Here is a 215177-nt window from a genome sequence, read left to right on the forward strand (position 1 = left end):
AAAAAAATATGAAATTTATCTACTAAATTAACTCATTATTATCAAACAAAAAGAGACTGCCTTTTTGAGACAGCCTCTTATTTGTTTAATCATATACATATATTTAAATCACATCTCTTCAAACCCTACTTTTTATCTAGTTCAGAATAATATTTTGAAAAAGATAGTAAATCAGCCTCGCCAAAGCGCTTACCTATAATTTGCATACCCAAAGGCAAACCATCTTTATTAGTACCCGATGGTAAAGAAATTGCAGGTAGTCCAGCTAATGAGGCTCCTACAGTAAAAATATCAGCTAAATACATTACCACAGGGTCTGTAGGTTGCTCACCCATATTAAAAGCTGGAGTTGGCGTTGTTGGGGTTAATATAAAATCGTAATCCTCTAAAATATGCTCGGTTTTTTCTTTGATAAGCCTACGTATTTTTTGTGCTCTTGAATAATAAGCATCATAGTAACCAGCGCTTAACACAAAAGTACCTAGCATGATTCTTCTTTTTACTTCGTCTCCAAAACCTTCAGATCTGGAGAATTTATAAGTACTGATTAAATCTTTTGATGAATCACTTCTGTAACCGAAATGTACACCATCATACCTGGCCAAATTAGATGAAGCTTCTGCTGTTGTTAGAATATAATAAGTAGCTACAACGTAATCTAAATATTCAAAAGAAACAGGTTCAACGGTGTGGCCTTGACTACGTAACAGTTGAATTTGGGCTTCTATATTTTGCTTAATCTCTGGGTCTAAACCTTCAGAGTGTAAGGTTTCTTCTATATAAGCAATTTTCCTTTTTGATGAATTGTTTAAAAGAGTTGAGTACGCTGGTACAGGTTCTTTAGAAGAAGTACTGTCGTAAAAATCTTTTCCGGCAATTACTTCCAACAACAAAGCAGCATCCTCAACAGAGCGAGTGATAGGACCTACTTGATCAAAAGATGAAGCATAAGCTACAATACCATATCTTGATACTCTGGCATAAGTGGGTTTTAAACCTACTACACCGCAAAATGCTGCCGGCTGCCTAATAGAGCCTCCAGTATCTGAACCTAATGAAGCTAAGCATAAATTGGCTTGCACTGCTACGGCAGAGCCACCAGATGAACCTCCTGATACTTTTGTTGTATCGGCAAAATTTTTCACTGGGCCAAAATAAGAGGTTTCATTAGAAGCTCCCATAGCAAATTCATCACAATTTAAGCGACCAATGATAATAGCGTCTTCGGCTAAAACACGTTCTACAACAGTTGAGGAATAAATTGCAACATATCCATCTAAGATTTTAGATGATGCAGCCAAACGATGTCCTTTGTAAGAGATATTATCTTTTAAACCGATAACCATACCAGCAAGCTTACCTGCTGTACCATTATCTATTTTGTTTTGTATCTCTTTTGCTTGTGCTAGCGCTTCTTCTCCAAAAACCTCTAAATAAGCATTTAGATCAGCAAGTTGCTGGATACGGTCTAAATAAAAGGTAACCAAATCTTCTAGCCTTAGTACGCCCGAGCGTATATCAGCCTGTATATCTTCTAATTTAGAGTAGTTGTAAGTAGTTTCTGCTAGCATCATTTAAAAACAAAACCCTGGATCTTTTGAGTGTAAGTATGTTTCAAAAGATTCAAGGTTACAAGAATCATAAATAATTTGGATATTAAGAAAATTATTGTGGCTTTTCTTCCTTTTTCTCAACACCGTTTTGTCCGTCTTTAAATTCTTTAACACCTTTTCCTAAGCCTCTCATTAATTCTGGAATTTTTTTACCTCCAAATAATAGTAACAAGGCTACTATTATGAGTATAATTTCTGGTGCACCTAGACCCATTTTGTTTATATTTTAGTTGTGATTAATTACGGTTTAATTGTTTCTCGTGTTTCTGTTGAAGTAACTTCCTCATCTGGTTGTTGGTTAACAGAAGACTTTTGAGCAGCAGCTTCATCTCTTCTTAACTCTTCTTCAGCAGTTAATGTATTAATATTTCTATGAATTTCTCTTTTAACATCATCAGAAGCATCTTTAAATTCTCTGATTCCTTTTCCTAAACCTCTGGCAAGTTCTGGCAATTTTTTACCTCCAAATAAGAGTAATGCCACAAAAACTATCAATATAATTTCTGGAGTACCTAAATTTAAGAATAATAAAACCCCGTAATACATGTTTTATGTTTAATAGTTTAACGCAAATATAAAAAAAATATTCTTTAACGCTTTTCTTAATGATTGTTAATTAGCCAACCAAAGTGACGGGTTTTGAGCCTGCATACCTTTCCAAAGTTCAAAATGTATTTCTGAAACGCCTTCATCATCTGCACCAACAGTACCTATACTTTGTTTGGTACTTACTTTCTCGCCCGCACTCACACTAATGGTTTTTAAATTTTGATAAACGGTAAAGAATTCTCCATGTCTTATCATGACCACACCTTTACCTGCAATTTCTAATACTCTGGCCACTGTACCACTAAATACAGCTCTTACAGAAGCATTTGCTCCGGTTCTGATATTCCAACCATTGTTTTCTGATGTTACGTTTCCTACAACATTTTTCTTTCCATAACCATCCGTTATCACCCCGTTTGTTACTGGCCATGGCAAACGACCTCGGTTGCTTACAAAATCTGCTGATAGCTTTGCTGCCTCTGGCGTTGCTGATAAAATAGATCCGCTGCTTGATTTTGCAACTGGCGCCTCTTTACCTTCTGCCTTAGCTTTTGCTGCGGCTGCTCTTGCTTCATCTTCAGCTTTCTTTTTAGCAATTGCAATCTCTCTTTGGATAGCTTCTCTTATTGCTCTATCTAATTTAGCCGCATCTCTTTGCTTTTGAGCTAAATTTTGTTTCAATTTTTTCTCCTGAGATGTTAATGTTTTAACAACTTTGGCTTGGTTTGCCTGCTCGTTACCTAACTTATTTTTTTCTTTTTGTTGGTCTGATAAAAGATGATCTTTTTCCTGCTTATTTTTATTAAGAACAGCTATCTTACCTTTCAAGGTATTCTGTGTCTCTTCTATATAATTAGCTTGTTTGATACGATACTCGCTAAACTGTTGCAAGTATTTCATCCTTTTATAGGCTTGATTAAAATCTTTGGCAGCAAAAATATACATCAGCTTGCTATATGCACCCTGGTTTTTTTGTGCAAACCTTATCATAGCAGCATAATCTACTTTAAGTTGTTGCAACTGAGATTGAAGTGATTTAACTGTATTAATGTTTTCATTAATTTGCCCATCTAGTAATCTTACTTCAGAGTTTATGGTTCTAATTTTTTCCTCACGTAACCTGATTTGAGCTCTTAAAGCATTTAATTGTTGTAAAGTCACTTTCTTACTTGAAGCTGTCTTTTTAAGCGTATTGTTAATCATCTCAATATCTTTATTGAGTTGTGCTTTTCTACGCTCTAACTCTGCTCTGGTTTGGGCAAATAATTGGTTACTGCCAATGGCCAGCAAAAAGAATATGATAATGGCTTTAAAGTACTTCATTTTCGCAAAGGTATCTAAAAAATTATTCTATCAAGGTGTATCTTTTAGGAATATTAAACGGATAATCCTGTTGTACCTGAAGTTGTATACTTTGATAGTTGAGATTTAAACTTACTTTTTGATTTTCTAGAGTAGAACTTAATCTAATTTGATAAGGAAAATCTTTTCCGGCTAATGGTTTATAATCCTGATAAGAAGCTTCTAATTTTTGATTTGTCTGGGTATCTTTAAGTTCTAGCTGTAACAACTGTAAAACTTCATTAAACTGCTGCTTAAAACTTAGATCTTTATCATTACCTGTTAGGTAAAAAAACTTATTTTCCACTGTAATTTTTGAACTGCCTGTCGCCAATGAAAAAGGCAAAGCATTACCTGTTAACAAAGCCTCTAATTCCTGATAAGAAATAGCAGAATTTATGTACTGATGAATAAATTCAAAAGGTTTAAGTGTATACTCGCTATTGATGCGATTAATCAATTTAACGCTGTCTGGTGTTACATATAAACGAGCTACTTCTACTCCTGCAAAGGCTGTTATCGATAACCAAATGATTTGTCCCTTTTTTATTCTCATATTGAGGCTTAAATCTTGGCTTTTACCTGCTATATCAACATTAGCTTTTGCTTTAACAGCTAATGTTTCAAAGGAAAATTCTTTCCTTTTGATATCAGATAAATTAAATTTCGCCTTTTTTTCTATCGCAACTATATTTGTATTTGAAACTATTTTTTTTGTGCGGCAAGCCGTTGTCAAAAGTAAAGCTATCAGTACTAAGATGATGTTATTCAAAATATTTGCCTTCATTAATCTTTTTTTGTAGTAATGTACTTTTCTCGCCTAATTGAGCAGCTTTTTTCCAATTTTCTAAAGCCCCAGCCTTATCTCCTAAATGGAAAATAATATCTCCGTAATGCTCTATAATAGTGGCACTTTGACTATTACTTACTCTTAAAGCCCTTTCTATCCACTCTTTAGCGTCTTTATACTTTTTTTGTCTAAACAATATCCATGCATAAGTATCTAAAAAAGAAGAATTATCTTTTTCTAACTGGTTAGAACGAAATGACATTCGCTCGGCCTTTTCCAAATTCTCATCTCTTAACGATAAATAATAAGCATAATTGTTAAGTGCGTATACATTATCTGGCTCTAAAGCCAATGCCTGTTCATACGCCGCAACAGATTCTTTAAATTTTTTTAAACTTTGGTAAGCATCTCCTAAACTACTGTAAACCTGTACTTTTAAAGCATTATTAAGTTCGTAATTAAGTGCATTATTTAAATAATTTACAGCCTTTTCACTTTGTTTTAACTGATTGTAAGCTAAAGCCGTGTAAACATATAAAACGGCCTGATTTGGGAATAAACTTAATGCTTCTTCTCCGTCTTTAACTACACCCGCCATATCGTTTAAACCAAGTTTTATCCTTATCAATTGGTCCCAAACCACATAAATTTGTTTATTTAACAGAACTGCATTTTCATAAGCCATTTTAGCTTTCTCAAGTTCGTTTTTTTGAAATAAGACATCGCCATAAATTGCAAAAGCCTTAGCTTCATCATTATGTACTTCTGTTAATGTTTTGGATAAAGTTTCTGCATACCTAACTGCTCTTAACTCTGGAAAAGCAGAAAAATAGCTGATGATAATTTTTATTTTTTGGTCTATATCTAACTCCTGATGAGTAAAAGCTACTCTCAACTCGTTAAAAGCTTCTTCGCTTTTACCAATAGCATTATAAATATCAGCCAAAGCTAAATTGATATAAGCATTCTCGGGTGCTAAAACTTTCGCTTTTTGATATACTTCAAGTGCTTTATCTTTTTGCCTATTGTTAAAGTATAAGTCGCCCAAATAAATATAATTGACGACTTCTTCTGGGTTTTCATCAATCAACTTTTGCAGATGAGCTGTTGCCCCCTTTAAATCACCCTTACTTACAAAAATGTTTTGCTTACCTTTTATAATCTCAGGGTTTGAGCCGTACTGTTGTTCTAATGTATCATATATAGCTAGGGCTTCTTCGTTTTTCTTTAATATCATTAAAGTGTTAGCCTTATCTAGTTGATATTCTATCTTGTCAGGAGCTATTTTTACCAATTCTGTTAAGGTATAATTAAGTAAATTATAATCTTTCAATTCTTGATAAATATTGGAAGAAAGCAACCAATACCACTCGTTTTGTGTTTCTACGGTTATGGCTTTCTGAATAAAATTTTTGGCTTGTTCAAAATCTTTAGCCCTAAAATAAATTTGAGCCAATTCATAAGCAGAAAAATGATGTAAAGGATCTGTATCTAAGGCTCTTTTGAAAAAATCAGCAGCTAATGTATAATTATCCGAAACTTTTTCTTTAAGACCAGAATAATATAGATTTTCTACCAAACTACTATCTTGTTGAGACAGCTGCTTACCACTTATAACGATAAACTCTTGTGGTTTATTCTTATTTTTTTGAGCATAACTTATCAATCCTGTAAAGGTTAATACTAAAATTAAGATATGCTTCTTGTTCATCATTTATTTTACTCCTGTATGCCCATAACCACCGGCACCTCTTGCTGTTTCACTTAAGACATCAACTTCAAGCCACTCTGCCTGCTCATGTGCGGCTATCACCATTTGTGCTATTCTATCGCCATGGTTTATCACAAAATCTTCGGTAGAAAGGTTTATCAATAATATTTTAATTTCTCCTCTATAATCTGCATCAATAGTACCTGGGCTATTTACTATAGAGATACCAGATTTATATGCTAAACCGCTTCTTGGTCTTATCTGCGCTTCGTACCCCATGGGTAACTCTATAAATAAGCCTGTTGGAATAAGCTTTCTTTCTAGAGGTTTCAATAATTCTGGGCTTTCTAAATTTGCTCTTAGATCTAAACCTGCCGAGGCTGCAGTTTCATAATTGGGTAAAGGGTTGTTAGATTTATTGATGATATTAATCTTCATATTTTAAAAATGCGTTTAAGGGTATCCTTCTCGGTATAAATAATAACAGTAGTGAAAAGTAGCAATAAAATATTACCAACTATGATATTTCGCTTAAATAATACAAAAGATATAAATACAACGATCACCGCTAAACCTATATACATAGTATCCTTTTTTATTTTATAAGGTATTGGATAATGTTTTTGCCCCCATAAATATGATAAAACCATCATTAATAAGTATACAGTTAAAGATATACATGCGGATGCCATATATCCCCATAAAGGGATAAATATAAGATTAAGGACAATGGTACAAATTGCACCAATACCAGATATATATAAACCGTATTTTGTTTGGTCTGATAATTTATACCATACTGATAAATTCATATATATCCCTAAACTTAAATAACCTAATAACAAAATAGGTACAACATTTAAACCTACCCAATAAGCCTCGCCAATAAAATATTTAAGTAACTCTATATTTGCTACCAGACCAACAAAAATAACACTTAATGCTATGATAAAATAACTCATAATAGCTGCATAAGTTTCTTTAGCGTTACTATTTTTTGCATTGTTGAAGAAAAAAGGCTCGGCACCAAGCCTAAAGGCATTAATGAAGATGCTTAAAAAAATTGCCAACTTACTACAAGCACCATAAATACCAACCTGCTCTTGACTGCTAACTGCTGGTAACAACTGTCCTAAGAAGATTTTATCTAAATTTTCATTAATAATAAAAGATAGGTTGGCTATAAGAATGGGAAAACTATAGGTAAACATATCTAAAACCAGCTTTTTATCAGGGTTAAATTTTAGTTTTAGCAGCTCTGGCAGCAATAGTAAAAGTGTTAAACTACTGGCAATTAAGTTAGAAATAAATACATATCCTATCCATTCTGGATGGTAAATCTGCGATAATTCATCAGCAAATGGCAACTTCTGATTGATGATTATTGGAATGCCAAAAATGAAAAATAAATTCAGCGAGATAAAACTCAAAATATTAACAAATTTGATGATGGCATAACGTTTTGGCTTTCCCTCTGCCCTTACTCTAGCAAATGGGATAACTGCTAAAGCATCTAAAAATAAGATAAAAATAAAGTATTGGATATAGAGCTTATAATCTGCCAAAGAACTTTGCTTACCTGCTTGTAGCCAATGCGCTAAAGGTTCAAGAAACAAAAAAGTTGTACTAAGAAATAAGAGCCCTAAACATAAAACCACCAGAAAAGTATTGCTATAAACCTTTTCTTTATCACCATTATTTTTATTGATGAATCTGAAAAAGGTGGTTTCCATACCAAATGCCATTACTGCATTGCATATAGAAGCATAAGCATAAAGGGTGGTAAAAATACCATAAACAGCTGGTTTGTATACCAGTGTATAAACCGGGGTAAGAAAGAAATTTAGTATACGGGATGCTATGGTACTTAAACCATAAATTGCAGTTTGACCAGCAAATTTTCTTAATACAGACAAGCTTATCTTTTTAGAATCACAAAATTAACGAAGTTTTTTAATGCTGTTTCTTTTACTTCTATAGCCGTTACTTCTGCCTCGTCAGGCCCTGTTTTGCACCATTCTAAAAAATCTTGCTCAAAAACAGGGTCAAGTTCTGCTTCTATAAATACATCCCCGTTAGGTAAATTTTTCACAATTCCTTTAACCCCTAATTGGTCTGCTACGGCTTTTGTAGAATCTCTAAAAAACACACCTTGTACTTTTCCTTTCACTATAATTTGCAAAGCTTTCTTCATAGAAATTGATCAAAACACAATGCTAAATTGAGCTTTTACAAAGGATTATGCAAATTAAATAAGTTTTAGAACTGTTGATTTATCTGTAAGATGATTGTTTTTAATATGAGATATAAGATTTAGGCCAGGTTTTTTTCCGACCGCAATACTCCCAAGCTCTTGGTCTAAGTCTAAAAATTTTGCTCCATTAATGGTTGCCCACCTTAATAAGGTATCAAATGAAATATCTGATTTGTGTTGGTGGATAAGCTTCATCTCATCCAAGATACTAAGATGATGATTTGATGCCAAGCTATCAGTACCTAAGGTTATGAGATGGTCACTATTTTTAAAGAAATCAAAAGAAGGTAATTTATCGCCAATGTAAAGATTTGCATGAGGGCAAAAACACCAAAATATATTTTTTGTAAATCTCCTTAACATGTAAACATCTTTTAAGCTGGTGTACACATTATGCACCAATAAAATACGTTGCTGTTCTGGCAAGATAGGAACAATTGTTTGCATTGTATTTTTTGATAGCGGTGCGAAATAATCTATATTAATGTCTAAATCCTCATAAAACTTCACAAAATCTCCTGTTTTATAACGATAGAATTTGTTTTCTTCATCACTTTCTTGGTTGTGTAAACTAATAGGGTTAGTAGTATGTTTACAATAATTATAAAGCTTCTTTAATAATACTTTTGATAAGGTATAGGGCGCATGTGGTGTAATAGAAGTTGGAGTTTCGAAATTAACAGCGGTATCTATAGCTTTATTAATAGCCTCATCTGCTTTTGCAGGATCTAAAGCTAACATCTCAATAAAAGTATGATAATGTATTGGACTTTGAGCTTTAACTTTTGCAGTTACAGTAGTATTAGAAATATCTCCCACCGCAACTATACCATTTTTCCACATTTCCTTATCAGCCGTTTGTATAGCTTTGTGTACATCTTTATGGTCTTTGTCTCTCAAATTGATAACTTCTTTAAGAAAATTAATCAAGCCACTTTTAGGTTTTATTTTCCCCTTTAAATGAGATAATTCTAAATGGCAATGAGTATTGATAAAGCCTGGTACTATAGCTCCTTGTAAATGGGTAATATCTGGGTCATTATCATCAAATGATTCATTAACAGCAACAATTTTTCCATCGTCATCTGTTACAATTAAGCCATTTTTAAGTGGTTCTGACTCTAATGTGTAGATGTAATCGGCTGTAAACTTCCTCATTGTAAAATTTTGGATTTAACGTTAATTAATTAAACAAATATTAAACTCAATTTTATTATGCACAATCTTTATACCATAATATTATTTATTACCTCATTTTGAGAATATAAATTGTAATTTTGCAGGTATTCATGAATCATAACATCCATAAAACAGACATAAGAAGCCTCAGTCTTGATGAACTAAAAAATAGATTTTTAGCATTGGGAGAAAAAGCTTTTAGAGCTAATCAGGTATATGAATGGCTTTGGAAAAAATCTGCTTTTAGTTTTGATGAAATGAGTAATCTATCAAAACCTCTTCGCGAAAAACTTAACGAACTTTTCGTAATCAATGCTGTTCAGGTTAATACTTCTCAATTTAGTGCCGATAAAACTATCAAAAACACTTTTATTTTACACGATAAACATTTGATAGAGGGTGTTTTAATCCCTACAACAGAAAGGATGACTGCTTGTGTGTCTTCTCAAGTAGGTTGTAGTTTAACCTGTAAATTTTGCGCTACAGGTTATATGGAAAGAAAGCGAAATTTAAATGCTGATGAAATTTACGATCAGGTTGTTTTAATTGATAAACAAGCGAAAGAGCATTACGGTATTCCGCTGTCTAACATAGTTTATATGGGTATGGGAGAGCCTTTGTTAAATTACAGTAATGTTTTAAAATCTATAGACAGGATTACAGCAGAAGATGGCTTAAACATGTCTTATAAAAGAATAACAGTTTCTACTGCTGGTATTGCTAAGATGATTAAAAAACTAGGTGATGATGATGTTAAGTTTAATTTAGCATTGTCTTTACATGCTGCAAATGATAGTAAGAGGAATGAGATTATGCCTATAAATGAGCAAAACTCACTTGCTGCTTTAGCCGAAGCGCTTAAATATTATTTTGCAAAAACTAAAAACCCGGTTACTTATGAATACATCATCTTCAATAATTTTAATGATGAACTTGAGGATGCTAAAGAACTTGCCCGCTTTTGTAAGCATGTACCTTGTAAGGTAAATATCATAGAATATAACCCTATTGCTTTCGCTGATTTTATGAATGCAGCCGTTGATAAAACCGAAATATTTGCAAATTATTTAAAAAAGCAAGGTATCATTACCAATATTAGAAGAAGTAGAGGTAAAGATATTGATGCAGCTTGTGGTCAATTGGCTGTAAAAGAAGAAAATAAATAGTTATTTTAAGGCCATGAATTTGGCCAAACTCTACCTAAAAGATTTTTGGGCTTTATTTTTCCCAAAGCTTTGTCATGCCTGCGGCACTCCATTATTGCATCAAGAGTACTTAATTTGTACATCTTGTATTTACCAATTACCTTTTACAAACTATCATTTAGACCATGAAAATAAACTCGTAAAACAGTTTTGGGGAAAGGTAAATGTTAAATCTGCTTCTGCTTATTTATTTTTTAGTAAGGAAGGGAAAGTACAAAAACTTATGCACCAATTAAAGTACAATAATCATCCAGAGATTGGGATAGAACTTGGTAAAATGTATGGCAAAGTTTTAAAATCAACTCCAAAATACCAGAATCTTGATGCCATAATACCTGTACCTTTGCATCCCGATAAACAAAGAAAAAGAGGATACAACCAGAGTGAACAGTTTGCAATTGGTTTAAGTGAGTCTTTAGGCATACCTGTCATAAACAATATATTAAAGCGTATTAAATCATCAGATAGCCAAATTTTTATGAAAAGAGAATCACGATTTCTGAATATGAGAAGTGTCTTTGAAGCTCGTCATAAAGATAGCTTACCCCTATCGGTTTTATTGGTTGATGATACCATTACCACCGGAGCCACGCTAGAAGCTTGTGTTATAGCATTAGAAAATGCTGGCATTCAAGATATTCATATCGCAGGAATTGCATTTGCCAGCTAAATATAGATATTTGTAAGAAATGAGTTTGATGAAACAATTGTTATACATACTGATAAGTATAGTATTTTTTACCGTAGCTTGTAATAAAAATGATGTATTAGACACAAATCCAAATTTAAGATTAAACTTCTCAACCGATTCTATTTTATTTGATACCGTTTTTACTGAAAGAGGCACTGTTACACGTATTCTTAAAATCTTCAATTATAATACTAACAGCATCAATATTAATGAGTTAAAATTATCTGGAGGTAATACATCAAATTTTAGCATCAATATCAATGGTCTAAATGCCAATGAAGCTCAAAATATCAGGATAAAAGGGAATGATTCTGTTTATGTTTTTATTCGAGCTTTTATCAACCCAAACCTTCAAGAAACACCCTTTATTGTAGAGGATTCTCTTTTATGTACTTTCAACGGTAATAAAGTAAAGATTCCGTTGATAGCCTATGGCCAAAATGCGATCTACTTAAAAGATACCGACATTACCGAAAATACGACTTTCACGAAATCCAAACCTTATATCGTTTATAATCAACTCAAAATCAGCAAAAACGCTACTTTAAATATAGCTGCCGGGGCAAGGATATATTTTCATAAAGATGCTAAACTATTGGTGCATGGTACGCTTACTGCAAACGGGACTTTACAAGACAGCATAGCTTTTGCTAGTGATAGGTTAGAAAGGATTTATAAAGACGAGCCTGGGCAATGGAGCGGTATTCATATTTTACCATCTTCTAGTAATAATATCATTAACTATAGTTGTATAAAAAATGCCATTATTGGTGTTCAGGTTGATTCTTTGAGTAGAAATAGTACTCCTAAAATATTAATCAGCAATACGATTATTAAAAATCATCAAGTTGCAGGTATATTAGCATACCAAGGCGATATTACGGGGTATAATAATTTATTTTTTAATTGCGGTCAATACCTTTTAGCCGCCATTAATGGTGGTAGATATGAGTTCTACCAAAATACTTTTGCTGCTTATAACTTTAGTACTGCCCGTACAACCCCTGCTGTTTATCTGGCCGACCATAGTTATAATTCTTCTACTGCTTTTAACTTTAATGCGATATTTAAAAACAATATTATTTGGGGCGTATTAAGAGAAGAATTAGAAATTAGCAGACGTGGTAATAATCAAATATTTAATCAAAATTTTGAGGCTAATATCATCAGAAGTAGTGGGCTAGCTTCAAATACAACTATTAACAATAATAATTTCTTAAACTTAGATCCTACTTTTATAAACCCTAGAGAAGGAAATTATAAAACTACCACTAATAGTGCTGCCAGAAGTAAAGGAATAAATTTAAGCAATACAAGCTACAGTTTGGAGCTCACTAAAGATATAAAAAATATAACCCGAGTTTACCCTTCTACTTTGGGTTGTTATGAAGATTAAAAAAAATAAAAAAGCTTGTAACCTTCAATAATGCTTTACAGTAAAAGTATTTGAGAGCGTTAATTTAGATTAAGAAAAGGCGGAGATCTATAATAGACTTCGCTTTTTCCTTTTTTAGAGAGTGTATTACTTTACAAGTCTAAGTCTTTCAATTTTTTCTAGAAGCTCTTCAGTTTTAAAGGGCTTAGACTGATAATCATTCATACCATATGCATAAACTTCATCAATATCTGTAGGCATGATACAGGATGTTAACGCTACAATAGGTAAATCTTTAAAATATGAATCTTCTTGTGCTCTTATTTTCTTTGTAGCCTCTAAGCCGCTTAAAATAGGCATGTGTACGTCCATTAAAACAATATCATAAGCTTTGGTTAAAATCATATCGTAAGCTTCTTGTCCGTTTGATGCAAAATCCATGTCCAATTCAAATCTGGAAAGCATCTTTCTAATCAATAGCTTATTGATATCGTTATCATCTACAATTAATATTTTTTTTTGGTAGGTCATTTAACTATTTAGATGTTACTTAAACCATTAACTACTTTTTAAAATACGCCCTTTCTTTGATAAGAAAGAAAGGGCGCTATATCTTAACCTTTGTATAAAGGAAACTTTTCCATTAATTCATTAACCTGATCGGCAATATTTGCTAAAACAGTTTCATCTTCATGATTCTTAATCACTTCATCGATAAAACCAACAATAGTTTCCATTTGCTCTTCTTTTAAACCTCTGGTTGTAATAGCGGCAGTACCCACTCTAATACCTGATGTTACAAAGGGAGAACGCTTATCAAAAGGAACCATATTTTTATTTACAGTGATATCGGCCGCTCCTAAAGCTTCTTCTGCTACTTTACCTGTGATGTTTTTATTACTTAAATCGATAAGCATTAAATGGTTATCGGTACCGCCAGAAATAATTTTATAATCACGACTTACAAAAGCTTTAGCCATAGCTTGCGCATTTTTCTTTACTTGTAGTGCATAATCCATGTACTCATCACTTAAAGCTTCGCCAAAAGCAATGGCTTTTGCAGCAATAATATGCTCTAAAGGTCCACCTTGTGTGCCCGGAAAAACCGCTCCATCTAATAAAGAAGACATCATTCTGGTCTCACCTTTAGGAGTTTTAATTCCAAATGGATTTTCAAAATCTTTACCCATCATGATTAAACCACCTCTAGGACCTCTTAAAGTTTTATGGGTAGTAGTGGTAACAATATGGCAATGCGGAAGTGGATCTTTTAATAAACCTCTGGCTATTAAACCTGATGGGTGAGAAATATCTGCTAGTACTAAAGCACCAATTTTATCTGCTACAGCTCTGATAAATTCGTAATCCCAGTCTCTAGAATAAGCAGAAGCACCACAAATAATCAATTTTGGTTTTTCTCTTAAGGCTACTTCTTCTAGTTGCTTGTAATTGATAAGACCAGTTTCTTCTTCTACACCATAAAAAAATGGCTGATATATTTTACCGGAAAAATTTACCGGAGATCCATGAGTTAAATGTCCGCCATGAGCTAAATCAAAGCCTAAAATTTTATCACCCGGATTTAAAACTGCTAAAAAAACCGCAGCATTTGCTTGTGCACCAGAGTGGGGCTGAACATTTGCCCATGCTGCATTAAATAACTGCTTAGCTCTATCAATAGCAATATTTTCAATTTCATCAACAACTTCGCAGCCACCGTAATATCTTTTCCCTGGCAAACCTTCGGCATACTTGTTTGTTAAAACAGAACCTGCTGCCAGCATAACTTGCTCACTTACAAAGTTTTCAGAAGCAATTAATTCTAAACCTTGCTCTTGCCTTTGCTGCTCTTCGTTAATTAAATCAAAAATAATTTTGTCTTTTTTCATGAAATTATAAATATTATTAGCTAATATTAGGGCAAAATATTTGGAAAATGTAGCCATTTAACCCAAAAAAATAATCTGCTCTATTAAAAGCCTAAATTATATATTTTATACGATTTATTTGATAAAAACTGTACATGAATAAATTAAGCTTTGTAATTGTTGGAGTTGGTAATATTGGGGCTAAATATTCAAGAATTATACATGCTCTTGATGATGTAGATTTGGTTGCTGCTGTAGACCCTGATTTTGCCAGAAGAAAAAGGTTAAAATCATTGATTCCATTTTTCACCTCTCTTCAAGATTTTTTCGACGCAAAAATTCCTGCGGATGTTGTTTGTATTTGTACTCCCAATGGTTTACATGCAAACCAAACTATACAATGTTTAGAAGCAGGCTATCATGTGATTTGCGAAAAACCTGTAGCATTAACCGCAGAAGATGTTAGAAAAATGATGCAGGCAGAAGAAAAATCAGGCAAAAAAGTATTTGCAGTTATGCAAAATAGATATAGCCCGGTTTCTATATGGCTTAAAAAGCTGATTGACAATTATATGTTAGGCGACATTCTTTACCTGCAAATCAATTGCTTTTGGAATAGGTGCCAACAATATTATAACGACTCGCCATGGCGAGCAACAAAAAAGCTAGGAGGCGGCCCTTTATATACTCAATTTAGTCATTTTATTGATTTAATGATTTGGCTTTGTGGCGAGCCTAAAGACATTAAAAGCCAATCTTATAACCTAAGAACAAATATTGAGACCGAGTTTGATGATAGTGGCTCTATCAGTTTTGATTTACTTAAGGGCGGAAAAGGTAATTTTAATTATACTAACTCTGCGTGGAATGGCAATATAGAAAGTAGCATTACCATTATAGGTACCAAAGGAAATGTAAAAGTGGGCGGCCAATACATGGAAAAACTTGATTTTGTACAATTACAAGATCAATTTGACATTCCTGTTTTTGATAAAATTACGCATGCAAACCAATATAATTATTATCAAGGTTCGGCAGATAAACACGATGTTTTTATTAAAAGAGTAGTTTCATGTTTAAAAGAAGATAGAGAGCCTGAGATTAGATTAGTTGATGAGTTACATGTTATTCATTTTATAGAACAGGCTCTTCTTTGTTTACAATCCAAAAATTATTAAAGCCTAAGCCAACTTGGATCTGAATAAGTTGTTGTTGTAACATTTCTAAAACAGCAAGGAAATTGTAAACAAATTGCACCTTATCCTTTGATTGTTGAACGAGATTTTTAAAATCTAATCGGCTATTAATTCTAAGAAGTTCTCCTATAACAATTTTTTGTTCTTCTATGGTATAAGGATATTGTATAACGGTATGCTTTACTTCTTCAGACTTTATTTGATATGCCTTCATCAGTTTATGATAAACTTTTAAAAGCTTATACAAATCAAATGAGGCCAATTCTTCTTCTGTAGATTGAGTACCTTCCGTAAATCTTTTTAAATCCTCAGTAATATTACCTCTCTTCTCTTTAAAAAATCGTTCTTCTTCTAAAAGCTTAAACTCTTCTGTAACAGCTTTAAAACGCTTGTATTCTAATAGTTTCTGAATTAAATCCTGCTTTAAATCAATCTCATTGCCTTCTTCATCAAGTTCTATTCTTGGTAGTAACATTTTAGCTTTAATACGCATTAAAGTAGCTGCTACATAGATAAACTCACTAGCCAACTCCATATTTAAAGCATTCATTTGATGGATGTAGTTCAAGAAATCATCCGTAATTTTTGCTATAGGAATATTGTGTATGTCAAGCTCATCACGCTCAATAAAAAATAGCAAAAGATCAAACGGACCTTCAAACATGGGTAGTTTTATGGCAAAGCTTTCTTGTGGATTCATTTTATAGCCCAAATATAACTAACCACCAACAATTTGCAATAGCAGGATAGAGCTACTGTTTTTATTAAAAAATATCTCTTTATTAAAACAAATCAATCTTGTAAATTGTCATGATATTTAATAGAATTATTCTTTTAAATTTGTACATTAATTACTCCTAAACTTAAAAATGGAAGTACAGGCGGGCCACCTATTATCACAAATAAATATACCCTCTAATTTAAAGAAATTTAAAGAAGAAGATTTAACAGAGATTTGCAAAGAACTACGTCAATACATTATTGATATAGTTTCTGTTAATGGAGGTCATTTTGCCTCTAGTTTAGGAGTTGTGGAATTAACCGTTGCTTTGCATTATGTGATGAATACCCCTTATGATCAATTGGTATGGGATGTAGGTCATCAGGCTTATGGGCATAAAATATTGACTGGAAGAAGAGAAGTATTCCATACCAATAGAATATATAAAGGTATTAGTGGTTTCCCAAAAAGATCAGAAAGCGAGTACGATACTTTTGGTGTGGGCCATTCGTCTACTTCTATATCGGCAGCGCTAGGTATGGCGGTTGCTTCTCATTATAAAGGAGAAAAAGACCGTCAACATGTAGCTGTGATAGGTGATGGTTCTATGACAGCCGGTATGGCGTTTGAAGCTTTAAACCATGCAGGCATTGAAAATTCCAACGTCCTAGTTATTTTAAATGATAACTGCATGTCTATTGACCCTAATGTTGGTGCTTTAAAAGATTATCTGACAGATATTACCACGAGCAAAACTTATAACAAGTTTAGGGATGATGTTTCTGCTGTATTAAGCAAAATATCAGAAATTGGTCCTAATGCGCATGAAATTGTAAAAAAGATTGAAAAAAGTATTAAGGGTACTTTACTAAAGAAAAGTAATTTATTTGAAGCTTTAAATTTTAGATACTTTGGCCCTATTGATGGGCATGATGTAAATCATTTAGTTAAAGTTTTAAAAGATTTAAGAGATATACCAGGTCCAAAATTATTACACTGCGTAACCGTAAAAGGTAAAGGCTATGCTTTAGCAGAAAAAGATCAAACTAAATGGCACTCGCCAGGTTTATTTAACAAAATTACTGGAGAAATCAAAAAAACTGCTCCTTCTGTAAAACCGCAAGGACCAAAATATCAGGATGTTTTTGGACATACCATGGTAGAGTTAGCAGAAATGAATGATAAGGTAATGGGGATTACTCCTGCCATGCCATCTGGTTGCTCCTTAAATATCATGATGAAAGCCATGCCTCACAGAGCTTTTGATGTGGGTATTGCCGAGCAGCATGCGGTAACTTTTTCTGCTGGTTTAGCAACGCAAGGATTAATTCCTTTCTGTAATATTTACTCAAGTTTTATGCAAAGGGCTTATGACCAAGTGGTACATGATGTTGCTTTGCAAAAGCTTCCTGTTGTTTTTTGTTTAGACAGAGCTGGTATAGCTGGCGCTGATGGACCAACACATCATGGTGCTTATGATATTGCCTATTTTAGGTGTATCCCTAATATGATTGTTTCTGCTCCTATGAATGAGGAAGAGCTTAGAAACTTGATGTATACAGCCCAACTTAAAAATCATGGTGGACCATTTTCAATTCGCTACCCTCGTGGCAATGGTGTTATGCCAGAATGGAAAAGACCATTAAAAGAGGTTGAAGTTGGAAAAGGAAGAAAAATTACCGATGGTGAAGATGTTGCTATTTTAACTATTGGTCATATTGGTAATGAGGCCGTTAAAGCTTGTTTAGAATTAAATGCTGAGGGTTATTATCCCGCTCATTATGATATGCGTTTTGCCAAACCTATTGATGAAGAGTTATTACACGAAGTGTTCAAGAACTTTAAAAATGTAATTACCGTTGAAGATGGTTGTATACAAGGCGGAATGGGTAGTGCCGTTTTAGAGTTTATGGCAGACCATCAATACCAAGCTGTTGTAAAACGCCTAGGCATACCCGATGCTGTTATTGAACATGGCGAACAAGCAGAACTATGGAACGAGTGTGGTTATGATGCTTTTGCGATTTTAAAAACTGTAAAAGAGCTGGTAAAAGCAAAACCTACTGAGCGGTTGGTGGGGTAAAACCAAATTTATGAATATAGATTTTTTTATAAAACTTAATTGTAGACTCATAATTAGTTTCCCAAGTAAAAGCTTGTGCTCTTAGCAAACCTTGATTTATATAGCTATTTCTGAGTTCAATGTCCTCAAGCTGCTTGATACCCTTTATATATTCCATATGATTCTTTAAATCTTTTATAAGAATACAAGCTCCTTGAGTAATTTCCTTAATCGCATCAATATCGGATGCTACTACTGGACATCCTGCTTTCATCGCTTCAACTATAGGCATTCCAAATCCTTCAAATAAACTTGGATATAAAAGACAATGACTTTTGTTATAAAATTCATTTAGCTTTTGTTCTGATATATTGTAATGGTACTCATATCGGTTTGCTAATGCTAAATCAAGTTTCAACTTTTCAGTTGCCATTAAAATCTCCCCACCAACTATAATCAATCTATAATCTTGTAATTTACTTAACACTTCTAAACAAATTTCAAAGTTTTTATACAATCCTCTACTCCCTACATATAATATAACTTTTTCCTTACTTGATTCAATGGTATTATAATAACTACTTGAGCAACCATGATATATGACCTCAATATTATCTTTATTAAAACTTGGATAATGTTTAAGAATACTTTTCTTTGTTGCATAGGAGACACATATTAAACCATCTGCATTATTAATTGCAAACTTTTGTAAAATCAGTTTAAATATTCTTCTTTTACCAGATAAGACCCTTTCCTCCGCAGCTAAGTCATGAATAGTCACAATATTAGCAACACTTTTTCTTTGTAATGAGGTCCTAAGATAACTTGAATGAAAAATACTTCTTTTAGGCAATTTTATACATAAAGGAAGTATTCGTGATAAAAATATACTCCTAAATCTGTCAGCTATATATTTTGGATAAGTTATTAGCGAAGCTACCTTTTCTGATTTATTTTTAATGATTGTTACATCTACATTATTATATCGTGATACCTGCTTAATAAATGCTCGCCAATATACCGATATTCCACCCTGAACCTGAAGATTAAAAATCAAATCATCTAAAAATATTTTCATCAATTAACTTGTAATGAATGACACGTATTTACCTGCTATATACTCTCTGGAAAAAACTTGATTATCAATAAAATAGCTTTGTTTGTTCAGGAATTTATACCATAATAAATTTAAAATTTCTACATTTTCCTTGACAGAGTTACATACGAATCCAGCTTTATTATAACTAATGCTATTCTCTAAATCTCCCTTATCACTAACAGGTAATAAGATTGGCTTATTAAAAAACAAATAATCTGATTGTTTTGAAGTTATTATGAATCGTCTTTCCCCATATTTTAAATGCAAGAATAATGAAGATTTATTAAATAATTTAATCATTTCATCTCGCGATAATCTAACAGTTAAAAGTGCTATATCTAGCAAATTATAGTTTGCTAAATTTTCAATTAAGAATGCTTGACTTCCAGCTCCAGCGAATATTAATCGTATTTTCCTTCTATCCTTACCTTCTAAAAATAGCATTAGTGCTTCAAAAAAGGTACCATCTTTAAGTTGACACTTGTATAATGTACCAGCATACAGAATATCGAATGTATCAGATAATTCTAGATTTATATCTGAGGCACTAAAATTACATCCATTTTCGAAAACAACAGTCTTACTTTGTATAGACAAGGGTAATAGTTTCTTCAAACTATGGGAAACTGTAATTACCTTACTTGCTTTTAATAATATTTTGTACTCTCTACGTCTATTAAGTATACAATTTATCCTATAAATAATTTTATTCCCTGCAACAGGGGTATAACCAAATGTCCAAGGATCTCTGTAATCTAAGATAAGTTTAGATATTACCTTTTCAGAAAGGCTTTTAGCATAACTAAAAATACTAAAGGGACCACCAAATACAACAACAGTATTATCAAATCCTTCTAGAACTTTTAATAGTTTGGGATCAACCATCCCTGGAAAGAAAACATCATTTCTAAATACGACTTGATGAACCCAATTCAGAAATTTCCAAACGGGATACTCATAGGCATCTAAACACTTAAATGCTAATCTATTCAAAAAATTGAGTTGTGCATTTATATTAATAATATTATCAACAATATACTTTGGTAACTCATCGTTTGTTTTTTGATGGCCTAAACCTACTGACTTCTTAAATGGATATATAAACTCGATGATTTTAAAACGGACATTAATTCGGTGCAATTCCTTAATAATACTTATGAACCTTTCAGTTGATGTAGTATTATCCTTCAGATGAGGTAATATTAAGATAATTTGCTTAGGTAAAGAACTAGAAATCATCATAAAAATTCCTAAATGAACTTCTTAATCCAAAAGAAACTAGGTTAGTATTATGTTCTCCCATTGTGTTTGATTCAGATCTTATTAGCCCTCCTAGCTCTAATCGCAAATTATATTTCGGGTTTATTAAATAAGATACCTTTCCTGTTGCTACTAATAAAGAAGTTTTAAGTCCTTGAGTGGTTACATTATTATAATCTGAGTTTCTTGTACCATAAGGTTTGTAAATATCCTTACCAAAATTATCATTAGCTGTAGGATCTAATCCATATTGGGCTAGATTTACTTTACTAGAAAAATCAAACTTACCTAAGCTGTAATTTAAAATCCCTACAGCTTCTCGGAAATTAGCACCATACAAATGAGCTAAAGGTTGATTATAATGACCAAAATTTAAAAGAGAACTTCTTTGCGTATAAGTGAAAGGTCTGGCTGTATTAAATTCAAATAAATAATTTAACCTCTTAACTCGAAACATATCAAAGCCTCTAATACCAATTTGATATGCAAATTTGTTAGCCCAATAACCATTACCCGCAAAAACTTCTTTTGCAGTGAACTCATCAGCTAAAAACTGCCCATAAACGGTTAAATTCTTCAGTAATTCATATTTAAGATTTAAGCCTACTAAGGCATTATCGGGAGAACCATTTTGCCCTTCAACAGGACGTAAAAAGATTAGCGGATTAACATAACTAAAATCAAACCCTCTTTTACCTGTACTATCTGCATCTTGCCAAATAATCGCATCAAATATACCTACGCTTAACCTGTCTGTAACATTCCAATCTAAATAATGAAATACGCCCCATTTCTTCCTAAATCCATTATCATAAGAAAATTGCGGTGATCTTAAATCCTGAAATTGAGCCCATAAGGCCATGTATTTTACATTACCTAGATTTGCTGTTAACTTCAAAAAGGGGTAGTTAGCTGCTACATCAGATAATAACATGGAACGATAACCATCACCAATAAAGTTTTTATCTTGCCCTAAAGTAACATTCAAATACTTAATTGGGGTGTAAGAAAGAATAGCTGTAGCATAAGCCCAATCTTTTATAGATTTGCTAGGTCCGAATTTATCATTTACCTCTCCTGGAATAATTCCGTTTTCATTTACAAATTCTGTAATATAATTAGGGAATTGGGCTTGATTCTCAAATCCACTTGTATAAAAGAAAAACTTATCTCCTATAGTCCCCCCTAATTCATAGCCCCTAGTATTTAACCAAGTTCTTTGACCCCTTACTTCATCATAACCTAAGTTGAGATCAGGTAGAAAATCTGCAAAAACGGTAAACTCTTGATTTTTCACCTGTATATTATGCTCTTGGAATAACTTTCTATGAACCCAATTTCTTTTATTGGTATCAACATTCATATTGAAGAATGAATCTACACTGGCTTTAAGTATAGAATCATCCATAAAATATGGTTTAATTGAGCTGTGAAATCTCGATTTTTGATCATAGATTTTATCATCAAATTTTTGATAAAAATGATGAGAAAAAGGCTGATAACGATTTGGAGTTTGAGCTTTTGTATTATATGTAAGGAGACATCCTAATACAAATAAAACAATAAATTTTAAAGCTTTATACATGAATAGCGGACTTTTGATCAAGTTCCTCAAATATAGAATTATTGCTTTTAAACTCAGGAACAATCATTTTCATTTTTCTTACCACTTCTTTGTCTTGATAGTTGCAAGCTATTTCAATAAGTTCATGAATATCATTACTTACTTTTTCAAACTCACGTGGAATAACCTTTGCTATCATAATCTTCTCGTGATGCGTTGGAATAGTGTTTTCTAAATCATTTAAAAGTTCTTCATAAAGTTTTTCTCCAGGCCTTAAACCTGTAAATTCTATATGAATATCTTGATTTGGAACTAAACCGGATAGTTTTATCATCTTTTTTGCGAGTTCTACAATTTTTACAGATTTACCCATATCAAAAATATAAATCTCGCCTCCGTTTCCCATAGATCCTGCTTCTAGAACTAAACGACAGGCTTCTGGTATGGTCATGAAATAACGAGTAATATCAGGATGTGTTACGGTAACCGGACCTCCTTTTTGTATTTGTGCTCTAAACCTAGGAATTACCGATCCGTTTGAGCCTAGCACATTTCCAAACCTGGTAGTTATAAACTTTGTTTGAGATTTCTTATTATTTAAATAGCTGTGCCCGTTCTCAAAAACAGTTGCCCCATAATTTAAGGCTGTATAAAAAGACTGCACATATATTTCTGCTATACGTTTAGAGGCTCCCATAACGTTGGTTGGGTTTACAGCCTTATCAGTAGAAACCATTACAAACTTTATAACGTCATATTTTACGGCTAAATCAGCAAGATTTTTTGTTCCGCCAACATTGGTACAAATGGCTTCTGCTGGATTATCCTCCATCATAGGTACGTGTTTATAAGCTGCCGCATGGTATACGTAATGAGGCTTAAAAGTCTCAAATAAATTTTCCATGCGTTGCTTGTTTCTTACATCTCCTATATAAGCAATAAAATTATTGCACATATTATTATCTTGTAATTCTAATTGCAAATCATGCAAAGCTGTTTCGGCAATATCATTTAAAATAATAAGCTGGGGTTTAAATTTTGCTAATTGTCTTACAATCTCACTACCTATAGAACCTGCTGCCCCTGTTACTAATATTCTTTTACCTTGAAGTTGTGAGTTTAGGATATCTTCTTCAATAACAATAGGTGCTCTTTCTAACAAATCCTCAATCTTCACATTTTTTATTTGATTTACCTTAATTGTGCCTTTAACCCATTCTCTAGTAGGAGGTACATTTAATACTTTTACATTATGATCTAGACATAAGTCAACAATTTTATTCTTTTTATCGGATGTAATTCTATGGGTAGAAAGTATTAAATCATCAATCTTTTCTGCTTCAATAATACGCTCTAGTTCATCTGCATGATAGATTTTAACATTATCAACCACTTTACCTCTTTTTCTAGGGTCATCATCAACAAAAGCAATAACACTCATATTTACTGCTGGGTCTGTGTCTAAGGTTCTTTTAGTAGCAACACCTGTTTCGCCGGCGCCATAAATAATGACTCTTCTTTTATCCAATCGCATATTCTTGATATACAAGAAAAAGTATTTTACCAATACCCTATAAGTAATCAATAATACGAAGCTACATAACCCTGTAATAACTATAATTACATTTGATATAATGGCTGGTTTATCAAAAGATTGCAGAAAAAGGTTACAGATGATAAAAAATGAGTTACTGGTTGCAATACTAAATAAAATTCTGAACGAATCTTGAGCACTGGTATATCTAACTATACCAGCATAAGTTTTAACATTAAAAAATACGACACAATTAATTCCTAAAAATATTAGAATATTTCTACTTAACTCAGAAAGGTCAATTTGTGAAGCTTCAAAATTAAATTTTAATAGATAGGCTAAAATTAGGGCAAAACCACAGAAAAAAAGGTCAATACAAAATATCAACCAACGTGGTACAATATTTATTTTTTTAAACATATTTAATTTCTATTTAAAAAGTCAAATATACTATTTGTTTTTCTTTAGTGATAAAATAAATTTTCTCACTGATAATTTATAAAAAGGCGATTTCTACCTTCAAAACTCAATCTTAGTATGATGTACATCAATACAATTGCAAAAAATGTAAACAGCACCGTACTTAAGCTAGTATAAATAATTACTAAATTTAACATCATTTGTAAAATACCATATATGCCAGCAACTACTACATGATTTATTTTTTTCTCATTAGCTAAATATTGATAAAAATGAGAACGATGCGCTTCGAAAATATTTTCTTTTCTTATAAGTCGACAAAAAATAGTAGCAACAGCATCTAACCCGTAAATACCTAGAAGTAAAATCCATTGGAAATTACCTGTAGTCATGATCAATTGAACAATAAAGAAACAAATAAATAAAGCAATGCTTATACTTCCTACATCACCAGCAAAAGCCTTTGCTCTTTTTCTCAAATTAAAATAACCAAATACTATTAATGCAGCCAAAGTTGTTGTTAGAATTTTTGGATGGATAATAGTAACAATCTTTAACTCCTGTATCAAATAAAAACTAGCTATGAGTACTATAGAATATAAAACGGTTATACCATTTATACCATCCATAAAGTTATACGCATTAATAGTACCAATAACCATAATAAATGCTATGATGGCAAAAATAAGATAGGAAGGGTAACTGATATGAGCATAATTAATTGGCTGATTTAAATTAGCTTGATAAATAACCAGTAATACAGATAAAAAATGTACCCCTAATCTTACTTTATTGTTTAAGGTTATAACATCATCTAAAAAACTAATTAAAGCAATAGCAAATACTGCTAACGCTAAATACCAGTAAGAGGGCTGATATATAAAAACAGCAGTTATAATAGCTACAGGAAAAATAATTCCTCCGCCTCTTAGCGTGATATACTGATGAGAGCTTCGTTGATTTGGTTTATCTATAATATTATAATGATTTGCAATTTTAAAATAAAGCAACTCTATAAAAAACAGGGAGATGATGAATATGGAAAAAGTTAACATATTTGCAAAGATGCTAATATTAACATTTAGTAGCTTTAAATTTGTACATAAATCTAAATTTATATACTATTTTTCTTTTTTATTTTCTTCTTATCCATGTAAATATAAATTATTAATCCTATTACACTGATAATAGAGGCAATGATTAATCCTGGTTTTAGTTGATCTATAGATTGACCAAAAACAGCTACAAGAATTAGTAAAGGTGCGCTACCTAAAATGGTTGCTATTATAAAACGCTTATATGTCATTTCTACAAAACCACCTACAAAACTGATAGCATCATTCGATAAAAAAGGTGAAGCTCTAAACACAATTATTGTCCATAAGCCATAAGTCTTAAAAAAGGTTTCAATTTTCTGAAGTGCTTTTTCTCCTATTAGTTTTTCTACGCCAACATCACCTAAATAATCTCCAACGATATAACCGATAGATGCCGCACTAATGATTCCAGCTAGTGTAATTAAAGACCCTAACCAAGGTCCATAAGCTAAAACAGCTATAACCATAATAATTACACTTGGTATAACCATTAAAAACAGCTGTATAACCATAGCTAAAATTAAAACTATAGGGCCCCATAAACCAAAGGTTGATACCCAATTTCTTATACGAGCAGTATCATCACTGGTAAGTATCGTATATGCTTCTTTCATGAAATTTCTAACTTCTGGAATAAGGAAATAACACAAAAGAATTACAGCTATTACAACACCAGAAATTATAAGCGGAATAAAAGACGTTTTTTGTTCTTTTTCTTTCATCTTATTTAAAAGTTAAAAGCAATGGATGTTTTCTTTATCTTACTCTACTAAAATAAAGCCAGATTTATTTCATTTCAGGTTTTTAAATGCGATAATTGTATTTTAATTCTTAAACATGGAAAAAGTATATTTAAGTGATGCAGGACCAAAAGTTTCACCTGCTATCTATGGTTTCTACAGATGGAATAACGAGGCAGAAAATACTACTGCCAATATGGAAAGAATAGTAAACCTGTGTTTAGAGCTCGGAATTAACTCTTTTGACCATGCAGATGTTTATGGAAATTACCAATGCGAAGCATTATTTGGTGAAGTGATGCGTAAAAAATCTTTTAAAAGAGAAGATATAGTGTTATTTACCAAGTGTGGCATTAGATTACCTCATGCAAGCCAACCCAATATAAGAATTAAGCATTTTGATACTTCTGGTAAGCATATTATACAATCTGTTGATCAATCTCTAAAGAAATTAAATACCGATTATATTGATATTTTTCTTTTAGACCACTTAGACCCTATTAGCAATTTAGAAGAAACAGCTAGCACTTTATTAAAATTGAAGCTCTCTGGCAAGGTTAAAAATATTGGTATTACTAATTTTTCTGTATTTCAACACCAGCTATTAGCTTCTTATTTAAATACACCCATCGTTACCAACCATATAGAACTAAATTTATTAAATACTACAGCTTTAGACAGCGGACAAATAGATTACATTAAACAAAGGTACATGCGTCCTTTAGCATCAGCACCTTTGGCTGATGGCAGAATAGCAACCGGAACTGATATTCTAGCCGTAAATGTAAGAGAGAAACTGCAAGAAATTTCTAATAAGTACCATGTTGATATAGAATCTATGGCGGTAGCATGGTTAATAAAACTGGGTGCCTTGCCTTTAATAGGGACGCGAAATGAACAAAGAATAAGAAATATTGTAAATGCCTTTAGTATAGATTTAGATAACCAAGATTGGCATGAGCTGTATGCAGCATCAAAATAGTACATCATATAAGCTTCTTTAATTTAAATTAGAGAAGCTTATATTATAATTCTTATTTTAATAAAATCGAAAAAATTAAGATTTTAGAGAATATCCTAGCCCCAATAATTTCTCAACCGACTAATTTTTATTTTTAGGCATATTGGCATTGCCATTGTTTATTTTTGTAAAACGATAGCTTAAAGCTGCCATAAAATTACGGGTTCTTTGAAGCGAGAAACTTTGCTGAAAAAAGGTTTCACCTTGTGTGATAGAACTGAAATTTCGTTCGCTAAAAGGGTCTACCATAGTTACACGAGCACTCATTCTATTCTTTAAAAAGTTACGTTTAAAACCAAACTGACTTTCTAGATAGCCATTTACAATACCTTGTGCAGAAACGTTTCTAATGTAATTTAGATTAGCCTCCATTGCAGTAGCTTTATCAAAGCTATAGCTCATCCCCGCATTAGCTCTTACCCCTATGCCTGTACGGTTTAAACGCGAATTTGCAGCAGACTCATAACTTACCCTACTTACGGTAAAACCTGCATTCATGCTTTTGGTTTTATCTATTTGGTAATTTGCAAAAGTGTTAAAATTGATAGCACTACTATTACCTAAGTTTAAATAAGTAGTTTCTGTACCGTTTGTACCTGCTATAGGTGTTCTTATACGTTCAATAATTTTGCTGGAAACCGCATAACTAATACGTGGCGAAACCGACCACCCTTTACCAAAAAATGTAATGTTTGCCTCATACTGGTCTGTAAAAGATGGTCGTAAATTAATATTACCAAAACGAATATTTAAAGAGTCAGAATTATCAATCAATGGATTTAGCGCAAAGGCTCTAGGCCTGGTAATTCTTCTGCTATAATTTAAACTACCACGCATGGTTTTAGAAAAACTGCGGGTAACGGCTAAACTCGGAAAAAAACTCATATAAGGTTTAAAATCTGCATTAGGCATGTTTTCTTGGATAAAACTAATGTCAGTAAGCTCAGCTCTTGTTCCCGCTCTAATACTCCACTTTTTTATCCTAAATCTTGCTGTTACATAGCTAGCATAAACATTCTGCTTAAACAAAAAGGTATTTGTTAAGGCATCATTTACCACATAATCATCAACATCATAATCAAAGCGTTGAGCAAGCTGATTTTCGTCTGCATTGTTTAGGTTTATCTTAAAGCCTGTTTCTAAGCGTGTATTTAAAAATGTAAAGGTTTTATCATAATCAAAATTAAGCTCTAAATTAGAACCTATATTGCTATTACTATTTTGTTGTAGGGTTGGTTCTGGGTTTCTTAAAGTGCCATCTGGGTTGTAAGAAAATCTAGAGAAGTCTCTTAAATCTTCATAGTTATTTCTATTATAATTTATTCCCAAAGTATAATTTTGTTTATTTTTCCCTTTCAAGGTATAATCGGCATCCATCACAAAATCATAGCTATTATTGCCTGTGGCGTTATTTTGTCTCAATAAGTTTCTTCCAACTCTTTCTTCAGTAAGGGATAAATTATCAGAAAAATTTTCACTAAAGCCATTATTATAACTTCCTCTTATGGTTGCCTTTAATACTTGTACAGAGTCTGGTTGATAAGTTATGGCTACCCTACTATCTACACCATCAGTAGTGCGCTCTGCATTGTTAGTTTGGTCGTTAAAAAAAGTTGTATCAATAGCGCCTGTATTATCAAATACATTATTGGTTCTGTTAGAATTGGCATCTGAAAGCCTTAAAGCATGAGAGTAGCCAGCATTAGCGTTAAAGGAGAACTTTTTGCCCTTTGATGATAAAAAAGCACCTGTATTATAGTTACCCAGAGTTCCTACCCTAGAAGATAATGTTCCTGATAAACCTACTTTTCTTCCTTTTTTCATCACAATATTGATGATACCATCTCCATCTGCATCAAATTTAGAAGATGGGTCTGTTATAACCTCAATACTTTCTAGTGCATCAGAAGGAAGTATACTCAATAATTCGCCAATGCTATTAGCAGAATAATCTGAAGGTTTACCATCAATAAAAATTCTTGTATTTCGTCTGCCTGCGATGGTTGCTTTACCATCTATATCTACACTAACCATTGGTACATTTCTTAAGACATCGGCGGCAACACTTCCTTCGGCAGCAATAGTTTCAGATATATTATAAACCAATTTATCATCCTGCATTTCTACAACAGGTTTTTGGTAAGTTACAACCACTTCATTTAACAGTTTATCATCTGCATTAAGCAAAATATCTCCTAAATCAATCTCAAAACGTGTATCGTTAATAGCTATTTGGGTAATGGCTTTATTTTGATAGCCTACATAAGATATTTTTAAAGTATAGCTACCGGGTTTTAAATTATTGATGATAAAATTACCCTCTAAATCATTTTGTAATGATTTTGGAGTAGAAACACTGTCGGTTAAACTTAGAGCTACAAAAGGTATAGGTTGGTTGGTTTTAACATCTAAAACTCTTCCTTTAATAATACCTGTATAATTTACAGGCAAATTTTGTGATAACAGCTCTAAACTCAAGCAGTTAAAAGAGATGATAAGCAAAAAACGTAAATACTGAAGAAATTTCAATTTGGTTGTTAATAAGTGGTTGACTTTTTTAGACGCAAAAATCTACTGAAGGTTTAAAAGCCTTCTTCTCCCATGCCACCTCCAGTATTTTCTGGTCTTTTATTATTTCTTCTTTGGTTATTATTTTCCATTTTACCGAAGCGATAACTGAAGCTTAAGTTATACATTTGTCCCTGTCTTCTACGCTCAAATTCCTGTATAAACTGCCCATTATCTGTTAACATACCAAATCTTCTGCTGTTAAAAACATCTTGCATGTTAAGTCCAATGCTTCCTTTTTTGTTTAACACATCGTATCTAATACCAGCGTCCATGGCAATCATCTCCTTCATTCTACCTTGCGACATTACCCTAGGTGCCATATAAAATAAATTAGCTTGCGCTGATAAATTTTTACTGATAGTCATTTGTGATGTTAAATTACCATTCCAATTAAAGCCATCATTATCGTTAATGCCCAAGCTTGCATCCCCGGTAAAATAAGTTTGAAAAAAGTTTAGGTTACCTGTTACGTTAAATCCTTTAGCAATATCTGCTCTACTGATTAATTCTAAACCAAAAGATTGGTTTCTGGCTATATTAAACCATCTGGAGATAGTGCCTCCGTTTTGATCAGGATTTTGTTGTCTAATGCTCTGTACAACATCATTTACCTGCCTATAATAAACAGAGGACGTTAAGGTTACAGCTTTCCAAAATTTGGCATAACCAAACTCAAAAGAATGAATGTCCTCTGGTCTTAAATTAGGATTTCCAATTCTGATATTATACCGATCAGCAACATCAGGAAAAGGATTAATTTGCCACCCTCTTGGCCTGTTAACTCTTCTAGAGTAACTTAATTGTAATTGGTTATCTCCTTTAAATTTTTGTGTTAAGAAGATACTTGGATACAATCTGAAATAATCTAATCCGCCGGGTGCAGAGCGTGGCATTCCATTAATATCTGTTCTGGTAAAATTGGTGTTTAAATAGGCTTGTTCTGCTCTTAAACCAATTTGAGCCCCAAAGTTATCGGTAAATTGTTTTTGATAATTGGTATAAGCAGCATGTACAAACTCTTCCATTTCAAACAAACTGGTTAAATCATAATCTCTGTTGTAAGATTTAAAATTGGCCACCAGTGTGTCTGATACTTGATCTTCATCATTATATCTTAACGTGGTACGGTAACCCGCTTCTAGCTTACTGGTTTTAGAAAAAGGTTTGATATAATCTACCTGGATGTTAATATTTTTATTAAGCTCTGCAACTTGATTTATTCTATTTACACCTAATCTGTTTGATACTTCTCCTTGGTTATTAAAAAACTGTTGTACAATATTTTCAAATTCATCCTCATCTCTGTTTCCGAAAGAGAAATTGGTGCTAAGCTCTTCACCTGGGTTTTTAAACTTATGAAAAAAATCAAGATTTAAATCATAGCCATAACCATCTTCGGTATTAAGGTTTTCACCTGGTCCGCGGTCTTGTAAAGCTCCACTATTATCAAAGAAAAACTGGCTAAGTGTTTCTCTGGCATCTTCATTATCTACATTTAAATTACCAGAAATAGCTAAACTTGTATTAGGCGTAAAATATCTTTCCATACCTAATTTTAAGGTATTGGTTAAGTCTGACCTTAAAGTATTTTGATTAGCCGTGGTAAAAGCACTTGTATTGCTGGTGCCTAGAAAAGTGGTATTATTAGAGCCTAAGCCTATCCTATCTCCACTTCTTAACGAATAATTTCCAGAAAAATTCCACTTTTCATTTCTGAAATTTAAACCTGTATTAAAGTTATAATTATTTAACCTACCGGCCGATGTGTTGACGTTTCCATTAACACCCAAACGTTGGTTTCTTTTGAGCACAATATTAATGATTCCTGATTGTCCCTCAGGATCGTATTTAGATGATGGATTGGTAATCAACTCTACTTTATCTATCGCATTAGCAGGTAAAGATTGCAGGATTGCATTTACATCACCCCCACCAAAAGTAGATGGCTTACCATCAATAAGAATACGCACATTATTTGTGCCTCTTAAGCTTACATTACCATCTAAATCTACCTGTACGGATGGTACTGTAGCCAATAAATCTGTTGCTGTACCACCTTGTGTTGCCAAACTTTGGTCGGCATTAAATACTTTTCTATCTATACCTAACTGTATAACATCCTTTTTACCAGTTACCACAACTTCTTTTAACACGGCATCTGCATTTTTACTGAGCTTTAAAACTCCTAAATCAATCACTTTTTGTGTGGTGATGGTGATATTTCTATTTAGCGTATTGTAGCCTACAAAACTAATGTTGAGTTTAAAATTTCCTGTTTCGTTAATATCATTGAAAATGAAATACCCCTCTAAATTACTTTGAGTGGCTTTAAAAGGAGTATTATCTGCTTTTAAAAGTTTAACCGTTGCAAAATCTAATATATCGGATGTTTTAGCATCTGTAACCTTACCTTTAATTTGAACAGAAACAGCAGATTGAGCGAATAATTGCGCAGAAAAAGCAATAAAAACGAATAGTATAACGGAAGAATAAAAATAACAGCGCATGTTTAGTTTAAGTTTTCTGTTTAGAACTCGAAAGTTAAGCCAGTGTTTAATTAAACACGCAAAGGTAACCGTATTATTACATAAGTAGTTGAAAATTAATAAAGAAGCCAAGCAGTTTCTTGAGCTTCTTTATCAAGTATAAACTTTTATTTTAAGTATTTTTCAAAATCTACCCAATTGTAATAATGAAATACTTTACCGTTACTCATAGCTACAAAGATTCCTTTTGGAAATTTAGAGCCAAAGTTTAGAGAGCTAGCTTCAGAACCATCACTTTCTAAAGCAGCAACAGGTATTTCAGCTAATGGTAAATGATTGTTAGGGTTTCCGTTACTTCCTTCTCTGTTAAAAACTATAAAGGAATTGGCTTGTTGGTTAGAAACTAGAATATATCCTGATTTTTCGCCAGTTTTATAAATAGAAATTCCTTCGTGGTCTGCCCTAAATCCTTTAGTTCCAAATAATGCCAACTCTTGATTATTGTTTAAAGCAGGGTCTGCTATGTATTTACGTACACCTACACCTTCATCCGAGTAATAGATGTAACCCATTTCATTATCTACAGCTATAGCTTCTATTTCTTTTTTGCCACTGTACTTTCCAAATTTCCTCACAAGTTTTGCTTGAATGCTGCTTTCCTCTGAATATAATTCATATTGCCACAGGTAATTGTCTTTAGGTCCAGTTTTTCTGCCTACAATAACAAAAAATTTCCCATCTTCACGTGTATAAATAGCTAAACCCATTGGTCCTCTATCTGTCTCACCTTCAAAAACTGAAATCCCACCTTGATCTATAGGTTCCAAATCAGGTAATGAAAATATTCTTATTTTATTAGTTTCTCTTTCTGTAGTTACGGCAATAGCTATTTTACTATTATTATAATTAAAATTATAAGCAATATCTACATTATTGGGTCTTTTTAATGGGATAGATTTTTTTACAATTTTGCCGTCTAAATCGAAGGCATATAACGCTCCGTTAGTTTCTTTATCTGTACCAATAATTAAACTTTTACTATGATCATCTGGGTTAATCCAAATTGCAGGGTCATCAGTATCATTTTCAACTGCTTGAGTGATAACCACCGGTTTTATAGCATTCTTATTTATAGGGAGTTGAGTTTTACAAGAAAAAATAAAAGTGCTTAAAAGCAAAAAAAGTAGTTTTTTCATCTTATAATTTTTAAAGCACTGTTTAATTCTAATCATTAAACAGTGCTTTGTTTTAGCTTTTTATATTTTAAAAATCATATTTTAAACCAAACGTATAACGTGGTCTGTAATATTCTAATTGTGCTGTTCTTTCTTTTGAGCCTTGATAATATCTTAAAGCTTGATTAGTAAGATTATTTGCCTCACCAAACAGTCTTACCTTGTTTGTTAATTTATAGGAGGCGTTGGCATCTAGAAAGCTTTGTTTATCGTAAAATCTATCTTCAAAGCCTTCTCCACCTAGTTCGTCTAGATAAGCATCAGCAAAATTGTAAGACAGTCTGGCAACTAATTTTTTAGTTTCATAAGATAAAGAAGCGTTGAAAAGATTTGGTGCAGTACCAGGCAAAGGAACATCAGTTCTTAAATCTCCATCAGCATTAAATACACCTTTTGCTTTGGATTTGGCATGCGTATAGTTGGTGTAAATACCAAATCCCTTTAAAAATCCTGGTAAAAAATCTAATTGCCTTTGAAAAGCTATCTCAAAACCATAAACATTTACGGCTTCTCCATTTCTTCGCTGTGTAAAATTCCAGTTTGCACCTGTAGGAATAGGATTGTTATCTGATGGGAAATCTGCTGCAAATTTAGCTGTATTATATTGCCCATCACGGTAAGTATAAATAAAGTTATTGATATTCTTATAGAATACTCCACCAGATATAATTCCTACAGATTTGAAATAGTTTTCAATCATTAAATCAAAATTATTTGCAGTTGCGGCTTTAAGTGCAGCGTTACCTACGCTCAGCTCTTCATCACTAGGCAAACTATTAAAATAAGGTACAAGATCATAATAATTAGGTCTGGCAAGAGATGTCGTATAAGCTGCCCTAACGATAAGATTGTCTTTGATGTCATATTTTAAGGTTAAGCTTGGTAGAATGTTTAAGTAATCATTCTTTAAATTTCTTTCGCCTTGTAAATCTTCTTCGTCTTCTACAATATTACCTGTATAATTGATATTGGTGCTTTCTAACCTTAAACCAGCTATAAAGGATAATTTATCATTTATATCCTGATCATATCTGATATATGCCGCAGTAATAGATTCTTTAGCATTATAATTTAAGGCTAGAAATTCTGCAGGTTCCTCTTCTGCTTCAAAAAGATTAGCATCACCTAAATTAAGGATACCTAAGTAACGGGCATTAACAAAAGTACCAGGCGCAAATTGTGGTCCTTGAACAAAAGCATCGTTAAAAGTTACTGTTGGCAGTGTTGCCAAATTTCTAATACTGTTAATAGGTTCGTAAGCGGTAAATATATTAGCTCTTTCTTTTTCTTTTATCCTCAACCTGGCCCCAAATTTAAATCTTCCTTTTTGTCCGTCAATTAAAGAAAATGGTAATCTGAAATTGGCTCTGAAACCAAGTTCTGATTCTTCTGTAAAATCGTTATTTTCTGTAAGGTCTCTTAAACTATAGTTAGTATTTGAAATTCCTGGCGAATTTACTTCTGGTAGTTCTGCATCAGCTAAATTTAAATTTACATTTCTGGTTCCTGTCTGAAACTGGATGTATCTTTCATTAGGTCTTTTTTCACTAGCATCAGAATAACTTGCCGCCCAGTCAAAATCAAGCTTAGAACTTAGTAAATGCTCACCTCTTAAAGAGAAGTTTTTCACTTCTTGTCTTTCAAGTCTTTTGGATTTTACTTTCTCGCTATCAATACCGCCTTTGGTTTCTTTCCTGGCTCTTCCCTCAAAGCCTGTAATATTATCATTAGCATCATAAATAGGTTCTATACTCGTGTATCTTAAACGAAATCTGTTCTCAAAATCATCTCTCCAATTGTATATTCCACTAAAATTGATGCTGTTTTTTGCATTAAACTTATAGTCTGATGATAAGGATACGCTTCTTCTTACTCTTTGAACATCATATTTTCTTATATCATGTTCTTCAATAAAAACATTATCAAAATCATCTTTTACCCAAACGGCTTCAATATTATCAGAACCAAAATCATTATCATTATAAGAAGCACTTAATACTACGCCAAGCTTATCTTTAGCAAAACGATTTCCGTAAATAAAAGAACCAGTGTAAGTAGCTTTATCACGGATAGGGCTATAACCACTAGCAGCAGTTAACGATATACGTTGACCATTAGGGGCTGCTCTGGTGATCAAATTTACTGAACCACCAATTGCATCCGCATCCATATCTGATGTTAATGTTTTATTAACTTCTATAGTTTGGATCATATCAGAAGGAATCAAATCCATTTGTACTCTTCTGTTATCACCTTCGGCAGAAGGAATACGGTCTCCGTTAAGCATAACTGAATTTAATTCTGGTGCCATACCTCTAATGATAATATCACGGGCTTCGCCTTGATCATTTTGCATAGTAATGCCTGGTATACGTTTCATAGCATCACCAATATTGGCATCCGGAAAACGACCTATTTGATCCGAGGATACAATATTGGTTATGTTAGTATTACTTCTTTGTTGATTTAAGGCTTTTGCTTGCCCACGCAACCTATCTCCTAAAACAATCACTTCATTACCTATTAAGGCACCCTCCTCCATTTTTATATTTATGGATAGCATTTGGCCACTTACTGATATTGCAGTACTATAAGTTTTGTAACCTAGATAAGAAACTTCTAGCTGATAGTTTCCATCAGGGACATTCAGGAATTCGTACTTTCCAAATTGATTTGATATGGTGTATCTATTACCTGGAAATAATTTTAAAGTTGCTCCTGGCAGTGATAAATTTTGAGATTTATCTACTACGGTACCTGTAATGAGATGATTTTGTGCATAAACTGTTAATGAAATAACAGTCATAAAAAGGAATGGTAATAATTTCTTCATGTGGAAATATTTTATTTCCAGCGAAATTATAGCGCTTACATTAGTGCGATGTAAAGGTAAAATTAATTTAAGTTGACTATTCGGTAAACTCCATGTTAATCAACAGAAACAGTTAAGCCTTCTTGTTTTAATATTTTGCGGTAAACTTCCATTTCTGTTAAAGAGCCTTCCAAAATAGCGCACTTGCCTTCATTGTGTACAGTCCATGCTATTTTTTCAGCTTGGTTTTCAGAGTAATCCAGATATTTCATCAAACAATAGATGACGTGGTCAAAAGTATTTACGTCATCATTCCATAGTATTAATCTATGAACTGTTTTTAAAGAGCTTAAAATCTCGTCTAGTGTAAATGTTTCTTCTTGTGTTTGTGTACCTGCCATACAAATCATCCTGCAAAAATAATTATTCGTAGTTAAAAGCTTTCAAAAAAAATGATAAGAAATTGTTAGCCAAATATTTTTAGAGTTTTTCAATCTCTGTACGCTTATTTCCTTTCAAATTTTTAAAAAAACTTGGGGTTAAACCTGTTATTTTCTTAAACTGGCTACTTAAGTGGGCTACGCTGCTGTAGTTTAATTGGTAAGCTATTTCAGAGAGTGATAATTCATCGTACATCAATAACTCTTTAACTTTTTCTATCTTTTGGGTGATGAAGTATTTCTCTATCGTGATACCTTCTTTTTCAGAAAATAAATTGCTTAGGTAACTGTAATCGTGTTTTAATTGCCCACTTAAAAAATAGCTTAAGTTTATGTTTAAGTCTTCCTTTTGGTGATGTATCAATACGATAATTTGTGTTTTAATAGCGTCAATCAGTTTGCTTTTTTTATCATCAATAATTTCAAACCCTAAGTTTTCTAACTTTACTTTTAGGGCATTCATTTGTTCTTTTGTTGGTATTTCTTTCAAATATGCCTCGCCAAGTAATACTTGTTCTGGTTGCAAATTTAAATCTAGCAACACCTGCTCAACCACCATTTTACAGCGGCTGCAAACCATATTTTTGATATAGATGACCATAATTGATGCTCTTATTACAAAGATGCTATTTATAACGGCTAAAATGATAATTAAATAGGGCTATGTTAAAGGGATATATTATTTTTGGGTCATGAATATCCTAATCCTTGGTTCTGGCGGAAGAGAGAGCACTTTCGCTTGGAAAATTTCTCAAAGTCCTTTATGCGAAAAACTGTTTATTGCACCCGGAAACGCCGGTACACTGCAATATGGTAAAAATGTAAATATAAAAGTTACAGATTTTGAAGCTATTAAAGCTTTTGTACTTCAAAATGCAGTAAACTTAGTATTGGTTGGGCCAGAAGAACCTTTAGTAAAAGGTATTCATGATTATTTCTTGGCCGATGACGATTTGAGAAATATACCTGTTATAGGACCTAAAAAAGATGGTGCACAGCTAGAAGGCAGTAAAGATTTCTCTAAAAATTTTATGGAGAAGTATAAAATCCCAACCGCAGCGTCTCACACTTTTACGGTAGATACCCTAAAAGAAGGCTTAACTTATCTAAAGCATCATCCGCTACCGGTAGTTTTAAAAGCCGATGGTTTAGCAGCTGGTAAGGGTGTTTTAATTTGCAGTACTTTAGAAGAAGCACAAACAGAGCTAAAATTGATGCTTGAAGATGCTAAGTTTGGCGAAGCCAGTTCTAAAGTAGTCATCGAAGAATTTTTAACCGGTATAGAACTTTCTGTATTTGTTTTAAGCGATGGTAAAGATTATATCATTTTACCGGAAGCCAAAGATTACAAGAGAATAGGCGAGGGAGATACAGGTTTAAACACAGGCGGAATGGGCTCTGTGTCGCCAGTACCTTTTGCTGATGCAACTTTTATGAAAAAAGTAGAGGATCGGATTGTTATCCCTACTGTAAACGGTTTAAAAGCAGAAAATATTGATTACAAAGGCTTTATATTTATTGGTTTGATGAATGTAAATGGCGAGCCTTATGTTATAGAATATAATTGCCGTATGGGAGACCCAGAAACTGAGAGCGTATTTTTAAGGATAGATAGCGATGTGGTAGAAATGCTACAGGCTGTTGCAGAGGAAAGAATTGCCGGATACGAATTGAAAACTTCTCCTAAAACTGCTGCTACCGTTGTAGTGGTTGCTGGCGGCTATCCCGGAGAATATCTTAAAGGGAAAGTTATTACAGGAATAGAGAATGTTGAACAATCTATCGTTTTTCATGCAGGTACCGAAATAGAAAACGGTCTGGTAAAAACCAATGGAGGTAGAGTATTAACGGTTAGTACCTTACAGGATGATATTTTTACTGCGCTACAACAAGCTACTGCCGATGCAGGAAGAATTTACTTTGATGCTGCTAATTTTAGAAAAGATATAGGTTTTGATTTAATATAGAGGTAAAAAATCAACAATATTACCCATATTTACCCAATAATACATAGTATTGGGATTATTAAAAAAATCCACTGTTAATTTTACAGTGGATTTTTTTGTGTATAGGGTATTTTTCTTTCGAATTATCCACAATAGTTTAATCTGGCACAATATTCCCTTAAGTGGTGTAATATCTAGATTATATGATTAAAGGGTTTAAGATAATTACAACATTTTTACTAATGCTATGTATAACAGGTTGTACAAGCAAAAAGTACGAATGGGTAAAAATTAATCCTGATAAACTTCATTTAGCCAAAACGGCAAAACCCTATCAAGAAGATGTTAAGCAGATAAATATTTATGTTAATGCTAAGCAAAAAGCAGAAACCATTATTTATTATGGTGATACTGATACCTTTTTAAAAGATAATCAGACGAATAATCGTAATCCTATTTCTGTTAAAAACACCGTAAAAAAATTTAATAGAAATAGTAATAGGAGGTTAGCTGTAAAAGGTCAGGTCTCTGCTCCAATCAAAAGTCTTAATACTAAAACATCTAAAGTTCTAAAAGAAAAAAATACAGCACAAATAGATGAGGAATTAGCAATGTCTAAACTTAATAGTGCACTCATTATCCCTCAAAAAAAATCACAGAAATTATCAACAGAAACTATTAAGAATAAAGCAGTTAAACAAGAAACTTCAAATACGAGTAAACAAAATACAACCTCAGAGACCAAGGTTAATACCAACAAAAATCCTGATACTTTACTGCAAACACAAACATCTAAAACAACTGATGTTGAGGTGTCTGATATAAATTCAAATGAGGATAGCGTTAAAAAGTATCAAGATGATGGTATTAATCATCCTGATAAACAAGATGATAAACGTAATAATTACATGTGGGTTGGCTTGGTTTTAATTATCATTGGTTTAATATTAGGGCTTGTTTTTGGTGGCCTAGCCTACTTGATTTCTGTAGTAGGTTTGGTTTTCTTACTTATTGGCTATTTTTATAAAAGTTAAATAATGTTTGGAAAACTACTTTCCAAACATTCGTCTTACTTCTTCTCAAAAATTTCTTTGAGCTTATCTTCTAAAGCGGTGCCTCTTAAATTTTTAGCTATGATTTTCCCATTAGGATCTATCAAGAAATTTTTTGGAATAGCATCTATACCATAAGTTTTTGAGATCTCTGTAGTAGAATCTATCAATTGTGCCCACATCAAATTATCCGTTTTAATGGCTTTTTGCCAAGCATTCCTATCGGTATCTATAGATACACCTAAAATAGTAAAGCCTTTATCTTTATATTTTTCATAAGCACTTACCACAAAAGGATTCTCTTTGCGACAAGGGCCACACCATGATGCCCAAAAATCAAGCAAAACATATTGCCCTTTATAGGATGATAGTTTTAAAGGAATACCTTCTGGTGTCTTCTCTTCAAAATCTGTTGCTATAGCACCAATACCCGTAACTTTGGCAATATCTAGTTTTTGCTTTATGATGTTTGCTATAGCATAGTTTTTTAGTTTATTATCCAGACCATTAAACAATGCTTCTGCTTGGGTATAATCCATGTCATCAATACCTAAATCTTGATTAAAAGCAAATAAACTTATATAAGATTGTGGATTATTCTTAATAAAACTAATAACCTGTGCCTTTCTTTCGTCTAAAAGCCCCTCATAACGTTCCTGAAAATTTTCAATAACTTCTGCCTTGGCCTGCTTTTCTGGTGTTAAAGCTGCAAACTCTTTGTTAAGAGCTATCAATTTACTTTCTGATGTTTTTAAAGCTGTTTTATAAGCCATATCCTCTTTAAATATAGCTAAACCATTTAGCTGGGCTTGTGCAATAGAATCTTTAGCCACAAGGGTAGCATTTCCTGGCTCAATAAACAGGCGGTAAACATCTTTAGGCCCCTGCTCTTTTAAAGCGTTTCCTTGATGTTGCAATAGCAGAACGGCAACACTAGGTTCTTTCAAATCCAAACTAAAACTAAATTTTCCGTTATTGATAACTACCGAATCTATGACCTCTGCATTATTTTGGATATAAATAAAGTATAATTTTTTATTTTGGATAGCTGTTGTAAACTCGCCTTTAAGGCTAAACTGTGCAAAAACTAAAACCGGAACCTGCATAAGCAAGCTTAAGAGTATTTTTTTCATGTGCTTTTAATTTAATTTTTGATAAGTACGCCACCATAAATCTGGCATCTCACCACTAACAGCCAATTGATAATCTTCATATAAACAAGGTACATAATGAAACCTTTCGTTTTTTGAACCTGCTGATGGATAAGGAACCTGCATCCACCAACGATCAGTTTTTTTACTTTTTACAAAGATTAGCTCGTGTCCGTCTTCCTGTAAACTGGTTTTATATACGATATAATCTGATTTAGGGTTCATCGGGAAATCTTTCTTACGGTTATAAAAACCATCTAAAAAACACCAAACCATTTGTGCCATCAACATAGCTGATTGCCCATTTTGATCATAAGCCGGATTAAATTCATAAAAACCTATCGAGCTTAATTTGTCACTATAGCCAGCATATCTGCAAAGCTGGCAAGCTTCTTCTCCATAAAAACCATTTGGCGCAGCATTTCCATTAGCAACTGCATCAGAAGAACGTATACTGCTGATATCAAAACTAATCATGTTAGCGTTTCTGATAGCTGGCTCTGCTAGGTGTACAGCTCCGCTAATTTCTCCTAGCCGTTGTGCATCAAAAAACAGTTTATCCATTACTCTTAAACTATCCTGACTTACAAAATAGGTTTGATAGCCCAAATTACTAAAGTTGAATAAGTAGTTAGGCTGGTGTAAAAAAATCCTATTGAGGTAAGAAATAGCATCTGTAGCTATAGTCTCATCTTCATCGGCCTCATTCATATCAAAATGAGAATCTATCACCAATAAATCTACTTTTTGTTCTAAATCTTCATATCCCATATATTGGGCATAGGTTAAGTCTTGGCTTCCGCCGATGATGATGGGCAATATATTCAACTTTATAAGCTCGGTAGTAACGGTTTTTAAAGCAATGTAAGTATCTGATAGCTGATGACCGGGTAAGATATTTCCTAAATCGGCAATTTTTGATTTATATGAACCTTCATTTAGGCTGTATAGCTGCTCGCGAACGTAATCTGGCCCTAAAGCACAACCTTGGTTGTTAATAGCACCTCTGTCATCACAAACACCAATAATAGCAACATCAAAACTGTCTTCTTCTAAAATAGGGAAATCTGTTTCATAAGCAGTAATTTTCATGCCTAAATGGCTGGTATAATAACCCGTTTTAGGTTTAAGTTTTTCTATATTGATGGGAGAGAAAAAATCTGCTAAAGACATATTGTTGGTATAAATCAAATCAAATATCTAATTTTTCTGTTAATTGATATTAAAAATTACGATTAACTCATTTAATATCACCTTTAGGTATTATTAATCAGCTAAGAATATTTAATTTGCCTTTTTAAACTAGCGGCATGATTTTAATTACAGGAGCAACAGGATTTTTAGGCGCACAACTCACCAAACAACTTTTAGCCCATGAAAGTAAAGTGAGGTGTATCAAAAGAGCATCTTCTGTTATACCCGAAATTTTAAAACCCTTACACAACCAAATAGACTGGGTTGATGCCGATATTTTGGATATTGCCGATTTAACAGATGCCTTTGAGGGCATTACACATGTTTACCATTGCGCAGCTTACGTTTCTTTAAACAATTATAATGAAAAAGAAATGATGGCCATCAATGTTGATGGAACAGCCAATATCGTAAACGTATGTTTAAGCTTTGGCATAACAAAGTTGCTTCATGTAAGTTCTATTGCAGCATTGGGGCAGGTTAAACCCGGTGAAACCATTACAGAAAACCATTATTGGGATGCTTATGATAAAAATGGCGCTTATGCTATTTCTAAATACCGGGCAGAAATGGAAGTTTGGCGTGGTGTAGAGGAGGGATTAAAAGTAGTTATCGTTAACCCATCTCTTATAATAGGTGCCGGTATTGGTAAACAAGGCAGTGGTAAAATATTTGAAACGGTTAAAAAAGGGTTAAACTATTATACTTCAGGTGGTACAGGTTTGGTAGATGTGGAAGACGTTGCCGAGCTCATGATTAAGCTTATGAAACATGAAGTAGTAAACGAACGCTTTATCTTAAATGCTGAAAACTATAGCTTTAAACGATTATTTACAGAAACGGCCATAGCTTTAAACCTAAAAGCTCCTGAAAAAGAATTAAAAGAGTGGCAGGCAAAATTATTTTGGCGTTTAGGGCATTTACTGCGTATCCTTAAAATTAAAATCCCGGTAGTGTCTAAAGATTTGCTTAAAGCGGCGTTTCAAACGCAACAGTACAGTAATCAAAAAGTTTCGACCTTGTTTTCTTATCAGTTTACATCAGTAAAAAGTAGTATTACCAAAAGTGTAAATGGTATAAAATCATTTTAATTTCTTTAATTTTCCGTTTTTTTAAAATCATTTCTGCATTTTTGGGCTTAAAATTTTTTAAGCTTTGAATCAGTATTTTATTATAGATTTTGATAGCACTTTCACACAGGTGGAAGCCTTAGATGAACTGGCAAGAATATCTCTAAAAAACCACCCCGATAGAGAGGCCATTTACAAAAAAATAGAAGACCTTACCAATCTGGCTATGGAGGGTAAGCTTTCTTTCTCAGAAAGTTTAGAAGGCAGGGTTAAATTGTTAGAGGCTAATAAAGACGATTTAAAAAAGCTTATCAAACATTTAAAAACTAAAGTATCATCTTCTTTCTCTAGAAATAAGGTATTCTTTAAAAAGCATGCTAAAGAAGTGTTAATTGTTTCTGGTGGCTTTAAAGAATTTATCACGCCTGTTGTAACGCCTTACCATATCAAAAAAGAAAATATTTATGCCAATACTTTCATATTTGATGAGCAAGGTAAAATCATCGGTTATGATAAAGCCAACCCACTTTCAGAAGAAGGCGGGAAAGTGAAGCTTTTACAAAGGATGTCTCTAAAAGGTGATATCTATGGCATTGGCGATGGGCACTCTGATTTCCAACTCAAAGAATCGGGCTTAATTAAGAAATTCTTTGCTTACACCGAGAATATAGAACGTAAAGCGGTTGCCGAAAAGGCAGACCACGTAACGCCAAGTTTTGATGAATTTCTTTATGTAAGCGATTTACCAAGAGCTATTTCCTACCCTAAAAACAGAATTTTATGTTTGGTAGTAGGCAACGTACCTGAAGAAAGTATTCAACTCCTTAAAAAGGATGGTTTTTCTATCAGGCATAAAGAAACTTTTGAAGATAAGTATGTTAAAGATGTAGGTATGCTACTTTTGGCTGATGGTGAAAAAATAGATAAAGCTACACTTAAAAAAGCCGGAAAGCTTAAAACCATAGGTTATTTTGGCAATGCTAAAGGCAATATAGATTTTGATGTATGTACAGAAATGGGTATTGTAGTTTTTGATAGTGTAAAAAGTAACCTTACACATAAAACACTCATCGCTCGTCGTATGGCCGATTTTATCAATACCGGAACAACCTACATGAGTAGTAATTTCCCTAACCTACAACTGCCAAAAATTGCAGGTTCGCACAGGCTTATCCATATTCATGAAAACGTACCGGGTGTAATGGCTAAAATCACTAAAGTATTGGCTAAGCATCAAATTAATATTGTAGGGCAGTTTTTAATGACCAACCCTTTAATTGGCTATGTCATTACCGATACCGATACAGAATACGATAAAGTCTTACTTAAAGAAATGCGTAAGGTAGAAAATACCATTAAGTTTAGGGTCTTATATTAGGCCCTAAGCTGCTTTTTTAGTTTGATGTAGTTCATCACAAAGTAAATAAACAAGGTAACCATACTTAAAAGCATTAATATGTAGGCGAAAGCGCCAATTTGAACCCACAATTTAGCTCCTGAAATATGGTTGAATTTATAGAAGAAACCTATCAAGGAAAAAGTTAATCCTACTAAAAAGCCAGTTAAAGCAGTATATTTAAGAGTTTTCATAGCTAAAAATTTAGTCTAATTTAATAAACATTCTTTTTATGAGCAATAGCCAAACATTACCCGTTTTAAATGCCGAAGAAATAAGAGTTTTAGGCGCTTTGATGGAGAAGAGTAAAACTACTCCAGATTATTACCCTATGACTTTAAACGCTTTAACAGCGGCTTGTAATCAGAAAACATCACGTAAACCTGTTGTTGCTTATGATGAGGAAACGGTAGTGATGACTTTAGACTCATTAAAGAAAAAAGGCTTAATTTCTACCGCAACAGGTGGTGGTAGCAGAACGGTAAAGTATAAGCACAACTTTGCGATAGTTTTTCCGGTTGTACCACAAGAAGTTGCTTTAATTTGCTTGTTGTTTCTACGCGGTCCGCAAACACCTGGCGAGCTAAATACCAATTCTGGCAGATTATACGAGTTTGAATCTATAGAAGATGTGCAGCAAACTTTAGAAAAACTAGCTACAGAAGAACCTGCTTATGTAGTACAATTGCCTAAAAGAGCCGGACAAAAAGAAGCCAGATATGCCCATCTATTTGCTGATGTTGTACTAGATGAAGATGATGATTTACCTGAGGAACCTGCTCGCAAATCTGTAGGGGAATTAGAAGCTCGCCTAGCTAAAGTTGAAGATGAACTATCACAATTAAAAGCTGCTTTTGATAAGTTGATGAAAGAATTAATGGGTTAATTACCACAATCATCATTCTTAAAATAAAAGATTTGTTGAACAATTTGTTTCTACTAAGAAAGTAACCTTATTCTGAAAGAGTTAAATCTGGTGCGCCATTACCTGAATTCACCTTTTATCATTTCACAAAAAAAGCTGTTTAAACACCATTAAAACAGTTGTACAATATTATAGATACCCTATTGAAGTGTAAAGAAGACAACCTTTTTTTACAATTTGCTTATGATTATATCGCTTTTTTAAAAGGTTAATTTTTTAATATAGGATACATAAAAAGTGCTCATTCTCTTTATAAGTATACTGTCTTATACTATGGCACCAGCTTTGTAAATCTTGTATCAGAATTTATATCTACCTATGTAAATTTTCTATCTATGCAAAACTAAAGAATGTAAGAGTTCAGTTGGGTAGTCAAATTAAGCGCCTCAAAAGTTATTGGTTTTGAGGTGCTTTCAAAGACTAAAAACCATCATTATTTCATCCAATTTAATAAAGTCTTAAACCAATCCTCTTGAGTAGTTGTATTATTCAAGCCAAAACCATGTCCGCCAGCTTGATACAAATGTGCTTCACTTTTAACGTTAAACTTTTTTAAACTTAAACTATATTGAATGCTATTTTCTACCGGAACCGTTTTATCATCCATGGCATGAACAAGAAAAGCTGGTGGTGTAGTGGCATTTACCTGCAGTTCATTTGAATATAAATGGATGTTTTCTTCAGTAGGCTGTGCACCTAATAAGTTTGTTCTTGAGCCGTTATGCCTAAACTGGCCAAAAGAAACTACTGGGTAAATAAGAATAGAAAAATCAGGACGTAAATTGATATGATTAGAATTTTCAATAACCGCTTTTTGAAAATGAGTTGATGCTGTTGAAGCTAAATGTCCTCCGGCAGAAAAGCCCATGATACCTACTTTATCAGGATTTATACCATACTCCGCCGCGTTTTCCCTTACATACTTAATTGCTTGTTGTGCGTCTTGAAGTGGCCCGATACTCTTATCCTCCATAATCAAATCAGATGGAAGACGATACTTTAAAACAAAAGCTGTTATGCCGGCTTCTGCAAATCTTTTAGCAACATCATACCCTTCATGCTTAATAGCTAAAATAGCGTAGCCACCACCAGGGCATATAATTACTGCTTTACCTGTTTCTTTCCCCTTTTCTGGAGTAAAAACTTCTAATGTTGGTTTAGTTACTTTGCTAACTCTAGTTTTACCATCGGCCCCAACAACCGTTTGCTCAACATAGTCAGTCGCCACTTTGGCCCCAGGTATACCATTTGGATATAAATCTATCACCTTATTTTGGGCGTTAGCTAATTGCACAAAACTTATAGCCATCATAAAAATAATTTTTCTCATCATATTAGTGATTGCCTCCAAACTCCATTAAATAAGACTTTAAAAACTCGTCTAAATCTCCGTCTAACACAGCTTGTGCATTAGAGGTTTCATAATCTGTTCTTAAATCTTTAACCAATTTGTAAGGATGTAAAACATAATTTCTTATTTGTGAACCCCACTCTATCTTTTTCTTATTTCCTTCTATGGCGGCAGTGGTTTCTCTGCGTTTACGCATTTCTATCTCAAACAATTGAGATTTTAATAAGCGAATAGCATTTTCTTTATTTTGTAATTGCGAACGAGATTCTTGATTTTTAATGATAATACCAGAAGGCTTGTGATATAGCCTTACCGCTGTCTCTACTTTATTAACGTTTTGACCGCCTGCACCACCAGATCTAAAGGTTTCAAATTCAATTTCTGATGGGTTTATCTCAATTTCTATAGTATCATCAATTAAGGGATAAACATAAACAGAGGCAAAGGAAGTATGTCTTTTGGCATTAGCATCAAACGGAGAAATTCTGACTAAACGATGTACCCCGTTTTCTCCCTTTAGGTATCCATAAGCAAAATCTCCTTCAAATTGTAAAGTAACCGTTTTAATGCCAGCAACGTCACCTTCTTGCGAGTCTTGTTCTATTACTTTATAGCCATTTTTCTCCCCCCACATGATATACATCCGCATAAGCATGCTTGCCCAATCACAGCTTTCTGTACCGCCAGCACCAGCAGTTATTTGTAGTACGGCATGTAACTGGTCTTCCTCCGCAGAAAGCATGTTCTTAAACTCCAGATTTTCTAATTCTGCAGTGGCTTTTTGGTAAGCTTCTTTAACATCATCTTCAGTAGCTTCGCCAGCCTGAAAAAACTCTAGCATCACACCAGCGTCTTCAATAGCAGCAACGGCAGAATCGTAAGCATCTGTCCAGCTTTTTTTAATTTTAATGGCATGTAAAACTTTCTCAGCCTCTTTAGGATGATCCCAAAAAGTTGGTTCTAGAGAAAGGGCATTTTCACGATGTAATTCGGTTAATTTAGCATCAATGTCAAAGATGCCTCCTCAGAGACGTTACCCTGTCTCTTAAATCCTGTAATTGTTCTTTCGTCATATAATAAGTATCAGCAGTTATTTTTTAGAAATTAATTCTATATCAAATTCAAGTATGGTATTTGGCCCTATAACACCTCCCTCACTTCCACTTTCTCCATAAGCATATCTTGAAGGGACTATGATTTTTATTTTCCCGCCCACACCAATTTTAGGTAAAGTAATTTGCCATCCTTCAATCAATTCAGAAAGCTTTGAGCTTAAAGGATTGGCGCTGGTTCTTGAATCAAATACGGTACCTGATAAAAATCTTCCGGTATAAGCAATGGTAATCTCTGAATCTATAGTAGGGAAGTTACTATCTCCGGCGGCATTAATTTGATAATAAATTCCAGAAGCATCCTTAATAGCTGTAATATTTTTTTCTGTTAAATATCTATTGATGAGCCTATCTTCATATAGTTCTAAATTGCTGTCATCTGCAATTTCTATTCTGGTATCTAAGATAGCATTACCCGGTATGTTAGTGCCTTGTCCATCTTTACCATAAGCTAAATAAGATGGGGTAAGTATTCTGATAATACCACCCTTTCTAACTTTTCGTATGGTTTCTCTCCAAGAAATTGGTCTGATATATCCTACAAAATCTGATGGAGTTGGATTGTATATAGATGTTTCGTAACTAACTGCTTTATTAATAGATGTAGTTTTTTGTCCGATTCTAACCCTGTCAGGATATCTTAAAATCGGTAAATCAGTGTTTCCTGAATCAATAACCTGATAATAAAAACCTGTTGAATCTTTCTCAAAATCCAAGTTATTCTTAGCGATAAACTCTTGTATCAATTGGTCTTCTATCTCGTTTAAAGTTCTGGTTTCTTTTTCGCAAGAAACAGTTAATATGCTTATTGCTACAAGTAAAAACCCAAATAATTTCTTTATCATGTTATTGTTGTATCTGTGTTAATTCAATTTCAAAATCTAAAACTGCGTTGGGAGGAATAACTCCTGAACCTTGTGGACCATAAGCGTATAAAGATGGGATTAATAATCTGATTTTTCCGCCTTGTTGTATTAAAGGAACTCCTAATCTCCATCCTATAATAAAATTTCCTAATCTTTGATTTCTAAGTGTGTCACTATCAAAAACATTTCCATTTAATAATCTACCTTTATAAATAACAGTTATTCTAGGATTAACATTGGTTTTATAGTCGAAATTTCCGGAGCCGGGGTTAGTTATTTGATGATACATCCCAGACTCATGTCTTACTGCATTTATTTTTTGATCAGCAATAAAGCGCTTTATAGTTTCTTCGTCTTGTTTTAATTGTTTTTGTGCTAGCTCGTATGGGTCAACATTATTATTCTTTAAACAAGAACTAAATAATGCGACAACCATAAATAAAACTAACCAAACGTACTTCTTCATTCTTACTTAATTTACAAATTTATTTAACTTTTTATATAAACCTAAGCTTTAACATTATTTAACGTCAAATTTTGGAATATGTGTTTGGTTGATACGTAAAATATCAGCTCTACTGATACATGTATAGCAAATTGGTTACAATTATTATAAACTTGAATTTGATTTTTACCTAATCTCAACGGCATTAAATGTTCATAACTCTATGCGCCATAGAGCAAAAATGGCCAGAATAAATCCGGCCATAAATCATAAAATCTTTATTTACTACTGCGATAATAAATAATCTTTAAACTTTTGATAGCTATTATCCATCACAATTTGATGTTTTGCTTTATGATATAGCTCTTCAACTTGTGCTGGTACTTCATAAGGAATGTTTAATTCCTCAAAAACATCAGGGAATTTGCAAGGATGTGCGGTAGCCAAAATTACATAAGCATGCTTAGGTAACTGGTTTTTAGCTTTTGCTTCTTTTACTGCTAAATAACCTGTAGCTGTATGTGGGCACATGATGTAATTTTGATCTTGATAAACTTCCTTAATAGCCGTTTTTATAGCATCATCATCAAAAGCTACCGAGTCAAATGCAGCTTCTAGTTTAGCTTTATCGTTGTCAAACATATCTAGTATCCTCACAAAATTACTTGGATTACCAACATCCATAGCATTGGCTAAGGTTTGTACAGATGGTTTAGCAGTATAAACTCCAGTTTTTAAATACTGAGGAACAATATCATTACTATTAGTAGCTGCTATAAATTGTTTTACAGGAACACCCATTTTAGCAGCTAACATACCAGCCGCTATATTACCAAAGTTACCACTTGGGGTAACAAAAGTGATCTCGTCAAACTGTTGCTTTAAACGAGCATAAGTATTGGCATAGTAAAACATTTGAGGTATCAGCCTGCTGATATTGATAGAATTTGCCGATGTAAGGTTAAACTTAGCATTCAACTCTTCATCATGAAAAGCTTGCTTTACCATCGCTTGGCAATCATCAAAAGTACCGTCAATCTCTACGGCTTCTATATTATTACCATTGGTAGTTAACTGTAATTCTTGTATTAAACTTACTTTCCCTTTAGGGTAAAGGATGGTAACTTTTATACCCGGTACATTTAAGAAACCTAAGGCTACGGCACCTCCCGTATCGCCAGAGGTAGCTACCAAAATCCTGATTTCTTTTTTCTCTTGCTTTAAAAAATGCGCCATGATACGACTCATGAAACGCCCTCCAAAATCTTTAAAGGCTAAAGACGGACCATGGAATAACTCTAAAACAAAAACATCATCAGCTAAAGGATGTAAAGGAGCATCAAAATTTGCAGCATCATCTACAATAGCTTTTAAATCTTCGGCAGAAATATCATCTTTCAATAAAGCATAAGCTAAATCGAAAGCAATTTCTGGTAAAGATTTTTTATCCCATCCGGCAATGATATTTTCATCTAAAACTGGGATGGTGGTAGGCATATATAAACCATTATCCGCAGGAAGGCTGTTGAATACTGCCGTTTTAAAATCAACCGATAAATGATGGTTTTTGGTACTGTATAGTTTCATTTTTTTAGTTGGTTGGATGGTTAGTTGGTTAGTTGGTTAGTTGGTTGGATGGATGGTTAGTTGGTTGGTTGATTCCTAACAAACTAATACCTAACAAACTAATCAACTAAAACCTAACAAACTACTATAAAATAACTGGTCCGTTTTTATTAATTTCTGATAAATATATGTTGCTTGCTATACCTTTATCTAAAAGTACTTGTTGCAAGGTTAGTAACACCCTTTGTGCATCATCCGGCGAACGGAATAAAGAAAATACAGTTGGTCCTGATCCTGAAATACCAAAACCTAAAGCACCGTGATGCATGGCTATTTCCTTCATTTTATAAAACTCTGGTATTAACATAGAACGGATAGGTTCTACAATAACATCTTTCATACAACGTCCTAGCAAATCATAATCTCCCTGATATAAAGCACTTATCAAGCCAGCAATATTTCCCCATTGGGTAATTGCATCTTTTAACAAAACTTTAGAGCGTATAATCTGTCTGGCATCTCTGGTAGGTACATCAACATGCGGATATAATAAAGCGCAATATAAATTTGGTACAGGTAAAGCTATCACCTCTAAAGGCTCATAACTTTTAATAAGGGTAAAACCGCCAAATAAAGCAGGTGCAACATTATCAGCATGACCATGACCACAAGCTAAAGCCTCGCCTTCCATAGCAAAAGGCAATAATTCTTCTTTGCTTAAAGGTTTGTCTAATAATTCGTTAATAGCAAATATCCCTGCAACAGAGCTGGCAGCACTAGAACCTAAGCCACTTCCTAAAGGCATTTTTTTCTTTAGCTGTAGCTTAACGCCGATGTCTTCACGACCAAGTTGCTTTAAGATGCTTTTTACACCTGCAGCTACCGTGTTACGGTCGGCATCGAGAGGTAATTTACCACCATCGCCTTCTATAGAGCTTATGACAACGCCCGGTTTATCGCATAGTTCCATGATGAGCTCATCGCCCGGTTCATTAACAGCGAAGCCCAAAATATCAAAACCACAAACTACATTAGCAACAGTAGCTGGTGCAAATACTTTTATTGATTTACTGCTCATTACTGGTTAGCTCCTACTTTAACTAAATCAGCAAATACACCTGCAGCAGTAACCGCTGCACCAGCACCCGGTCCTTTTACTACCATTTGGGTTTCACAATATCTTTCTGTGGTAAAGGCTATGATATTATCACTTCCAGATAAAGCATAGAAAGGATGATCCATACCTACAGCTTGCAGGCTAATGCTTGCTTTACCATTTTCTAACTTACCAATGTAACGTAAAACTTTACCTTGTTTCTCGGCATCTTGTTTCAGTTGCTCAAAATAATCGTTAGAAGCTTTTAGCTCTTCGTAAAAAGCTTCTACCGTTGGCGCTTTAGCACAATTTTCTGGTAAAATAGCTCCTAACTCAACATCAGCAGCTTCCATTGGCAAACCACTATTTCTAGCCAAGATTAATATTTTACGCATAAAATCTATCCCACCTAAATCATCACGAGGGTCTGGCTCTGTATAACCTTTTTCTTGTGCTTGCTTAACTACATCGTGGAAAGTAACATCTCCTTTGAAGTTATTAAAAATGAAAGAGATAGTACCAGAAAGAATAGCTTCTATCTTAGTAATTTTATCGCCACTGATAATTAAATCATGTAATGTAGTGATGATTGGTAAACCAGCGCCTACGTTAGTTTCGTATAAGAAATCTACACCATACTTTTTAGCTGTACTTCTTAAATCTGCAAACTGCTGGTAATCGCTAGAATTGGCAATTTTATTACAAGTAACCACAGATATGTTCGACTTGAATATATCTTTATACATGGTACTTGGAATTGGGCTTGCAGTATTATCTACAAACACACAATTGGGCAGATTTAAGCTCTTCATCTCGGCCACAAACTTATTTAAATCTGCAGGCTCGGTTGATTTATCTAGGCTTTGTTGCCAACTTGCTAAATCTATACCGGCCGGGTCTATCAACATTTTTTTAGTATTGGTTAAACCGATGATTTTGATATTGATGAGATTATTTTCTACTAAATAAGCATGATGAGCATTTATCTGCGAAAGCAATTCTTTACTGATATTACCCACCCCAACAATAAACACGTTTAAGTTCTTTTGCAATTGCGCAAAAAATGCATCGTGTACAGTATTTAAAGCTTTTGTTAAATCAGAATTATAGATAATAACGGAGATATTGTATTCTGATGAACCTTGCGCTATAGCAACCACATTTACACCATTTCTACCTAAAGCATGGAAAAGTTTACCAGCAATACCTGGTGTTTTCTTCATGTTCTCGCCTACGATAGCTAAAACAGATAAATCATGCTCTATGGTGATAGGCTCTAATTTTCCGGCTTGTAGTTCTAACTCAAACTCTTGCTGAATTAAATTTTGTGCTTTCTTAGCATCCTCTGGGTTAACCGCAAAAGTAATAGAGTGTTCTGAAGATGATTGCGTAATTAGAACTACGTTTACCTGCTCTCTAGAAAGTAAAGAGAATAACCTGCCACTAAAACCAGCTTTACCAACCATTCCACTACCTTGCAAATTGATAATGCTGATATGGTCTACAGAAGAAATTCCTCTGATAACGGTTGATGATGGCTTGATATCATGTTTAATGAAAGTTCCAGGGAAACTAGCATCAAAAGTATTTTTAATAACAATAGGAATTTTCTTTAAGAAAGCCGGAATCATGGTAGGTGGGTAAATCACTTTTGCCCCAAAGAAAGAAAGCTCCATAGCCTCGGTATAAGAAAGCTCTTCTAAAGAAAATGCTTTTTTAACCCTTCTTGGGTCGGCAGTCATCATGCCATTAACATCTGTCCAGATTTCTATTTGCGATACATTTAAAGCTGCACCAATGATGGCAGAAGTATAATCGCTACCACCACGACCAAGAGTTGTTACCCTGTTTTGGTCATCGCTAGCTATAAAACCAGTAGCCACAATTAAACTATCTTTATGATGTTCAAAGTAGTTCTTGATCAAGAAATTACTTTGCTCAAAATCTACACGGGCATTACCAAAAGTGCTATCTGTTTTAATAATCTCGGTAGTATTTAAGTAATCAGCACCTTCATGTATGGTTTTTAAGATTCTAGAAATCATGAAAGCAGAGCATTGCTCGCCATAGCTTAAAATAGCATCACGAGTTTTAGGGCTTAGCTCTTGTAAGGCTGTAACACCTTGCATTAAATCTTCCAGCTCCTGAAAAAATAATTTTAATTTGGTTAAAACCTGATTTTGTTGTTGTACAGGAATCAACGCTTTTACCACTTCAAAGTGTCTTTTTTCTATATCAGCCAAAGCTTCAGAAAAATCAATTCCTTTTATAGCGTTCTCTGCCGTCGTGATTAATTGGTTGGTAACACCTCCCATAGCAGAAACAACGATAACCATTTGTTCTTGCTTATCAAGGTTAGTTTTAACCACATCTATTAACGCTTTTAAAGCATCTACAGACCCAACAGAAGTACCTCCGAATTTTAAAATTTTCATTTTCTTAAACAGCTAAAAATCTTTTACTGACAATGCAGCTTTGGATTTGACATTAAAATTTAAATAAAAAGCGCCTTCCGGTTTGTCGGAAGGCGCTTCGTATATTTTATATAAGCCTATAATTACCTTCCTCTATGCGCAGAGCGTCATGGTGTAAGTAATTGTAGTTGTATAGTTATTGTTCACGTTTTTAAATTATGTGCCAAATCTAAGCTTTCATTTTTTAAATACAAACATTTTTCACAGAAAATAGGAAATTCATTTAGCCTATAATTATCTTTACAACGGTATGCAGGGATTAGTTATTAAATCAACAGGAAGCTGGTACACTGTTTTAGGTGAAAATCAGCACAAATATGAATGCAGGATAAAAGGCAAACTCAGGATGAAAGGTCTGGTAAGCACCAATCCTGTTGCTGTTGGAGATTTTGTTGATTTTGAACTAGAACCTGAGCAAGAAACGGCCGTAATCAGTAAAGTTCATGACCGTAAGAATTATATCATCAGAAAATCTATCAACCTATCTAAACAAGTACAAATTATTGCTGCTAATTTAGATCAGGCTTGTTTGGTGGTAACTTTGGCTTCTCCAAGAACTTCTTTAGGTTTTATAGACCGTTTTTTGGTTACTGCTGAGGCTTATGGAATTCCTGCTATTTTGATCTTTAATAAGCTAGATTTATTTAGCGATGAAGGCCTAGAAATCCTTGCCAATTATATGGATTTGTATGAAGGTATAGGCTATAAATGTTATGCGGTATCTGCCATAGAAGGCACTCATGTGAATACCATTAAAGAATTGCTGAAAGATAAGACTAGCTTATTTTCGGGTCATTCTGGCGTTGGAAAATCAAGCTTAATCAATCAGATCATACCGGGTATTGCTTTAAGAACCGGCGAAATTTCTGATTGGAGCGATATGGGAAAACACACCACTACCTTTGCAGAAATGTTTGAATTGCCTTTCGGCGGAAAATTAATTGATACTCCAGGCATTAGAGAATTAGGCATTGCCGATATAGAACCAGAGGAGCTTGCTCATTTCTTTCCAGAGATGCGAAGCCGTATGCATGGTTGCAAATTTCATAATTGCGTACACATTAACGAACCCGGTTGCGCCATTTTAAAAGCCTTAGACGAAGGAGACATTGAACCCACTAGATATGATAGCTATTTGAGTATTTATCATAAAAACGATACGAGGGCGTAGAGCCTCATCCTAAATCCTTCTCCGAAGGAGAAGGACTTCCATGGATAATCAGCCGTTTAAAAAATCTAACAAACTAAAAACCTAACAAACTAACCAACTAATTACTAACCATCTAAAACATGAGCCGTTATCCAAAGAGTAAGTCAAGCATCATGCACCGTAAACGGAGAAATTACAGGTAAAATAAACACCGGATTTTTGGTTTTATTGGGTATTGAGGAGGCCGATACTTTAGAAGATTTAACTTGGCTGGCACAAAAAATTGTGAATATGCGCATTTTTTATGATGAAAGCGGTTTAATGAATAAATCTTTAGCCGATGTTGATGGACGTATTTTATTGATATCTCAATTTACACTCTTCGCACAAACAAAAAAGGGAAATCGTCCCTCATTTATCAAAGCTGCCAAACCTGCCCAGGCTATTCCGCTTTATGAAAAAATGATTGCAGAGCTAGCCCAATTAAGCAATACCAAAATAGAAACCGGCATTTTTGGTGCCGATATGAAAATAGAACTCTTAAATGATGGTCCCGTTACCATCATGATGGATACTAAGGATAAAGATAGGCATTAATTTTAGGTTTGGTTTTTGAATAAGGAAATTGAAGCTGCTTTTTGCGGCCATCTACCTTATTAAAAATCTTATGATTACAACTGAAGAAGAGAAAAAAGAAGCTCAAGAATTCTATAAAGAAGCCTTACAATTACTAAAAGAGTGCGGTGTAGATTTTATGCTAGGAGGTGCATTTTCCCTCTTTGCCCATACTGGTATTTACCGCGATACCAAAGATTTAGATATCTTTTGTAAACCATCAGACTATAGTAAAATACTACAATTTTTTGCCGATAAAGGTTATAAAACCCAATTAACAGACATCCGCTGGTTGGCCAAAGTTTTTAAAGGAGATTATTTCATCGATATTATTTTTGATACTGTAAATAACATTTGTACGGTTGATGATAGCTGGTTTGAACACGCTACCCCAGGTACTTTTGCTGGTGAAGAAGTGAAGTTTTTATCTCCCGAGGAACTTATTTGGTGTAAAATATATGTCCAAAATCGTGAACGTTTTGATGGGGCAGATATCAACCATGTTATTCTTAAAAAAGGTAAAGAATTAGACTGGGAAAGGTTACTTTCCCGATTAGACCAACATAACCACTGGCATTTATTATTGGCTCAAATTATTATTTTTCAGTTTGTTTACCCATCTGATTTTCATGAAATCATCCCTAAATGGTTGTTTGATGAATTGATAAAAAGAGCCAATAACCAATATCAATTACCCGCTACAGTAGTGAAAGTTTGTAGAGGCCCCGTTATAGACCAAACCCAATACAGTGTTGATATTAAAGATTGGGATTATAAAGTATCTACCATCATGACTACCTAAATTTCTCATACCATGACAGATACAGCAAAAATTACTAGAATAGCCGCCGTTGCCGATATCCATGTAAAAGAATCTGACAAAGGAAAATGGACTGCCTATTTTAAAGAAATATCAGAAAAAGCAGATATTTTGGTTATCTGTGGAGATTTAACCGATACTGGCGACGAGTCTGAAGCAGCCGTTTTAGCTGAAGAATTAAAAGCATGCAGCATTCCTGTAGTGATGGTTTTAGGCAATCATGATTACGAGAAAGGCAGAGAGAAAATGATTCGTCAGCTTTTGTTAAAAGACCATGTTCATGTTTTAGATGGAGAAGCTATCGTTATCCATAACATTGGCTTTGCAGGCATCAAAGGCTTTGGTGGTGGTTTTGATAAGCACATGTTATCCATGTTTGGCGAAAAAGGAATGAAAGATTTTGTACAGGAGGCTGTAAATGAAGCTTTACAACTAGAAAGGGCCTTAGCCAGACTAGAATCAGACCATCAAGATATTAAAAAAGTAGCTTTATTACATTACTCGCCCATTGTAGAAACAGTAAGAGGCGAAGCTGAAGCTATTTTTCCATTTTTAGGTTCATCCAGATTGGCAGAGCCCCTAAGCAGAAGAAATGTTGATGTTGCTTTTCATGGCCATGCCCACATTGGTACTTTAAAAGGCAAAACACAAGACGGTATAGAGGTTTTTAATGTTGCCAAACCTCTGCTTTTACGCGATGGTTATGATTGCCCCTATTTTTTATACGAAATAACAGCATAGCCCTTATTTATTGCTAAAGATTCCTGATTTTAGCATCATGGAAATTAAAGAAGCACAACAACTGGTAGACAATTGGATTAAAACTACTGGTGTAAGGTATTTTAATGAGCTCACCAATACGGCTATTTTAATGGAAGAAGTGGGTGAGGTTGCCCGTATTATGTCTCGTAAATATGGCGAGCAGTCTTTTAAAGAATCTGATAAAAAAGTTGATTTAGGCGATGAAATGGCCGATGTACTTTTTGTTTTGATTTGCCTAGCCAACCAAACTGGTATTGATTTAACTGCTGCACTAGAGAAAAATTTGGAGAAGAAAAGTATTAGAGATGCAGACAGACATCGTAACAACGAGAAATTAAAATAATGCAAGAACTCATTTACAAAACCATTGCTTTTGTAAAGCAAGAACTACAAAATGCCGAGGCCGGGCATGATTGGTTTCATATAGAACGTGTTTGGAAAACTGCTAAAAACATCGCAGCAGAGGAAAAAGTGGATTTACTAGTGGTAGAGTTTGCCGCTTTGCTACATGATATTGCCGACGCTAAATTTCATGATGGCGATGAAGAAATAGGACCAAGAAAAGCGGGCGAATTTTTAAAAACTTTAGCTGTTGATGATGAAACCATTATCCATGTACAGCAAATTATCAAAAACATGTCTTTTAAAGCTAGCTTAGGCGATGTTACTTTTACTTCAGCAGAAATGTTGGTAGTACAAGATGCCGATAGGCTAGATGCCATTGGTGCTATTGGCATAGCCAGAGCTTTTACCTATGGTGGCTATAAAAACAGAGAACTTTACAACCCAGATATTAAGCCAGAGCCTAACCAAAGCAAGGAGGCTTATAAAAAGTCTACCGCCCCAACCATCAACCATTTTTATGAAAAACTACTCTTATTGAAAGATAAGATGAACACCGCAACAGGCAAAAAATTGGCAGCTCAAAGACATGATTTTATGGTTCAATATTTGACTCAGTTCTATGCAGAATGGAACGGAGAAAAATAACCATGGAAAACACTTTTTTATATTTCGCTTACGGTAGTAATCTTAATAAAACATTAATGGAATTTAGGGTTAATGACCCTGTAACAGTTGTTGGGCCAGCCGTTTTATATGGTTATGGTTTATGCTTTCATCAGCTTAACGCCGATGGTAGTGCCAGAGCCAATTTGGTAGTTTCTGAAAGTGAAAATGTACATGGTGTTTTATATCAAGTACATAATCAACATTTTGAATTGTTGCAACAAACAGAACCTCAATACCAATTACAAGAATTTGAGCTTGAAAACGATAAAGGTTTACATCAGGCTTATGCTTTTATTTGTGTGGATGAAGCAGAGGAGCTATCACCAGAAGAAGAATATCTAAACACCCTATTAGAAGGCGCTAAACAACACCAATTGCCAGAAAATTATATTTCCTACATCAAACACAAAGCAAATTTTAAGGCAGAAGAATAGGATTTTAGAGCCATAACCAGCTAAAATACAGCAACATCATTAAACCACTAATAAGCGTCATACCCATTGCATTTTTAAAAGATGCTGCTTCAACTCGGTTTAAACACTGTTTAAACCACCATAAAAAATAGCCTAATATTGGGGAGCAGCATAGGGCAAAAATCCAAAAATTATAGAGTTCATTTTGCCTGTTCCAATAATCAAACATCAGGGTACAACCTAAAAAAAATACAAAGCCTGAAAATAAAAAAGAGCCTTTAACACCTAGTAAAAGACTTAAAGTTTTATCGCCACGCTTGCTATCTTCCTCGTGTTGATACACTTGTGTTAACGGATAAGAAGCCCCAATTAAGCAGGAGGCAATTAATCCGGCTTGGATGACATCGGCGTTAAGCCCCAAATCATATTGCCCTATGGCTTGGTAGCAACTGTAGTAAATAAAAAATCCTTGAAAAATAAAAACCACCAAAAAACTTAAAATAGGATATTTTTTGATGCGGATACGAGGATGACTATAAGCTTTAGAAAAAGAATTATAAATGGCAACCGCCAAAGCAAACTCAAAACTCACTAAAAAAGCCAGCAATAAACCTGTCCACTCTAAAACATAAGCCGTTACCAATAAAGATTTTTGCACTTTTGGAGGTTCTTTTATAAGCGCAATACTGCCTTCATCCTTATCAAAATAGCTATTGTAAGCGTTACTTGCCGGATACACAAATAAATGCCAAACTATAAAAACTACTATGGCATTGTAAATGTTAGGATTAGGTACTTCGCTATAAGCAAACAAATAAACAGGAAGCAATAACAAAGAAAAGGGAAGGCGTAAGTGTAATAAGGTAGACTTCATTTCTTTGTTATGTTTAGCATGAAGGTAAAAATATTTAATTTTTTTGAATGAGCAGTGTTATATCGGCAATTGGTACTAGTAATCCATCAAATCAGTTTGCGCAAAGTCGTATACTGGAATTTATGAAAGAAGCGCATCAGTTGGATAGCAATCAGGCTCGTAGATTAGAAAAATTATACCAAGTATCTGGAATAGATTACAGGCACTCGGTACTGCAAGATTTTGGTCGGCAAAAAGGAAATTATAGCTTTTTTGGTAATGATGCTGGCCTTAACCCCTTCCCTACAACAGCTAGCCGAGGTTTTGTTTACGAGCAAAATGCTTTACAAATTGCTTTAAAAGCTGTTGAAAATTGCTTAAAACAGCTCGACTTTAACCCTCAAAATATCAGTCACTTAATTACGGTAAGTTGTACAGGAATGTATGCCCCGGGTTTAGATATAGAATTGGTAGAAAAACTAGGCTTAAAGCCCGATACTGAGCGTACTTGTATAAATTTTATGGGTTGTTATGGTGCTTTTAATGCGCTTAAAGTGGCCGATTATATTTGCAGAGCGCAACCTACAGCTAAAGTTTTAATTGTAGATGTTGAGCTTTGCACCCTCCATTTCCAAAAAGAAAATACTTTAGATAACTGGTTGGCAAATTCTTTATTTGCCGATGGTGCAGCGGCTGTTTTGGTGCAACATGAAGCACAAACTGATGATAAACTTTTCCAAATCAATTCTTTTTACAGCGAGCTAATTAGCCAAGCAAGAAATGAAATGGCTTGGCGCATTGGCGATTTTGGCTACGAAATGCAGCTTACCAGCCAAGTAGCCAAACAAATTAAAGGAGGCATTAAAAACATTGCTGATAAACTTTTGAAAAAAGCCCAGTTAGCTTTTGATGATATTGGACAATATGCCATCCACCCTGGTGGCAGAAGAATTTTAGAAGTTTGTGATGATGCTTTTCAGCTCCATCCCTACCAAAATGAGCATGCTTATGAGGTATTACGCAATTTTGGCAACATGTCATCGGCAACGGTACTTTTTGTATTAGCAGCACTCGGTAAAAAGCTCAAAACCAAACAACAGGAAGAAAAGATATTGAGCTTTGCTTTTGGTCCTGGCTTAACTTTTGAAAGTATGGTACTTACATATGCCTAGTTTTAAACATAGAAGTACAGCGTTAGAAATCATGGATGATTTCTCGTTAGAGCAACAAGCTATAGATCCTGTTTTAAAAGAGTTGGAAGTGATTAACAAATTACTGGGCGGATTTCAGGTATTTTATCATGCCTTCAAGCAATTCTCTATTCAAAATAAAGATATTATTTGTGATTGGGGTTGTGGTGGTGGCGATAGCTTAAAAGTTCTGAAAAAGCATTTCAACAAGAAAAAAGTTTATCCATATTTTATTGGAATTGATGCTACACCTAGTGCCATTACCTTTGCAAAAACACAGCACCAAGCGCATGATATCCATTTTAGGCTGGCAGACGTACTTCAGGAACAATTTTTAGCCGAAGAGTTTGATTATGTTATCAGCAGCTTATTTACTCATCATTTTAATGATGATGAATGGAAGAAACTGGTAGGAAGAATGCTGTACGCTTCTAAAAAAGCTGTTATCATCAATGATTTACACCGCCATTGGTTGGCTTATTATTCTATTGGTTGGCTTACCCAAATCTTCTCCAAATCGCCCATGGTAAAACACGATAGTAAATTATCAGTCTTGAGAAGTTTTACCAGAAAAGAGCTGCAAACATTATTAGCGCAAATGGGTATTAAGAGGTATAGTATTAAATGGATGTGGGCCTTTCGCTGGCAAATCATCATTTATAAATGAGCAAAAAAACAAAAATATTTATTGCCGGAGGTGGTTTAGCAGGTCTTACCAACGCTATTTTATTAAGCAAAGCAGGCTTTGAAGTTTGCCTTGCCGAGCGTAAATTTTACCCTTTCCATAGGGTTTGTGGCGAGTATGTAAGCAATGAAGCTTTACCTTTTTTAAAAAGTTTGGGGTTAAACCCCGAGGATTTGCAAGCGAGTAAACTAGAAAAGTTAATTATTGCTGCGCCATCAGGAAAAACCATTCATGCCCCTTTAGATTTAGGTGGATTTGGCATCAGCCGATACACCTTAGATGAGCAGCTTTACCTCATCGCTAAACAGCAAGGTGTGGAGTTTCTTTTAGGCGAAAAAATAACGGATATCTATTTTCATGATGAACAGTTTAACATTTCGCTAGCCGGAAAAACTTATCAGGCAGATTTGGTGATTGGTGCTTTTGGAAAACGCTCTAACTTAGATAAGCAACTACAACGTTCCTCCTTTTTTAAGCGCAGCCCATATATGGGTGTTAAATATCATGTCAAATTAGATTTCCCTAAAGACACCATCCGCTTAGATAATTTTGAAGGTGGTTATTGTGGCCTAAATAGTATTGGGACAGATAGCTATTGCTTATGTTACCTATCAGAAAATAGGCATTTAAAAAAATACGGTTCAATAGCCACTGTGGAAGAACAAGTTTTAAGCAAAAACCCCTTTTTAAGAGAAGTTTTTCGCAATGCCGAGTTTATTTGGGATAAGCCAGAAACCATCAATGAAATTGCTTTTGAGCGCAAAACATTGATAGAAAACCATATCCTCATGTGTGGCGATACTGCCGGAATGATTGCCCCACTTTGTGGAAACGGTATGGCTATAGCCATACACTCGGCAAAAATTTTAAGCTCTTGTATAGTAAATATTTGTCTGGATGGCATCAATCCTTCAAAAAGAGCCCAACTAGAAAAAGCTTATATCCAAACATGGCAGCAAGAATTTGCACAAAGATTGTTTATAGGCAGAACTATACAAAAGCTATTTGGACATAATCAAGTTTCAGAAATAGCCATTGGTAGTCTCAACCATTTTCCTAAACTGTTATCTTTCTTGGTAAAGCAAACACATGGGAAAGTTTTTAAAGTAGAAAGTACATAGTATAAAGTAAAAAGAACTTGAAAGGCGGTTATTTAGGGAGACTGCCTTAAATATAAAACTCATCTCTCCGAAGAACGAAAGACGGCCTATGAAGATTTGGAAGTTGAGTCAAATAAATCTTTTGCATAAATTATCATAAAGCAGTATCGGGAAACAATCCGACGGGTGTTGTACAAACCTTCACTAAGCATAAACTTACACACCACTCAGGATTGTGGCTAAAGATTTATTTAGACGAAACGACAAATATTCATCAGCCTTGAAGTATTCATTTTTTGTTTATGGTTTTTCTTAGGCATTCATGAACTCGTTCCTCGTTTTTGGGGGACTTTTTTCAAGAAAAAAGTGCCTAGGGCTGGCCGCCTATGAGGCCGGAAAAGCCCTGTGCGCTAAGCCTACTAATTCAAAGATCTTTAATGATAATAATTATCCGCCTCAAGAGCCGGCGGGGCCCATTACTTTTTAGAGGAAAAAAGTAATCAAAATCCTTGATTAATCCCACAGGAGCCTTTGTCGCACATACCTTTACCCACACTCAAAAACAGGGAGCGCTTATTTTTGCTCGTTTATACTTATTGAAAGTTAGTGTAAACTCGAACGCAAAACCGCATGCGCTATAGGCTTGGTTGTGCTAACTTTTTTATTTCTGCTACTGTTTTTTCGTCTTTCCGGCTCTGGGGGATTGCTCATGCGTTTCGGGATAGTCTATTTTTTATGAATGGTTGTTCCTTTTTAGAAGTAGAAAGTACGGAGTAGAAAGTATAAAGAACCTAAAAAGCGGATATTTAGGAGCTGCCTTAAATATAAAACTCATTTTCCCGAAGAACGAAAGACGGCCTATGAAGATTTGGAAGTGTAGGCAAATAAATCTTTTGCATAAACTTTCATAAAGAACTATAGGAAAACAATCCGACGGGTGTTGTAGAAACCTTCATCAAGTAAAACCATTCACACCACTCAGGATTGTGGATAAGATTTATTTAGACGAAACGACAAATATTCATCAGCCTTGATTTTTTGTTCACTTTTTTATCAAGAAAAAAGTGAATAGGGTTGGCCGCCTATGAGGCCGGAGAGCCTTGTGCGAAAATGCCATTACAAGAAAAGAAAGAAGCCACTATCCGGCTAGGGTTGGAAAGTCTTGTGCGCTAAGCCTATTAGTTCAAATATCTTTAATGATAATAATTATCCGCCTCATGAGCCGGCAGGGCCCATTACTTTTTAGAGGAAAAAAGTAATCAAAATCCTTGATCAATCCCACAGGAGCCTTTGTCGCACATCCCTTACCACACTCAAAAGCAGGGAGCGCTTATTTTTGCTCGTTTATACTTATTGAAAGTTAGTGTAAACTCAAACGCAAAACCGCATGCGCTATAGGCTTGGTTGTGCAAGATTTTTTAATTTCTGCTGCTGTTTTTTCGTCTTTCCGGCTCTGGGGGATTGCTCATGCGTTTCGGGATAGTCTATTTTTTATGAATGGTTGTTCCTTTTTAGAAGTAGAAAGTATTGAGTAGAAAGTATAAAGACCCTAAAGAGCAGATATTTGAATAGTAAAAAGTACAGAGTTTAAAGACCCTAAAGAGCAGATATTTAGGGACTGCCTTTAATCATTAAATAACATTCTCCGAAGAACGAAAGACGGCCTATGAAGATTTAGCAGGAAAGACCCATAAATCTTTTACATCAACTTTCATAAAACACTATCAGAAAGCAAGCGGAAGAAGTGTTGTAAATGCTTTCAATAAAGTACAAACTTTACCACGACTCCCGTTTGCGGATAAAAGATTTATGGAGGATTTACAACAAATATTCATCAGCCTTGATTTTTTGTTCACTTTTTTTTCAAGAAAAAAGTGAATAGGGCTGGCCGCCTATGAGACCGGAAAGCCTTGTGCGCAACAGCCATAAACCTATCTCAAAAAAACTTCTCCATATAAATCTGAAAAAAATTAAGCTGAGGCATAGGGGTAAACTTAAACCAGCGTGTTACATCATTAAACAACTATAAAATATGATGTATTATAAGAACATAAGTTTAGCATTACTACTTGCCTTAACAAGTTACACGGCTGATGCACAGCACTTAAAGAGAGACAAAATTCATTTTGGCTTTATTTATCCCTTAAGTACCAATGGTATAGATGCTCCTGCGGATACCAATCACCTTTCTATACATGCTATTGCCGGAGTATCTGCCGCAGAAGATGGTGTAAGCATTGCAGGTATCAGTAATGTTGTTAAAGGTTATGCCAAAGGAGTTCAAGTAGCTGGTTTTTCTAACCATATCGGTGCTGAAAGCAAAGGCTTACTGATTGCTGGTTTTAGTAATACATATAAACATGCAGATGGTTTACAATTTGCAGGTTTTACTAATATCAGTGCAGGTAAAGTTAGGGGGGCTCAGTTTGCAGGTTTCCTAAATACCAGTAAAGGCAATACCGGAGCTCAATTTGCAGGCTTTGCTAATATAAGTCCGGAGGTTACAGGTTCTCAGTTTGCAGGTTTTGCCAATATTGTTAAGGATACCGTTACAGGGCCCCAAATAGCGGGTTTTATCAATATAGCAGATTCAGTAGGGTCGCAATTTGCTGGCTTTATAAATGTTGCCAGAAAGGTAAAAGGAGTACAAGCTGCTGGCTTTATAAATATTGCCGATAGTAGCGACTTTCCTATCGGGATTATCAATATCATTAAATCGGGAGAAAAGAGTTTGAGTTTCAGTATGGATGATCAACTCAATACCTTAGCCAGTTTTAGGTCTGGTGGAAGGATTTTGTATGGTATCATAGGTTTGGGTTACAACTTAGAAAATAAAGACGAAGTATATGCTTTCGAGCTTGGCTTTGGGGCTCACTTCTTCCGTACCCGATATTTCAGACTAAATGTAGAACTCAGTTCTCTGTGTTTAGAAAGCTTTAAAGCCGGAGAGTATTTCAAAAATTCCTTAAAAGCATTACCTGCTATCAAAATCAGCAAGCGTATAGAACTTTACGGAGGCGCCTCTATCAATTATGTAAATACCAATACGCCAGAAGGTAGAAATCTAACAAAGTCATATATCCACTCCTGGAATGCAGACTATAGCCGAAATTTTAATGGGCTTTATTTGGGCTATACCGGCGGAATCAATTTTATTTTTTAGAAACCAAATTCATATTCATCATGAACAATTTAAATTTTAACATTTTAATCTTATTGATATTAGCTTTTACAACCGTTTCTTGTCGTAAAGACCGTGTTGAGGCCAATAAAAACATCGTTACAGAAGAGCGTAACCTATCTGGTTTCCATAGCATAAGAAATAGTGGCGCTACAGAAGTTTTTATTACTTACGGTAATACGTTTAAAATTGAGCTGAGAGGATCATCTAATCTTATACCTTATTTTAAAACACGTCTTTTGGGTAATACGCTACATTTGGGTTATCAGCAGGTAAATGTGGAAGATGATGATCTTAAAGTTTATATAACTATGCCTGTTATAAATGGTATAGCATTAAGTGGTAGCGGAGATGCAGAACTTAAAGGAGCTTTCCCTGAAGCGGATGCTTTAACTATTGACATCAGCGGTTCAGCCGATTTAGAATCTTCGGAAGAACTACTTTACCATAACGTTAGAGTGAATATTTCTGGTTCTGGAGATGTAAAATTACCTTTTCTGCAATGCAACACTGCTGATGTAAACATTTCTGGATCCGGAAATACCCGGTTAAAAGTACAAGATCATCTAAAAGTAAGAATAAGTGGAAGCGGCAGGGTTTATTATACCGGAAGTCCACAAATAGATAGTAAGGTTAGTGGCTCTGGCGGAGCGGTAAAAGTACCCTAAAACATGATCAATACAGCTGCTTTACAGGAGGCTTTAAGTATACTTCATGCAGATGAAAAACCATTATATTTGAATGTGCAGGAAGAAGACCTAACTGTTATAGACGAAAAGACTTTTGAACAGCTTTTTAAAAGTCATTATCAGGCTCTTTATGCCTATGCTTACACTTTTTTAAAAGATGAGATGCAGGCAGAAGAAACAGTACAAGGCTTCTTCTTAAAAGCATGGGAAAAAAGAAATCAGCTGGGTGAATTGCTGTTAAAGAAATCTTATTTATACAAAAGTATTTATCATGATTGTTTAAACCAGTTAAGACATCAAAAGGTAAAAAATCAGTACAGCCAACAAATTATGTATTTGGAAGGAGAATCTACAGAGCGGTCTGCAGATACCAGAGCTCATACTAAAGAACTGGAACAACAAATTACTGAGGCTTTAATTGCTTTACCAGAGCAATGCCGTACCATATTTCAAATGAGCCGTTTTGAAGAATTAAAATATCGTGAAATTGCTGAAGCATTAGCTATTTCTGTAAAAACAGTAGAAAACCAAATGGGTAAAGCTTTAAAAATAATGCGTAGCAGACTAACAGAATTTTTGAGTTTAATGCTTTGGCTTATTAATCATTTTAACAATTAGGCTACTATGGATGAAGAATTATTGATAAAATATATAGTAGGCGAAACTGATGCCAAAGAGCAGGAACTGGTAAATAAATGGTTACAAGAAAGCAGCAATCATCAGAAAGAACTTGGCCGACTAAAGCGTATCTGGGAAGAAAGTAAAAAGATAAGTCTGCATGAATTACCAGATGCCGAAATGGCATGGGAAAAGTTTAAAATGAAACGCTCTCAACAAGAAAAAGTGCAGGTAAAACCCTTAAATACTTCACGTTTCTTGATGTATAAAGTTGCTGCTGCAGTAATTCTGGTAACCAGTATTGCCCTCATGTTATTTGTTTACCAACAAAAGCCTATCCAGCTTAATGCGGCACAAGAAATACATAAAGCTGTTTTACCAGATGGTTCTAAAGTTGTACTTAACCGAAATAGCAGTTTAAGTTATCAGGATTTTGATAACAGTGAAAGATTGGTAAACCTACACCATGGTGAAGCATTTTTTGATGTTAAACCTGATAAAACAAAACCATTTATCATAGATGCACAGGGTGTCAAAATTAAAGTATTGGGTACTTCTTTTAATGTAAAACAACGAGATACCATCACTGAGGTTATTGTAGAAAGCGGATTGGTAAGTGTAACCAGAGGTAAAGATATGGTTAAACTAAAGGCCGGAGAAAAGGTATTTATAAGTACCAACAGCCCTTACTTACTTAAACAAGAAAATACCGACCTTTTGTTTAGGTACTACAGTAAGCAAGTATTAATAGCAGATAACACACCCTTATGGCGTGTTGTAGAAGTATTGAATGAAAAATATCAGACAAAGATTGTGATACAAAATCCTCAATTAAAAAATGCTAAGCTTAATGCCACTTTTAAGGATGAGTCTTTAGATGAAATACTCGGGGTAATTGCTGCAACCTTTAATGCCCGTATTACCAAGGTTGATCAGCAGCAAATCATCATTAGCTTAAAAGAATGAAATACCTAATTACCTTATGCCTTCTGATTTGCTGGTTAAAAAATGTAAGTCTAGCACAGCATTTACATCAAAAACTTAGTCTTCATCTTAAAGAAAAAACTGTTGAGCAGGCCCTAGAAGAACTAAGTTTAAAAGGTAATTTCAGTTTCTCTTATGATGGTCAGCTGCTTCAAAAAGACAGCCTGATTAGTATAAAAGTATCTGATACTTATGTTTGGCAAATTCTTGATCAGCTTTTTGCTGCTCAAGTGAGTTATAAAGAAACAGGCAAACATATTATTTTAAGACCTGCTCAACATCGTTTTCATATTGTAGCAGAAGAAATCTCTGCAACTAAAAACCAATACAAAATAAGTGGTTATGTACTACACAACCTTACCGGTAAAGGCGTAGCAGGAGCAAGTGTGTATGAAAAAAAGTTGCTGCAATCTTCCCTTACTCATAAAGATGGTTATTTCAGGATGAGGTTTAGAGGTAATCATCCGGCAGTAGTTTTAACGGCCAGTAAAGAAAACTATAAAGATACGTCCATGATTTTTTTAGCTGATATTGCTGTCGCTCCAGAGGGTTATCTAGATAAAAACACAAAATCTTCCCTTACCATGTCATCTGTTATAGAGCGTACAGGAATAAACAGACTTTTATTATCATCCAAAAGAGGTATTCAGAGTTTAAACATTCCAGATTTTTTTGCTAACAGCCCTTTTCAGGCATCTTTAATTCCGGGTATAGGTTCTCAAGGTATGATGAGCTCTCAAGTAATCAATAAAGCTTCTTTAAACCTCATAGGGGGCTATTCTGCCGGCGTAGATGGTGCCGAGGTAGGTGGTGTTTTTAACATCACTAAAGGTAGCGTCGCCAAAGTACAGGTGGCCGGTGTTTTCAATGCAGTTGGAGGATCATTAAATGGCGTACAGGTAGCCGGAGTTACCAATTTTAATCTAGATGCTATTCATGGAGTGCAAGTGGCAGGTGTTTGCAATTACACTCCGTCTGCTGTTTCGGGTGTACAAATTGCTGGAGTTTCTAATTATACTCCGCAAAACTTAGCAGGTGTACAAATAGCAGGACTTAGTAATATCGTATTAAAACAGGTAGAGGGCACTCAAATTGCAGGACTCATAAATGTTAACGCAAAAAGCATACAAGGCACCCAGATTTCGGGTTTAGGCAATATCAGTTTCCAACAGGTTAATGGAACACAAATTGGCGGGCTATTTAACTACGCCAAACAGTTAAACGGTGTACAAATTGGACTTTTTAATTTGGCTGGTAGCTCTAACGGCTACAGCATAGGCTTATTTAATTTTTTTAAAGATGGTTACCATAAAGTAGAGCTTACCGCTGATGAAATACTTAATACGCAGCTTAGTTTTAAAACAGGTAATGCAAATTTATACACCTTCTTATTAGGTGCTACACATTTAGAAAAAGACCGTAAAGCTTTTGCAGCTGGTTTGGGTATGGGGCATGATTTTAGGTCTCTTAAAAAGCTACAATTTTCTTTAATGTTATCTTCAAAAGTATTTTTTACAGGTAATGATACCTATTTTCCTATTTTAAATAAAATAAGTTTACAGCCTTCTTTTCCTATCATAAAAAATTTAAGAGCTTTTGCAGGACCATCATTTAATTTTCTTTATGATGATGATAGCCAAAAAGTTGCACAAGGTTACAAAACAATTTCCCCGTCTTATGCCTCAAATTTAAATAGCCATATTAAAACTTGGGTAGGTTGGAATATTGGACTAACATTTTTTTAATTATAGTATCTAAAATTATTAGTTTTAAGCATCCTTATTTATAATCGCTTCATGATGCAAGCTGAAACGCTGAATCGTTTTAACAGAATAGTTTCCATATTTATCCATTTACAAGCTGGCAGAATTGTTAGAGCGCAAGAACTGGCACAACGCTTTCAAGTAAGTTTACGTACCATTTACCGCGATATTAAATCATTAGAAGCGGCAGGTGTACCCATTAGTGGCGAAGCCGGAATTGGCTACTATCTTATGGAAGGCTACCGGGTGCCACCCACCATGTTTACACCAGAGGAAGTTAACAGCTTTGTAGCTTCAGAAAAACTGATGCAAAAATTTAGCGATAAAAACTTAAGCGCACACTATGAATCCGCCATGTTTAAGCTAAAATCTGTATTAAGAGGCCAAACCAAAGATAGAGTTACCACGCTAGAAAATCAGGTTTGGATTAATACCGGTCATGATGTTTTTAACGACCAAGTGCCCGATGCTTTAAACATTTTACTGGATAGCATGGCAGAAAAAAAGCAGGTTACCATTCGTTATCAAAATTTACATGCCGAAGAAATTGTAGAACGTATTATTGAGCCTATTGGGGTTTTTAACGAAAATAACTTTTGGTATATGATGGCTTTTTGCTTGCTAAGGCAAGATTATAGGCAGTTTCGTACCGATAGGATATTTTATATCGCTAAAACTGAACATCGTTTTAGTAAGAAACATAGTCCAGAACTTTTAGACGAATACAGAAAAGCTATAGAAGGGCAAAAAGAGAAAACTAAAGTAGTTATCAAGATTGATAAGGATATTGCCCGTTATTTAAGTACAGGAAGGAAATACTATGGTTTCGTCTCAGAAAAGGTTATCAGAAATAGTATTGAAATGACTTTCATGACCAACGATACACATGAAAGCTTTGCCCGCTGGTTTATGATGTTTGCAGACAAGGCAGAAATTATAGAACCCGATAGCTTAAAAGAAAGAATAGCCGAAATTATAGCCGCAATAAATATAAAATTACGGTAGTAATAACATCTAATCTAACTCTCGACAATACAAACCCATATTTTCTAATCCTTGCGCAATATCTAAAGCTTCAAGCAAAGTAGTTTCAACCCGGAGGATGCGGTCGCAATCCTCCAGATCAAAATTTCAGTTTCCGTTTTCATCAATGAGGTTTTTCATGACCTCATTAACTTTTGGCACCAATTCTTTTTCAACTGATGTTTTAAAACCCAGTATTTTTTTCATAATTATCTTTCCCAAAAAAACGGAGGCTCAATTCCTAAAGAACGTAAATACACATAACCTTGCCCCCTATGATGAATTTCATTATCTATAAAGTAAAAAATAGTAGACCAAACAGAGCCTTCATATTGACCAAAGGCCAAAATATGCTCATGAAAGCGTTCTACCGGAATTTGCCCCCATAATTGGTTCAACTCCTCGGTAGCTTCATCCCAAAGTTTCAGGATATGAGCCTTTTGTTTTCCATGCTCTATATGTTCTTTAAGCTCTTCTGTTTTGCTACCTGTAATTTCTCTTAAACCAGGTACGGCAATAGCTAGCAGTTCTTGTACCATATCTGCAAAGGGCCTCATGCCGCCAATGCTATAATCAAAAAACTCTTGCTCAGGAAAAGCTTCTATTAATCTACGGGTTAAACCTCTGTGCCCTTGCCAATGTGCTAGTAATTCTTCTGAAGTAATTACTGCTGTGTTTGCTTTTGTAGTTTCCATAATGATTTATTTATATCCCAAAACTACTTTTGAAATTGACAAAGGCTTGTCAACAATGTTTAGCTATTTTGTAACCAATATCATTATCCTACAGTATGCAAATATGTATCTTGCATCATCATTTAAAAAAATAAGATATAGCTTACACTCATAAAAACATGCTTAATAATATGAAAATTGCCGTTTTTAGCACTTACCATTACGATGAAGAATTTTTAAATAGATACAATACCGGTCATGAGCTTACTTTTTTCACCCTAGCGCTTAATGCAGATACCGCCCCTTTGGCTAATGGTTTTGATGCCATTTGCATTTTTGTAAATGATAAAGTAGATAAAGCAGTATTAGAAATACTAAAAGCTGCAGGTATTAAATTAATTGTTTTAAGATGTGCTGGCTTTAATAATGTGGCTGTAGCCGATGCAATAGCCATGGGCATAACCGTAGTAAGGGTACCTGCATATTCACCAGAAGCAGTTGCAGAACATGCTATGGCATTGATTTTAACCTTGAATCGTAAAACACATAAAGCTTATAATCGCGTACGCGAAGGTAATTTTTCTTTAGAAAGATTGATGGGTTTTAACCTGCATAACCGTAAAGTAGCAGTTATTGGCACAGGAAATATTGGTAAAGCATTTTGTAAGATATTAAGTGGTTTTGGCTGTAAAATAAGTGCTTATGATTTGTACCCGCAAGATAAAGTTAAAGCCATGGGTGTACAATACGGCACTTTAGAAGAAACCTTATGCGATGCTGATATTGTTTCTTTACACTGTCCTTTAACGCCAGAAACGCAATACCTCATTAACCAAAAAACATTAAAATTATTTAAGCATGGTGCCATGCTCATTAACACCAGTAGAGGTGCTTTAGTACACACTAAAGATGCTATAAAAGCTTTGAAAAGCGGTCAGTTAGGGGCTTTAGGTTTAGATGTTTATGAGCAGGAAGGAGATTTATTTTTCCATGATTTATCAGAAGGAATTATACAAGATGAATTGATTACCCGTTTAATTTCTTTTCCTAATGTTTTAATCACCTCGCATCAAGGATTTTTTACGCAAGAAGCCATAGGGGAAATAGCAAGGGTTTCTTTTGCCAATATTGATGCTTTTTGCAATGGCGAAGAACTAAAAAACAAGGTAGACTAACGCACTGCCTTGTTTTCTTCCACCCTAAAAGCTACTATCTTCTCTATCAAAGCATAAGGAATAGGCTTATTTAAAGGAAATTGTACCGAGCCTTTTCCTTGTTTATAAGCAGCCAACTTATCTACAAATGCGGTATGGCCACTTGGTGTTGCATAAAAACCAATATGATTTTTAAAAGCAGCAAAATATACTAATGGTTTTTTATGAAGCTTATAAGCAGGCATACCATAGCTGATGCTTTCTACAACATCTGGTGCAAGTTTTTTGATAAGTTCTCGGATTTGTTTTAGCTGGTGTTGGATAACTTCAGGAAACTGAGCAATATATACATCAACAGATGCTAAACTTTCCATTTGATACAGTTTAAAATAAGGTTGGATTTTGAGTTGCCATTACCGGGATATGCAAACTGGTACCTACAGCTTTATTAAGCTTTTGTATGAAATAAGCAGACAATAAAGGCGAAGCCAACTCTACATTCTGGTGTACAAAAAAATATAATTTTTCTAAACCTGCGGCTTTCCATAGGGTGATGCGTTCTACCCATTCATCTAGTCTGCTATAATCAGATTCATGATTGGCGCCTACATAACGTATAAAGGCAACAGGTGTACTTAATTTCATGTGTATCATGTCTCTTCTGCCTGCTGTATCTACCAAAACATTGGTGATATGATGCTTTTTTAATAATTGGTAAAGTTCATCGGCAACAGCCTTATTGGTGAACCATTCTTCGTTTCTAACCTCAATAGCTAATGGGATAACTTTAGGGAAATCTTCTACAAAAGTTTTAAGTCGGTCAAAATCTTTAGGCTTAAAATTATCATGCAATTGCAGAAATACCATACCCAGTTTTTCTTCAAAATGGCTTATCGCATCGCAAAATAAGGTAACGGGTTCTTTAACATCTATCAACCTTCTATAATGACTTACCGTATTGGTTATTTTAGGGAAAAATTTAAAACCATCGGGTGTTTTATCTTTCCAGCTGCTTACTTGGGCACTACTGGGTAGATTATAAAAAGTGGCATTTAGCTCAATACAATTAAATTGAGTTGCATAATAAGTTAACTCATCTTTTGTTCCTTTAGGATAAAAACCTTTTAAATCTGCTTTATTCCATTTTGCACAGCCTACGTAAGCCTCAAAAGTATTTTTTGCCGGCTTACTCCATATTTCCTTAGTTTCAGGAGCATCTGCCGGAAGGCTAAAATTTATAAGAGATGGGTCTTCTACTTTTCCAAATTGCATAATATCATCAAAATTAAAACATAATACTTAGCCTTTTGGTAGGGTAAAGCTAAACTCAGAACCAACACCTTTTTGACTTTTAACACTTATCGTTCCTTTATTAGCCAATACATATTCTTTACATAAAATTAAGCCCAAACTATTTCCCTTTTCGTTACCAGTTCCTGCTAAACTGATATTTTCAAAGTTGAAAATACGACTTTGTTTTTCGGCCGACATGCCTATACCGGTATCTTTAACCGTAATTTTAATCATTTCTTTTTCCTCTTCAGCAAAAATTTTGATACTGCCACCAGCATTGGTAAACTTAATAGAGTTGCTAATTAAATTTCTGATGATAAAGTCTAGATGTGCTTTATCCACCACTACTTTAATATCTGTAGGCACCTCATTGCTAAAGGATAGCTTTTTATCTTCTAAAAGTACATTTAAAAAATCTTTATTGAGGTCTATTTCTTTGGAAATAGAAATGGTTTGAGGGTTAATTCTTAATCCTTTTATTTGGGTTTCTCCCCATTTCACCAAGTCATTTAGGGTATCTAAATATGCAGTACTATTTTGTGTTATTTTGTCTATCAACTCAGCCTTTTCCTGCTCATCCAAATAACCGGCTTTTACCATCCCCAATAAATTAATAATAGCGGCAAATGGTCCTCTTAAATCATGAGCCAAAACAGAGAAAAGTTTATCCTTTACACTATTAGATTCTTTTAATTCTTGATTGGCCTTAGATAACAACTGATTGAATTGTTTATTTCTGCGATTGTTAATCGCCATAAAAACCAATACAAACAAACCCAAAATTGCAACACCTAAAATGATAGTGCTGCGTAAGTTTTGCTGGGTATTGATGTATTGTAGCTCTTTAACCCTAGCTTCTGATTTGCTTAACTCATAATCAGCTTGCAAATCGCTTATTTTACTGTTGATATCTTGATATAAAAAACTATCGGCCAAGTTTTTCTCAGCTTCCTTTAACCTCAAAGCTTCTTTATAGTTACCAGCTTGGCGGTAAAGAATAACCATTTGGTTAAGAATTTCTACTTCTCTTTTGTAGATATTATTTTTTTTAGCAAGTTCTAAAGCTTGCTGATAATAAGCCAGGGAAATTTTACCATCAATATTTTTATAATTTTCTGCCAAACCTAGTAATACTTCCATTTCTCTCAAGAAATTTTGTATTTCTTTGGCTTTTTTAAGTGCATCTTTTTGTAGCAGAATAGCTTCTTGCTTTTTACCTGTAAGCGCATAAACACTTGCCAAATTATTAGTTAAGGTAATGTTTAAGCCTTGATATTTGATATTATTACTTAAAGCAATCCCTTTTTTAAGATAATGCTCGGCTAAGTCGTAACGTTTAATATCTCTGTAAATCACCCCAAAATTATTATAGATATTAAGTGTGATATTAGAAAATGGGATAGTATCGTTGATAAACTCGGCCTTTTTCAGGTATTTTAAAGCAACAGGATAGTTTTTCTGGCCTAAGTAACCTTCCGCTACTGTAAGGTTAGACTCCATAATACCAAAAGCATAATTATTTTTTTCGCTTATAGCTAATGATTTTAAAAAGTATTCTATGGCTTTATCATGGTTACCCTTTCTATTTTCTACCACCCCTAACCGTATAGTAACTGCCGAAATACCTTTTACATTACCCGTTTTTTGGTAAAGCATTAAGGCTTGTAAATATTGTTTTCTAGACTCGTTGTACTGTCCTTTATTATCGTATATCATCCCCAATTAGTTAAGCATCATCGCTTTACCATTATCATCATTTAACCTGTTGGCAAGCTCCAAACCACGGTTCACAAAATAAAGTGCGGTATCAGGTTTAAAGTATCGATATCTGCTTACTAAAGAATCATAAAGTTTAAGCTGTGGATTTAGCTTTACTGTTGGCTGAAAACCAAAACTTAAAACCGAGCACAGTATAAGTACTAAAAAAGTTAGGCTTTTGATATAATGCTTTTTTATGGTTTTAGATGCAATCATATTAAGTTATACTAATATAAAAATCTATCTGATAGATTTACATATTTTATAGCATTATTATATACGCTTATAACCTTAGTCTAGATGGGCATGGCAAAAATTATTTAAAATAATTTTATATCACTTTATGGAATTGGTATAATTATTACATCTTAGAGAAAAACAAATATGAATAATATGATAATCCAAATAAAAAAGAACATGAAAAAGTTAGTTTTAACCCTTGTAGCATTAGTTTTTGTAGTTCAAGCTTTTGCCCAAATAGATTTAAGAAAAAAGATTGAAGTAAATGGAAGTGCAGAAATGGAAATCACACCAGATGAAATTTATGTTGGTATTTCTTTAAAAGAGTATATGAAAGATGCTAAAAGAAAAGTAAGCATCAGTACTTTAGAAAAACAATTACAGGCCGTAGCTTTAAAAGCTGGTATACCTGCTCAAGATTTCATGATCAATAACTTAAGTAGTTATACCAATTATTGGGAAAAGAAAAAAGACCCTGCATTTTTAGCCAGTAAACAATACCGTTTAAAAGTAAAAGACCTTTCTAATTTAGATGCTATCATTGCTGCTGTTGATGCACAAGGAATTGCATATACCAATATAGAAAGCTACTCGCACTCTAATATTGAGGCTTACAAAAACGAACTTAAAGTTAAAGCCCTAAAAAATGCTAAAGATAAGGCTACTACATTGGTAGAAAGTATTGGCGAAAAACTAGGCGGGGTATTGTTAATACAAGACCACAATAGTGATTTTACGCCACAACCTATGATGTATAAAACAATGGCTGTGAGAGCAGAAATGGCAGATGCCGGAGCAATGCCAGATATTGATTTTAAGAAAATTAAACTGAATTACACGATTAATGCTGCTTTTGAAATAAAGTAATGGCTGATTCTTTTTAGATAAGGATACAACCTAAAACTTATCATTTCAAAATCAAAGAAGGCTGCCTCCTAAATTATTAGAGCATAGTATGTGGAGCGCTTACCTACGGTAAGCGCTCTATTTGATTTATACTGTTTTTAATAACCATCATTAATCTAGATGCTAAAAGCCTTCAAAATTAACAAGAAATTTTACCTACCCTGTTGGCATGTCTGCCGCCTTCAAATGCAGTAGCTAAGAAAGTATCAATAATTTGTTTAGCCAAATCAAGAGAAATAAAACGTTCGGGAATACATACAATATTTGCGTTATTGTGGGCTCTTGCAAGTTTTGCCAGCTCAACTTCCCAACAAATAGCAGCTCTTATTCCTTGGTGTTTGTTGGCTGTTATAGCTACACCATTAGCACTTCCACAAATTAAAATACCTAAATCATAAGCACCACTTTCTACTGCACTGGCTGTAGGATGTGCAAAATCAGGGTAATCTGCAGAATCTGAGGAGTAAGTTCCAAAATCTTTCACTTCTTTAATTTGAGGTAAGGATTTTAGATAGGGAATAATTTGTCCTTTATAATTAAAACCTGCGTGGTCTGCTCCTATGGCAATTTTCATATCCTATTAATTTGCGTAAAACTCTTGTTCTTCTTTTAATCTCTTTTTATTCACTCTGCCAGATACACCAATACTTATTTCATACAATAAAAATAGTGGGAAGCTTACTGTTAACATGGTTAATATATCTGGTGTAGGTGTTACAATGGCGGCTATTATCAAGATTAACACAATAGCATATCTTCTTTTTTCTCGCATAAATTGCGGTGTCATGATACCCAGTTTTGATAAAATATAAATCACGATAGGTAACTCAAATACAACACCTGTTCCAAGCGTTAATGTTGCTACTGATGATAAGTAAGAATCTATAGTAATGGTGTTTTCTATAATATCTGATACCGTATAATTGGTTAAAAAATTCACAGAAAGGGGTGCTATAATATAATAACCAAATAAAACGCCTATCAGAAATAACATGCTGGCATAAAAAACAAAACCACTGGCCGATTTACGCTCGTTTTCATGCAGTGCAGGTTTAACAAAACGCCAAACTTCCCATAATAAGTAAGGAAAACCTAAAGTTATACCCATAAGTAAAGATGAATTTAGCTGTAAGGTAAACTGTCCAGCCATTTCTGTATTGATAATTTTTCCTGGGATTTCGGTAATACAAAAATCAGGACCTAAGTTAAAACGTTCTCCAATTTTACACATCATTTGGTAAGTCCAAAAATCAGGGCGTTTTGGTCCCATGATGATGATATCAAAAAGAAAATCGTAATAAGCAAAGGAAAGAACAGTAAATACGACAATAGCCACAGCAGAACGTATTAAATGCCATCTTAAAACTTCAATATGATCAAAGAAAGACATTTCTGCCTCTATAGTTTTACCTTTTTGCTTGATAGCTTCAACTAAATCTTTTTTTCTCTCTTTTGCCATGTTAAAACAAAAATACCATTCTGTTTTATAAACAGAATGGTATTTGTATAAATAATATCATGAATATTTATTCTGCAAAATCAAAAGACTCCATAAACTTAGTGGTAAAGTTACCTGCTCTAAAATTAGGATCTTTTAATAATTTTAAGTGGAAAGGAATCGTTGTTTTGATACCTTCAATCACAAATTCGCTCAAAGCCCTTTCCATCGTATTTAAAGCTTCTTCACGTGTTTGTGCCACGCAAATAATCTTTGCAATCATAGAATCGTAATTTGGTGGAATGGTATAGCCCGCATAAACGTGGGTATCTATTCTTACACCATGTCCGCCTGGCGAGTGGAAGTGCGTGATTTTACCTGGTGAAGGTCTGAAGTTATTAAACGGATCTTCCGCATTGATACGGCATTCTATCGCATGCATGGTTGGCTCATAAGATTTTCCTGAGATAGGAATACCCGCAGCAACCTTTATTTGCTCTTTAATTAAGTCGAAATTAATAACTTCTTCTGTTACCGGATGCTCTACCTGGATACGTGTATTCATCTCCATAAAGTAGAAATTGCGGTGTTTATCAACCAAAAATTCTACTGTACCAGCACCTTCATATTTTACGGCTTGCGCCCCAGCGATAGCTGCTTTACCCATTTTCTCACGCAACTCTGGTGTCATGAAAGGAGATGGAGCTTCTTCAACTAATTTTTGATGACGTCTTTGTATAGAGCAATCTCTTTCAGAAAGGTGACAAACTTTTCCGTATTGGTCTCCAATAACTTGGATTTCAATATGACGAGGGTCTTCGATGAATTTTTCAAGGTATAAACCATCGTTACCAAAAGCAGCACCAGATTCCTGACGAGCAGAATCATAAGCTGGTTCAAACTCTTCATCATTCCAAACAACACGCATACCACGGCCACCACCGCCGGCAGTAGCTTTTAAGATAACCGGATACCCAATTTCATTAGCGGTAGCAATACCTGATTTTAAATCGGCAACCAAACCTTCTGAACCTGGTATGGTAGGTACACCAGCGTTTTTCATGGTTTCTTTTGCTGATGCTTTATCGCCCATGCTATTAATTTGCTCGGCTGTTGCACCAATAAATTTAATCCCATACTCCGCACAAATAGCAGAAAACTTCGCGTTTTCTGATAAAAATCCGTAACCGGGATGTATAGCATCTGCATTGGTAACTTCAGCAGCAGAAATAATATTTGGGATATTTAAATAAGAATCTTTACTTGGAGGCGGACCAATACAAACGGCTTCATCAGCAAACCTTACATGAAGGCTGTCTCTATCTGCTGTAGAATAAACAGCAACAGTTTTGATGCCCATTTCTTTACATGTACGTATGATACGTAATGCTATTTCTCCACGATTGGCAATTAGTATTTTTTTAAACATTATTATTATTCAATTTGTCGATAATCGATAGGTTAATTTCTTCCAAAGGCAAATTCTTTCTTGCCTATTTGGACAAATTGATTAAATAGGTTCTACTAAGAATAAAGGTTGATCATACTCTACAGGTTGTGCATTTTCAACCAAAACTTTAACGATACGACCAGAAACTTCAGATTCTATTTCATTAAATAGCTTCATCGCTTCTATAATGCAAACTACCTGACCTGCTGAAATCTCATCTCCAACGTTTACAAAGGATGGTTTTTCTGGATTTGATGAACGGTAGAAAGTACCAATCATTGGAGATTTTACAGTGATGTATTTTGAAGCATCATCAATGGCTATTGGGGCTGGAGCCGCCGCTACTGCCGCTACTGGAGCTGGAGCTGCCGCAGGAACCTGAGCTACCATTTGTTGTTGTGGTTGCGCAGCTACATAAGTAGGCTCTTGATTGGTTTTTATTGTAATTTTAAAGTCTTGCTCTTCTATTGATACTTCATTCACACCTGATTTTGATACGAACTTGATCAGATCTTGAATTTGTTTAATATCCATTCCCATTGATATAGGTTTTATTAGTGTTAAATTTATTTAAAAAAAAATCTAATATAGTAATCTCTTAGCTAAATTAAGCATTATATGCCCATTTCAAATATACCGAACCCCAGGTGAAACCGCCTCCAAAAGCTGCTAATATGATGTTATCGCCTTTTTTAAGTTTGCTTTCCCACTCCCACAAACATAAGGCTATGGTACCGTTTGTGGTGTTTCCGTACTTTTCTATATTAATCATAACTTTTTCCGGACCAACGCCCATACGGTTTGCTGTAGCATCTATAATTCTTTTGTTAGCTTGGTGTGGCACTAACCACGCAATATCATCAGAAGTTAAGTTATTTTTTTCCATAATTTCTGCTGCTACATTGGCCATATTGGTAACTGCAAATTTAAAAACAGTTTGTCCTTCTTGGTAAGCATAATGCTCTTTATTATCTATGGTTTCGTAGCTGGCAGGTTTTAAAGAACCTCCTGCTTTTAAGTTTAAGAAGTTTCTTCCAGCACCATCACTCTTTAGGATAGAATCTATAATTCCTAATCCCTCATCATTAGGTTCTAAAAGTGCGCATCCGCAGCCATCTCCAAAAATGATACAGGTTGTACGGTCTTCGTAATTAATGATAGAAGACATTTTATCGCCACCTACTACTAAAACTTTTTGGTGTTTACCAGACTCAATAAACTGAGCCCCGGTTGATAAACCAAATATAAAGCCAGAGCAAGCAGCTTGTAAGTCATATCCCCAAGCATTAACAGCTCCAATTTTGTCTGCTAAAATGTTTGCTGTTGCCGGAAAAGGCATATCTGGTGTTGAGGTGCAGAATATTATTAAATCAATTTCCGCTGCTGATATTCCTCTCTTTTTTAGAAGGCCTTCTACAGCAGGTACTGCCATATCAGAAGTTGCAAGACCTTCTCCTTTTTGTATTCTTCTCTCTTTAATACCTGTACGGGTGGTAATCCATTCGTCGTTGGTATCAACCATGGTTTCCAGTTCCTGGTTTGTTAAAATATAATCAGGTACGTAACCATTAACTGCTGTTATAGCAGCATGAATTTTACTCATATTTTGGTGTTATTAGATTTAGTTGAAAGCAATTTTAAATTTATCAATGATTTTAGTTTCTATCATATCTCTTGACAATAAAACCATATTTTTAATTGCTTCCGGGCTGGATATACCATGCCCGATAATTACCGGAGCATTAACGCCTAAAATAGGGCTACCTCCGTATTGTTCGTAGTTAAACCTGTCAAAAAACTCATCCTTCATCCCCTTTTTTAAGGTTAAAACGTAAAAAGATTCTGCAAGTTTTAAAACTACATTACCTGTAAAACCATCGCAAACAATAACATCGGCTTTGTCATTAAAGAGGTCTCTGCCTTCTATGTTTCCAACGAAATTAAGCAATTCGGTTTCTTTCATCAAAGTATAACTGGCTTGCGTTAACAGGTTTCCTTTTTCCTCTTCTTCTCCAATATTCATCAACCCAACTTTAGCATTCGCTATATCGTAAATATGCTCTGCATAAATACTACCTAGTATACCAAATTGTAATAAAATATCAGGTTTACAATCTGCATTAGCACCAACATCTAACAAAATACCGCAACCGCCTTTAACTTTAGGAACAATAGAGGCAATTGCAGGTCTGATAACTCCAGGAACAGTTTTAACACTAAACATAGCGCCAACTAACATGGCTCCGGTATTACCAGCAGAGGCAAAAGAATCTATCTCTCCATCTTTTAAAAGAGAGAAGCCTAAAGAAATGCTAGAGTTTGGTTTTTGTACAATGGCTTTGGTAGGATGTTCTCCCATACCAATAACCTCTGTTGTATGGATAATTTGAAAAAGGTCTGGATTGAAGTTATGATCCTTTAAAATAGGATCTATATGTGTTCTATCTCCGATAAGAACTAATTTTTGGCCATCTTTGAGTTGTTTATACGCCTCAATAGCACCCAATACTGTTGCTTTGGGCGCATAATCGCCACCCATTATATCTAAGCCAATTTTCATAAGAATAATCTGCTTTTAAATGGAAACAAAAAACTTTTATACAATTTTAAGGTTAAAAAGCCATTTTTCATTGTATAAAAGTTTTTCATACTTGAAAATACTTAAGCTATTGTAGTATTCTCGATAAGAAGTTTACCCTTGTAATAAAGATTACCGTCTACATTGTAGGCTCTGTGTGGCAAATGAACTGCACCAGTTTCTTTACAAGTCCATAATGATGGAGCTTCTGCTTTATAGTGCGTTCTTCTTTTATCTCTTCTAGATTTTGATATTTTACGCTTTGGATGTGCCATTTTTTCCTATTTTTAATTATTTTTTGATATTCTTTAAAGCTGCCCAACGGGGATCTATATCACCATTATCTTCACTGTCTTCTATTGATAACTCTTGTAACTTCGCAATCATATCTTTGTCACAAGCATCTGTATTTCCCGGATTATCACACATATTAATGTATGGTGCTGCCAGGGTAATCATCTCATAAATGAAAATTGAAGTATCTACCTCAACATCATTTTTTGTTAAAACAATAACTTCGTCTGTTTCGTCTAAATCATCTTCTTGAGAGAATTTAGCTATCAGCCTATCGCGTGTATCTAAGGCTTGAGGATACTCTGCCAAGCAACGGTCACAATCTAGGTAAATTACCCCCGTTATGTGAAAATCTAATACTAACATGGTTTCTTGTCTATCTAAAACAAGATCTACTTTTAGTAAGCCGTTTTTAACTAGCGAATATTCAAACTCATTGAAAAAGCTACCATCAACATCAAAATTGAACTGATGTAGACCCAGCTTTAACCCCGTAAACGGAACCGAATATTGTTTAAGTAATTTCAAAGTCCGACAATTAAGCCTGCAAATTTAGGAAAAATAATTAAGCTGTAAAGGTTTTTTTCAAAATGTATGATTCTGCCCTAAAGCTTTTTACAACGTCTTTGTATAAAATGCGGTTATTTTTAGTCTCTATCTCGGCTCATTTTAGAAAAAGCTAGCGTGTTCGCGGCCAATTCTGCCTGCTCTCTTCTGCTTTTTACAATATGAATAGCTGCAAATAAAGCTTCTCTGAAAGATGCTGGTACAGCTAAATTTTTACCGACAATATCATATCCGGTACCGTGGTCTGGCGATGTTCTTACAACGGGTAAACCGGCAGTAAAGTTAACGCCGCTATTAAAACTCATGGATTTGAAAGGAATCAGACCTTGATCGTGATACATGGCTAAAACGGCATCAAATTTTGCATAGGCTTGGTTGCCAAAAAAACCATCGGCCGGGAAAGGGCCAAAAGCAAATACACCTGCTTCTGCGGCAGCTTCAATAGCAGGGATAATAATTTCTTGTTCTTCTTTACCTAATAAACCGTTATCTCCGGCATGCGGGTTTAATCCCAACACGGCAATTTTTGGTTTCTCTACCCAAAAATCATTTTTTAGAGATTGGTTCATCAGCTTTAGCTTAGAAACAATATTTTCTACCGTAATGTTGCTGGCAATATCTTTAACAGGGATGTGCCCAGTAACTACACCTACTTTAAAATTTTCGCTTATCATGAACATCAAAGCATCTTGACCACCAGCTTTTTCTTGGATAAATTCTGTGTGACCGGGAAATTTAAATGCCTCACTTTGGATATTATATTTATTGATTGGAGCAGTTACCAATGCGTCAATTTTGCCAGCAACCAAATCATCTGTAGCCCTTTGTAAAGATAATAAAGCATATTTTCCGCCAGTTTCATTAGCTACACCCAATTCGATTTTCACATCTTCTTCCCAACAATTAATCATGTTAGGTTTGCCATGATGTGCCTGACTAGCATCATTAACTACCTGAAAAATAAATTCATGAATATCAGCTGCTTTTCTATGAAAAGAAGCAACTTTAGTATGCCCGTAAACAATAGGAGTACAATATTTATAAACCTCGGCTTCCATTAAGGTTTTAATGATAACCTCTAAACCTATACCATTAACATCGCCTATAGAAATACCAACTTTTAATTGCTCGCTCATAAAAAATGAATCTAAATTTTGTGCAAAATAAATATTTTGAGTTTAATCTTCGGGTATTCACGTTAATCTTTACGTAATTTGTAACGTTTTTTAATCATTATGAGTCAGGTAAAAGCCAAGAAACATTTAGGACAGCATTTTCTAACCGATAAAAATATCGCTGAAAAGATTGTCAATTCCCTTATCCATACCCACAAATACAAGAAAGTTTTAGAGGTAGGTCCCGGAATGGGCGTTTTATCTGATTTTTTATTAAAAAAAGAAGCATTTGAGACTTATTTAATAGATATCGATACCGATTCTTTTGAATATCTGCATAGGCAATACCCTAGTTTGGGAGATAAATTGATTAATGCAGATTTTCTCGCACTTCATTTCAAGGATATATTTTTAGAGCCTTTTGCCATCATTGGTAATTTTCCTTACAATATCAGTTCGCAGATCTTATTTAAGATTTTAGAAAATAGACAACAAGTACCAGAAGTGGTGGGGATGTTTCAAAAAGAAGTTGCAGAACGTTGTGTGGCCAAACCAGGCAGCAAAGAATATGGTATTTTGAGTGTGTTTTTGCAAGCTTATTATAAGTGCGAATATCTTTTTACGGTAAAAGCCGGTGTTTTTAATCCACCGCCTAAAGTGCTCTCGGCAGTTATTAGGTTAAGTAGAAACGAAGTTGCAGATTTAGATTGTGATGAAAAACTGTTTTGGCAAGTGGTAAAAGCCGGTTTTAACCAAAGAAGAAAAACATTAAGTAATGCACTATCAGGTATTATATCAAAAGATAAACAAGACAATACAGAAGTTTGGACATTAAGGGCTGAGCGTTTAAGTGTCGCTGATTTTGTAGGATTGACGAATTTGATTAGTAAAAGCTTACAGAGTTAAAAGCTATATTTAAGCGTCTGGATAAAATGGATTTTATGTTAAATTAAGCCTCTTTTATAGCGTTATTATAGTTAATCATCATAAAATATGGAACAAGATATAAGATGGGAGCAAAGGTTTGCTAATTATGTTAAAGCACTGCATAAACTCACTCAATCCATAGACTATATTAAAAACAATTTTACCAATAGGAAACGATTGGTTCATGATAAAGATTTTGTTTTAGATGAAATGTTAAGAGAAGGTTTGATTCAAAGGTTTGAATATACGCATGAATTAGCTTGGAATGTGATGAAAGATTATGCCATTTACCAAGGAAACTCTAGTATTGGAGGTAGTAGAGATGCTTCTAGAGAAGCTTTTCAGCTCCAATTAATTGCTGATGCTCATGTGTGGATGGATATGATAAGCAGTAGAAACAAGACATTACACACCTATAATGAAGAAACGGCAGAAGAAATTTTCTCTAAAATATTAGAGGAATACTACCCAGCTTTTATAGCTTTTAAAGACAAAATGGAAGAAAAAAGAAGCCAATTACATGGATAATTTGAAGCTTGATATGGGCTTAGAACCAAATGATATCCTAAAAATTAAAACTGTTTTCATGGAGTATCCGCAACTTGATAGCGTTTTAATTTACGGCTCAAGAGCAAAAGGTAACTATCGCCCAGCCTCTGATATAGATTTGACGCTTATTGGTAAAGATTTAACATCATCCTTGTTAAGTGAAATCGAGTTTAAACTTGATGATTTATTACTTCCTTATAAATTTGATATTTCTATTTATGATAAAATTACAGATATCCAATTTCTTGATCATATCCATAGAATAGGAAAAGAATTTTACAAAAAACAAAATTAGCATTGATTCTTATCTCTTTAGAGGAAGATTTAGCATAATAAGATGAAAAAAATATTAATTGTAGACGATTTGCATCCTGCTTTTAAAATAGCAGCGCAAGATTTAGGTTATGAAGTGGATGATTTACCACTGATTAAAAAAAGCGAAGTACTAGAAATTCTTCACCAATACGAAGGTTTAGCTATACGTACCAAATTTAGGGTTGATAAAGACGTGATAGATGCAGCACCAAACCTAAAATTTGTTGCCAGAGCCGGAGCCGGAATGGATAATATAGAAGAAGCTTACGCCGATGAAAAAAATATTCAATTGATCAATGCTCCGGAAGGAAATGCTGATGCTGTTGGTGAGCATGCGGTAGGGATGCTTTTATCATTAATGAATAATTTACGCAAAGCGGATATTGAAATTAGAAATGGTAAATGGGACCGCGAAGGTAACCGCGGTTACGAGTTAAAAGGTAAAACGGTTGGTATTATTGGCTATGGCCACATGGGGCAAAGTTTTGCTCGTAAGCTTAAAGGTTTTGATGTAAAAGTATTGGCTTATGATAAATATAAAACCCGTTTTACGGATGAATTTGCTACCGAGGCTAGCATGGAAGAGATTGTGAAATATGCAGATGTTTTAAGCTTACATATCCCATTAACCAAAGAAACCCGCCAGATGGTTGATGATGAATATCTGAGACATTTCCGCAGACCTATTTTCTTTATCAACCTAGCTAGAGGAGAAATTGTAAACACTCAGGCAGTTTTAAATGCCATTAAGGAAGGTAAAATTTTAGGTGCCGGATTAGATGTTTTAGAAACAGAGAAATTTCCCGCACTAGGAGAACAAGATTGGTACACTTCTTTAACCGAAAGTCCTAAGGTTTTATTAAGTCCGCATGTTGGTGGTTGGACATTTGATTCTTACCGAAAAATATCAGAAGTGTTAGCCAATAAATTAAAAAATTTGGAATTGTAAACTCAAAAATATTATCTTCGTAATTATTGATGCAAGACTATGTCGGTTAAGACCAGATATAGTCTTGTTTGTTTTTTAAGAGCTTGGTAACAGTCCGGGCTTTTTTTTCAATAACCAAAATTAAAAGAGATTATGACAGAGGTTGCATATTTTACCAAAGAAGGTTTAGAGAATTTAAAACAAGAGCTACAGTACTTAAAAACAGAAGGAAGAGCAAAAATTGCTGCTGCTATTGCCGAAGCAAGAGACAAAGGAGATTTATCTGAGAATGCAGAATATGATGCAGCAAAAGAAGCGCAAGGGCATCATGAAACTAAGATTGCTAAGTTGGAGAACACTTTGGCAAACGCTAGGTTAATTGATGAATCTAAAATAGATACCTCAAAAGTTTTGGCTTTATCTATTGTTAAAATCAAGAACTTGAAAAATAATGCTACCATGACGTATCAATTGGTTGCAGAAAATGAAGCTGATTTAAAGTCTGGTAAGATTTCTGTCAAATCGCCTATAGCACAAGGTTTATTAGGTAAATCTGTTGGCGATAAAACGGAGATTACGGTGCCAGCTGGTAAAATCGAGTTTGAGATTATGGAAATTAGTAGGTAATATCAAAACATAAAACATGTCTAGCATATTTAAAAAAATCATAGATAAAGAGATTCCGGCACATATTGTAGCAGAATCGGTAGATTTTCTGGCTTTTCTGGATATCAGTCCGCTAAAAGAAGGGCATGTTTTGGTAATACCTAAGCAAGAGGTAGATTATATTTTTGATGTGGAGGATTCTTTATATGTAGAGATGATGCTATTTGCAAAAATTGTGGCTAAAGGCTTAAAAAAAGCAATTCCTTGTAAAAAAATTGGTGTTGCCGTTATTGGTTTAGAGGTACCACATGCGCATATCCATCTTATCCCCATGAATAGCGTTGCTGATATGGATTTTAGTAAGCCCAAATTATCGCCTACACAAGAAGAACTTAGCAATACTGCTCTAAAAATACTAGAGGCTTTAAGGGAGGATTAAGGTTTCAAGAAGTTAATATAAAAAGCTATCTCATAATTTTTTTGAGGTAGCTTTTTTTGTTTATGATTAGGTTTTTATCAGTTGACAGTTGTGAGTTATCAGTTTCCAGTTCTGGTTGGAGAGTACCCTGTTTTTTAATTTTTCCCTGATTGATTAAGCTTTCCGCCTTTAGCTTTTTGCTTTCAGCTTAAAAGATTGATTGATTTTTGAATGATTGATTTCCCTGTTTTTAATTTTTAATTTTCCCTTTTTAATTTGAAATCAGTTTCCATTTCTGGGTGATGACTTTCCTAGTTTTTAATTTTCCCTTTTGAATTCAAAATTTTGAATCAACCACGGAGTACACTGAGGGCACAAAGCTGGGTGAAGACTTATAAAAGCCCTCTGTGAACATTGTGTTCTCTGTGGTTAACACCATTCAATTTTCTAGTATCAAGGATGAGTGAAATAAAAGAAGAAACATCAATTTCTATATGATGATACAAGCTTTGGGCTTTCTCCGATTTAGCTTTAGTACATCCAAACTTAGGGTGTGATATTTGATTTTTGGACGAGAGAATTTCATTCATTTTTTCAGATTTTAAGCTACTTATGATTTTTTGAAAGTATTCATGCTTTCACACAAAACATTAAAGTCTTCAACCAAAGCTTTGTCAAAGAGCTTACTGTTCCGATTTGAAAAACAAAAAATCCCCCATTTGGTAAGATTATGCAGCCTTAACTTATAGTCCCTGCTTATTGCCCTAATTAAAGATTTTACTAACTTAAATAAAATATTACAGCCTTAGCTTGAGTAACTTGCGGAGAATAATTTTTTAATCACCGCGTCTTTGCGGAGAATAACAGCTATATTTACCGTACGTAAAACATCTGGTAATGGCAAAATACATTTATCAATACGAAAACTGGACGAATTTTACATGGCGTGAAACAGACATCAATGCCGTTTTTGGTGAAGTACGCCACTTGCAAGGTAAAATTGTAGGGCAAATGAACACACTCGGTTTTGCGACCAAAGAAGAAGCAACACTTACAACTTTAACTCTTGATGTTATTAAATCATCAGAAATTGAAGGAGAAAAACTCGATTATGATCAAGTTCGTTCATCTATTGCGAGAAGATTGGGTATAAACATAGCAGGACTTATCCATACAAACAGAAACGTAGAAGGTGTTGTGGAAATGATGCTTGACGCAACTCAAAACTATCAGAAGCCGTTGACAAACAAAAGACTCTTCGGGTGGCATGCTGCACTTTTCCCAACTGGGCATAGTGGTATGAACAAAATTGAAGTAGGTCGTTATAGAACTGGTGAAATGCAAATTGTATCAGGAGCGATGGGAAAAGAAAAAATCCATTATGAAGCAGTTCCTGCGAATAAGGTAAAGGAGGAGATGGATAATTTCTTAAAATGGTTTAATAGCAACTCCTCTATTGACCCTGTTCTAAAAGCTGCAATTGCTCACTTTTGGTTTATCATCATACATCCATTTGACGATGGGAATGGAAGAATTGCAAGAGCGATTTCTGATTTAATGCTTGCCTGTGCCGACAAAACAACAGAAAGATATTACAGTCTGTCAAGCCAAATTTTAGTTGAGCGGAAACAGTATTACGAAATTCTACAAAAAGTTCAACATAGCAGTGGAGATATTACAGATTGGCTAAACTGGTTTTTGCATTGTCTTAAAAGTTCACTTTTAGCAACAGAAAAAACATTACAAAAAATATTACGCAAGACTGAGTTTTGGAAAATTCACGAAAATACGGGGTTTAATGAAAGACAAAGATTGGTGTTAAATAAACTGTTTGACGGATTTGATGGAAAATTGAAATCATCTAAATGGGCAAAGATTGCTAAATGCTCAGCTGATACAGCATTACGCGACATAAAAGATTTAATGGATAAGAGAATATTGCGACAAGAACAACAAGGCGGACGAAGTACAAACTACGAACTTGCAGACTTCTAAATTAACAACATTAACCTCTGATAACTCAATATTGTACTGTAGTGTATGAAAGTAATTTACCATCAAAAAAAAGAGACCACAATATTTAATTGCAGCCTCTTATATTGAAGTTAAAAGGAAGATGTTAGTTATTATTAGTGGTAATGTAAGCCATTAAATAATCATTATATTTTTCCAGCGCATCTAAAACCGCAGCTTTATATTTTTCTGGGTTTGCTTTAACATTAAAAGTAAACTCCCCTGTTGCTCTACCGTTACCAACTAAACCACCACTAAAAATGGCTGCCATATCACCAATAACATCACTTTTAAATTTTTTCATACTCTCTGGCATTCCCTTAGCGCTTTCAATTTTCTCGGCATATTGGGCTTGGGAAACCACTCCTTGTCCGTTTTTAATAATAGCATTACAAAAACCATAATTATCACCAGCAAATAAAGCATAAGAACCATCGCCACGCATTACAGCACCTTCTGTTACTGCTTCTACAGTAATAACAGGGTAAATAGTAGCTTTAGTTTTGGTGGTTACCGTATTGCTAGAACTACTTAAAAACCCATATTCGGTATCTTTAGAGATACTTTGGGCGATATAGGCAAAATCTATAGTTAGAAAAACCTGCCCTACTGGATATTTTAACTCATTAGCTAATCTAGTATGCGCTCCCATCATCACAGGAAACTCTATATATGGCCCCTTATTAGCCGTGTAAACATTGGCTATGCCCCAACTTTTCTTGTAGGTTTGACGCTCGTTATTTCCATTTTTTTCTAATAAAGTAGCGTAGTGCTTAGATTCTTTGTACTTATCAGAAATGTTAAAGCCTTTACTCTTTAGTTTTGCTGCTAATCTTTGATAATATTCATCTGCTATTTCTTGAAAAAGAGCATCGTCTACACCTTCCAAAAAAGCCCATGATATGGCAGATCCGGCGTCTCTTTTAACCGATTTCTCACTTGTAGCAACTTTAAAACGCAGGTTAACACTTGTTAAAGCCACTTCTGATGCCTTTTTAAACGGCGAGCGGTAAGTACCTTTAGGCGCAAACATTTTATCAACTTGTTTTTCGCTTATTTGCGCAAAAACGTTGTTTGTTAAGCATAAGCTAGCTGTTAAGCAATAGACTGCTAATTTGTTTAGAGATAAATTTTTCATGCTTTAATATTTTTATGACTTCAATAATGATGGTAAAATTGCTGTTGTTTTAGCTAGATTACCATACGAATAAATTCGTATTTTGCATCAATCAATAAACTTAATAGGATTTCATTAGCGTATGAAAACAACTGTTTTAGCTCTTTTCTTATCTATCTTATTTTCTTGTTCTGCTATTTTAGCACAAAGCAAAGCTCAATTAGAAATAAACCAATTTATTGATAAAACCAAAGCGGTAATGGGTCAGCCCGACTCTATGTTGCATTATGCAGATTTAGCTTATCAAAAAGCAAAAACAATTAACGATATCAGGGGCTTGGCTACTGCAGCTAAATTTAAAGGAGTGGCTAACTATTTTAAAAGTGACTTTAAAGCATCGTTAAAACATTATCAAGAAGCTTTAAAATTGTATAGCGCATTAAAAGATACCATAGAAATTGCAAAAGCTAATTTAAACATCGCTACTACTTATAGTGCATCAGGCGAGCATCAATATACCATTACCTATGCCTTAAAAGCATTAAGATTGTTTGAAAAAATTAAAGAAGAAAATGGACAAGGAAGGGTAAATAATCTTTTAGGTATGGTATATCATGAACAAGCTAATTATAAGCAGGCTATGATTTATTTTAAGGATTATTTACAAAATGCTTTAAATGTAAAAGATCTTACAGAAATTGCTTCTGCTTATAATAATATTGGATCTACCTTTACTGCTTTAAATAAAATAGATTCTGCTATTTATTATCTGCAATTAGCTAGACAAAAGAATATTGAAATTAACAACCTGCCTGCAAATGCTCCTGTTTTAATCAATCTGGGCGAATTATTTGTTAAAAAAAGGAATCACCAACAAGCAATTATCCATTTAAATGAAGCCTTAATCCTGATAGAAAAAATTGGGAACCAGGATTTAAAAATGAAAGCATTGTATAACTTAGGTTATGCCCATGCCGAAACAGGGAAGCTAGCACAAGCAGAACAAGAGTTTAAAGTTGCTTTGCAAATTGCCCAAAATTTAAATGACAAAGAAATTTTATACAATAGCTACGCCGAGCTTGCAAAATTACAACAACAAGCAGGTAAGTATCAGGAGGCTTATGAGCATATTCATAAAGCCTTTATGCTTAAAGATTCTGTTTTGTTCTTAAACAACCAAAAGAGTTTACAAGAGTTACAAACGCAATACGAAACCAGTAAAAAAGAGCAACAAATTACCAATCTAAACCAAAAAAACTTAATCCAAGAGTTAAAAATAAAACAGCGCAACCTATACCTGTTTATAGCTGCGGTGATATTGACTTTAGTAATTAGCGGCGCTTATTTTATTTATCAAAAAAGAAGAGCAAAAGAAAAACAACTGATACTAAAAGCCCGCTTAGAAAAGCAAATCTTGGAAGAACAGGCAAGGCAAAAAATGCAATCTGAAAAAGTAAGGATTTCTAGAGAATTGCATGACCATATTGGCTCTTACCTTACTTTTATCAATAATACGATGACCGGTATGGTAGAAACCGAAACTCAGGACTATGATAAAATTAATCAAGTAAAACAACTGACAACAGAAACTATAAAAGAACTCAGAAAAACAGTTTGGCTTATCAATAAAGAGGCTGTAAGTGTAGAAGAACTAGCCGTTAAACTTAGAGATTTCTTTAAAAGTATTTCTTTTTTAACTGTAACAGATGAAGGGCAAACAGCTAAAATTATTGATGCTACGAAAGCCACAGAAATTTTCAGAATTGTACAAGAAGCTGTAAACAATACGCTTAAACATGCAAAAGCCTCACTTGTTGATGTAAAACTTGAGGTTAATGATACGCAATTAGATATCATGATTTCGGATAATGGTAAAGGCTTTAAAGAAGCTGATATAATGGCTGGTTTTGGTTTAGCTAATATGAAAAATAGGGCTGCCGCTATTGGTGGAGTTTTACATATTACCTCAGACCCGCACACCGGAACAAGTATACACGCCACTGTTAAACTTTCATAAATACGGAGTTTTGCGTATCGGCTTAAAGCTTAAGCTTGTTTAGTTTTACAAAAAAATATTTTAAATATGATCCATATAGCCATTGCAGAAGATAATACATTTGCTTTACAATCTATTCTAGATAAGCTTGCTAAGTATGATCATTTAGCTGTTAAATTGGTAAGCCCCCATGGGCAGGATTTATTATCAAAAATAAAACTTCATCCTATCCATCTAGTATTAATGGATATAGAAATGCCGGTATTGGATGGTATAGAAACTACGCGGAAATTAGTTCAACTAAATCCTAAAATAAAAGTATTAGCATTAACCACCTTTGACGATGATGATAAAATTTTTGAGATGATTATGGCTGGTGCATCAGGTTATTTACTGAAAGAGGAGGGACATGAAAACATTTATAAAGCTATTACAGACACTATGGATGGTGGTGCGGCAATGTCGGCAAGTATTGCTTTAAAGGTTATGAATATCATGCGCAGGCAACCTCATGATGCTAAAACGGTTAAGGATTTTGATATTACGCCAAGAGAAAAAGAAATTTTAGAACAGCTAAAAAAAGGCCTTACGTACGAGCAAATTGCTGCCAATTTATTTATTAGCTACGGAACCGTTAGAAAACATATCGAAAATATTTACAAAAAGCTACAGGTTGATAATAAAGTAAGTGCGCTAAATATTGCTGTTGAAAATAAATTGGTATAAATTATTTATTTCACCCTTTTAGCATTATCCTTAACAAAACTTTCCCAACCACTATAAGTTTTGCTTTTGCCGCTGGTAGAAATTTTCTGAAAAGCATGGCAAACAGCAACAGCTAAACCATCAGTAGCATCTAAAAATTCTGGCGTTTCTTTAAAGGCCAATAGTTGTTGTAGCATAGCTGCAACCTGTTCTTTTCCTGCATTTCCATTTCCGGTGATAGATTGCTTTACTTTCTTTGGAGAGTATTCAAATATGGGAAGATTTTTTGCCAGTCCGGCAGCCATAGCAACACCTTGTGCCCTACCCAATTTTAACATCACCTGTATATTTTTACCATAAAATGGAGCTTCTAGGGCCATACAATCTGGCTGATATTGCTCTATTAAACTGCTGGTACGTTCAAAAATACGTTGTAGTTTTAGCGGATGATCATCTAAATGGTCTAGTTTAATAATACCTAAGTTGATTAAAGAAAGTTTATTTCCGGTTTCTTTTACCAAGCCATAGCCCATAACTGCGGTACCTGGGTCTATCCCCAAAATAATTCTTTCTTTTGATTTTTCTATCAGCATACTGGCAATATTAAGCTAAATTCTTAACATTGTACAAATATGGCGGTTTTAACAAAGCAGCAGAAAAAAAACATCAGTTACCTTATAAAAATTTCTATCCTACTATGTGCAGCTATTTTTATTTATAAGCGTTTAACAGATAATAGTAATTTAAGAAATTTTGAACAGTTAATGGCTGATTTACACCCTCAGGAAGTTACCCTAACTTTAGTGGGTATATTTCTTTTGATGTTTTTTAACTGGTTTTTAGAAAGCATCAAGTGGAAATTTTTAATCGCAAAAGTAGAAGTTATCAGTATAAGGAAAGCTATAGAATCTATTTTTTGCGGCTTAACATGGGCGGTTTTTACACCTAACAGAATTGGAGAATACGGCGGAAGAATTTTCTTCTTATCTCCCCGAAAAAGAATTCAAGGTGCTGTGTTAATGAGTGTTGGGCACATCTCGCAAATGGTAATTACCAATATTGCTGGTGCTATTGCATTACTATGGTTTCTCCATCAGTTTGTGATTAAAGACATTAACCTTCTATTTGCCATTGGTTTTGTAATAGCAGTATTTTGCTTTTTTCTTATACTTTTTTATTTTAATATACATTGGTTAAATAGCTTGCTGAGTAAACTTAAATTTTTAAATAGGTTTACTTCGTACTTTACAGTTTTAACCAATTTTAGCCAAACAGAACTAATTAAAGTTATGTTGCTAAGCTTAGGTAGGTTTGCGGTATTTACCTCGCAATATATACTTATCATACATGTATTAGTACCAGAAATTCCGTACTATCAAATAAGTTTATTGGTATTTATTTTGTTCTTTGTACAATCGGCTTTGCCATCTTTAGATTTGCTTGATATTGGGGTAAGAAGCATGACAGCAACATACTTCTTTAGTTTCATTACCCATCAAGAAATTGCTATTATGGCTGCGGCCTCATTAATATGGTTGGTTAATTTAATTATTCCAGCTATTTTGGGTTCATTCTTTGTTTTTAAACTTAACTTCTTTGATTAGTATTCTTAGCCTACTTTCTGTAATTTTTACCATTATTTATGTTATTGTTGTCTTATTTTTAAGCCGGGGCTGGCTAAGGTTACGCAATTTTACTTTTAAAGATATACAAGTACACACCAAAGTATCTATCCTGATAGCAGCCAGAAACGAAGAAGATAAAATAGCTTTAACCATTGATGATATATTAAAACAACAATATCCAAAAGAGTTTTTTGAATTGATAGTTGTGGATGACCACTCTACCGATCATACAGCACAAATAATTGCAAGTTATGCTTCGCAGGGTGTTAAACTCATTCAACTAAATGAAAGCGAGCCCTTAAATTCTTACAAAAAGAAAGCTATTGCAGAGGCTATTAAAACAGCCACAGGAGAGCTCATCATAACAACAGATGCTGATTGCCGCATGTCACCTTTATGGTTAGCTACCATTGTTAACTATTATAACCAGCATGGCTATAAGCTCATCAGCTCGCCAGTAGCTTATTTTGAAGAAAAAAGTGTTTTTGAACGTTTACAAACTTTAGAATTTTCTTTTCTGATTGGTTTGGGTGCTGCGGGTATTGGTAATCAAATGCCTTCTACCTGTAATGGTGCTAATTTAGCTTATCGTAAAGATGTTTTCGAAGAACTTGGAGGCTTTAAAGGAATAGATGATTTAGCCTCAGGTGATGATGAACTTTTTTTACATAAAGTAGCTTTTGCATACCCAGGAAGTATTGGATTTTGTAAATCTTATGATGCCATTGTGTTTACCCACGCTAAAGAAAACTTAAAATCATTTATTCAACAGCGTAAGAGGTGGGCCAGTAAAAGTGTTAAATACAAAGATAAGCGTATTGTAGCATTAGCAATTTCTGTATGGATATCTAATTTAAGTTTAATCTCACATCTTTTATTTGTTGCTTTTATACCCTCACTTTTTCCGGTTTTTATCATCCAATATCTACTAAAAATGGGCGTAGAACTTTGGTTCCTTTATCCAGTTTTAACATTTAACAAAAGGAGAAGCTTATTAATTTTCTTACCTTTTTTAACACTTTTACACCCCTTATACCTTATTTATATTGGAATAGCTGGTAACTCTGGAAAATATAATTGGAAGGGACGCATGGTTAGATAGTTTTTAAATTGAGTTTTTTGATATAAATAATTAATTTAGAAACATAGAATAAGATTTTGAAAAAAGAGCTAAATATTTCTAAAGACGAAGAACAAATAGATCTTATCGAGCTCTTGCTGAAAAGGCAAGCCGAGTTAAACGCACTCTTAGAAATTACTCAAGCCATCAATAGCAACGTACCAGGCTCTGTTTTGATAGAAATGCTGGAGCTTATCTTAAAAACAACATTAAAAGTTGGACGATTTAGGTTGCTTTTTAAAAATGAAGACGATTTTATTTGTGTATCACAATTTGGTGGTGATTTAGAATATGATGAAGACTATAATGCCATCAGTAAAGAACTGATAGAGCTTAAAAACCCAACAGAGCTATCAGACCACCCAGACCCTATATTTAATAAATATGAGTATTTTATACCTGTTTACCATAAAAACCAAGCTTTAGCTTATATATTGGTTGGTGATTTTTCTCCTGAAGAAAAACTGATAAGCAACAAAATAGATTATATCCAGACACTGATAAATGTTATTATTGTTGCTTTTGAGAATAAAAAATTATTTAAAGAACGTATCCAAAAAGAGCGTATCCAAAGAGATCTTGAACTTGCCAGTCAGGTTCAAAACATGCTTATTCCTCAGGTTTTACCAAAAAATAACGAGCTAGATGTTGAAGCTATCTATCGTCAACATCAAACCATAGGTGGAGATTTTTATGATTTTATAGAACTTAATGATACCGAGATTCTTTGGTGCGTAGCCGATGTTTCTGGAAAAGGAATATCCGCAGCGTTAATTATGGCCAATTTTCAGGCTAGCTTAAGAGCCCTAGTTTCTGTTGATATTTCTTTATCAGAACTTATTTCCAGACTAAACAAAGTAGTTTACCAAAATACTAAAGGCGATAGGTTTATTACCCTATTTTTAGGTAAGTACAATAAGCAAACCCGAGTATTAAATTTTGTAAATGCTGGCCACAATGCCTCTTTATTGATACAAAACAATAACGTTGAACCCCTATTAAAAGGCACCACCATGATTGGCGTATTTGATGAGCTACCTTTTATCAATGAAGGACATATCACTATACCATCTGAGGCGCTAATTTTTAATTATACAGATGGCATTTTAGAATTTGATGGTGAAGAAGAAAGAAGCTTATCTGAGATAGATTTAATGGATTTTTTAATAGCCAACAATCATCAAGACTTAAAAACAATACACCACTTACTTATTAAAAAGATTGAAAATATAAGAAGAAGTGTTACCGCAACAGATGATATTACCATCCTATCTTTAAGATTTCATTAGCTCGCACATCTGAGTTTTGTAAATAAGTTAATTTTGGCTAATGAAAATCAAACCAGATAAATTTGTTATAGCAGTATTCATCGTCATCGTTATTGCTTATTTTTTACCACAATGGGGTGTTAAAGAAAGTAAAATACCACTGGCAACTATTTCATCCATAGGGGTATCCCTAATTTTCTTTTTTTACGGTCTAAAATTAAGTGCTGATAAGCTAGTTGCAGGTTTAAAAAACTGGAAACTTCATATTCTTATTCAAGTATCTACTTTTTTACTATTCCCAATCATAGTTTTACCATTTTATCCCTTAGCGCTTGCTACTAAACAGGAAGTATTATGGCTATCTATGCTTTTTCTGGCTGCCTTACCTTCTACAGTTTCCTCATCTGTGGTTATGGTAGCCATGGCTAAAGGTAATTTACCAGCAGCCATATTTAACGCCAGTATTTCTGGAATTATAGGTATCGCCATAACGCCTTTATGGATGGGTATGTTTTTACAACAAACATCTGGAGATTTTAATTTAGGAGCAGTTTACCTACAACTGATGATAGAAATTATTTTACCTGTATTAGCGGGTATTCTTTTACAGCGCCATTGGGGTAAATATGCAATCCAATACAATAAACATCTTACACTCTTTGATAAAACAGTTATACTCATCATCATTTATAAAAGTTTTGCCCAGTCTTTTGCCGATGACTTATTTGCGGAAATATCTCTAAGAGATTTATTACAACTATCCGGTTTAACCGTTTTGCTATTTTACTGCATGTATTATTTGGTAGGATATTTAGCCAAATACCTGAAATTTAATATAGAAGACAGCATCACCGCACAATTTTGCGGAACAAAAAAATCATTGGTACACGGTACCGTTTTTTCTAAAATACTTTTTAGTGATATGCCCAATATTGGTGTTTTGCTACTTCCATTAATGATATTTCATGCTTTTCAGCTCGTTGTTATCAGTTATATAGCTGGTAAATTAGCTAAAAGGTAACCTGATATTTATAAGTGATAATTTTACGTTTTACACAGTACTTTTATATTCCAAACTCTTAAATAAAATCTTAATTTTACCGTTCATCAAATGTCAAATTGGCTTAAATTAGCCAATGGCTCAATTGTTGATTTTATTGAGTTTTCAAACAAAAAAACAGCATGTTAAATTTTATAAATAAGCTATTCGGTAGTAAATCAGAACGCGATGTTAAAAGTCTGAGACCTATCGTAGATAAGATAAACGAAGAATTTCAGAAACTAGCCCATATTTCTCATGATGAATTAAGAGCAAAAACTCAAGAGTTTAAACAAAGAATTCAGGAAAGTCTCTCAGAAATTAATGAGAAAATCACAGAAATTAAAAACAACGTTGAGCAAAATCCTGAGCTTCCTTTACACGAAAAAACGGCTTACTATGATGAAGTTGACCGTTTAGAGAAAGAGCGTAACAAAAAGCTTGAAACAGCTTTGATGGATATTTTACCAGAAGCTTTTGCAGTTGTAAAAGAAACAGCAAGACGCTTTTCAGAAAACGAAACTTTAGAAGTTACAGCTAGTGTTTTTGATAGAGAGCTGGCTGCAAAGAAGGCGAATGTTGTTATCCAAGGAGATAAAGCTATTCACCATAATAGCTGGATAGCAGCAGGTACAGAAGTAAAATGGAGCATGATTCATTACGATGTACAGCTGATAGGTGGTATCGTATTACATCAAGGTAAAATTGCCGAAATGGCTACTGGAGAGGGTAAAACTTTAGTTGGTACATTACCTATTTACCTAAATGCTTTATCAGGCATGGGTATACATGTAGTAACGGTAAATGATTATTTAGCTCGTCGTGACTCTGAGTGGAATGGTCCAATTTTCGAGTTCCACGGTTTATCTGTTGATTGCATAGATAAACACTATCCAAACTCGGCTGATAGAAGAAAAGCTTACCAAGCTGATGTAGTTTACGGCACCAATAATGAGTTTGGTTTTGATTACCTGCGTGACAATATGACACGTACACCAGAAGAATTGGTGCAAGGCAAATTACACTTTGCTATTGTGGATGAGGTGGACTCGGTTCTTATTGATGATGCCCGTACACCTTTAATCATTTCTGGTCCTATCCCACGTGGAGACCAACATGAGTTTTACGAGTTAAAACCACGTATAGAACGCTTGGTAAATACTCAAAGAAACTTTATCACCAATGTTTTAAACGAAGCAAAAAAGCAAATTAATGAAGGTAAAACTGGTGTAGAAGAAGGCGGTTTAGCATTGTTAAGAGCTTATAGGGGTTTACCTAAAAATAAAGCACTTATCAAATTCTTGAGCGAGCCTGGCATGCGTCAGGTATTAACCAAAGCAGAGAATTATTACATGCAAGATCAAAATAAAGAGATGCATAAAGCAGATGCTGAACTTTATTTTATCATTGATGAAAAAAATAATCAGGTAGAGCTTACAGAAAAAGGTATCGAGTTAATTACAGCATCGGGCGAAGACCCTCATTTCTTTGTCTTACCAGATGTAGGTACAGAAATAGCTGATATTGAAAAATCTACCCTCAGTAACGAAGAAAAAGCAAGTAAAAAAGACGAATTAATTAGAGATTATTCTATCAAATCAGAACGTATACACTCTGTAAATCAATTATTAAAAGCTTATACCTTATTTGAAAAAGATACAGAGTATATCATTGATGAAGGAAAAGTTAAAATCGTTGATGAGCAAACGGGTCGTATTATGGATGGCCGTCGTTACTCAGATGGTTTACACCAGGCTATAGAAGCAAAAGAAAATGTGAAGATTGAGGATGCAACGCAAACTTATGCTACCATTACCCTTCAAAATTACTTTAGAATGTACCATAAACTTGCCGGTATGACGGGTACTGCCGTTACAGAAGCAGGCGAGTTATGGCAAATTTATAAATTGGATGTGGTGGAGATTCCAACACACAGACCAACTTCTCGTACCGATATGCAAGATAAAGTATATCGTACCATGCGTGAGAAATACAATGCCGTTGCTGAAGAAATTGTAGAATTAACAAAAGCCGGTCGCCCGGTTCTGGTGGGTACTACTTCCGTAGAGATATCAGAATTATTAAGCCGTATGCTTAAGTTAAGAGGTATTAAGCACAATGTGTTAAATGCCAAACTACACCAAAAAGAAGCTGATATTGTTGCAGAAGCAGGTAAAGCAGGTACAGTAACCATTGCAACAAACATGGCTGGTCGTGGTACCGATATTAAATTAGGCCCAGGCGTTAAAGAAGCTGGTGGTTTAGCTATTGTGGGTACAGAAAGACATGAATCTAGAAGGGTTGATAGACAGTTGAGAGGTCGTTCTGGTCGTCAAGGAGACCCAGGTTCTTCGCAGTTCTTTGTGTCTTTAGAAGATAATTTAATGCGTTTATTTGGTTCAGAACGTATTGCCAATTTAATGGTGAAAATGGGTATAGAGGATGGCGAAGTTATCCAACATTCTATGATTACCAGTTCTATAGAAAGAGCTCAGAAAAAAGTTGAAGAAAACAACTTTGGTATCCGTAAAAGGTTGTTAGAGTATGATGATGTGATGAACTCGCAACGTACTGTAATTTATACCAAACGTAAGAATGCCTTATTTGGAGAGCGTTTAGATTTAGACATCGAAAACATGGTTGTTGATGTGATAGACGATATTGTTACCGAGTATAAAGAAGCCAACAATTACGAAGGCTTTAAGCTAGAGCTGATTAGAATTTTTGCTATTGATACTGCTATCACACATGAACAGTTTACTGGCTCTAATATCAACAAGCTTTCTGATATTATTTTTGAAGAAGCAACCGAAGCTTACAAGCGCAAATCAGATGCTATCGCACAGCAAGCCTACCCGGTTTTAAAAGAGGTTTTAGATACCAGAGGGCAATCTATCGAAAATATTATTGTGCCATTTACGGATGGCACACATGGTATACAGGTTGCAGCACCTTTAAGAAAATCTGTAGAAACACAAGGTAAAGAAGTGGTAAAAGCATTTGAGAAAAATGTTGTTTTAGCTTTAATTGATGATACTTGGAAAGAGCACCTTCGCGAAATGGACGACTTAAAACAGTCTGTACAAAATGCTGTTTATGAGCAAAAAGATCCATTAGTGGTTTACAAAATGGAGGCCTTCAATTTATTTAAAGGAATGCTTGCAGGTGTAAATAAAGAAGTGGTAAGTTTCTTGTTTAAAGGTATTATTCCAACTAATGATGGTCATGCAGCACCAGTTCAAGAAGCAAGACAACAGCCCCAAACAGATATGAGGCAGATGAAAGTTTCTAAGCCAGAGTTAGCAAGAGAAAGCAATGGCGTACCAATGGTAGATGATACCCGCGAACTGCAAAAGACACAACCTATTGTTCGACATGAAGACAAGATCGGTAGAAATGATCCTTGTCCATGCGGAAGCGGAAAAAAATATAAAAATTGCCACGGTTTATCAGCATCATGAAAATGATTAGATACATATTAATTTTAGGATTTTGCTTTACAGGAACTTTAGCATTTGCGCAGAAAGGTACAGTTAAAGAAGTTAAAGACCCTTTGATTGATAGTTTGATAGCCAGAAGAATAGCTTTAAACAAAGGAGTTACCAAAGATGGTACTTCTCTTGTTGTCTATGGCTACCGCGTACAAATTTTCTTTGGCCCAAACCGTAACGATGCTTATCAAGAGCAAGCCCGTTTTAAAAGTTTATATCCAGAGTACAACACCTATATTTCATACACTCAACCAAATTACCGGGTAAAAATTGGAGATTTTAGAACCAGAATGGAAGCACAAAAAATACTGACAGAGCTAAGACCCGTATTTCCTACCCTTTTTATTTTTAACGAACGTATAAATCCATCTAATTAAAAATGCTGATTGAGAAAATTAAGTTAGCCGCAAAGGAAATTCACGAAGGTGTGATAGCTAACAGAAGACATCTGCATGCTCATCCAGAACTTTCTTTTGAAGAGTATGAAACTTCTGCTTTTGTACAAGAGCAGCTAAAAGCCATGCAAATACCTTTTGAAAAAATGGCTAACACAGGTGTTGTAGGTATTATTAAAGGAGAAAAGCCATCAGATAAAGTTATCGCCTTAAGGGCAGATATGGATGCGCTTCCTATTGAAGAAGCTAATGATGTGCCTTATAAATCTACCAAACCAGGTGTAATGCATGCTTGTGGGCATGATGTACACACTTCTTCTTTATTAGGGACAGCAAAAATCCTGAACGATTTAAAGAACGAGTTTGGTGGAACTATCAAATTGATATTTCAACCCGCTGAGGAAAGATTACCAGGAGGAGCAAACCTCATGATTAAAGAAGGTGTTTTAGAAAATCCTAAGCCATCGGCTGTATTGGGGCAGCATGTAATGCCTTTGATAGAAGCTGGTAAAATTGGTATTCGCCCGGGTAAATACATGGCCTCTACAGACGAATTATATGTGACTGTAAAAGGTAAAGGTGGGCATGGCGCACAACCTCAGCAAAATATAGACCCTGTGGTGATTATGGCACACATGATTACAGCTTTGCAACAAATTGTTAGTAGAAATGCTGATCCTCGCTTACCATCTGTATTATCTTTTGGAAAAGTAATTGCCAATGGTGCAACCAATGTTATCCCTAATGAGGTTTATTTAGAGGGTACTTTTAGGACTTTAAATGAAGATTGGAGAGCAGAAGCTCATCAGAAAATGAAAAAAATGGCAGAGTCTATTGCCGAAGGTATGGGTGGAAGCTGCGATTTTAGAATAGAAAGAGGCTATCCATTTTTAATCAATGAAGAAGTTTTAACTGCTAATGTAAAGAGTTTTGCTATCGATTATATGGGGAAAGAGAATGTGATAGATTTAGATATCTGGATGGCGGCAGAAGATTTTGCTTATTTCTCTCAGGTAACCGATGCTTGCTTTTACAGGTTAGGAACCGGTAATAAAGAGCGTAACATCATATCATCTGTACATACACCAACCTTTGATATTGATGAAAAAGCGCTAGAGTTAAGCACAGGGTTAATGGCTTACTTAACCCTAAAACAGTTAGGAAATTAGTGAAAGAGATTGCTTCAAATTATCATCTTATATCAATATCTAAACCTTTTATTATCTTTAATTTGCTTAGGATGATGATAACAAGGACTTGTAGCTGATGTAGCATAGAAACAATCTCTTTATTTTCTAAGAACTTTCTTCTTTACTTCCATTTTTTCTTAGTAGGCTGAAAATAATCGTCCTTAAAAAATCACTCGTATAAAATTATTTATTTAACATTACATTATAAGTTGGGTCTTCTATAATATTAATATCTATAATGCTTTCTGCATTTTTAATCAATTTTCTACAATCTGAACTTAAATGCTTTAAATGAACTTTTTTCTTTTGCTTATAATAGCGTTCAGTTAATTTGTTTAATGCTTCAATTGCAGACATATCAACAACTCGACTTTCTTTAAAATCTATAATCACCTCCTCAGGATCGTTCAAAACATCAAATTTTTCAGTGAAAGTTGTAGTAGAACCAAAGAAAAGCGGACCATAAATTTCGTAATGCTTTACACCTTTGTCATCTACAAACTTTCTTGCTCTAATTCGTTTAGCATTATCCCAAGCGAAAACCAAAGCAGCAATAATAACACCAATTAAAACCGCTAGTGCCAAATTGTGCAAGAAAACCGTAACCAAAGTTACTAACACCATCACTAAAATATCTGATTTCGGAAATTTGGTAAATGTTCGTAGACTTGCCCATTCAAAAGTACCAATCGCCACCATTATCATCAATCCTGTAAGTGCAGCCATCGGAACTTTTTCGATTAAGCTACTTCCAAACATTACAAAAAACAACAACATAACCGACGCTATAACTCCCGCTAATCTCGCTCTTGCACCGTTAGAAACATTGATTAAACTTTGTCCAATCATAGCACAACCACCCATTCCTGAAAAGAACCCCGACAAAATATTGGCGACTCCTTGTGCTACGGCTTCTCTGTTACTATGTCCGTGACTTTCCGTAAGCTCATCAACAATGTTTAAGGTGAGTAAACTTTCAATCAAACCAACACCTGCAACAATGGCCGCATACGGAAAAATGATTTGAAGTGTTTCTAAGGTAAATGGAATATTTGGAATATGAAACGGGGGAAATCCACCTTTTATAGATGCAATATCTCCTACTGTTTTGGTATCCAATTTCAAAAAATAAACCAGACCGAAAACCACTAAAATTGCAGTAAGTGAAGCAGGAAAAGCTTTCGTTATTTTTGGTAGCCCCCAAATAATCAACATCGTTAACCCAACCAAAGCGAGAAGTAAATATAAAGTTGAACCCATTAACCAATTTCCTGAAACATCTTTAAATTGGTCTAACTGTGACATAAAAATAATAATGGCCAAACCATTGACAAAACCAAAAATCACAGGATGCGGCACCAATCTAATAAGCTTCCCTAATTTTAAAAAACCTGCTAACATCTGAATAATTCCTGCTAAAATAACAGTAGCAAGCACATATTCTAAACCGTGAGTTTTTGCTAAAACCACAATAACAACCGCAATTGCTCCAGTTGCTCCAGAAATCATTCCAGGACGACCACCTAAAATAGAAGTTACCAAGCCCATCATAAAAGCTGCATAAAGACCAATAAGTGGTGAAAGCCCTGCTATTAAAGCAAACGCTACGGCTTCGGGAATTAAAGCCAAAGCAACGGTAATACCTGATAAAATTTCTGTTTTGTAATCTACTTTTTGTTTGAAATCAAACAAATTGATAATTTTCTGCATAATGTATAAAATAAAAAGTTTGTAAAATATAAGATATTCCCGAATCTAAATTTCGGGTGTAAAATGAAAACAAGAAGAAAAATTGGAAAAGACTAGTTCAAGAGAACCATCAAGGTGGTGTAACTTTAGAAAATATCTGAGTTGCCTTATTCATTATGTCAAAAATATTTTTTTTTCCTGAGTTGACAAAATAAACTTTCAATTTCCCTTCTCGGATACAATTTGTTTACTAAAAATCTCTAACTTCAATACTTCATTAATTGATAAAATCATGAAAAGATTTAATCTCCTTATCATTTCTTTATTCTTAGCAAATGCGGTATTTGCTCAAGCAATTCCTCGTTTTAATCCAGATACAGTATTAACTGTAGTAATAGAGCAAGATGTGGTGGTTAAAACGGCTAAGGCTGGTTTAAGTGAAGATGATTTTATACAAGCTATTATTACTGATACCAGTTTTTATGAGGCTTTCAGAAATATGAAAAAGTATGCTTTTATCGCAGAAAACAGGGTTTACACGTATGATAAACAGGATAAGGTAGAAGGTAGCATTTATAGAAAAATTAAACATTCTAACGACCAAAAAGGGCATAATATGCAGTATCTTGAAAAAAAAGATACTGGTAAATTATTTAAGAGAAATGGTAAGTACGAGCTTTATACTGTAGAGATGTTCGATTACATTTTTATGAATGCTTACAATTCTGATTTTGTACCTAACAGTGCTGGTGGCCCGGGTGGTAAAGGCGGAAGTAACGAGTCTTATAAAGATAAATTGAAAACTTTAATTTTTACGCCTGGAAGACCTGTAAGAGGTGTGCCTTTAATATCTGGTAAAACAGAAATATTTACAGCCAATATGCGCCAGTATTATGATTATCGTTTTTCATCTGGAATGTATTTAGATTCTATCCCCGTTTACCGTTTTAAAGTAACCATGAAACCAGATTTATCTAACTGGACCAAAGATGGTATCATGATTAAAGAGCTAACCACCATTTTTGATAAGCGTAACTTCCAGATTTTGGGCAGATATATTGATATGAAACTTGATAATTTAGCTTTTGAGTTTGATGTGCAAATGAATATCGAGCTTGGTTATTTTAACGAAGAATTATTACCAACCAAAATCAGCTATCAAGGCAACTGGGATATACCTTTTAAAAAGCAAGAAAGAGCAAGTTTTTTGGTTTTACATAAGAATTATAAAGCAGAGTAGTTTGTGGCTTTCTATGTTAAACATAGGCAACTAAGAAGAAATAACTAAACTTTTTCTCCAAAAGCTAAATCTCCGGCATCACCCAAACCAGGTACGATATAAGCTTTACTCGTCATTTCTTCATCTATATCTCCTAACCAAAGTTTGGCTTTGGGTAAGTGAGCCTTAACATGTTCTACCCCAACCTGACTGGCAATAGCTGATACGATATGTAAATCTTTAATCTTATAATTTGCCATCAATTCTTTACAACAAAGCACCATACTTTGACCGGTAGCCAACATAGGGTCAGCAATAATTAAGGTTCTTCCATCTAAATCTGGTGTAGAGAAATACTCCATTTTAATAGTGAAACTACCATTTTTTTGAGTCTTCCTGTAAGCAGCAATAAAAGCAGAATCGGCTTTGTCAAAATAGTTTAATAAACCTTGGTGTAAAGGTAAACCGGCTCTTAAAATAGTTGCCAAAACAGGGTCAGTTTTATTTAAATTGATATTTGCCAAGCCTAAAGGTGTTTGTACTTCAAACTCCTCGTAAGTAAAAGTTTTACTAATTTCGTAAGCAAAAATCTCCCCTAAACGCTCCATATTTCTCCTGAAACGCATACTATCTGTTTGCACTTCTGCATTTCTAAGTTCTGCTAAAAAATGGTTAGCTATGGTATTCTGCTGGCTGAGTATGAACATGCTATAAATTTACAATTTTTACACCTTTCATTTATCATTTATTTATGCGATTGGCTTCTTCTAATAAATGCTGATAAACGGTTGTCCAGCCTTCCCAAACTCCAAAATTACTTAAAGACTCGTTATGCCAAAGACTTATAAATGTGCCGTTTACTTTTTTTACTTCACTTAATAATAGGTTTAAAATATCAATTGCTTCCTGGGGTTTTAATTTCAAGTAAGTCCTTAAAGTTTGGTCCATCACTATGGTTGGAAAAACTTTTAACCCAGTACTACAATCTGCTCTTAAGTTATACCAATAAAAGGGAGTGCAAGTGCCAGCCCTAAAACCTACATCATCGGCATAAGCCATAGAGTAATCTTCCTTTATACCTACCTCTAAAAGATTTTCAAAGGTTTCGGGTAAATTAAATTTTAAATAATGTTGCCTGCTTCTTTCAATGGGATGTTGTATAATTTCCTCTAAAGCTTGCTTCTCATTCACAACTTCATCTTCATGAAGATGACTGGCATAAGAAGGATGAATACCCATAGGATGATGCTGACTTAACTTTTGTAGCAGTGCTCTAAACTTTGGATGATTTCTTTTTGGTGCTACATCAAACTCGTGTTTATTACCCATTAAAATAAAATACTGGGTTTGTTGTTGATTGTATTTATCCCATTGGGCAACTTGCTGATAAACATCAAAAGGATCTGTAAATCTCCCTTTTAAAAAGGATTTAAATTGCTTTAAAACCCTTTTAACAAATTTTTCTGTTTTAAAATAATAAGGTCTATCTATATCTAAAGTAGGTATAAATTTGAATCGTCGCTTTCGGAAAGGTAAATCAGGAAAACGTTGAAGCAATACATTCAGGATATCATAAGCCCATATATCTACAACGGGTTTATGCAAAAATGAATTTGTTTTCGCGATGCTATACTTCGCTGAAAAACGCCTGTGCTGGTCTCTCCCTTTATTGGTATACTCCTCGTATCTGCTTAATAAATAAAAAGAAGCAGCAAAAACATCAAAGGGCATAGCCGATGATTGTATAGGGAAAAACACCTGATAATTATCATAATTTATGCTTTCTAAGTTTTGATATTTTATCCCTAACTCATCCAAAAGACCATAAGACTTAAAATGGATTTCATTAGCTAAAACCTCAGGACCATAACTTATTTTAGGTCCTGGATAATTAGAAAACGCAACCGCATCATCCAGAACTTGGTAGTTAATACCCAACACCTCGCTAAATAAGAAATCAAAAATATATTGTTTCCTGCTATTTAGATTTGGTGTATAAACGAGTAATTGCATAGTTAAAAATAGAGATAATATTGAGATTTCCGTTCATCAACATAAGCACCATATGAATATGGCTATTTAATCTCAATACTCCTTCTTTAAAACTATTTTAACCCAATTATACTAAGTATTCGCCGTTTTAGTTGGCCTCACTTCTACTTTACTAGGCAATACTCTGGGATGCATGTTTAATAAATCTACCACCATTTGCCCCATATCTGAGGGTTGTATTTTCCAGGCATCTTTTTCAGCATCGGGCTGATGCTCGTTAAAATGAGTAGAAACAGAGCCTGGCATAATGGTACTTACTTTAATGCCATGCTGCCTTAAATCTAGCATGATAGCTTGCGTAAAACCTACTAAACCAAACTTGCTGGCATTATAAGCTGCACCACCAGCAAAAAAGTTTGTCCCCGCTAAACTAGCGATGGTGAAAATATACCCTGTACTTTTCTTTAACTCGGGCAAAGCGGCTTTAATGCTGTAAAATACGCCTGTCAAATTGGTGTCTATAGTATCATTCCAATCAGATACAGATAAATCTTCAATACTGGCAAAATGCCCAACACCAGCATTGGCAATCAGAAAATCTAGTTTACCCCATTTGGCAATAATTTGATGAATAACTTTTTGTTGGGATGAAAAATCCTTAACATCTGCTTCTAAAGGCAGAACATCTTTCCCTAGTTTTTGAGCAGCAGCCTCGGCACTAGCTAAACTTCTGCTGGTAATGGCTACTTTTATGCCTTGTTTAAGTAGGGCTTCTGCAATACCAAAACCTATACCTTTACTCCCACCTGTTATCAAGGCAACTTTATCTTGTAATTTTTGCATGATTTATATTTTAATGAAAGTGTTAGTTTCTATAGCTTTTCGCATAATAAGCATACCAAATTGCATCATATCTTTTGAATGGGAGATATTTTACTGATATATGATATTTTAGCTAGTTATCAAAAACTACTCTGAGTAACCAAAACTTTTAAGGTAATTCTCGCGGTTACGCCAATCTGGTATTACTTTAACAAACATTTCTAAAAACACTTTCTTTTGTAAGAATTCTTCCATGTCTTGTCTGGCATAAGTACCTACCCTTTTTAACATAGAACCTGCAGGCCCAATAATGATATTTTTTTGGGAATCTCTTTCTACCACAATTTCTGCGCTGATACGGATGATCTCTTTAGACTCTTTAAAGGAAGTTACGATAACTTCTGTACTATAAGGAATCTCTTTTTTGTAAAGTTTAAATATTTTTTCGCGAATCATTTCGGATACGAAAAATCGCTCTGAGCGGGTAGTAAGTTCGTCTTTCTCATAATAAGGTGGGTGTACAGGTAGTTTTTCTACAATGTACTGCATCACCTTATCTACATTGTATTGGTGTAGGGCAGAAATACCTATTATAGCATCAGGGTTTAGTTTTTCTCTCCAATAAGAAATTTTTTCCTCTACTTGGTCTTGGTTAGATTCATCTATTTTGTTGATTAAAATCATGAGGTGAGCTTTAGACTTTTTAATCTTTTCTAAAACGTCTTGCTCGTCATGCTTCTCATTAATATCAGTAACAAATACTAGAATATCAGAATCTTCTAAAGTATCATCCACCGCATGCATCATGGTTTCTTGCAGTTTATAATTAGGTTTGATAATACCTGGAGTATCAGAAAAAACAATCTGATAGTCTTCTTCATTAACAATACCAATAATACGATGCCTGGTGGTTTGAGCTTTGGGCGTTATGATAGCCATTTTCTCTCCAACAAGTGCGTTCATTAAGGTAGATTTACCCGCATTTGGTTTCCCGATGATGCTTACAAAGCCTGCTTTATGCGACATTTAATTTTTTTTAAATTTTATTTGGAGTACAAAGAAACGAATTATATCTTTGCAGTCCAATTCGGAACAGGATTTAAATTCTAAACCGACCAAAAACACAGCGATTGTGTTACAAAAATGAAGTTTTAAAACCAAAATATAGTGCGGGGTGGAGCAGTTGGTAGCTCGTCGGGCTCATAACCCGAAGGTCATCAGTTCGAGTCTGGTCCCCGCTACCTCAGAAAGCTAAAGAATTATTAAGAAATAATTTAGGCAAGCTTTCAAAATGGCCCGTTCGTCTAGGGGTTAGGACGCCAGATTTTCATTCTGGAAACAGGGGTTCGATTCCCCTACGGGCTACGAAAATTAAATAATAAAAGCTATTAAAACCTGCAAACCAAATATTTGCAGGTTTTTTTGTTTACGTTAATTATGATTAAAGCCATAGCGAAAAAGCCCCATAAGAACAATAAAGGTGTCTTTTTCGAATAGATTGTTGAATAATATCTATGATTATGCGCTCCGCTATGATTATTCGCTCTGCTATGATTATGTCGCTCCTCTGGAGCTAAACAATATATCCTAATTGATTCTATGATTATTTCGCTCCGTAGGAGCTGAAATAACGTTTTAATATCTGATTGAATATTTCGTTTATTAATTTATGTTTTAGAAAAAAGAAAATATAGTATATTAACCTATAGATTTAAAAAATATTCTATATATCTCTTTAATAACCCTATAGAGGAGAAAACATCTCCATAAAAACAAACAAAAAAGCCCCAGAGGGGCGACATCTTAATAGAAAAAAATAACAATAATCCAAAAAGCCCCAGAGGGGCGACATCTTAATAGAAAAAAATAACAACAATCCAAAAAGCCCCAAAGGGGCGAAATTAAAAAACAAATCAAATGGCCAACACCTACACCCAAATATATTTACATATTGTGTTTTCTGTGAAAGGAAGACAAAATCTAGTTCTAAAAAACTGGCAAGACGAATTGCACAAATACATCTGCGGAATTGTAAACGCAAAGGAACAAAAAGTATATGCCATTGGCGGTATGCCTGATCATATACACATCCTACTCAGTATAAAACCTAACATCGCTATATCTGATTTAGTGCGAGATATTAAAGCAAATTCATCAAAATGGATTAACGAAAAAAGATTGATAACCGGTCTTTTTCAGTGGCAAGAGGGCTATGGTGCATTTTCTTATTCAAAATCTCAACTAGATACGATTATCGCATACATTAACAACCAAGAACAACATCATGAAAAGAAAAAATTCAGAGATGAATACTTGGAATTACTTCAAAAGTTTGATGTAGAATACGATGAGAAATATCTTTTTGAATGGATAGACTAATAATTGCCCTAAACATTAAATGATACGCAAAATCATTCATTTTAGTTTCCCTAAAATCGTACTTTCAAAAAATCTAGGTTAATTTATTTTGATTTTTACCTGTACTGTCTTTTACAAACTTCTTTATTAATACATCAAAAAGATTTAAAAAAATCTATGATAACTGTATTCGCTTCTTGAGGGTACTCATGCCCCCCAGGATAGCTATAAACAATACTAGGGTTACCACTTGTGGAGTGATAAAGCTTCGCAAATTGATTGATATTCTTACCCACAGTTTCACATTTGTTTTTCTTTAATAGCGCCTGATAAGTGATTTTTTGCCATGTAGGTTTTACCAAAGGATCTTTTTCTCCAATCAAATGAAAAAAAGGTTTTGGCTCTAATAAATGCAGTAATTTAAGTGCTGCTGCACCAGTTGGGGCAAATGCCTTAAAAATAGCCCCCCTTGTTGCCCATAGCAAGTAAGTAAAAGAGCCTCCGTTAGAGTGTCCTGTAGCAAAAACTCTATCCTGATCTACCATGTATTCTTTTTTGATATAGGCTAACATGATATCAAAAAAAGCTAAATCTCTATTTTGCTTATTAGTATCTATTAACCATCCATTTTTTTTGCCTTCTTTATCTGTAATTTGTCCAGGTGTGGGTAAACCTTGTGGATAAATATATATGGCATTGTTCCACAATTGTTCAAATTTACGACCTTGGTAAGCGTGATTCATGGTACCGCCATGTCCGTGGAAAATAAATACCACAGGGGTAGCTTTATTTTTTGCAGAAGCAGGAATATAAACTAAAGCTTTACGCATTTCTTTACCTACTATCCATTCTAAGGTTTGGAGTTGCGTTTGAGCGTAAGCTGAATTTAAGGTACCAAACCCTATAAATAATAAAAGTAACCTTTTAAACATCGTCTAAACTTTCATTTTTAGATGGTTAAAAATTATAAAAGTTTAAGCATTATTTTGTGCAGATAATAAATAAACCTTAAAAGTTGTTCCTTGATTAATTTCGCTCCGCACTTCTATTTTACCACCCATGGTTTCTATTTGATTTTTGGTGATAAATAAACCTATTCCTCTTGCATCGGGGTTTCCATGAAATGTTTGGTACATACCAAAAAGTTTTGAGCCTTGTGTTTTTAAATCTATACCTACACCATTATCACTAATGGTTAAAACGATATATTTATCTTCTTCATAGCAATCAATTTTTACAAAGCTTTCTCTTTCTGTAGCACTATACTTAATGGCATTATTGATCAAGTTAAAAAGTATACTGTCTAAATATGCAGAAATACCTTTTACCAAAATTTTAGCTTTAATATGGTTTTCTACTTTAACATTTGCAGTAGCTGCCATAACCTTTAAGTTACTAATTGCATGCTCTGTAAACGCGTACAAATCTAAACTTATAAGATTTGCTACTGTTTCAGAATTCATTTGAACAACCTCATTCAAATGAGCAATAGTTTCAGTAAGGTTGTCGGCTGCGGTTTTAATCAATTGTAAAATGTTATTGCTTTCCAATTCGGGGTTTTCTTGGAAAAGTAAGTAAACCAACATTTCTATATTGCTGGTATGTGATCTTAAATTGTGCGAAACAATATGAGCGAAATTTTTTAACCTTTTATTTTGATCTTTAGTTACTTCTAACAGCGTTTGTATTTCGTACTCGGCATTTTTAAGAGCTGTTATATCCACAACCTGAAAAATAAAGTATAAAATTTCTCCTTCGTCGTCTCTAACTACAGAAGCTGCTAATATCACATATACAATACTATTATTTTTATGGATGTAACGTTTTTCTAACCGATAATCGTTTATTTTTCCATTTATCAAATTATGGTAAAGTGTTGTATCTAAATCTCTATCATCAGGATGAGTAATATTTTTAAATGTTACTTTTTTAAGCTCATTTTCTGTATAACCAATAAAGTCACACAATCTTTTATTAGCCTGTATTAAGTTAGCTTCTTTATTCAATAATGCCATTCCTATAGCAGCATTTTCAAAATTTCCTCTAAAAGCTTGTTCGCTAATTTTCAGCTTTTCTTGCGTTACTTTACGTTCGGTGATATCATCGGTATACATAATGATACCACCTTGTGTTTTGCTATCTAAAAACCAAGGTTTAATTTCCCATTCAATCCATTGTACTGTTCCGTCTTCTCTAATAAATTTATCTTCTTCACATTTCTGACTGACGCCTTGTAAACAGTTTTGATGTATTTTTTTCCAATCCTCACCAATTTCAGGGAAAATTTCATAATGAGATTTACCAATGATGTCTAAACCATTAAGTTTATAATCATCTATCCATTTATTTGAAGCTGCTAAGTAATGAAGGTTGGTATCAAACATAGCTATAGCACTTGGTGCTTGTTTAACAAACTGCTGATTGCGTTCAAAAGCTAGTTTCTGCTCTGTAATATCTGTATGGGTGCCAAACATCATCAAAGGCTTTCCGTCTGCTGTCCACGATGTTATTTTTCCTCTATCTAAAATCCATACCCAATGCCCATTTTTATGGCGCATTCTGCATTCGCTATGATAATATTCTGTAATTTTATTACAACAATCGTTAATTTTTTCGTTTGATTTTTTTAAGTCTTCCGGATGACTCAGGTTAACCCAAGTTTCTATACTGATAGGTTGCAATTCTTCAAGTGTATAACCTACAATTTCTGCCCAACGCTCATTAAATATGGTTTCGCCGGTTTGGATATTCCACTCCCAAGTGCCAGCATTGGTACCCAGAATAACATTTTCCAGCTTTTCTCGCTCAGAAATTAAAGCAATTTCTAATACTTTACTTTGATTTATATCCTGAAAAGTACCATAAACTCTGGTGCAAATACCATTTACAAATTCTGCTAAACCTATAGCTCTAACCCATTTTAAATTACCTTTGGCAGTTATAATTTGAAGTTCCAAATCATAAGAAATACCCGTTTTTAATAATTGAGTTACCGCATTTTCTATCAACTGCTTGTTGCTACCAGTATAAAAATCCAAAGCAGAGTGTATATCTGGGATGTAATCATCTGATACCTCATGGATAAGTTTGGTTACATGGCTCCAAAAAGGCTGCATGGTGCTTAGGTTAATTTCCCAAAAGCCTACAGAAGCGGCCACGTTACACCGCACCAATAAATCTTCTTTTACTTTTAAATCGGTAATATCTACATGTGCCGCTATTAATCTTATAGCCTTCCCTGTATCACTTTTAATGATTAAACCTATCATTTTTAACCATTTAACCGATCCATTTTTATGATAGTACCTTACAATAAGGTTAAAGTTTGTTTCTTTTGTATGACTGGTTTCCTGAATATTTTGTGAAACAGCTCCTAGGTCTTCATGGTGTATCATATTTTTCCATGAAGAAGATGTATTTGATAATTCTTCCGGATTGTATCCTAAAATAGTCCAAAATTTTAAACTTACCCATTCATGTTCTTGATTTTCTAAATCCCAAAACCATAAACCATCAAGCGCAATGTCTTGAACAAAGTTGAAAATTGATGAGTCTTGCTTTACGAGTTGATGTAATTCTTCTTTTAAATAGCTCATAAAAAAGCTTGATTGAGAGTGGTTAACATAAAGTAGTGAAATATCATATTTATACTCTTATAATGGATATTAGTTTCAATTTTTAAAATAAATATAACTCATAAAAATAATTAATTTTAATTATAAATACATAAAAATACAAAATTATTAACTCATAAAAAATATATAAAACATCTAAATATATATATTTTTCTATTTTTAAGCCGCATTTTTTATTCATTCATTTAAGTATTTCTTGTTGTTACACCATAATACCATAGAATTTAATATTTTTGATGCTCTTAAGTAAAATTAATATTTTGGAAAAGCATATTACTTTGGGTGTAGACATTGGCAGATCGCATATTACTGCTGCCTTAGTAGATCTGAGATCGGGTCATATTCTGGATGATAGTTATAGAAGAGAGCGGATTAACGCTAAAGACTCGGCAGAGAACATTATCAAAAACTGGAGTGTAGTAATGAAAGATATTATGAATTCTAGTTACAGACCGGTAAGCGGTATTGGTATGGCTTTCCCTGGCCCTTTTAACTACGATGATGGAGTATCTTTACTTAAAGCCAATGGCAAATATGAATCTTTATACGGGTTAAATATTAAAAACTTACTAGCAGAAGAGTTAGGCTATCCAAAAGCATCTATTAAAATGATGAATGACGCCGCTTGTTTTCTTACTGGCGAGTTATTTAAAAGAGACCTAGAAGGCTGTAATAACACTATTGGTATTACTATAGGCACAGGCTTAGGCACTGCACATTACAAAGATGGTGTAACCGAAGACTGTAAACTTTGGAAAACTCCCTTTCTAAAAGGTAAAGCAGAAGATTATTTATCTACTCGCTGGTTTGTGAAAAGATATAAAGAACTTACCGGAAACACGATTAAAGACATCAGAGCATTATTAGCCACAGATACACAAGACGCCGCTTTTGAGATTATATTTGATGAGTTTTCGGTTAATTTAGCCGAATTTTTATATACGTTTATAAGAAAAAAAGATGCGCTAAGTATTGTTATTGGCGGGCTTATCATACCTGCACAAAAATATTTCTGGAGAAAAACAGCACAATACTTACACGATAAAATGTTTTATAGTATCCCTATACACATAGCCGTACATGGCGAAAGAGCACCTTTAATTGGCGCTGCTTCTATAGGCCATCATTAAAAAATTAAAAAGCATAAATCAACAATATCATGGTTGATTTATGCTTGATATTCCCTTACTCTTCCTCAGCTTTATTCTTCATTTTCATTAACAAAGTATAAGCACCCTTGTTTACAATAGCTTTTCCTGTTAAAGCGGTAGTATTTTTAATTTCTATAAAGCCATTTTCTTTAACCCCCAGCTGTACTTCTTGTATCGTATATGCTTGTTTGCTGTTGGCTATAAAAACATAATCCTTACCTTCAAAATTAACAATAGCATCTTCTGGTAAAGTATAAGCTTCATGGTTTTTAACCTCAATTTCAGCATTCATATACATCCCTGATAGTAAATTTTTATCGTATTTATCAAAATGGCAATGTACTTCGGCGGTTCTATCTACGTCAAAATCTTTACTGATTAAGATGATATCGCAAAGATATTTTTTATCAGGATTGGTATTGGTATAGGCTATCAGTTTCTGACCTATGGCTAGTTTATCAATATCCTTTTCAAAAACTTTTAAATTTAAATGGATATCACTTGGGTCTATCAATTCAAATAAAACATCGGTAGGATTAACATATTTACCAATGTTTACATTCACTTTAGATACATAACCATCAATAGGCGAGTAAATATTAATCTGTCTAGATAAATTGCCTTCACTTAGTTTTATAGGGTTGATATTGATGAGTTTTAATTTCTCTGCCAAAGCGTTTAAACTGATTCTGAGTGTTTTATACTCTGTCTCTGTTTGTTGTAAAACTTTATCGCTACTAGCTTTATTTAAATTGAGCTCTTTTTGTCGCACATACTCTTGCTCTGCATACATCAATTTAGATTTTGTAATCAGATAGTCTTGCTGTAATTGGATATACTGTTGGTCTTCCATTTTAGCAATCACTTCTCCTTTATAAATATGCATACCTGGTAAAAGTTTTGTACTGGCTATATATCCGCCCAGAGGCGTACTTACCGATACCATATTTTGCGGAGGCACATCAATAGTACCGGTTACTTTTACTACTGATGAAATATTTCTTAAACTAAGATTTGTTGTATCTATAACAGCGTTTTTAAGCTGTTCTTGGGTTAAGGTTACTACTTGCTCATTAGTTTCTTCATTTGTTGCTTGTTCTTCTTTGGTACTATTACAGCCTGTAAAAAGGGCAATGCTAGTAAGCAGAAGAAATACTTTAGCGGAATATATGAATGCTTTCATGTTTATTTTGCGTTTAAATATTGTAACTGGATACTCTGCTCGTTCAAATTTTTTAACGCTTGCAGATATTGACTTTTAATACCGATACTTTGCTGTATCAACATCACCCAATCCAGGTAATTGATGTCTCCATTCTCAAATTGTTTACCGGCAGTTTTAGCAATCATATCAGCATCAGCTAAAGCTTTATCTTCAAAATACTGAACAATTTCTAAACTACTTTGGTATTGAGCCCAAGTTGCCTGATATTGATTTTCTAGCTGTTGTTTCTGAAGCTCATATTCTTGTGAAACAATCTCCTGGTTAATTTTAGATGCTGCAACTCTGTTATTTTGCGAACTAAAGATGGGAATGCCTAAACCTACTTGCCCAGAGTGAAAACGCTTGCTACGGTCGTAAAAAACTTCGTCTGGACCCACACCCTGGAAATTGGTGTTAAAATAACCTAATGATATTTCTGGCAAGCGTTTAGCTTTTTCTGTGGCTAGTTGTGCCTTACTTGCTGCCTTTTGTTGCTCCAATATTTTAAGTTGCGGGTGTTCTTCTACCTTACTTAGCTGGCTAAATCCAATTACCGATTTAAGATTTTCTTTTGCCGGATTAAAATCTGAATTACTATTTAACAAAAGTTTAAATTGCAGTTCAGATAATGCTACATCTTGTTTCAACTGTTTCAATTGCATCAGTATTTGCCCTCTTTGGCTTGATGCTGTTGCTGTTTCTAAAGCATTGGTTTCTCCTTTTGCAAGTCTTAATTGTGCTTTTTTAAGAAACTCAGCATAAATGCTATCACTTCTTAATAATAAACCTTCTTGCTCTTTAAGGTTTAGGATATAGAAATAAGTTAGAGAAACAGCTTTGATAAGTTCTGCTTCTTTAACAGCAATATTTAAAGCTGCCGTTTTAGCTTCTTCTTTGAGTTGATTTTTTTGCCTTGCATAAACCGTAGGAAATTGGAAAGATTGCGATACGCCAAATCTTAAATCGTTGTAAACACTATTAACCTGGCCAAAATCGGTGTTAAAATTTGTTAAAGGTAGCCCAGCACCCGTCTTCACTAATTGCTCCTGATAAGCAGCTTTCAAACGCTCGCTTTTTACCATCCTATTATTCTTCAAGGCTGTATCTATAGCTGCTTTTAAGGTTATAGGTTGTTGCGCTTGCGCTGATGAAAAGCCTAAACTTAACATCAATAATAAAGCACCAAGTTTTGGATTCACTTTTATTTTAGCCCCTTTTTCAAAAATGATATACAATATAGGGAGTACAAATAAGGTTAAAAAAGTAGCAATCATTAACCCACCAATAACTACGGTTGCTAATGGCCTTTGTACTTCGGCACCAGCGCCATTGCTCAGTGCCATAGGCAAGAAACCTAACGATGCAACAAAAGCTGTCATTAAAACTGGCCTTAACCTTACTTTAGTTCCCATTAAAACAATTCTGTTTAAATTTTTTAAACCTGATGCTTTTAAGCGATTAAATTCGGCAATCAACACAATACCATTTAAAACAGCAACTCCAAATAAGGCTATAAAGCCTACGCCTGCGCTGATACTAAATGGCATGCCTCTTAATGCTAGAAAAAATATCCCACCAATAGCAGAAAGCGGTATAGCAGAATAAATTAACAAACCATGTTTAACAGAGTTGAAGGCAAAGAATAGCAATACAAATATCAGCGCAAGCGAAACCGGAACAGCTATCATTAAACGTTGCTTTGCGGCATTTAAATTCTCGAAAGCACCTCCGTAAGTAACATAATATCCGGCAGGTAAATTAAGCTGACTTTCTGCTTTTTGCTGTAGTTCTGCTACTATGGTTTGTACATCTCTGCCTTTAACGTTAAAACCAGCGACAATTCTCCTTTTGGCATCTTCACGTTGTATTTGGTTAGGTCCGTTTTGGATGCTTACATCTGCCAACTGTTGTAAAGGAATTTGCGGTCCTTTGGGTGTTGGTATTAATAAGTTTTGGATGTCTTCTAAACTTTTTCTTTGTTCGTTGTCTAACCTTACCACTAAATCAAAGCGTTTTTCGCCATCAAAAACTAAACCTGTACTTTGGCCAGCAAAAGCAGTATTTACAATTCTATTGATATCAGCAATATTTAGTTGGTATTGAGCAATAGCGGGTCTGTTGTAATTAATAATAACTTGTGGCATACCTGTAACAGGCTCAACAAATAAATCCTGAGCTCCATCTACCGTATTGATGATTTTTCCTAGGCGTTGTGCATAATAAGCCAATGTGTCCAAATCTTCTCCAAATATCTTGCATACCACATCTTGTCTGGCACCAGTCATTAACTCGTTAAAACGCATTTGTACCGGAAACTGAAACCCCGTGGTAATACCAGGTACTTCTTCTAGGGCTTTCCCCATTTTATCGGCCAACTCACTAAAGGTTTCAGCAGAGGTCCACTCATTTTTATTTTTTAAAATTACCATCATATCGCTAGCTTCCATAGGCATAGGGTCTGTGGGTACTTCTCCACTTCCAATCTTGGTAACTACTTTTTCTACCTCAGGGAACCTTGATTTTAATATATGAGCTGCTTTTTGGGTACTTTCTATAGTGGTATTTAAATTACTTCCGGTTAAAACGCGTGTATCAACAGCAAAATCACCTTCTTCTAAGGCGGGTATAAACTCGCCACCTAAAGTAGAAAGTGTTACAAGCGCTAGAACAAATAATGCAGCTACGGTGCTTAAAACCATTCTTGGATATTTCAATACACGAGCTAAGGCATTTTGGTAAACACGTTCTAGTTTATACATCCATCTATCAGAGAAATTTGGCTCATGCTCTACTTTTTTATTCAAGAACAAAGCACTCATCATAGGAATATAAGTAAGCGATAGTATAAAAGCACCTATCAAGGCAAAGGCTACAGTTTGCGCCATAGGTTTAAACATTTTGCCCTCTATACCTTCTAAAGTGAAAATGGGTAGATAAACAATCAAGATGATAATTTGCCCGAAAACAGCGCTGTTCATCATCTTACTTGCTGATGTTCGCACTTCATCATCCATTTGCTTTTGGTTAAGCCGTACAATGGCTCCAAATTTATTGCTATGCTTAAGCTGATGCATAACAGCTTCTACAATAATAACCGCACCATCTACAATTAAACCGAAATCTAAAGCGCCTAAACTCATTAAATTACCACTTACGCCAAAGGTATTCATCATGATGATGGCAAATAGCATAGCAAGCGGAATAACAGAAGCAACTACTAAACCGGCCCTAAAATTCCCTAAGAAAAGTACCAGAATAAAAACAACAATTAAAGCGCCTTCCATCAGGTTAGTTTCAACTGTTTTAATAGCATTATTGACCATTTTGGTACGGTCTAGAAAAGGTTCTATCTCTACACCTTCTGGCAATGTCTTTTGTATTTGAGCTACTCGGTCTTTTACATTTTTAATTACCTCGTTGCTATTTGCACCTTTAAGCATCATCACAATAGCTCCGGCAACTTCACCTTCATCATTATAACACAAGGCTCCATAGCGTGTGGCGTAACCAATTTTAACATCGGAAATGTCTTTCATAAATACAGTTGCAGATGATGGTGTTTTTACTGCTATGTTTTCAATATCTGTAACGCCACCGATTAAGCCTTCGCTTCTGATGAATAATACGCTAGCGCCTTTCTCTATATAAGCACCTCCGGTATTTTGGTTATTTTGCTCTAAGGCCAAGAAAACATCGTCTATAGTAAGGTTTAAAGCTTGTAATTTACTTGGGTTAATAGCAATTTCAAATTGCTTAAGCTTACCGCCAAAACTACTTACCTCGGCCACACCCTTAACACCTAAAAGCTGGCGCCTTACTATCCAATCTTGAATAGTTCTAAGCTCAGTTTCGTCGTATTTATCTTCATAACCTTTTTTAGGTTTTACTACGTATTGATAAATCTCGCCTAAACCAGTAGAAACAGGGCCTAATTCTGGTGTACCTATCCCTTTCGGAATTTCTGTTTGTACTTTTTGCAAGCGTTCTGCTACTTGCTGTCTGGCCCAATAAATGTCTGTTTCATCAGTAAAAACAATGGTAACTAAGGATAATCCAAATCGTGAAAAACTACGAATTTCTTTCATCCCATCTATATTGCTATTAGCCTGCTCTATAGGGAAAGTTACCAGTCTTTCTATATCTGTAGCACCAAAAGAAGGGGCAACAGTAATTACCTGAACCTGATTGTTGGTAATATCTGGTACAGCATCTATAGGTAAACGTGTTGTTTGGTAAATACCATAACCAATTAAGGCTAGGGTAAACAAGCCAATGATGAGTTTATTCCTGATGGAAAACTCAATAATCTTATTTAACATAATAAGTATTGCTAATTTTTAAATAAAAAAATACAAGAAAATGTATTGATTAAGCGTAAATATCAGCAAGTTTTTGGCGGCTGCCAGATAGTAGATAAGTATACAGAATGGATAAACAAGCTCCTATAAACAGGCGTATTATGTTGTTGTATAATAGTTGGAAGTGTGATAACGTTTAAACTGTATTGGGGTAAATTTACATTACAATCTACCTGATTAATATGGTTGTGTGTTTTAAAAGGCAATTGCATATCACGTTCATAATCTGCATCTCTAACATCTTCTAAAGCATAGTGCATGCTAAAAAATTCAAAAATGGTGATATTGTTATCTTGCATTTTATGCTCTATCAGGTGCTCTACCAAAATAGGCAGCTTTAATAGCTGGTACAGTTCTGTAGTGGCTATTAAATGAATGCTTAATAATAATATGGCAATTATCTTTTTCAAATCATTACAAATATAAAAAAATATAGATTCAATCTTTAAACATCAGGTTTAACTGCTTTGTTTCTAATTTTATAGGTTAAAAGGAATATTAACCCCAAAATACCTATCCCTAAAAATGGATAAACTACAATATCTGGATGTTTAACATAAAAAGTAAGCTCGGAGTTTAAGTTAATATCTTGCGCTATAACAGCAGGTTGCCACCACGATGTTTGCTGTATAATGTCTCCACGTTGGTTAATAAAAGCCGATATTCCGGTATTAGCAGAACGGGCAATCCAACGTCTGGTTTCTACAGCTCTTAATCTGGCGTATTGTAGATGTTGGTCTTTTCCTGAGGTATTGCCCCACCAACCATCGTTGGTGATGATGGCTATAAACTGCGCTTCTTTTTTAACATAACCTGCAACCCAGTTACCCCAGATAGATTCGTAACAAATAACAGGAGCAACACCAATACCACTTTGCGAATACAATACAGAAGGCTCATCCTGATAGCCATAACCACCAGTGGTACCGCCAAATTTGGCAAACACGGGTTTTAAAAATGATAAAGCATTGATAAAAGGCATTTTCTCTACCCCAGGTACCAGTTTAGATTTATGGTAGAATTGTACTTTGGCAGAGTTTTCAATCGCAACAGCAGTATTAAAACTATCCCAATATTGGTTACTTTGGGCGTTAAATTTTGCCGTCTTAGTTTTTGGGCTTTGATAAGTTAAATAGGTTTCAGCCCCGGTAATTAAAGTTGCATTGGCATAAGGTTGCATAAATTGTTGTAGGCGGTAAAATATACTTCCTTGTCTGATGTAATCTTCGTTTACATATTCTGGAATGGCTGTTTCTGGCCAAATGATAAACTCGGTATTAACTTTGGCAGCTTTACCACTTAAAGCCATCAAAGTATCCAATTGCTGGTTGGTAGTATAACTTTCATATTTCGCATAAGGGTCTATATTGGGTTGTACCACTACTACATGTGCGGGGTTGTTTTCCTCTTCATAGTTTATATAGCTGAGGGTAGAAAAACCTATCGGGATAAGCACCCAGCAAGCTAAACCTACTAAAAGCTTGAATATATTTTTTTGCTGTTTTTCGCTATTTTTTAACTGTTTCCAGATGTTAAATAGTAGGATATTACTTCCTAAAATCCATAAAGAGCCTCCGTATACACCTGTATACTCGTACCATTGGATAAACTGCGGACTGCTAGCAAAACCGTTTCCTAAAGTCATCCACGGGAAATTTAAATCCCAACTTTGGTGTAAATACTCGTAAGAAACCCAAAATCCTATGAGGGCTATATCAGCTAGAATGGGTTTGGTGATATTTTTAAGTTTATGATAGCAGAGAAAACTCAAAGTCATGAGTAAAGCTCCTAATAAATAAGCCACAATAGAGCCTTCTGGCGATGCATTCCATATCCAATAAATGCTGGCTGTATTCCATAGTAAAAAGCTTAATCCTGCGGTTAAAAATACTTTTCTCCCTTTTTGTTGCGCATCACTGTTGTGGATGTTTTCTATAGCTACTAATAGCGGGAAAAAGCCTATCAATAATAACAATGAAGTGTAAGGAATAGGTGGCCAAGCTATAAAAAGTATAAGGGCTGATATAAGTGCGTATTGGATATGCTTTTTCATTTGATTTTTAGAGAATATTTTTTGTTAAAAGGTCTAAAAGTTTTTGAGGGTTTTGTCTGTTGTCCCAAAAAGCAGTAATGATAATTTGTGTATCTGTAATTTTGTATAAGATACTATAATGCCCCATGGCAGAAATTCGTGTTTCGGGATAATCCGTAGTCACAAATGCTTCTGGATTTTGAGCAATTATTTCAGATTTTTCTTTAATTTCTTGAATAAGTTTTTGTGCAAATTTTACAGAATGGTTTCTTTTAATCCAGTAATTTAAAATAGCTCTTCTTTGCTTAACAGCAGTTTGAGTCCAAATTATAGACCTTTTAGCCATTCTAAATCTTCTTTATCAAGGTCATCCTGAGAAATAACCTGATTATTTTCAATATCTAAATCGCTTAATTTTAATAAAGCAATTTGTGCATCAGACAAGTTTACTTTCATATCAGTTTTAGTATGCTGCTGTAACAACTTGTCAAGTGCATTTAAGTAGTCTTGATTGGATATTGTAAGCAACTTATCTATAATATTATTCCTTAAAGTGTTGATATTACTCATAGTTCTATAAATTTCGGCTTTTGTTTGTGTATAACAAAAACTAATCTCTAAATTTTTCTTTTACAGGTTTACTCGCTGGTTTACCAGATAAACAAATCACAAACTCACCTTTAAGGGTATTTGTTTCAAAGTAGTTTTTTACTTCTGTTAAAGTACCTCTTTTGGTTTCTTCGTACATTTTGGTAAGCTCTCTAGAAACAGAAACTTCTCTGTCTTCGCCAAAAAACATGATAAATTCTTCTAAAGATTTTAACAAGCGGTGTGGAGATTCGTAAAAAATCATGGTCCTTTCTTCTAAAGCTAATTCTTTCAAACGTGTTTGCCTGCCTTTTTTTACGGGTAAAAATCCTTCAAATACAAATCTATCATTGGGTAAGCCCGAGTTTACCAAAGCCGGTACAAAAGCTGTTGCACCTGGTAAACATTCTATTTCCAAATCGTTTTTTATGGCTTCGCGGGTAAGTAAATAGCCCGGGTCTGAGATGGCTGGAGTACCAGCATCAGAAATTAAAGCAATATTTTGCCCTTCTTTTAAGAAACGGATGATCTCATTAACGGCCTTATGCTCATTATGTTGGTGATGAGAGAAAAGTTTTTTATCGATACCAAAATGTTTCAACATAGGAGAAGAGTTTCTGGTATCTTCTGCCAAAATAATATCTACCTCTTTTAAAACTTTAACAGCTCTAAAAGTCATATCATCAAGATTCCCTATGGGCGTGGGTACGAGGTATAGTTTTCCGTTCATGCTTTAGCTTAACCCTAAACTGCTCTAAAAGAGAGGAAATTTTGGGTCTGTGTTTTATTTCCTAATTAACACTATCTGTTTTTATTTAATCTTACAAATGGTTTCTCTTTCTAAAGTGATAAAAATATCTAGCCTCAAAAATCGTAAATCGTACATCCTTTTATATCTTTGCAGAAAAAATAAAAATCATGCTGCAAGTTAGTTATATCCGCGAAAATAAAGAGCAGGTTCTAGAACGTTTAAGTGTAAGAAATTTTAGTCAGCCAGAGTTGGTTGATGAAATTATAAGTTTAGATGAGAAAAGACGCTCTACGCAATCCAAAGGAGACGCTTTGCAGGCAGAAGCAAATGCAGCAGCCAAGCAAATTGGCGAGCTCATGAAACAAGGTAAAAAAGAAGATGCCGAAGCCATCAAAGCAAAAACATCGTCATCAAAAGAAGAGATAAAAAAACTATATGATGAGCTTGCTGTGATAGAGCAGGAATTACATCAAAAATTAGTTCAAATACCTAATTTACCTCATTCATCTGTACCTAAAGGTAAAACTCCGGAAGAAAATGAAGTAGTTTTAACCTATGGTCAAATGCCAAATTTGGCAGATGATGCTTTACCACATTGGGAGTTAGCCGCAAAATACGATTTGATTGATTTTGAATTGGGGGTTAAAATCACGGGGGCTGGTTTCCCAGTTTATAAAGGTAAGGGCGCTAAACTACAAAGAGCCTTAATTAACTATTTTTTAGCTGAGGCTGAGAAATCTGGTTATGAAGAAATGATGTTACCACATTTGGTAAATGAAGCATCGGGTTTTGGTACTGGGCAATTGCCAGATAAAGAGGGGCAAATGTATCATGTAGGCTTAGATAATTTATATTTAATACCTACTGCCGAGGTACCTATCACTAATTTATACAGGGATGTTATTTTAAAAGAAGACCAGCTACCTATTAAAAACTGTGGTTATACACCATGTTTTAGAAGAGAAGCGGGTTCTTATGGCGCTCATGTAAGAGGTTTAAACCGCTTACACCAATTTGATAAGGTAGAGATTGTACAAGTTGTACATCCTGACAAATCTTATGATGTGTTAGAGCAAATGAGCCTGCATGTACAAAGTTTATTACAAAGCTTAGGCTTACATTACCGTGTTTTAAGATTATGTGGTGGCGATATGGGCTTCACATCAGCCTTAACTTACGATATGGAAGTGTGGAGTGCTGCACAACAACGTTGGTTAGAAGTTTCTTCTGTTTCTAATTTTGAGACTTACCAAAGCAACCGCCTGAAATTAAGATTTAAAGGTAGCGAGGGTAAAACGCAGTTAGCACATACTTTAAACGGAAGTGCTTTAGCTTTACCAAGAATTGTAGCTTCTATTTTAGAGAACTACCAAACGCCAGAAGGAATTAAAATTCCTGATGTTTTAGTTCCTTATACAGGGTTTGATATGATTAAGTAAACAAAAATTCAAAAGAAGTTTCTTCAGAATATCATGTTTTGTTAATATGGACAGGAGTTGAAACCATGTTATCCTTTAGCTCAGCTATTATTGTTGACGTTTTTTAAAAATGTTTTAAAGCTAGTCTTTGATACATAAGTCCTAGCCGGGTTGTGGCTTCTTTCTTTTCTTTGATGAAAAGAAAGAAAAGTCCGTCCGTCCTTCTTAAGAAAGTTTTGTTTAAATGTAAAAGAGAGTTCTTAAATATCCGATTTTTCAGGTCTTTCTACTTTATACTCTGTACTTTTCTACTTCTATGTTACAACCAATTTTGCAAAAGTGCATACAAATAAGCAAACACATAGTATAAGGCAATAGCAATTAAGCCTAACACCACTACAGCAATAAGTATAAAACCGATGATGATACCTGTTATACTGCCTGTATGTTTACCTTCTGTATAGTGTTTTCTTAATAATTTAATATTCCTACTGTTGGCTTTAAAGCCGAAATCAAAGAAAAAACCTAAAATAGGGATAGCACCTAAAACGGTATCTATCAAAACATTACCAAACATTTTAAGAGCCACTTTTTTGCTGGCTCCATTTTTCAGCATGGTAGCAATAAGGGCTAAGGAAACACTAAAACCTGCTAAATCTCCAAAATAGGGAATAAAATTTAGAATAGGGTCTAAACCAAAGCGATAGCCTTTAATACTAAACTGTTCATCCATTAGTTTAGAGATACGCTCTACCCATCTTAATTTATCATTTTTAAACGGCTGCTGGTTCATCTTGTTATTTTAGCTCAACAAGCAATTTATATACCTTATTTACCTGTTGATCATAATTAAAGTATCTTTATCAAGCCTCAACTTTAAAAAAGCATAAAGTTTCTTTACCTCCTGATTGCTTAAAGAAGTTTTTTTCTTCCAATTGATGATTACATGCGTTATTGTATCTGCGGTTTGCTGGCTTTGTTTTAAATTTACCATCTCTCCGATACTAATTTGATTGGCTTCTGGGTATAAAACGGCAAGTTCTTTAGAGATATCTGATGTAGAATCTGACTGGTTTTCACTGCTGATTGGTGAAGTAGCTTTTAAATTGATGGCATTTAACATGCTTGCAGCCACTTCACGGCTCATGTCTGCAATTTCTTCTTTAGAAACATTTACTCTAGAAAGTTTTATTCTTAAATCATCAAAACCACTGGCTTTTAATAAACTATCATAACTGGCTATTTCTTGGTCAGAAACTGGTTTGCCAGCAATAACAATCTGTACGTATTTTAAAGAGTCTCTATTTTCTATATTCCATTTTAATACTTCTGTTTCATCATTACTAATTTTATTGATGATGATATTTTGCACCTGCCTGTTCATCTTATTCTTAAGATATACTTCCCATAAGAAATAGCCACTTGGTATCACTACAAAAAGTAAGGCAAAAGACATAATTCTGCTTACTCTTTTACGGGTTTTGATATCCATATATTGCCTTAGTGGGAACTGCAAAAACTTAATAACCAAATAAGTTGATAAACTGATGAATATGGCGTTAATGATGAAAAGATAAAAAGCCCCGGCAAAAATCATCAACTGCCCGGTAGCAAGCCCAAAACCTGCCGAACAAAGTGGTGGCATTAGTGCTGTAGCAATAGCAACCCCTGGTATGGCATTGGTTTTCTCTTTTCTTGACCCTGAAACTATACCCGCTACACCACCAAAAAATGCCACCATTACATCTAATAAAGTAGGCTGGGTACGGGCTAAAATTTCTGTAGTAGCATCGCCCAAAGGAGTAATAGTAAAATAGATATAAGCAGTGGTTAAACTGATAAATGTAGCCATACCAAGATTGCGTAAAGAGCGAGTAAGCATTTCTTTATCATTTATTCCAAATGCTAAACCAACACCTAAAATGGGCGACATTAGCGGCGAGATAAGCATAGCACCAATAATTACCGCAGCAGAATTTACATCTAATCCTATAGAAGCAAGTACGGCAGAACATATCAGAATCCAGATATTATATCCTTTTAAATCTATATTCTCATTGATATTTTTAACAGTACCTTCTTGGTCTGTGGTTTCTTGTAAATGAAATATCTTTTGTACGTAGTTTTTAATAAGGTCTGCCAAATTCATAGTTAATTATTTTAAAAACAAGCATGCATGCAAATGCTCTTTTACCAACATGCCCATGGTAGTCATTTTTTTAAACTTAGGCATTTTATGATATTTTGCGAGTTCTTCCCTCAAAGCTATTACTTTCTCTTCTGGGGCAATGATATCATGGCTCATCACACTAAAAATTTCTTTTAGCCTATAATGTGCCAATTTAACCCGATGGCTAATTAAGCTCCGCTCTTCTTGTTGATATTGTAGCATAGATTTCTCGTTCATGTGCTCCATTCCCATAAAAACAATATTGTTATTTTCTTTAAAATAATGAGGAAGATATAGTTTTAATCTGCTTTCATAAGACTGCTGGTCAAAATCTATAGCTCTGATACGGTATTGGTTGCCTTCAATATCCGGTGTAATATCAACTACAAAATTATAAGAGCGCATATCGCCTAAAAGCCTTACAAAACAACGCTCATTAAATTTAACAAACTCTTTGCTAATACGGGTTTGGTTAAAGCTACTATCGTTAAGATAGCTGTTTAAAAAAACATCTCCAGGCAAACCAGGTATATGTTCCTCTATTAAAGTATGGTCATCTGTTAAATAATTGATTCGGTTTGGAGATAATATATGTTCTAATTCTAAGCCATAAACCCTGCTGGCATCGGCAATTTTAACATAAAAATGGTCGTAATTATCATTTAACCTATTGATGATTCTTACCCTAAATGGTTTAGAATTACCAAAAGTGCAATAATCTATCCTAGAAACAGAAAGATGATCCATAACCTCCATACGACCAGATGTATGGAGCAGGGCGTAAATATATTTTAAACCAGGATAAAGTTCTTTCATCTCCGATTCATCATAATAAACCGTTTGCCATAAAGTATCTTGGTTATTTTTATCTAACAGCGGAGTAGAAAGATTAAAACGCAGCATATCTGCATATACAACAGGAAGTTTAATTTCCCTATCATATTTTAGGAGGTATTGTTTTAAAGTTGGATTAACGGTATAAAGTATCTTCTTCTTAGAAGGTACATCATTCCGCTCTTCAATAATATTCATATCATGATGATGCTTTCTGTTGGTAATTTATCAATATTTAATGGCTCTTGAAAATAAAAAAGCCTATCCTTTATTAAGAATAGGTTTGATTTGGCATCCATAAATATGCTGGCTATAATTAGGAGTTTAATTTCTATTTATGAAGTAAACACATCATATTCTTTTTGCCAATATTGTATTTTTCTGTTATACATAGCTTCATTAGCCAGATGCACACATATAGCCGTGGTGGCTCCTGTTAAAACATTTGATGGAGGATTTTTCTTAGTTACTATACAATCAAAAAAATCTTTTAAGGCATACCAAGTTCCATCTTTACTTTTATCAGCTTCAATAGGGATTCCGCCATCTTTATTCCAAACAATTTTTGTGGCACCACTAACACCATCAACGGTTTCTAATTCGGCTTTTGTTTCTTTTTCGGGATAAAAAACACCTTGGTTTACCAATAAAGAAACGCTTCCTTTAGTACCTTTTAATTTAAACAAATAACCGTCTTTAGCATTAGCGCAGGTAGCTCCGTAATTACCAATCATCCCATCTTTATCATACCTAAAAGTTGCTTGCACATTATCAAAAGTTTCACGTCCATCTTTATAATAATCTACACCTCCTGTTGCGTAAACTTCGGTTGGGTGCGTGTCAAAAGCCCAATTGATAAAATCAATTTGATGTGAAAGTAATTCGGCAGCTAAACCACCAGAATACTCTTTGTACATACGCCAGTTTATTTTTCTTTCTAAAGAAGGCTCGGGTACGGGTCTGCGCCAATTCCAGTTTCTATCCCACCTACAGTCTATCTGTGTTACTTTACCTAGATAGCCTTTATCAATCATTTCCTTTACTTTAAAGTATAGCGGCGTGTAACGGTATTGGTGGCCTACTTGCAAGGTTAAATGAGGATGCAACTGCTTAACTTTTACCAAATCTAAAGCTTGCGGGATATTGTAAGTCATGGCTTTTTCAAGATACACATGCTTCTCTGCTTTTAATGCTGCTAAAGCAATGTCATAGTGTGCATTAAGAGAAGTAGCAATAAGTACCGCTTGTACATCAGCTTCAGCTAAAAGCTTTTTATAATCTTTGTAAGAAGTGATTTTTTCTCCACCTAATAACTTTTGCGTAGCTGCAAGTCTAAAATCTAAGGTATCGCAAATAGCAGTAACTTTAAATTGCTCTTTCAACTGCTGCATCACTTGAATAAGGCCATTTCCCCTATCCCCACAACCTATTACAGCAACCTTTAAAGGAGCATTTGCTGCAAAAGCATGTAATAGCTCTTGCTGCAAAAATAATCCTCCGGCTGTTATAAGACCTGTTTTTTTGATAAAATTTCTTCTTAGCATTTCTAAGTATGATTAACGATAGCTATGAAAAAGTATTATTAATATTTAAACACTTTTCCATTCACCATAACTTCTTGTGTTTTTTCATCAAACGTTGCTTTAGCACCTGTTCTTACGGCGGCATTGGTCATAATTGTAGCAACAGAATGATAATATCCAGCTTCTACAGGTGCATTAGTTTCTTTTCTACTACGTATACACTCCATCCAATTACGCATGTGATTAGAAGTTAACCTATCTGCACCTGTATTGGCAGATGCAACTACCTTTTCTTCTTGGCTGGTTAAGCTTAGTTCTGGAAGCAGGTTAGGTTTTAGGCCCATGGCAGCAGCTTGTTTCTCTTGTAAACCACCTTTAGGGGATATTTTATTGGTATTTAAATTTAACTCGCCACCGTTAGCATAGTAAATCTCTGCTGGGCGCTCGTCTCCATTGTGCATCCTAGAGCCAAATACCACTTGGAAACCTTTTTTCATGTCTTTATCGCCATAATCAAAAACTGCGGTTGTGGTATCCCAGTTTCTTCTGCCATCTTTCCATTGGTAAATTCCACCATTAGCAACCACACTTCTTGGGTACATTAAGCCAGTAAACCAATGTACAGTGTCAATTTGGTGCGACATCCACTGCCCTGGCATGCCCGAAGAATATGGCCAGAATAAACGGTATTCTAAGTATTTTCTTGGATCCCATTCTTCAAATGGGCGATTCATTAAAAAGCGTTTCCAATCTGTATCTTCTTGTTTTAGTTTAGCCACTAAATCTGGTCGGCGCCATCTGCCAGGTTGGTTTACATTCCAGGTAAGTTCTACCATCGTGATATCGCCAAATTTACCCTGTTGGATAAAATCTGCCGCAGCTTTATAATTAGCACCACTTCTTCTTTGAGAACCAATTTGGATAATTTGCTTAGAAGCTTTTATAGCTTTTAATGCCGCTCTGTTATCTTCCATGGTTTCAGCAAAAGGCTTTTCGCAATAAACATCGCATTTAGCGTTAACAGCCTCTATAGCATGTAAAGCATGCTGAAAATCTGCTGTACTTACAATGACAGCGTCCAAATCTTTCATGGCATACAATTCATCATTATTTCTACAGCCTTTTATATCATGGTTAAATTTTGATTTTAAAAGCTCTACCCCTAAATTTCTTCTATAGCTCCATAAATCAGAAACAGCTACCATATCAAAATTTAATTCCTGATGATGGTTTAAAAAGCATGGTAATAAGGTATCTCTAAAACGATCTGAAAAACCAACCGCACCTACACGTACCCTATCATTTGCACCTAAAATTCTACCATAACTTTTTGCACTGAAGCCCATAGCTCCAAAATATGTTCCAGCTGCTGCAATAGCAGACTGCTTTATAAATTTTCTACGTGAGTTCATTTTATTTTAATGTCTTTAAGGTTTATAGTTGTTTAATTTTTAAGCTTCTGAAAGCTACAGCATCGCCATGGTCTTGCAGTAAAATTCTTCCTTTAGGAGCCATGCCAAAATTTTTCCAGTCTTTATACTTACTTTCTGATACCAATTTTAAGAACTCTGCCGAACCTCTGGTATAATTAAGGATATTATGGCCGTTTAACCAATATTCAACCCTATTATCAGGGTAAACCCTGATGATACCTTTATTCCACTCTCCTATCGCTTTCTGCGCAGCAGGTATTTTTTTTGAAGTCATTAAATCATATAAAGATCCCAATGTACGGTTACCATCTTTACCTAATTTTGCGTCAGGATGTGTAGCATCATCTAAAATTTGATACTCTGGACCAATAGCAGAACCTTTATTGCCTTCGCTTTCTGTAACGAAGTATTTTACACCACTGTTAGCACCTTTAGAAAGTTTAAAATCAAACTGAAACTCAAAAGCACTGTACTCTTTTAAAGTAACAATATCACCACCGTTGGTAGACTCGCTTCCATCTGCTTTTTTAACTCTTAACTCGTTATCAACAACTTCCCAGCCTTGGGTAGGGAATGTGGTTTTATAAGCGCCTCGCCATTGCGAAGTGCTTTTACCATCAAATAACAAACTGTAACCTTTAGCTTTTTCTTGCGGAGATAAATGATTGGGGATATAATTTGCGATGAAAATACCATCTGGCTTAGAAGGTTGTAAATTGGTAGTTTGTATTCTGATATTTCTCCATCTGATTTCTTTGCCCGGAGTCTCTTCTTTCCTGATAGAATGCACTTGTAGTGCAATAAAACCTGATGCGGTTTCTGCATCTATAACATGAGCCGTAGGGATACCATTTACCCAAGTTCTTATCGTATTACCTATAGCTTCTATACGATATTTATTCCATTCGCCCGGTTTAAAAGCTTTCTTACCTTCTGGGTTAAGTTCCAGATTATAAAGCCAACCCCTTCTGGCTTCATCATAAATACCACCACTCCAAGCTCTGCTAGAAGGGTCAATTTCCATTTGATAGCCATGAACTCTACCATCACGATAGTCTGCTTTACTTAAACTTCTAAACTGTACGCCAGAATTCATGCTGTTATCAACAAGAAGTTCTAGTTCCAAAATAAAATCGCCATAGTTTTTTTCGGTAGCCATAAAAGAGTTAGGTTCATTGGCAACTGTAGTACCTACAATCTCGCCGTTTCTAACTTCATATTTGGCTTTTCCGTTAAGTTGTTTCCAGCCTTTAAAGTCTTTTCCGTTAAATAAAGACTCCCATTTACTCTGGGCAATCGTTTGCCCAAAAGCTGTAAATGTTAATAACAATACAATGCTTGTTTTAAATTTCATTTTTGAATTGATAAATTGGTTAGCGAGCTCTAATCTAAAAAATTTAAATCTAAATATCTTTAAGAGGTCAAAACTTTCTTGAAATTTGATTATAAGTTTTGTAATTTTTTTGTGCTATAAGTTCATAAGCAAAAATTTATTATTTTACTTAGCCGAAGTTTAAAAGAAAGCACCCATGAAACTTAGAAACCTGCTCTTATATTTTTTAGCGCTTCCTTATTTTTCTTTTGCCCAAAACAATGCTTTACCCAATGCAGCAGAGCTCAAACTAGATTTAAAAAAATTAGATGTTCTAGGAAGTGTGCTTTACATTGCAGCTCATCCTGATGATGAAAACACACGTTTATTAAGCTACTTAGCTAAAGAAAAATTGGTAAGGACTGCTTATCTTTCTTTAACCAGAGGAGATGGCGGGCAAAATCTTATCGGTAATGAGCAATCTGAAGAATTAGGTTTGATAAGAACGCAAGAACTATTAGCTGCCCGTAGAACGGATGGTGCTATCCAATTTTTTACCAGAGCAAATGATTTTGGTTTTTCTAAAACTGCCGATGAAACTTTTAATATCTGGAATAAGAAAGAAATATTAAGTGATGTGGTGTACATCATCAGGAAATTTAAACCCGATGTTATCATCACCCGTTTTCCTAATGATGCAAGAGCAGGGCATGGCCATCATCAAGCATCATCTATTTTAGCGCAAGAGGCTTTTAAAGCTGCTGCAGACCCAAAACAGTTTCCAGAACAGTTAAAAGAAGTAAGCGTATGGCAAACTAAAAGAATTCTTTGGAACACTTATAATTTTGGCTCAGCTAATACAACCGCCAATGATCAACTAAAAATAGATGTTGGCTTATTTAACCACTTGCTAGGAAAAGGCTATGGGGAAATTGCTGCCGAAAGTAGATCGATGCACAAAAGTCAAGGTTTCGGCTCTGCCAAACAAAGAGGCTCAAGTATAGAATATTTTAGCAGTTGGCAAGGTGAGCTTCCTCAAAAAGATTTATTTGAAGGGATAGATTTAAGCTGGAACAGACTTCAAATTAAAACTGATTTAGCTAAAGATATTAAAAGCATACAAGAGAAATTTTACATAGAAAACCCAGGTTTAATTGTTGAGGATTTAATTAAACTTCATCAAAAAATAGCGGCTTTACCAGATAGCTTTTATAAAAATATCAAGTTAGAAGAAGTAAAAAAATTGATTCTGCATTGCAGTGGAACTTGGTTAGAAGCTCAAGCTAAACAAGCTTTTGCCGCACAAAATACTGCTGTAGAGTTTAACATAAGTGCAGTTACGCAATATCCAAACGTAAAAATCACAGCTTTTAACCAAAAAACAGATGATTTGAATATCAATCAACTCTATAGTGCCAAAAATCAAACACAAATAAATAAAATTACGCAGCCTTATTGGTTGGTTAACCAGCATCCTATAGGGCAATATGTTTTAAATAAACAATCAGATATCCTACAACCTGATGGACCATTGGCGCATACCATTCAAGTTAAACTTGATTTTAATAATTACAGTTTAGATTATGAAATTCCTGTCATTTATAAATATACAGACCAGGTAAGGGGCGAAGTTTATCAACCTTTAGTAATAGCACCACCTGTAACCATTAATCCGGAGAATAAAGTATTGCTTTTCCCTAATCAAGGTGAAAAAGAAATTCGCGTAAGGTTAAAAGCATTTAAAGAAAACCTTAATGGCGAATTAATTCCTGAATTACCAAAGAATTGGAAAATAAGCCCTGCTAAGCATAGCTTCAATTTTAAAAATTCTGGAGAAGAGCTTAACCTTACGTTTACAATTACCCCAGCTACAACAGATGAAAGTGTTGTTTTAACATTTACAGCTCAAATAGCCAATGAGGCTTATCAAAAAGCCTTTCATGAAATTAAATATGAGCATATCCCTACCATAAGCTATTTCTCTGAGGCCGAAGTAAAACTCACCAAACTTGATATTAAAACAACCGGAGATAAACTTATTGGCTACATCAACGGAGCTGGAGATTTAATTCCAGAATCGCTAAAGCAAATAGGTTATCAGGTAAATATCCTTACAGAAAAAGAAATGCTAACCGGAGATTTATCTGCTTACGATGCTATTATAACTGGAGTAAGAGCTTTTAATACCAATGAAAAATTACCATTTGCAAGACAAAACCTACTAAAATACATAGAAAATGGTGGTACTTTGTTGGTCCAGTACAATGTAAACAGACCATTGCTAAGTACCGAAATTGGTCCTTATCCATTTAACATCACAAGAGATAGGGTTACTGAGGAAAATGCTAAAGTATTTTTCTTAAAGCCAGAGAGTAAAGTTTTAAATTACCCTAATAAATTAACTACTAAAGATTTTGATGGCTGGATACAAGAAAGAGGTTTGTATTTTGCAGATAATGCCGATAACCGATACGAACAACCCTTAGGCATGAATGATGCCGGAGAGCAACAATCATCAGGTGCACTTTTAGTAACACCTTATGGGAAAGGGAAATTTATTTATACCGGTTTATCATTTTTTAGAGAATTACCTGCTGGCGTTGCAGGCGCTTACCGTTTATTTGTAAACTTGATAAGTAAATAATGGATAAAAAAGTAAAAGATACCGAGCTCCCACCCTTTATTAAATCGTGGGGTCAATTTTATCGTCTGCTGGTTTACTGGCTTATTATCCTTATTATAATTTTTTACCTCATTACCATTCGCTTCTCATGAGTTTAATAGATTGGTTTGTACTTGCCTTTACCATTATTTTTATTGTAGTTTATGGCATCTGGAAAAGTAAAGCAAGTAAACATATAGACGGTTATTTACTTGGCGACCGTTCTTTACCTTGGTACCATGTGGGTTTATCGGTAATGGCCACACAAGCCAGCGCCATTACTTTTTTATCAGCACCAGGCTTGGCTTACACCGATGGAATGCGCTTTGTCCAATTTTATTTTGGCTTACCCTTAGCCATGATTGTGCTTTGCATCACCTTCATCCCTATTTTTCATAAGTTAAAGGTTTATACCGCTTATGAGTTTTTAGAACAAAGATTTGATTTAAAAACCAGAGTTTTAACGGCTTTTTTATTTCTTATACAAAGAGGCTTATCTACCGGAATAACGATTTATGCTCCGTCTATCATCCTATCAACCATATTAAATGTAGACCCTACTTATACCACTTTAATTATAGGTTCTGTAGTGATATTATATACCTTTTATGGTGGCACAAAAGCTGTTTCTTATACCCAGCTTTTACAAATGAGTATCATATTTTCGGGCTTGTTTTTAGCCGGCTTTGTAGTGGTTGCACTGTTACCCGTTTCTGTAGATTTTACCGATGCTTTAGACATTGCAGGCAAAATGGGTAAAATGAATGTAATAGATTGGGAGTTTGATTTAAACAATAGATATACCGTTTGGACAGGATTAATAGGCGGCTTTTTTTTACAGCTGTCTTATTTTGGTACAGATCAATCTCAGGTTGGCCGCTATTTAACCGGAAGCTCTGTAGGGCAAAGTAGAATGGGCTTATTGATGAATGGCTTGCTAAAAGTACCCATGCAGTTTTTAATTTTATTGATAGGGATATTGGTTTTCTGTTTTTATCAATACCAAAAACCACCTGTATTTTTTAATACCTATGAAATTAATAAAGTAGAAAAAAGTGCTTATGCTGATGAATTTAAACAAAAAGAACAAGCATTTGATGCCGCCTTTGAAGCTAAAAAACAAAAAGTTATAGCACTGGAAAACGCTATTAACCAGCAGAAAGATATAAGCTCTTTAAAAACAGATGTAGTATTAGCAAATAAAACCCTACAAGAAAAAAGAGAAGAAGCATTAGCTGTTATGAAAAAAAACGACCCTAATGCAGATACTGACGATACCAATTACGTTTTCCTAAGTTTTGTTACACAATATTTACCACAAGGTTTAATTGGTTTATTGGTAGCTATTGTTTGCTTAGCTTCCATGGGTTCTACAGCTAGTGCCTTAAACTCATTGGCATCCACCACAAGCGTTGATATTTATAAAAGATTAATCAATAAGACAGGTAGCGATCTAAAATACCTCAACGTAAGTAAAGCCATAACCCTATTTTGGGGTATTTTAAGCCTAGCAATGGCTTTGTTTGCAGGTAAATTGGGTAATTTATTAGAAGCTGTTAACATCCTAGGCTCTTTATTCTATGGAACCATCCTAGGAATTTTTCTAGTAGCTTTCTATTTTAAAAAGATTGGTGGTAAAGCTGTGTTTACAGCAGCACTCATTACAGAAGTATTTGTTTTTGCAGCCTATTATTTTGATGTTATGGCTTATTTATGGCTTAACCTTTTTGGCTGTGTATTGGTTATTGCTTGGGGCTATGTATTCCAATATTTACAAAAAGAAAAATCAATAGTATAAAAAAAAGTCTCTCCAAATTTGCTGGAGAGACTTTTTTTTATTTTCTAAATCCTACTCTGGATTTTGGCTGCTTAAATTGTGGTGTTGATTTAGGATTAATCTGAGGGTCTCCTACACTACTCATGGCGCATCTAAAACCAATTTCAGAACTTGCTTCACCTTGATCTAAATATCTTCTAGTACCAGGATTTAACCAATAAGCTCTATCATTCCAAGAACCGCCTTTGTAAACTTTTGAACGATCACTAATTAAAGTTATCTTCCCGTAAAGGTCTAAATTTTCATTATCAATATAACCTCTTTGGTCTGCATTAAATGTTGGTACTACAGAAGCCATTTTATCGTTTTTAGGTTCTGGAGTGCTTGGGCTAGGCTCGGTAGCATTACCGTATTTACTCTTGTGTATTTCGTAAGGGTCTTTTTTACCGGCAGTGGCTTTAACCTTTTTAGGTACATTGGTTTTACCTATCGTTTGTATTTGTCCTTTATCATCATAAGCATTGTTTTCAAACACATTACCACGATAAGGGTTAAAATCTTCTACTTCATCAAAAGATAATTGGCGGTAAGTATCGCTTGTCCATTCGCTTACATTACCTGCCATGTTATATAATCCAAAATCATTTGGAGTGTATGCTTTTACTGGTGCTGTAATATCTGCACCATCATTTAAGTATCCAGCAACACCCATATTATCACCGCCGCCTCTTTTAAAGTTAGCATAAATTAAACCTCTGGTATCTTTATTAGGAGAACGTACCCCTATACCATACCAAGGGTAAATTTTACCACTTTTTACAATGCTGTTATCGCCATCGCTTTTTAAGGCTAAAGCTGCGTATTCCCACTCGGCTTCAGTTGGTAATCTATACCTGCCAGGTGTAAAAACGCCATCCTCTATCTTGGCAATTCTTCCAGTATTTGCCCCCTTTTTAGCACCACCTTGTGGTGCTGCATTCACTACATTGGGTTTAGGTGCACCTTTACCTAAATCATTATACTGGCCGTTTAAATAAAGGTCTAAATCAAAGGGCTGGGTATTTACATTGTTTGTACCTGCTCCTTTACCGCCTTTTGCTGTTCCCATTTTAGCGGCCGAATAGGTACCCCAATCATTCATAATATTTTTATTACGAAGGATATTTTCGTTAACCACATTAGTTCTCCAATCACAATAAGCATTTGCTTGTTCCCAAGTAACACCCACAACTGGATAATCTTGGTAAGCTGGATGTCTTAAATAATTGTTTACATAAGGCTCGTTATAAGCCAATGGACTTCTCCAAACTAAAGTATCTGGCAAAGCTTCATAATACCATCTGGTATCTGCAGCTACTTCTTTTATCCAGTTTAAATATTCCAGCCAATCTAAATTTGCTACTTCGGTTTCATCCATGTAAAATGTAGCTACAGAAACTCTTCTTTTAGGAGATGCATAATCATAACCTATATCATCTATAGAAGAGCCCCCTAATACGAAAGTTCCTCCTTCTATATGCACTAAACCTGGACCTGGAGTTGGTTTAGCTTTTGGCATTACTTGTAGAGAACCTGGTCTTTTCTGATTGTATTGAGCCCCTGTTTTACCAGATATTTTTGACGGACCAGCATTCTTTTGGCAAGAACTTAACATCATCATCAAACCTATGCAAGCCCAAAGAAAAGTAATGGTATTTTTTCTCATGCGATTTTTAAATTTTCAAAGCTTAAAAATAATAAATTATCTTAATCAAGATGATTAATTTTATTGCATATTAAGTTTAAGCTTTTGTTTACCTATTTTTAGTTATTAAAACGAACTTTAAAACTTTAAGTTACACAAATATAAATATTTATTTAAGATTGAAAATATCTGTATATCAAGAAGTTAAGATAATTTTGTTTTTGCTATTTGTACCTTTTTTAATAAAAGCACAAAACATCAGTATCAAAAAAACAATTGATTGGACTCTTTTATCAACAAACAAAAACATTTCAAATGTTAAGGTTGATCCTGAATTTCCAAGATATTTACCAGAAAAATTTGGTCATTTACCCTTGGTCCATCTTAAAATACCTATTGCTTTAACTCAAGTTTCGGTACTTATTCATCCGCTGCAAACTCAAGTCTCTAACCAGTATAGCCAGCAACAAAGTCAAATTTCGCAAACAATATGGTTTCAATACCAGGTAGTTGAGGAACAGAAAAAAAGATGGTTGATTATTGATTTATTACCTTTTTATAAAAGTTCAAGCACTATCTACCAATTATTAGCATATAACATTCAAGTAAGTGATAAGGCCACTGGACAAAAAAACAACTCATTTAGATTAAGTAATGCTTCTAATTCTGTTTTAGCCAATGGAAATTGGTATAAAATAGGCTTAAAAAATGAAGGTATTTATAAGCTAGACTATAATTTTTTCAGAAATATGGGGATAGCTGTTGACCAGTTAAACCCACGCTTAATTAAAATTTTTGGTCAAGGTGGCAGAACCTTAGCTCAGGAAAATAATGCTGCCAGATACGATGATTTATTTGAAAACGCCATCAAAGTTATCGGTGAAGAGGACGGTAAATTTGACCCACAAGATTATGTCTTATTTTATGCAGAAGGAAATATTTTCTGGGAGTTTAACCCGCAAAATCAGAAATTTATTCATCACAGAAATCACTATTCTGACTCTTCTTTTTATTTCATCCAAACAGAGGGTGCAAATGGCAAACGTATAAATAAGCAATCCTACCTCAATCAAAACCCAAATTTCAACACATCTTCTTATACCGATTTACAGCTTCATGAACAAGAAAATTATACCGCTATCATGGATAATTTAAAATCAGGTAGAGTATGGTATGGCGAAGATTTCGAATTTAACAATAACCAAAATTTTAGTTTTAATTTGGATGGAATAAAAATTACAGATTCTGTTTACATAGAAGCCGATATGGCTATAAGGGCAGGTCAAAACTCAGCAGCAGAACTAAAAATTAATAACCAAACCCTTTTTAATTTAAACGCTAGTGCAGTACCCTTAAGTTTTGACACTGATTATGCTGCGCCTGCACATCAATCCCTTTCTTTTTTACCAAATACCAATAATTTTTTGGTTGGTATAAGCTATAATAAGCCCAATTCCTTGGCTAATGCTTGGTTAAATTATATCAGATTTAGTTGTAAAAAAGATTTAAGAGTAAACAATTGGCTTAGGTTTAGGGATATTTCATCAAGTGGGTCTAACAACATAACACAATTTAACTTTACTGGCAACTTAACAGGTAAAGAAATTTGGGATATTACCAACCCTTTACTACCTATTGCAATTGATTACTCAACCAATTCTTTTATTTATCCTACACCTAACTTAAAAGAATTTTTACTTTTTGATATGCAGCAGGTACAAGAACCTAAATTCATCAAAAAAGTAGCTAACCAAAATCTACATGCTTTAAATCCGGTTGATATGGTTATCGTATCGCCACCAGAATTTTTATCAGAAGCTAAAAGATTGGCCGATTTTAGACTTAAAGAGCAAAATATCAGAACACATATTGTAACACCAGAACAAATTTATAATGAGTTTTCATCCGGAGCCAGAGATGCCAGTGCAATAAGAGATTTTATGAGAATGCTTTATAAAAGAGCTGGTATAAATAATTTACCTAAATATTTACTGCTGTTTGGTAGTGGAAGTTTTGATAACAGGAATATCCAATTCAAGAACAATAATTTTATTGTAACTTATCAATCAAGAAATTCACTATCGCCAACACAAAGCTATACTTCTGATGATTATTTTGCTTTACTAGATGATGATGAAGGCAATTTTCCAGAAAATTTTGTTGATGCCGCTGGAATGTTAGATATAAGTGTTGGTAGATTACCCATAACATCCTTAAAAGAAGCTAAAGATATAGTAGATAAACTGATTTATTATACACAAACTGCTCAACTAGGCAGTTGGAGAAACCAAATCAGCATCATAGCTGATGATGAAGATGCTAATACCCATCTTAATCAAGCAGAAGCCAATGCAAATATCCTACAGCAGCAAAAACCCAATTTTAACATCCAAAAAATATATTTTGATGCCTATCAACAAGAAAGTACTGTATCTGGAAACCGTTACCCTGATGTAAAAAAAGCAATTGATGATAACCTAAATAATGGGGTAATGCTGATGAATTATACCGGACACGGCGGAGAAGGAGGTCTAGCTGCAGAAAGAATACTTACTGTAGATGACATTAACAATTGGAAAAACACTCATTTACCCATCATTTTTACAGCAACTTGCTCTTTTAGCAGGTGGGATGATCCTTTAATACGCTCTGCCGGTGAGCTCGCCTTAAAAAAAGAAAAACACGGTGTAATAGCTTTATTTACAACCACCAGAATTGTATTTGCATCTTACAACTTTGATTTAAACCAAAGTTTTCTAAATGCTCTTTGCCAAATGGCCAATCAAAATAGAAGTATAAGTTTTGGCGAAGTTTTTACCATGGCAAAAAACAATAATATAGGCGGTTTAAATATCAATGCTAGAAATTTTACCCTTTTAGGAGACCCTTCAACATTATTTCCTATCCCCTACAATAAAGTAAATACTTTAAGCGTTAACGAAAAATTAGTAACTCATCCTGATACCCTAAAAGCATTGGCAAAAGTTAAAATTACAGGACAAATACTTGCCCCAAATCAAACTTTATTAAGTTCTTTTAATGGTACTGTTTATCCTGTAATTTATGATAAAGCTACAGTTACTACTACACTAGGTCAAGATGCAGGTACCTTCGGTAGCATTCCACAAGCTTTTAATCATCAAACCAATATCATTTACAAAGGTAAAGCCAGCGTTAAAAACGGGCAATTTAGTTTCGAGTTTGTAGTACCTAAAGACATTAACCTACAATATGGTGAAGGAAAAATAAGCTATTATGCTGATAACCAAGAAATAGACGCCAGCGGAAACTTAAGCAATATTATTGTTGGTGGCATAGCCAATAACGCTAATACCGATAGCGAAGGACCAACCATAGAACTTTTCTTAAATGATGAAAAATTTGTTTCGGGAGGTATCACCAATACTTCACCTTTTTTATTGGTTAACTTGTTAGATGAAAACGGTATCAATACTACAGGTATTGGTATAGGGCATGATATTGTAGCTACTTTAACTGCTCAAAATGAAAGTACCAACATCATTTTAAACAATTGGTACCAAGCAAAAACAGACGATTATCAGGCTGGTACCATTAAATATCCTTTAGGAGATTTAAAACCCGGTATGTACACCTTAAAATTAAAAGCATGGGATACTTTTAACAATTCATCAGAGCAAACGATAGATTTTGAAGTAAAGAATTCTGAAAAATTGGAAATCGCACATGTATTTAATTACCCAAACCCTTTTACAACCAAAACCAGTTTCCAGTTCGAACATAATCAACCCAACCAGGATTTGGATGTGCAGGTAAATATTTATACTATTGCAGGTAAGCTGATTAAAACTATTAACCAACCGATTATAAGTTCTGGAACTAGGGTAGATCATATATTTTGGGATGCTAAGGATAATTTTGGAGATAAATTAGCAAGAGGGGTGTATATTTATGAGCTGAAAGTACGCTCAAATACAAATGGCGAAATTGTAAAAAAAACAGAAAAATTAGTTATCCTATAATGAATTTAAACAAGAAATTTTAGCTTTATAACATGAAAATTAACAAATACTTTTTACTCATCATAACCAGCATCATAGCAAAATTTGGATATGCACAATCTGGCGGTACACCACCACCAGATGCAGTTGACGGTAGAATAGGTAATATCATCACCACAGCTGTACCTTTTCTACTGGTATCTCCTGACGCCAGAGCCGGAGCTATGGGAGAAACCGGTGTAGCCACACTGCCTGATGTAAACGCTACCCATTGGAACCCCTCAAAACTGGCATTTTTATCAGATAAATATGGCTTTTCTGCATCTTATAGCCCTTGGCTACAAAATATAGCTCCAGATATTAATATGGCTTATTTAAATGGTTATTACCGTTTAGATGAAAGAAACGTGATAGGTGGCTCCTTAAGATATTTTTCTTATGGAGATATACAACTTACTGATGCAACAGGCTCAAATATAGCTCTTTACAATCCTAATGAATTAGCTTTAGATGCTAGTTTAGCCCGTTCTTTTGGCGAAAACTTCTCATTAGGTACAGCTTTACGATTTGTATTCTCAAACATCTCTAACAACGGTATTGTAGATGGTAGCCAAAACAGAGCAGCAACCGGCGTTGCGGCAGATATTTCTGCCTATTATAAAGGCAACAGAAAACCTATGTTTGGCAAAGAAGCTACCTTAGCAGCCGGACTTAACATTTCTAACATTGGTACAAAAATGAGCTATTCTGATAATGCTCCTAGAATTTTTATGCCAACCAACTTACGTTTAGGTGGTGCATCAACCATACATTTAGATGAGTATAGCGATTTTACCCTTTCTCTAGACATCAATAAACTTTTAGTGCCCTCAGAACCTAACAGCACCAAATCTGTACCGGCAGGTATTTTTGGTTCTTTTAACGATGCACCAGGCGGTTTTTCAGAAGAATTGCAAGAAATTATTTACTCAACCGGTTTAGAATATTGGTATAATAAACAATTTGCATTAAGAGCAGGTTATTTTTACGAAAACCCAAATAAAGGAAACAGAAGTTATCTTACTTTAGGAGCCGGTTTAAAATATAATATTGTAAATATTGATTTCTCTTATGTTTTAGCAAATCAACAAAGATCTCCATTAGCTAACACCCTTAGGTTTTCATTATCATTAAACTTTGGAGAGGCAGGAGCAGCTAAATAATGAAAATAAAAGTAGGTTTTGGTTTTGATGTTCACCAGTTAAAAGATCAACATCCTTTTATATTAGGCGGAGTAAAATTAGAACATCATAAAGGCGCTTTTGGCCATTCTGATGCTGATGTTTTAACGCATGCAATATGCGATGCCCTTTTAGGTGCTGCAAACCTTCGTGATATTGGTCATCATTTTAAAAATACCGACGAAAGATGGAAAGGTATCAGTAGTTTAATTCTGCTAACAGAATGCGTTAAATTATTAGCTGAAAAAGGTTTTACTGTTGGTAATGTGGATGCAATGCTTTGTTTAGAAGCACCAAAAATCAATCCTCATGTACCTGCGATGAAAAAAAATATAGCACAAGCCATGGGTTGCGATGAAGAAGATATCTCTATTAAAGCTACCACCAATGAAACCATGGGCTTCATCGGAAGAGAAGAAGGTGTTGTAGCTTATGCAGTTTGTTTAATCGAGAAAAAATAATACAGCTTTTGTAACAAAAAGTCTTGATAAGCGTCTCATCTATATAAAATTTAAAAACATGATTGTAACAACAACATCACACATAGACGGAAAAAAAGTAGTTAAATACATTGGTATAGTTAGTGGCGAGGCCATTATAGGCGCAAATATTGTGAAAGACTTTTTTGCAGGTATCAGAGATATCGTTGGCGGTAGATCTGGTTCTTACGAAGAAGGATTAAGAGAAGCTAAAAACATCGCCTTAGCAGAAATGCAAGATTATGCAGCCAAACTTGGCGCAAATGCTATACTAGGTGTAGATTTAGATTACGAAACTATGGGTGCTTCTGGCAGTATGCTGATGGTTTCTGCTAGTGGTACAGCGGTAATTATAGAGGATTAAATACTCTAAAACTTCTTTCTCAAAAGCGGCTATTTAAAATCATTTTTTGTACCATGTCGAGGTAGTTCGATTGTCTAGCCTAAGCATAAACAACCGTTTACACCCAATTCCGCCTTGGCGGTTGCGGTATTTACAAGACTAGCCTTAGCAAAAACTTTAGAAGCAAACGGCGCAGCGGAGAGTTTATTCAATTAGCTTATTGTTTTTAAAGGCTTTCATGTGTTCGCTTTGCTCGGGTTTGGGTACTTTTTGCGGAAACATGCGAAGCATTCATGAAGGCCAAAGGATAAAATAAAATACTTTGAATAAAAGTACCTTGACATGGCCGGTCAAGAGGCCGGAAAGCCTTGTGCATTAATGCCTGATTTTTAAATATTTATAAATAATGTTATTGGTAGCGGATTTGAATATATTAAATAAAATTTCGACTGTGGTAAAATAAGACTTTTTTAAGATAGCCTCTATTTTTCCACATCTATCTTAGAAAAATCAACCCCACATTTACAGCTGCTACCACAACTTGTCTTGGTATTAAAACTTCTATAAACAAGCCTAACAACATAAATAACTGCAATTAAAAACAGTGCAAAAACCAATATCGTTTGTGTATCCATAACAAGCTCAAAGTTAAGGTTTTGTTAAGTTTTAATCGTCATCTAATTTTCACGATAGCTTAGTGCTTAAATTACCGATTTAAAATCATACCTTTGCAAAAAATTTTTTTAAGCATTTTTTGCATGCAAAACATTAGAAATATAGCGATTATCGCTCACGTTGACCACGGAAAAACTACCTTGGTTGACAAAATTTTACATTCTTGTTCTATCTTTAGAGATAACGAATCAACCGGAGAATTAATTTTAGATAATAACGATTTAGAGCGTGAACGTGGTATTACCATCGTTTCAAAAAACGTTTCTGTTCAGTATAAAGACGTTAAAATTAATATCATTGACACGCCTGGTCACGCGGATTTTGGTGGTGAAGTAGAGCGTGTTCTTAAAATGGCCGATGGCGTTTTATTACTTTGCGATGCTTTTGAAGGTGCTATGCCTCAAACACGTTTCGTAACCCAAAAGGCTTTAGCATTAGGTTTAAAACCTATTGTTGTTGTAAACAAAGTTGATAAAGAAAACTGCCGCCCTGAAGAGGTTTACGAGCAAATTTTTGAGTTATTTTTTAACCTTGAGGCTACAGAAGAGCAATTAGACTTCCCTGTTATTTATGGTTCTTCTAAACAAGGTTGGATGAATACCGACTGGAAAGTACAAACAGACAATATTTTCCCTTTAATGGATGCTATTTTAGCAAATATTCCTCCGGCACCAGTACAAGAAGGTACTTTACAAATGCAAATTACCTCTTTAGATTATTCTTCTTTCGTAGGTCGTATTGCCATTGGTAGGGTAGCTCGCGGTACCATCAAAGAAAATATGCCTGTTTCTTTAGTTAAACGCGATGGTAAAGTTGTAAAATCAAGAATAAAAGAATTATACACTTTTGAAGGATTAGGAAAAGTTAAAGTTTCTTCTGTTTCTTCTGGTGATATTTGCGCTGTTGTAGGTATTGATGGTTTTGATATTGGTGATACCATTGCCGATTTCGAAAATCCAGAGCAATTAGAAGTAATCAGCATTGATGAGCCAACAATGAACATGTTGTTTACCATCAATAACTCGCCTTTCTTTGGTAAAGAAGGTAAATTTGTTACTTCGCAACGTTTAAGAGAGCGTTTACACAAAGAATTAGAGAAAAACTTGGCGCTACGTGTAGTAGAAACTGATTTACCAGATGCTTATTTAGTTTATGGTCGTGGTATTCTCCATTTATCAGTTTTGATAGAAACGATGCGTCGTGAAGGTTATGAATTACAAGTAGGCCAGCCACAAGTTATCGTAAAAGAAATTGATGGCGTTAAATGCGAGCCTATCGAGATTTTAATTGTAGATGTACCGGGTGATGTTGCAGGTAAAGTTATCGAGCTGGTTACACAACGTAAAGGCGAGCTTTTAATCATGGAACCTAAAGGCGATTTACAACACTTAGAGTTTGAAATTCCTTCAAGAGGTATCATTGGTTTACGTAACAACGTTTTAACTGCAACAGCTGGCGAAGCTATCATGGCACACCGTTTCAAAGCTTACGAGCCTTGGAAAGGACAAATCCCTGGACGTTCTAACGGTGTATTAATCTCTATGGATAAAGGTTTAACAACTGCTTATGCTATTGATAAATTACAAGATAGAGGCCGTTTCTTTGTTGATCCAGGTGTTGATATTTATGAAGGACAAATTTTAGGTGAGCACATCCGTGACAACGATTTAGTTATCAATGTAACCAAAGGTAAGCAGTTAACAAACATGAGAGCCTCTGGAAGTGATGATAACGTAAGAATTGCTCCTGCTATTAAATTCTCTTTAGAAGAGTGTATGGAATATATCCAAGCAGATGAGTATATCGAAGTTACACCACAAAATATCCGTTTACGTAAAATCTATTTAACAGAGAATGAGCGTAAAATAAATGCGAAGAAGTTCGTGAATCAATAATCTTCTTCCATGTATAAAAAAGGGTTATCTGAAAAACAGATAACCCTTTTTTGCTTTATAAAGGTTTCTTTTATTAAAATTCAGTATCTTGAAAATGAAACCTAAAAATTATGAAACTAGCTTTTGCAATACAAAGGAAGATACGTTTGGCTATAGCACTGGCCATTTTGATGTTTTTTAGTATCATCTTTAGTTTAATTGAATCCTATAACATCAATAAAATAGCCAAATCATTTAATTCTATTTACGAAGACAGGCTAATTCCAGCTGTTGATTTATACACGATAGCCAACCACATACAAAACAAAAGACAACAATTATTTAGTTTCTTATTTAGAGATAATGTTAGCCAACAAGCTGTAACGAAATATTTGAAAGCAACAGATGCTAAATTAGATACCTTAATTAACAAGTATGAAAACACCTTTTTGGTAAAAACAGAAACCAATTACCTAGCTCACTTAAAAAAAAACTTACAAGACTTTAGAAAGGAAGAGCAAGCTTTAATTATTACTTCTTTAACAGATAAAGAAAAAGCAAAAAGCATCTACTTAAACCGCACTATTTTTGTTTATGATGAACTCAACAAAGACTTAATGCAGCTTACACAGGTACAAACACAGGTAGGTAAAGAGCTCATGGCCGAGTCTAGAAAAAGCCAAGCCAGTTCCTCTTTCATCACCAAATTACAACTCTTTATTGCCATAATTTTAGGCTTAATTATCATGATACTTGTTCTTACCGACAAGCAGGTACTATTAAAGAGAGAAAAGTTTAATCTTAACTGACTCTAGCAGATTTTAAAACTTAATTTCTTTATCAATTTCCTTCTGCACAGCTAATAAATACTTTATGTTATACGAAATAAAAGATATATGAGTAAGCAGGATTCTATAATCTCATTAGGGTTACCTACTTACTATAATGAGTATAAATAGAAACTAAATTTACTATTTATGAAAAACATTATTCTTTATGTAACACTATCAACACTAACCTTAATAGGTTGTAATAAATCAACAGAACAAAGTGAATATTCTACTAGCGAGGTTTCTATTTCACCACCTGTTAAAGATCTTCAAAATGATAATACCAACAAATTTGACAATAGCCAGAAGATAATAAAAAGTGCCACTATAAACATTGAAACAGATAGTATTAAAGCTTTGTATCAAAAAATATCTAATGATATCTTAAAATTTAACGGCTATATAGAATATGAAAATCAAACTGGCACCTTGAATAATTTGACACAAACCATCAATTGTAAAATTCCAGAAAAAAGATTTGATGAGTTTGTTAATAAATTAAGCTTTACCCAAGGACAAATTACTCTTAAAGAAATTAAAAGAACAGACATAACAAAAGAATACAAAGAAACAGCTTTAAAAATTGACTCTTATAAAGCTTTAGAAATGAGGTACATCGAGCTCTTAGCAAAAGCCTCAAAAGTTTCCGAAATGATAGAAATTGAAGCTAAACTAAATGAGATTAAATCCAGTATACAAAATGAAAGTAATCATTTCAACTATTTAAATAAACAGCTTAAATACAGCACTATAGAAATTACCCTAATTTCCAACTCGATTTCCAATTCACCAAAATTCAGTACGGAAATTTTTAATGCCTTAAAAGGAGGTTTTTCAATTTTAAAGTCTATAATTTTAGGTTTAATCACACTCTGGCCGATATGGTTGTGTGTAGCTTTGGGAATCGTTGTTTTTAAGAAATATATTAAAAAGTAAAAGATAAAATGGCATCAATTATGAGATCCCTTAGAAAAATATGATTATCGTTTTGAAAAAATACTATTTATTAAGCCTTACTATTCTACTTCTAATCAACGCCTGCTCAGAAAACCCTGTAACAGGCAGAAAACAGCTCGTATTAATGTCTACAGAGCAAGAAATTGCTTTAGGTCAAGAGACTGACCCTCAAATTATTGCTCAGTATGGTTTGTATGAGGATAAAAATCTGCAAGAATTTATCACTACAAAAGGCAATGAAATGGCTGCTATCTCTCATCGACCAGAATTGAAATATGAGTTTAAAATTGTTGATTCTGATATCATTAATGCTTTTGCTGTACCTGGTGGCTATGTATATTTTACCAGAGGTATCATGGCTCATTTTAACAATGAAGCCGAATTTGCCGGAGTTTTAGGTCATGAGATAGGACATATTGCCGCTCGCCACTCGGTAGAACAACAACGTAACGCTATATTGGGTCAGCTTGGTTTATTAGCAGGGATGATTATAGCACCAGATTTAGCAAAATTTGGCAATGAAGCTTCGCAAGGTCTAGGCTTACTTTTTTTAAAATTTGGTAGAGATGCAGAACGTGAATCAGACGAGTTGGGTGTGGAATATGCGTCAAAAATTGGCTATGATGCCAAAGAAATGGCTTCTTTTTTTAAAACTTTAGAAAGAAAATCAGCCAAAGAAAATCAAATGTTACCTGATTTTTTATCTACTCACCCAAATCCGGGAGATAGATATCTTGTTGTAGGTGAACTAGCCGAAGCGTGGAAAGAAAAATTAGCCACCAATCAATTTAAAATTAACCGTAACAGTTACCTCAAAAAAATTGATGGTTTAATTTATGGCCCAGACCCACGACAAGGCTTCAAAGAAGCTAACATGTTTTACCATCCTGTTTTAAAGTTTCAATTTCCTACGCCTGCAAAATGGAATTTGCAAAATACACCACAAATGGTACAAATGGCGCCAGAAGATGGTGGTGCTTTACTAAGTATGCAACTGGCAGAAGAAAAAGAATTACAAACTGCCGCAGATAATTTTATTGAAAAAAATCAATTAAATGTGGTAACAACTTCTGAAACCACTATAAATAATTTATCTGCTATAACTGTATCTGGCAAGCAACAACAAGAAAACCAAGAAGAAATTCAGATATTGAGCTATTTTATCAAATATCAAACCCAAGTTTATGTCATTACCGGTATTGCGTCTGCTACCAATTTTAACGATTATAAAAGTGCTTTTTTAAATACGATGACAGGTTTTAAACCTTTATCACAGCCCGATAAATTGAACAAGAAAGCAGAACGCATTCGTATCAAAACGGTATCACAAAACGTTAATTTACAACAAGCTCTCAAAGCTTTTAATGTAGCGGCTAACAGGCTGGAAGAACATGCTATTTTAAACGGTATGGAATTAACTGATAAAGTTGAAAAAGGAATGCTGATTAAAGTTATACAATAAAATCACCAATAATATCTAAAAAAAAGCCCTGCAAATGATGATTTGCAGGGCTTTTAAATTTATTCAATTTTTAAATTAAGAACATCCCATAGAAGTTCCGCAATTTAAACATTTGTAACAAGTACCAGATCTAATGGTAGTATGTCCACAGCTGCTGCAAGCAGGAGCATCAGACTGTGCACCCATAGAAATATCTAATGACAAACCTTTCTTAGCTGTTGAAGCAACAGTTTCTTGAACTGGTTTTGGCGTATAAACGTTTGTAGCATCAGTATTTACATCTGTATCTTCTAATTGTGGATTTCCTGTTATAGCTTTTTGCTCTGTAATAACATGAACTAAATCTGTACGGTTTAAATATTCATAACCTAACATTCTAAACATGTAATCAATAATGGATGTAGCAGATTTAATATTCTCATGGCCACTTACCATACCTGCAGGCTCAAATCTTGTGAAAGTAAATTTCTCTACATACTCTTCTAAAGGCACACCATATTGTAAACCTACCGATACGGCTATAGCAAAACAGTTCATCAAAGAACGGAAAGTTGCCCCCTCTTTGTGCATATCCACAAATATTTCTCCTAAAGTACCATCAGTATATTCTCCGGTACGTACGAAAACGGTTTGTCCATCGATGCTAGCTTTTTGGGTAAAGCCTCTTCTTTTTGCAGGCATTACTTTCTTCTGTACAACCCTTGAGAGTTGTCTCATGAAGCTGGTATCTTCAGAACGTTGTAAAATGGCATTTGCTGCTTCTAATACCTGTTCTGGCGTTAAGTCACTTAATTTTAATTCTGCAGCTTTACCTAAAACTTCTTCTACTGTATCCAGTTTATCTTCTTTAGCATCAGATTTTGTTGATAAAGGCTGTGATAATTTACAACCATCACGGTAAAGTGCATTTGCTTTTAACCCTAAAGCCCAAGATAACTCGTAACAATCTTTAATCTCATCTACCTGAGCTTCGTTAGGTAAATTAATCGTTTTAGAAATTGCTCCAGACAAGAAAGGTTGTGCCGCAGCCATCATTTTAATATGACCATGTGCATGGATATATCTCACACCTTTAGCACCATTTTTATTTGCGCAGTCAAATACTGGGTAATGCTCTTCTTTTAAGTAAGGAGCTCCCTCAATAGTCATGGTACCACAAATATATTCGTTAGCTTCTGCAATTTGTTGACGGCTGAAGCCTAAAGATCTTAATACATTAAAATCAGGAGCATTATATTGCTCAGCTTTAAAGCCAAGGCGTTGTAAACAATCCTCACCTAAAGTCCAAACGTTAAATGCAAAGCTAATTTCAAAAGCAGAGATGATAGCTTTATCTAATTTCTCTAAATCAGCATCAGTAAATCCTTTTGCCTTTAATGAATCAGGATTAATATGCGGCGCTCCTTTAATGGTAGCAGCACCTTTAGCATAATTTACAATAGCTTCAATTTCTGCTTCGCTATATTTTAAGTTTCTTAAAGCAGCAGGAACCGCTTGGTTGATGATTTTGAAATAACCACCACCAGATAATTTTTTAAATTTCACTAAAGCAAAGTCAGGCTCAATACCAGTAGTATCGCAATCCATAACTAAACCAATAGTTCCCGTTGGTGCAATTACAGTAGTTTGTGCGTTACGGTAACCGTATTTCTCACCCATTTCTACTGCTTTATCCCAAGCATTGCAAGCTGCTGATAATAAATAATCAGGACATACTTTTTGATCAATTCCTGGAGGCGCAATTTCTAAGCCTTCGTAAGCATCTGTAGCATTGTAAGCGGCATAACGGTGGTTACGCATCACTCTTAACATACTATCTTTGTTTTCTTTGTATCTACTAAAAGTACCTAATTCTCTTGCCATCTCCGCGGATGTTGCATAAGCAGTACCTGTCATAATTGCTGTAATAGCACCACCCATAGCTCTTGCTTTATCGCTATCATAAGGGATACCAGCTACCATTAACATAGAGCCTAAGTTAGCATATCCTAATCCTAAAGTTCTGTAATCATAAGATAACTGCGCTACTTCTTTAGATGGGAATTGAGCCATCAAAACAGAAATTTCTAATACAGTTGTCCAGATACGACAAGCATGCTCAAAACCTTTTACATCAAAAACTAAAGTCTTTAAATCAAAGAAATGACGTAAGTTGATAGAAGCTAGGTTACAAGCTGTATTGTCTAAGAACATGTACTCAGAACATGGGTTAGAAGCATTGATACGACCACCAGCAGGGCAAGTATGCCATTCGTTAATGGTAGTATCATACTGTACACCAGGGTCTGCACAAGCCCAAGCTGCAAAAGCGATATCATCCCATAATTTCTTTGCGTCGATGGTTTTCATCACTCTGCCATCAGAACGGGCAGTTAAATTCCAACCTGTACCGTTTTCAAGTGCTCTAAAGAACTCGTTAGGAATACGTACCGAGTTATTAGAGTTTTGTCCGGCAACGGTTCTGTAAGCCTCTCCTTCGTAATCTGAAGAGTAACCCGCAGCTATTAAAGCAGCAACTTTTTTCTCTTCTTCTACTTTCCAATTTACAAAGCCTTCAATTTCTGGGTGGTCTAAGTCTAAGCAAACCATTTTAGCCGCTCTTCTGGTTGTACCACCAGATTTGATAGCGCCAGCTGCTCTGTCACCTATTTTTAAGAAAGACATTAAACCTGATGAGTAACCTCCGCCAGATAATTTTTCGTTCTCGCCTCTTATTTTAGAGAAGTTGGTACCCACACCAGAACCATATTTAAAAATACGAGCCTCACGAACCCATAAGTCCATGATACCACCTTCGTTTACCAAATCATCTTCTACAGATAAAATAAAACAAGCATGTGGTTGTGGACGCTCATAAGCTGAGGTTGATTTTTCTAATTTTTCTGTTTTTGGATCTACATAATAGTGACCTTGAGGACCACCTGTAATACCATAAGAACTATGTAAACCGGTATTAAACCATTGTGGCGAGTTTGGTGCAGCTAATTGCCCAACAATGGTGTAAACAATTTCATCATAAAATATTTGCGCATCTTTAGCAGAAGCGAAATAACCATAGCGCTCTCCCCAAACCTTCCAGCAATTTGCCATACGATGCGCTACTTGCTTAATGCTTTTTTCTGATCCTAAAGAACCATCAGCTTGTGGTACACCTGCTTTTCTAAAATATTTTTGAGCTAAGATATCAGTTGCTACTTGAGACCAAGTATTTGGCACCTCAACATCATTCATTTCAAAAACTGCGTCACCAGAAGGGTTTCTGATTACCGATGACCTTTTATCATACGTAAAAAGATCATAGACATCTTTTCCCTCGACTGTAAAGTAACGATCAAATTTCAACCCTTTCCCGGTAGGCGTAGCCGCCTTGTTTGATGATGATTTTCCCATAACTGATATTTTAATTTTTCTTATTCTGATTATTTGCTAAAAAAACTACAGGAGTTTTTATCAAATTTAATTTCTACTTAGACATAAACAGATTTGAGTTTTCCACAGGTAGATTTATAAAATTTGCCTGTGAGTTGTTTTTATCATAAAAACACTGATAATAAGATATTTACAAGTGTGGAAAACTAAAAATTTTCTTTTTTACACCATATTTTCATAAAAAATGATATGTAAAAAACATAAGTGTATTTGGTACATGATTTATGTCATATTTAAATAAAAAAACCCAACTTTTGAGCTGGGTTTTGTATGTAAAAAACGTTTAGTTATCAATCAATAACATTCACTTATAAAAGCTACTCTTTTAGCACTTTACTAAAAAAATTCTCTCCCTTTCCTTGTAAACTTAGGTAATATATTCCACTAGCGTATTTGGTCAAAGAAACTCGCATTTCATTTTGTATAGGCGATACAGCTATGGTTTCTAATATTTGCCCGCTTTTACTAATAAGTTTTAAAACCTGATAATCTCCTTGATTAAAATTTAATATTACCTCGTTAGTAGTTGGGTTTGGATAAACTTTTACTTCAGTTGTTAACAACTCAAAACTTATAGACTTTATCCCTAAAAGGTTTATTTCGCCATTTAAATCTATCTGCTCTAATCGATAATAATTTATCCCGTTACTTGGTTTATCATCTTCATACACGTAATTATTTTGTTGAAAATTTTTAGCATTGATTTTACCTAATTCCTTAAACGCTATCCCGTCATTAGAACGTGAAACTATATACGTTTTAGCATCAATCTCAGATACTGTTTGCCAAGCCAATAAAACACTATTCAACTCTTTTTTGAGTGTAAAATTTACTAAGGTAACAGGCAATGTCCCTTGTGACTCATAAGCCCCAATATCAATTTGATTATCAACCCGGTTATTTCCTAATAAATCTATATTACCAAATGCCACCAAATTATACAAGCTACTATTACCAGCATTAACTGCGCTACTGTTTGGTTCAACCTTAAAATCTTTAGTATTGATATTTAAAAATTGTGGATCAGTATTGATTAAATTAACAGGAGGTGTTGTAAAAGCCAGCTGATTGGTGCCGTTTAAAATACTATTATTCAAAGTTGAGGATAAAGGAGCTGTATTCACATTAGTAATAGCATTTTGAATAGGATTATCTGTCCAAATAATACTATTATTTAGGGCGATACTTTTAGCAGAGTTAACCTCAATTAATGTCCCGTTAGTGTTATATAAGGTTGAGTTAATAATGTTCAAATCTGATTCTTTATTGTAAACAGCGGCTCTATCGTTATCGTAAAACAAAGAATTAATGATGGTAGATTTAGCTCCTAACAATAACCCTACAGCACTCCCATTACCAGTAGATGCAAAGCCAGCAGTTGTACTATTATCTTTGAATATACATCGGTTAATAATTAATTCGCCTAGTTTATACCCACAAATTGCTCCGCCAGTTGCCCCATTTGTACCTCCTTGAAAAAAATTATTTACTGAATTTCCTTCGAAATAGCTATTATAAATATTCGCCTTATATTCACCAGTATTTACCCCATCATAATAGAAAAAAAGTGCTCCGCCTTGGTAATTACACCTATTATTTATAAAACTACAATTTTGTATTTCTATTGATTCTGATCCGAGATTAAAGGCCAATACTGCAATTGCCCCTCCTCCTGCTGTTGAAAAATTATCTATAAATTTACAATTGTTTATGGTAGGTGTATTATTAAGGTTTAAATCATCAGCCGCAATAAATAAAGCGCCTCCCCAATATCTAGGATAAATATTATTATAAACAAATCCTGAATTTGCATTACCTCCTGTGATGGTAAATCCATCAACAACTAAAGAATTATTTAAACTCTGCCCAACTGGGGTAACTATAGACAACACATGATAAGAATTATCTGTAGCACTTGTATTATCACCCAAATTTCCACTCAGTATGGTTTCGTTATTACTAATATTTCTTTGAGAAAGGGCGGTTTCTGTACCAGCAAATCCCCCATAAAGTTTGATATTTTTTTTAATCAAAAAAGTCTTATCTCTATCATTAGATGCTGGATTTGAAAAGTCAGAAGCATCTCTTATCGCTATAAGACTACTTGGTAGGTATGTACCAGAAGCAACCCAAATCTCATCATTTTCAATAGAGAGGTCTATCATGGCTTGCAAATCTGAAGAGGCGTTTACCCAGCTGCTACCATCGGCAGTACCAGAAGCAACGGATTTTACATACCTAATGGTTTGTGCAGATATTTTGGTAAAAGATAGGCAAACGATAAATAGCGTAAATATTTTTTTCATATTTAGTTGAATTTGATTTGCTCAAAATTATAGCGCACACAGTCGAAATGTTTACCCAAAACGCATTTTGATTTATCCAAAACGCATTTTTTTGAAATTTTCCTATATATTTAAAACAAAAACCTTCCGGAAATTTTAATTAAATATGGAAACGCCAATACTCGTAGAAGAATTAAAAGATTACCCTTTTGATGAGGTAACCAGATTAAATTGTGAGGATGATATGCTCAAATTTAAGGCTCCTGTTTTAGGCGAAAGTCATACTGCATTAATTCCATTAACTTCTGGAGTTTTATTAGCTTATTATGCTGGAAAACCTGAAGAAACTTATCAAATGAGATACAGTCAGTATTTTCAGGATAAAATTTTAATCAGTTTAATGCTTTCTGGAGACTCAACTCATCATCTACAGGGTAATTTAGAAGTAAACCTTAAAAAAAATCAATCTTTTATTTATGCTATTAAAGAAGATGGTAAACTATCCGTAGTAGAGTATAAAAAATCAAAGCGTTTTGAAGTAGCTTCGCTAATATTCGATCAAGAAGCCTTTAATATATGTTTAGATAAATTCTTTGATAAAACTCAAAAAAAAGAAAAAGAAGCTTGTTTAAAAGCATTCTTTTCTGGTAAACAACCTGGCGAATTGTTTGATATTACCAATGAAGTAAACCTTATTATCAAACAAATTTTAAATTGTAGGCTTATTAAAAATTTTAGAAGAGTTTATTTGGAGTGTAAAGCCTACGAATTAATGGCTTACTATTTCCAGTCTATCTCTTGTATAAATAATTCTGAAATATACTTCTCTGCAGATGATATAAAGAAACTTCAAGGAATTAAAAGCGATTTAAGCACTTATGATTTAGAAGATATTTCTGTAGAAAACTTATGCAAAAAGTATGGGATAAATAGATTTAAACTTACATCAGGTTTTCAAAGTCTATTTAACGTATCTATCATAAAATTTTATCGTAAACAAGTTTTACAAAGAGCATTTAATGATATCAAAGAAAATAGAATAAGTATAACTGAAGCCGCTTTGAAATATGGGTATAACACCCCGCAATCCTTTTCAAGAGCCTTTTTCAAAGAATTTCAAATCAGACCAAGTGCAATTTCTTAGTCTAAACTTAAGTCAGAAGAAAAAAAAGATTTTAGCTTAAATTTTGATAAAACTATCACAACGTACTAACATAAAAAAAGAGGCTATCTCAAATATTAATTTTTGAAATAGCCTCTTTCTATTTTATCGGTTATTAATCAATAACATTCACTTTAATCATATTCGTTTTTCCTTTTTTCTCAATCGGGATAGACGCTGTGTTGATGATAAAGTAGTATAATTTATTTCAAAGCGCCTCAGAATCTTCTATAATTACGCAGTTAGCATCAACTAGATCTATATCTAGTGAATATTCAGGCAAAGAACCACAAATTGTTGGTAAAATTTGGTCGTCAGGTGTTTTTATTACATCGTTAACCTTCAAATAGATTATTTTGCCTACAGTATAATCACTTGGTAAACTCCTGACTGCATAAGACTTTTGATATTTTATACCTTCGTCCCCAATCCATTTAGAATTTGGTAAACTGGGACTCCCTTTCATAACTTGGATAACCCCACCGCAACCAGTAGATTTATTAAGTACTTTTGCTTGGTAGCAATTGTCTTTAAAGTTATCAGACTTCTCACAACTAGACAATATTATTGTGTAAAACACAGCGAAATAGGCAATTAGATTTTTCATAAAGTATAGACTTTTTTAAGTTTTGGAAATAACAAAATCAGATACACTTTTAGAAGCTTATTTTAGCTCCTTTTTAAAAATAACCATAATATTTTAAACAAAAAAACCCAGCTTTTCAGCTGGGTTTTTCTTTATATAAACGCTAATTTATTAATCAATAACATTCACTTTAATCATATTCGTTTTTCCTTTTTTCTCAATCGGGATAGACGCTGTGTTGATGATGATATCGCCAGACTCAATTAACTTCTCTGCTTTTAAGATTTTGTTAACCTCGCTAATGGTGGTATCGGTACTATCAAACTTATCATAGTAAAAACCTCTTACTCCCCAAAGTAAACTTAGGGTATTTAACAAATTACGGTTTGATGTAAAAATATAAGTACCTGCTTTTGGTCTGTGACTACAGATTTGGAAAGCTGTATATCCAGAAGATGTCATCGCAACAATACCTTCTGCATTGGTTTTATCTGCTAAAAATACGGCAGAACTACAAACCGCATCAGCCATATAAGTTGGACAGCTCTCGTCTAATTCTTTGTTTTTGTAATACGGATAAGAAGTATTTTCAACATGGTTGATGATTTTGCTCATCGTCTCAATAACGATTAATGGAAACTCACCTACAGAAGTCTCACCGCTCAACATCACTGCATCTGCACCGTCTAACACAGAGTTTGCAACATCATTCACTTCAGCTCTGGTAGGACGCGGAGTAGTAATCATACTCTCTAACATCTGCGTAGCTACAATTACAGGTTTTGATGCTTTATTACATTTCTGAGCAATCATTTTCTGTAAAACCGGAACTTCCTCCATTGGCATTTCAACACCCAAATCTCCACGGGCAACCATTACACCATCTGTAACCTCAATAATAGCGTCTATATTATCTATAGCTTCTGGCTTTTCTATTTTAGCAATAACCCTAGAAGTTTTACCACTTCTGCTAATGATACGCTTTAAATCTATAATATCTTCTGCTTTTCTTACGAAAGATAAACCTATCCACTCTACATCATTTGCCAATGCAAAATCAAGGTTTACCAAATCTTCTTCAGTTAAAGAAGGGATAGAAACTTTTGTATTTGGAAGATTTACCCCTTTTCTGCTGGTTAAAATACCACCGTGTAATACTTCGCAAATAACGGTATCTTTTCTGTTGGTTTCTACCACACGCATTTGCAATTTACCATCATCTAATAAGATAATTTCTCCTGCTTTTACATCCTGAGGAAAGGTTTCATAAGTGATATAAATTTGATTATCATCACCTATACACTCATTGGTTGTAATTTTAATTTGTGTACCGTTAATCAGGTTAATACCACCATCTTTTACCAAACCAATTCTAATCTTTGGACCTTGTAAATCTGCCAAAATACCAACATTGGTTTTATATTTTTGATTGATTTCTCTGATAATATCAATCACTTTTTGATGATCTTCTGCTTTGCCATGAGAGAAATTTAATCTACAAACATCAACTCCGGCTTTTATTAAGGATAATAAAACGTCTTTATTTGAAGTAGCCGGGCCTAAAGTAGCTACGATTTTGGTCCTTTTTTGAACAATTTTCATTTGCTTTTTTTAATTTTTATTAATGATGAAGCATTCATGATATAAAACTATATCCTTCTGGAATAATTAGCAAAATCATGATGATTTCATATATTTTCCTGATCTTTTGGTTTAACTATTTTTTGAATCTACAAAAAGATTCTAATTCAAAAGTAGTGTATTTTTTACACCAACTCAAATTCATCTGCTAAAAAATAAGATTTTCCTTTGATTTTAGCTTCCTAGGATTCACTTCTACAGCTACCTGAATGTCTTCTATTCGCTTCAATCCTTCCAGAAAAAAACTCAAATCTTCATCATCAATAAACTCTTTAATCAATACAAAATAATCGGTTTCTTTAAGTTCTGGCACCAAATATCCCCCTAAACCTTTATTAGCAATAAGGTAATATGCTGGTGCAAACTCATCCACATGATACAAGTAACGAGAATAATACTTCGTGTCTAAACCAGTGTAGGTAATCTCTAAATCTTCTATTTTTTCGAACTCAAATTGTAAGTTTTTATTGATGTGATAGCATAGTCTATAGTCCTTAAGCGGAGACGTTATAGAGATTAAGATGAAATCAAAATCAAGTTCTAGCTTTAAAAATTTCTTATTCAATATAATTAAGTTTAATTTAGCACTGGAAACCTTAAATAAAACGGCTTGCTTTTTGTCAAAATTAGAGGAAAAACAAAAAGGTTTGATATTTAATAGAATTTATTTTTCTTTGCACAGAATTAATTAACCATTAAAATAGAGTATTATGTCTGATATCGCTTCAAGAGTAAAAGCAATCATCGTTGAAAAATTAGGTGTTGACGAGAATGAGGTAACACCAGAGGCATCTTTCACCAACGATCTTGGTGCTGACTCGTTAGACACCGTTGAACTAATCATGGAATTTGAAAAAGAGTTTAACGTGGCTATCCCAGACGATCAGGCTGAAACCATCAGTACTGTTGGCCAGGCTATCGCTTACTTGGAAAAAAATGTAAAGTAATTTAACTCTTAACCTAATAGATGGAGCTAAAGAGAGTTGTTGTAACAGGACTAGGTGCGCTTACCCCGATTGGTAATACCGTTGAAGAATATTGGAACGGTTTAATCAACGGAGTAAGCGGTGCCGCTCCTATTACTCGTTTTGACACAGAGAAGTTCAAGACAAAATTTGCTTGTGAGCTGAAGAATTTTGTCGCTGAAAATTATCTCGACAAGAAAGAAGCCCGCAAATTAGATCCGTTTGTACAGTACGCATTAGTCTCTACTGACGAAGCTGTAAAAGACGCTGGATTAGATTTTGAAAAACTAAATACCAACAGAATTGGAGTAATCTGGGGTGCTGGTATTGGTGGTTTAAAAACTTTTTTAGACGAAATTACTGATTTTGCAAAAGGCGACGGAACACCAAGATTAAATCCTTTTTTTATCCCTAAAATGATTATTGATATCGCCGCAGGGCATATCTCTATCAAATACGGTTTAAGAGGTCCTAACTTCGCATGCGTTTCTGCATGTGCTTCTTCTACCAATGCTTTAATAGATGCTTTTAACTACATCAGGTTAAATAAAGCAGATATTATTGTTTCTGGCGGTTCTGAAGCTATCATTAATGAAGCTGGTATAGGCGGATTTAATGCCATGCATGCACTTTCTACCAGAAATGACGACCCACAAACTGCTTCTCGTCCGTTTGATTTAGACAGAGAAGGTTTTGTTGCCGGTGAAGGTTCTGGAACTATCATTTTAGAAAGTTTAGAACATGCAAAAGCAAGAGGTGCCAAAATTTATGCTGAAATAGTTGGTGGCGGCATGAGCGCCGATGCAAACCACATTACTGCACCACACCCTGAAGGGCTTGGCGCAAAATTAGTGATGCAAGGTGCATTAGACGATGCTGGCTTAACCACTGCAGATATTGATTATATTAATGTTCACGGAACATCAACCCCACTAGGTGATATTAGCGAAACAAAAGCTATTGGAAGTCTTTTTGGTGAAGATGCTTATAAACTGAATATTAGTTCAACAAAATCTATGACTGGCCACTTATTAGGTGCTGCCGGAGCGGTGGAGTCTATAGCTTCTATTTTAGCCATTAAGCATGGCATAGTACCTCCAACAATTAATCATTTTACAGATGATCCTGCTTTTGATCCTAAGCTGAATTTTACCTTCAATAAAGCTCAGAAAAGAGAAGTAAGAGCTGCTTTAAGTAATACTTTTGGCTTTGGTGGACATAACGCATCGGTAATCTTTAAAAAGTACGAGGATTAGTTATTTAAAACTGTTGCGTTTCTGTAAATCTATACATTCATGAATACGTACAGCGCTTAAATAAATGCCCTTATCAAGAATTTATAAATTACATCTTTCTCCTGACCGTAAATACGTTAAGGCGCTAAAGAATTTATTAGGATTTGTGCCCGGAAACCTTTCTTTATACAAGATGGCTTTCAGGCACAGATCTATTGCTTTAGGTATCAAACGTGGCGGAAAAAACAGTAATGAAAGATTAGAATTTTTAGGCGATGCCATTTTAGGAGCCGTTGTTGCTGAAGTACTTTTTAAAATGTACCCTTACAAAGAAGAAGGCTTTCTTACAGAAATGCGCTCTAAAATTGTAAGCAGGGTAAATTTAAACCAATTGGGTAAAAAATTAGGCTTTAACGAGCTGATAGAATTTGACCCTACTACCGTAAACATTACCTCAAAACAAAGTTCTTTATTAGGCGATGCCTTTGAAGCTTTAGTTGGAGCCGTTTATTTAGATAAAGGTTATAATTTCACCAAAGATTTTCTTATCCAAAGGATTATCAAGCCTCATATTGATATCCACACTTTAGAACAAACCGAAACTAATTTCAAAAGTAAATTGATAGAGTGGTGCCAAAGACACTCTAAGGACATTGTTTTTGAACTTATACCCAACCAAGAGGGAGATAATGCAAAACTTTTCTCTATACAAGTGCTTATTGATAACGAACCTATGGCTACTGGTATAGATTTTAATAAGAAAAGTGCCGAAAAATTAGCTGCCGAAAAAACTTGCGAACTATTAGCTATCTAAGCTTCTTGTTATTTCATCTCTCTTTGATGTCATAAACTGTTTTAATTTTTAAGTTCCTGTTTAATCTTGTTATTTTTGCCGCTCAATAAGCAGAAAAGCGAAATAGTATATGCCCGTAAAGATTCCAAATAATCTGCCAGCAATAGAAATCCTGAAAAAGGAAAATATATTTGTGATTAATGATTTAAGAGCCAATACACAGGATATCCGTCCTATGCGTGTACTCATTCTTAACTTAATGCCTATAAAAATTACTGCCGAAACAGATTTTGTTAGGTTACTTTCTAACAATGCCTTACAAGTAGAAGTAACTTTCTTAAGGCTAGATTCGCATAAATCTAAAAATACATCAGAACAACATCTTGAACTGTTTTATAAAGTTTTTACCGATATCAAGGAAAACTTTTATGATGGGATGATCATTACAGGTGCGCCAGTAGAGATGCTTAAATTCGAAGAAGTAACCTATTGGAAAGAAATTACCACCATATTTGATTGGGCCAGAAAACATGTAACCTCAACTTTATATATCTGTTGGGCATCGCAAGCGGCACTCTACCATTTTTACGGTGTAGAGAAAATTGCATTAGATAAAAAACTATTTGGCGTTTATAAACATCGGGCAACAGAAAAAACCAACCCTTTGTTTAGAGGTTTTGACGATGAATTTTTTATCCCTCACAGTCGCCATACCACCATGCGAAAAGAGGATATTGCCAATAAAGAAGGGGTTAGCATCCTATCTGAATCTGCAGATGCTGGTGTAGCTATCATTTCTTCCAGAGGCGGACGCGAGTTTTACCTCACCGGACATTCTGAATATGCGCCTTTAACCTTGCATGAAGAATATAAAAGAGATGTTAAAAAAGGTTTGGAAATAGCCATGCCAGAAAATTATTATGTGGCCAATAACCCTAAAAACCCACCTTTAGTATGCTGGACCAGCCATGCCAATTTACTTTTCAATAATTGGTTAAACTATTTTGTGTACCAAGAAACACCTTATGATTTAAAAGATGTAGAACATTTGGGTGATATTAAAGTGAATAGTTAGGAAGGTATTTATAACCCATTTAAGTAAAACAGGAAACTATCTCAAAAATCATATTTGTCACAGGGAGCGGAGTCGAAGGAAATGTCATCCTGAGCGGAGTCGAAGGATAAGAAAAGGCTTCGAATCCGCTCAGCCTGACACAAAGTGGTAATTTGATACGGCCTCCTGTTTGGATATAACAATCTCTTAATGTTTGATGATGATTTGCTTTTTGACAACTTCTTTACCTTCTTTTATATGTAAGAAATAACGACCACTTGGAAAGTTTTTGATATCCCATTCCAATTTAGTTTCTCCTGCCTTCATCATATCTTTTTTAACTTCCTTACCCTTATCATCAAAAAGAAGTAGGTGTTTTTCTTCTGATGCTGTTTTTGATAGTTTAAAAGCTTGCATTCCTTCTGTACTTGAATAAGTTATGGTAAGGGTTTCTTCAACAGGGTTTGGATAAACATTTAAATTATTGCTTTCCCAATCGCTTGTACAATAAACAGATTCTATCTCTGTTTCTACCCAAGCTGATGTACCACAAGCATTTGTGGCTCTTAATTGAAAAACATAATAACCAGGTGGAACATAACCAAAAACATCAAATCCAGGATAAGCATTATTGTTGGAAGCATATACATTTAAAGATGGATATGCTAATAGCCTTGCTTCATATGTAGAACTAAGATCATTAGATTCTACAGTAAAAGAATTACCCGAATTATTTGAACACCAATAAGGGTTTTGATTATCTAAATTTGTAAAACTAGGCATTCCTAAAGTGGGTGCTCCTGTATTAATCATCTTAGACAAATTAAAACTTCCACATGCCGTACTAACAGTTGCCGTTATGTACCTGTTCCATCTATAGATTTGCTTACACTTACAGGGTTTGCCGTAGTAGAACCAGAAATGCTAATGCTACCTGTAGCACTCCATGTTACGGTTGCACCGTTAGGCAAGTTTGGAATTTGGTAAGTGGCAGTGGTGCAGAATTGGGAAGGACCTTGGATTGAAGGCTTTTTGATATAATATTTTAAATTGGAAGAGTTATAAGGAGTATAATTACTTGCATGTTCCATTACTGGAAATGCTCCCCATTTTGATTTAAATATTCCCAAGTTATTAGTAGTTATAGCACTATGATTATCAGATGAATACGAAACCTTTGCCCCAACTTGATCATTACAAATTTCAATATAACTCTCATCATTCCAATAAATATCTTCTGCTGTAGCAGTATAATATCCTAACCAAACATTACTGCCCCCCTCTGTAATGTGCCAAGCATAAGCATGACAATTATAAGTATTAGAAGAACTCGTTTGAGCTGATGCATTTGGATAAGTAACCGCTATTTGATAATTGAGTGATGCAATCTGCGATGAAGAAAATTCAGGTAACATGTAAGTATCTGGAACTATTGATCCGTTTGGAGTTGTAATTGAGATACTGGTTTGAGCCAATAATGAACTATTTAAATTAGAACTTATTATCAAAAGTATTATTAATCTTAAGTTTGTTAATCTCATATTATTTACTCCACAATAATTTACCATTAGTTTTATTGACTTCGAAATTAGCCCAGAGATTTTGTTCAGAATTGGCTGATATTAAAATTATACCTGAACAATTATATAAGAGCCTATTACAATTACCTGTAGATGATGCTAGATTTTCAAAATAAAAAACTTTCTCCCCCATATAATCATACATGGTAAGTTTAGCTCCTGAATAAATTTGACTACATATCCCTTTGCCTGCTACAAGTTCCTGAGCCCAATTAAGTTGACTAAATGAAGAAACTCCACATGCGTTAAAATTATCGCTTTCTATAAAAGAGCTATTTGTATCTTCACAGCTCATCAATATTATAGACAGTAGAATCATAATGTAATTTTTCATATTGTAAAATATTAATAGTTAGATGTTAATTGAATTTAGTTAAAGCTCTTTTTAGATAATACGTTGATTATAAGAAAAAAACACGGCTGATAACAATTACGGAGTCAAGTTAATGCTTATAGTATTTTGATAATTTAGCATTAAATCTAATTAGATATTATTCGCTTAAATAAACATCAAACACAACCTCATCGGCGTTAACTTTATCTATGATAATACCAAAATAAAAATTACCTAACGCAGTATAACCTCCATTCTTTATAGCAACTTTATAAATGTAGTTATTACTTCCACATTCTTTCTGCCATGTTTGGCTGATTAAACTGCCTGCTATCCCTCCAATTCTTTTTTTTCCAAGAAGAAGCGTATACTTATTATAATCTATATGAAATCGCTCTTTATCTCCTTCTGAAATAAATACTTTCTCATCAAATTCAGTTTCAGAGTTAATAACTAGATACTTATCCTCATCATCACTATTAACAATTCCTAAAGAAGGATAATTTCCAAAATCAATGGTTTCAAAATCAAGAAAGCCACAATCTGTCTCTTGTTTTTCACATCCAGAGAAATATAAAGTAGCTATAATTAAAGAAAATAAAAGGAGTCTTGAGTTTTTCATAAAGTAAAGATTTTAATTAATTACGAATCTTATGGGTTAGCTGCTACAATGAAATGATTTTAATATAAAATTTAAATAAACATGACTCAATTACAATCCTATAAATAGGATAACAAGCTACTTTTTATGCTCCTTAAGATATTTCTGATAAGAATCCTTAATATATTTAATCACATCATAATCATTCCAATAGGTTACTTGGTTAGGTTTAGGTCTGTATAAGAACATAAACTCTGCTACATCCTCATCTTTTATAGGAATATGTTTCATAATCAGCCATTTATTAAACTTCCTATCTACAGCACTTTCGGCATTTTCTCTGCTGATGTATTGTACAAATCTTTGTGCATTATTAGCATCTTTACTTAAAAGCTCATGTATAGCTGTTAGAGGATGAAAAATAGAAAACAACAAAGGCGGACTACCATTAAAATAAACACCTTTACTTCTAAAATCGTCTAAAACCTCTTTTTGGTCGGCTTTTTTTGAAGGCTGCGTTACCACCACCTCATCTAATTTGATAACACCTTTTAAATACACTACCAAATTTTGCTTAGCGCTGATGTTTTTACTAAACTCCTGAAAACCTTCTTTCTGAATTAAAATCGTATCGCCTATTTGTGCTGGAATAGAGAAAACACCCCATTCATCACTTTTTATATTGACTTTTGTTCTTTGGTTGATGATATTCACATAAGGTAATCTTTGCTTATTTAAATCGCTAAAAACAAGACCTTTAAGAATAAACTGCTCTTGCCCATAAGACCTCGGCAAAAACGTAAAGCATAAGTAGAAAAACAGCAGATACCTCATAGACCTTAAATTTAAGATTAACTTCTTTAAGCACCCTATATTTTAGCTTTTTTAACATTTGTAGGATATAGAAAAGCCACATCCATTTAATAGATTAATTTTTATCTTTGCAAATGTTAAAATCAATGACTGGTTACGGATCGGCAACTAAAGATCTGGACAGCGGAAAATACACCGTAGAAATTAAGTCTCTCAATAGTAAGTTCCTAGAGCTTAACCTGAAACTCCCTAAAGCCTATTCTGAAAAAGAATTTTTCCTAAGAAATGAGTGCAATAAGCAAATAGAAAGAGGTAAAGTAATGCTTTCTATCAATATAGAAAGTAATAATACTGGCGCTAAAGCAGCTACCATCAACCAAGATTTATTGAAATATTATTATCAAGAACTTAAAAATACCGCTTTAGAACTAGGTGAAAATACCGATAACTTATTAAGCCTAGCTATTAACTTACCCGAAGTGGTAAAATATGATGAGAATGCTGTTTCTGAAGAAGAATGGAACCAGGTTTTAGCCACTTTTAATATGGCTCTAGAGAATTTCAAAAAATTTAGAGCAGACGAAGGTGAAGTTTTAGAAAAAGATTTGATTTTACGTATCGAAAATATTTTAACGCTTTTACAAAAAGTTGAGGTGGATGAACCTAACCGCGTACCCGTTTTTAAAGAAAGATTAAACACTTATTTAGCAGATGCGGTTGGTAAAGAAAACATCGATAACAACAGGTTAGAGCAAGAAATCATCTATTATATAGATAAGTTTGACATCACAGAAGAAAAAGTAAGATTAAGAAGCCACTGCGATTATTTTATCAAAACTTTAAAAGATAAAGATGCTAATGGTAAAAAATTAGGTTTTATCTCGCAAGAAATAGGCAGAGAAATTAATACCATGGGCTCTAAAGCTAATGATGCTAATATCCAAAGAAACGTGGTGAGCATGAAAGAAGAATTAGAGAAAATTAAAGAACAACTGTTAAACGTATTATAAGGCACAAAGCTTTAAGCTTAAGGCACAAAGCTTTAAGCATTTAGCTTTAAGCATTTAGCTTAAAAAATGAAACAAGGCAAACTCATTATATTTTCGGCACCATCTGGAGCAGGTAAAACCACTATCGTTCATCATTTACTGAATAAATTTCCGGATAAAATTTCCTTTTCTATATCGGCAACTACCCGGCAATTAAGAGGCGATGAGGTAAATAATAGAGATTATTATTTCATCAGTAATGAAGAGTTTTTACACCGTGTGGCTAAGCATGAGTTTGTAGAATTTGAAGAGGTATATACCGGAACTTTTTATGGCACTTTAAAAAGCGAAATCCAAAGAATTTGGGATGAGGATAAGCATGTAATTTTTGATATTGATGTTGAAGGTGGTTTAAGATTAAAGAAAAAGTTTGGTGATGATGCTTTAGCTATTTTTGTACAGCCACCATCTTTAGAAGTTTTAATAGAAAGATTAACGGGCAGAGGTACAGACTCTGAAGAAAAACTTGCAGAACGTATAAAGAAAGCAGAAAAAGAGCTTGACTACGCCTCTAAATTTGATGTGATTCTAAAAAATCACGACTTAGATACTGCTTGTAAAGAAGCAGAAGAGTTAATTGCTAACTTTATAAACAGTTAAATTAACAATGAAAATTGGTTTATTTTTTGGCTCTTATAACCCTATCCATACCGGGCATTTGGTTATCGCCAATTATATGGCCAACCATACCTCTTTAGATAAAGTTTGGCTAGTAGTTTCTCCTCATAATCCTTTAAAAGATAAAAAAGACCTTATTCAGGTTTATGATAGGCTTGAGATGGCTAAAATAGCTACCGAAAAAAGCGAGAACATCAGCGTAAGCGATATTGAACTTAAACTACCGCAACCATCTTATACCATAGATACGCTCACGCATTTAAAAGACCTTTACCCAGAACATGATTTTGTGTTGATTATGGGTGCAGATAATCTGAAAAGCCTTAAGAAATGGAAAAATTATGAGCTTATTCTTAGAGATTATCATATTTATGTTTATCCAAGACCGGGTTATGTTGATGAAGAATTTAGCTATCATCCATCAGTAACCACTACCCAAACTCCTTTAATGGAAATCTCCTCTACTTTTATTAGAAAAGCCATTAAAGAGCATAAAAATGTACAGTATTTCTTACCAGAAGAAGTATTAGAGTTTATAGAGAGTAAAAGTTTATATAAATAATCTACCCCTGTTATGAAAGATTATTTTTATATTTAATTATGGAAATAACAAAAGATGCTATGCAGCATATTGTTAATCATATGCTACCTAAAACAGATGTTGCCATTGTTATTGATAAAATATTGTTAATGGCTAAGTTAGATAATGCTTTCCAAGAACTTGAAGAAGGAAAAGGTATATCTGATGAAAAACTAGAAGAAGAAATGAATGAATGGTTCAAAGAAAACTACGATTAAAAATTCTACCAACTGCTATTTCGGATCTTAAAGAAATAGCTTCATACATCGCCATCAATTCTCCAAAATATGCTAAAATTGAAGTCGACCGTATCATTGCCTTTCTTAGAAAAATTCCAACTCATCCACTAAAAGGAAAGAGTTTTTTCTATAAAAATATAGAAGCTCATCAGCTTATATTTAAGCATTATCTAATTGTTTATAAAATTGATGATGGTTTTATTGTAATACTTACCATTCATCATTCTGCAAGATTAATTTCTAATCATCCAAATCTTGATGACAATGCTTAAATTTACAGCTTAAGTCATAAAAACCATGTTTAAATTACAATTACCAACAGACCCATTTTGGGTAAAAAATGTGGTAGAAAGTAATATCGAAGAAATTCTAACAGACCACGCCTATTGCGAACAAAAGGCAGCTACCAACGCCATAACCCTCATTATCCAAAACCCAAATGTGCCAGAATTGGTACAAGAAATGGCAGAATTGGTGAAAGAAGAAATGGACCATTTTAAGCGTGTGCATGATATCATCATTAAAAGAGGTTATACTTTTGGCAAAGAGCGTAAAGACAATTACGTTAACGAGCTTATGAAATTCTTGAAAAAGGGAGGAGGCGAAAACCAAAGAACAGAAAACATGGTTGACCGTCTTCTGCTTGCCGCGATGATAGAAGCTAGAAGCTGCGAACGCTTTAAAGTGCTATCAGAACATGTTGCAGACAAAGAGCTAGCGGCTTTTTATCATGAGTTGATGATTTCTGAAGCTACACACTATACGCTTTTCATCGGTCTAGCCAGAAAATACGGAGATGGTATTGATGTAGATAAACGCTGGCAAGAATGGTTAGATTACGAGGGCGTTATCATCAGAAGCTACGGAAAAAGCGAAACCATACATGGTTAACATCCTAAAAAATGAAAAAAATTAAATGGGGAATTTTAAGTACGGCAAAAATTGCTACCGATAGGGTTTTACCCGCACTTGTAGACTGCAAGTTTACACAAGTTGATGCAATTTGCTCTAGAGATTTAGCACAAGCACAAAAAGTAGCTCGTCTTTTAAATATTGAAAAAGCGTATGGCAGCTATGAAGAGCTATTAAATGATAAAGATATTGATGCTATTTACATCCCTTTACCCAATCATTTACATGTAGAATGGAGCATAAAATGCTTAGCAGCGGGCAAACATGTTTTGTGCGAAAAACCCATCGGATTATCGAGTAAAGAAGCCCAAATTCTTTTAGAAGCTGCTAAGAAATATCCTCATCTAAAAATCATGGAAGGCTTTATGTATAGGTTTCATCCGCAATGGATACATGCAAAAGAGCTGGTAAACCAAAAGTGGATAGGCAATTTGAAAGTTATCCAATCTTTTTTCTCTTATTATAATGTAGACCCACAGAACATTCGCAATCAAGCAGAAATTGGTGGTGGTGGGCTAATGGATATCGGCTGTTATTGTATCTCGCTTTCACGATTTTTATTTGATGCAGAGCCTTTACAGGTTGTAGCTGCCATAAATTACGACCCTGTACTAAAAACCGATGTCATATCAACCGGAATAATGCAATTTGAAAACGGAGTGTCAAGTTTTACTTGTTCTACCCAATTGGTACCCTACCAAAGGGTAAATATCATTGGGGATTTAGGTCGCATAGAAATAGAAATTCCTTTTAATGCCAAACCTTTAAAACCCGCTAAAATAAGCCTTTTTAAGGCAGATGAACAAAAAGACATTTTCTTTGACATCACCAACCAATATGCTTTACAGTTTGATGCTTTTTCTAAAGCCATTTTAGAAGATAAAAATGTATCAACGCCTTTAGAAGATGCGGTAAATAACATGAAAGTAATAGAAGCTATGTTTGCTAGTGATAAAGATAAATGTTGGAAAAATATGAATAAAGCGTAAGAAATGGCAACCTGTTTTCATGATGAATCAAGTATGATAACTCATACACCTTAAGAATTATCAATCACCATGTTACGTTCCAAATAGATATAAATTTCCTGTAATTTTGAGCTCAAAAAGCTAGAATATCTCCTGATTTATCAGTTTTTTATTAATCACTTAAGAAAAAATAAATATCTGATTTTTCAAAGTACTGATTATCAAACACATTATTTTTTAACTTTTTAGTGAAGATTTAACAAGTCTTATATATAATTTATATATTCAAACAAAAATTTAACGCCTCACTTTATTAGCTTTAGTAAATTCGTTTAATATTGAATAAAATTCAATTATTGAACTTAATTTGTGCTACAATTATAGTGTTATCACTCAAACCAACTGTATTTATTGATTTGATTACTGATATTTTAAACTTACCATATAACATCAGAACTATAAGATTAACGTAGGATTAACGTAAGATAAACGTAGGATAAACGTAAGAGCAGACTATCTTACCTATCTTCTCTTATTAAAGAATCCTATTAATCCATTGCCCTTAAGCACCAAAACTATTTATTTCTTCATGGTTGATTTTCATACCCAAAACATTCTTAAGGTAATTATCTATCACCTCAACATCAATGGTGTCGTGTATTAGGCCTAAATATAAATCTGGCCTTACAATAAAGGTCCGCTTTGTATCAGGCTTTATGCCCATAAATTCAAATAAGGGGTTGTTTTTCTCACTCGGTGGTAAATAATAAAGTTTTACCGGATAATTTAACTGCATCCACCGGGAAACAGTAAATAAATTTGGCTGTGATAAATAACCGAAAAGGATAACCGAAAAATACTGATAATTCGTCCACTGATGTAGTTGGATCTCTACCTGAGCTTTTTCATCATAAAAATTAAAATTAGGAAAAAGTTCCCCGGCCTCTAGACTCCTATCTTGACTTAAATGAAGGTTTATTTTTGCGTCTATCAACTGATAAGCTTTTGCCTTAGGCGGATGTATTTTATCTAATAATCTTTTAAAAAGTGGCTGTTTGTAGGCTTTTAAATTCCACTGCTCTTGCAATAAAGCTTTTTCATGTACTTCGGTTACAAGTGTTCTCTGCTTTAAAGTTTTATTTAATACCCCACTAATTCGCCAGCCTAACAATAAGATACTCCTAAAACTTAAATCAAGGTTGTTATTTAAAAGCAAAGCCTGTGCATGGTAAATAAAAGCATCATCTTTAGCTTTATTTTGGGAGTATATTGCTGGCAGCAAGTTTTTTTCTATTTCCTTTTCAGATGATTTCCAAACAACGGGGCATACCCTACTTGCCAATAGCTTTAAGCTTTGTTCTAAAAAGCTTGGAACCGTAATAAGCTCAGCGTTATTTTTTATCTGATAACCAAATTGCGCTAAAAAGTGCCCTATATAGTTATCAAAAACCAAGTTTTCCGGAAAATCATCAGGCTTCTCTTGCTCTGCCCATATACAAACCGATACACCATTATAACTTAAAGCGGTTGCCAAAAACAAAGCTGGTAAATTAATGCCGTAAATGCTTACATCGGTGTCGGGTTTCAACATTATTTGCTTCTGTATAATAAAAATATGGTAGGCTTTTTATGTAAATCAGGTGCCTCTTTCCGCCAATCGCCAATAGATTTGGTCTTTACAAACTCATCCTCAGCAGTTAAATTACTTGCTATACATAACAATGTATCTGGCCTACATGTTCTTAAAATCTCTTCTAACATGGGGTTATTTCTAAAAGGCGTTTCAATAAAAAGCTGTGTTTGTTTAAAACGCTCTGCAAAGCCTTCCAAATCTTTAATCTTTTTAGCTCTGGCCATTTTATCAATAGGTAAATATCCTTGGAAAGCAAAACTTTGTCCGTTAAAGCCTGATGCCATCAGGGCTAATAATAAAGAGCTTGGGCCTACCAAGGGTACAACGTTTATATTTCTTTTATGCGCTTCGGCAATAATTTCTGCCCCAGGGTCTGCAATACCTGGGCAACCAGCTTCACTCATTAAACCTACATTTTTACCTTGTTCTAAACCTTTGAAATAAGGTTTTAAGCTGCCTTCACGGTTATGTTTTCCGTAATCATGAATAATTAAATCACTCTGTGGCGTTTTCAAGCCCGCTTCTTTCAAACATCTTCTCGCTGTTTTTTCATTTTCTACGATATATTCATCAATAGCATTTATGGTATCAACCAAAAAAGGTGTTAAAGACTTTGCAACAGCATTTTCTGCCATTACAACCGGAATAAGATATAAGGTACCTTTTGTCATACCACAAATTACGTGATTTTACCAAAGGAAATAAGTAATAAAAAAATCTAATTTTCTTGACACCTTTTCATTCCTCTATTCGTCTTACTATTAAAGCGGTTGTTTAGTAACCGTTAAATAACCAAATTATTTATAAATATCTGAAGCTTGTCAAATTATCAAGACTCTTGTATAAAAAGCTTTATAGATAACGTTTTATAAATAGTTCCGTAAAAAATGGAAAGGAAAATGTACCATGAACAGATTAAAAAAATCTTTATCAGTTTTGGGGATAAGCATCTTATTCCTAATCGTAAATGCTAACACCAGCCAAGCACAAAGTAGAAGTGTTAGTTTACAAACCTTTTATGATGAGCTTTCTTATCATGGAGATTGGATAAATAACCAAGAATATGGCTACGTTTGGCGACCAAATGTTGGTAACGATTTCAGACCTTATTATACCAATGGAAGATGGGTAATGACAGAATATGGCAATACCTGGGTTTCTGATTATGAATGGGGTTGGGCCCCTTTCCATTATGGACGTTGGTTTTACGATAGCTATGACGGATGGATTTGGTTACCCGATACAGAATGGGGACCAGCCTGGGTAGAATGGAGAACAGGTGGCGGATATTATGGATGGGCACCCCTTGGACCAAGAATATCTGTTAATATCAATATTGGCAGAAGATATTATCCAGACCACTATTGGGTTTTTATACCTCAAAGATGTATTTATTACCCTTCATATTATAGATACTGGGAACCAAGAAGAAACGTAGTTATTATCAGGAATACAACCATTATAAATAATGTTTATGTAAACAGAAATGTTAGGTATAACAGCGGCCCCAGAGTTGAGGATGTAAGAAGAGCTACCAGACAAAATGTTACCGTGTATAAAATTAATGACAGTAACAGACCAGGCTCTGCAAGAGTAGAAAGAGGTACAGTAAATGTTTATCGCCCTCAGGTAGAAACAAGAAAAGATGCTGCACCAAGAGCTATTGCTAATAACACCTCAAGACCATCAAGAACAGAAATAGGCACAAGACCTTCTTCTAATGATAATAGGGTTGCGGATAGAAATGAAAACAATGCCAGACCAGAACGGTTAGAAAGACCTAGCTCTCCTGCCAGACCAGAAACAAATAACTCAACACCCTCTAGACCGGATTATAATAGCAGACCAGAGCGTGTAGAAAGACCTAGTTCTTCTGATAGGCCAGAAACAAGTAATTCCGCACCTTCCAGACCGGATTACAATAGCAGACCAGAACGGGTAGAAAGAGAAAGACCCTCTTCTACACCAACAGAAAGCAGAAGTTATCCTTCTGGGGATAATAGTAGAAGATCTTCTGGTTCAGAAAGAACTCCATCTGCTCCTCAAAGAGTAGAAAGACCATCTGCGCCACGTTCTTCTCCTTCAAGACCATCAAGTGGCAGTACTGAGAGAGGAAATAGCAGTAGAAGTAGTTCAGAAAACAGCTCAAGATCTGGAAGACCAAGTAGGTAAATACCTTATAATTTTATAGAATGGCTGTCTTTTTTAAAAAAGACAGCCATTTTTTTATGGCATCATTACAGTATTTATTATCTTTCGGGATATGACCGATTTTCTGCCTCTATTTGACCCTTTAAACCAAGCTTTGATTGATTTTCTTAAACAATTAAATGAAAAAGATTGGCAAAGAGCTACCGTTTGTAAGGGTTGGACAGTAAAAGATATTGTAGCACACCTCCTTGATACTAGCATAAGAAGATTATCATTAGGACGAGATGATTACCAACATGTACAACAAGAATTTGCTACTTATGAAGACCTTATTGCTCATATCAATAACTTAAATAAAGAATGGGTTACAGCATCCAAAAGGCTTAGTCCAAAAATTCTGATAGAACTAACAAGCAAATATCAAGACGAATTAATAGCTTATTTTAAGACATTAGACCCTTTTGATATGGCCCTTTTCCCAGTAACCTGGGCCGGAAAATCACACTCAGAAAATTGGTTTGATATTGCCAGAGAATACTCTGAAAGATGGCTTCATCAACAACAAATACGCTTTGCTTTTAATAATCAAGAGCTTTTAGACCCAAAATTCTATTCTCCATATTTAGAAATTATTATGGAAGCTCTACCATACACCTATCAAAAAATTAAGGCAGAAATGGGCAAAACAGTAGCTCTGGAAGTTGTAGGACCTGCTGGAAAACGCTGGACCATTACAAAAGATAAAAAGTTCTGGATTTTTGATGATGAAAATAAAGAAGCCGATGCCTTAATCTATATAGACCAACAAATAGCATGGCTTTTATTCTCTAAAGGCATTAGGGTAGAAGAAGCTGGGCAGTTTTATCAAATTCATGGCGAATGCCATTTAGCACTTCCAGTATTAAATATGCTCACCGTACTAGCATAAAAAAAGCATCTGCTTTAGGCAGATGCTTTTTAGTATATAAATAAATTTCTAGTTATTATTTAGTTGTTAGAAGATGCTTTTGCCTCAGCTTTCATAGCTTCATTTGCAACAATTACAATTTCTACACGTCTGTTTTGAGATCTTCCTTCTTCTGTATCATTAGAAGCAATGGGCTCATTTTTACCTTTTCCGCTTGATTTTAAACGACCAGTACTTACACCTTTAGAAACTGCATAAGATCTAACAGCATTTGCTCTTTCTAAAGATAATTTATCGTTAACAGCATCAGAACCAATAGCATCAGTATGACCAATAATCATGATATCTGTATCAGGATATTTGTTTAAAGAAGCTGCTAAGTTATCTATGTTTTGTTTAGCTGCGGCTGATAAGGTTGATTTTCCAAACTCAAATAACAAACCAGAATCAAATTTTACAATAATTCCTTCTCCTGCCGGAATAACCTCTGCACCTGGTATAGATTGCTCTAACTCTTTGGCTTGTCTATCCATTTTTCTGCCAATAAAAGCACCTGCAGTACCACCTAACGCACCACCAATAATAGCACCAACAGCTGTATTACCAGCTTTGTTACCAATTAAAGCACCAATAGTACCACCGGCAGCTGCACCAATACCAGCACCTTTTTGTGTATTAGTTAAAGAATCACATCCAGGTAAAATAGTAGTTGCGCCAATAGCAAAAGCCAATCCTAAAACAGATATTTTTAATCTTGAAGTTTTCATATTATTTATTTTGATATTTATAGTTCTATTAGTCAAAGCGAATGCCAAAAATAAAAAATTAATTTGATGGTAAGTATTTTAGGTTGCGGATGGTTGGGAATGCCTTTAGGTAAAGCCCTTATCGGTTCTGGTAAATTGGTAAAAGGGTCTACAACTAAGCCACATAAGCTTGAAGAAATTAGCAGACAATCAATTGTATCATTTTTGATACAATTGGACGATTTGTCTAATGAAGCTGAGTTGATGGAATTTTTGGATAATGAGATATTAATTATTAACGTTCCCCCTGGCAGAAATTATATAAATGCAGATGATTATCCACATAAATTAGCTAGATTGAACACCCACATTAACCAAAGCAATATCCAAAAAATCATTTTTGTTTCCTCTACTTCTGTTTATGAAGAAAATAATGATGTCGTATTTGAGGACAGTTCTATCAGCAAAAACCCATCGGCACAACGCCTATTTCTGGCAGAAGAAGTATTCAGAAATAATCCTAATATCCAAACTACGGTAATAAGAATGGCTGGTTTGATTGGGCCAAACCGCCACCCCGGAAGATTTTTTGGTGGTAAAACTCAAATCCCTGATGGTTTAATACCTGTCAACTTGATTCATTTAGATGATTGTATCGGGATTATCGAAGAAGTTATCAAGCGAGATTATTGGGGACAAACCATCCATGCGGCGGCGCCAAGTCATCCAACAAAAAAAGAGTTCTACAGTTTAGCCTCAACTATTTACAATAACTCCAAAGCAGATTTTGTAGAAGAGAAAGGAAAGTTTAAAATCATTAACCCAGATAAATTGGTCAAAGATTTAAAATATCAATTTAAACATCCTGATTTAATGGCGTGGCTTCTTCAAAGTCATCAAAATTAAGAGATGATTTATCTAAAACCTCCCAAGTATGGTCTGCTAAAAGTTTAACTGTAGAAATAAACTTCTTAAAGGTTTTAGATCTGCCCCATTCTGCTGGCGCTATCATACTTACCAAAAAGGTATTGTCTTCTTTCTGATAAAGATGGTATAATTGCCCAATAACAGGCTTAAACTTCATTTCGGCAGTATAAATCAATTCTGATATTTTTAGGCGTTCCTCAATATCTTTAACCTGCTGCATAATCAATTCTGCCTGTTTACGTAACATGGTTATTTGCTGATTGGCCTGCATGTGCATAGACTCAACAGCATTTGCTCTTAACTTATTTTTATCAATAGGTTTAATTACCGGAGAGCTAACCGTTAAAGGTACCGGAGAAAATTTGGCTTCACCCGTATAATAAAGAGATTTTTCTTTGCTTTGTGAAGTGTTATCCTGCTCCATGTTATCTAATACTTGCTAGCAATAACTTATCTCTGCAAAAAAAGTTTTAATAAACTCTGCAAAATAAGCCTTTCAAATATTCGCCTTCGCTAAAAGAAATCCTTACGGGATGATCTTCTGGTTGGCAAAACTGATGGATAATTTGAACCTCTTTGCCCGCATCTAACGCTGCCCAAGCAATTACTTGCTTAAAAGTTTCTATATCCATAGCTCCAGAACAGCTAAAAGTAGCTAATAAACCGCCTTTTTCAAGAACCTGCATCCCTAAACGATTTAAATCTTTATAAGCTCTGGCTGCCCTATCTAAAGAAGAGCGAGAAGGTGCGTATTTGGGTGGGTCTAGCACAACAATATCAAAAGTTTGACCTTCTTCTTTTAATATCCTCAGGTATTTATTTACATCAGACTGTACAGCAATAGCTTTACTTTCATCAAACTGGTTAAGTTGGATATTCTTTTTTAAAGTTTCTACAGCCAAAGCAGAACTATCTACAGCAGTAACAGCAGCTGCCTTATTTAATAAAGCATTTAAGGTAAAACCTCCGCTATAGCTAAAACAATCTAAAACATTTTTTCCTGTGGCATAAGAAGCTACTATTTTTCTATTATCGCGTTGGTCGCAATAAAAACCAGATTTTTGTCCCTCTAAAATATTGATCAGGTATTTAACACCATTCTCTTTAACTTCTACAAAATCGGGTGGTAAGGCTCCCCAAAGTAAAGTACCATGTTGAGTTTGCAAGCCATCATGCGCTCTGGCAGAAGCATCACTTTTATCAATAATACCTTTAACATTTAACAATGTTGATAAAGTATTCACGATGGTTTCTTTTACTTGCTCTATGCCACTGGTAAGGATTTGCAAGGCCAGATAATCTCCAAACCTATCTACTATAAGACCAGGTAAATAATCAGCCTCGCTAAAAATTAACCTACATGTGGTAGTATCATCATTTTGCAAATGCTCACGAGCTTTAATGGCAGCTTCAATTTTAGTTTTCCACCACTGCTCATCTATGGTAGCGTTTTCATCCCAATCTAATAATCTTACGGCAACTCTAGACTGGTCGTTATAATATCCATAAGCTAAAAAATCAGCATCAGCATCTAAAACCTTAACCACATCGCCATTTTGTGGTTTGCCTTTAACCTGTGCCAATGCGCCAGAAAATACCCAAGGATGTCTTTGTAAAACAGCTTTTTCTTTAGTCTTTTTTAGAATAATATCTACCATAGTGCGCAAAAATACTTAAAGAGATTGATAATGCTTTAAATTAGGGAACATTACATTTTACAGATAAAATAGAACTTATGAGGAACTACTTTTGTTAAAGAACAGAGAAATAAATTGATAAGAGATGTTAAATTTTGAGTTTAAAAATCCTACCAAAATACTTTTTGGCAAAGGACAAATAGCCAACCTAAGTAAAGAAATACCCGCAAATGCTAAAATTTTAATGGTTTATGGCGGTGGAAGCATCAAAAGCAATGGGGTATACCAACAAGTTAACCAAGCTTTGGAAGGTTTTGATGTGATAGAATTTGGTGGTGTACCTGCAAATCCGGAATACGCGGTATTGCTCGAAGCTTTAGCCATCATAAAAAAAGAAAACATCAATTATATTTTAGCCGTTGGCGGAGGCTCTGTAATAGATGGTGTTAAATTTCTGGCATCAGCCGCTTTATATGAAGGCGATGAACCTTGGGATATTTTAGCCAAGGGCATCAGAACAGAAGTTGCTTTACCATTTGGTACGGTTTTAACTTTACCTGCTACAGGCTCTGAAATGAACTCAGGCTCGGTTATATCCAGAGCAGAAACAAAAGAAAAACTAGCGATGGGAGGCCCAGGCTTGTTTCCTGCTTTTTCTATTTTAGACCCCGAGGTTATTAAATCTATCCCGCAAAGGCAAATTGCGAACGGCATAACCGATGCCTATACGCATGTTTTAGAGCAATATATGACTTACCCTATTGGCGCATGCTTGCAAGATAGATTTGCTGAAAGTATTATGCAAACTTTAATAGAAGTGGCTCCAAAAGTGATGGCCAACCCCGCTGATTATACCGCTGCGGCGGATTTTATGTGGTGCTGTACCATGGCTTTAAATGGTTTAATCCAAAAAGGTGTACCAACAGACTGGGCGGTACATGCCATGGGGCATGAACTTACCGCTTTATACGGAATAGACCACGCCAGAACTTTAGCTATTATAGCGCCTAGCCATTACCGCTACCATTTAGCACAGAAAAAAGAGAAATTAGCCCAATATGCAGAACGCGTTTGGGGTATTAAAGAAGGCTCTGTGGAAGAAAAAGCCAATCAAGCGATAGTTAAAACTGAAGAATTTTTCCATTCTTTAGGAATAAAAACTAAATTATCAGAGTATACTGAAGCCTATGAAGGAACTGCAGAAAGCATTGAGGAAAGATTTAATACGAGAGGCTGGAAAGCCCTAGGCGAACATAAAGCTATTACGCCGGCAGATGTTGCCAAAATTGTAAGCATGAGTTATTAAGATGAATAAAAATTTAGAGAAGCTTTTCAAAATTGCTCAAAAAGAAGAGAGAATTATTCTCGGCCTCATGTCTGGAACGTCTTTAGACGGTTTAGACATGGCTTTATGCAAATTTAAAGGTGCTGGCTTAAGTACCTCAGTAGAAATCTTGCATTTTGAAACTTGCCCTTATGAAAACTCTTTCAAAGAAGCTATTAAACAAGTTTTCTCTAAAAAAACGGTCGACTTAGAATTACTATGCTTGTTAAATGCGCAAATAGCTAGGCAACATGCTGAAATTATAAACCAAACTTTAAAAAAATGGGGTTATACTTCAAATGATGTAGATGCTATTGCCAGTCATGGTCAAACGGTTTACCACGCACCAAAAATTAAGCATCAGCTTAACAATTATCCTGATGCTACTTTACAAATAGGTGATGGCGACCATTTAGCTCATCTCACAGGCATCATCACACTAAGTGATTTCAGACAGAAAAATATTGCAGCAGGTGGAGAGGGTGCTCCGCTTGCCGTTTATGGCGATTATTTACTTTTTGCACATCAAGAAATAGATAGGATTTTATTGAATATTGGCGGCATAGCAAATTTTACTTATTTACCAGCGAAAAGAAAGGCAGAAAATATTTTCTCTACAGATGTTGGTCCTGGAAATACAATTTTAGATCATTTCATGATGCAAAAATTTAATTTGTATTTTGATGAGGATGCTAAATACGCTAAAAAAGGCAATTTAAATCATAATTTATTAGAGGCTTTATTGGCTGATGATTTTTTTACCCAACCAGTTCCAAAAAGCACCGGACCAGAACATTTTAATTTAGCATATTTAAATGAGGCGCAACAAAAAAGTAATACCAGCCATTTAAAAGAAGAAGATGTTTTGGCAACTTTATGCGAATTTACTGCTTTAGGTATTGCTAAGGCTATTCAGGAAAACATCAGCGTAAGCGGAGAAATAGAAATTTTGATGAGTGGCGGTGGTATACATAACCCACTTTTGGTAGAGCGTTTAAAGCATCATTTGCCTCGTCTTACTTTTATAAGCATGCAAGAGGTTTTGGGTATTAACCCAGATGCTAAAGAAGCTTTACTGTTTGCTCTATTAGCTAATGAAACTTTATATGGCAAGCCTGATGGATATAACTTTCCCAATCAAGAAAAATTACCTAAAATTAGTATGGGAAAACTAAGTTTTCCAGAATAAACATAGGTTTTCTCAACTTAGTATTTCGTGTCAGGATGAGCGGAGTCAAAGCCTTTTCCGCTCGGCCTGACATGAAATTGTAGCTTTTGACACTTAATCTTTATGCTTAAAAAATCTTAAAGCCTAAGCTTAGGTGTAATAAACTTTGTTTTAATCCATCATTTTTGTTGATGTCTTGTAAACTGGTCTCATATCTTAAATCAACAGACAAGTTACCAACATCAACACCGGCACCGGCTTGTACGTTGGTTACAAAATCTCTGTATCGGTAAAAATCCGGATCAATAGCTTGCGAAAAAGCATCATCATCCGTATTTAAATTAAATTGAAAAGCAGGACCGGCCATCAACCTAAAGTTTAGTTTATCGCCCCCTATTTTAGCACCTAATAATAAAGGGACGTCTAAAGTTGTAAATCTGGCTTCGCCACTTTGTACCACGGTGTTTCCTACGGTCTGAAATTTAAAATCGGCACCTTTAGAGCCAATATAAAGCTCGGGTTGCAAGTAGAAGTTACCACCAATTCTAGACCATAAACCTAGTTGATAACCCAAAATTCCAGATTCATCAATCTCCTGATCTTCTGCTTTAATGGTGGAATAATTTAGACCTCCTTTTATTCCTAAATTAAACTGAGCGAAAGAGTCACTTGCGCATAGCAGGGCAAATAAACTCAAGAATAGTATTTTTTTCATTTTCGTTTTTTTAATTTGTTTTAAGCCCTAACACAAATTGGACCAAATTATTGTTTGTATTTCTAAATAATGATGGGAAAATCCCTTTACAATTAAGTACATTATTCTATTTTTGTATCAAATATAAAACCATGGCAGAGATTACAATAGCTATAAAAGATTGGGATAGGCTAAAAATAAAGCTAAAAAGAAAATACAATCATTTAACAGATGATGACCTGGTTTTTGCACCTGGCAAAGAGGATGACCTCATCAATCATCTGCAAGAAAGACTACATAGAAATAGAGAATATGTGGTTTTTACACTTAAAAAAGGTTTAATCAATATAGATAATAACAGACTTTAACAAAAAAGAGGTTTGATTAAAAATCAAACCTCTTTTTTGTTTATAAAATCACCTGTTAATTATTTGATCCTCTCCATCTTCTCTGACCTTCTCCCATATCTTCCAGATTATTTTTTCCGGCAAACTTATTAATACGCATAGTAAATGTAAGCATGAAATACTGTGCTAAACGGTTGCTTTCTCTTTCCACTCTAATATTGGAATTAACGGTATTACTAACACCAACATTTTCATCTAATAAGTCAAATGCTGATAATCTTAACGCACCTGTTTTACCTTTAAAGAATTGCTTTTCTAAATAAGCATTGATGATAAACGGATTTACGCTAACACTATTAAAGCCACTGTTTAGGTTTTTATCAGCTTGTGTACCAAATAAAAAAGTTTTGGTAAAATAAATCTTGCTATCAAAACTAAAACTCCAGGTGTTCACTTTTGCATTAGCTCGCTCGTTCAAAGTATTATCGTTAACATTATAGCTAAAACTTGCTGCTGGTACAATTTCTAACCAATCCTGAGGTTGTATTTGCAATTGTAAACGCTGACTAAGCACTGTATTTCTTGCGATATTTCTTTCGCTATTGATAAATGAGACCTGATTATTATAGTTTGCAGACCCTCTAAAACCTAAAGTATATTTTTTCTCGCTAAATGCTTTGGAGAAGAAATAAAAGCCATTTACTGCATAAAAACCATTGGTATTTAAATATTGGGTTTCTTGTAGAGCCCCAATAGCAGAATTTTGTATCCTGATGGTATTGGTAACTATCTTATCCTGAGTGAAATTATAAGATATATTAGTAAAGAATGTCCTACCAGACTCTGCATTAAAATTATTGAACCTGATATTAAAATTGTTATTAAACTCGGCCTCCAAATTTGGATTACCCCTTACCGGAAACTGAGGATTCGAATTATCTGTTACGGGCTGCAATTGGTTATAACTAGGTTGGTTACTTCTGCCGTTATAGTTTACTGTAAGTTCTTTTGTTTTAGAAAATTTATAGTTGAATCTACCTGAAGGGAAAATATTTACAACTTTTGTTTTTGTTGTGGTACCTAAAGTTATAGCGTTACCCGTTAAAACTGATGGTTGCACCCCCATACCTACAGAGTAGTTGTATTTAGCTTCTCTTACCCGATAATTTAATCCAAACCTATTGGTAACAAACTGAAATTCGTATTCGTTACTTAAATTTTCATCAATAATAGGTGTTGTATTTTGTGTTTGGGTAGAAAATACTGTCCTATTATTTTTTATATTGTTGTAATTATATTCATAGTTGAACTCTAAACCTGCTGTTTTAGATAAAGGCTCGTTATAAGAAAAACCCAATTTTATGTTATCATTCCCATTATCATTCTCTATAAGTTGTCGCTGATATTCTAAATCATTAGGATTAGCCGCCAAAAAGTTAAAATTCTCAGTTTCTTGGTTTCTTAAGTTTGAATTGGTACTAAAATCTGCATTAAGGGCTAAATTTCTTTGCGGTTTCCTAAACTTATGATTAAACAAAATAGCAGTACTAAAATTAGGGGATCTTGAATCGCTAAAATCATTGATACGACCGTTAGAGAAAAGATTATCATCGTTACTTATAGAAAATGTTGATATTTCTACCGCATCTCCTGTAGCATAGCTAAATCTAGGTGTAATTTTTAAATAGTTTAAAGAGTCGATTTTGTATTCGATATTAAAATCAAACCGATGGCTGAGGTTACCATTATCGGCATTACTAAAATCAAGATTTTGCACTACTGCACTGGTATCTAATATTTGTTGGAAAGATCTGTTGAAGGTATTATTATCTCTGGAAGCAATACTATAGCTGCCATAAGCGGTTACTTTCTTACTCCATTCATCACGATAGTTTAAGCCTAATGACCTGATATTGGTTAAACCATCGGCATTATCACCGCCAAAACCACCACGACCGCCTCTGCCGCCACCGCCACCAGTACCTTGGGTTAAGCTAAAAATATTTGCATTGGTATTATTCAAATTCGCTAGCGCTGATATTTGTCTGGCATTATTAAAATGAGCAGCAAAAACTGATGCTTGGTAACGTTCTAGATTGCCTGCCCCAACAGTTCCTCTGGTGATATAACCTTTATTTCTATCAGGTCTTATGGTAAAATTTAAAATTCTTTCTGGTTCGCCATCTCTTACACCTGTTAGGTTGGCTCTATCGCCATAATCATCAATAATTTGTACGTTTTCTAATAAATCTACCGGGAGCTGCTGTGTTGCCGTTTTAACATCGCCACCAAAAAAATCTTTCCCGTTTACACGTACTCTGGTAATCGCTTTACCTTGTGCGGTTACATTACCCTCCCGATCAACCTCTACACCCGGTAATTTCTTTAATAAATCTTCTGCTAAAGCATTTTCTTTAAGTTTATATCTGTCTGCTTTGTATTGTAAAGTGTCTTCCTTTACCAATACATCTGGTGTGCCATCTATTACTACTTCATTTAGTTGCCTGCTATCAGGAATAAGTATAATACTACCTACTGATAAAGGTTGCTGTCCTTTCTGACGTTCTAAACTATAACTTTTGGTTATCGATTTAAAGCCTAAAGAAGAAATAGAGAGTGTAAAAACAGGAGATTTTATATTTTTAAAAGTAAAATTGCCATCTATATCTGAGCTAGTTAAAACCGTATCTGAAATTGATACTAATTTAATTGTTGCACCGATAACAGTAATTCCGGTACTATCCTTTAATTGCCCCGTAACTGTTATAGGTTGTCTTTGTGCAAAGGTTTGTACATAGATTAAGGCAAATAAAATACTGATGAAAAAATTTTTCATTTATAAGTTTAGGTGAGTTTGACTGCAAAATAAGGACTATTTTTTTTGATTTAAGTTTAAACGCCTTTAAATATTAGCTGTAACTTTTAGGATACATATAAAATCTATTCATCATTTATAAATATTACCCCTATATGAGACATGAGCTCTTAATCAATTTTATATTTGTGGTTTATAATAGCACCTGGTTTTCATGAAAATTCTTATTCAGTATTTAAAAGCTTATAAAGGTTTAATAGGTTTAGCCCTATTATTTGCCACTATAAACCAATGCTTTTCTTTAATAGACCCACATATTACAGGAAAAATTGTTGATAATTTTATCAACAAAAAGGATGAGTTAACAGAGTCTGAATTTACTATAGGAGTTTTAAAGCTTATTGGTTTAGCTGTAGGTGCAGCTATGATTTCTCGTATTGCTAAAAACTTTCAGGATTATTTTGCTAATATCATTACTCAAAAATTGGGCGCTAAAATGTATGCTGATGGACTATCTCACTCATTGCAATTACCTTATCAAACTTTTGAAGACCAACGTAGTGGAGAAACCTTAGGTATCTTACAAAAAGTACGTACAGATTCTGAAAAGTTTATCATCGCTTTCATCAATATCTTGTTTACAAGTTTGGTAGGGATGGTTTTCGTCATCATCTATTCTTTAACCGTAAGCTATAAAGTTACGCTGGTTTATTTTGCTTCTATACCTTTGATATTTGTAGTGAGTTGGTTCTTAAGTAAGAAAATCAAGACCATCCAAAAGAAAATTGTGGGTGCAACAACATCTTTGGCTGGTGCTACAACAGAATCTTTAAGAAATATAGAACTGGTAAAGAGCTTAGGTTTAGCCAACCAAGAGATTAACAGGTTAAATAATACAACTTATAAAATTCTAGATCTGGAACTTAAAAAAGTAAAATATGTGCGTAGCATGAGCTTTTTACAAGGTACAACCGTAAACTTGGTTAGAAGCACTATGGTAGTAATTTTACTCTTACTCATCTTTAAAAACGATATATCAGCAGGACAGTATTTTACATTTTTGTTTTACTCATTCTTTTTATTTGGCCCATTACAAGAGTTTGGCAATATCATTTTAACTTATAGAGAGGCAGAAGCATCCTTAAATAATTTCCAAAAAACCCTAAACACACCAAAAGAGGTTAAACCTTTACACCCGAAACATACCGGACCAATTCATGAGTTAGAGCTTAAAAATCTAAGCTTTCAGCATTTAACAGCCTTAGCTCCGGCTTTACATAACATCAGCTTTAGCGTAAAAAAAGGAGAAACTATTGCATTTGTTGGTCCGTCTGGCTCTGGCAAAACTACTTTGGTGAAATTACTGGTTGGGCTATACCAACCACAAGAAGGTGAGGTTAACTATAACGGCATCCATAGCAATGAAATAGATTTGGATGAGTTAAGAGAGCGAATAGGTTTTGTAACTCAAGATACTCAGCTTTTTTCTGGTACCATCAGAGAAAATCTTCTTTTTGTGAGTCCAAACGCTACGGATGAAGCTTGTATGCAGGTTTTACAAAAAGCCGCTTGCCAATCTTTATTGGCTAGGGCCGATGCTGGCTTGAATACCGTTATTGGCGAAGGTGGTGTTAAAGTTTCTGGTGGCGAGAAGCAAAGATTATCTATCGCCAGAGCACTTTTAAGACAGCCAGATATTTTAGTTTTTGATGAGGCAACATCAGCACTAGACTCAATTACGGAAGAAGAAATTACAGAAACTATTAGAGATGTATCTGGCGGAAAAGAAAGAATAACCATTTTAATTGCTCACCGTTTATCAACCATTATGCATGCCGATAGGATTTTTGTTTTAGAGCGTGGCCATATTGTTGAGGTTGGTAAACATGAAGATTTATTAGCAGAAAAAGGTTTATACTATGCCATGTGGAGACAACAAATTGGAGAAAAAAGGCTAAACGATAAAGCTTTTACTTAATTTAGTGTATTGATTATTAAAATATAGTTCAAGATGCTATCGGTATTATTACAACTATCACAAACTGGCTATTTTATGTTGCTGGCTGGTTTGTTCTTTTTCCCGCTATTGGTGGCTTTGGTAACCGCTAAAGATATTTTTTTTAACGAGAACTTATCTGCTAACCTCAAATTGCTTTGGTTATTAATTGTCATTTTAATACCCTTATTAGGTGCTATTATTTATTTCTTTTGGGGCAAGCCTATGGCATCCAAAAAGAAATTTTAATGGTGATTGCTAATATCATTTAAGGTTTTTGGGATCAGTTTTTTAGTTTTCATCCAAGTAACAGCAGCTACCAATAAAGTCATGCTGCCCCCAAATAAAACTGCTGGTACGGTACCCATTAATTTTGCTGTTAAACCAGATTCAAACTGACCAATCTCGTTTGAAGAACCTATAAACATGGCATTAACAGCTGATACTCTGCCCCGCATTTCATCAGGTGTAAGCAATTGTAAAATGGTAGAGCGAATAATCACACTTACACTATCAAAAGCACCTTCTAAAAACAAAAAGAAAAGGGTGAGATATAAATTTCTTGATAAGCCATAACCTATTATAGAGATTCCAAAACCAGCAACAGCAAACAAAAGATTACGCCAAGGTTTACCCATAGGCGAGAAACGTGTCATCACTAACATGGTTAAAACAGCACCTAAAGCAGGTGCAGCCCTCATCATCCCAAATTCCTGAGCACCTACTTTTAAAACCTCACTGGCTATTACCGGTATTAAAGCTACAGCACCGCCAAAAAACACCGAAAATAAATCTAAACTTAAGGCACCAACCAACATTTTGGTTTTAAAAACAAACTTTAAGCCTTCTGATAAGCTTTCATAAATACTGGTTTTACGTATATAAGTGGGAGGTACGCTTTTAAAAAAGAATGTAGCAAAAAATGAGATAGAAATACTTGCAACAATAATTAATAAGGTGGTATGCACACCTATAAAACCATATAACAAGCCGCCTAAAGCCGGACCCACAATTGCTGCAATTTGCCAAATAGAGCTATTCCAGGTAGAAGAATTTGGATAATGCGCTCGTGGTATAATTTGCGCCATTAAAGAAAAAGCTGCCGGCGAGAAGAAGCCTCTGGCAATACCCACTATAAAAATAATACTATAAATAGCGATAATAACTTTTGATGTACCCCATAATGCAACAATGCTAGGTGTAGTTACTACATACAAAGCAAAAGACGCCAAAACCATTAAGCCAACCACCCATTTTATTAAAACTGCTTTGTCTGATTTATCTGCTACATAACCGCCGTACAAAGCAATTCCTATGGATGGAATAGCTTCTGCTAGCCCTATTAAACCTAGTGAAAGTGGATCTTTGGTGAGGTTATAAACATACCAACCTAATACTACGGCTTGTATTTGATAACCTATGGTAAAGAAAAATCGCATCCCTAAGAAATACCTAAATTCTGGAAATTTAAGGGCTATGTAGGGGTCGTTAGAAGTAGCTGCCAATGTTGTTTATAATTTAAGATATTTTATCTAATGAGATTCCATTTTTCTTTACAGAGAAGAACTTTCTTAAAGTCTGATGTTTTTCTAAATTTAAATCTGGGTCTTCCTCAAAAATTTCTATCACTGTTTTTCTAGCTTCTTGTAGTATTTGTTGGTCTTGAGAAATATCAGCCAATTTTAAGTCTAAAATACCACTTTGCTGAGTTCCTTCTATATCACCAGGACCACGTAATTGTAAGTCAATTTCTGATATTTCGAAACCATCGTTAGTTCTTACCATGGTCTCTAATCTAATTTTTGCCTCTTTGCTAAGTTTCACACCAGACATCAACACACAATAAGATTGCTCTGCGCCTCTTCCTACTCTTCCTCTTAATTGATGCAATTGTGATAATCCAAAACGCTCTGCATTCTCAATAATCATGACCGAAGCATTAGGCACATTCACTCCAACTTCAATAACCGTAGTGGCTACCATAATTTGGGTTTCTCCCTTTACAAAGCGCTGCATTTCATATTCTTTATCTTTTGCAGCTAATTGCCCATGTACAACACTAAATTTATATTGTGGTAAAGGAAACTCCATAGCCATAACCTCTAAACCATCCATTAAATTTTTTAAATCTAGTTTGGCACTTTCCTGAATAAGCGGATATACGATATACACCTGCCTACCTAGCGCTATTTCTCGCTTCATCAAACCAAACATCCTTAACCTTTGTGTTTCATAAAGATGTATGGTTTCAATAGGCTTTCTACCAGCAGGTAATTCATTAATCATGGATACATCTAAATCTCCATACAAAGTCATGGCAAGGGTACGCGGTATGGGTGTGGCTGTCATTACCAAAACATGTGGCGGTATCACATTCTTACGCCATAGTTTAGCTCTTTGCTCTACACCAAAACGATGTTGCTCATCTATCACCACCAAACCTAAATTTTTAAACTGTACCGTATCTTCTATAAGGGCATGCGTACCAATTAAAATTGCTAATTCTCCACTGGCTAACTTTTCAAAAAGTATAGTCCGCTCTTTCTTTTTTGTTGAGCCCGTTAATAAAGCTATTTCTACAAAATCATCTTTTAACAAAGCTTTTAAAGAATGATAATGCTGCGTTGCCAAAATTTCTGTTGGTGCCATTAAACAAGCTTGAAAGCCATTATCAATAGCTAAAAGCATGCTCATTAAAGCAACTACGGTTTTGCCAGAACCCACATCGCCTTGCACCAATCTGTTCATCTGTATACCTTTTTGGGTATCCGATCTGATCTCTTTAATAACCCTTTTTTGTGCATTGGTTAAAGAAAATGGCAAAAGGTTCTCATAAAAATAATTAAACTTATCACCAACCTGAGCAAACACATTACCTTTAAACTTGTACGTCCTCAGCAATTTACTCCTCAACATTTTAAGCTGAATAAAAAATAGCTCTTCAAACTTTAAAGTTGTTTGGGCTCTTTTTAGGGATTTATTATCTGTAGGAAAGTGGATTTGCAATAGAGCCTCTTTATGCGAGTTTAATTTATATTGCTCTAAGATATAGCGAGGCAATACTTCCTCTATTTTATCGGCAACCTGCTCTAATAAGTTTGCCGTTAACTTCTGTATGCCTTTGGTATCTAGTGAAAACTGTTTTAATTTCTCTGTTGATGAGTAAACAGGTTGTAAGCTTAAATTACCCTTGGTTACATTTTCCTTAGAAAAAAGCTCCATTTCTGGATGTGCCATTTGCGCTTTCCCATTGAAATAGTTGAGCTTACCGAAAATGATATAAACCTGATTTAATTTCAGGTTTTTCTCTACCCATCTTATCCCTTGGAACCATACCAATTCTATCTCTGCAGTATCATCATAGGCTTTAGCTATTAATCTTTTACTCTGCTTTTCGCCAATGACTTCAAAAGACTTTAGCCTTACTAATATTTGTACATGTGCTAAATCTGGTGGTGCTTCTGCTACTTTATAGAATTGGGTTCTATCGATGTATCTAAAAGGATAATAGTACAATAAATCTTCATAGGTGAAAATTGCAGCCTCTTTCTTTAAGATTTCGGCCCTTTGCGGACCAACACCTTTAAGATACTCTATAGGAGTTTTAAATAATGGATCATTCAAAATCTGTGACTTCTCTTGCTACTAATTTACGTATTGTACCGGATATAATTTTCCAATTGAATATGATAACTGCAAATACCAATAGTAAATAGGCAAATGCTTGAATAAAATTAATTCCCTCGTTAAAATATAAAAACGCTACAGCAAATGCAATGACAGGATTAATATATATAATGATCCCAACTGTTGATGATGGTAAACCTTGTAAAGCAAATAGACTCAAAAATAGCGGTATCAAAGTAAATAAAACTGCTATGATGGTAATATCAAACCAAAAGTTTAGATCAACAGGAAGGCTTAAACCTAAATTTAAGTATAAAGGTAAAATCACAATAAAAGCTATCATTAACTGCAAACCCAACATGTTAACCTTATTAAATACCTTACTAACCCTTTGTATGATTAAATAAAAAGCATAAAAACTAGCAGTAACAATAGACCATAAAACTTCATGTAAAGAGCCAGTTGCCAAAATAAGCACACTAACAAGTGCAATCATAATTCCTGCAATTTTTTGTCGGTTGATATCCTCCTTTAAAATAATAAAGCCAGATAAGGCCGTAATCAAAGGACAAATCATGTAGGCAAAAGCTGCTGAGTTGAGACTTACATGATTGATAACATAGATAAAAGCATACCAGTTAAAGGTGATTAAAACACCAGAGGTAAGCAATAGGATAAGAAGTGTTTTTCTTTCTGATTTTGAAGATGATGCTAATATTTGGATATCATCTAACAATTGCTTTCTTTGAAAACCGGCAATAAATACACAGCAAATTATTAACGATATAATTATTCTACAAAAAAGGATCTGCTCTGCCTCATAATGCTGAACAAATCTTATAGGTACGGCTACAAAACCCCAAATGATATTTGCAGATAATGCAGCCAAGAAGCATTTTAATTTTAAGCTCATGAAGCTTTAACTGCAATAAGCGATATTTCTACATTAACATTTTTGGGTAATGTTTTCACGGCTACTGTTTCTCTTGCCGGATAATCTCCAGTAAAATATTGTCCATAAATTTCATTCACCTCAGCAAAATAAGACATATCACTCAAAAAAATAGAGGTTTTTACTACATGGCTAAAATCCATAGCTGCTGCTTCTAAAACAGCCTGTAAATTAGCCATCACTTGCTTGGTTTCTAAAGCTAAAGTGCTGTCTATAATTTCGCCGCTTACAGGATGTAAAGCTATCTGGCCAGAAACATATAAAGTGTTGCCTGCTAACACAGCCTGGCTATAAGGACCTATCGGTGCTGGTGCCGAAGGTGTATTGATGATTTTTTTCATTCTCAAAATTTAAATGGTAGTCTCTAATGTAAGACAAACCAATCTAACAGTTTCCAAATCAAACCCAATAAAAAAACAATAATGGCTGTTTTATTAATCCAATGCATTACCCTCAGATTAAAATTATCCGGTCTGTTTGGGTCTTTCTTTCTAAAGAAATATAACATATCGCAAATTTATAAAATAAAAAAGGGAGTCCTTTTGCAAGAACTCCCTTTTCTTAAAATTTGTTTTAATTATTTCTGTCTAAATTCAACACGACGGTTTTTAACACGTCCTTCTTCAGTTGCATTAGATGCAATAGGGCGGCTCTCACCGTAACCTTTTGTAGAAATTCTTTTTGCATCTACACCAGAGTTAACTAAATAAGTTTTTACTGCATTAGCTCTATCAACAGATAATTGCATATTGTAAGCATCTGTACCTTCTTCAGAAGCGTGGCCATCTAATTGAAGACCTTGAGCTTTATTAGCTCTCATCATTGATGAAATTTTGTCTAAAGTAGGGTAAGCAGAAGTTCTTAATACTGAAGAGTTATACTCGAATTGGATGTTATCAACACCAGACATGGTAGCTGAACCCATTTCAGGACAACCATTTAATTCTGGAGTACCTTTTTCAGTAGGACAGTCATCTTTCCAATCTGGCACACCGTCACCGTCAGTATCTAACTCGCAACCAGCACCATCAACTTTAGCACCAGCAGGTGTGTTAGGGCATTTATCTAAGTAATCTGCAACACCGTCACCATCAGAATCTTTTTTAAGATCTTGAACTGATTGCTCAACATTTGTAACACGTCCTTTTAATGCTTCAACTTCTTGACGTAAGGTAGGGTCTTTTAACTCATCATACATCATAGCAACTGGATTTGCCCAGTTTAAGTCTGGCTTAGCTTTAGAACCTAAAGAGAATTCTAAACCACCACGTACAACTGAGAATTTATCTTTAGAAGTACCACCAGCGTAAACACCGTCAAAGTTATCGCCATCAATAAATTTAGTATCATAACCAAAATCTAAAGCAACGCGGTCTGATAATTTAAATTTAACACCAGCACCTACAGGGATGTAAGCTTGTCTGATGTAATCATTGTTACCTTCATCACCGTATAAGCCTTTATTATTTACTGCTGGAGTACCATCGCCACCAGCGTAAGTAGTATATAACATTGGGTTAAAAGCAATTAAACCGTAACCAGCAGATACGTAGAAATTAACTGCATTCTCTCTTCTTAAGAAATCCACAGTTGCTACGTTAACAACTCCACTTAAGTTAATATCATATTGTACTTCTGTTTTAGCAGTGCTGTAAGGTGTAGCATCGCCTGGTCTGAAAGTACCAACGCCTTTATTGTAAGCAATAACATTACCTCTGCTTAAGTTACCTTGTAAGCCAAAAGAATGTGCTAATTGCTTTCTTAAAGAGATACCATAGTAAAAACCCATAGTATGCTCGCCAAATTCAACGTTCTTCCCAAAATCATTGGTACCGCCGATAATGCTTAATGGTAAAGAACCACCAGCGTTAACACCTATTGTCCAAGTTCTATACTGGCCTCTCCCTCCGAATACTTTTGCAGACGACGTAGTAGCAGGAGTCTCCTGTGCTTGAGTCGCTACAGCGAAAGCAGTTGCTAATGATAAAGCGACCGTTTTCTTCAATGTAGAATAATTCATAATCATTTTTTTAAAGGTTAAACAATTTTAATTGTAATTTGTCACAAAAATAAATTTTAAGTTTGACATCAGCAACTTATCAAACTTCATTCCAAAATATTTTTTTCATATTACAGGTTTATACGCAATTTTAAAATAAGGGTTTCTTAATTTAGTTTTATGAAATACACTACTAAAAACGCAGATTTATTTGTTTTTAATCGTAAAAATTTAGCTAATCGCCTCAAAAAAAATAGTTTAACTATTTTTAACTCAAACGATGAATATACCAGAAGTGGAGATCAATTGTATAAATTCAAACAAAATCCAGACTTATACTACTTATCTGGTATAGACCAAGAACAAACAATTTTATTACTTTTTCCGGATTGTCCTAATCCTTTGTACAAAGAAGTCCTTTTTTTAAGACAAACAAACGAGCATATAGCCATTTGGGAAGGCCATAAGTACACCAAAGAGGAAGCTCAACGAGTTTCGGGTATTAAAAGTATCTACTGGCTAGATGATTTTTGGAATATTTTATCAGCAATTATACATTATGCAGAAAATATATACCTCAACACTAATGAGAATGACCGTTACGCCAATCATGTCCCTTATAGAGATTTAAGATTTATAGAGGATTTAAAATCTAAATATCCTTTACATCATTATCAACGTGTTGCGCCCATCATGCGTGATTTAAGAATGGTAAAATCTGATATGGAAATTACTATCACCCAAAAAGCATGTGATATTACCGGAGATGCCTTCAATAGGGTATTAAAATTTGTTAAACCAGGTGTAATGGAATATGAAATTGAGGCAGAAATTATTCATGAGTTTATTAAGCAAGGCGCTACAGGGCATGCCTATGAACCTATTATAGCTTCAGGAAGAAATGCCTGCATACTTCATTATAATGATAATAATCAGCCTTGTAAAGATGGGGATGTGATATTATTTGACTTTGCAGCAGAATATGCCAACTATAATGCAGATTTAAGCAGATCTATCCCCGTTAACGGCCGTTTTACCAAACGACAGAAAGATGTTTACAATGCAGTTTTACATGTTTTCAAAGAAGCTAGAAAAATGTTAGTACCTGGTACCATTTGGAACGAATACCATGATGAGGTAGGTAAAATTATGACAAGCGAATTGATAAAGCTTGGTTTACTGGACAAACATGATGTGGCTAAACAAAACCCTGCGGTGCCAGCTTATAAAAAATATTTCATGCATGGTACATCGCATCATTTAGGTTTAGATGTACATGATATTTCTGACAGGTACAAACCATTTGAGGCTGGTAACATCTTAACCTGCGAACCAGGAATCTATATTTTGGAAGAAAATTTAGGTATCAGGCTAGAGAACGATATTTTGGTAACCGCAAATGGTCCGGTAGATTTAATGGCACATATCCCCATAGAAGCAGAGGAAATAGAAGCTATGATGAACGCATAAAAGTTTCTATAAATTGATAGATATTAAAATGAGGATGATAAGCTTCGGTAATACTTTGCTGAAGCTTATTTTTTTGGATAGCTCTCATTTGATAATGCTGAATCAATTGCCAAGCTTTTTGGGTAAGCAACTCTATTTTCTTAAATCCGTCCTGAGGTTTAAAAGCCAAAATTTCATTGGCAAGTTCAATAACGCCGGTTCCCTTATCAGCTACGGTATTAAAAACTTTTATTTGCTGATGCTTTTCTCTAATTAATTTTTGGAGACCAATGGTAAATAATTGTGCATCGGGTCTGTCTGATTTATTTACAATAAAAATATCTGCAATCTCCATTAAGCCCGATTTAATATGCTGTATTTCATCACCAGATTCTGGAACCAAAACTACCATAGTTAAATCTGCCAGGCCAGCAATTTCAACCTCAGACTGCCCAACACCAACAGTTTCTACAAAAATAAAATCAAAATGAGCGGCTTTTAAAACATCCGTCATTTCTATGGTTTTGCCAGACAAGCCTCCTAAAGCACCTCTGGTAGCTAAAGAACGTATAAAAACATTTGGATGGTTGAACTGATCTTTCATCCGGATACGGTCTCCTAATAAAGACCCAAAGCTAAAAGGTGATGTTGGGTCTACTGCTAAAATTGCTATCCTCTTACCTTTTTCGGTTAAATGCCCTATCAAACTATTTAACAAAGTACTTTTACCTGCTCCTGGTGGGCCAGTAACCCCAATAACCGGAGTTTGGTGTAGATGTAAAGATTTCAAAATATCATCGGCCCCGGCTAAATCATTTTCTACAATGGTTAAAGCTCTGGCAAGAGATTTAACATCTCCAGAAGTCATACTTGCTAATAGTGTTTTTGCCTTATCTAACATTAACTTAACTTTGGTTATGTTTCAAGTAAAAATATCAATTTAAAATGAGCAAGATGCCTAGAGCAAGCATTTATTCATTATTAAAAGAACATGCTGTAGAAGCAAGTTGTTTTTTACTCATTTTTGGATTGTTTTTTTCTAGAGCAATTTTATCCATTTCTCTTGTTTTAATGCTTTTAACAGCTATAAATAGCTTTTATCATCATCAAAAAATAAATCCTGTAAAGCTAAAGCATTACTTTTTTATAGGTTTATATATCCTCATATTATTGAGTTTCTGGAATACTACTGATAAAGCTGCTTGGTTAAATTTGCTCTTTAAAAACAGCTTTTTATGGCTACTTCCGTTAGTTTTTATGATGGCTAAAACACATCATGAGGCAAGTATACAACGTTTAGTTTTATTTTTTGGATTTTGCGGAGTTTTCTGCATCAGTGTAGATTTATTATGGATATTATCTCATCTGCAACTTTATCAAGAGATAATCACCCAAGGTGGAAATATAACTTCTGTTTTGGGTCCGTATCATACAGAACTTGGCCTGCTTTACAGCTTTGCTTTTATAGCTTTAGCACTATCACTTTTAAAGCAAACAAAATCTTTTAAAAAAGGGATTATTGCTACTTGTTTAATTTTGCTTTTGATAGGTCTAGTGGTAGTAGCACAACGTTTTACCCTAATTTCTTTATGGCTTACCGGATTATTTTTTATGTGCCGAGAAATCATCATCAATAAAAACTATAAATACCTAGGTTACGCTTTCTTGTTGTTTTTAGCCAGTATTATTGTTTATCAAAAAGTGCCTGCCATTAAGCAAAAAATAAACTCTACTAAACATGATATCATCAATTTAGTAGAAAATAAAAACCCCAATTATTTATCAATAAGCCAGCGTTGGGCAGCAAATAAATGTGCTTTAGAAATTATCAAAAGCAATATTTTCATGGGTGTTGCTCCTGCAGATTTAAAACAGGAGATGGATCATCAATATACCCATAATTCCTATTGGCTCATCCCTCAAAATAGAGTTTTTATCCATAACCAATATTTATATTACATGGCCTCTTACGGCGTGATTTTTAGCATTTTGATTTTCTTAGGTGGGTTAATAATTATCCTCAAGGAACTCATTCATAATTTCATATTTTTAGCATTTGTAATTCCTATTATCCTTCACATGTTTACAGATAATACTATGGAAAGGCAAATAAGCGGTATTAGTGTAGTATTTTTGTTACTTTTATTCACGAATTTTAATATCAAAACTTTATCAGAAAGATGAAAGTAGCCGGGTTTACCTTTATTAGAAACGCTGTAGTTAATGATTATCCAATAGTAGAGGCTATTACTTCCATCTTACCCCTATGCGATGAATTTATTATTGCGCATGGAAATTCTACTGATGATACTTTACAATTGTTGCAAGCTATAGATTCTCCAAAAATCAAAATCATTGATACTGTTTGGGATGATAGCGTAAGAGAAGGTGGTAAAACTTTTGCGTTAGAAACAGATAAAGCTTTTAAAGCTATATCACCAGATGCAGATTGGGCGTTCTATATCCAAGGCGATGAGGTGGTGCATGAAAAATATCATGAGACCATTAAAAAAGAAATGCAGCTATGTTTAGCAGATAAAAACATAGAAGGCTTATTGTTTAAGTACCTACATTTTTATGGTTCTTATGATTATATCGCTACTTCCAGACGTTGGTACAGGAAAGAAATAAGAATCATCAAAAATATGCAAGGCATGCACTCTTATAGAGATGCGCAAGGATTTAGATTTGAGAACAGGAAAATAAAGGTTAAAGAAATTGATGCTTATATTTACCATTATGGATGGGTTAAACCACCACATGGGCTAAATCATAAGGTGAGAAATTTCAATAAGTTTTATCGTGATGATGAATGGATTGAAACCCATATCCCAAAAGCAGAAAGCTTTGATTATGGCAATGCAGACGAGTTAGTAAAATTTAATTCTAGTCACCCTGTAGCGATTCGGCAACGAATTACGAATACTAATTGGGAGTTCTCTTTTGACCCCACGGTGGTAAAGAAAAAATTAAATTTTAGAAGGCGCTTATTAAAATGGATAGAAGAGCGAACGGGATATAGGCCTTTTGAATACAAGAATTATCAAAAAGTAAAGTAAAGATGATGAGAAGTATCTCGGTAATCATACCCAATTATAATGGGAAACATTTATTTGAAAAGTATTTTGAGCATAATTTTAATGTGATTCATGCTTGCGCAGATGAAGTTGAGATTATTGTTATTGATGATGCTTCTGAAGATAACTCGGTAAAATATCTTAAAGAAAATTATACAGACAAAATTATCTTAATACAAAAAGAAAAAAATTCTGGCTTTTCAGAAACTTGTAATCTTGGCATACAAGCTGCAAAAAACGAGTTAATTTTTCTTCTAAATACTGATGTTAAACTAGAAAACAATTATTTCAAAAAGCTTTATAAATATTTTGAAAAAACAGATACGTTTGGTGTAATGGGCCGAGTAATTGGTATGGATGATGACCAAATTCAGGAAGCTGCTAGATGCCCAAAAGTTAGCGGACAAAAAATAAAACCCAGCAATTTCTTTTACCTCAAAAATAAAAATACGCTTACCCCTACTTTTTATCTTTCCGGTGCTATTGCGCTTATAGATGCCAAAAAATTAAAAACTATAAAAGGATTTAATGAAATGTTTAATCCTTTTTACTGTGAAGATCAGGAACTATCTATCAGAGCCTGGCGTTTAGGATGGAAATGTTATTATGAACATGATGCCATTTGTAGGCATGAAATATCAGGAAGCACTAAAGACCATAGTAAAAAGCGTGACATTAAAATGGTTTACTTTAGAAACAGATATTACACGCATTACCTACATCTTACTGGTTTTAACCTTTTCCTATGGCACATTCAAGTAATATTTACAGATATTATAATAGGGCTTTTAACATTTCAATTTTATAAAGCCGAAGCTTATTTTAATGTTTTTTTAAACAGAAAACATCTTAAAACTAAAAAAGATGAATTCCAAAACCTAATGAAAGAACGAAATGCTAACCATAGTTTAATGGATATTATTTATCAAATCCGTTCAGTTATAGGAAATAAAGAGGTTGTTAAATGCTAGAATCAACCAAAGTTATTATTTTGATAAGTAATCATTTAACAGAATAGTGTATATTTACCCCTCAAAGGCTTTCTCAGACTGCTTTAAACTTTACAGACTAAGTTTTAGCCACACCCCAATAAAGTTAATTTTATTATATGTTAAGTTATATTAAAGCTTCTTTAGCCAGAAAAAAAGCAAGAAGAGTTACACAAGAGTATCCTCCACAAATTGAAAACTTTGATTTGGGAAAATACGGTCAAATCTCTTTTGCTAACTGGTCTAACCCTTTGGTTCCACATATAAAAATTCATACAGCAATGGTTGAGTTTTTTAACCAGTTTATTAAAGAAGGTGATTTAACTATAGATATTGGGGCAAATATTGGAGACACTACAGTACCAATGGCTATTTGTAGTGGTAAATCAGGTTTAGCACTCGGCTTTGACCCTAACCCTTTTGTTTTTAAAATTCTTCAGAAAAATGCTTCTTTAAATGAAGATAAATATAGGTTAGAACCTCAAAACTATGCCATCTCTACACAAGATGAAGAGTTTTATTTTATATCATCAGAAGCATCTTTTGCTAATGGAGCAATATCACCTACTAAAGATAGCCCGCATGGTAAATTTGTTCAGGAAAGTAAGGTTAAAGGTGTTAATTTAAAAGCTTTCTTAGAAAGTAAATATCCTGAATGGGTAAATAAACTCTCTTTTATAAAAATTGATACTGAAGGTTACGATAAGGAAATTATCAAATCTATAAGCGATTTAATTGAGCAATGTAAGCCTGTTATTATAGCAGAAAGTTTCGGAAAAGCCAGTAATGACGCTAAAGTAGAATTGTACGATGTTATTAAAAAACATGGTTACGATATCTTCTATTTTGAAGATTTTGATATTCATGCAACGGTAGAAAAGCTCCCTCATAACACGGATATGATGAAGTTTAAAAAAACAATTAACATATACGCAGTACCAGTAAATTAAAGCTTTAGAACTAGCTGATAAACATATTTAAGAAAGAGGATGTCTTAAAAATCATAATTGTTAATGGAGCTTTCGTGGAAATGTTCTCTGATATACTCAGAAAAGTCTCCGACTTCTGCTCTGCCTGACACAAATGATGATTTGTTACCATCTCAACTTCGTTTTTAGTCATGAAAACATACTTCAGATTATTATCTTTTGCAAAACCTATTGAAAAATTCGCAATACCTTATATAATCTGTACCCTGTTTGCAGTTGTTTTTGGTACACTTAATTTTGGTTTAATCATCCCATTATTAAACACTTTATTTTTAGATACTAAAGAACAAGTAACAGCACCCAGTTTTCCAGAAGCCAGCTTTTCTTTTAGTTATCTGATAGATTTATTCAATTACTACTTCAAAACCACCATCGTTAACGAAGGTAAAATAGGTGCCTTAAAGTTTGTCTGCGTGGTTATCATTTGCTCTAACTTACTAGCCAACTTATTCCGTTATCTTTCTCAAAGAATTATGGAAGATTTACGCATTCATACTTTACTAAATCTCCGTAAAACAGTTTTTAATAATGTGATGAATTTGCATGTTGGTTACTTTAGTAATGAAAGAAAAGGAGATATTATATCTAAAATTGCTTCAGATGTACAAGTAGTTCAGTTCTCGGTTACTGGCACATTACAAGTTGTTTTTAAAGAGCCTTTACAACTTATTGCCTATATTATTGCGCTTTTACTTATATCTGTAAAACTTACCTTATTCTCTCTATTGGTTATCCCTATTTCTGGTTTAATTATAGCAAGAATTGTAAAATCGCTAAAAAGACAAGCTACAGAGTCTCAAGAGACTTATGGCTTGATGATTTCTTATTTGGATGAAGCCTTATCGAGCATCAAAGTGATTAAAGCTTTTAACGCTATATTTTTTGTTACCGATAGGTTTGATAAGCAAAATCAAAAGTATTCTAAAATTACCCGCTCTATGACCAGAAGACAGCAATTATCTTCGCCTGTTTCTGAGTTTTTAGGAATCTGTACCGTTTCTGGGATTTTATTATACGGCGGTAATTTAATTTTTGGCAATGCTTCAAACCTAGCTCCAGAAGCGTTTGTAACATATATTGCTATTTTCTCGCAAGTGATGCGCCCTGCTAAAGCTATAACCGATGCGTTTAGCAATATACATTCTGGTATTGCAGCTGGCGAGCGTGTTTTAAATTTGGTGGATACTAAACCAGAGGTTACAGATAAAGCAGATGCCATTGCGGCTCAGCCTTTTTCTAATAGCATCCAATTTGAAAATGTATCCTTTGGTTATACCGATAAAAAAGTCCTTGATAAATTAAATTTTACCATTAAAAAAGGGCAAACAGTGGCTTTGGTAGGCCCATCAGGAGGTGGAAAAAGTACCATTTCTGATTTGATTCCACGGTTTTACGATGTAAATGAAGGCGCTATTTTATTTGATGGGAAAGACATCCGTAATCTAAAAATAGAATCTTTAAGATCTCAAATGGGCATGGTTAGCCAAGAATCTATTTTGTTTAACGATACCATCTTTAATAATATCTCTTTTGGGATAGATGAAGTTAGCCAAGAAGAAGTGGAGGCTGCAGCAAAAATTGCCAATGCTCATAACTTTATTCTGGCTACAGAAAATGGTTATCATACCAATATTGGAGATAGAGGGATGAAACTTTCTGGCGGACAAAAACAACGTTTAAATATTGCCAGAGCAGTTTTGCGCAATCCATCTATTCTAATTTTAGATGAAGCAACATCAGCTTTAGATACAGAATCAGAAAAATTAGTTCAAGAAGCTATCAATAATTTAATGAAAAACCGTACTTCTTTGGTTATTGCACACCGTTTAAGTACCATCCAAAATGCCGATTTAATATTAGTTTTAGAAGCAGGCCAAGTAGTTGAGCAAGGTACTCATCAAGAGTTAATGCAGCACCAAGGGCTTTATAAGAAATTAATTGATATGCAGACTTTTGAGTAGAATATGTATTATCCTCTGGTTTCCATAGCGCTTTGCACTTATAATGGCGAACGATATTTAATTGAACAATTAGATTCGTTAGTTAAACAAGATTATCCCAACCTTGAAATTGTAGCTGTTGATGATTGTTCTTCTGATAACACCTTAACCATTTTAGGTGATTACGCTTCTAGATATAACAATTTCAAAGTATACAAAAATGAAGTAAATCTAGGCTATAAGAAAAATTTTGAGAAAGCTATTCAACTTTGTAAAGGAGAGTATATAGCATTATCAGACCAAGATGATATTTGGATGTTAGATAAGATTAGCATTCTAATGAATAGCATTCATGATGAAAAATTTATTTATCATGATTCGGCTTTTATTAATTCGAATGGTAATAGTTTGAATAAAAAAATGTCGGATATTCTAAATATGTATTCTGGTGACAGCTACCATCCTTTTTTATTTTTTAATTGCGTATCTGGACATGCCTGTCTTTTTTCTAGAGATATGGTAGTTAAGTGTTTACCTTTTCCAGACCATATTATGCATGACCAATGGTTAGCTTTTTGTGCTGCAAATATTCAGTCAATCATCTATATTCCAAGGCCGTTAGTCCTATACAGACAACATGAATCATCTGATACAGACATTTTAAAATTAGGAAAAAGTAAATCTAAATTAACAAGCAGAGAAAAAATTATTAAATCTGTTCAAATGCTTGAAACATTTTCAGATTATCGTTTTGCAAAAAATCCTAATCTCATACTAAAACTTAAAGAGCTTTATTACAAACGTTTAGATAATACGATAAACTTTAAGCTTATCATATTCATGTTCAAGCATTACCAAACATTATTATATATCTACAAAAAAAGTAAACTAAGTAAATTCAACTTTATATATAAACATATTTGGGGCTTAAAATTAAAATCAAATAAGCTATGAAGCAAGAGCCATTAGTGTCTATTATTATACCAAGCTACAATTATGGTTATCTTATAACTGAAACTCTTAATTGCCTTTTAAGTCAGAATTATCAAAATTGGGAGGCAATTATAATAGATGATGGCTCTACTGATAATACTAGAGATCTCATTAAAGAAAACTTCCTAAAAGATTCTCGTTTTAAATACATATATCAAGAAAATCTGGGCCTAGCTGCTGCAAGAAATACAGGCTTAAAAAATGCTAATGGTAAATACATTAATTTTTTAGATGCTGATGATTTATTAAGCTCTGATAAGATTTCTTTACAAGTTAGCTATATGGAAGAGCGTTCTTCCATCACTATAACCTACACGGATGCCAAATTTTTTAAGCATAAAGAATTTGATATATTTTATAATAATTTAGAATTATCAGAAGATGTTCATATAGATAGAGGATTAAAAAAGAGTTTTATTGAAAATTTGATAATAGCTAATTTCTCACCAGTAAATACCCCTTTAATTAGATCATCTTTTGTTAAGGGTAAAAAACTATTTTTCAATACCTCATTAAAAGCTTTAGAAGATTGGGATTTTTGGCTTAGATGCTCTTTTGAAGGTGCTAAATTTCATTTTATTGAAGACAATAATGCTGTTGCCTATATAAGAGTTCATGAATCAAGCATGAGTCATAACAGAGACTACATGTATGCTTGGGAATTGATATTAAGAGAGTACATAGTTAATTATATTACTCATTCTTCTTCTGATATAAAAAAAACATTAAACAAACTGAACAAGAAATATATTGATGTTTTACACAGAATAAATATTAGTAAAAAAGGGCTACTAAATAAAGAACACTTCCTATATTTAGTAAAACAAGTTGGTTTCTTGAGAGCGTTAAAGCTGATAATAAAAGAAGCTAATGCTATGAGAAAACATTAATATATAAAATATGCTTAAACAGATAAAAAGCTCGTTCAAACGTAGCAAAACTATAAGAAGTTTAAATAATGCTTTTAAAACTTTACAAAGTTTAGAACAGCAAACTAATCCTAGATTTAAGTTACATCCATCTAACAAACAACTATGTTTTGATGATAACACAACCTATACTGGCTTTGATAGACATTATGTTTATCACCCTGCTTGGGCTACCAGAATAGTAAAACAAATTAATCCACAAAAGCATATAGATATATCCTCTACTTTACATTTCTGTTCCATATTATCAGCTTTTATCCCTGTTGATTTTTATGATTACAGACCTGCTCAAATACAACTTGACCATTTAAAATCTTTACAGGCTGATTTGATGAATTTGCCTTTTGAGACAGATAGTGTCACATCTATCTCCTGTATGCATACCATTGAGCATATTGGCTTAGGAAGATATGGAGACCCATTAGATTATGATGGAGATATAAAAGCCATTAAAGAGTTAAAAAGAGTAGTTGCTCCAGGTGGAAACCTTCTAATTGTTGTACCTAGGAGCCGAGAATATTATTTGCTTTAATGCTCACAGAATTTATAACAAACACCAAATTTTAGAGCTTTTTAAAGATATGAAGCTTATAGAATTTACACTCATCCCAGAAAATGAAAAGGATGGCGGATTAATAACCAATCCAGATGATAATATTCTAAAAACACAGTTTTATGGATGTGGTTGCTTTTGGTTTCAGAAATAAAAAATCATGAAAATTGTCAAATTTCTTGGAGGCCTGGGGAATCAAATGTTCCAATATGCTTTTTATAAAGCCTTAAAGCATAAATTTAATGCTGTTAAAGCAGATACCTCTGGCTTTAACAATTATCATCTTCACAACGGATTAGAATTAGAGGAGATTTTTCCAATTAAATTAGACATTGTTTCGGCTTCTGTAGCTAAACTTTATAATCCGGATTTTAATGAGTGGCATCATAGAAAGTTAAGAAGAATATTAGGGTTGAAAGGAGCATACTATCAAGAGCAACAAGAATTTTATTTTGATACCGAAATTTTTAAGGATGTTAAAAAGAAATATTATTGGGGATATTGGCAAAATCCACTTTATTTTTCTGATGTAGAAGACGAACTAAGAAAAGATTTCACCTTTAGAAAAAGCTTAGATACAACTAATGAAGAAAGACTAATACAAATGAGAACTCATGAGAGTATAGCTGTTCATATTAGAAGAGGCGACTATATAGGGCATGAATTATTAGGGAATATCTGCGATTTAAACTACTATCAACAAGCTATAAATTATATAAAAGAGCATATTCAGCAACCTATTTTCTATTTTTTCTCAGATGATATAGAGTGGTGTAAATCAAACTTTAAGAACCTAGAAGCAGTTTTTATAGATGGAAATATAGGGGTAAATAATTATATCGATATGCAATTAATGAGCAATTGTAAGCACCAAATTATTGCGAATAGCAGTTTTAGTTGGTGGGGTGCTTGGTTAAATACAAATCCAAATAAGATGGTTATCGGTCCTAAAAAATGGATACATAAAAATGATGAAAAAGATATAGGTATTTTACCTTCTAATTGGATAAAAATATGATTTCACCAGATATTACGGTTTTTATGGCTGTGTATAATGGTGAAAGATATCTTCAAGAAGCCATCGACAGCATTCTGCATCAAACTTTCAAAAATTTCGAGCTCTTAATTATTAATGATGGTTCCACAGATAACTCTGAAAACATTATTCTCCAAAACAAAGATCCAAGAATAAGACTCATCAATAACCCAAAAAACCAAGGACTTGTTATTACTAGAAATATAGGACTTCAAGAAGCAAAAGGCAAATATATAGCCATATTAGACAGTGATGATATTGCTTTACCACAAAGACTTGAAATACAATACAACTTCATGGAAAGTCACCAAGATATTGCTATATGTGGAAGTAAAGCTCTTCAGTTTAATCATTTAAAAGAAGAGGTACTAATTGATGTCCATACCGATTATTTAGCTGAAAGATTAATCTTTGGGAATGTATTTGTAAACTCTAGTATTATCTTAAGAAGAGAGGCTGCGCTTCAAGTTGGCGGTTATCAAAATTATAGTTTAGGAGAAGATTACGATTTAGCTTTGAGAATTTCTGAATCTTATCCGATAGCTAACCTTAACGAAATACTTGTAAAATATAGAATTCATCAACATAATATTACTCTAACAGAAAATAAAGCCTTAACACAGGAAGAACTTAAAATAATTAAAGCTTTATATCTAAGATGTAGTATCGACGTTAGTGAAAGAGAAATAGCTATTCATCATGCTATCTTACATAATCGTTTAAAAGACTATTCTACTAAAGATTTTTTATTATTATTAAGAAAACTAAAGATTAATAATTCATCTTCTAAAAGATTTCCCGTCCCGAATTTTAATCGTATTCTTCATCTAAAATGGTTTGAAATTCTTAGGACCCTAAAAAAGAAAGATGCTATTTTATATTTTTTTGATTCAGCTATTTTTGATAAAAATAGCTGCACAACAAAACAACTAAGGAAGCTCATTAAGCAAATGGTAGGGATTTAATCTCTAAACAAAAAACCCGTCTAAGCTTCTCACTTAAACGGGTTTTTTATATCCTCAAAAAGAAATTACAACTTCCTTTTCACTTCTACTTGTTCGTAAGCTTCTACAATATCTCCTACTTTAATATCATTAAAGTTTTTGATATTTAAACCACACTCGTAACCACGGTTAACTTCTTTAACATCATCTTTAAAGCGTTTTAAAGAGTCTAACTCGCCGGTGTAAATAACTACACCTTCACGTATAATTCTGATTTTGCTATTTCTATTGATAGTACCATCTAGAACCATACAACCTGCAATAGTTCCCACTTTCGTGATTTTGAAGGTCTCTCTGATTTCAACATTAGCAACAATCTTCTCTTCAAATTCTGGTGCCAACATACCTTCCATTGCAGCTTTAATCTCATCAATAGCTTTGTAAATGATAGAGTATAATCTTACATCTATTTCTTCTGCTTCTGCTAATTTACGAGCTCCTGCTGATGGACGAACCTGGAAACCTATGATAATAGCATCAGATGCGGTAGCTAACAATACGTCAGATTCTGATATCTGACCAACTGCTTTGTGTACAATTTTAACTTGTATCTCTTCAGTTGATAATTTTTGTAAAGAGTCTGATAAAGCTTCAACAGAACCATCCACGTCACCTTTAATAATGATGTTAAGTTCTTTGAAGTTACCAATCGCTAAACGACGACCAATTTCATCCAGTGTAATATGTTTCTGAGTTCTTAAACCTTGCTCACGTTGTAATTGTAAACGCTTGTTTGCAATATCACGAGCTTCTGGTTCGCTTTCTACACCATTAAACTTATCACCTGCTTGCGGTGCTCCTTGAAAACCTAATACTTGAACTGGTGCCGCTGGACCAGCTTTTTCTACACGGTTTCCACGCTCATTATATAAAGCTTTAACACGGCCACTGTAAGAACCTGCTAAAATTGGATCTCCAACTCTTAAGGTACCTGCTTCAACTAAAACTGTAGCAACGTAACCTCTACCCTTATCTAACTGTGCTTCAATTACTGTACCTACAGCTCTCTTATTAGGATTAGCTTTTAAGTCTAGTAATTCTGCCTCTAACAATACTTTTTCTAGTAATTTATCAACATTTAAACCAGATTTAGCAGAAATCTCTTGCGTTTGGTATTTACCACCCCACTCTTCTACTAAGATATTCATTGCAGCTAGTTGCTCTCTTATCTTATCGGTATTAGCACCTGGTTTATCTATTTTGTTAAACGCAAATACAATTGGAAGACTTGCCGCTTGCGCATGGTTAATAGCTTCTACCGTTTGTGGCATCACGCTATCATCCGCAGCAATAACAATAATAGCTACGTCTGTTACTTTAGCACCACGAGCCCTCATTGCGGTAAACGCTTCGTGACCTGGCGTATCTAAGAAGGTAATTTTCTTATCGCCTTCTACCACCACTTCATAAGCACCAATGTGCTGTGTAATACCACCAGCTTCACCCGCAATAACATTGGCTTTACGCACAAAGTCTAGTAAAGATGTTTTACCGTGGTCTACGTGACCCATTACAGTAACAATTGGTGAACGTGGGATTAAATCTTCTTCTCTATCTTCTTCTTCTAAATTAAACTCTTCTTCCTCAGCACTTACAAACTGAACTTCATATCCAAACTCATCAGCCACAATGGTTAGGGCTTCTGCATCCAACCTTTGGTTGATAGATACAAACATTCCTAAACTCATACATGTAGAAATGACTTCTGTAACAGAAACATCCATCATATTCGCTAACTCATTAGCCGTAACAAACTCTGTTACTTTCAATATTTTGGATTGTAATTCTTGTTCTAATGCTGCTTCTTCGGCACTTGCTGATGCTCTATCTCTTTTTTGCCCACGTAGTTTAGAACGTTGTGCAAACTTACCAGACTTACCTGCACCGCTTAAACGAGCTAAAGTAGCTTTTATCTGATCTTGGATCTCTTTTTCTGTAGGCTCTACCTTAGGCGGTAAAGGCTGACCTCTTTTATGTGGTGGTCTTCCACCTTTATTATCTTGTCCGCCGCCAGTTGGTCTATTTTGACCTCCTTGACCTTGGCCTCCACCTTGTGGACGGTTACCCTGATAACCACCTCCTCCAGCAGCTTGTCCTCCTGGATTGGTATTTGGAGCACCACCTGGCCTATTTGGTTGGCCACCCGGTGCTGGTTTACGCTTACGCTTTCTTTTATTATCTGCCGTATTAGGGTTTGATGAAGATGCAACCGGCTGATCTTTTTTCTTATTTACAGGTAATTGTATTTTACCAATAATTTTTGGTCCGCTTAATTGTTGAGCTTTAGCTCTGATTACTTCATCATCAATAGGCTCTTCTTGAGTTGGTTTTACAACTTCTGCAACTGGCTCTGGTTTAACCTCAGCTTTTGGCTCTGATTTAATTTCTTCTGCCTTAGGTGCAACTGGTTCTGGCTTAACCTCGACTTTTGGTTCTGGTTTAACTTCTTCCACAGGTTTTACAACTTCTGCAACTGGCTCTGGTTTAACCTCAACTTTAGGCTCCGGCTTAACCTCTTCCACAGGCTTTACAACTTCTGCAACTGGCTCCGGAGCTGGTACTGGTTGTGGCACCTCAGGTTTTTTAACTTCTTGAGGTGGCGTTGCCTGCGGTTTTACTTCTTCTTTCCGCTTGTCAGGACGAGTTTTAGAATTTAAACTATCAAGGTCGATTTTACCAATAATTTTTACACCTCCAGTACTTGGTGCAGGCTCCGCTTTTGGAGCTTCTACTTTTTCAGCTTCTTGTGAAACCGGAACTGCTGAACCTGTATTTTTAATCAGGATTTCATGATCCGCTTCCTGAGCTTCTTGTCTTTCAGTAGATGATTCTGGCTTTTCATTCACCTGAGTAGCGTCATCACGACGGATCTTGCCAATAACTATGTTCTTAGCTTCTTCTCTCAGGATTTTATCTCCCTGATATTCTTTTAAAAGAGCTCCATACATCTCATCGGTTAGCTTTGTATTAGGTTTGGCTTCTACTTTAAAACCTTTAGTACCTAAAAAATCAGCTATCGTACCAATACCGATGTTTAGTTCTTTTGCAACTTTTAATATTCCTAACTTTTTGTCTTCTGACATCTATTATGATCTTTCTATTCTAATTTTAAAACAAAAGTACGTTTACTTAATGCAAATCTAAAATTATTCGAACTCTGCTCTTAAAATTTCTAGTACTTCTTCGATAGTTTCCTCTTCTAAATCAGTACGTTTCACTAATTCATTTACATTAAGTGCTAGTACACTCTTAGCTGTATCTAAACCAACTTTTCTAAATTCGTCTATAATCCAACCGTCAATTTCATCAGAGAATTCCTCTAAGTCAACATCTTCGTCTTCTTCAGATGATTCTCTGTAAACATCTATTTCGTAACCCGTCAATTTACCTGCCAGTTTGATGTTATGTCCGCCACGTCCGATAGCCAAAGAAACCTGATCTGGTTTCAAGTAAACAGCAGCTCTCATGGTTTCATCATCTAATTTGATAGATGATATTTTTGCTGGCGATAAAGCTCTTTGGATGTATAAAGAGATGTTATTGGTAAAGTTAATCACATCGATATTTTCGTTTTTCAACTCACGAACAATACCGTGTATACGAGAACCCTTCATACCTACGCAAGCTCCCACTGGGTCTATACGGTCATCATAAGATTCTACTGCAACTTTTGCTCTTTCTCCTGGCTCACGAACGATGTTTTTAATGGTGATTAAGCCATCAAAAATCTCAGGAACTTCTAGCTCAAATAATCTTTGTAAGAATGCCGGAGCAGTTCTAGAGATGATAATTCTTGGATTGCTGTTTAACATCTCAACTTTAAGCACTACAGCTCTTACGGTATCGCCTTTTTTGAAATAGTCTGCCGGTATTTGCTCAGTTTTAGGTAAGATTAGCTCATTACCCTCATCATCCAAAACCAAAGTTTCTTTTTTCCAGACCTGATAAACCTCGCCAGTTACAATCTCGCCAATTCTATCTTTATAATTTTTGAAAATTTCATCTTTCTCTAATTCTAAAATTTTAGACACTAAAGTCTGACGAGCAGCTAAAATAGCTCTTCTTCCAAAGCTTTCTAAAGTGATTTGCTCGATAAAATCATCTCCAACTTCTAAATCAGGATCAATTTTATGTGCATCCGCTAATTCTATTTCTAAGTCATCATCTTCAGAGAAACCATCTTCCATAACAGTTCTAGTTCTCCAAATCTCCAAATCCCCATTATCAGGATTCACAATCACATCACAATTCTCATCGGTACCAAAACGCTTACGCAGCATACTGCGAAACACTTCTTCCAACACACTGATAACGGTTGGTCTGTCGATATTTTTGAAGTCTTTAAACTCCTGAAATGAATCAATTAAGTTAATGCTATTCATTTTATTCTCATCAATATTTTATTAATGCTTCTATTTAAAAGATACGCTTACTTTTACTTCGGCGATACTATTTTTTAAAATTTTACTTTCTACAAGTTCGGCTTTTTTGGTTTTTGCACCTTTAGCTTTTACCTGATGTGCTACTGTTATGCTTTCTTCATCTGCTGATAGCAATGTACCTTCCACTTTATCTCCGGTAAGGTGTTTTACGGTTACATTTCTACCTATGTTTTTAGCAAACTGTCTATCCAAAATTAAAGGTGTATCTAAACCCGGCGAACTTACTTCTAAATTGTAGGCGTGGTCTAACAAATTTTCTTCTTCTAAATGGTAACCAACATGTCTGCTTACCATGGCGCAATCATGTATGCCTACACCATTATCGCCATCTAAAAGAATAATAATTTTGGTGTTATTGATGACTTTAATTTCAACAATAAATAAATCAGGTCTGTCTGCTATTTTTTCTTCTGCTAAAGCTCTAACTCTCTGTTCAACACCCATGACAACATTTTTTGGATAAATGAAAAGAGGGGACATCTAGCCCCCTCTTTTTTCAACAGCACAAAGGTAATAAAATTTTTGAGATTCTAAAATTTTGATGATGAAGTGAATAAAGCTAAAGACGGAAAGCTTAACGCTAAAGGCGGAAAGCTAAAATATGGCTTGTTGATTAAGTGATATTTAGATTTCGTAGTTTTAATGATTCGCCTCAAGAGCCGGCGGGGCCCATTACTTTTTAGAGGAAAAAAGTAATCAAAATCCTTGAGCAATCCCACAGGAGCCTTTGTCGCACATCCCTTACCCACACTCAAAAACAATTGGCGCTTATTTTTGCTAGGCATTGCTTTATGAACATTAGTGTAAACTCGAACACAAAACCGCATGCGCTATAGGCTTGATTGTGCAAGATTTTTTAATTTCTGCTACTGTTTTTTCGTCTTTCCGGCTCTTGGGGATTGCTCATGCGCTTCGGAATAGTCTGTTTTTTATGAATGTTTGTTCCTTTTTAGAAGTAGAAAGTATTGAGTAGAAAGTATAAAGAACCTAAAGAGCGGATATTTAGGGACTGCCTTAAATATAGAACTTATCTTTCCGAAGAACGAGAGACGGCCTATGAAGATTTGGAAGTG

193 protein-coding genes and 2 tRNA genes are annotated in these 215177 nt (G+C 34.3%); 93 read left to right on the forward strand and 102 right to left on the reverse strand.

Annotated features, from left to right (window positions below):
- Positions 1-125: 125 nt before the first annotated feature.
- From gatA to H510_RS0115600, 10 genes are all read right to left on the reverse strand, one after another.
- The gene (gene gatA, locus H510_RS0115555) at positions 126-1574 is read right to left on the reverse strand and encodes an Asp-tRNA(Asn)/Glu-tRNA(Gln) amidotransferase subunit GatA (protein WP_342662634.1); all 1449 of its coding nucleotides are present in this window, start codon (positions 1572-1574) and stop codon (positions 126-128) included.
- A 91-nt stretch (positions 1575-1665) separates the two neighbouring features.
- Positions 1666-1827, reverse strand: coding sequence for a Sec-independent protein translocase subunit TatA/TatB (locus H510_RS0115560; protein WP_026905154.1), 162 nt, complete (start codon positions 1825-1827; stop codon positions 1666-1668).
- A gap of 26 nt (positions 1828-1853) precedes the next feature.
- Complete coding sequence (locus tag H510_RS20570; protein WP_051291331.1) at positions 1854-2159, reverse strand: Sec-independent protein translocase subunit TatA/TatB; 306 nt, start codon at positions 2157-2159, stop codon at positions 1854-1856.
- Between the two features lie 66 nt (positions 2160-2225).
- Complete coding sequence (locus H510_RS0115570) at positions 2226-3485, reverse strand: murein hydrolase activator EnvC family protein (protein WP_026905155.1); 1260 nt, start codon at positions 3483-3485, stop codon at positions 2226-2228.
- A 22-nt stretch (positions 3486-3507) separates the two neighbouring features.
- On the reverse strand, positions 3508-4290 hold the full coding sequence (gene lolB1, locus H510_RS0115575; RefSeq protein ID WP_026905156.1) for a lipoprotein insertase outer membrane protein LolB1: 783 nt from the start codon (positions 4288-4290) through the stop codon (positions 3508-3510).
- Entirely contained in the window at positions 4268-6007 is a 1740-nt protein-coding gene (locus tag H510_RS0115580) for a tetratricopeptide repeat protein (protein WP_026905157.1), read from the reverse strand. The genes lolB1 and H510_RS0115580 overlap by 23 nt, the downstream gene beginning before the upstream one ends.
- The gene (dut, locus tag H510_RS0115585; RefSeq protein WP_026905158.1) at positions 6008-6442 is read right to left on the reverse strand and encodes a dUTP diphosphatase; all 435 of its coding nucleotides are present in this window, start codon (positions 6440-6442) and stop codon (positions 6008-6010) included.
- Entirely contained in the window at positions 6439-7920 is a 1482-nt protein-coding gene (locus H510_RS0115590; RefSeq protein WP_026905159.1) for a lipopolysaccharide biosynthesis protein, read from the reverse strand. Before H510_RS0115590 ends, dut begins: the two co-directional genes overlap by 4 nt.
- 2 nt (positions 7921-7922) lie before the next feature.
- Positions 7923-8198 carry an acylphosphatase gene (locus H510_RS0115595; protein WP_026905160.1) on the reverse strand — a complete coding sequence of 92 codons (276 nt, stop codon included), beginning with the start codon at positions 8196-8198 and terminating at the stop codon, positions 7923-7925.
- Positions 8199-8252: 54 nt separating this feature from the next.
- Positions 8253-9416, reverse strand: coding sequence for an amidohydrolase family protein (locus tag H510_RS0115600; protein ID WP_026905161.1), 1164 nt, complete (start codon positions 9414-9416; stop codon positions 8253-8255).
- A gap of 131 nt (positions 9417-9547) precedes the next feature.
- On the opposite strand from H510_RS0115600, the gene rlmN reads away from it, so the two are divergent.
- From rlmN to H510_RS0115615, 3 genes are read left to right on the forward strand one after another with little or no spacing between them, the layout of a single operon-like run.
- Positions 9548-10603 (forward strand): dual-specificity RNA methyltransferase RlmN, encoded by a 1056-nt coding sequence (rlmN, locus tag H510_RS0115605; protein WP_026905162.1) that lies wholly within the window; start codon positions 9548-9550, stop codon positions 10601-10603.
- 13 nt (positions 10604-10616) lie between these two features.
- Positions 10617-11312: a ComF family protein gene (locus H510_RS0115610; RefSeq protein ID WP_026905163.1), complete on the forward strand. Its 696-nt coding sequence runs from the start codon at positions 10617-10619 to the stop codon at positions 11310-11312.
- A 28-nt stretch (positions 11313-11340) separates the two neighbouring features.
- Positions 11341-12729, forward strand: coding sequence for a hypothetical protein (locus H510_RS0115615; RefSeq protein WP_155978016.1), 1389 nt, complete (start codon positions 11341-11343; stop codon positions 12727-12729).
- Positions 12730-12855: 126 nt separating this feature from the next.
- Here H510_RS0115615 and H510_RS0115620 read toward each other — a convergent pair whose 3' ends face one another.
- Positions 12856-13239, reverse strand: a complete 384-nt coding sequence (locus tag H510_RS0115620; RefSeq protein ID WP_026905165.1) for a response regulator — start codon at positions 13237-13239, stop codon at positions 12856-12858.
- A gap of 83 nt (positions 13240-13322) precedes the next feature.
- Positions 13323-14597, reverse strand: a complete 1275-nt coding sequence (glyA, locus tag H510_RS0115625) for a serine hydroxymethyltransferase (protein WP_026905166.1) — start codon at positions 14595-14597, stop codon at positions 13323-13325.
- Positions 14598-14731: 134 nt separating this feature from the next.
- Here glyA and H510_RS19200 point away from each other — a divergent pair, with 134 nt between their 5' ends.
- A complete protein-coding gene (locus H510_RS19200; RefSeq protein ID WP_036693225.1) occupies positions 14732-15754 on the forward strand; it encodes a Gfo/Idh/MocA family protein in 1023 nt (340 codons plus the stop codon).
- On the opposite strand, the gene H510_RS0115635 is transcribed toward H510_RS19200, so the two are convergent.
- A complete protein-coding gene (locus H510_RS0115635; protein ID WP_026905167.1) occupies positions 15711-16472 on the reverse strand; it encodes a segregation and condensation protein A in 762 nt (253 codons plus the stop codon). The genes H510_RS19200 and H510_RS0115635 overlap by 44 nt on opposite strands.
- A gap of 169 nt (positions 16473-16641) precedes the next feature.
- Here H510_RS0115635 and dxs point away from each other — a divergent pair, with 169 nt between their 5' ends.
- The gene (dxs, locus tag H510_RS0115640) at positions 16642-18576 is read left to right on the forward strand and encodes a 1-deoxy-D-xylulose-5-phosphate synthase (RefSeq protein ID WP_026905168.1); all 1935 of its coding nucleotides are present in this window, start codon (positions 16642-16644) and stop codon (positions 18574-18576) included.
- On the opposite strand, the gene H510_RS0115645 is transcribed toward dxs, so the two are convergent.
- From H510_RS0115645 to H510_RS0115670, 6 genes are all read right to left on the reverse strand, one after another.
- A complete protein-coding gene (locus H510_RS0115645; protein ID WP_026905169.1) occupies positions 18554-19633 on the reverse strand; it encodes a glycosyltransferase family 4 protein in 1080 nt (359 codons plus the stop codon). The two genes, dxs and H510_RS0115645, sit on opposite strands and share 23 nt — an antisense overlap.
- A gap of 3 nt (positions 19634-19636) precedes the next feature.
- Entirely contained in the window at positions 19637-20896 is a 1260-nt protein-coding gene (locus H510_RS0115650; RefSeq protein ID WP_026905170.1) for a glycosyltransferase family protein, read from the reverse strand.
- The gene (locus H510_RS0115655) at positions 20883-22322 is read right to left on the reverse strand and encodes a gliding motility protein RemB (protein WP_245584848.1); all 1440 of its coding nucleotides are present in this window, start codon (positions 22320-22322) and stop codon (positions 20883-20885) included. The genes H510_RS0115650 and H510_RS0115655 overlap by 14 nt, the downstream gene beginning before the upstream one ends.
- Positions 22323-22491: 169 nt before the next feature.
- Positions 22492-24432, reverse strand: coding sequence for a polysaccharide biosynthesis protein (locus tag H510_RS0115660; protein WP_026905172.1), 1941 nt, complete (start codon positions 24430-24432; stop codon positions 22492-22494).
- Positions 24433-24497: 65 nt separating this feature from the next.
- Positions 24498-25487, reverse strand: coding sequence for an MraY family glycosyltransferase (locus H510_RS0115665; protein WP_026905173.1), 990 nt, complete (start codon positions 25485-25487; stop codon positions 24498-24500).
- 59 nt (positions 25488-25546) lie between these two features.
- Positions 25547-26251, reverse strand: coding sequence for a TVP38/TMEM64 family protein (locus H510_RS0115670; RefSeq protein WP_026905174.1), 705 nt, complete (start codon positions 26249-26251; stop codon positions 25547-25549).
- 115 nt (positions 26252-26366) lie between these two features.
- Here H510_RS0115670 and H510_RS0115675 point away from each other — a divergent pair, with 115 nt between their 5' ends.
- Positions 26367-27251, forward strand: a complete 885-nt coding sequence (locus H510_RS0115675; RefSeq protein WP_026905175.1) for an aldo/keto reductase — start codon at positions 26367-26369, stop codon at positions 27249-27251.
- A 120-nt stretch (positions 27252-27371) separates the two neighbouring features.
- Here H510_RS0115675 and H510_RS19205 read toward each other — a convergent pair whose 3' ends face one another.
- The 6 genes from H510_RS19205 to H510_RS0115705 all read right to left on the reverse strand — a co-directional run bounded on the left by H510_RS19205 (position 27372) and on the right by H510_RS0115705 (position 37435).
- The gene (locus H510_RS19205; protein ID WP_051291333.1) at positions 27372-29768 is read right to left on the reverse strand and encodes a TonB-dependent receptor; all 2397 of its coding nucleotides are present in this window, start codon (positions 29766-29768) and stop codon (positions 27372-27374) included.
- A gap of 104 nt (positions 29769-29872) precedes the next feature.
- Entirely contained in the window at positions 29873-32368 is a 2496-nt protein-coding gene (locus H510_RS19210) for a TonB-dependent receptor (protein ID WP_081659312.1), read from the reverse strand.
- A 146-nt stretch (positions 32369-32514) separates the two neighbouring features.
- Positions 32515-33543, reverse strand: coding sequence for a phytase (locus H510_RS0115690; RefSeq protein WP_036693269.1), 1029 nt, complete (start codon positions 33541-33543; stop codon positions 32515-32517).
- A gap of 67 nt (positions 33544-33610) precedes the next feature.
- Positions 33611-36415 (reverse strand): TonB-dependent receptor, encoded by a 2805-nt coding sequence (locus tag H510_RS0115695; protein ID WP_026905177.1) that lies wholly within the window; start codon positions 36413-36415, stop codon positions 33611-33613.
- Positions 36416-36510: 95 nt separating this feature from the next.
- The gene (locus H510_RS0115700) at positions 36511-36795 is read right to left on the reverse strand and encodes an ATP-dependent Clp protease adaptor ClpS (protein WP_026905178.1); all 285 of its coding nucleotides are present in this window, start codon (positions 36793-36795) and stop codon (positions 36511-36513) included.
- A 79-nt stretch (positions 36796-36874) separates the two neighbouring features.
- Positions 36875-37435, reverse strand: coding sequence for a helix-turn-helix domain-containing protein (locus tag H510_RS0115705; RefSeq protein ID WP_026905179.1), 561 nt, complete (start codon positions 37433-37435; stop codon positions 36875-36877).
- Positions 37436-37526: 91 nt separating this feature from the next.
- Between H510_RS0115705 and purD the strand changes: the two genes are divergently transcribed.
- Both purD and H510_RS0115715 read left to right on the forward strand, forming a co-directional pair.
- Positions 37527-38801 carry a phosphoribosylamine--glycine ligase gene (gene purD, locus H510_RS0115710; RefSeq protein ID WP_026905180.1) on the forward strand — a complete coding sequence of 425 codons (1275 nt, stop codon included), beginning with the start codon at positions 37527-37529 and terminating at the stop codon, positions 38799-38801.
- Positions 38802-39022: 221 nt separating this feature from the next.
- Positions 39023-39814: a hypothetical protein gene (locus tag H510_RS0115715; protein ID WP_026905181.1), complete on the forward strand. Its 792-nt coding sequence runs from the start codon at positions 39023-39025 to the stop codon at positions 39812-39814.
- 35 nt (positions 39815-39849) lie between these two features.
- On the opposite strand, the gene H510_RS0115720 is transcribed toward H510_RS0115715, so the two are convergent.
- Complete coding sequence (locus tag H510_RS0115720) at positions 39850-40965, reverse strand: TlpA disulfide reductase family protein (protein ID WP_026905182.1); 1116 nt, start codon at positions 40963-40965, stop codon at positions 39850-39852.
- Between the two features lie 6 nt (positions 40966-40971).
- Positions 40972-42156 (reverse strand): formimidoylglutamase, encoded by a 1185-nt coding sequence (locus H510_RS0115725; RefSeq protein WP_026905183.1) that lies wholly within the window; start codon positions 42154-42156, stop codon positions 40972-40974.
- 137 nt (positions 42157-42293) lie between these two features.
- Between H510_RS0115725 and H510_RS0115730 the strand changes: the two genes are divergently transcribed.
- Together H510_RS0115730 and H510_RS0115735 are read left to right on the forward strand one after the other, a co-directional pair.
- Positions 42294-43268: an NAD-dependent epimerase/dehydratase family protein gene (locus H510_RS0115730; protein WP_026905184.1), complete on the forward strand. Its 975-nt coding sequence runs from the start codon at positions 42294-42296 to the stop codon at positions 43266-43268.
- A 64-nt stretch (positions 43269-43332) separates the two neighbouring features.
- On the forward strand, positions 43333-44625 hold the full coding sequence (locus H510_RS0115735) for an HAD-IB family phosphatase (RefSeq protein WP_026905185.1): 1293 nt from the start codon (positions 43333-43335) through the stop codon (positions 44623-44625).
- Here the strand turns inward: H510_RS0115735 and H510_RS0115740 are convergent.
- Positions 44622-44837: a hypothetical protein gene (locus H510_RS0115740; protein ID WP_026905186.1), complete on the reverse strand. Its 216-nt coding sequence runs from the start codon at positions 44835-44837 to the stop codon at positions 44622-44624. The genes H510_RS0115735 and H510_RS0115740 overlap by 4 nt on opposite strands.
- A 38-nt stretch (positions 44838-44875) precedes the next feature.
- Here H510_RS0115740 and H510_RS0115745 point away from each other — a divergent pair, with 38 nt between their 5' ends.
- Positions 44876-45529, forward strand: a complete 654-nt coding sequence (locus H510_RS0115745; RefSeq protein ID WP_026905187.1) for a YceH family protein — start codon at positions 44876-44878, stop codon at positions 45527-45529.
- Positions 45530-46001: 472 nt separating this feature from the next.
- Here H510_RS0115745 and H510_RS0115750 read toward each other — a convergent pair whose 3' ends face one another.
- From H510_RS0115750 to thrA, 7 genes are all read right to left on the reverse strand, one after another.
- Positions 46002-46901, reverse strand: a complete 900-nt coding sequence (locus tag H510_RS0115750) for an alpha/beta hydrolase (RefSeq protein ID WP_342662636.1) — start codon at positions 46899-46901, stop codon at positions 46002-46004.
- A gap of 1 nt (position 46902) precedes the next feature.
- A protein-coding gene (gene prfB / locus H510_RS0115755) for a peptide chain release factor 2 (RefSeq protein ID WP_155978020.1) occupies positions 46903-47992 on the reverse strand; the annotation gives its coding sequence in 2 pieces (ribosomal slippage) (positions 46903-47931 and positions 47933-47992; 1089 coding nt in all).
- Positions 47993-48009: 17 nt separating this feature from the next.
- Positions 48010-48876 (reverse strand): FKBP-type peptidyl-prolyl cis-trans isomerase, encoded by an 867-nt coding sequence (locus H510_RS19730; protein WP_051291335.1) that lies wholly within the window; start codon positions 48874-48876, stop codon positions 48010-48012.
- Position 48877: 1 nt separating this feature from the next.
- A complete protein-coding gene (locus H510_RS0115765; protein ID WP_026905190.1) occupies positions 48878-49363 on the reverse strand; it encodes an FKBP-type peptidyl-prolyl cis-trans isomerase in 486 nt (161 codons plus the stop codon).
- A gap of 264 nt (positions 49364-49627) precedes the next feature.
- A complete protein-coding gene (thrC, locus tag H510_RS0115770) occupies positions 49628-50929 on the reverse strand; it encodes a threonine synthase (RefSeq protein WP_026905191.1) in 1302 nt (433 codons plus the stop codon).
- 124 nt (positions 50930-51053) lie between these two features.
- A complete protein-coding gene (locus H510_RS0115775; RefSeq protein WP_026905192.1) occupies positions 51054-51986 on the reverse strand; it encodes a homoserine kinase in 933 nt (310 codons plus the stop codon).
- Positions 51986-54439 carry a bifunctional aspartate kinase/homoserine dehydrogenase I gene (gene thrA, locus H510_RS0115780; protein WP_026905193.1) on the reverse strand — a complete coding sequence of 818 codons (2454 nt, stop codon included), beginning with the start codon at positions 54437-54439 and terminating at the stop codon, positions 51986-51988. The genes H510_RS0115775 and thrA overlap by 1 nt, the downstream gene beginning before the upstream one ends.
- A 289-nt stretch (positions 54440-54728) precedes the next feature.
- On the opposite strand from thrA, the gene rsgA reads away from it, so the two are divergent.
- The 7 genes from rsgA (at position 54729) to H510_RS19735 (ending at position 59270) form a co-directional block, all read left to right on the forward strand.
- On the forward strand, positions 54729-55649 hold the full coding sequence (gene rsgA, locus H510_RS0115785; protein WP_026905194.1) for a ribosome small subunit-dependent GTPase A: 921 nt from the start codon (positions 54729-54731) through the stop codon (positions 55647-55649).
- Between the two features lie 129 nt (positions 55650-55778).
- The gene (gene dtd / locus H510_RS0115790; RefSeq protein WP_026905195.1) at positions 55779-56225 is read left to right on the forward strand and encodes a D-aminoacyl-tRNA deacylase; all 447 of its coding nucleotides are present in this window, start codon (positions 55779-55781) and stop codon (positions 56223-56225) included.
- 70 nt (positions 56226-56295) lie between these two features.
- Complete coding sequence (locus tag H510_RS0115795; RefSeq protein WP_026905196.1) at positions 56296-57045, forward strand: nucleotidyltransferase; 750 nt, start codon at positions 56296-56298, stop codon at positions 57043-57045.
- A 12-nt stretch (positions 57046-57057) separates the two neighbouring features.
- Positions 57058-57804: a metallophosphoesterase family protein gene (locus tag H510_RS0115800; protein ID WP_026905197.1), complete on the forward strand. Its 747-nt coding sequence runs from the start codon at positions 57058-57060 to the stop codon at positions 57802-57804.
- 37 nt (positions 57805-57841) lie between these two features.
- A complete protein-coding gene (locus tag H510_RS0115805) occupies positions 57842-58168 on the forward strand; it encodes a nucleotide pyrophosphohydrolase (protein ID WP_026905198.1) in 327 nt (108 codons plus the stop codon).
- On the forward strand, positions 58168-58815 hold the full coding sequence (locus tag H510_RS0115810; protein WP_026905199.1) for an HD domain-containing protein: 648 nt from the start codon (positions 58168-58170) through the stop codon (positions 58813-58815). Before H510_RS0115805 ends, H510_RS0115810 begins: the two co-directional genes overlap by 1 nt.
- A gap of 2 nt (positions 58816-58817) precedes the next feature.
- A complete protein-coding gene (locus H510_RS19735) occupies positions 58818-59270 on the forward strand; it encodes a gamma-glutamylcyclotransferase family protein (RefSeq protein WP_162143088.1) in 453 nt (150 codons plus the stop codon).
- Between the two features lie 4 nt (positions 59271-59274).
- On the opposite strand, the gene H510_RS0115820 is transcribed toward H510_RS19735, so the two are convergent.
- A complete protein-coding gene (locus H510_RS0115820; protein WP_026905200.1) occupies positions 59275-60123 on the reverse strand; it encodes a UbiA family prenyltransferase in 849 nt (282 codons plus the stop codon).
- 47 nt (positions 60124-60170) lie between these two features.
- Here H510_RS0115820 and H510_RS0115825 point away from each other — a divergent pair, with 47 nt between their 5' ends.
- The 9 genes from H510_RS0115825 (at position 60171) to H510_RS19225 (ending at position 71317) form a co-directional block, all read left to right on the forward strand.
- Positions 60171-61274 carry a type III polyketide synthase gene (locus tag H510_RS0115825; RefSeq protein WP_026905201.1) on the forward strand — a complete coding sequence of 368 codons (1104 nt, stop codon included), beginning with the start codon at positions 60171-60173 and terminating at the stop codon, positions 61272-61274.
- On the forward strand, positions 61267-61959 hold the full coding sequence (locus H510_RS0115830) for a methyltransferase domain-containing protein (RefSeq protein WP_026905202.1): 693 nt from the start codon (positions 61267-61269) through the stop codon (positions 61957-61959). The genes H510_RS0115825 and H510_RS0115830 overlap by 8 nt, the downstream gene beginning before the upstream one ends.
- On the forward strand, positions 61956-63098 hold the full coding sequence (locus H510_RS0115835; RefSeq protein ID WP_026905203.1) for an NAD(P)/FAD-dependent oxidoreductase: 1143 nt from the start codon (positions 61956-61958) through the stop codon (positions 63096-63098). Before H510_RS0115830 ends, H510_RS0115835 begins: the two co-directional genes overlap by 4 nt.
- A 2011-nt stretch (positions 63099-65109) precedes the next feature.
- On the forward strand, positions 65110-66240 hold the full coding sequence (locus tag H510_RS0115845) for a hypothetical protein (protein ID WP_026905204.1): 1131 nt from the start codon (positions 65110-65112) through the stop codon (positions 66238-66240).
- 20 nt (positions 66241-66260) lie between these two features.
- A complete protein-coding gene (locus tag H510_RS0115850; RefSeq protein WP_026905205.1) occupies positions 66261-66926 on the forward strand; it encodes a GIN domain-containing protein in 666 nt (221 codons plus the stop codon).
- 3 nt (positions 66927-66929) lie between these two features.
- Positions 66930-67565, forward strand: a complete 636-nt coding sequence (locus H510_RS0115855) for an RNA polymerase sigma-70 factor (protein WP_081659313.1) — start codon at positions 66930-66932, stop codon at positions 67563-67565.
- Between the two features lie 6 nt (positions 67566-67571).
- Positions 67572-68531: a FecR family protein gene (locus H510_RS0115860; protein WP_026905207.1), complete on the forward strand. Its 960-nt coding sequence runs from the start codon at positions 67572-67574 to the stop codon at positions 68529-68531.
- Entirely contained in the window at positions 68528-70294 is a 1767-nt protein-coding gene (locus H510_RS0115865; RefSeq protein ID WP_026905208.1) for an STN domain-containing protein, read from the forward strand. The genes H510_RS0115860 and H510_RS0115865 overlap by 4 nt, the downstream gene beginning before the upstream one ends.
- A 51-nt stretch (positions 70295-70345) precedes the next feature.
- Complete coding sequence (locus H510_RS19225; protein WP_245584849.1) at positions 70346-71317, forward strand: helix-turn-helix transcriptional regulator; 972 nt, start codon at positions 70346-70348, stop codon at positions 71315-71317.
- 227 nt (positions 71318-71544) lie between these two features.
- On the opposite strand, the gene H510_RS0115880 is transcribed toward H510_RS19225, so the two are convergent.
- Positions 71545-72030, reverse strand: a complete 486-nt coding sequence (locus H510_RS0115880) for a DinB family protein (RefSeq protein WP_026905209.1) — start codon at positions 72028-72030, stop codon at positions 71545-71547.
- A 158-nt stretch (positions 72031-72188) separates the two neighbouring features.
- Between H510_RS0115880 and H510_RS0115885 the strand changes: the two genes are divergently transcribed.
- Positions 72189-73184 (forward strand): 2-hydroxyacid dehydrogenase, encoded by a 996-nt coding sequence (locus H510_RS0115885; RefSeq protein WP_425413809.1) that lies wholly within the window; start codon positions 72189-72191, stop codon positions 73182-73184.
- Here H510_RS0115885 and H510_RS0115890 read toward each other — a convergent pair.
- The 4 genes from H510_RS0115890 to H510_RS0115905 are packed head-to-tail and all read right to left on the reverse strand — an operon-like array spanning position 73181 to position 76430.
- Complete coding sequence (locus H510_RS0115890) at positions 73181-73537, reverse strand: iron chaperone (protein WP_036693230.1); 357 nt, start codon at positions 73535-73537, stop codon at positions 73181-73183. The two genes, H510_RS0115885 and H510_RS0115890, sit on opposite strands and share 4 nt — an antisense overlap.
- Before the next feature lie 10 nt (positions 73538-73547).
- A complete protein-coding gene (locus H510_RS0115895) occupies positions 73548-74435 on the reverse strand; it encodes a DUF72 domain-containing protein (RefSeq protein ID WP_026905212.1) in 888 nt (295 codons plus the stop codon).
- Positions 74436-74462: 27 nt separating this feature from the next.
- Positions 74463-76172, reverse strand: coding sequence for a tetratricopeptide repeat-containing sensor histidine kinase (locus tag H510_RS0115900; protein WP_026905213.1), 1710 nt, complete (start codon positions 76170-76172; stop codon positions 74463-74465).
- Between the two features lie 6 nt (positions 76173-76178).
- Positions 76179-76430, reverse strand: a complete 252-nt coding sequence (locus H510_RS0115905; protein WP_026905214.1) for a hypothetical protein — start codon at positions 76428-76430, stop codon at positions 76179-76181.
- A 201-nt stretch (positions 76431-76631) separates the two neighbouring features.
- On the opposite strand from H510_RS0115905, the gene H510_RS0115910 reads away from it, so the two are divergent.
- The gene (locus H510_RS0115910; RefSeq protein WP_026905215.1) at positions 76632-77321 is read left to right on the forward strand and encodes an SIMPL domain-containing protein; all 690 of its coding nucleotides are present in this window, start codon (positions 76632-76634) and stop codon (positions 77319-77321) included.
- A 178-nt stretch (positions 77322-77499) separates the two neighbouring features.
- On the opposite strand, the gene rpiB is transcribed toward H510_RS0115910, so the two are convergent.
- The 9 genes from rpiB to pdxA all read right to left on the reverse strand — a co-directional run bounded on the left by rpiB (position 77500) and on the right by pdxA (position 84823).
- The gene (rpiB, locus tag H510_RS0115915; protein WP_026905216.1) at positions 77500-77934 is read right to left on the reverse strand and encodes a ribose 5-phosphate isomerase B; all 435 of its coding nucleotides are present in this window, start codon (positions 77932-77934) and stop codon (positions 77500-77502) included.
- A gap of 6 nt (positions 77935-77940) precedes the next feature.
- Positions 77941-78819, reverse strand: a complete 879-nt coding sequence (gene tatC, locus H510_RS0115920; RefSeq protein ID WP_026905217.1) for a twin-arginine translocase subunit TatC — start codon at positions 78817-78819, stop codon at positions 77941-77943.
- A gap of 67 nt (positions 78820-78886) precedes the next feature.
- Positions 78887-80227 (reverse strand): acetyl-CoA carboxylase biotin carboxylase subunit, encoded by a 1341-nt coding sequence (accC, locus tag H510_RS0115925; protein ID WP_026905218.1) that lies wholly within the window; start codon positions 80225-80227, stop codon positions 78887-78889.
- Positions 80228-80308: 81 nt separating this feature from the next.
- Positions 80309-80788 carry an acetyl-CoA carboxylase biotin carboxyl carrier protein gene (accB, locus tag H510_RS0115930; RefSeq protein WP_036693232.1) on the reverse strand — a complete coding sequence of 160 codons (480 nt, stop codon included), beginning with the start codon at positions 80786-80788 and terminating at the stop codon, positions 80309-80311.
- A gap of 67 nt (positions 80789-80855) precedes the next feature.
- Positions 80856-81851, reverse strand: a complete 996-nt coding sequence (locus H510_RS0115935) for a beta-ketoacyl-ACP synthase III (protein ID WP_026905220.1) — start codon at positions 81849-81851, stop codon at positions 80856-80858.
- A gap of 18 nt (positions 81852-81869) precedes the next feature.
- Positions 81870-82808 carry a phosphate acyltransferase PlsX gene (gene plsX, locus H510_RS0115940; protein WP_026905221.1) on the reverse strand — a complete coding sequence of 313 codons (939 nt, stop codon included), beginning with the start codon at positions 82806-82808 and terminating at the stop codon, positions 81870-81872.
- A 101-nt stretch (positions 82809-82909) separates the two neighbouring features.
- Complete coding sequence (gene rpmF, locus H510_RS0115950; protein WP_026905222.1) at positions 82910-83101, reverse strand: 50S ribosomal protein L32; 192 nt, start codon at positions 83099-83101, stop codon at positions 82910-82912.
- Between the two features lie 16 nt (positions 83102-83117).
- Positions 83118-83648 carry a YceD family protein gene (locus H510_RS0115955; RefSeq protein ID WP_026905223.1) on the reverse strand — a complete coding sequence of 177 codons (531 nt, stop codon included), beginning with the start codon at positions 83646-83648 and terminating at the stop codon, positions 83118-83120.
- A gap of 119 nt (positions 83649-83767) precedes the next feature.
- Positions 83768-84823, reverse strand: coding sequence for a 4-hydroxythreonine-4-phosphate dehydrogenase PdxA (pdxA, locus tag H510_RS0115960; RefSeq protein ID WP_026905224.1), 1056 nt, complete (start codon positions 84821-84823; stop codon positions 83768-83770).
- 99 nt (positions 84824-84922) lie between these two features.
- Here pdxA and rsmA point away from each other — a divergent pair, with 99 nt between their 5' ends.
- The 6 genes from rsmA to H510_RS0115990 all read left to right on the forward strand — a co-directional run bounded on the left by rsmA (position 84923) and on the right by H510_RS0115990 (position 88566).
- On the forward strand, positions 84923-85708 hold the full coding sequence (gene rsmA, locus H510_RS0115965; protein ID WP_026905225.1) for a 16S rRNA (adenine(1518)-N(6)/adenine(1519)-N(6))-dimethyltransferase RsmA: 786 nt from the start codon (positions 84923-84925) through the stop codon (positions 85706-85708).
- A gap of 87 nt (positions 85709-85795) precedes the next feature.
- The gene (locus tag H510_RS0115970) at positions 85796-86257 is read left to right on the forward strand and encodes a nucleotidyltransferase substrate binding protein (RefSeq protein ID WP_026905226.1); all 462 of its coding nucleotides are present in this window, start codon (positions 85796-85798) and stop codon (positions 86255-86257) included.
- The gene (locus H510_RS0115975; RefSeq protein ID WP_026905227.1) at positions 86250-86573 is read left to right on the forward strand and encodes a nucleotidyltransferase domain-containing protein; all 324 of its coding nucleotides are present in this window, start codon (positions 86250-86252) and stop codon (positions 86571-86573) included. Before H510_RS0115970 ends, H510_RS0115975 begins: the two co-directional genes overlap by 8 nt.
- A gap of 42 nt (positions 86574-86615) precedes the next feature.
- On the forward strand, positions 86616-87542 hold the full coding sequence (locus tag H510_RS0115980; RefSeq protein ID WP_026905228.1) for a 2-hydroxyacid dehydrogenase: 927 nt from the start codon (positions 86616-86618) through the stop codon (positions 87540-87542).
- A gap of 132 nt (positions 87543-87674) precedes the next feature.
- Positions 87675-88148 (forward strand): transcription elongation factor GreA, encoded by a 474-nt coding sequence (gene greA / locus H510_RS0115985; RefSeq protein WP_026905229.1) that lies wholly within the window; start codon positions 87675-87677, stop codon positions 88146-88148.
- A gap of 16 nt (positions 88149-88164) precedes the next feature.
- Positions 88165-88566, forward strand: coding sequence for an HIT family protein (locus H510_RS0115990; protein ID WP_026905230.1), 402 nt, complete (start codon positions 88165-88167; stop codon positions 88564-88566).
- A 371-nt stretch (positions 88567-88937) separates the two neighbouring features.
- Here the strand turns inward: H510_RS0115990 and H510_RS20190 are convergent, their stop codons facing one another.
- The gene (locus H510_RS20190) at positions 88938-89135 is read right to left on the reverse strand and encodes a hypothetical protein (protein ID WP_155978022.1); all 198 of its coding nucleotides are present in this window, start codon (positions 89133-89135) and stop codon (positions 88938-88940) included.
- A 307-nt stretch (positions 89136-89442) separates the two neighbouring features.
- On the opposite strand from H510_RS20190, the gene H510_RS0115995 reads away from it, so the two are divergent.
- On the forward strand, positions 89443-90540 hold the full coding sequence (locus H510_RS0115995; RefSeq protein WP_026905231.1) for a Fic family protein: 1098 nt from the start codon (positions 89443-89445) through the stop codon (positions 90538-90540).
- A gap of 124 nt (positions 90541-90664) precedes the next feature.
- On the opposite strand, the gene H510_RS0116000 is transcribed toward H510_RS0115995, so the two are convergent.
- Positions 90665-91696: a hypothetical protein gene (locus H510_RS0116000; protein WP_026905232.1), complete on the reverse strand. Its 1032-nt coding sequence runs from the start codon at positions 91694-91696 to the stop codon at positions 90665-90667.
- Positions 91697-91817: 121 nt separating this feature from the next.
- Between H510_RS0116000 and H510_RS0116005 the strand changes: the two genes are divergently transcribed.
- The gene (locus H510_RS0116005) at positions 91818-93692 is read left to right on the forward strand and encodes a tetratricopeptide repeat-containing sensor histidine kinase (RefSeq protein ID WP_026905233.1); all 1875 of its coding nucleotides are present in this window, start codon (positions 91818-91820) and stop codon (positions 93690-93692) included.
- 66 nt (positions 93693-93758) lie between these two features.
- A complete protein-coding gene (locus H510_RS0116010; protein WP_026905234.1) occupies positions 93759-94397 on the forward strand; it encodes a response regulator transcription factor in 639 nt (212 codons plus the stop codon).
- Positions 94398-94402: 5 nt separating this feature from the next.
- Here the strand turns inward: H510_RS0116010 and ruvC are convergent, their stop codons facing one another.
- The gene (ruvC, locus tag H510_RS0116015; RefSeq protein WP_026905235.1) at positions 94403-94969 is read right to left on the reverse strand and encodes a crossover junction endodeoxyribonuclease RuvC; all 567 of its coding nucleotides are present in this window, start codon (positions 94967-94969) and stop codon (positions 94403-94405) included.
- A gap of 39 nt (positions 94970-95008) precedes the next feature.
- On the opposite strand from ruvC, the gene H510_RS0116020 reads away from it, so the two are divergent.
- From H510_RS0116020 to H510_RS0116050, 7 genes are all read left to right on the forward strand, one after another.
- Positions 95009-95980, forward strand: coding sequence for a lysylphosphatidylglycerol synthase domain-containing protein (locus H510_RS0116020; protein ID WP_026905236.1), 972 nt, complete (start codon positions 95009-95011; stop codon positions 95978-95980).
- Positions 95973-97103 carry a glycosyltransferase family 2 protein gene (locus H510_RS0116025; protein WP_026905237.1) on the forward strand — a complete coding sequence of 377 codons (1131 nt, stop codon included), beginning with the start codon at positions 95973-95975 and terminating at the stop codon, positions 97101-97103. The genes H510_RS0116020 and H510_RS0116025 overlap by 8 nt, the downstream gene beginning before the upstream one ends.
- Before the next feature lie 56 nt (positions 97104-97159).
- Complete coding sequence (locus H510_RS0116030; RefSeq protein ID WP_026905238.1) at positions 97160-98410, forward strand: PP2C family protein-serine/threonine phosphatase; 1251 nt, start codon at positions 97160-97162, stop codon at positions 98408-98410.
- A 40-nt stretch (positions 98411-98450) separates the two neighbouring features.
- Positions 98451-99410, forward strand: coding sequence for a bile acid:sodium symporter family protein (locus H510_RS0116035; protein ID WP_026905239.1), 960 nt, complete (start codon positions 98451-98453; stop codon positions 99408-99410).
- Positions 99411-99571: 161 nt separating this feature from the next.
- Positions 99572-102889: a preprotein translocase subunit SecA gene (gene secA, locus H510_RS0116040; RefSeq protein WP_026905240.1), complete on the forward strand. Its 3318-nt coding sequence runs from the start codon at positions 99572-99574 to the stop codon at positions 102887-102889.
- Positions 102886-103296, forward strand: a complete 411-nt coding sequence (locus H510_RS0116045) for an SPOR domain-containing protein (protein ID WP_026905241.1) — start codon at positions 102886-102888, stop codon at positions 103294-103296. Before secA ends, H510_RS0116045 begins: the two co-directional genes overlap by 4 nt.
- 2 nt (positions 103297-103298) lie before the next feature.
- Positions 103299-104483, forward strand: a complete 1185-nt coding sequence (locus tag H510_RS0116050; RefSeq protein ID WP_026905242.1) for a M20 metallopeptidase family protein — start codon at positions 103299-103301, stop codon at positions 104481-104483.
- 204 nt (positions 104484-104687) lie between these two features.
- On the opposite strand, the gene H510_RS0116055 is transcribed toward H510_RS0116050, so the two are convergent.
- Complete coding sequence (locus H510_RS0116055; RefSeq protein ID WP_026905243.1) at positions 104688-106214, reverse strand: SulP family inorganic anion transporter; 1527 nt, start codon at positions 106212-106214, stop codon at positions 104688-104690.
- Between the two features lie 271 nt (positions 106215-106485).
- Between H510_RS0116055 and H510_RS0116060 the strand changes: the two genes are divergently transcribed.
- Positions 106486-107433, forward strand: a complete 948-nt coding sequence (locus H510_RS0116060) for a hypothetical protein (protein ID WP_026905244.1) — start codon at positions 106486-106488, stop codon at positions 107431-107433.
- Positions 107434-107477: 44 nt separating this feature from the next.
- Here H510_RS0116060 and upp read toward each other — a convergent pair whose 3' ends face one another.
- The 4 genes from upp to era all read right to left on the reverse strand — a co-directional run bounded on the left by upp (position 107478) and on the right by era (position 111252).
- Complete coding sequence (gene upp / locus H510_RS0116065) at positions 107478-108119, reverse strand: uracil phosphoribosyltransferase (RefSeq protein ID WP_026905245.1); 642 nt, start codon at positions 108117-108119, stop codon at positions 107478-107480.
- A 34-nt stretch (positions 108120-108153) separates the two neighbouring features.
- Entirely contained in the window at positions 108154-109425 is a 1272-nt protein-coding gene (locus tag H510_RS0116070; protein ID WP_036693235.1) for a polysaccharide deacetylase family protein, read from the reverse strand.
- Between the two features lie 111 nt (positions 109426-109536).
- Complete coding sequence (locus H510_RS0116075) at positions 109537-110247, reverse strand: SDR family oxidoreductase (RefSeq protein WP_026905247.1); 711 nt, start codon at positions 110245-110247, stop codon at positions 109537-109539.
- Positions 110248-110373: 126 nt separating this feature from the next.
- Positions 110374-111252 carry a GTPase Era gene (gene era, locus H510_RS0116080; RefSeq protein WP_026905248.1) on the reverse strand — a complete coding sequence of 293 codons (879 nt, stop codon included), beginning with the start codon at positions 111250-111252 and terminating at the stop codon, positions 110374-110376.
- A gap of 142 nt (positions 111253-111394) precedes the next feature.
- Here era and H510_RS0116085 point away from each other — a divergent pair.
- The 3 genes from H510_RS0116085 to tnpA all read left to right on the forward strand — a co-directional run bounded on the left by H510_RS0116085 (position 111395) and on the right by tnpA (position 112605).
- A tRNA-Met gene (locus H510_RS0116085) sits at positions 111395-111467 on the forward strand.
- 52 nt (positions 111468-111519) lie between these two features.
- Positions 111520-111591, forward strand: a tRNA-Glu gene (locus H510_RS0116090).
- A 552-nt stretch (positions 111592-112143) separates the two neighbouring features.
- Positions 112144-112605: an IS200/IS605 family transposase gene (gene tnpA, locus H510_RS0116095; protein ID WP_026905249.1), complete on the forward strand. Its 462-nt coding sequence runs from the start codon at positions 112144-112146 to the stop codon at positions 112603-112605.
- A gap of 134 nt (positions 112606-112739) precedes the next feature.
- On the opposite strand, the gene H510_RS19230 is transcribed toward tnpA, so the two are convergent.
- Both H510_RS19230 and H510_RS19740 read right to left on the reverse strand, forming a co-directional pair.
- A complete protein-coding gene (locus tag H510_RS19230) occupies positions 112740-113516 on the reverse strand; it encodes a CE1 family esterase (protein ID WP_051291339.1) in 777 nt (258 codons plus the stop codon).
- 42 nt (positions 113517-113558) lie between these two features.
- A complete protein-coding gene (locus H510_RS19740; RefSeq protein ID WP_051291341.1) occupies positions 113559-116180 on the reverse strand; it encodes a PAS domain-containing sensor histidine kinase in 2622 nt (873 codons plus the stop codon).
- 299 nt (positions 116181-116479) lie between these two features.
- Between H510_RS19740 and H510_RS0116110 the strand changes: the two genes are divergently transcribed.
- Positions 116480-117349: an ROK family protein gene (locus H510_RS0116110; RefSeq protein ID WP_026905251.1), complete on the forward strand. Its 870-nt coding sequence runs from the start codon at positions 116480-116482 to the stop codon at positions 117347-117349.
- 55 nt (positions 117350-117404) lie between these two features.
- Here the strand turns inward: H510_RS0116110 and H510_RS0116115 are convergent, their stop codons facing one another.
- The 7 genes from H510_RS0116115 to rsmI form a co-directional block, all read right to left on the reverse strand.
- Positions 117405-118553 carry an efflux RND transporter periplasmic adaptor subunit gene (locus tag H510_RS0116115; protein WP_026905252.1) on the reverse strand — a complete coding sequence of 383 codons (1149 nt, stop codon included), beginning with the start codon at positions 118551-118553 and terminating at the stop codon, positions 117405-117407.
- 2 nt (positions 118554-118555) lie between these two features.
- Positions 118556-122893, reverse strand: a complete 4338-nt coding sequence (locus H510_RS0116120; RefSeq protein WP_026905253.1) for a CusA/CzcA family heavy metal efflux RND transporter — start codon at positions 122891-122893, stop codon at positions 118556-118558.
- Positions 122894-122955: 62 nt separating this feature from the next.
- Positions 122956-123342: a hypothetical protein gene (locus tag H510_RS0116125; RefSeq protein ID WP_026905254.1), complete on the reverse strand. Its 387-nt coding sequence runs from the start codon at positions 123340-123342 to the stop codon at positions 122956-122958.
- A gap of 35 nt (positions 123343-123377) precedes the next feature.
- Positions 123378-124985 carry an apolipoprotein N-acyltransferase gene (gene lnt, locus H510_RS0116130; protein ID WP_026905255.1) on the reverse strand — a complete coding sequence of 536 codons (1608 nt, stop codon included), beginning with the start codon at positions 124983-124985 and terminating at the stop codon, positions 123378-123380.
- Between the two features lie 7 nt (positions 124986-124992).
- Positions 124993-125310 (reverse strand): type II toxin-antitoxin system RelE/ParE family toxin, encoded by a 318-nt coding sequence (locus tag H510_RS0116135; protein ID WP_026905256.1) that lies wholly within the window; start codon positions 125308-125310, stop codon positions 124993-124995.
- Positions 125292-125534, reverse strand: coding sequence for a hypothetical protein (locus H510_RS0116140; protein WP_026905257.1), 243 nt, complete (start codon positions 125532-125534; stop codon positions 125292-125294). Before H510_RS0116140 ends, H510_RS0116135 begins: the two co-directional genes overlap by 19 nt.
- 40 nt (positions 125535-125574) lie before the next feature.
- Positions 125575-126282 (reverse strand): 16S rRNA (cytidine(1402)-2'-O)-methyltransferase, encoded by a 708-nt coding sequence (gene rsmI, locus H510_RS0116145; protein ID WP_026905258.1) that lies wholly within the window; start codon positions 126280-126282, stop codon positions 125575-125577.
- 188 nt (positions 126283-126470) lie between these two features.
- Here rsmI and serS point away from each other — a divergent pair, with 188 nt between their 5' ends.
- Entirely contained in the window at positions 126471-127742 is a 1272-nt protein-coding gene (gene serS, locus H510_RS0116150; protein WP_026905259.1) for a serine--tRNA ligase, read from the forward strand.
- Between the two features lie 298 nt (positions 127743-128040).
- On the opposite strand, the gene H510_RS0116155 is transcribed toward serS, so the two are convergent.
- The 6 genes from H510_RS0116155 to H510_RS0116185 form a co-directional block, all read right to left on the reverse strand.
- Positions 128041-128514: a DUF4112 domain-containing protein gene (locus H510_RS0116155; RefSeq protein WP_026905260.1), complete on the reverse strand. Its 474-nt coding sequence runs from the start codon at positions 128512-128514 to the stop codon at positions 128041-128043.
- Positions 128515-128553: 39 nt separating this feature from the next.
- Entirely contained in the window at positions 128554-129870 is a 1317-nt protein-coding gene (locus tag H510_RS19235; protein WP_051291343.1) for a TIGR00341 family protein, read from the reverse strand.
- Between the two features lie 6 nt (positions 129871-129876).
- On the reverse strand, positions 129877-130923 hold the full coding sequence (locus H510_RS0116165) for a hypothetical protein (protein ID WP_026905261.1): 1047 nt from the start codon (positions 130921-130923) through the stop codon (positions 129877-129879).
- A 137-nt stretch (positions 130924-131060) separates the two neighbouring features.
- Entirely contained in the window at positions 131061-132269 is a 1209-nt protein-coding gene (locus H510_RS0116175; protein ID WP_026905262.1) for a Gfo/Idh/MocA family protein, read from the reverse strand.
- A gap of 38 nt (positions 132270-132307) precedes the next feature.
- Entirely contained in the window at positions 132308-133660 is a 1353-nt protein-coding gene (locus H510_RS0116180; RefSeq protein ID WP_026905263.1) for a Gfo/Idh/MocA family protein, read from the reverse strand.
- Between the two features lie 22 nt (positions 133661-133682).
- Complete coding sequence (locus H510_RS0116185; protein WP_026905264.1) at positions 133683-135035, reverse strand: 3-keto-disaccharide hydrolase; 1353 nt, start codon at positions 135033-135035, stop codon at positions 133683-133685.
- A gap of 175 nt (positions 135036-135210) precedes the next feature.
- On the opposite strand from H510_RS0116185, the gene H510_RS0116190 reads away from it, so the two are divergent.
- Together H510_RS0116190 and H510_RS0116200 are read left to right on the forward strand one after the other, a co-directional pair.
- Positions 135211-137637, forward strand: a complete 2427-nt coding sequence (locus H510_RS0116190; RefSeq protein WP_026905265.1) for a PIG-L family deacetylase — start codon at positions 135211-135213, stop codon at positions 137635-137637.
- Between the two features lie 127 nt (positions 137638-137764).
- Entirely contained in the window at positions 137765-139453 is a 1689-nt protein-coding gene (locus H510_RS0116200; protein ID WP_026905266.1) for a sodium:solute symporter family protein, read from the forward strand.
- Between the two features lie 37 nt (positions 139454-139490).
- On the opposite strand, the gene H510_RS0116205 is transcribed toward H510_RS0116200, so the two are convergent.
- The gene (locus H510_RS0116205; RefSeq protein ID WP_026905267.1) at positions 139491-141137 is read right to left on the reverse strand and encodes an SUMF1/EgtB/PvdO family nonheme iron enzyme; all 1647 of its coding nucleotides are present in this window, start codon (positions 141135-141137) and stop codon (positions 139491-139493) included.
- Between the two features lie 158 nt (positions 141138-141295).
- Between H510_RS0116205 and porU the strand changes: the two genes are divergently transcribed.
- The 4 genes from porU to H510_RS0116225 are packed head-to-tail and all read left to right on the forward strand — an operon-like array spanning position 141296 to position 147159.
- A complete protein-coding gene (gene porU, locus H510_RS19240; RefSeq protein ID WP_051291345.1) occupies positions 141296-145117 on the forward strand; it encodes a type IX secretion system sortase PorU in 3822 nt (1273 codons plus the stop codon).
- Between the two features lie 32 nt (positions 145118-145149).
- On the forward strand, positions 145150-146298 hold the full coding sequence (porV, locus tag H510_RS0116215) for a type IX secretion system outer membrane channel protein PorV (protein WP_026905268.1): 1149 nt from the start codon (positions 145150-145152) through the stop codon (positions 146296-146298).
- Positions 146298-146777 carry a 2-C-methyl-D-erythritol 2,4-cyclodiphosphate synthase gene (gene ispF / locus H510_RS0116220; RefSeq protein ID WP_026905269.1) on the forward strand — a complete coding sequence of 160 codons (480 nt, stop codon included), beginning with the start codon at positions 146298-146300 and terminating at the stop codon, positions 146775-146777. The genes porV and ispF overlap by 1 nt, the downstream gene beginning before the upstream one ends.
- 58 nt (positions 146778-146835) lie before the next feature.
- Entirely contained in the window at positions 146836-147159 is a 324-nt protein-coding gene (locus tag H510_RS0116225; RefSeq protein ID WP_026905270.1) for a heavy metal-binding domain-containing protein, read from the forward strand.
- A gap of 461 nt (positions 147160-147620) precedes the next feature.
- Here the strand turns inward: H510_RS0116225 and H510_RS20575 are convergent, their stop codons facing one another.
- Positions 147621-147773: a FeoB-associated Cys-rich membrane protein gene (locus H510_RS20575; RefSeq protein ID WP_149075478.1), complete on the reverse strand. Its 153-nt coding sequence runs from the start codon at positions 147771-147773 to the stop codon at positions 147621-147623.
- A 123-nt stretch (positions 147774-147896) separates the two neighbouring features.
- On the opposite strand from H510_RS20575, the gene typA reads away from it, so the two are divergent.
- From typA to H510_RS0116245, 4 genes are all read left to right on the forward strand, one after another.
- Positions 147897-149708, forward strand: a complete 1812-nt coding sequence (typA, locus tag H510_RS0116230) for a translational GTPase TypA (protein WP_026905271.1) — start codon at positions 147897-147899, stop codon at positions 149706-149708.
- Between the two features lie 110 nt (positions 149709-149818).
- A complete protein-coding gene (locus H510_RS0116235) occupies positions 149819-150496 on the forward strand; it encodes an MCP four helix bundle domain-containing protein (RefSeq protein ID WP_026905272.1) in 678 nt (225 codons plus the stop codon).
- 168 nt (positions 150497-150664) lie between these two features.
- Positions 150665-151453, forward strand: coding sequence for a DUF4349 domain-containing protein (locus H510_RS0116240; RefSeq protein WP_026905273.1), 789 nt, complete (start codon positions 150665-150667; stop codon positions 151451-151453).
- A gap of 52 nt (positions 151454-151505) precedes the next feature.
- Positions 151506-152936, forward strand: coding sequence for a M48 family metalloprotease (locus H510_RS0116245; RefSeq protein ID WP_026905274.1), 1431 nt, complete (start codon positions 151506-151508; stop codon positions 152934-152936).
- Between the two features lie 75 nt (positions 152937-153011).
- Here the strand turns inward: H510_RS0116245 and H510_RS0116250 are convergent, their stop codons facing one another.
- Both H510_RS0116250 and H510_RS0116255 read right to left on the reverse strand, forming a co-directional pair.
- Positions 153012-156326 carry a vitamin B12-dependent ribonucleotide reductase gene (locus tag H510_RS0116250; RefSeq protein ID WP_026905275.1) on the reverse strand — a complete coding sequence of 1105 codons (3315 nt, stop codon included), beginning with the start codon at positions 156324-156326 and terminating at the stop codon, positions 153012-153014.
- A 356-nt stretch (positions 156327-156682) separates the two neighbouring features.
- Positions 156683-158671, reverse strand: a complete 1989-nt coding sequence (locus H510_RS0116255; RefSeq protein WP_026905276.1) for a T9SS type A sorting domain-containing protein — start codon at positions 158669-158671, stop codon at positions 156683-156685.
- A 145-nt stretch (positions 158672-158816) separates the two neighbouring features.
- Here H510_RS0116255 and H510_RS0116260 point away from each other — a divergent pair, with 145 nt between their 5' ends.
- Entirely contained in the window at positions 158817-159794 is a 978-nt protein-coding gene (locus H510_RS0116260) for a helix-turn-helix transcriptional regulator (RefSeq protein WP_026905277.1), read from the forward strand.
- 226 nt (positions 159795-160020) lie between these two features.
- Here the strand turns inward: H510_RS0116260 and H510_RS0116265 are convergent, their stop codons facing one another.
- The 3 genes from H510_RS0116265 to H510_RS0116275 all read right to left on the reverse strand — a co-directional run bounded on the left by H510_RS0116265 (position 160021) and on the right by H510_RS0116275 (position 162604).
- Positions 160021-160419 carry a hypothetical protein gene (locus tag H510_RS0116265; protein WP_026905278.1) on the reverse strand — a complete coding sequence of 133 codons (399 nt, stop codon included), beginning with the start codon at positions 160417-160419 and terminating at the stop codon, positions 160021-160023.
- A 150-nt stretch (positions 160420-160569) separates the two neighbouring features.
- The gene (pyk, locus tag H510_RS0116270; RefSeq protein WP_026905279.1) at positions 160570-162000 is read right to left on the reverse strand and encodes a pyruvate kinase; all 1431 of its coding nucleotides are present in this window, start codon (positions 161998-162000) and stop codon (positions 160570-160572) included.
- A 187-nt stretch (positions 162001-162187) separates the two neighbouring features.
- Entirely contained in the window at positions 162188-162604 is a 417-nt protein-coding gene (locus H510_RS0116275) for an IPExxxVDY family protein (protein WP_026905280.1), read from the reverse strand.
- A gap of 145 nt (positions 162605-162749) precedes the next feature.
- Here H510_RS0116275 and H510_RS0116280 point away from each other — a divergent pair, with 145 nt between their 5' ends.
- The 4 genes from H510_RS0116280 (at position 162750) to metA (ending at position 166107) form a co-directional block, all read left to right on the forward strand.
- A complete protein-coding gene (locus tag H510_RS0116280) occupies positions 162750-162986 on the forward strand; it encodes an acyl carrier protein (RefSeq protein WP_026905281.1) in 237 nt (78 codons plus the stop codon).
- 20 nt (positions 162987-163006) lie between these two features.
- Positions 163007-164260, forward strand: coding sequence for a beta-ketoacyl-ACP synthase II (gene fabF / locus H510_RS0116285; RefSeq protein WP_026905282.1), 1254 nt, complete (start codon positions 163007-163009; stop codon positions 164258-164260).
- Between the two features lie 64 nt (positions 164261-164324).
- Complete coding sequence (gene rnc, locus H510_RS0116290) at positions 164325-165053, forward strand: ribonuclease III (RefSeq protein WP_026905283.1); 729 nt, start codon at positions 164325-164327, stop codon at positions 165051-165053.
- 109 nt (positions 165054-165162) lie between these two features.
- Positions 165163-166107, forward strand: a complete 945-nt coding sequence (gene metA, locus H510_RS0116295; protein WP_026905284.1) for a homoserine O-acetyltransferase MetA — start codon at positions 165163-165165, stop codon at positions 166105-166107.
- 186 nt (positions 166108-166293) lie between these two features.
- Here metA and H510_RS0116300 read toward each other — a convergent pair whose 3' ends face one another.
- The 5 genes from H510_RS0116300 to H510_RS0116320 all read right to left on the reverse strand — a co-directional run bounded on the left by H510_RS0116300 (position 166294) and on the right by H510_RS0116320 (position 169435).
- A complete protein-coding gene (locus H510_RS0116300; protein ID WP_026905285.1) occupies positions 166294-166899 on the reverse strand; it encodes a T9SS type A sorting domain-containing protein in 606 nt (201 codons plus the stop codon).
- Positions 166900-166943: 44 nt separating this feature from the next.
- Entirely contained in the window at positions 166944-167627 is a 684-nt protein-coding gene (locus tag H510_RS19245; protein ID WP_155978027.1) for a hypothetical protein, read from the reverse strand.
- Between the two features lies 1 nt (position 167628).
- Positions 167629-168000 carry a hypothetical protein gene (locus tag H510_RS0116310; protein ID WP_026905287.1) on the reverse strand — a complete coding sequence of 124 codons (372 nt, stop codon included), beginning with the start codon at positions 167998-168000 and terminating at the stop codon, positions 167629-167631.
- A 157-nt stretch (positions 168001-168157) separates the two neighbouring features.
- Positions 168158-168622: a hypothetical protein gene (locus H510_RS0116315; RefSeq protein ID WP_026905288.1), complete on the reverse strand. Its 465-nt coding sequence runs from the start codon at positions 168620-168622 to the stop codon at positions 168158-168160.
- Between the two features lie 117 nt (positions 168623-168739).
- Positions 168740-169435 (reverse strand): hypothetical protein, encoded by a 696-nt coding sequence (locus H510_RS0116320; RefSeq protein ID WP_155978029.1) that lies wholly within the window; start codon positions 169433-169435, stop codon positions 168740-168742.
- Between the two features lie 125 nt (positions 169436-169560).
- Between H510_RS0116320 and H510_RS0116325 the strand changes: the two genes are divergently transcribed.
- The 7 genes from H510_RS0116325 to H510_RS0116355 all read left to right on the forward strand — a co-directional run bounded on the left by H510_RS0116325 (position 169561) and on the right by H510_RS0116355 (position 173801).
- Positions 169561-170424, forward strand: coding sequence for a YicC/YloC family endoribonuclease (locus H510_RS0116325; protein WP_026905290.1), 864 nt, complete (start codon positions 169561-169563; stop codon positions 170422-170424).
- A 66-nt stretch (positions 170425-170490) separates the two neighbouring features.
- Complete coding sequence (gmk, locus tag H510_RS0116330; RefSeq protein WP_026905291.1) at positions 170491-171063, forward strand: guanylate kinase; 573 nt, start codon at positions 170491-170493, stop codon at positions 171061-171063.
- 7 nt (positions 171064-171070) lie between these two features.
- Positions 171071-171643: a nicotinate (nicotinamide) nucleotide adenylyltransferase gene (nadD, locus tag H510_RS0116335; RefSeq protein WP_026905292.1), complete on the forward strand. Its 573-nt coding sequence runs from the start codon at positions 171071-171073 to the stop codon at positions 171641-171643.
- Between the two features lie 38 nt (positions 171644-171681).
- On the forward strand, positions 171682-171879 hold the full coding sequence (locus H510_RS0116340; protein ID WP_026905293.1) for a hypothetical protein: 198 nt from the start codon (positions 171682-171684) through the stop codon (positions 171877-171879).
- Entirely contained in the window at positions 171855-172172 is a 318-nt protein-coding gene (locus H510_RS0116345) for a type II toxin-antitoxin system RelE/ParE family toxin (protein WP_026905294.1), read from the forward strand. Before H510_RS0116340 ends, H510_RS0116345 begins: the two co-directional genes overlap by 25 nt.
- A 25-nt stretch (positions 172173-172197) precedes the next feature.
- A complete protein-coding gene (locus tag H510_RS0116350; RefSeq protein ID WP_026905295.1) occupies positions 172198-172791 on the forward strand; it encodes a MiaE family protein in 594 nt (197 codons plus the stop codon).
- Between the two features lie 11 nt (positions 172792-172802).
- Positions 172803-173801 (forward strand): Gfo/Idh/MocA family protein, encoded by a 999-nt coding sequence (locus H510_RS0116355; RefSeq protein ID WP_026905296.1) that lies wholly within the window; start codon positions 172803-172805, stop codon positions 173799-173801.
- Between the two features lie 541 nt (positions 173802-174342).
- On the opposite strand, the gene H510_RS0116360 is transcribed toward H510_RS0116355, so the two are convergent.
- Positions 174343-175371, reverse strand: a complete 1029-nt coding sequence (locus H510_RS0116360; RefSeq protein WP_026905297.1) for a hypothetical protein — start codon at positions 175369-175371, stop codon at positions 174343-174345.
- Entirely contained in the window at positions 175371-176084 is a 714-nt protein-coding gene (locus H510_RS0116365; protein ID WP_026905298.1) for an SAM-dependent methyltransferase, read from the reverse strand. Before H510_RS0116365 ends, H510_RS0116360 begins: the two co-directional genes overlap by 1 nt.
- 235 nt (positions 176085-176319) lie before the next feature.
- On the opposite strand from H510_RS0116365, the gene H510_RS19250 reads away from it, so the two are divergent.
- Together H510_RS19250 and H510_RS0116375 are read left to right on the forward strand one after the other, a co-directional pair.
- Positions 176320-177585: a DUF6600 domain-containing protein gene (locus H510_RS19250; protein WP_051291348.1), complete on the forward strand. Its 1266-nt coding sequence runs from the start codon at positions 176320-176322 to the stop codon at positions 177583-177585.
- A gap of 91 nt (positions 177586-177676) precedes the next feature.
- Complete coding sequence (locus H510_RS0116375) at positions 177677-178492, forward strand: maleylpyruvate isomerase N-terminal domain-containing protein (RefSeq protein ID WP_026905299.1); 816 nt, start codon at positions 177677-177679, stop codon at positions 178490-178492.
- A 59-nt stretch (positions 178493-178551) separates the two neighbouring features.
- Here H510_RS0116375 and H510_RS0116380 read toward each other — a convergent pair whose 3' ends face one another.
- Entirely contained in the window at positions 178552-179238 is a 687-nt protein-coding gene (locus tag H510_RS0116380; RefSeq protein WP_026905300.1) for a YiaD family glycine zipper/OmpA-like lipoprotein, read from the reverse strand.
- 66 nt (positions 179239-179304) lie between these two features.
- On the opposite strand from H510_RS0116380, the gene H510_RS0116385 reads away from it, so the two are divergent.
- Entirely contained in the window at positions 179305-180123 is an 819-nt protein-coding gene (locus H510_RS0116385) for a Rossmann-fold NAD(P)-binding domain-containing protein (protein ID WP_036693241.1), read from the forward strand.
- On the opposite strand, the gene H510_RS19255 is transcribed toward H510_RS0116385, so the two are convergent.
- Both H510_RS19255 and H510_RS0116395 read right to left on the reverse strand, forming a co-directional pair.
- On the reverse strand, positions 180074-180568 hold the full coding sequence (locus H510_RS19255; protein WP_051291350.1) for a DUF2452 domain-containing protein: 495 nt from the start codon (positions 180566-180568) through the stop codon (positions 180074-180076). The two genes, H510_RS0116385 and H510_RS19255, sit on opposite strands and share 50 nt — an antisense overlap.
- Before the next feature lie 46 nt (positions 180569-180614).
- On the reverse strand, positions 180615-181802 hold the full coding sequence (locus H510_RS0116395; protein WP_026905302.1) for a class I SAM-dependent rRNA methyltransferase: 1188 nt from the start codon (positions 181800-181802) through the stop codon (positions 180615-180617).
- A 124-nt stretch (positions 181803-181926) separates the two neighbouring features.
- On the opposite strand from H510_RS0116395, the gene H510_RS0116400 reads away from it, so the two are divergent.
- A complete protein-coding gene (locus H510_RS0116400; RefSeq protein WP_026905303.1) occupies positions 181927-183087 on the forward strand; it encodes an iron-containing alcohol dehydrogenase in 1161 nt (386 codons plus the stop codon).
- Position 183088: 1 nt separating this feature from the next.
- Positions 183089-184294 (forward strand): anhydro-N-acetylmuramic acid kinase, encoded by a 1206-nt coding sequence (locus tag H510_RS0116405; protein WP_026905304.1) that lies wholly within the window; start codon positions 183089-183091, stop codon positions 184292-184294.
- Between the two features lie 106 nt (positions 184295-184400).
- Here H510_RS0116405 and H510_RS0116410 read toward each other — a convergent pair whose 3' ends face one another.
- On the reverse strand, positions 184401-184988 hold the full coding sequence (locus tag H510_RS0116410; RefSeq protein WP_026905305.1) for a porin family protein: 588 nt from the start codon (positions 184986-184988) through the stop codon (positions 184401-184403).
- Between the two features lie 131 nt (positions 184989-185119).
- Here H510_RS0116410 and H510_RS0116415 point away from each other — a divergent pair, with 131 nt between their 5' ends.
- Complete coding sequence (locus H510_RS0116415) at positions 185120-185335, forward strand: CsbD family protein (RefSeq protein WP_026905306.1); 216 nt, start codon at positions 185120-185122, stop codon at positions 185333-185335.
- Positions 185336-185390: 55 nt separating this feature from the next.
- On the opposite strand, the gene H510_RS0116420 is transcribed toward H510_RS0116415, so the two are convergent.
- A complete protein-coding gene (locus H510_RS0116420) occupies positions 185391-188150 on the reverse strand; it encodes an outer membrane beta-barrel protein (protein ID WP_026905307.1) in 2760 nt (919 codons plus the stop codon).
- Positions 188151-188343: 193 nt separating this feature from the next.
- Between H510_RS0116420 and H510_RS0116425 the strand changes: the two genes are divergently transcribed.
- Together H510_RS0116425 and H510_RS0116430 are read left to right on the forward strand one after the other, a co-directional pair.
- Positions 188344-190107: an ABC transporter ATP-binding protein gene (locus H510_RS0116425; protein ID WP_026905308.1), complete on the forward strand. Its 1764-nt coding sequence runs from the start codon at positions 188344-188346 to the stop codon at positions 190105-190107.
- A 33-nt stretch (positions 190108-190140) separates the two neighbouring features.
- Entirely contained in the window at positions 190141-190374 is a 234-nt protein-coding gene (locus tag H510_RS0116430) for a PLDc N-terminal domain-containing protein (RefSeq protein WP_036693244.1), read from the forward strand.
- Here the strand turns inward: H510_RS0116430 and H510_RS19260 are convergent.
- From H510_RS19260 to H510_RS0116460, 6 genes are all read right to left on the reverse strand, one after another.
- On the reverse strand, positions 190371-191630 hold the full coding sequence (locus H510_RS19260; RefSeq protein WP_036693246.1) for an MFS transporter: 1260 nt from the start codon (positions 191628-191630) through the stop codon (positions 190371-190373). The two genes, H510_RS0116430 and H510_RS19260, sit on opposite strands and share 4 nt — an antisense overlap.
- Positions 191631-191643: 13 nt before the next feature.
- Positions 191644-193749, reverse strand: coding sequence for an ATP-dependent DNA helicase RecG (recG, locus tag H510_RS0116440; RefSeq protein ID WP_026905310.1), 2106 nt, complete (start codon positions 193747-193749; stop codon positions 191644-191646).
- Positions 193742-194665, reverse strand: a complete 924-nt coding sequence (locus H510_RS0116445; protein WP_026905311.1) for an EamA family transporter — start codon at positions 194663-194665, stop codon at positions 193742-193744. Before H510_RS0116445 ends, recG begins: the two co-directional genes overlap by 8 nt.
- Positions 194662-195045 carry a RidA family protein gene (locus H510_RS0116450; protein WP_026905312.1) on the reverse strand — a complete coding sequence of 128 codons (384 nt, stop codon included), beginning with the start codon at positions 195043-195045 and terminating at the stop codon, positions 194662-194664. Before H510_RS0116450 ends, H510_RS0116445 begins: the two co-directional genes overlap by 4 nt.
- A 23-nt stretch (positions 195046-195068) precedes the next feature.
- Positions 195069-195212, reverse strand: coding sequence for a DUF6728 family protein (locus tag H510_RS20620; protein ID WP_317131496.1), 144 nt, complete (start codon positions 195210-195212; stop codon positions 195069-195071).
- Between the two features lie 69 nt (positions 195213-195281).
- Positions 195282-196724 (reverse strand): OmpA family protein, encoded by a 1443-nt coding sequence (locus tag H510_RS0116460; protein WP_026905313.1) that lies wholly within the window; start codon positions 196722-196724, stop codon positions 195282-195284.
- A 159-nt stretch (positions 196725-196883) separates the two neighbouring features.
- On the opposite strand from H510_RS0116460, the gene H510_RS0116465 reads away from it, so the two are divergent.
- Entirely contained in the window at positions 196884-198173 is a 1290-nt protein-coding gene (locus tag H510_RS0116465) for an aminopeptidase P family protein (RefSeq protein ID WP_026905314.1), read from the forward strand.
- Here H510_RS0116465 and meaB read toward each other — a convergent pair.
- On the reverse strand, positions 198157-199053 hold the full coding sequence (meaB, locus tag H510_RS0116470; RefSeq protein WP_026905315.1) for a methylmalonyl Co-A mutase-associated GTPase MeaB: 897 nt from the start codon (positions 199051-199053) through the stop codon (positions 198157-198159). The two genes, H510_RS0116465 and meaB, sit on opposite strands and share 17 nt — an antisense overlap.
- A gap of 53 nt (positions 199054-199106) precedes the next feature.
- On the opposite strand from meaB, the gene H510_RS0116475 reads away from it, so the two are divergent.
- The 11 genes from H510_RS0116475 to H510_RS19750 all read left to right on the forward strand — a co-directional run bounded on the left by H510_RS0116475 (position 199107) and on the right by H510_RS19750 (position 209623).
- Complete coding sequence (locus tag H510_RS0116475) at positions 199107-200336, forward strand: O-antigen ligase family protein (RefSeq protein WP_026905316.1); 1230 nt, start codon at positions 199107-199109, stop codon at positions 200334-200336.
- The gene (locus H510_RS0116480; protein WP_026905317.1) at positions 200333-201211 is read left to right on the forward strand and encodes a glycosyltransferase family protein; all 879 of its coding nucleotides are present in this window, start codon (positions 200333-200335) and stop codon (positions 201209-201211) included. Before H510_RS0116475 ends, H510_RS0116480 begins: the two co-directional genes overlap by 4 nt.
- Before the next feature lie 2 nt (positions 201212-201213).
- Positions 201214-202200 carry a glycosyltransferase family 2 protein gene (locus tag H510_RS0116485; RefSeq protein ID WP_211226595.1) on the forward strand — a complete coding sequence of 329 codons (987 nt, stop codon included), beginning with the start codon at positions 201214-201216 and terminating at the stop codon, positions 202198-202200.
- A 137-nt stretch (positions 202201-202337) separates the two neighbouring features.
- Positions 202338-203168 carry an FkbM family methyltransferase gene (locus tag H510_RS0116490; RefSeq protein ID WP_026905319.1) on the forward strand — a complete coding sequence of 277 codons (831 nt, stop codon included), beginning with the start codon at positions 202338-202340 and terminating at the stop codon, positions 203166-203168.
- A gap of 170 nt (positions 203169-203338) precedes the next feature.
- Entirely contained in the window at positions 203339-205168 is a 1830-nt protein-coding gene (locus tag H510_RS0116500) for an ABC transporter ATP-binding protein (protein WP_026905320.1), read from the forward strand.
- A gap of 3 nt (positions 205169-205171) precedes the next feature.
- On the forward strand, positions 205172-206101 hold the full coding sequence (locus H510_RS19265; RefSeq protein ID WP_036693253.1) for a glycosyltransferase family 2 protein: 930 nt from the start codon (positions 205172-205174) through the stop codon (positions 206099-206101).
- The gene (locus H510_RS19745; RefSeq protein ID WP_051291352.1) at positions 206098-207030 is read left to right on the forward strand and encodes a glycosyltransferase family 2 protein; all 933 of its coding nucleotides are present in this window, start codon (positions 206098-206100) and stop codon (positions 207028-207030) included. The genes H510_RS19265 and H510_RS19745 overlap by 4 nt, the downstream gene beginning before the upstream one ends.
- Before the next feature lie 10 nt (positions 207031-207040).
- The gene (locus tag H510_RS19275; protein WP_211226596.1) at positions 207041-207601 is read left to right on the forward strand and encodes a DUF268 domain-containing protein; all 561 of its coding nucleotides are present in this window, start codon (positions 207041-207043) and stop codon (positions 207599-207601) included.
- 49 nt (positions 207602-207650) lie between these two features.
- Positions 207651-207776, forward strand: a complete 126-nt coding sequence (locus H510_RS20580) for a hypothetical protein (RefSeq protein WP_281168257.1) — start codon at positions 207651-207653, stop codon at positions 207774-207776.
- Between the two features lie 6 nt (positions 207777-207782).
- Entirely contained in the window at positions 207783-208640 is an 858-nt protein-coding gene (locus H510_RS0116520; RefSeq protein WP_026905321.1) for an alpha-1,2-fucosyltransferase, read from the forward strand.
- Complete coding sequence (locus H510_RS19750; protein ID WP_051291354.1) at positions 208637-209623, forward strand: glycosyltransferase family 2 protein; 987 nt, start codon at positions 208637-208639, stop codon at positions 209621-209623. The genes H510_RS0116520 and H510_RS19750 overlap by 4 nt, the downstream gene beginning before the upstream one ends.
- Positions 209624-209688: 65 nt before the next feature.
- Here the strand turns inward: H510_RS19750 and infB are convergent, their stop codons facing one another.
- From infB to rimP, 3 genes are all read right to left on the reverse strand, one after another.
- Positions 209689-212745: a translation initiation factor IF-2 gene (gene infB / locus H510_RS0116530; protein WP_026905322.1), complete on the reverse strand. Its 3057-nt coding sequence runs from the start codon at positions 212743-212745 to the stop codon at positions 209689-209691.
- Between the two features lie 63 nt (positions 212746-212808).
- Positions 212809-214044 carry a transcription termination factor NusA gene (gene nusA / locus H510_RS0116535; protein WP_026905323.1) on the reverse strand — a complete coding sequence of 412 codons (1236 nt, stop codon included), beginning with the start codon at positions 214042-214044 and terminating at the stop codon, positions 212809-212811.
- A 30-nt stretch (positions 214045-214074) separates the two neighbouring features.
- Positions 214075-214548, reverse strand: coding sequence for a ribosome assembly cofactor RimP (gene rimP / locus H510_RS0116540; RefSeq protein ID WP_026905324.1), 474 nt, complete (start codon positions 214546-214548; stop codon positions 214075-214077).
- Positions 214549-215177 lie beyond the last annotated feature (629 nt).

Origin of the sequence: Pedobacter glucosidilyticus DSM 23534 (assembly GCF_000425145.1) — a bacterium.
Lineage (GTDB): Bacteria > Bacteroidota > Bacteroidia > Sphingobacteriales > Sphingobacteriaceae > Pseudopedobacter > Pseudopedobacter glucosidilyticus.

Excerpts from the sequence above, each read along its gene's own strand:
- gatA (WP_342662634.1), bottom strand. The coding sequence starts at position 1,574 with ATGATGCTAGCAGAAACTACTTACAACTACTCTAAATTAGAAGATATA.
- H510_RS0115560 (WP_026905154.1), bottom strand. The coding sequence starts at position 1,827 with ATGGGTCTAGGTGCACCAGAAATTATACTCATAATAGTAGCCTTGTTA.
- H510_RS20570 (WP_051291331.1), bottom strand. The coding sequence starts at position 2,159 with ATGTATTACGGGGTTTTATTATTCTTAAATTTAGGTACTCCAGAAATT.
- H510_RS0115570 (WP_026905155.1), bottom strand. The coding sequence starts at position 3,485 with ATGAAGTACTTTAAAGCCATTATCATATTCTTTTTGCTGGCCATTGGC.
- lolB1 (WP_026905156.1), bottom strand. The coding sequence starts at position 4,290 with ATGAAGGCAAATATTTTGAATAACATCATCTTAGTACTGATAGCTTTA.
- H510_RS0115580 (WP_026905157.1), bottom strand. The coding sequence starts at position 6,007 with ATGATGAACAAGAAGCATATCTTAATTTTAGTATTAACCTTTACAGGA.
- dut (WP_026905158.1), bottom strand. The coding sequence starts at position 6,442 with ATGAAGATTAATATCATCAATAAATCTAACAACCCTTTACCCAATTAT.
- H510_RS0115595 (WP_026905160.1), bottom strand. The coding sequence starts at position 8,198 with ATGAAGAAAGCTTTGCAAATTATAGTGAAAGGAAAAGTACAAGGTGTG.
- H510_RS0115600 (WP_026905161.1), bottom strand. The coding sequence starts at position 9,416 with ATGAGGAAGTTTACAGCCGATTACATCTACACATTAGAGTCAGAACCA.
- rlmN (WP_026905162.1), top strand. The coding sequence starts at position 9,548 with ATGAATCATAACATCCATAAAACAGACATAAGAAGCCTCAGTCTTGAT.
- H510_RS0115610 (WP_026905163.1), top strand. The coding sequence starts at position 10,617 with ATGAATTTGGCCAAACTCTACCTAAAAGATTTTTGGGCTTTATTTTTC.
- H510_RS0115615 (WP_155978016.1), top strand. The coding sequence starts at position 11,341 with ATGAAACAATTGTTATACATACTGATAAGTATAGTATTTTTTACCGTA.
- H510_RS0115620 (WP_026905165.1), bottom strand. The coding sequence starts at position 13,239 with ATGACCTACCAAAAAAAAATATTAATTGTAGATGATAACGATATCAAT.
- glyA (WP_026905166.1), bottom strand. The coding sequence starts at position 14,597 with ATGAAAAAAGACAAAATTATTTTTGATTTAATTAACGAAGAGCAGCAA.
- H510_RS19200 (WP_036693225.1), top strand. The coding sequence starts at position 14,732 with ATGAATAAATTAAGCTTTGTAATTGTTGGAGTTGGTAATATTGGGGCT.
- H510_RS0115635 (WP_026905167.1), bottom strand. The coding sequence starts at position 16,472 with ATGAATCCACAAGAAAGCTTTGCCATAAAACTACCCATGTTTGAAGGT.
- dxs (WP_026905168.1), top strand. The coding sequence starts at position 16,642 with ATGGAAGTACAGGCGGGCCACCTATTATCACAAATAAATATACCCTCT.
- H510_RS0115645 (WP_026905169.1), bottom strand. The coding sequence starts at position 19,633 with ATGAAAATATTTTTAGATGATTTGATTTTTAATCTTCAGGTTCAGGGT.
- H510_RS0115650 (WP_026905170.1), bottom strand. The coding sequence starts at position 20,896 with ATGATGATTTCTAGTTCTTTACCTAAGCAAATTATCTTAATATTACCT.
- H510_RS0115655 (WP_245584848.1), bottom strand. The coding sequence starts at position 22,322 with ATGGATGATTCTATACTTAAAGCCAGTGTAGATTCATTCTTCAATATG.
- H510_RS0115660 (WP_026905172.1), bottom strand. The coding sequence starts at position 24,432 with ATGTTTAAAAAAATAAATATTGTACCACGTTGGTTGATATTTTGTATT.
- H510_RS0115665 (WP_026905173.1), bottom strand. The coding sequence starts at position 25,487 with ATGTTAACTTTTTCCATATTCATCATCTCCCTGTTTTTTATAGAGTTG.
- H510_RS0115670 (WP_026905174.1), bottom strand. The coding sequence starts at position 26,251 with ATGAAAGAAAAAGAACAAAAAACGTCTTTTATTCCGCTTATAATTTCT.
- H510_RS0115675 (WP_026905175.1), top strand. The coding sequence starts at position 26,367 with ATGGAAAAAGTATATTTAAGTGATGCAGGACCAAAAGTTTCACCTGCT.
- H510_RS19210 (WP_081659312.1), bottom strand. The coding sequence starts at position 32,368 with ATGCGCTGTTATTTTTATTCTTCCGTTATACTATTCGTTTTTATTGCT.
- H510_RS0115690 (WP_036693269.1), bottom strand. The coding sequence starts at position 33,543 with ATGAAAAAACTACTTTTTTTGCTTTTAAGCACTTTTATTTTTTCTTGT.
- H510_RS0115695 (WP_026905177.1), bottom strand. The coding sequence starts at position 36,415 with ATGAAGAAATTATTACCATTCCTTTTTATGACTGTTATTTCATTAACA.
- H510_RS0115700 (WP_026905178.1), bottom strand. The coding sequence starts at position 36,795 with ATGGCAGGTACACAAACACAAGAAGAAACATTTACACTAGACGAGATT.
- H510_RS0115705 (WP_026905179.1), bottom strand. The coding sequence starts at position 37,435 with ATGGTCATCTATATCAAAAATATGGTTTGCAGCCGCTGTAAAATGGTG.
- purD (WP_026905180.1), top strand. The coding sequence starts at position 37,527 with ATGAATATCCTAATCCTTGGTTCTGGCGGAAGAGAGAGCACTTTCGCT.
- H510_RS0115715 (WP_026905181.1), top strand. The coding sequence starts at position 39,023 with ATGCTATGTATAACAGGTTGTACAAGCAAAAAGTACGAATGGGTAAAA.
- H510_RS0115720 (WP_026905182.1), bottom strand. The coding sequence starts at position 40,965 with ATGAAAAAAATACTCTTAAGCTTGCTTATGCAGGTTCCGGTTTTAGTT.
- H510_RS0115725 (WP_026905183.1), bottom strand. The coding sequence starts at position 42,156 with ATGTCTTTAGCAGATTTTTTCTCTCCCATCAATATAGAAAAACTTAAA.
- H510_RS0115730 (WP_026905184.1), top strand. The coding sequence starts at position 42,294 with ATGATTTTAATTACAGGAGCAACAGGATTTTTAGGCGCACAACTCACC.
- H510_RS0115740 (WP_026905186.1), bottom strand. The coding sequence starts at position 44,837 with ATGAAAACTCTTAAATATACTGCTTTAACTGGCTTTTTAGTAGGATTA.
- H510_RS0115745 (WP_026905187.1), top strand. The coding sequence starts at position 44,876 with ATGAGCAATAGCCAAACATTACCCGTTTTAAATGCCGAAGAAATAAGA.
- H510_RS0115750 (WP_342662636.1), bottom strand. The coding sequence starts at position 46,901 with ATGATGAGAAAAATTATTTTTATGATGGCTATAAGTTTTGTGCAATTA.
- H510_RS19730 (WP_051291335.1), bottom strand. The coding sequence starts at position 48,876 with ATGATAAAGAAATTATTTGGGTTTTTACTTGTAGCAATAAGCATATTA.
- H510_RS0115765 (WP_026905190.1), bottom strand. The coding sequence starts at position 49,363 with ATGAAGAAGTACGTTTGGTTAGTTTTATTTATGGTTGTCGCATTATTT.
- thrC (WP_026905191.1), bottom strand. The coding sequence starts at position 50,929 with ATGAAACTATACAGTACCAAAAACCATCATTTATCGGTTGATTTTAAA.
- H510_RS0115775 (WP_026905192.1), bottom strand. The coding sequence starts at position 51,986 with ATGAGCAGTAAATCAATAAAAGTATTTGCACCAGCTACTGTTGCTAAT.
- thrA (WP_026905193.1), bottom strand. The coding sequence starts at position 54,439 with ATGAAAATTTTAAAATTCGGAGGTACTTCTGTTGGGTCTGTAGATGCT.
- rsgA (WP_026905194.1), top strand. The coding sequence starts at position 54,729 with ATGCAGGGATTAGTTATTAAATCAACAGGAAGCTGGTACACTGTTTTA.
- H510_RS0115795 (WP_026905196.1), top strand. The coding sequence starts at position 56,296 with ATGATTACAACTGAAGAAGAGAAAAAAGAAGCTCAAGAATTCTATAAA.
- H510_RS0115800 (WP_026905197.1), top strand. The coding sequence starts at position 57,058 with ATGACAGATACAGCAAAAATTACTAGAATAGCCGCCGTTGCCGATATC.
- H510_RS0115805 (WP_026905198.1), top strand. The coding sequence starts at position 57,842 with ATGGAAATTAAAGAAGCACAACAACTGGTAGACAATTGGATTAAAACT.
- H510_RS0115810 (WP_026905199.1), top strand. The coding sequence starts at position 58,168 with ATGCAAGAACTCATTTACAAAACCATTGCTTTTGTAAAGCAAGAACTA.
- H510_RS19735 (WP_162143088.1), top strand. The coding sequence starts at position 58,818 with ATGGAAAACACTTTTTTATATTTCGCTTACGGTAGTAATCTTAATAAA.
- H510_RS0115820 (WP_026905200.1), bottom strand. The coding sequence starts at position 60,123 with ATGAAGTCTACCTTATTACACTTACGCCTTCCCTTTTCTTTGTTATTG.
- H510_RS0115825 (WP_026905201.1), top strand. The coding sequence starts at position 60,171 with ATGAGCAGTGTTATATCGGCAATTGGTACTAGTAATCCATCAAATCAG.
- H510_RS0115830 (WP_026905202.1), top strand. The coding sequence starts at position 61,267 with ATGCCTAGTTTTAAACATAGAAGTACAGCGTTAGAAATCATGGATGAT.
- H510_RS0115835 (WP_026905203.1), top strand. The coding sequence starts at position 61,956 with ATGAGCAAAAAAACAAAAATATTTATTGCCGGAGGTGGTTTAGCAGGT.
- H510_RS0115845 (WP_026905204.1), top strand. The coding sequence starts at position 65,110 with ATGATGTATTATAAGAACATAAGTTTAGCATTACTACTTGCCTTAACA.
- H510_RS0115850 (WP_026905205.1), top strand. The coding sequence starts at position 66,261 with ATGAACAATTTAAATTTTAACATTTTAATCTTATTGATATTAGCTTTT.
- H510_RS0115855 (WP_081659313.1), top strand. The coding sequence starts at position 66,930 with ATGATCAATACAGCTGCTTTACAGGAGGCTTTAAGTATACTTCATGCA.
- H510_RS0115860 (WP_026905207.1), top strand. The coding sequence starts at position 67,572 with ATGGATGAAGAATTATTGATAAAATATATAGTAGGCGAAACTGATGCC.
- H510_RS0115865 (WP_026905208.1), top strand. The coding sequence starts at position 68,528 with ATGAAATACCTAATTACCTTATGCCTTCTGATTTGCTGGTTAAAAAAT.
- H510_RS19225 (WP_245584849.1), top strand. The coding sequence starts at position 70,346 with ATGATGCAAGCTGAAACGCTGAATCGTTTTAACAGAATAGTTTCCATA.
- H510_RS0115880 (WP_026905209.1), bottom strand. The coding sequence starts at position 72,030 with ATGGAAACTACAAAAGCAAACACAGCAGTAATTACTTCAGAAGAATTA.
- H510_RS0115885 (WP_425413809.1), top strand. The coding sequence starts at position 72,189 with ATGCTTAATAATATGAAAATTGCCGTTTTTAGCACTTACCATTACGAT.
- H510_RS0115890 (WP_036693230.1), bottom strand. The coding sequence starts at position 73,537 with ATGGAAAGTTTAGCATCTGTTGATGTATATATTGCTCAGTTTCCTGAA.
- H510_RS0115895 (WP_026905212.1), bottom strand. The coding sequence starts at position 74,435 with ATGCAATTTGGAAAAGTAGAAGACCCATCTCTTATAAATTTTAGCCTT.
- H510_RS0115900 (WP_026905213.1), bottom strand. The coding sequence starts at position 76,172 with ATGATATACGATAATAAAGGACAGTACAACGAGTCTAGAAAACAATAT.
- H510_RS0115905 (WP_026905214.1), bottom strand. The coding sequence starts at position 76,430 with ATGATTGCATCTAAAACCATAAAAAAGCATTATATCAAAAGCCTAACT.
- H510_RS0115910 (WP_026905215.1), top strand. The coding sequence starts at position 76,632 with ATGAAAAAGTTAGTTTTAACCCTTGTAGCATTAGTTTTTGTAGTTCAA.
- rpiB (WP_026905216.1), bottom strand. The coding sequence starts at position 77,934 with ATGAAAATTGCCATAGGAGCAGACCACGCAGGTTTTAATTATAAAGGA.
- tatC (WP_026905217.1), bottom strand. The coding sequence starts at position 78,819 with ATGGCAAAAGAGAGAAAAAAAGATTTAGTTGAAGCTATCAAGCAAAAA.
- accC (WP_026905218.1), bottom strand. The coding sequence starts at position 80,227 with ATGTTTAAAAAAATACTAATTGCCAATCGTGGAGAAATAGCATTACGT.
- accB (WP_036693232.1), bottom strand. The coding sequence starts at position 80,788 with ATGGGAATGGATATTAAACAAATTCAAGATCTGATCAAGTTCGTATCA.
- H510_RS0115935 (WP_026905220.1), bottom strand. The coding sequence starts at position 81,851 with ATGAGTAAAATTCATGCTGCTATAACAGCAGTTAATGGTTACGTACCT.
- plsX (WP_026905221.1), bottom strand. The coding sequence starts at position 82,808 with ATGAAAATTGGCTTAGATATAATGGGTGGCGATTATGCGCCCAAAGCA.
- rpmF (WP_026905222.1), bottom strand. The coding sequence starts at position 83,101 with ATGGCACATCCAAAGCGTAAAATATCAAAATCTAGAAGAGATAAAAGA.
- pdxA (WP_026905224.1), bottom strand. The coding sequence starts at position 84,823 with ATGAGCGAGCAATTAAAAGTTGGTATTTCTATAGGCGATGTTAATGGT.
- rsmA (WP_026905225.1), top strand. The coding sequence starts at position 84,923 with ATGAGTCAGGTAAAAGCCAAGAAACATTTAGGACAGCATTTTCTAACC.
- H510_RS0115970 (WP_026905226.1), top strand. The coding sequence starts at position 85,796 with ATGGAACAAGATATAAGATGGGAGCAAAGGTTTGCTAATTATGTTAAA.
- H510_RS0115975 (WP_026905227.1), top strand. The coding sequence starts at position 86,250 with ATGGATAATTTGAAGCTTGATATGGGCTTAGAACCAAATGATATCCTA.
- H510_RS0115980 (WP_026905228.1), top strand. The coding sequence starts at position 86,616 with ATGAAAAAAATATTAATTGTAGACGATTTGCATCCTGCTTTTAAAATA.
- greA (WP_026905229.1), top strand. The coding sequence starts at position 87,675 with ATGACAGAGGTTGCATATTTTACCAAAGAAGGTTTAGAGAATTTAAAA.
- H510_RS0115990 (WP_026905230.1), top strand. The coding sequence starts at position 88,165 with ATGTCTAGCATATTTAAAAAAATCATAGATAAAGAGATTCCGGCACAT.
- H510_RS20190 (WP_155978022.1), bottom strand. The coding sequence starts at position 89,135 with ATGAATGAAATTCTCTCGTCCAAAAATCAAATATCACACCCTAAGTTT.
- H510_RS0115995 (WP_026905231.1), top strand. The coding sequence starts at position 89,443 with ATGGCAAAATACATTTATCAATACGAAAACTGGACGAATTTTACATGG.
- H510_RS0116000 (WP_026905232.1), bottom strand. The coding sequence starts at position 91,696 with ATGAAAAATTTATCTCTAAACAAATTAGCAGTCTATTGCTTAACAGCT.
- H510_RS0116005 (WP_026905233.1), top strand. The coding sequence starts at position 91,818 with ATGAAAACAACTGTTTTAGCTCTTTTCTTATCTATCTTATTTTCTTGT.
- H510_RS0116010 (WP_026905234.1), top strand. The coding sequence starts at position 93,759 with ATGATCCATATAGCCATTGCAGAAGATAATACATTTGCTTTACAATCT.
- ruvC (WP_026905235.1), bottom strand. The coding sequence starts at position 94,969 with ATGCTGATAGAAAAATCAAAAGAAAGAATTATTTTGGGGATAGACCCA.
- H510_RS0116020 (WP_026905236.1), top strand. The coding sequence starts at position 95,009 with ATGGCGGTTTTAACAAAGCAGCAGAAAAAAAACATCAGTTACCTTATA.
- H510_RS0116035 (WP_026905239.1), top strand. The coding sequence starts at position 98,451 with ATGAAAATCAAACCAGATAAATTTGTTATAGCAGTATTCATCGTCATC.
- secA (WP_026905240.1), top strand. The coding sequence starts at position 99,572 with ATGTTAAATTTTATAAATAAGCTATTCGGTAGTAAATCAGAACGCGAT.
- H510_RS0116045 (WP_026905241.1), top strand. The coding sequence starts at position 102,886 with ATGAAAATGATTAGATACATATTAATTTTAGGATTTTGCTTTACAGGA.
- H510_RS0116050 (WP_026905242.1), top strand. The coding sequence starts at position 103,299 with ATGCTGATTGAGAAAATTAAGTTAGCCGCAAAGGAAATTCACGAAGGT.
- H510_RS0116055 (WP_026905243.1), bottom strand. The coding sequence starts at position 106,214 with ATGCAGAAAATTATCAATTTGTTTGATTTCAAACAAAAAGTAGATTAC.
- H510_RS0116060 (WP_026905244.1), top strand. The coding sequence starts at position 106,486 with ATGAAAAGATTTAATCTCCTTATCATTTCTTTATTCTTAGCAAATGCG.
- upp (WP_026905245.1), bottom strand. The coding sequence starts at position 108,119 with ATGTTCATACTCAGCCAGCAGAATACCATAGCTAACCATTTTTTAGCA.
- H510_RS0116070 (WP_036693235.1), bottom strand. The coding sequence starts at position 109,425 with ATGCAATTACTCGTTTATACACCAAATCTAAATAGCAGGAAACAATAT.
- H510_RS0116075 (WP_026905247.1), bottom strand. The coding sequence starts at position 110,247 with ATGCAAAAATTACAAGATAAAGTTGCCTTGATAACAGGTGGGAGTAAA.
- era (WP_026905248.1), bottom strand. The coding sequence starts at position 111,252 with ATGTCGCATAAAGCAGGCTTTGTAAGCATCATCGGGAAACCAAATGCG.
- tnpA (WP_026905249.1), top strand. The coding sequence starts at position 112,144 with ATGGCCAACACCTACACCCAAATATATTTACATATTGTGTTTTCTGTG.
- H510_RS19230 (WP_051291339.1), bottom strand. The coding sequence starts at position 113,516 with ATGTTTAAAAGGTTACTTTTATTATTTATAGGGTTTGGTACCTTAAAT.
- H510_RS19740 (WP_051291341.1), bottom strand. The coding sequence starts at position 116,180 with ATGAGCTATTTAAAAGAAGAATTACATCAACTCGTAAAGCAAGACTCA.
- H510_RS0116115 (WP_026905252.1), bottom strand. The coding sequence starts at position 118,553 with ATGAAAGCATTCATATATTCCGCTAAAGTATTTCTTCTGCTTACTAGC.
- H510_RS0116120 (WP_026905253.1), bottom strand. The coding sequence starts at position 122,893 with ATGTTAAATAAGATTATTGAGTTTTCCATCAGGAATAAACTCATCATT.
- lnt (WP_026905255.1), bottom strand. The coding sequence starts at position 124,985 with ATGAAAAAGCATATCCAATACGCACTTATATCAGCCCTTATACTTTTT.
- H510_RS0116135 (WP_026905256.1), bottom strand. The coding sequence starts at position 125,310 with ATGGCTAAAAGGTCTATAATTTGGACTCAAACTGCTGTTAAGCAAAGA.
- H510_RS0116140 (WP_026905257.1), bottom strand. The coding sequence starts at position 125,534 with ATGAGTAATATCAACACTTTAAGGAATAATATTATAGATAAGTTGCTT.
- rsmI (WP_026905258.1), bottom strand. The coding sequence starts at position 126,282 with ATGAACGGAAAACTATACCTCGTACCCACGCCCATAGGGAATCTTGAT.
- serS (WP_026905259.1), top strand. The coding sequence starts at position 126,471 with ATGCTGCAAGTTAGTTATATCCGCGAAAATAAAGAGCAGGTTCTAGAA.
- H510_RS0116155 (WP_026905260.1), bottom strand. The coding sequence starts at position 128,514 with ATGAACCAGCAGCCGTTTAAAAATGATAAATTAAGATGGGTAGAGCGT.
- H510_RS19235 (WP_051291343.1), bottom strand. The coding sequence starts at position 129,870 with ATGAATTTGGCAGACCTTATTAAAAACTACGTACAAAAGATATTTCAT.
- H510_RS0116165 (WP_026905261.1), bottom strand. The coding sequence starts at position 130,923 with ATGAATATTATTGAAGAGCGGAATGATGTACCTTCTAAGAAGAAGATA.
- H510_RS0116175 (WP_026905262.1), bottom strand. The coding sequence starts at position 132,269 with ATGCTAAGAAGAAATTTTATCAAAAAAACAGGTCTTATAACAGCCGGA.
- H510_RS0116180 (WP_026905263.1), bottom strand. The coding sequence starts at position 133,660 with ATGAACTCACGTAGAAAATTTATAAAGCAGTCTGCTATTGCAGCAGCT.
- H510_RS0116185 (WP_026905264.1), bottom strand. The coding sequence starts at position 135,035 with ATGAAATTTAAAACAAGCATTGTATTGTTATTAACATTTACAGCTTTT.
- H510_RS0116190 (WP_026905265.1), top strand. The coding sequence starts at position 135,211 with ATGAAACTTAGAAACCTGCTCTTATATTTTTTAGCGCTTCCTTATTTT.
- H510_RS0116200 (WP_026905266.1), top strand. The coding sequence starts at position 137,765 with ATGAGTTTAATAGATTGGTTTGTACTTGCCTTTACCATTATTTTTATT.
- H510_RS0116205 (WP_026905267.1), bottom strand. The coding sequence starts at position 141,137 with ATGAGAAAAAATACCATTACTTTTCTTTGGGCTTGCATAGGTTTGATG.
- porV (WP_026905268.1), top strand. The coding sequence starts at position 145,150 with ATGAAAATTAACAAATACTTTTTACTCATCATAACCAGCATCATAGCA.
- ispF (WP_026905269.1), top strand. The coding sequence starts at position 146,298 with ATGAAAATAAAAGTAGGTTTTGGTTTTGATGTTCACCAGTTAAAAGAT.
- H510_RS0116225 (WP_026905270.1), top strand. The coding sequence starts at position 146,836 with ATGATTGTAACAACAACATCACACATAGACGGAAAAAAAGTAGTTAAA.
- H510_RS20575 (WP_149075478.1), bottom strand. The coding sequence starts at position 147,773 with ATGGATACACAAACGATATTGGTTTTTGCACTGTTTTTAATTGCAGTT.
- typA (WP_026905271.1), top strand. The coding sequence starts at position 147,897 with ATGCAAAACATTAGAAATATAGCGATTATCGCTCACGTTGACCACGGA.
- H510_RS0116235 (WP_026905272.1), top strand. The coding sequence starts at position 149,819 with ATGAAACTAGCTTTTGCAATACAAAGGAAGATACGTTTGGCTATAGCA.
- H510_RS0116240 (WP_026905273.1), top strand. The coding sequence starts at position 150,665 with ATGAAAAACATTATTCTTTATGTAACACTATCAACACTAACCTTAATA.
- H510_RS0116250 (WP_026905275.1), bottom strand. The coding sequence starts at position 156,326 with ATGGGAAAATCATCATCAAACAAGGCGGCTACGCCTACCGGGAAAGGG.
- H510_RS0116255 (WP_026905276.1), bottom strand. The coding sequence starts at position 158,671 with ATGAAAAAAATATTTACGCTATTTATCGTTTGCCTATCTTTTACCAAA.
- H510_RS0116260 (WP_026905277.1), top strand. The coding sequence starts at position 158,817 with ATGGAAACGCCAATACTCGTAGAAGAATTAAAAGATTACCCTTTTGAT.
- H510_RS0116265 (WP_026905278.1), bottom strand. The coding sequence starts at position 160,419 with ATGAAAAATCTAATTGCCTATTTCGCTGTGTTTTACACAATAATATTG.
- pyk (WP_026905279.1), bottom strand. The coding sequence starts at position 162,000 with ATGAAAATTGTTCAAAAAAGGACCAAAATCGTAGCTACTTTAGGCCCG.
- H510_RS0116280 (WP_026905281.1), top strand. The coding sequence starts at position 162,750 with ATGTCTGATATCGCTTCAAGAGTAAAAGCAATCATCGTTGAAAAATTA.
- fabF (WP_026905282.1), top strand. The coding sequence starts at position 163,007 with ATGGAGCTAAAGAGAGTTGTTGTAACAGGACTAGGTGCGCTTACCCCG.
- rnc (WP_026905283.1), top strand. The coding sequence starts at position 164,325 with ATGCCCTTATCAAGAATTTATAAATTACATCTTTCTCCTGACCGTAAA.
- metA (WP_026905284.1), top strand. The coding sequence starts at position 165,163 with ATGCCCGTAAAGATTCCAAATAATCTGCCAGCAATAGAAATCCTGAAA.
- H510_RS0116300 (WP_026905285.1), bottom strand. The coding sequence starts at position 166,899 with ATGATTAATACAGGAGCACCCACTTTAGGAATGCCTAGTTTTACAAAT.
- H510_RS19245 (WP_155978027.1), bottom strand. The coding sequence starts at position 167,627 with ATGAGATTAACAAACTTAAGATTAATAATACTTTTGATAATAAGTTCT.
- H510_RS0116310 (WP_026905287.1), bottom strand. The coding sequence starts at position 168,000 with ATGAAAAATTACATTATGATTCTACTGTCTATAATATTGATGAGCTGT.
- H510_RS0116315 (WP_026905288.1), bottom strand. The coding sequence starts at position 168,622 with ATGAAAAACTCAAGACTCCTTTTATTTTCTTTAATTATAGCTACTTTA.
- H510_RS0116320 (WP_155978029.1), bottom strand. The coding sequence starts at position 169,435 with ATGAGGTATCTGCTGTTTTTCTACTTATGCTTTACGTTTTTGCCGAGG.
- H510_RS0116325 (WP_026905290.1), top strand. The coding sequence starts at position 169,561 with ATGACTGGTTACGGATCGGCAACTAAAGATCTGGACAGCGGAAAATAC.
- gmk (WP_026905291.1), top strand. The coding sequence starts at position 170,491 with ATGAAACAAGGCAAACTCATTATATTTTCGGCACCATCTGGAGCAGGT.
- nadD (WP_026905292.1), top strand. The coding sequence starts at position 171,071 with ATGAAAATTGGTTTATTTTTTGGCTCTTATAACCCTATCCATACCGGG.
- H510_RS0116340 (WP_026905293.1), top strand. The coding sequence starts at position 171,682 with ATGGAAATAACAAAAGATGCTATGCAGCATATTGTTAATCATATGCTA.
- H510_RS0116345 (WP_026905294.1), top strand. The coding sequence starts at position 171,855 with ATGGTTCAAAGAAAACTACGATTAAAAATTCTACCAACTGCTATTTCG.
- H510_RS0116350 (WP_026905295.1), top strand. The coding sequence starts at position 172,198 with ATGTTTAAATTACAATTACCAACAGACCCATTTTGGGTAAAAAATGTG.
- H510_RS0116355 (WP_026905296.1), top strand. The coding sequence starts at position 172,803 with ATGAAAAAAATTAAATGGGGAATTTTAAGTACGGCAAAAATTGCTACC.
- H510_RS0116360 (WP_026905297.1), bottom strand. The coding sequence starts at position 175,371 with ATGTTGAAACCCGACACCGATGTAAGCATTTACGGCATTAATTTACCA.
- H510_RS0116365 (WP_026905298.1), bottom strand. The coding sequence starts at position 176,084 with ATGACAAAAGGTACCTTATATCTTATTCCGGTTGTAATGGCAGAAAAT.
- H510_RS19250 (WP_051291348.1), top strand. The coding sequence starts at position 176,320 with ATGAACAGATTAAAAAAATCTTTATCAGTTTTGGGGATAAGCATCTTA.
- H510_RS0116375 (WP_026905299.1), top strand. The coding sequence starts at position 177,677 with ATGACCGATTTTCTGCCTCTATTTGACCCTTTAAACCAAGCTTTGATT.
- H510_RS0116380 (WP_026905300.1), bottom strand. The coding sequence starts at position 179,238 with ATGAAAACTTCAAGATTAAAAATATCTGTTTTAGGATTGGCTTTTGCT.
- H510_RS0116385 (WP_036693241.1), top strand. The coding sequence starts at position 179,305 with ATGGTAAGTATTTTAGGTTGCGGATGGTTGGGAATGCCTTTAGGTAAA.
- H510_RS19255 (WP_051291350.1), bottom strand. The coding sequence starts at position 180,568 with ATGGAGCAGGATAACACTTCACAAAGCAAAGAAAAATCTCTTTATTAT.
- H510_RS0116395 (WP_026905302.1), bottom strand. The coding sequence starts at position 181,802 with ATGGTAGATATTATTCTAAAAAAGACTAAAGAAAAAGCTGTTTTACAA.
- H510_RS0116400 (WP_026905303.1), top strand. The coding sequence starts at position 181,927 with ATGTTAAATTTTGAGTTTAAAAATCCTACCAAAATACTTTTTGGCAAA.
- H510_RS0116405 (WP_026905304.1), top strand. The coding sequence starts at position 183,089 with ATGAATAAAAATTTAGAGAAGCTTTTCAAAATTGCTCAAAAAGAAGAG.
- H510_RS0116410 (WP_026905305.1), bottom strand. The coding sequence starts at position 184,988 with ATGAAAAAAATACTATTCTTGAGTTTATTTGCCCTGCTATGCGCAAGT.
- H510_RS0116415 (WP_026905306.1), top strand. The coding sequence starts at position 185,120 with ATGGCAGAGATTACAATAGCTATAAAAGATTGGGATAGGCTAAAAATA.
- H510_RS0116420 (WP_026905307.1), bottom strand. The coding sequence starts at position 188,150 with ATGAAAAATTTTTTCATCAGTATTTTATTTGCCTTAATCTATGTACAA.
- H510_RS0116425 (WP_026905308.1), top strand. The coding sequence starts at position 188,344 with ATGAAAATTCTTATTCAGTATTTAAAAGCTTATAAAGGTTTAATAGGT.
- H510_RS0116430 (WP_036693244.1), top strand. The coding sequence starts at position 190,141 with ATGCTATCGGTATTATTACAACTATCACAAACTGGCTATTTTATGTTG.
- H510_RS0116445 (WP_026905311.1), bottom strand. The coding sequence starts at position 194,665 with ATGAGCTTAAAATTAAAATGCTTCTTGGCTGCATTATCTGCAAATATC.
- H510_RS0116450 (WP_026905312.1), bottom strand. The coding sequence starts at position 195,045 with ATGAAAAAAATCATCAATACACCTTCGGCACCAGCACCGATAGGTCCT.
- H510_RS20620 (WP_317131496.1), bottom strand. The coding sequence starts at position 195,212 with ATGTTATATTTCTTTAGAAAGAAAGACCCAAACAGACCGGATAATTTT.
- H510_RS0116460 (WP_026905313.1), bottom strand. The coding sequence starts at position 196,724 with ATGAATTATTCTACATTGAAGAAAACGGTCGCTTTATCATTAGCAACT.
- H510_RS0116465 (WP_026905314.1), top strand. The coding sequence starts at position 196,884 with ATGAAATACACTACTAAAAACGCAGATTTATTTGTTTTTAATCGTAAA.
- meaB (WP_026905315.1), bottom strand. The coding sequence starts at position 199,053 with ATGTTAGATAAGGCAAAAACACTATTAGCAAGTATGACTTCTGGAGAT.
- H510_RS0116475 (WP_026905316.1), top strand. The coding sequence starts at position 199,107 with ATGCCTAGAGCAAGCATTTATTCATTATTAAAAGAACATGCTGTAGAA.
- H510_RS0116480 (WP_026905317.1), top strand. The coding sequence starts at position 200,333 with ATGAAAGTAGCCGGGTTTACCTTTATTAGAAACGCTGTAGTTAATGAT.
- H510_RS0116485 (WP_211226595.1), top strand. The coding sequence starts at position 201,214 with ATGATGAGAAGTATCTCGGTAATCATACCCAATTATAATGGGAAACAT.
- H510_RS0116490 (WP_026905319.1), top strand. The coding sequence starts at position 202,338 with ATGTTAAGTTATATTAAAGCTTCTTTAGCCAGAAAAAAAGCAAGAAGA.
- H510_RS0116500 (WP_026905320.1), top strand. The coding sequence starts at position 203,339 with ATGAAAACATACTTCAGATTATTATCTTTTGCAAAACCTATTGAAAAA.
- H510_RS19265 (WP_036693253.1), top strand. The coding sequence starts at position 205,172 with ATGTATTATCCTCTGGTTTCCATAGCGCTTTGCACTTATAATGGCGAA.
- H510_RS19745 (WP_051291352.1), top strand. The coding sequence starts at position 206,098 with ATGAAGCAAGAGCCATTAGTGTCTATTATTATACCAAGCTACAATTAT.
- H510_RS19275 (WP_211226596.1), top strand. The coding sequence starts at position 207,041 with ATGCTTAAACAGATAAAAAGCTCGTTCAAACGTAGCAAAACTATAAGA.
- H510_RS20580 (WP_281168257.1), top strand. The coding sequence starts at position 207,651 with ATGAAGCTTATAGAATTTACACTCATCCCAGAAAATGAAAAGGATGGC.
- H510_RS0116520 (WP_026905321.1), top strand. The coding sequence starts at position 207,783 with ATGAAAATTGTCAAATTTCTTGGAGGCCTGGGGAATCAAATGTTCCAA.
- H510_RS19750 (WP_051291354.1), top strand. The coding sequence starts at position 208,637 with ATGATTTCACCAGATATTACGGTTTTTATGGCTGTGTATAATGGTGAA.
- infB (WP_026905322.1), bottom strand. The coding sequence starts at position 212,745 with ATGTCAGAAGACAAAAAGTTAGGAATATTAAAAGTTGCAAAAGAACTA.
- nusA (WP_026905323.1), bottom strand. The coding sequence starts at position 214,044 with ATGAATAGCATTAACTTAATTGATTCATTTCAGGAGTTTAAAGACTTC.
- rimP (WP_026905324.1), bottom strand. The coding sequence starts at position 214,548 with ATGGGTGTTGAACAGAGAGTTAGAGCTTTAGCAGAAGAAAAAATAGCA.